This is a genomic window from Streptomyces sp. NPDC007945 (assembly GCF_042958885.1).
In the GTDB taxonomy this organism is placed as follows: Bacteria; Actinomycetota; Actinomycetes; order Streptomycetales; family Streptomycetaceae; genus Streptomyces.
On the sequence record NZ_JBIBJV010000001.1, the window covers coordinates 847,152 to 1,075,822 of the forward strand.

The following is a 228,671-nucleotide window of genomic DNA, read 5'->3' on the forward strand; positions in this document are numbered from 1 at the left end:
GCGGTCGATGCCTTCGGCGAGGTCGCGGTCGGCGGCCTCGACCAGGCCGTCGGTGAAGAGCATCAGGACGTCGCCCTGCCGCAGGGTTCCCTTGACCGGGTGGAACTCCGCGCCGTCGTAGACGCCGAGGAGGGGGCCGTCGCCGTCCTTCTCCTCCCAGCGGCCGGTGCCGGAGTGGAGCTGGAGGGCGGGGAGGTGGCCGGCGGAGAAGAGCTCGTAGTCGCCGGAGTCCAGGTCGAGGACGAGGTGGATGGAGGTGGCGAAGCCCTCGTCCCAGTTCTGCCGGAGCAGGTAGCCGTTGGCGGCGGGCAGGAAGCCGTGGGGCGGGAGCGAGCCGAGGAGCCCGCCGAAGGCGCCGGAGAGCAGCAGGGAGCGGGAGGCGGCGTCCATGCCCTTGCCGGAGACGTCGGTGAGGACGACCTCCAGGGTGCGGCCGCCGTGGGTGCGGGCGGCGACGACGAAGTCGCCGGAGAAGGACTGGCCGCCGGCCGGGCGCAGCGCCATCTCGCGGTGCCAGCCGCGCGGCAGCCGGGGCAGCGCGCTCTGCACCCGGAGCCGTTCGCGCAGGTCGAAGAGCATGGTGCCGCCGCGCCGCCAGGGCACGCCGACGCGGGCCCGGAACTGGGCGATGAGCAGCCCGAAGAGGCCGCAGGCGGCGACCACCAGGACGGTGCCCGGGGTGACGCGGGCGGGCCCCTCGCCGTACGGGCCGAGGACGGCGGACTCGACGATCAGGCCGCCGGCGGACGCCGCGTACAGGCCGAGGAGGCTGGCGGGGCGCAGCAGCAGGCCGCCGGCCACGATCGGCAGGACGAGGGCGGTCGGTGAGCACCAGACCGGGTCGAGGACGGTGCCGCAGACGATGGCGGGGATGGTGAGGAGCAGTCCGGCGAGGGCGAGGCGGTCGGAGGCGCCGCCGCGGAAGTAGTCGACCCCGGTCCGGCGCAGCGCGACGCGGGCCCGGCGGGCGCGCCTGCGCAGCCGGGCCGCGTACGTGTCGATTCCCGTGCCGTCGCCCATTGGCCTGGACCCTATCCACCCCGGCCGGTCCCGTGCAGGGGTACCCCCGTGACAAGGTGCGTGAAATCGGGTCGCCTCGGGCAGGGAGCGCTGATATCGATGGCATATGACGACTGAGACGCGCGTGTTGGACCCTTCGGAGTGGGATCGCTGGTTCGGGACGTTGGAACTCGCCTTCGGGGGCGTGCCGGAGGAGCCGGAGGAGCGGGCGCTGTGGCGGGATCTCACCGAGTGCGGGCGCTCGTTGGGGGTCTGGGACGGCGGCGTGCCGGTGGCGACGGCGGGGGCCTTCTCGTTCCGGGTGACCGTGCCCGGCGGGGCCTCGGTGCCGGCGGCGGGCGTGACGATGGTGAGCGTGGCCGGGACGCATCGGCGGCGCGGGATCCTGACCTCGATGATGCGCAGGCAGCTCGACGACGTACGGGAGCTGGGTGAGCCGCTGGCGGTGCTGACCGCCTCGGAGGCGGCGATCTACGGCCGGTTCGGGTACGGGGCGGCGAGCTGGACGCAGCGGGCCGTCATCGACACCACCCGGGTGCGGCTCGACGTGCCGGCCGGGGCGGACGCGGTGGGGCTGCGGCTGGTGCCGCTCGCGGAGGCGTCGGCGGCGGTGGAGGCGGTGTACGCGCGGATGGTGCCGCGCCGGCCCGGGATGCTGGCCCGCCGGCCCGGCTGGGAGCGGCTGCCGCTGCTCGATCCGCCGGGGTCGCGGGAGGGCGCCTCGCCGCGGCTGTGCGTGCTCGCGGAGCGGGACGGCGAGGTCGTCGGGTACGCCGTGTACGCGATCAAGGCGGAGTGGGGTTGGGCCGGCGCGGACGGCGCGGTGACGGCGCACGAGCTGTACGGGCTCGATCCGGCGGCGGAGGCGGCGCTGTGGCGGTACCTCTGCTCGGTCGACCTGACGACGAAGGTCCGGGTGAACAGCGCGCCGGTGGACGCGGCGTGGCTGCACTGGGTGTCCGACGTGCGGCGCTGTGAACCGACGGTGCGGGAGCAGCTGTTCGCGCGGCTCGTGGACGTGGGGGCGGCGCTGGAGGCGCGGACGTACCGGGCGCCGGTGGACGTGGTGTTCGAGGTCGAGGACGCGTTCTGTCCGTGGAACGCGGGGCGGTGGCGGCTGTCGGGCGACGCGAAGGGGGCGGTGTGCTCCCGGACCTCGGACGCGGCCGATCTCGCGCTGTCGGCGCGGGAGTTGGGGGCCGCGTACCTGGGCGGGACGAGTCTCGCCGCGCTGGCTTCCGCGGGCCGCGTCACCGAGCTGCGGAGCGGCTCGCTGGCGGAGGCGTCGGTGGCGTTCGGTTCGTCCGTCGCGCCCTGGCTGCCGCACGGGTTCTAGGGAGCGTGTGCGCATCAGGCGCGACCACCCGGGCGGAACCCGCAGATTGGTCGCGACCGGATCCGCGCCCTGACTAGGGCCTGTCGTCCAGCAGCCGCCAAGCGGTGAGGGCGAGCCTGGCGCGGGTCAGGCCTGTGGGATCGGTGACGTCGATGCCGAGGGTCTTCGAAATCTGTTCGAGGCGGCGGGCGACGCTGCTGTGGTGCAGGTGGAGGAGGCCTGCGGCCCGGCGCAGTGAGCCGGTGGCGCAGTAGGTGTCCAGTGTCTCCAGGTCCTCCGGATGGGCAGCGAGCCGGGCGACGGCGGCCACGTCGGTGTTCTCCCGCGCGGTGTCCTGGGGGACGTCGGCCAGGAGGGCCAGCGCGCCCAGGTCCCGGTAGCGGAGGACGGGCTCGCGCGGGGTCGTGAAGCGGAGGGCGGTGCGGGCCTGTCGCCAGGACCGGTCGGGGCTTCCGGCAGCGCCGATGCCCGCCCGCACGTCCGCCGGGAACCGGGCCGGGTCCAGGGCCGCGGCCAGGACGACGCCCACGTCGGCCAGCGCCGCCACCTTCACCGGGCGGGCCGGGCAGATCAGGCCGCCGACCCGGTCGAGCGGGAGCCGCGTCCGTACGGCGACGACGTGGACCGGCACGTCGGCGGCGAAGCCCAGGAGGCGTAGCGCCCGGGCCCGGGCCGCCTCGTCGCTGTCGGAGCTGATGGCCAGTTCGACGAGCGCGGGGTCGGCCATGGTGGTGCGGGCCGGACCGTGCCGTTCGACGACCGCGGCGGCGGCGATGGCCAGCCGGTCGAGGAGCACGTCGTCGAGGGGGCTCGGGGGGCCGGGGCGTTCCAGCCAGACCGTGCCGATCTCCTCCTCGTCGAGCGTGATCGGCGCCATGGTGGACGCGGGGGGCGGTGGGCCGCCCGGCGCCGGTCTGCCGTCGGGCGCGTGGCGGATCAGCTGGGCCGTGGTGTGCAGACCGATCCCCGCCGTGCACTCGGCCAGGCCCGCCGAGGCCCGGGCGAGCGCCGCCAGATCCACGCGGCGGCGCATCAGCGTGTCGTAGAACGCGATGATGCGAATCGCCCCGTCGACGTACGGATCAAGTCCCGACAGCCGTACGGCCAGTGCCTCCATGCCCCAAAGGTAGAAGGAGTCGGGTGCGCCGAACGACGCGATTTCGGGGTGGGATACCCGACGGACGGCGGATGACCGCCGTGGGCGTCGGTCGTGAGGATGGCGTCATGGATCCCGAACTCGAAGCGTTCATCCCCTTCCTGTCCCTCATGGACATGAGCGACCCGGTCGCCGGGCGCAAGGAATTCGCCGCCCGGGCCGCAGCGGCGCCGGCGCCGGACACCTCCGGCATGGGGGTCGAGGACCACACGGTGACCCGGCCCGCGGGGCCGGGCGTGCCGGTACGGGTCTACCGCCCGCGCGGAGCGCGGGGAGCGATCGTCTGGCTGCACGGCGGCGGCGGAGTCTTCGGCGACCTCGACACCGAACATCCCTGGGCCGCCAGGATCGCCGGCCTCTCCGGCGCGGTGGTCGTCTCGGTGGGATACCGCCTGGCGCCCGAGGACCCGTTCCCCGCGGCCCTGGAAGACGCCTACGCCGTACTGGTCTGGGTGGCCGGCCGCGCGGAGGCACTCGGCGCCGACCCGGCGCGGATCGCCATCGGCGGGCACAGCGCCGGGGCGAACCTCGCGGCTGCGGCGGCCCTGAGGGCGCGGGACGAGCAGGGCCCCGCGATCCGGTTCCAGCTGCTCAACCAGCCGGGCCTGGACGACCGTCAGGACACGTGGTCGGCACGGAACTTCACCGACACGCCGTGGTTCAACAGCGGCGCGCGCGCCGCGGCGTGGCGGCACTACCTGGGCGACCGGCCCGCCACCCCGTACGCCGCCCCCGCCCGGGCCGCCGACCTGTCCGGCCTGCCGCCGGCCTACATCGCCACGGCGGAGTTCTGCCCGAACCGCGACGAGGGCGTCGCGTACGCGCTGCGCCTGATGCAGGCGGGCGTGTCGGTCGAACTCCACCAGTGGCCCGGCACCTTCCACGGATCGCAGGCGATCCTCTCCGCCGAGGTCTCGCAGCGGCAGAACGCGGAGCTCGGCGAGGTCCTGCGCCGAGCCCTGGCCGGCTGACCAGGCGTCTCACCCCTCTCTCTCGCCCATTTCCCATTCTTCTCGTCTCATCTCATCGACAGCGAAGGACGATCGGCATGAAGCTCCGAACGGTGTTGTGCGCGACGGTGGCGGCACTGGTCGCCTGTACGGGCACGGTGGCGGCGGTTCCCGCGCCGTCGGACGGCCTCGACCGCGCGGCGTTGCGGTCCGCCCTGGACGGTGTCCACCGCGCGGGTGTCCCGGGGGTGTTCGCCGAGGTGCGCGACACCGGTCGGACCTGGCGGGGCGCCTCCGGGGTTGCGGACCTCCGGACCAGCCGTCCCGTCAGCGCGGACATGCGGCAGCGCGTCGGCAGCATCACCAAGACCTTCACGGCGGCCGCCGTCATGCAGCAGGTCGAGCAGGGCCGGATCCGGCTCGACGCTCCGATCGGTGGCTATCTGCCGCGGCTGGTGCCGGGGGAGCGCGGCATGAGGATCACGGTCCGGATGCTCCTGAACAACACCAGCGGCATCCCCGACTACATCCCCTACGCGTTCCCCTCGCTCGGGGCCTTCCCCTCCCTGCCGGACGTCACGACCGAGAGCCTCGACGACAACCGGTTCAGGGAGTTCCGCCCGGAGGAGCTGATCGCCATGGGGCTCGCGGCGCCCCCCGCCGGCGAGCCCGGCGCCCTTCCGGGGGTGTACTCGAACAGCAACTGGCTGATCCTCGGTGAGCTTCTGGAGGAGGTGACCGGCATCCCGGCGGAGGAGTACATCACCCGGAACGTCATCGAGCGCGCCGGCCTCCGGCACACCGCCTTCCCGACCGGAACACGCATCCGGGGACCGCACGCGCGGATGTACGAAGCCTTCTACGGCCTCCTCGACCCGCCGCGCGACTACAGCGTCTACAACATGTCCTGGACGGGGACGGGCGCCTCGCTCGTGTCGACCATGGCGGACCTCAACCGCTTCTACGCCGAGTTGCTGGCCGGCCGGATCGTCAGCGGGGAGTCGCTCGCGCAGATGCAGCGCACGGTCCCGGTCCGCGCCCTGGACGGATCGATGATCCGGTACGGCCTCGGCCTCCACGAGGTCGCCACGGACTGCGGCACGTTCTGGGGCCACGACGGCACGGTCTGGGGGGCGGGGACGATCTCCCTGACCCGGGGCGACGGCAAGCGTCAGATGTCCGTCGCGGTCAACCTCCAGAGGTGGAACGAGCCGGACGCCTCCGGGCGGCCGCAGCCCCACCCCATCGACGGCGCCCTTGCCGCCCTGTACGGACAGGCGATGTGCGGTGCCGAGACCGCGAAGCCCGCCCCCTCGACGCTGTCCGGCCGATCCTGATGTGAAACCTCCGGGGCATGGCGCCGAGACGATCCTCACGGCAGGAGGGGAGGGCGTGGAGGACGTCTTCGATGTGACCGGAAGGCCACCGTGGGGTGGGACGCACGCCCTGTTCGACGGCGGGCCCTACGGCGAGGACGTCGACCGGTGCGCGCTCGGTGCGCCGGCTCCCGAGACGATCACCGGACGCCGCTCCCCGATCCGGCCTGATCCGAAGGACACGCCTAGGCCTGGCAGGTGGGGCACCAGAAGAGGTTCCGGGCGGCCAGGTCGGCCGTGCGGATCGGGGTGCCGCAGAGGTGGCAGGGGAGGTTCGCCCGGCGGTAGACGTAGACCTCGCCGCCGTGGTCGTCGATCCTCGGGGGGCGGTTCATCGCCTCGGGGGTGTGTTCCGGGCGGACCGTGTCGATGCGGTTGTCGCGGACGCCGTCGCGCATGAGGGCGGCCAGGTCCTGCCAGATCGCGGTCCACTCCCCCGCCGTCAGGTCCTTGCCGGCGCGGTACGGGTCGATGCCGTGGCGGAAGAGGACCTCGGCGCGGTAGACGTTGCCGACGCCCGCGATGACCTTCTGGTCCATGAGCAGGGCGGCGATCGTGGTGCGGGACCTGGCGATGCGGTGCCATGCCCTGTCGGGGTCGTCGCCGTCGCGCAGCGGGTCCGGGCCGAGGCGGGCGTGGATCGCCCGCTTCTCGGCGTCGGTGACGAGCGCGCAGGTGGTGGGGCCGCGGAGGTCGACGTACGAGTCGGGGTTGGCGAGCCGCAGGCGGACGGTGTCGGTGGGCGGGGGCGCGGGGGCGTCGCCGAAGTTCACCTTGCCGAAGAGGCCGAGGTGGATGTGGATCCACTCGTCGCGCGGGAAGCCGAGGAAGAGGTGCTTGCCGTGGGCCTCGGCGGTCTCCAGGACGGAGCCGTCGAGGAGGGCGGCGGAGTCGGAGAACTTGCCCTGGGGGCTGCTCGCGCGGACGGGCCGGCCGCCGAAGCGCTCCCGGTGGTCCAGGGCGAGGCGGTGGATCGTATGCCCCTCGGGCACGGCGGTTCTCCTGGGTGACGGGACGGCGCGCCGGTGCCGCCGGGCTCGGCCGGCGGCACGGGCGGGTGGGCTCAGCCCTGCTGCGGGTGGTGGGCCGGGATCGGGGGCATGACGCCCTCGGTCTCGTACGCGGTCAGCATCTCGATGCGGCGGGTGTGGCGCTCGTCGCCGGAGTACGGGGTGGAGAGGAAGATCTCGACGAACTTGGTCGCCTCCTCCTCCGTGTGCATGCGGGCGCCGACCGCGACCACGTTGGCGTTGTTGTGCTCACGGCCGAGGGCTGCGGTCTGCTCGCTCCAGGCGAGGGCGGCACGGACGCCCTTGACCTTGTTGGCGGCGATCTGCTCGCCGTTGCCGGAGCCGCCGATGACGATGCCCAGGCTGTCCGCGTCGGCGGCCGTCTTCTCGGCGGCGCGCAGGCAGAACGGCGGGTAGTCGTCGAGGGCGTCGTAGATGTGGGGACCGCAGTCGACGGGCTCGTGCCCGTGGGCCGTGAGCCACTCCACGAGGTGGGTCTTGAGTTCGTAGCCGGCGTGGTCGGAACCGATGTAGACGCGCATGGCTTCGAGTGTGGCACGGCCGGGACGGGGCAGGGGTCAGCGGGGTCGGGACCTTGGTCCCGACGGGTCACGGACCTCGGTCCCGCTTGGTCTGGACCTTATGGCCCGCATATGTCCTGAATCACGATCCGGAGTCAAACCTTCCGTACTGGCGAGTCGCCGGGTTTCATGTCACAGGCTCGCGACCCGAGTCGTCCCCACACCCGAAGGAAGCGTTCATGAACACGCAGCCGACCCTCGCCAAGGAAGGCGGCAGCACCGGCGACCCCGGTCCGACCCCGCAGTCCGACGGCCTCAAGGCCGGGCTCAAGAACCGCCATCTGTCGATGATCGCGATCGGCGGCGTCATCGGCGCCGGCCTCTTCGTCGGCTCCGGCTCCGGCATCGCCGCCGCCGGTCCCGCGATCCTCCTCTCCTACGCGCTCGTCGGCGCCATGGTCGTGTTCGTGATGCGCATGCTGGGCGAGATGGCCGCCGCGCGACCGTCCTCCGGCTCCTTCTCCGCCTACGCGGACCAGGCGCTCGGCCGCTGGGCCGGCTTCACCATCGGCTGGCTGTACTGGTTCTTCTGGGTGGTCGTGCTGGCCGTCGAGGCGACGGCGGGCGCGGTCATCCTGGAGAGCTGGGTCCCCGCGGTGCCGCAGTGGGCCTGGGCCCTCATCGTGATGGTGGTGCTCACCGCGACCAACCTGGCCTCGGTGGCCTCGTACGGCGAGTTCGAGTTCTGGTTCGCCGGCATCAAGGTCGTCGCCATCGGCGCCTTCGTGGCGATCGGCCTCCTCGCGGTCTTCGGCGTGCTGCCGGGCTCGGACAACCCGGGCGCGGGCTTCGCGCACCTCACCGACGCGGGCGGATTCCTCCCGATGGGCGCGGGCGCGATCCTCACCGGTGTGCTGATGGTGGTCTTCTCCTTCATGGGCAGCGAGATCGTGACCCTCGCGGCCGGCGAGTCGGAGGACCCGCAGCGGGCCGTGACCAAGGCGACCAACAGCGTGATCTGGCGGATCGGCGTCTTCTACCTGGGCTCGATCTTCGTGGTCCTGACGCTGCTGCCGTGGAACGACCCGTCGATCGTGGAGAAGGGCTCGTACGTCGCCGCCCTCGACTCCATCGGCATCCCCGCGGCCGGCCAGATCATGAACGTGATCGTCCTGACCGCCGTGCTGTCCTGCCTCAACTCGGGCCTCTACACGGCCTCCCGGATGGCCTTCTCGCTGGGGCAGCGCGGTGACGCGCCGAAGGCCTTCGCCAAGGTCGACAAGCGGGGCGTGCCGCGCGCGGCGATCCTCTCCTCGGTCGTCTTCGGCTTCGTCGCGGTCTTCTTCAACTACGAGTGGCCCGACACCGTCTTCGCCTTCCTGCTGAACTCCTCCGGCGCGGTGGCGCTCTTCGTCTGGCTGGTCATCTGCGTGACCCAGCTGCGGATGCGCGGGATCATCCTGCGCGAGTCGCCGGAGAAGCTCGTGGTGCGGATGTGGCTCTTCCCGTACCTGACCTGGGCGACGATCGGCATGATCGTCTTCGTCCTCGGCTACATGATCTACGACGGCGGCAGCGCCCGGAAGCAGGTCGTGCTCTCGCTGCTCGTGGCCGCGCTGGTGCTGGCGATCGCGGTGATCCGCGAGCGGGTCAGGAAGACCGCCGCCGCCCGCGGCTAGTCACGCCCGTACGGGAAAGGGCCCGCCGCTCCGGGAGGAGCGGCGGGCCCTTCGCGCGTACGGCTCCGGGGGCGTCAGCCCTTGCGGCCGGCGAGCTTCCAGGCGGCCGGGAGGGCGCCCATGGCGAGGGCGGCCTTGAGGGCGTCGCCGATGAGGAAGGGCGTCAGGCCGGCGGCGACCGCCTGGCCGAGGCTCATGCCGGTGGCGAGGGCCAGGTACGGGACGCCGACCGCGTAGATGATCGCGGAGCCGAGGACCATCGTGCCGGCGGTGCGCAGGACCGAGCGGTCGGCGCCGCGGCGGGCGAGGGCGCCGACGACGGTGGCGGCGAGCAGCATGCCGAGGATGTAGCCGAAGGACGGCATCGCGTAGCCGGAGGTCCCCTGCGCGAACCACGGAACGCCCGCCATGCCGACGACGGCGTAGAGGGCGAGGGAGAGGAAGCCGCGGCGGGCGCCGAGGGCGGTGCCGACGAGCAGGGCGGCGAAGGTCTGGCCGGAGACCGGGACCGGCGAGCCGGGGACCGGGACGGAGAGCTGGGCGGCCAGGCCGGTGAGGGCGGCGCCGCCGACGACGAGGGCGACGTCGCGGACGCGGCTCGACGGGAGGAGGTCGGCCAGGACGGTGCCCGCACCGAGGGTGCGGACGGGGGCGGCGGCGGTGCTCATCGGTACTCCGCGAGGGTGAGGGTGTCAGGACACGTCGACGCTATGCCAGGGGTGAGCGGGCGATCACCGTCAGCCGCCGACAAAGCCTCGGGCCGGGGCTTCATCGGTTTCCGACAAAGGGCCGGGAGGGCAGCACACGCCACGTGACGCTTGTCACTGACGAAAGGCGACTTCCGGTCCCTTTTGCGTCAAGGGCGGGTGAACGGCGAGACTGTGGGGTCTCCATAAAGCCTCTCCTGAAGCCTCACCCGCACGCCCCTTCTCCCAGAGCGCGAGCCCCCACCATGCGCGACGCAGCACCGCCCACCCCGCTCACCGAACCGGAGCCGCTCTCGCACGGCCTGAAGCAGCGTCACCTGACGATGCTCGGGCTCGGCGGGGTCATCGGAGCCGGCCTCTTCGTCGGCTCGGGCGCGGGCATCGCGGTCGCCGGGCCCGGCATCGTGCTCTCGTACCTGATCGCGGGCACGCTCGCGATGCTGGTGATGCGGATGCTGGGCGAGATGTCGGCGGCGATGCCGGCGTCCGGGGCGTTCTCGGTGCACGCGGAGCGGGCGCTCGGCCGGTGGGCCGGGTTCTCGGTGGGGTGGCTGTACTGGTTCCTGCTGGTGGTCGTCCTCGCCGTGGAGGCGACGGGCGCGGCGCGGATCGCGCACGGCTGGGTGCCGGGGGTGCCGCAGTGGGGCTGGGTGCTCCTCTTCATGGTCGTCTTCACGCTGGCCAACCTGGCGGCGGTGAAGAACTTCGGGGAGTTCGAGTTCTGGTTCGCCGCCCTGAAGGTCGGCGCGATCGTCCTCTTCCTGGCCCTCGGCGTGCTCGCGATCGTCGGCTGGCTGCCGGACACCGACCCGGTCGGGCTCGCCAACCTGACCGGCCAGGGCGGTTTCCTGCCGAACGGCTGGTCCGGGGTGGTCTCCGGGGTGCTCGCCGTGGTCTTCGCCTTCGGCGGCCTGGAGGTCGTCACCATCGCCGCCGCCGAGTCGGAGGACCCGGCGCGGAACGTGGCGCGGGCGGTGCGCAGCGCCGTGTGGCGGATCCTCCTGTTCTACGTGGGCTCGATGCTGGTGATCGTGACGCTGCTGCCGTGGACGTCGATGGTGCCGGGCGAGTCGCCGTACGTGGCGGTGCTCGACGCGATCGGGGTGCCGGGCGCGGGGCAGATCATGAACGTGGTGGTCTTCGTGGCGCTGCTCTCGGCGCTCAACGCCAACCTGTACGGCTCCTCCCGGATGGTCTTCTCGCTGGCCGAGCGGGGCGAGGCGCCGAAGGGGCTGCTGAAGGTGTCGGCGGGCGGGGTGCCGCGGCGGGCGGTGCTGGCCTCGGTGGCCTTCGGCTTCGTCTCCGTGCTGCTGAATCTGAAGTGGCCGGATTCCGTCTTCCTCTACATGCTGAACGCGGTCGGCGCGGTGCTGCTGTTCGTGTGGGCGCTGATCGCGGTGTCGCAGCTGCGGCTGCGGCCGCGGATCGAGCGCGAGGCGCCGGAGACGCTGACGCTGCGGATGTGGGGCTTCCCGTGGCTGACGTGGACGGCCCTGGCGGCGATGGGCGCGGTGCTGGTGCTGATGCTGACCGACGACGGGGCACGGCCGCAGGTGCTGTGGTCGGCCGGGGCGACGGCGGCGGTGCTGCTGGTGGCGTGGCTGCGGGAGCTCCGGACCGCGCGGGAGGCCCGCGCGTCCACGACGAAGCGGAACTGAATCTTCACCTTGTGTGAAGGTCGTGACCGTATAGCGGACATCTGTTCCCTCTGAGCGGTGCGGGCACTCAGACTGTGGGCTTCCCTCCCCGTCTCAGCTGATGAACAGGGTTGCCCATGTCCCGGACCACCGCGCCCGCGCAGGCCGACCGCGAGGACGGCACCGCCGCTCCCGCCGAGGGCCTCTCCCACGGCCTCAAGCAGCGCCATCTGTCGATGATCGCCCTCGGCGGCGTCATCGGCGCCGGCCTCTTCGTCGGCTCCGGCGCCGGCATCGCCGCCGCCGGCCCCTCGATCGTCGTCGCCTACGCGATCTCCGGCGTGCTCGTCATGCTGGTGATGCGGATGCTCGGCGAGATGTCGGCGGCCAACCCCGCCTCCGGCTCCTTCTCCGTCCACGCCGAGCGGGCCTTCGGCCCCTGGGCCGGCTTCACCGCCGGCTGGGCCTTCTGGTTCCTGCTCTGCGTCGCCGTCGGCCTGGAGGGCATCGGCGCCGCCAACATCATGACCGGCTGGTTCCCGGGCACCCCCGAGTGGGCCTGGGTGGCGCTCTTCATGCTGGTGTTCTGCGGCACCAACCTGGCCGCGGTGAAGAACTTCGGCGAGTTCGAGTTCTGGTTCGCCGCCCTGAAGGTCGGCGCGATCGTCCTCTTCCTGGGCATCGGCGTGCTCGCCATCGTCGGCGTCCTGCCCGGCACCGACGCCCCCGGCACGGCCAACCTCACGGGCGACGGCGGCTTCTTCCCGCACGGCTCCGAGGGCCTGATCGTCGGCCTGCTCGCCTCCGTCTTCGCCTACGGCGGCCTGGAGACGGTCACCATCGCCGCGGCCGAGTCCGAGCACCCCGTGCAGGGCGTCGCCAAGGCGGTCCGGACGGCGATGTGGCGCATCGCGCTCTTCTACATCGGCTCGATGGCCGTCATCGTCACCCTCGTCCCCTGGGACGACAAGGCGGTCGTCGAGAAGGGCCCGTACGTCGCCACCCTCGACCACCTGGGCATCCCGGCCGCCGGCCAGATCATGAACGTCGTCGTGCTGATCGCCCTGCTCTCCGCGATGAACGCCAACATCTACGGCGCCTCCCGCATGGCCCGCTCGCTGATCGGCCGCGGCCAGGGCCCGCAGGCGCTCGGCCGCACCTTCGGCGGTGTGCCGCGCCCGGCCGTCCTGCTCTCCTCGGTCGTCGGCTTCGGCGCCGTGCTGCTGAGCTACTGGTCGCCGGACAAGGCCTTCGTGTGGCTGCTCAACACGATCGGCGCGATCATCCTCGTCGTCTGGTTCTTCATCGCCGCCTCCCAGCTGGTGCTGCGCCGCCGCACCGAGCGCGAGGAGCCGGAGAAGCTGGTCGTGCGGATGTGGGCCTTCCCGGTGCTGACCTGGGTGGCGCTGGCCGGCATGGCCGCGATCTTCTTCCTGATGGCCCGCGAGGAGGACACCCGGATCCAGCTGTACGCGACGGGCGGCCTGACGCTCGCGCTCGCCGTGGCCGGCTTCGCGCTCCAGAAGGCGCGCGAGAAGGCGGCCGGGGCCGCGGCCGAGAAGGTCTGAGCCCACCGCCGCTCCTCGTACGAACGCCCCGCCGGGCCGGACCCGGCGGGGCGTTCGCGCGTCCGCGGCCGGTTCCGGACGCAGGCGCTCGGACCTAGGACCAGGGACTGATCAACTTCTACCGCAACTGCTGTTAGCCTGCACTTGCATAGAGGTTGCAATAAGAAGTCGGTCGAAGGGCTTGGCACACATGGCGATCTACACACTTCCGGAGCTGCCGTACGACTACGCGGCGCTGGAGCCCGTGATCAATCCGCAGATCATCGAGCTGCACCACGACAAGCACCACGCCGCCTACGTCAAGGGCGCGAACGACACCCTGGAGCAGCTGGCGGAGGCCCGCGACAAGGACCAGTGGGGAGCGATCAACGGCCTGGAGAAGAGCCTCGCCTTCCACCTCTCCGGCCACATCCTGCACTCCATCTACTGGAACAACATGGCGAGCCCGAAGGGCGGCGAGGGCGGCGGCGAGCCGCTCGCGGCCGACGGCGTGGGCGAGCTCGCCGACGCGATCACCGAGTCCTTCGGCTCCTTCGCCGCGTTCAAGACCCAGCTGACCAAGGCCGCGGCGACCACCCAGGGCTCCGGATGGGGCGTCCTCGCCTACGAGCCGATCAGCGGCCGCCTCATCGTCGAGCAGGTCTACGACCACCAGGGCAACGTCGGCCAGGGCTCCGTCCCGATCCTGGTCTTCGACGCCTGGGAGCACGCCTTCTACCTCCAGTACAAGAACCAGAAGGTCGACTTCATCGACGCCATGTGGCAGGTCGTCAACTGGCAGGACGTGCAGAAGCGCTACACCGACGCCAAGGGACGGACGCCCCTCATCGGCATCTGAGCCGTCCGATGACTCCTGCTCGTGATCGTCTTCTCCACCTTCACCGGGCAGGCGGATGAAAGAAGGGCCCCCGCGATGACGTGAATCGCGGGGGCCCTTCCACGCGGAGCGACTACTCGAAGCTCGGCGCCGCCGTCCGCGTGCGCTTGATCTCGTAGAAGCCCGGGGTCGAGGCGACGAGCAGGGTGCCGTCCCACAGCCGGGCCGCCGCCTCGCCGCGCGGGGTCGGGGTGACGACCGGGCCGAAGAAGGCGACCTCGTCGCCGTCCGGACCGGGCACCGCGATCACCGGGGTGCCGACGTCCTGGCCCACCTTCCCGATGCCCTCCGCGTGGGAGGCGCGCAGCTCGGCGTCGTACGTGTCCTTGTCGGCGTACTCCACCAGGTCCTCGGGGAGGCCGACGTCCCTCAGCGCGGCGGCGACGGCCTCCCGGGTGGGGCCCTCGCCGTTGTTGTGGAAGCGGGTGCCGAGCGCGGTGTAGAGCTTGCCGACGACCTCCTCGCCGTGCAGCTGCCGCGCCGCCGTGACGACGCGGACCGGGCCCCAGGCCTTGGTCTCCAGCATCTCCCGGTACTCGGCGGGAACCTCGTCGAGCCGGTCCTCGTTCAGGACCGCGAGGCTCATCACCTTCCAGCGCACGTCCACCGGGCGGACCTTCTCCACCTCCAGCATCCACCGGGAGGTCATCCACGCCCAGGGGCACAGCGGGTCGAAGAAGAACTCCGCGGTGGTCCTGCTCTCGGTCCTGCTCTCGGACATGTCGCTCCTCGGGGCGGTCGAAAAGGGGGATGTGCGCCGACTGGGCGCAACACCTCCGGACCGTCCCGGCATTCCCGTGCGCCCGGCGACAGGTGCGCATGGGAGGATCGGTGCTGTTTCGAACACGCCACGAAGGAGTGACCGTGCCCGGTGAGAACCTGTCCCGCGACGAGGCCCACGAGCGGGCGGCGCTGCTGTCCGTCGACGGCTACGAGGTCGCCCTCGACCTGCGTTCGGCGGTCGGCGAGTCCACGGAGGCGGTACGCACCTTCCGCTCGGTGACGACGATCCGCTTCCGCCGCACCGGCGAGGGCGACACCACCTTCGCCGACCTGCTCGCCCCGTCGGTCACCTCCGTCACCCTCAACGGGCGGGAGCTCGACCCGGCGGTCGTCTTCGACGGCTCCCGGATCACCCTGGACGGCCTGGCCGACGAGAACGTCCTGGTCGTCGACGCGCAGTGCGCCTACAGCCGCACCGGCGAGGGCCTGCACCGCTTCGTCGACCCCGAGGACGGCGAGGTGTACCTGTACACCCAGTACGAGCCGGCCGACGCCCGCCGGGTCTACGCCAACTTCGAGCAGCCCGACCTAAAAGCGCCGTACCGCTTCGAGGTGACCGCGCCCGAGGAGTGGACGGTGTGGAGCAACGGCGCCGGGGAGCGCGGCGCCGACGGCGTGTGGCGCTTCGCGGAGACCGCGCCGATCTCCACCTACATCACCTGCGTGGTGGCGGGCCCGTACCACTACGTCACCGACACCTACCGGCGCGGCGACATCGAGATCCCGCTCGGCGCGATGTGCCGCAAGGGGCTCGCCAAGCACTTCGACGCGGACGACGTCTTCCTGATCACCAAGCAGGGCTTCGACTTCTTCCACGACAACTTCGACTACCCGTACCCCTTCGGCAAGTACGACCAGGCCTTCGTGCCCGAGTACAACCTCGGCGCCATGGAGAACCCCGGCATGGTCACCTTCACCGAGGAGTACATCTACCGGGGCAAGGTCACCCGGGCGGCGTACGAGCGGCGCGCCAACACGATCCTGCACGAGATGGCCCACATGTGGTTCGGCGACCTCGTCACCATGGTCTGGTGGGACGACCTGTGGCTGAAGGAGTCCTTCGCCGACTTCATGGGCTCCTTCTCGCTCGCCGAGGCCACCCGCTTCACCGACAGCTGGGTCACCTTCGCCAACAACCGCAAGGCCTGGGCCTACCGCGCCGACCAGCTGCCCTCCACCCACCCGATCACGGCCGACATCCGTGACCTGGAGGACGCCAAGCTCAACTTCGACGGCATCACCTACGCCAAGGGCGCCTCCGTCCTCAAGCAGCTCGTCGCCTACGCGGGCCGGGACGCCTTCCTGGAGGGCGCCCGCCGCTACTTCAAGCGCCACGCCTACGGCAACACCCGCCTTAACGACCTGCTGTCCGTCCTGGAGGAGACCTCCGGCCGCGACATGAAGGCCTGGTCGAAGTCCTGGCTCCAGACCTCCGGCGTCAACGTCCTCGCCCCCGAGGTCACCTACGACGCCGAGGGCCGCGTCACCGAGCTCGCCGTCCTCCAGGACGGCGCCGAACTGCGCCCGCACCGGGTCGCGGTCGGCCTCTACCGGCTCACCGACGGCGCGCTCGCGCGGTACGCGCGCGTGGAGACCGACGTCGCGGGCCCCCGCACCGTCGTCGCCGACCTGGCCGGCAGCGAGCGGCCGGACCTGATCCTCGTCAACGACGACGACCTCACCTACTGCAAGGTCCGCTTCGACGAGCGCTCCCTCGACACCCTCCGCGCCCACCTCGGCGACATCACCGACCCGCTGGCCCGCGCGCTGTGCTGGTCCGCGCTGTGGAACCTGACCCGCGACGGACTCATGCCGGCCCGCGACTTCGTCGCCGCCGTGCTCGCCTTCGCCGGCCGCGAGACCGACATCGGCGTCCTCCAGATGGTGCACGCCTGGGCCCGCACCGCCGTCACCCACTACGCCTCCCCCGCGTGGCGCGCGGAGGGCGCGCGGCAGCTCGCCGAGGGCGGGCTGCGCGAGCTGCGGCTCGCCGAGCCGGGCAGCGAGCACCAGCTGACCTGGGCCCGCTTCCTCGCCGCGACCGCCTCCTCCGACGCCGACCTCCAGCTCCTGGAGGGGCTCCTCGCCGGCACCGCCCGGATCGACGGCCTCGACGTCGACCAGGAACTGCGCTGGGCACTGCTCTCCCCGCTCGCCGAGCACGGGCGGGCCGACGAGGCGCGCATCGACGAGGAGCTGGCCCGGGACGACACCGCCAGCGGCAAGCGCCACCAGGTGCGGCTCCTCGCCGCCCGGCCGTCGGCGGCCGTCAAGGCGCAGGCGTGGGCGCAGGTCGTCGAGTCGGACGCCCTGTCCAACGCGCTGGTCGGCGCGGTCATCGCCGGTTTCGCGCAGCCCTCGCAGCGCGAACTGACCGCCCCGTACGCGGAGAGGTACTTCGCGGTGATCGAGCGGATCTGGGCCGAGCGGTCGATCCAGATCGGCATGGACGTGGTGCGCGGACTGTTCCCCGCGCACCAGGACCGTCCGGAGACCCTGGCGGCGACCGACGCCTGGCTGGCCGGGCACCCGGACGCCGCCCCGGCGCTGCGCCGCCTCGTCCTGGAGTCCCGCGACGACCTGGCCCGCGCGCTGCGGGCGCAGGAGTTCGACGCGCTGGAGGATTGAGCGGGCGGGAGAGGCCGGAAGGGCCGGGGACCCGTGGTCCCTCCTCTGCCGGCCTCTCTCGGCAGTCGAACGCGCGTACTTTAGTGCGGGCTTGTCCTGGTTCGGCCACCGCCTTGTAACAGGCCGTTAGGGCCGGACCGGGGTGCGGAAGACCCCCGGCATGAACCACGACACCCCCATCACCCGCCGCCCCCGCCCCCTCGCCTCCCCCGCCGGTCACGCCCGACGACTGGCGTCCACCGGCCAGTTGAGGGCCATGGGCGTGCCCGCCGCCGAGGTCGCCGGACGGGTCTCGGCCGGCGGCGACTGGCAGCAGCTGCTGCCCGGCGTCTTCCTCCTCCACCCCGGCGCGCCGACCGGCGACGACCGGCTGCGGGCCGCGCTGCTCTACGCCCGCAAGGACGGCGAGGCGCCCCCGCACGGGCCGGGCGCGATGCTCACCGGGCTCGCCGCGCTCGCCCTGCACGGCTTCTCCTCCGCTCCCGCACCCGCCGCCCTGGAACGGATCGACGTCCTGGTGGGCCGCACCCGGCGCCTGCGGTCGACCGGCTTCGTGCGGCTCGTGCGGTCGCCCGAGTCGCCGGAGCCGGTGGAGCGGGACGGGCTGCCGGTGGCGCCGGTCGCCCGGGCGCTCGCCGACGCGGTCTCGGGGCTGCACGACGCGGAGGCCGTCCGCCTGCTGCTCACCGAGGCGGTGCGCGGCGGCCACTGCGAGGCACCCGTGGTGGTACGGGAGTTGAGCCGGCTGCGGTTGCTGACCCGGCCGCACGTGGTGGACGCGGTGGACTCGCTCCTCGTGGAGGGGCGGGCGCTGTCGGAGGAGCGGCTGTACGAGATGGTGCGGGACTTCGCGCTGCCGGACCCGGTGTGGAACGTGGACCTGCGGCTGCCGGGCGGCCCGCACCTCGGCGGGGTGGACGCCTACTGGCCGGAGCAGGCGGTGGCGGTGGAGCTGGACACCCGGGCGCCGCGGCAGGACGAGGACGCGCCGTGGTCCGAGTACACCCGCAAGCGGGAGCACCTGGAGCGGCTGGGCATCACGGTGGTCCACCTGACCCCGCGCAAGCTGCGCGAGGCGGCGGACCAGCAGGCCGCCGTGGTCCGTACGGCCCTGATGGCCGCGTCGGAGCGGCAGCCCGCCGCGTACGTCGTCGTCCTGCCCCGGTGAGGGCTACTGCTTCGGCTTCGGGAGGGCGCCGCAGAACTCGCCCTCCAGGATCGCCTGGGTGTCGCCGGTCCAGTCGGCGTTGATGTTGGCGGCAAGGGAGTGGCGGCCGTCGCGGGTGGCGTACGCCTCCGAGAGCGAGCCGTGGATGCCGCCGCCGTGGCCCCAGACCTCCTTGCCACAGCTCAGCTGCTGCTTCATGAGACCGAGGCCGTAACCCGCCCCGGGGCGGTGCTCGGAGAGGTCGACGGTCGTGGTCATCTCCCGCAGGGCGCCCTTCGGCAGCAGCCGGCCCTGGAGCAGGGCGCGGTAGAAGGTCTGGAGGTCGCGGGAGTCGGAGATCATCTCGCCGGCGGCGTAGGCGAGGGTGGGGTTGAGCTCGCTGACGTCGTGCACGGGGGCGTTCGCGTCGGCGGAGAGCGTGGAGTACGCGGGGGAGCTGGGGTTCGGCATGGTCGGGTCGGTGCCGGGGACGGTGGTGGCCCGGAGCTTGAGGGGCTTGATGATCCGGTTCTCGACGGCCTTGCCGTAGGGGCGGCCGGTGACCTTCTCGATGACCATGCCGGCGAGCACGTAGTTGGTGTTCGAGTAGTTCCAGGAGGTGCCGGGGGCGAAGTCGGGGGCGTGGGTCATGGCGATGCCGACGAGCTGCCGCGGGGTCCAGCGGTCGTAGCGGTGCTCCAGGAAGGCGGGGCCGAAGACCTTCTCCTGGAAGCCGGGGTCGGCGGTGACGTTGTAGATGCCGCTGGTGTGGTTGAGGAGCTGGCGGACGGTGATCTTCCGGCCGTCGTGGCCGTTGCCGCGGACGACGCCGGGGAGCCACTTCTCCACCGGGTCGTCGAGGTCGAGGCGACCCTCGGCCTGGAGCTGGAGGAGGACGGTGGCGGCGAAGGTCTTGGTGATGGAGCCGACGCGGAAGCGGTCGTCGCCGCCGCGCTCGCCGGCCGTGCCGGTCCAGGAGCGGCCGTCCACCCGGGCCTGGGCGACGGCGCCGGGCACGCCGGCGTCGACGGCAGCCCGGAGGGCCGCCCGGGTGGCCGCGTGGTCCTGCTGCGCGACGGTCCGGGTCGCGGGGGCGGCGGGCTCGGCCGCGAGGGCGGGGGCGGCGAGCGCGGTGACGGTGAGGCCTGCGGCGAGGGCCGCGGCGACGACGGTGCGGGCGGTACGGGCGGTGGCCATGCGGAGTTTCCCCTGTTTCCGTGGTGTTCCGGTGTCCCGGTCGTTCCGGTGTCCCGGTCGTTCCGGTGCGGTCGGCGGGGAGGACCACGGGGGGTGCGGGAGGGTTGAGCGGCCGTGGGACGGTTGAGCGCTTTTCAGCCGTTCGCCGGGCCCGCGCGTCGGGACCGTCCCACGGCCGGGCCCGCGAGGCGGGAGCGGCCCACGGGGGGTCGCTCCCGCCACAGGTCGAGCCCGATGTCGACGAGTTCGACCCGGGGCAGGGCGGGCACGGAGTCCAGCGGGTGCCAGGCCGCGAGGTCGGTGGAACCGCCGGTCTCGCTGCGCAGTTCGCCGCCGACGACGCGGGCCTCGTAGAGGATCCCCAAGCCCTGGAAGGAGCCGGGCGCGCCGATGCGTGCGGTCCGCTCGCGCAGGATCGAGTCGACGCCGAGGAGGGCGGTCGGCTCGACCGTGTACCCGGTCTCCTCCTCGACTTCGCGGACGACCGTCCCGACGGGCTCCTCCCCGTGGTCCATGCCGCCCCCGGGCAGCGTCCAGCGCCTGGTGCCGTCCCTGGCCACCCAGCGGGCGAGCAGTATCCCGTCGTCCCGGACGACCACGGCGTAGGCCGCCACCCGCAGCTCCTGCTTCATGCGCAGCAGGCTAGGGGCTCGCAGGGAATCAAAATGCCGCTTCCCGCAAGCTCCTGCGGGCGTCGTCGGCCGCGGCCGCACGCCGGCCGAGCGGGAGCCTGCGGCATTCGAGGAGACCGACGACCCAGGCCTTCGGATGGCGGCGTGCACGACGCGACGGCGCAGTGGGGGCAGGCAGAGAAGACCGCGTGACCATTTTTCCCTCTTTTGTCATGGTCGGACTTGCATCGTAACCAGTCCGAGGTTGGCTCGTTGAGAGCGGGGGGGTGATGACGGTGCGGCCTGCACGGACGCGGAATTCCCGGGGCAGGAGCAAGGCTCCGAAGTGGACCAAGCCCGACGACGGGGAGATGTCCGTGATGGTGCTGCCGCTCACCGTCACCGACCCCGCCGCCCTCCACCGCCTCGACGGCCTGTTCGGGGCCATGTGGTCGATCAAGAGGGCGGTGCAACGCGACGCCCGCGCCAAGGTCGATGCCTACTGGGACGCCTGTCGCGAGCGGCATGAGCGGGGCGCGAAGGCCGTACGCCAGCGCCTCGGGCTCTCCCGTGAGGCTCTGGAGCGGTGCGCGTACAAGCATCTCGAAGATTCAGGGCATTTGAAGCACCACGCCTCCAAGGCCCTGGCCATGCACATGGCCGACGAGGTGTGGAACGGCGTGCGGCGCCACCTGTTCCCCGACGTCACCGGCCGCCGCTTCGGCCGCCCGAACGCCGGACGTCGGCACGACTTCACCCGCATCCCCGGGCGCGCTCGGTCACACACGATCGCGAACAAGTGGGAGACCTTCCGCCTGGTCGGCACCCTCCTCGGCCATGTCACGGCCTGCACCGGCGGCGGCCGGTACCCGCTGATGCAGCCGCATCGGATGCCTCCACCGGCGAAGCCGGACGGCCGTGTGCCCACCGGCAAGAGCACGCGGCGGGCGAACTGGTGGGACCACACCGGTCGTCTGGCCGTCGTCTTCACCGGCGGCCCCGAGGGCAAGCGCGGTGACCTCGTCCTCCCGGTCCGCATCCCTCAGCGGCCGGGCCGGGAAGCCCGCGTGCGCCACTTCCTGGCCGCTGCCGCCCGCTGGCACAAGGTCGACCTCGTGCGCCGTCGGAAGGCATCCGCGCCGGGTGGGTGGGTCTACGAGGCGCACCTGATGGTCCTCGGCCCCGGATACTCCTCCCCCGCCGTACGCCGACTGCGCCACCAAGCGGCCCGGCTCGACCGCATCGGCGGAGTGGACGGCAACGTCTCCAACCTGTCGGTCGTCTCCTTCCCCGCCCGGCCCGACGGCGGCAAGCCGGTCTCCACCGAGATCACGCTGACCGACGTCGAGCGGGCACGGCTGGAGAAGGAAGCAAAGAAGCGGCGGGGCCGCGCCAGAGCGCTGGAGCGCTCCCGCAGGGCGACGAACGCCGGACAGTACGGGATGTCGAAGAAGCAGAGCGCCCGTGCCGCACGGCGTGCCGCCAAGGGCCTGGAGCCCAGGACGGTGATCGTGCCCGGCGGTGCCCGTACCGCGCGCTCCAACGGGGTGCCGCAGCAGGCATTCCGCCATGACCGCCTGTCCTCCGCCTACCGCGCCCGGCGCGCCCGGCGGGCCGAAGCCGAAGCTTCCCTCGCCGAACACCGTCGCCACCGCGCCCGCCTGGTGGCCCGGAAGGTCATCGCCGCCCACGGTTCCGTGCTCGTGGTCGAGGACTGCGACATCCGCACCTGGTACCGGCTGTGGGGCAAGCGCCTCTCCCAGACCACACCGGGCATGCTGATCTCCGCGCTCAAGGCCGAATGCGAAGCCGCCGGAGGCAGGCTCGTACGGGCCTCGACCTGGTCCACCGCTCTGTCGCAGCACTGTCTGTGCGGTGAACGCGTGCACAAGACGCTGCGGGACCGTGAGCACAAGTGCACCGCGTGCGGCCTCGTCGGCAAGCGTGACCTCGTGAGCGCGGCCCTCGCCGCGTTCGTCCGCTTCCATGACGTGGACGACCCGAGGACCGCGTTCCTGGACACCACCGCGTCCAGGAACGCCCAGATCTCCTTCACCCAAGCGCTGGAAGAAGCGCTGGGGGAGTCAACCACACCGAGCCCGAACACCTCTCGGGGCGCGGGTCGCGTGGCAGCACCACAGCAATGTGGTGCCTCTGCTCCCCGAACCGCGGGACAGCGGAACCGAGCAACCCCGGATGAGCCGTGCCTCGTGCGCGACCACGCCGGAACGCCCGGTCCCCGCACCGCGTGCAGTCCGCCCGCTCACCCTTCGGTGAATCGCGGATCAAGTCTTAGATCCAGTACACCGGGTACGTACGACGGGTGGCGCGGGCCATGAGCCAGCCGGCTGCGACGAGCAGGGCGCAGGAGGCGGCCAGGAGGCCGGTGAAGGTCCAGAACGGGGGGCTTCCCAGGGCGACGATCACCGCGGTGGCGGCGGCCGGGGAGTGCGGGGCGCGGGCGAGCATCATCGCGCCGAGGGCGAGGCCGCCGGCGACGGCGGCGCTCCACAGGCCGGGGCCCGCGACCGCGAGGACGGCGAAGCCGGTGAGGGCGGAGAGGAGTTGGCCGCCGATGACCGAGCGGGGCTGGGAGAGCGGCAGGTCCGGGGAGGCGGCGACCAGTGCCATGCTCGCCGCGAGCGGCGGGATGAGCAGCGGGTGGTGCAGGACGGTGCCGAGGGCGACCAGCAGGAGGAGGGCGGCGGTGCTGGTGCCGGTGGCGACGAGGACCGCGAGCGGGCGGGGCCGGGGCGGCGGCCCGGGGCGGCGTACGGGGGCGGGCTCGGGTGCGGGGGCGGTCGCGGGCGCGGACGGGGCGGGCGTGGTGGCCTCGATCGTCTGGGCGGCAGTGGTCACGGGTTCCTCGGGATCGTGGATCGGGGGGAGTCCGCGTGCGGGCGGCAGGGTGCGCGATCAGGGGGTGGTCGGATTGGCCGGGGAGTATTCCGGCGCGGACCAGCGGAGGGGGCTGGCGGCCGGGGTCTCGACGACGCTGTCGACCCGGAAGCGGACGAACCGCTCCTCAGAACGGTATACCGTTTCGGCCCGGCCGCTGAGCTGGAGGGTCGTGCCCGTCTCCCAGTCCAGGAAGAGGAGACCCGTCCTCTCGTCGGTCTCCAGGTTGCCGAGTGTGAGGAACATCGCGTTGCCGGGGTAGTCGCGCCAGAGGAGTTCGCGGGGGTTCTCGGTGTGCACGAAGCCGGGGTTGCCGCCGCGGTGGCTGGCGTCGGCGCCGTCCGGTCCGACGGTGGCGACGAAGAAGGTGTCGGCGGCACGGACGGCGGCGAGCTGGGCCCCGGTGAGGGCGTCGCCCCGGTGGGCGGCGGCGCCGGGTCCTGCGGGATCGGGGGCGTACAGCTCGCGCTTCTGGAGGTACTTGGGGCAGTTGGCGAAGACCTGCTCCGCCTCGATCAGGAGGCCGTGGGCGCCGGGGCGGGCGGTGCCGTTGAGGCGCATGCGGCGGCGGGTGCGGGGGTCGAGGGCGAGGGTGCCGACGGGGGTCCCGGTGGTGAGGGCCTCCGCGAGCGGGTCGTCGGGGCGGAGTGCGGCGGCGACGGAGACCGTGTGCGGGTCGGTGGCGCGGGCGAAGCCGGGGGCGCCGGTGAGCAGGCTCGCCCAGACGCGGCCGTCCGGGGCCGCCGCCCCCAGGACCAGCATGGGCTGGAGTTCGAGGAAGGCGGCGGCGACCTGGCGGATGCCGGGGCGGATGCTCGGGGCGATGTGGGCGGCGGCGTCCTGGACGCCGAGCCTCCGCTGGACGGCCAGCGAGCCGTGGTGGTAGGCGGTGCTGCTCATGGTGGGCTCCGGGTGGGTGCGGGCTGGGGATGCGGGTACGGCCCTCGGCGCGGGACGCGGGCGCGGTGTGCCCGCCACCCGGGTGCCCCGGGGGTGCCTTCCGGGTCGTGCCGGGCTCGCGGCGCTCCCCGAGCCGGCCTGACCCGCCAGACACCCCTAGAAGAAGCCGCAGGTCGGGGCCGTGGTGCTGGGGGCCGGGGCGCCTTCGGCGCCCTGGGGGACGTTGATCTCCAGGCGGGTGCCGTCGGGGTCGTGGAAGAAGATGCCGGCGGCGGTGGCGCCTTCGCGGAGGGCGACGACGCCGTCGTAGGCGAAGTCGACGCCCTGGGCCTTGAGCGCGGCCTCGGCCTCGCGGACCTTCTCGATGGACTCGGCCTCGAAGGCCAGGTGGTGGAGGCCGGCGCGGTTCGCCTCGTACCCGCCCTCGGCCTGCTGCCAGAGGGTGAGCGTGAGCCGGCCGTCCTGGCCGAGGAAGGCGTAGCGCCGGCCGTCGGCGTCGCCGACGCCGATCGTCTCGAAGCCGAGGACCTCCGCGTAGAAGCGGAGCGAGCGGTCCAGGTCGGTGACGTTGATGCCGATGTGTGCCGTGTTCAGCGTGCCGATCGCGGACATGACGGTCCCCTCGTTCTCGGTCGCCCCCTTCGGGCTAACCGCTTAACTCGACTTTAAAGGTTAGAACTCATGGACCGCAACCCGTCACGTACGCTTGAGGGGTTAGACCGTCCCGGGGGTCGAGGAGGATGCCCGTCATGACCGTCACCGACCCCAGGCCGCTGACCGGCGAACCCCTCTCCCTCGACCTGCTCAACACCCGGTGGATGAGCGACGGGGAGCTCCGGGACCTGCTCGCCGACACGGAGGGGCTCGCGGTCTGGCTCGCCGCCAACGGGCTCGACGGGCGGTTCGCCGCCGACGAGGCGACGCTGGCCCGCACCCGTACCGCCCGCGAGGCGCTGAAGGCGCTCGTCGACCGGCCCGGCGACCCGGAGGCGACCGCGCGGGTCGACGCCGTCCTGGAGCACGGCCGGATCCGGGCGGAGCTCACCGCCGAAGGGCCCGGCGAGCGCGCCGAGTTCGCCGAGCCGGCCTGGGGGCCGGGGTGGACGGCCGCCCGCGACTACCTGGACCTGCTGCGGACCGCGCCGGACCGGATCAGGATCTGCGCGCACGAGGCGTGCGTCCTGCACTTCCTGGACACCTCACGGAACGGCACCCGGCGCTGGCACTCCATGGCGACCTGCGGCAACCGCGCGAAGGTGTCCCGGCATTACGCCCGCACCAAGGACCAGTGACCCCGCCCCCCGTCGAATCGCCCTCGTTGGGGGCGATTCGTCTTCTGTGGCGCATGCCGCGCGGTGGCGGATGTACGCCACCGCGGCAACCCGACCTCCGCTGACTCTCCACAAACCCCTGTCATCTGCGAAAGGCTGAGCGGTCATCCGGTACCGGATTCCGGACCCTCTCCTTTCACCACAGGGATATAAATGACCACCCCCGAAACGCAGAGCTCCATACCCGGACGCTCCACCGGGACCAGACGAGCGGCCCGGATCGCGGCCGCCGCCGGCCTGGTGACCGCGCTCGTCGCGGCCGGTGCCGCCCCGGTCCTCGCCGTCGACGAACCGGCCGGCGCCACTCCCCCGGTGAAGACCGCGGAGCCCTCCGACAAGCTCGGCGCCATCGACGCGCAGCGCCTGTCCGAGGCCGAGGCCGCCGGCGAGTCGCACGTCACCATCCTGGTCGCCACCGCGCCCGGCGCGACCGAGCAGGTCGCGGGCCAGCTCGACGCCGTCCCCGGCGCCTCGGTCGGCAACCGCAACGACGAGCTCGGCTACGTCCGCGCCACCCTGCCCACCGGCAAGGCCGACGCCGCCATCAAGGCCGCCACCAAGCTCTCCGCCGTCCAGTCGGTCGACCTCCAGGCCGAGATCCAGCTGGACGACCCGCGCCCCGACGCCGGTGTCACCGGCGCCGTCGAGGGCACCACGGTGACCCGGACGTACCCGGCGCCGTCGAAGTCCACCGCGGCGAAGAACCCGTACAACCCGTCCCACGAGACGGGCGCCGTCGAGTTCGTCGAGGACCACCCGCGCGCCGACGGCCGCGGCGTGACCATCGGCGTCCTCGACTCGGGCGTCGACCTGGGCCACCCGGCCCTGCAGAAGACCACCACCGGCGAGCGCAAGATCGTCGACTGGGTGACCGCCACCGACCCGCTCACCGAGGGCGACGGCACCTGGCGCGCCCAGATCACCCCGGTCGCGGGCCCGGTGTTCACCGCCGCCACGCAGTCCTGGAAGGCGCCCGCGGGCTCCTACCAGTGGAGCCGCTTCAGCGAGTCGGTCACCGCGGGCGGCGACCCGGCCGGTGACATCAACCGCGACGGCGACACCACCGACGTCTTCGGCATGCTGTACGACCCCGCCGCCGGCACCGTCCGCGTCGACACCGACCAGGACTTCGACTTCACGGACAACGAGCCGATGAAGCCGTACAAGGACGGCTACCAGGTCGGGTACTTCGGCACCGACGACCCGGCCACCGAGGTCGCCGAGCGCACCCCGTTCGTCGTGGAGATCCGCAAGGACGTCCCGATGGACCCGCTGGGCGGCACCTGGGTCGGACAGAAGCGCGACTTCGTCAACATCGGCCTCGTCGAGTCCTCGCACGGCACCCACGTCGCCGGCATCACCGCCGCCAAGGGCCTCTTCGGCGGCCGGATGAACGGCGCCGCGCCCGGCGCGAAGATCGTCTCCTCGCGCGCCTGCACCTGGACCGGCGGCTGCACCAACGTCGCCCTCACCGAGGGCATGGTCGACCTCGTCGTCAACCGCGGCGTCGACATCGTCAACATGTCGATCGGCGGCCTGCCCGCGCTGAACGACGGCGACAACGTCCGCGCCCGCCTCTACACCCGTCTCATCGACGAGTACGGCGTGCAGCTGGTGATCTCGGCCGGCAACTCCGGCCCGGGCATCAACACGATCGGCGACCCCGGCCTGGCCGACAAGGTCCTCTCGGTCGGCGCGGCGGTCTCCCAGTCGACCTGGGCCGCCAACTACGGCTCGGCCGTCGAGAAGAAGTACGCCATGTTCCCGTTCTCCTCGCGCGGTCCGCGTGAGGACGGCGGCGCCGCCCCGCTGGTCACCGGCCCGGGCTCGGCCGTGAACACCATCCCGACCTGGCAGGCCGGTTCCGGCGTGCCCGAGGCCGGCTACGCGCTGCCCGCCGGCTACGGCATGCTCAACGGCACCTCGATGTCGTCCCCGCAGGTCGCCGGCGCGAGCGCGCTGCTGCTCTCCGCCGCCAAGCAGCGCGGCATCGAGCTCTCCCCGCTGACCCTGCGCACCGCCCTCACCTCGACCGCGAAGCGGATCCCGGGTGTCGCGGCCCACGAGCAGGGCGCCGGTCTCGTCGACGTCGTCGAGGCCTGGGAGTCGATCAAGGACGGGGCCACCGCCCACTCCTACAAGGTCGAGGCCCCGGTCGACACGGCGATCTTCCCGGCCCCGCACACCGGCACCGGTGTGTACGACCGCGAGGGCGGCCTCAAGGTCGGCCAGAAGAAGGTCTACGACGTCACCGTCACCCGCACCAGCGGCCCGGACCGTGCCATCGAGCACGAGCTGGACCTCAAGTACAACGACGGCACCTTCCGGATCCTCGGCGACGACGAGATCGACCTGCCGCTGAACAAGCCGGTCACCGTCAAGCTGGAGGCCCGCCCGCGCACCGCCGGCGTGCACAGCGTGCTCCTGGAGGCCGACGACGAGCGCACCGAGGGCGTCGACAAGCAGATCATGGCCACCTCGGTCGTCGCGAGCGACCTGACCGCCCCGGGCTACGGCTTCTCCGCCGCCGGCTCGGTCCAGCGCAACAGCACCAAGTCGTACTTCGTGACCGTGCCGCAGGGCGCGACCTCCCTGGAGGTGGCGATCGGCGGCCTGAAGGCGAAGAGCCAGACCCGCTTCATCGCCATCCACCCGTACGGCGTCCCGGTCGACCCGACCGCGACCACCGGCTGCTACCCGCACTACAACCCGGCGAACACCTGCCGCCCCGACCTCCGCTCGTACGCCGCCCCGCAGCCGGGCGTCTGGGAGATCGAGGTCGAGGCGCGCCGCACCTCGCCGGACCTGGACAACCCGTTCAAGCTGGACGTCGCCGTGCTCGGCGCCTCCTTCGACCCGGCCGTCCAGACGGTCCCCGAGGCGAAGGTCGGCACCCCGGCCGCCGTCGAGTGGACCGTCACCAACGGCTTCGCCGCCCTCGACGGCAAGCTGAAGGGCGGCTCGCTCGGCTCGGCCAAGGTCGAGACCCCGACCATCCAGCACCACGAGAAGCAGACGAAGACCCTCACCATCGGCGAGGGCGTCGAGCGCCTCGACATCGCGATCGGCAACACCTCCGACAAGGCGGCCGACCTCGACCTGACCGTCCTGCTCGACGGCAAGCAGGTCGGCCAGTCCGCCGACGGCGACTCGGAGGAGTCCGTCTCCCTCGTCAAGCCGGCGGCCGGCACCTACAGCATCGTCGTCGACGGCTACGCGGTCCACGCCGAGGGCGGCACGACCTACGACTACAAGGACGTGTACTTCTCCTCGGCGCTCGGCACCGTGAAGGTCGACGAGACGAAGACCTACCCGCTGGCCAACGGCGCGAGCGCCAAGGTCCCGGCCGAGGTGGTCGTCGGCGGCCCGGCCCCCGAGGGACGCCAGTTCTTCGGCGAGGTCCGGCTGCTCAACGCGCGCGGCACCGTCGCGGGCACCGGCAGCGTCCTGATCGGCAGCGTCACCCCGTAACACCCCGGGCGGTACGAGGGGCGGGCGTCCACACGGGCGCCCGCCCCTTCCGCGTCCGGCCCCGGCCGGGGCGGTCGTCGCCGGCCCCTCGGCGGAGACGGTCACCGGCGCGTTCACCCGTCGGACCGCGTCCCGCCCCTCGGACAATGGATTGGACAAGGAACGGCAGGCGGCACGCATCATGGGGGGCGGCAGCACCTGCACACACGTACGGAGGAGTCCTCGTGAAGGTCGGAATCGTCGGAGCCACCGGTCAGGTCGGCACAGTCATGCGCAAGATCCTGGCCGAGCGGAACTTCCCGGTCGACGAGCTGCGGCTCTTCGCCTCCGCCCGGTCGGCCGGCACGGTCGTGGACGGCGTCACGGTCGAGGACGCCTCGACCGCCGACTACACCGGCCTGGACATCGTGCTGTTCTCGGCCGGCGGCGCCACCTCGAAGGCCCTCGCCGAGAAGGTCGCCTCCCAGGGCGCCGTCGTGATCGACAACTCCTCCGCCTGGCGGCGCGACCCCGAGGTCCCCCTCGTCGTCTCCGAGGTCAACCCTCACGCGATCAAGGACCGCCCCAAGGGCATCATCGCCAACCCGAACTGCACCACGATGGCCGCCATGCCGGTCCTCAAGCCGCTCCACCAGGAGGCCGGCCTGACCGCGCTGATCGCCACCACCTACCAGGCCGTCTCCGGCTCGGGCGTGGCCGGTGTCGCCGAGCTGCGCACCCAGGCGTGCGCCGTGGCCGAGAACGCCGACCGGCTGGCCTTCGACGGGGAGGCCGTCGAGTTCCCGGAGCCCGCCGTCTACAAGCGGCCGATCGCGTTCAACGTGGTCCCGCTGGCCGGCTCGATCGTCGACGACGGCTCGTTCGAGACCGACGAGGAGCAGAAGCTCCGCAACGAGTCCCGGAAGATCCTGGAGATCCCGGAGCTGAAGGTCTCCGGCACCTGTGTCCGCGTCCCGGTCTTCTCCGGCCACTCGCTCCAGGTGAACGTCCGCTTCGAGCGCCCGATCAGCGTCGAGCGCGCCTACGAGCTGCTGAAGGACGCCGAGGGCGTCGAGCTGTCCGAGATCCCCACCCCGCTCCAGGCGGCCGGCAAGGACGTCTCGTACGTGGGCCGCATCCGCGTCGACGAGACCGTCGAGAACGGCCTGGCGCTCTTCCTCTCCAACGACAACCTCCGCAAGGGCGCCGCGCTGAACGCGGTGCAGATCGCGGAGCTGGTGGCGGCCGAGCTCAAGGGCTGAGCCCGCCTCCGCGCCGGGAACGGCGGCCGTCCGGACGGACGGCCGCCGTTCCCGCGTGTTCGCCCTGGGAAATGTGCCGTGCGTCTCCGCCACGCCCCGTGGAAGGATGGCCCAAACGTCACGAAACCGAGGAGTTGACCGGGTGCCTGGCACGAACCTGACCCGTGAAGAGGCCCAGCAGCGGGCGGCCCTGCTGACCGTGGACGCGTACGAGGTCGAACTGGACCTCACGGGTGCGCAGGAGGGCGGCACCTACCGGTCCGTCACCACCGTCCGCTTCGATTCCGCCGAGGAGGGCGCCGAGACCTTCATCGACCTGGTCGCCCCCGCCGTGCACGAGGCCGTGCTCAACGGGCACTCCCTCGACGTCGCCGCCGTCTTCCGCGACTCGCGGATCGCGCTCCCGCGCCTGAAGCAGGGCCGCAACGAGCTGCGGGTGGTCGCGGACTGCGCGTACACCAACACCGGCGAGGGCCTGCACCGCTTCGTCGACCCGGTCGACGGCCAGGCGTACCTCTACACCCAGTTCGAGGTGCCGGACGCGCGCCGTGTCTTCGCCTCCTTCGAGCAGCCCGACCTGAAGGCGACCTTCCAGTTCACCGTGAAGGCGCCGGAGGGCTGGAGCGTGATCTCCAACTCGCCGACTCCGGAGCCGAAGGACGGGGTGTGGGCCTTCGAGCCGACCCCCCGGATCTCCTCGTACATCACCGCCCTGATCGTCGGCCCGTACCACTCGGTGCACTCGCGGTACGAGGGCCCGGACGGGCAGGTCGTCCCGCTCGGCATCTACTGCCGCCCGTCGCTGGCCGAGTTCCTCGACGCGGACCACATCTTCGACGTGACCCGGCAGGGCTTCGACTGGTTCCAGGAGAAGTTCGCCTACGCGTACCCGTTCGCCAAGTACGACCAGCTGTTCGTGCCGGAGTTCAACGCGGGCGCCATGGAGAACGCGGGCGCGGTCACCATCCGCGACCAGTACGTCTTCCGCTCGAAGGTCACCGACGCCGCGTACGAGCGCCGCGCCGAGACCATCCTGCACGAGCTGGCCCACATGTGGTTCGGCGACCTCGTGACCATGGAGTGGTGGAACGACCTGTGGCTGAACGAGTCGTTCGCCACCTACACCTCGGTCGCCTGCCAGGCCTCCGTCACCGGCACCCGCTGGCCCAACGCCTGGACCACCTTCGCCAACGCGGAGAAGACCTGGGCCTACCGCCAGGACCAGCTGCCGTCGACGCACCCGATCATGGCCGAGATCAATGACCTGGAGGACGTGCTCGTCAACTTCGACGGCATCACGTACGCCAAGGGCGCCTCGGTCCTCAAGCAGCTCGTCGCCTACGTCGGCCAGGACGAGTTCTTCAAGGGCGTGCAGGCGTACTTCCAGCGCCACGCCTTCGGCAACACCCGCCTCGGCGACCTGCTCGGAGCCCTGGAGGAGACCTCCGGGCGCGACCTGAAGACCTGGTCGAAGGCGTGGCTGGAGACCGCCGGCATCAACATCCTGCGGCCGGAGATCGAGACCGACGAGAACGGCAGGATCACCTCCTTCGCGGTGCGGCAGGAGGCCCCGGCGCTGCCCGCCGGCGCCAAGGGCGAGGCCGTGCTCCGCCCGCACCGCATCGCGATCGGCTTCTACGACCTCGACGCCGCCGGCAAGCTGGTCCGCGGCGAGCGCCTGGAGCTGGACATCGAGGCGGCGGAGCTGACCGACGTGCCGGCGCTGGTCGGCAAGGACCGCCCGGCGGTGGTCCTGCTGAACGACGACGACCTGTCGTACGCCAAGGTCCGCCTCGACGAGACGTCGCTCCGGAACGTCACCGCGCACCTCGGCGACTTCGCCGAGTCGCTGCCGCGCGCCCTGTGCTGGGCCTCCGCCTGGGACATGACCCGCGACGGCGAGCTGGCCACCCGCGACTACCTGGAGCTGGTGCTCTCGGGCATCGCCAAGGAGTCCGACATCGGCGTGGTGCAGTCGCTCCAGGGCCAGGTGAAGGCGGCCCTCGACCTGTACGCGGCGCCGGAGTGGCGCGCCGAGGGCCTGGCCCGCTGGGGCGCCTTCGCGCAGGAGCAGCTGCGGGCGGCCGCGCCGGGCAGCGACCACCAGCTGGCGTGGGCGCGGGCCTTCGCGGCGACCGCCCGTACGGACGCCGAGCTCGACGTGCTGACGGGGCTGCTGGACGGCAGCCAGGTCGTCGACGGCCTCGCGGTCGACACCGAGCTGCGGTGGACGTTCGTGCAGCGGCTCGCGGCCACCGGCCGCTTCGACGAGCCGGAGATCGCGGCCGAGCTGGAGCGGGACCGCACCGCCGCCGGCGAGCGGCACGCGGCCACGGCGCGCGCGGCCCGTCCGACCGAGGCCGCGAAGGCCGAGGCGTGGGCGGCGGTCGTCGAGGACGACAAGCTGGCGAACGCGGTGCAGGAGGCGGTGATCGTCGGCTTCGTCCAGGCCGACCAGCGCGAGCTGCTCGCCCCGTACACGGAGAAGTACTTCGGCTCGATCAAGCGCGTGGCGGAGACCCGCAGCCACGAGATGATCCAGCAGATCGTGGTCGGCCTCTACCCGACGCTCCAGGTCTCCCAGGAGACGCTGGAGGCCACCGACGCGTGGATCGCGGCCAACGCCCCGGTCCCGGCGCTGCGCCGTCTGGTGACCGAGTCCCGTGCCGGTGTCGAGCGGGCCCTGAAGGCCCGCGCGGCGGACGCGGCGGCCGCGCGGTAGTCCCGTAGGCGGACACGGAGGAGGGGCGCCCCCCTGGGGGCGCCCCTTCGTCGTGCCGTGGGGGTTACCGGGTCGCGCGCTCGAAGCGGGCGCGGAGGTCGGTGGCGCCCTCCTCGGTCAGGGAGCCGTGGAGGCGCATGCGGGCGATGCCGCCGTCGGGGAAGGCGTCGAGCCGGACGTGGGTGACGACCGCGTGGGCGGGGAGTACGAAGCGGTGCGGGGTGTCGGGCTGGAGGCGGGTGCGGGGGATGATCTCGAACCACTCCGCGCTTCCCGAGGGATCGCCGTTGCAGCCGTGGAGGGCGATCCAGCCGGCCGAGTTGCCCTTGAGGTAGGCGGTGTCGATCTCGACGGCGCGGACGGCGCCCTGGGCGGGGAGGCGGAAGCGGACCCAGTCGTGGGTGCCGCGGACCCGGCGGCGGCGGTTCTCCCAGCCGTCGTCCATCTTGCGGGAGGTGCCGGGCAGGATGATCTGGGTCGGCGAGGAGTAGAACCTGTCGGAGGCGTCCTCGTACGAGCCGCCGTTGAGCACGGAGAGCAGGTCGACCGTGCCGAGGAGGTCCAGCCACTCGGGGTCGGGGAGCACCTCGCCGTACACGCGGAAGCGGGCGATGCCGCCGTCCGGGTGCTGGCAGAGGCGGACGTGGGTCCAGCGGCGGTCGCTGTCGATCGCGAAGCCGTTGGCGGCGTGGCCGCGGACGGGGGTGGGCGGGACGAGTTCCTCCCACTTCGCGTCGAGCAGCTCCTCGGGGCTGGGGCTGCCCTCGACGGCGGTGGCCTGGACGCTGACCTTCTGCGGGTAGTTGCCGCGGAAGTGGGCGGTGTCGACGACGAGGCCCCTGATGACGCCGGGGGCGCCGAGGCGGACGATCGCCCAGTCGTGGTCCCCGGGGGCGGGGAAGACGTTCTCGGCGTCGGCGCCGCGGCGGCGGCGGGTCTCCCAGCCGTCCATGATCTTGCCCTTGTGGCCGAAGTGCTCGGGGTCGAAGACGGCCCGCTCGCGGACGAGGAGGTTCTCGCGCTCGGCGAAGAACTCGTCGTTGGCGGCGACGACACCGGCGCCGAGGCGGCGGTCGGCGAGGTCGACCAGTTCGGTGAAGGGGAAGTCGCCGGTGCGGTAGTCGGCGTACGGGTCGCCTCCGCCGTAGGGGGCGGCGTCGTTGGCGTGCGGGTCCTGGATGTCCTCGGTTGCGGTCATGGGCCGACTCTGGCGTGTCGGACGGCCCGTGGTCCATCGAATGTTTTCGACGGTGTCTTTCAGTTCTGCTGAAAGGTTCCGCGGGCCGCGGCCTCCTGGCGGAGCGCGGCGAGCACCCGGGCGACCGCCGGCCCGTCCTCGGCTCCGCGCCGGACCGCCGCGACGACGTGGCGGCGCGGCTGGTCGGCGGAGAGCACCCGCATGACGACCCCGCTGCCGACGCGCCGCTCGGCGGAGGCCATGCGGGGCACGAGGGCGATGCCGAGTCCCGCCTCGACCATGGCGAGGATCGCGCTCCAGCCCGAGGCGCTGTGGGCCTGTTCGGGCACGAAGCCGGCGGCCTCGCAGGCGGCGGTGGTGATCTCGGACCAGGGGCCGGAGCCGCCGAAGATCCATGGTTCGGCGGCGAGGTCGGCCAGCCGGAGGCCGGGGGCGTCGGCGAGCGGGTGCCCGGCCGGCAGGGCGATGTCGAGGGGGTCGGCGAGCAGCGGCAGCCGGGTGTACTGGGGGTCGCGGGCGGTGGGCGCGTGGGCGGCGAGCGAGAGCGCGAGGTCGACCTCGCCGGCGGTGAGCAGTTCGTACGCCTCCGCCGCCTCGGCCTCCCGGATGCGGACGGCGAGTCCGGGGTGGGCGGTGCGGAGCCGGCGGACGGCGGGGACGAGGAGGGCGGGTACGGAGGTGGAGAAGGCCGCGACCCGGATCTGGCCGGCCTCGCCGCGCAGGTAGCCGTCGAGTTCGGCGTCGGCGCGCTCCAGTTGGGCGAAGACGGCCTCGGCGTGGCGCAGGACGAGGTGGGCGGCGTCGGTGAGCCGGACGCGCCGCCCGTGGGCCTCCAGGAGCGGCACGCCGAGCTGTCTGGCGAGGTTGGTGAGCTGCTGGGAGACGGCCGAGGGGGTCATGAGCAGCGTCTCGGCGGTGGCGGTGACGGTGCCCCGGTCGCGCAGGGTGCGCAGGATGTGCAGCTTCTTGATGTCCCACTCGGTCATGGGCGCAACCTATCCGGCCCCGGTCACCGGGCCGGACGGAGCGCCACTCCGCCGAGGGCGGGGAGCAGGCCGGGACCGGCGCCCTGGGCGGGCGCCGGTCTCGGGGAGTCGGAGGGAAGGAGGGAGAGGGCGACGGGCGGCGCTCGGGCTCATGCCGGCTACCGTCGCACCCCCACACCATCAAGGCTCACCGAAAGCTCCTTGGTGTTCACTTCAGTAGAACTGAAAGTCGCGGGAGCGGTCCGGGGCTTCGTGGGGGTCAGCTGGCCCGCCAGGGTGGCCCCGAAGGCGATGAGCATGCCGAGCACCTGCACCGGGCCGAGGGCCTGGCCGAGGGCGGCCCAGCCGATGACGGCGGCGGTGATCGGGGAGAGCGGGCCGAGGAGGGTGACCGAGGAGGCGCTCAGCCGCTCGATGCCGCGGAACCAGAGGAAGTAGGAGATCGCGGTGTTGCCGAGGGCGAGGTAGGCGTAGCCGGCGAGGTTCGTGCCGGTGAGGGCGGGCGGGGCGCCCTCGACCAGGAAGGCGATAGGGAGGATGACGAGCCCGCCGGCGGTGAGCTGCCAGCCGGTGAGGGCGAGCGCGCCGACGCCCTCGGGGCGGCCCCAGCGCTTGGTGAGGACGACGCCCGCGGACATCGAGAGCGAGGAGAGCAGTCCGGCGCCCACGCCGATCAGGTCGAACGCGGCGCCCGCCTTGAGCACCACGAGGCTGACGCCGAAGGCGGCGGCGACCGCGGTGAGCAGGGTCCGGACGGTGGGCTTCTCGCCCAGGAAGAGGGCGGCGAGGCCGACGACGAAGAGCGGGCCGACCGAGCCGACCACGGCGGCGACGCCGCCGGGCAGCCGGTAGGCGGCGAGGAAGAGGAGCGGGAAGAAGGCTCCGATGTTGAGGGCGCCGAGGACCGCCGACTTCCACCACCAGGCGCCGGAGGGGAGTCTGCGGGTCAGCGCCAGGAGCAGCAGGCCGGCCGGGAGGGCCCGCATGAGGCCGGTGAAGAGCGGTCGGTCGGCGGGCAGGAACTCGGTGGTCACGAAGTAGGTCGACCCCCAGGAGATCGGGGCGAGGGCGGTGAGCGCGACGACGGCGGCCTTGCGGGACATGGCAGGACTCCCCCTGAAGCGGTTGCGCCCCGGCGGTCCGGAGCGCGACTGGCTTGGCGGTAATTAACTTAGCACTAAGCTACTTACTTACAAGTGGCTTTCTTGCCGTCGACCCGGAGAGAACGGAACACTGAGGTCATGAACACGCAGCCGCCCGCACCCGACCCCGTCGACGCCATCACCGCCCAGTGGGCCGTCGTCCGCCCCGATCTGGACACGCTCCCCATGGCGGTCTTCGGGCGGATCTACCGGCTGGCCGCCGCCATGCGCGGCAAGGTGGACAAGGCGTACGCGCCCTACGGCATGGCGCTCGGGGAGTTCGACGTGCTGGCGACCCTGCGCCGGTCGGGGGAGCCGTACACCCTCTCGCCGCGCGAGCTGACCGCCACCCTGATGATCACCACCGGCGGGATGACCGGCCGCCTGGACAAGCTGGAGAAGGCCGGGCTGCTCACCCGCAGCCCCGACCCGAACGACCGGCGCGGACTGCGCGTCACCCTCACCGAGCGCGGCCGGGAGCTGGTGGACCAGGCGGTCGGCGCGGGCCTCGCGCGCCAGGCGGAGGCGCTGGAGGCCGCGCTGACCGAGGAGGAGGCGCGGCAGCTGGCCGGCCTGCTGCGGAAGCTGCTGGCCACGACCGCCTGAGGGCGGCGGAGAAAAGGCGAGGGCGCCGCACGGCCGCGATGGCCGTGCGGCGCCCTCGAAGACGGGCGGAGGAGGCGGTCAGGCCTTCTTGCGGGACTTGTCGAGGACCATCACCAGGCCGGCGATGACCAGGAACAGCACCAGCGGAGCCGCCACGAACAGGCCGAGGGTCTCGATGACCTCCAGCTTGGGGGCCGGGTCGTCACCGTCGTCGCGGGTCAGCGCGAGCGCGGGGGACGACATGAGCAGCATCATCAGCGTCGTACCGGCCGCGACGGCGCCGGCGCGCAGGGCGTTCTTCTTGTCCACGGTGCAAAAGTAGCGAACACCTAAACGGCCCGCGCGCCCGGGGGTGCCGTACGGGCTCCGACCCCCTCGGCGGCGGTCCGCAGCAGGGCGTGCGCGCGGGGCGAGGCGGCGATCCGCTCCAGGGTGAGCGGCTGCCCGTCGGGGCCCGCGACCGGCAGCCGCCAGTTGGGGTACTCGTCCCAGGTGCCCGGCAGGTTCTGCGGCCTGCGGTCCCCCACCAGGTCCGGCAGCCAGACCCCCACCATCCGTGCCGGGGTGCGGGCCAGGAAGCGGTGGACCGCCCGGATCTCCGCCTCCTCGCCGCCGGGCCCCTCCGGGAGCAGCCCGAGCCGCTGGAGGACCGCGCGCCACTCGGCGGTCTCCGCCGCGTCCGCCGCGCGCTCGCGGGCGAGGTCGCCGCCGAGCAGCCCAAGCCGGTGGCGCAGCAGCACGTGGTCGCCGGAGAGCCGGGCGGCGGTGGACGGCAGGTCGTGGGTGGTGGCGGTGGCCACGCAGTCGGCCCGCCATGCCCCGGGCGGCAGGGGGGCGCCGCCGCCCTCCCAGTCCCGTTCGAACCAGAGCACGGAGGTGCCGAACACCCCGCGCGCGGCGAGGGCCTCGCGGACGCCCGGCTCGACGGTGCCCAGGTCCTCGCCGACGACGAGCGCGCCGGCCCGGTGCGCCTCCAGGACGAGGACGGCGAGCATCGCCTCGGCGTCGTACCGGACGTACGTGCCCTCGACGGGCTCCCGGCCCTCCGGTACCCACCACAGCCGGAACAGGCCCATGACGTGGTCGATGCGCAGGGCGCCCGCGTGCCGGAGGAGCTCACGCAGCAGGCCGCGGTACGGGGCGTAGCCCGCGGCGGCGAGGGCGTCGGGGCGCCACGGCGGCAGACCCCAGTCCTGGCCGCGGGAGTTGAAGGCGTCGGGCGGGGCGCCGACCGACATCCCGGCGGCGAAGTCGCCCTGCCGGGCCCAGACGTCGGAGCCCTCCGGGTGGACGCCGACGGCGAGGTCGTGGACGATCCCGACCGCCATCCCGGCCTCTCGCGCCGCGTCGGCGGCCTCGCCGAGCTGGCGGTCCGTCAGCCAGGCGAGGCGGCAGTGGAAGTCGACGCGGGCGGCGAGGGCGGCGTCGGCGCGGACCGCCGCCGCCGCGCCCCCGGGGGTGCGCAGCGGCTCGGGCCAGGAGCGCCAGTGGGGGCCGTGGAGTTCGGCGAGGGCCTGGTAGGTGGCGTGGTCCTCCAAGGCGCGGCCGCGCTCGGCGAGGAAGTCGTGGAAGTCGGCGCGCCGGCCGGGACCGAGTTCGACGGTGGCGAGGAGTTCCAGGGCGCGGAGCTTGAGCGCCCAGACGGCGTCCCGGTCGATGGCGGTGCCCTTGTCGAGGACGCTCTCGCGGAGCTCGGCGGCGGCGGTGAGGATCCGGTCCAGCTCCTCGCGGTGGCCGGGGCCCAGGTGGGCGTACTCGGGGATCCGCTCGATCCGCAGGTGGACGGGGTCGGGGAAGCGGCGCGAGGAGGGGCGGTACGGGGAGGGGTCCGAGGGCTCGCCGGGCACGCCCGCGTGCAGCGGGTTGACCTGGACGAAGCCGGCGCCGTGGGCACGGCCCGCCCAGGAGACGAGTTCGCGCAGGTCGCCGAGGTCGCCCATGCCCCAGGAGCGTTCGGAGAGCAGCGAGTAGAGCTGGACGAGCAGGCCGTACGCGCGCGTGGCGGGCGCCGGGACGCGGGCGGGGGCGACGACCAGGGTGGCGCGGGCGGTGCGCCCGTCGGGGGCCTCGGCGTCCACGGTGTGCACGCCCAGCGGCAGCCGCTCCCAGTCCGCGCCGTCGGCGCCGTCGCGAACCTCGCCGGCCTCGGTGGTGACGCGGAGCCGCGTGCCGTCGGGCAGTCCGGCGGGTGGGCGCACCGGCCCGTCGCCGGTGTGCCGGACGAGGGTGGGCGGGAGCAGCCGCTCCCGGTCGGCCCGCTCCGCCGCGCCGAGGGAGGCGGCGACCGCCTCCGGGGTGGTCGCGTCGACCCCGAGGGCGCCGAGCACCGCGATCACGGTGGACTCGGGCACGGGCGTGGTGACGCCCTCGGACGGGCTGAACGCGGTGGCGACGCCGTGACGGGCGGCGAGGCGGGCCAGGGTCACTTCACACTCCGGGGGGCTCCGTGCCGCACCGTCCTGCGGGGGCGGCGGGCTCGCTGGTGAGGGGTGCCGCGCCGGTGAGGGGCGGCTCGCTGGTGAGAGGTGCCGCGCCGGCGAGCGGGGGCTCGCTGGTCAGCGGTGCGGAGTCGGCGCCCTGCGGCTCGCTGGTCAGCGGCCCGGTGGCCGGGGCGGGTCCGCCGGGGGCGGCCTGGCGTGGGATCCGTATCCGCTCGGAGTGCTGGCGGGCTGACGTGGTCACGGGGGTCTCCCGGGTCTGGTCTCGACGGGGCGGCCGGACGCGCGGCGGGTGGCCGGCGTCCGCGGGGTGGGACGAGTGAGCCCTACCCACCCTGCCTGCCTTTGCCCCTTTTACCGGGGGGAGGTGGCAAAAGGGCGACAGCACGCCGGTGGTTCACCGGGCAAAGCCGACACTTCGGCCTCTCGCATTGACACCTCCGTGCGACGGGTGGTGGGCTCGTAACCCCCTCGTTATCAACCTGCCGGGTGGGGCCCGCTCCTGACGGACCGGCGGGCCCGGGGCCCCGGCGAAGGGAGCCCCCGTGACCCCCGTGCGTTCCGGACGCGGACCGCGCACGGCGACCGCGGTCGCCGCCGCCGTGATCGGCGGCCTGCTCGGCGGTGCCGTGCCCGGCTCGGCGGGCGCCGTGCCCCTCCCGGTGGCGGCGCCCGACCTGGCCGCGGCCCCCCAGGAGCTCGTCCACGCGCCCGCCGGCCCCCTCGCGCGCCCGGGCGCGCCCGGGACCGCCCCCGCGGCGCGCGTGGCGGCACCGCCGCCCGCCGTCTGGCCCCGGCCGCAGTCGCTGACGGCCGCCGGGCCCGCCGTGCGCCTCGGGGACCGGGTGACGCTGGTCGCGGACGACGACGCCGATCCGTACGCCCTCGCGGCGCTGCGGGGGCTGCTCGCCGCCGCCGGGGTGCGGGCCGTGCACGAAGGGCTGCCGGGGGCCGGGCCGGTCCTGCGGGTCTCGGGGCCCTCCGGGGAGGCGGCGCGGGAGGCGCTGGCCTCCTTCGGGGTGGCCGACCGGGCCGATCTGCCGCACGGCGGCTACCGGCTGGCCACCGGCCGCTTCGGCGGGCGGGACACGGTGGTCCTCGACGGGACGGGCGAGGACGGCCTCTTCCACGCCGTGCAGACGCTCCGCCAACTCCTCGGCGAGGGACCGGAGGGCGTGGGCGGCGAGGTGCCGGGCGTCGTCGTCCGGGACTGGCCCGGCACCGCCGAGCGGGGCATCGCGGAGGGCTTCTACGGCACGCCGTGGACGACCGGGCAGCGCCTCGCGATGCTCGACTTCCTGGGCCGCACCAAGCAGAACCGCTACCTGTACGCGCCGGGCGACGACCCGTACCGCGCGGCACGGTGGCGCGAGCCCTACCCGGAGGCGCAGCGGGCCGGGTTCCGGGCGCTCGCCGAGCGGGCCCGGGCCAACCACGTGACGCTGGGCTGGGCGGTGGCGCCCGCGCAGTCGATGTGCCTGTCGTCGGACGAGGACGTGGCGGCGCTGACGCGGAAGCTGGACGCGATGCGGGAGCTCGGCTTCCGCTCCTTCCAGCTGCAGTTCCCGGACGCCGGGTTCGGGGAGTGGACCTGCGACGAGGACGCCGACGAGTTCGGCAGGGACGCGGCCGGCGCCGCCCGGGCGCACGCGCGCGTGGCGAACACGGTGGCCCGGCACCTCGCCGAGCACGCCCCGGACGCGGAGCCGCTGACGGTGCTGCCGACCGAGTACTACCAGGAGGGGACCAGCGAGTACCGCTCGGCGCTCGCCGGCGCCCTGGACGCGCGCGTGCGGGTGGCGTGGACGGGTGTCGGGGTGGTGCCGCGCACCATCACCGGCACCGAACTGGCCGGGGTGCGGGCGGCCCTGGGGCAGCGCCCGCTGGTCACCATGGACAACTACCCGGTGAACGACTACGCGCAGGACCGGCTCTTCCTGGGTCCCAGCCGGGGCCGCGAGCCGGCCGTGGCGGCCGGTTCCGCCGCATATCTGGCGCACGCGATGGAGCAGCCCGCCGCCTCCCGGATCCCGCTGTTCACCACCGCCGACTTCGCGTGGAACCCGCGCGGCTACCGGCCGGCGGAGTCCTGGCGGGCGGCCGTCGCGGACCTGGCGGGACCCGAGCCGGCCGCCCGGGAGGCGCTCGGCGCCCTGGCGGGGAACGCGGCCTCCTCGATCCTCGCCCCGGACGCCGAGTCGGCCGGTCTGAAGCCGCTGATGAGCGCCTTCTGGTCGGCCCGGGCCGGGGGCTCGGCCGCGGCCCGGGAGAAGGCGGGGCGCGAACTGCGGGCCGCCTTCACGGTGATGCGGGAGGCCCCCGCGCGGCTCGCCGGCACGGCGGACGGCACGCTGAGGGCCGAGGCGGGGCCGTGGCTGGAGCAGCTGGGCCGGTACGGGGCGGCGGGCGAGGCGGCCGTCGACATGCTCCTCGCGCAGGCGCGGGGGGACGGCCCGGCGGCCTGGCAGGCGCAGCTGCGCCTGGAGCCGCTGCGGCCGAGGATCGCGGCGGGCGGGGTCACGGTCGGGGCCGGGGTCCTGGACCCGTTCCTGGACCGGGCGGCGAAGGAGGCGGCGGCCTGGACGGGCGTCGACCGGGACCCGGAGCGCACGGTGGACCGGGCCGCGGGCTCGTACACGGTGAAGCTGGACCGGGCGCGTCCGGTGGAGGCGGTGACGGTGCTGACCGGGAAGCCCGCCGAGGGGACGTCCGGCGGCGGGAAGCCGGGCGCGGGGAAGGCCGCCGCGCACGCGCGCGTGGAGGCGCTGGTGACGGGCGAGGGCTGGCGGCCGCTGGGGCCGCTGGACTCCTCCGGCTGGACGCAGACCGAGCTGAAGGGGCTGCGCGCGGAGGCGCTGCGGATCGTCTGGGACGGCGAGGGCCCGGCGCCCGACGTGCGGTCCCTGGTGCCGTGGTTCGCGGACGGCCCGAAGGCGGGCCTGGAGCTGGCCCGCACCGGGATGGACCTGGAGGCGGGCGGCCCGGCGGGCCGGGTGGACCTGGAGCTGACGGGGCAGCGGGCGGCCGAGGTGCGGGGCCCGCTGACCGCGCGGGCGCCGAAGGGCATCACCGTACGGCTGCCGAAGGAGGCCTCGGTGGAGCGCGGCGGCACGACGACGGTGCCGATGGAGGTGTCGGTGGCGCCGGGCACGCCGTCCGGGGAGTACCGGGTGCCGGTGGCGTTCGCGGGCGAGGAGCGGGTGCTGACGGTCCGGGCCTTCCCGCGCACCGGCGGCCCGGACCTGGCCCGGTCGGCGACGGCCTCCTCCTCGGGCGACGAGACGCCGGACTTCCCGGCCTCGCTGGCCGTGGACGGCGATCCGGCGACCCGCTGGTCCTCGCCGGCGGAGGACGGCGCCTGGTTCCAGCTGGAGCTGGCCGAGCCGGCCCGGATAGGGCAGCTGGTGCTGCACTGGCAGGACGCGCACGCCTCCCGCTACCGGGTGCAGGTCTCGGCCGACGGCCGGAACTGGCGGACCGCGGCGACCGTCACGGACGGGCGCGGCGGCCGGGAGTCGGTGCGGATGGACGCGGCGGACACCCGTTTCCTGCGGATCCAGGGCGAGAAGCGGGCGACGGAGTACGGCTACTCGCTCTGGTCGGTGGAGACGTACGCGGTGACCGCCGCCGAGAAGGCCCCGCAGACCCCGCGGGCGCCGGGGGCGTCGGACGCCTCGAAGGCTCCGGAGGCCCCGCCGGCCTCCCGGGCCCCGGAGGCGCCGCGGGCCGCGGAGCGGCCCGACCAGCCGGAGCGGCCCGAGCAGCCGGAGGAGGACACGCCGGAGGAGGGCGCCGCCCGCTGAGCGGCGCCCCCGCCTCCGCGCCCTGCCCCGGGGACGCGAGAGGCCCGGAGCTCAGCCGGTCGTCAACGCCCCCGCGGGGGTGTCGGCGACCGCGTCGATCCGGGCCATCGCGTCCTCGGCGCCGTAGGGCGTGAGGTAGGGCAGCCACCGTGGGTCCCGGTGGCCGGTCCCGATGATCCGCCAGGCCAGGCCGGTGGGCGGCGCGGGCTGGTGGCGCAGCCGCCAGCCGATCTCCCGCAGGTGCTTGTCGGCCTTGAGGTGGTTGCAGCGGCGGCAGGCCGCCACCACGTTCTCCCAGGCGTGCGTCCCTCCCCTGCTGCGCGGGATGACGTGGTCGACGCTGGTCGCCACTCCCCCGCAGTACATGCAGCGCCCGCCGTCGCGGGCGAAGAGGGCCCGGCGGGTCAGGGGAACGGGCCCCCGGTAGGGGACCCGCACGAACCGCTTCAGCCGTACCACGCTGGGCGCGGGGACGATCTGATGCTCGCTGTGCAGGAAGGCGCCGGACTCCTCGATGCAGAGGGCCTTGTTCTCCAGAACGAGGACGAGTGCGCGGCGGAGCGGTACGACGCCCAGGGGCTCGTACGACGCGTTGAGGACCAGGACATGCGGCACGGATGCCTCCTATGACGCCGGCGGCGCGTGGCTCGCGCCGGGACGAACTGCTCTCAGTCTCTCCTCATGCCTGGTCGCGGCGCCACCACGTTCCCGCGATCTCCGGGGGCAGGGGGGACGTGTTCTCGACCACATCGGCATGTCTTCCGGGTATGTGCCCGGGTGAGGTCGGTCTCTCCCTCGAACAGGGCGACGGGGGCACGTCCGACGCCCCGTTACTGTGGATGGCCTGCGTACGCGATGCCTGGAGGTCGTCCCGTGTACTGGTCAGTCCTGGCCGCCGCCACCGAACCCGAGCCGCTTCCGGTGACTCTGGACGAGGCGGCGGAGAAGGCCACCAACGCGGCCGGCTGGGTGGAGGAGAACTGGTCCACCTGGCTCAACACCGGTCTGCGGATCGTGCTCATCGTGATCGTCGCCCTGCTGCTCCGGTGGGCCGTCCGGCGCGCCCTGACGAAGCTGATCGAGCGGATGAACCGCTCCGCCCAGGCGGTGCAGGGGACGGCGCTCGGCGGACTGCTCGTCAACGCGGAGCGCCGGAGGCAGCGGTCGGAGGCGATCGGCTCGGTGCTGCGGTCGGTGGCGTCGTTCCTGATCCTGGGCACGGCGGGGCTGATGGTCCTGGGCGCCTTCGACATCGACCTGGCGCCGCTGCTCGCCTCGGCCGGTGTGGCCGGTGTGGCGATCGGTTTCGGCGCGCGGAACCTGGTGACGGACTTCCTCTCCGGCGTCTTCATGATCCTGGAGGACCAGTACGGCGTCGGCGACTCGGTCGACGCCGGCGTCGCCTCCGGCGAGGTCGTCGAGGTCGGGCTGCGGGTGACGAAGCTGCGCGGCGTCGACGGCGAGATCTGGTACGTCCGCAACGGCGAGATCAAGCGGATAGGGAACCTCAGCCAGGGCTGGGCGACGGCGGCCGTGGACGTGACCGTCCGGCCGACGGAGGACCTGGACCGGGTGCAGTCGGTGATCACGGCGGCGGGCGAGGCGATGGCCAAGGACGAGCCGTGGAACGAGCGGCTGTGGGGCCCGGTGGAAGTCCTCGGTCTGACCGAGGTGCTCCTCGACCAGATGACCGTCCGCGTCTCGGCGAAGACGATGCCGGGCAAGAAGCTGGGCGTGGAGCGCGAGCTGCGCTGGCGGATCAAGCGGGGCCTGGACGAGGCCGGGATCCGGATCGTCGGCGGGCTGCCCGCGCAGACCGCGGAGGAGACGCCGGCCGATCCGACGGCGGGCATGGCGGCCCCCTCGGTGTTCTCGAACACGACGTCGCCGCAGTCGGCGGCGGCCACCCCGCTGCCGAGGACCGACCTCCACAAGCCCTGACCCCGGCCCCTCGCGGGCTTCGACACCCCCGCCGGTAACGCTTCGGTTGCCGCCGGGGGTGTCGTGCGTGTGCGGGTATTGACGGCCCGGTGGCGGCCGTCCTACCGTCCTCCCACCGGATAGGAAACTTTCCTAACAGTGTCGTCGGGGAGAACGGCCGCCGCCGGGCGGCATCATGGACCTCCCCGCGTCGAAGGGCAGGTGCGCACGTCATGGCAGGAACCCAGGGAACCCCTGGCACCCCGCGCGTCCTGCGGGCCATGAACGACCGCGCCGCGCTCGACCTCCTCCTGGAGCACGGCACCCTCTCGCGGACCCGGATCGGCAAGCTCACCGGCCTCTCCAAGCCGACCGCCTCCCAGCTCCTCGCCCGCCTCGAAACCGCGGGCCTGGTCCGGGTCACCGGCACCACCGAGGGCCGCCCCGGCCCCAGCGCCCAGCTGTACGCCCTGAACCCGGACGTCGGGTACGCCGCCGGGCTCGACGTGAACCAGCACCGCATCCGCGCCGCCGTCGCCGACATCACCGGCGCCGTCGCCGGCGAGTACGAGCTCCGCACCGGAGGGCGTACCGGCGACGGCGTGGTCCGGCAGGTCACCGACGCCCTCGACGGGGCCGTCGAGGCCGCCGGGCTCACCCGGGCCGACGTGCGGCGCCTGGTCATCGGCACCCCCGGCGCCTTCGACCCGGCCACCGGACGGCTCCGGTACGCCTCCCACCTGCCCGGCTGGCACTCCCCCACCCTGCTGGAGGAGCTGGCCGCGGTCCTGCCCATGCCCTTCGAGTACGAGAACGACGTCAACCTGGCGGCCGTCGCCGAGCGGGCCGTCGGCGCCGCCCGCGGCCACGAGGACTTCGTCCTGCTGTGGAACGAGGAGGGCCTCGGCGCCGCCCTCGTCCTCGGCGGCCGGCTGCACCGGGGCTTCACCGGCGGCGCCGGCGAGGTCGGCTTCCTGCCGGTCCCCGGCACCCCGCTGGTTCGCCAGGTCGCCAAGGCCAACTCCGGCGGCTTCCAGGAGCTCGCCGGCGTCCAGTCGGTGCCCCGGATCGCGCGGGCCGCGGGCATCGACACCCCCGAGCGCCCCTATGTGCCGGTGGCGTGCGGGCTGCTCGCCCGGGCCGCCGAGAGCCCCGACGAGGGGCCGTACGCCGAGCTGCTCGACCGCTACGCCGAGCGGCTCGCCACCGGTCTCGCCTCGCTCACCGCCGTCCTCGACCCCGAACTGATCGTGCTCTCCGGGGACGTCCTCGTCGCCGGCGGCGAGCCGCTGCGCGCCCGCGTCCAGACCGAGCTCGCCGACCTCGCGGCCTCCCGGCCGCGTCTCGTCCTCACCGCCGTCCCCCGCGAACCCGTGCTGCGCGGGGCGTTGGAGAGCGCGCTCGCCACAACCCGCGACGAGGTCTTCGACACCTCGCGCTGACCCGTCCCGCCCGCACCTTCTCCCCTGTCCGCCTTCCCCTGTTCCCCGTTTCCTTCGTTTCCCCCGTTCCCCTCAGCCCGCTCCAGGGAGACCCCGTCATGCCCGTACGCCCGCGCAGAACCGCGGCCGCGCTCGCCGCCACCGCCTCCTTCGCCCTCCTCGCCTCCGCCTGTACCGGCTCCGCCGGCACCGCGGCGAGCGACGACCCCAAGGCCGAGACCACCCTCACCTTCTGGCACGGCTGGTCGGCGCCCTCCGAGGTCGAGGCGATCGAGGAGAACGTCGCCCGCTTCACCAAGGCCCACCCGAACATCAAGGTGAAGATCGTCGGCAACATCAACGACGACAAGCTCGGCCAGGCGCTGCGCGCGGGCGGCTCCAACGGCCCCGACGTGGTCGCCTCGTTCACCACGGCCAACGTCGGCAAGTTCTGCCACACGGGCGCGCTCGCCGACCTGAAGCCCTTCGTCGAGAAGGACAAGCTGGACCTGGACAAGATCTTCCCGAAGGTCCTCCAGGAGTACACGCAGTTCGAGGGCAAGCGCTGCACGATGCCGCTGCTCTCGGACGCGTACGGGCTCTACTACAACAAGGACGCCTTCCGGAAGGCCGGGCTCGACCCGGAGGCCCCGCCGAAGACCTGGAGCGAGTTCACCCGGGTCGCCAAGGCGCTGACGAAGACGAAGGGCGACTCGTACGAGCAGCTCGGCTTCATGCCGAACTACCTCGGCTACGAGACGGTCGTCTCGCACTACATGTCGCAGTGGAGCCACGGCGGCTACTTCGACGAGAGCGGCAGGTCGACGGCGGCGTCCGACCCGGCGTTCGCCGAGATGATGACGTACCAGAAGTCTCTGGTGGACACCCTCGGCGGCTTCCAGAAGCTGGACAAGTACCGCACCACCTTCGGTGACGAGTGGGGCGCCAAGCACCCCTTCCACACCGGCCAGGTCGCCATGCAGCTGGACGGCGAGTGGCGGCTGAACTTCATCAAGGAGGCGAAGGTCCCCTTCGAGGTCGGCGTCGCGCCGCTGCCGGTCGCCGACGACGAGGTCGCCGAGTACGGCAAGGGCTACCTCTCCGGCACGATCATGGGCATCGCGCCGCAGTCGAAGAAGCAGAACGCGGCCTGGGAGCTGGTCAAGTACATGACCACGGACACCGAGGCGGTGGTGGGCTTCGCCAACGCCATCGGCAACGTCCCCTCCACCCTGGAGGCCCTGAAGTCCCCCGACCTGAAGTTCGACGCCCGCTTCCGGACCTTCCTGGACATCGCCCGGCACCCGAAGTCCACCACCTCGGACGGCGCGGTGAACGGCTCGGCGTACCAGGACACCCTGCAGAAGTTCGCCCAGCAGTACGAGAAGGGCCAGGTCACCGACCTGAAGAAGGGTCTCGCCGACACCGCCGCCCAGATCGACCGCGACATCGCCGCGGCGAAGTGACGGCCGGACCCGACTCATGAGCACGGACATCCTGCCCGCGAAGGAGGCGGCCTCCCCGGCCGCCTCCGGACCCGGTGACGCGACCGGCCGGAACACGCTGCGGGCCCGGCGCCGGCGGGGCGCGCTGCGCACCCTGGCCTTCATGTCGCCCTGGCTGATCGGCTTCGGCTTCTTCTTCGCCTATCCGCTCGTCTCGACCGTCTACTTCTCGCTGATGAAGTACGACGGGCTCAACCCGCCCGAGTGGCGGGGCCTCGCCAACTGGGAGTACGTCCTCACGTCCTTTCCGCAGTTCTGGCCCGCCCTGCGGAACACCCTCTGGCTCGGCGTCGTCATGGTGAGCTGCCGGGTCGTCTTCGGCCTCGGCATCGGCATGCTCATCACGAAGATCAAGACCGGCGCGGGACTCTTCCGCACCCTCTTCTACCTGCCGTTCCTCGCCCCGCCGGTGGCGGCGACGCTCGCCTTCGTCTTCCTGCTCAACCCCGGCACCGGGCCCGTCAACGCCCTCCTGGAGGGCATCGGCCTGCCCGCCCCCGCCTGGTTCACCGACCCGGCCTGGGCCAAGCCCGCCCTGACCCTGCTCGCGGTCTGGGGCATCGGCGACCTCATGGTCATCTTCATGGCCGCCCTGCTCGACGTGCCCAAGGAGCAGTACGAGGCCGCCGAACTGGACGGGGCCAACGCCCGGCAGCGGTTCCGGCACATCACGCTGCCGAACATCTCGCCGATCATCCTCTTCGCGGTCGTCACCGGGATCATCGGGGCGATGCAGTACTACACGCAGCCGATCGTGGCCTCGAAGGTCGCCTCGGGCGTGATGGGCGGCTCCGGCGTCACCTTCGTCCCCGGCTATCCGGACGACTCCACGCTGACCCTGCCGCAGCTCGTCTACAGCCTCGGCTTCAGCCAGTTCAACTACGGCGCGGCCTGCGTGGTGGCGCTCGTGCTCTTCGCCTTCTCCATGGCCTTCACCGCGCTGCTCATGCGCCGGCGCGGCGGCCTGATCGGCTCGGGTGACTGAACCATGACCCTCGCCCTTTCGGACGCCCCCGTGCGGCGGGCCCGCCGCAAGGAGCTGCTGCACTGGATCGCCGTGCACGCGCTCGGGATCGCCGCGGCCCTCTTCTTCGTGCTGCCGTTCGTCTTCGTCCTGCTCACCTCCCTGATGAGCGACCAGCAGGCGCTCACCCGGGACCTCACGCCGGACTCCTGGCACTGGGACAACTACCTCAAGGTCTTCGAGACCGACGGCTTCCTCACGTGGTGGAAGAACTCCCTGCTGTACGCGGGCCTCGGCACGGTCCTCGTCGTCGTGTCGTCCGTGCCCGTCGCGTACGCGCTCGCCAAGTTCCGCTTCCGCGGCCGGCACCTGTCGCTGCTGCTCGTGATCTCGATGATGATGCTGCCGCCGCAGGTCGTGATCATCCCCATGTACCTGTTCTGGGCCAAGCAGATGGACCTGTCCGGGACGCTGTGGCCGCTGATCGTTCCGATGGCCTTCGGCGACGCCTTCGCGATCTTCCTGCTGCGCCAGTTCCTCCTCACCATCCCCGACGAGTACGTCGAGGCGGCCCGGATCGACGGCTGCGGCGAACTCCGCATCCTGCTGCGGGTCGTGCTGCCGATGGCGAAGCCGGCCATCGCCGCCGTCGCCCTCTTCCAATTCTTCTACTGCTGGAACGACTACTTCGGGCCGCAGATCTACGCCTCCGAGAACCCGGCCGCCTGGACGCTCAGTTACGGCCTGGAGTCCTTCAAGGGCGCGCACCACACCGACTGGAACCTGACCATGGCCGCGACCGTGCTGGTCATGGCCCCCGTGATCCTCGTGTTCTTCTTCGCCCAGAAGGCGTTCGTCGAGGGAGTCACCCTGACCGGAGTGAAGGGCTGATACGAGAATGAAGCTCGCTGTCGTGGGGGGCGGGTCCACCTACACCCCCGAACTGATCGACGGATTCGCGCGGTTGCGCGACACCCTGCCCCTCACCGAACTCGTCCTCGTCGACCCCGCGGCCGACCGGCTCGACCTCGTCGGCGGACTGGCCCGCCGGATCTTCGCCCGGCAGGCGCACGAGGGCCGGATCACCACCACGACCGACCTGGACGCCGCCGTCGAGGGCGCCGACGCCGTCCTCCTCCAGCTCCGCGTGGGCGGCCAGGCCGCCAGGAACCAGGACGAGACCTGGCCCCTGGAGTGCGGCTGCGTCGGCCAGGAGACCACCGGCGCCGGCGGCCTCGCCAAGGCGCTGCGCACCGTGCCCGTCGTCCTCGACATCGCGGAACGCGTCCGGCGCGCCAACCCGGACGCGTGGATCATCGACTTCACCAACCCCGTCGGGATCGTCACCCGCGCCCTGCTGAAGGCCGGGCACAAGGCCGTCGGCCTGTGCAACGTGGCCATCGGCTTCCAGCGGAAGTTCGCGAAGCTCCTCGACGTGGCCCCGTCCGAGGTCCACCTCGACCACGTCGGCCTCAACCACCTCACCTGGGAGACCGGGGTCCGGCTCGGCGGCCCCGGCGGCGAGGACGTGCTGCCGCGGCTGCTCGCCGAGCACGGTGACACCATCGCCGCCGACCTGCGCCTGCCGCGCCCGGTCGTGGACCGGCTCGGTGTCGTCCCCTCGTACTACCTGCGCTACTTCTACGCGCACGACGAGGTCGTCGAGGAGCTGCGCACCAAGCCCTCGCGGGCCGCAGAGGTGGCCGCGATGGAGAAGGAACTCCTGGAGATGTACGGCGACCCGGCGCTCGACGAGAAGCCGGCGCTGCTCGGGAAGCGCGGCGGCGCCTTCTACTCGGAGGCGGCCGTGGACCTCGCGGCCTCGCTGCTGAGGGGCGCGGGCTCGCCGCACCAGGTGGTGAACACGTACAACAACGGCACGCTGCCGTTCCTGCCGGACGACGCCGTCATCGAGACGCAGGCGGCGGTCGGCCCGGGCGGGGCGGCGCCGCTGCCGGTCGCGCCGGTCGACCCGCTGTACGCGGGACTGATCGCGAACGTCACGGCCTACGAGGACCTGGCGCTCGACGCGGCCCTGCGCGGCGGCCGGGAGCGGGTCTTCAAGGCGCTGCTCGCGCACCCGCTGGTCGGGCAGTACGCGTACGCGGAGCGGCTGACCGACCGGCTGATCGCGCACAACCGGGAGCACCTGGCGTGGGCGTGAACGGGACGCTGCTCGCGGTCGACGCGGGCAACAGCAAGACCGACGCGGCGGTGCTCGCGCCGGACGGCACGGTCCTCGGCTCCGCGCGCGGCGGGGGGTTCCAGCCGCCCGTGGTGGGGGTGGCGGAGGCCGTCGACGGGCTGGCGGAGATCGTGGGGCGGGCGGCGGCCGACGCCGGCGTCCCCGCGTCCTTCGCACACGTCACCGCCTGCCTCGCCAACGCCGACCTGCCGGTGGAGGAGAACGCCCTGGAGCGGGAGTTGCTGGGCCGGGGGTGGAGCGCTTCGGTACGGGTCCACAACGACACCTTCGCGATCCTGCGGGCGGGGCTCGACGAGCCGCGCGGGGTCGCCGTGGTCTGCGGCGCGGGCGTCAACTGCGTGGGCATGACCCCGGACGGGCGGACCGCCCGCTTCCCTGCCATCGGGAAGATCTCCGGCGACTGGGGCGGGGGCGGCGGCCTCTCCGAGGAGGCCCTGTGGTTCGCGGCCCGCGCCGAGGACGGGCGGGGCGAGCCGACCGCGCTGGCGCGGGCGCTGCCCGCGCACTTCGGCCTGGAGTCGATGTACGCGCTGATCGAGGCGCTGCACCTGGACCGGATCCCGCACGGGCGGCGGCACGAGCTGGCGCCGGTGCTGTTCCGGGTGGCGGCGGAGGGCGATCCGGTGGCGCTCGGCCTCGTGCACCGGATGGCCGAGGAGGTCGTCGCCCTGTCGGCGGTGGCGCTGCGGCGGCTCGGACTGCTCGACGAGGAGGCGCCGGTCGTCCTCGGCGGCAGCGTGCTCGCGGCCCGGCACCCGCAGTTGGAGGAGCGGATCCGGGAACTCCTCGCGGAGCGGGCCCCGAAGGCCGTGGTGCGGTTCGTGACCGCGCCGCCGGTGCTCGGCGCGGGGCTGCTCGCGCTGGACGAGTGGGGTGCGGAGGCGGGTGCCGCGGAGCGGCTGCGGGGGCAGTACCCGGGCTGAACCCGCCTCATGTTCACCTGTTCGAGCGATCCCCCGGGCGGAACCGATCCGGGGGATCGGGCGTTTTCCGAGTGATAGGTGTTCGAGCCGGGTTCGAGCCGGTGGGCCGGTCAGGGCCGGGTTCAGGTCGGGATCGAGCGCGGTTCGAGCCCGGTTCAGGTTGGGTTCGAGATCGGTTCGAGTCCGGTTCGAGGAGAATGCGAGGGCGGTTCGAGGAGGGTACGAGCGGGTCGGAGGCGGGGCCGGAGCGGGGCGAGGGGGGCTCGCCCGCGGAAGTCCCCCTCGCGTGGGGCACGATAGGCACAAGATCGTGTCATTCCCGGTGTGCGGCCGGGCCGCCTGCGGCCATACTGCTCGCCGGGGTCGATCGACGTCGAGACCGAGGGGGAGGTCACGTGACACAGCCATCGAGCGCGCCCGCCGCGGCGCCGCACGGCCCGGCGCCCGCGCCCGCGCGGCCGGTCGTACCGGGGCAGGTCTCTCGCGCCGCCGCCGTCGGAGCCGTGCCGCCGCCCGCGCGGGGCGCCTGGGCGACCGGGCGCGAGGTGCTGCGCGAGACCGCGACCACCGAGCCGGGACGGCTGCGGATCCTCGGGGCCGTCCTGGCCCTGCTCGTCCTCGCCCTGGGCACCGTCGCCGGCCTGGAGGCGGCCGACCGGGCCGGCTCCGCCGAGGCCGTCGTCGGAAGCAGCCAGCCGCTGAGCGCGGACGCCGCCGCGATCTACCGCTCGCTGGCCGACGCCGACTCGACCGCCGCGGCCGGATTCCTCGCCGGCACCCTCGAACCCGCCGAGTCGCGCGCCCGCTACGACCGCGACCTCGCCACCGCCTCCCGGCTCCTGGTGAAGGCCGCGGCGAACACCGACGGCTCCGACGAGTCGGCCCGCCAGATCACCGCACTCAACGAACTGCTGCCGCGCTACGCCGGGCTGATGGAGCGGGCCCGGGCCGCCAACCGCCAGGGCCTCCCCCTGGGCGGCGCCTATCTGCGGTACGCCAACCAGGAGATGACCACCCGGCTGCTGCCCGCCGCCGAGCGGCTCTACGCGGCGGAGACCGCCCGGCTGCACCGGGACGACGACGACGCCCGCGCCTGGCCCCACCTGGCGCTCGGTGCCGGGGCCCTCGCCCTCGGCGCCCTGGTGTGGGCGCAGCGGCGCGAGTACCTCAGAACCCACCGCGTGTTCAGCCGGGGACTGCTCGCCGCCACCGCCGCCACCCTGGCGGTGCTGCTCTGGCTCGCCGGCGCGCACGCCCTGGCCCGCGCCGGCCTCGGCTCGGCGCGGACCGAGGGCCAGCAGTCCCTCCAGCTGCTCAACGAGGCGCGGATCAGCTCCCTCAAGGCCCGCGCCAACGAGAACCTGACGCAGGTCGCGCGGGGCGCGGTGCTCACCGAGGACGGCAAGGACGACAAGTACGAGGCGGAGTACGCGAAGGGCATGGCGGCGCTCACCGACGCGCTGGCCCGCGCGACGCGGCTCGCCGAGGACGAGGCCGGCCGCAGACCGCTGACCGAGGCCACGGCCCGGGCGGACGAGTGGCGCGAGCGGCACGCCGCCGCGCGGGAGCTCGGCGAGGCCGGCGACTACCAGGCCGCCCTGGACCGGATCATCGGCCCGAAGGGCACGGACGGGGCGAAGGAGTCGGCCGGCTGGTCCTTCGACCAGGTCGACGCCGCCCTGGAGCGTGCCCTCGCCCACGAACAGGACCAGTTCACCCGCTCCGCGCGCGGCGCGGTGGACGCGCTGACCGGGCTCCCGCTCGGCGCGGCCGCGCTCGGCGCCCTCGGCGCCCTCGGCGCGGTGCTCGGCATCAACCGAAGACTGGCGGAGTACCGGTGAGAGGAGGCGGAATGACACCCGACGACGAGCCCGCGGCGCGGCGGGCGGCCCGGCGGCTGCGCGGCTGGGGCGGGGTGGCGGCGATGGGCGTGGCCTGCGCGCTGACCGCCTCACTGACCCTGCTGCCGCTGACCCGCGGCGGGGACGGCCCGGCCCCGTCCGCGGGCCCGTTCGGGCCCGGCCCCGGCGTGGGCACCGCCCTCCAGGTCAAGGCCGACACCTGCGAGAACCCGGAGGCCTCGCTGCGGCCCTCGACCGAGGACGGGCCCTCGGTCGCCGCGATCAAGCGGCGGGGCAAGCTGATCGTGGGCGTCGACCAGTCCAGCTACCGCTGGGGCTTCCGCGACCCGGAGACCGGCACCCTGGAGGGCTTCGACATCGCCCTGGCCCGGGCGATAGCCGGGGACCTGCTGGGCAGCGAGGACGCGGTCGTCTTCCGCGCGGTGCCCACCAACCAGCGGATCGCCGCCCTGGACCGCGGCACGGTGGACCTGGTGGTCCGCACGATGACCATCAACTGCAAGCGGATCAAGCAGGTGGCCTTCTCCACCGCCTACTTCCGGGCCGGCCAGCAGGTCCTCGCCCCGAAGACCTCCCCGATCACCGGCCACGACGCCTCGCTGAAGGGCCGCAGGATCTGCACCGCCGAGGGCTCCACCGCCCACGAGGCGCTGGTGGAGCGGTCCTTCGGCGCGATCATCGAGGACGAGGGCGAGGGCACCCCCGCCGACCGGAACCTGCTGACCGTGCCCAACCAGCTGGACTGCCTGGCCCGGCTCCAGATGGGCGAGGTCGACGCGATCGTCACCGACAACGCCCTGGCGGCCGGACAGGCCGCGCAGGACCCGGCGGTGGAGTTGAAGGGCGAGCCGTTCACCGAGGAGTACTACGGGGTGGCGGCCAAGCTCGGCAACGACGATCTGGTGCGCCGGGTCAACAAGGTCCTGGAGGACTACCGCAAGGGCCGCTGGCAGGAGGCGTACGGCGTCTGGCTGGAGGCCGGGCTCGGGAAGGCCGAGCCGCCCGAGCCGCTGTACCGCTAGGCCCCCGCACGGAACGACGAGATGAGGAGAGCGATGGGCGTCACGGGACCCCCCGGGCCGGTGATGGACCGGGACGAGGTGGACCGTGCGCTGGCGCGCCTCGGCGCGGAGCACAAGGCGGTCGAGGACTCGCTCCTCGCGCTCCAGGACCACGCCGGCCGGCGGCTCCTCGAAGGCGCCGGGCTCACCGGCACCACCCGGGAGCGCTGGGCGTCGACCGAGCGGACCATCACCGTGCTCTGGAACTGCTTCGACGCCTACACGGCGGCGCTGCGCGAGGCCCGCGAGGTCCGCTCGCGGCACACGTGGCCGACCCCCGAGGAGCTGGCCGAGCTGACCGAGCGGCTGCGCGGCGCATCGGTGCACGTGCCGGGCGGCGCCGGCGAAGAGGCGCTGCTCGCCGACCGGTTCACCCTCGACGGCCTGGTGCGGCGGATGAACGAGCTGTACGCGGCCTCCCTCGACGTGGTGGTCACGGCGGACGCGGTGTGGTCGGCGCTGCCCGCGCGGATAGACCTGCTCGCCGCCGAACTGGGGCGGACGCGGTCCCTCGCCCACTCGGTGGGGGTGCGGCCCGGGGAGCACCCGGCCGGGGACGAGCTGGAGTCCATCACCGCCGAGCTGGCCGAGCTGCGCTCGCTGGTGGTGACCGACCCGCTGGCGTTCTGGCGCCCGGCGGCGGGGAGTTCGGCGCCCGGCGGCGGCCGGCCCGACACCGGGCGGTACGACCGGGCGGCGCTCGCCCTGGAGGACGTGCGGCGGGAGATCGAGGCGGTCCTCGCGGTGCGACAGGACTCCGAGGAGCGGCTGCTGCGGCTGCGCGACGTGCTGTCCCGGGCCGACCGGACGCTCGCCGAGGCGCGGGTGGCGCGCGGCGAGGTCCTCGCCAAGATCGCCGCCTCCGAGGTGCCGGCCGTGAGCGGGCCGCCGACGGCACTCCAGGAACGGCTCCAGGCCGCCGCCGAGTACCGGCGGCACGCCCTGTGGCACCGCCTCTCACCCCTGCTCGACGCGCTGGAGGGGGAGGCGGAGGAGGAGTTGCTGCGCGCCCGGGACCAGCTGACGGCGGTGACGGCGCCGCTCGCGGTGCGGGCGGAGCTGCGCGGCCGGCTCGACGCGTACCGGGCGAGGGCGGTCCGGCTCGGCGGGGCGGACGACCCGTTCCTGACCGAGCGGTACGACACGGCGCGCCGCATGCTGTGGAGCGCGCCCTGCGACCTGCGGGCGGCGGAGCAGGCCGTGCTGCGTTACCAGCGGGCGGTGGCGGACCTGGTGTCCGGTCCGTCGGACGGTCCGTCGGACACGGGAGGACGACAGTGGTGAGCGGTATCGGAGCGCCGGGGGGCTGCCAGCGGCCCGGCTGCGAGGGCGCGTACGAGGACGTGGGCGGCGGCGAGCTGTACTGCGACACGTGCGGGCTCGCGCCGGTGGTGGCGCCGAGCGGCCGGCTCCAGGCCAACCCGACCGGGGTCGCCGTCCCCGGCAGGTCGGGGGCGGGCCCGCGCACCGGTACGGGCGAAGGCTTCGGCGCGCCGTCCGAGGCGGCGGCCTGGGGGCCCGACTCGGCGTCCGCGCGCAGCGGTTCGCGGGCGTCCTCGCGGGCCTCGTCCCGCTCGTCGTCCTCGCGCCGCTCGGTGTCCGGGCGGCTGTCGCGGGCGCTGTCGGGGCGGAGCACCGGCCGTTCGGTGTCCGTGCGCAGCTCGCGTTCGTCGACCGGGCAGTCGGCGCGGAAGCGGCTGGGCGCGGGGCTCGTCACGATCCCGGAGGTGCCGCGCCCGGATCCGCGCGCGGCGGTGATGGCGGACCCCGAGGTGCCCGAGCGGAAGCGATTCTGCTCCCGATCCGACTGCGGGGCGCCGGTGGGCCGTCCGCGCGGCGACCGGCCGGGCCGCACCGAGGGCTTCTGCACCTCGTGCGGGCACCCGTACTCCTTCGTGCCGAAGCTGCGCGCCGGGGACGTGGTGCACGGGCAGTACGAGGTGGCGGGCTGTCTCGCCCACGGCGGCCTCGGCTGGATCTACCTCGCCGTCGACCGGGCGGTCTCCGACCGCTGGGTGGTCCTCAAGGGCCTGCTCGACACCGGCGACCAGGACGCCATGGCGGCGGCGATCTCGGAGCGCCGCTTCCTCGCCGAGATCGAGCACTCCAACATCGTGCGGATCTACAACTTCGTCGAGCACCTCGACCCGCGCACCGGCTCCCTCGACGGCTACATCGTCATGGAGTACGTCGGCGGCAAGTCCCTCAAGGAGATCGCCAACGACCGGCGGACCCCCGAGGGCCGGCGCGACCCGCTCCCCGTCGAGCAGGCCTGCGCGTACGGCATCGAGGCCCTGGAGGCCCTCGGCCATCTGCACAGCCGCAACCTGCTGTACTGCGACTTCAAGGTGGACAACGCGCTGCAGACCGAGGACCAGCTGAAGCTCATCGACATGGGCGCGGTCCGGCGGATGGACGACGACGAGTCGGCGATCTACGGAACGGTCGGCTACCAGGCGCCCGAGGTCGCCGAGGTCGGCCCCTCCGTCGCCAGCGACCTGTACACGGTCGCGCGCACGCTCGCCGTCCTCACCTTCGACTTCCAGGGCTACACCAACGTCTTCGCGGACTCGCTGCCCGAGCCGGAGCACATCGAGGTCTTCCAGCGGTACGAGTCCTTCTACCGGTTCCTGGTGCGCGCCACCGACCCGGACCCGGCCCGCCGCTTCGCCTCCGCCGAGGAGATGGCCGAGCAGCTCACCGGGGTGCTGCGGGAGGTCGTCGCCCTCCAGTCGGGGCGGCCCAGGCCCGCGCTCTCGACGCTCTTCGGTCCGGAGGTCAAGGTCACCGACACGGTGCTCTTCGCGGAGGACTCCGGGGACGTGTCGGTGCTCGGCGCGCGCCGCACCGGCCGGGCCCGGCGCTCCGCTCCCCCGGCCGCCGCCGGCGTCCCCGCCGGTCAGGGCCTCGGCGCGCTGCTCGCCCCGCTCGACGTGGCGGCCACCGCGCTGGCACTGCCGGCACCGCGGGTCGACCCGGCGGACGCCAACGCCGGCTTCCTCGCCGGGCTCCTCGCCGCCGCTCCCGCCGAACTCCTCGGCGCGCTGCGGGCCGCGCCCGCCGACACCCCCGAACTGCGGCTGCGCGCCCTGCGGGCCCAGCTCGACCTGCGGGACCCGGTCGCCGCCGGGCAGACGCTCGGCGCCCTGGAGCAGTGGGACGCCGACGACTGGCGGGTGGTGTGGCACCGGGGCGTGGCCTCGCTCGTGAACGGCGACCTGACCCACGCGGCGGTCGCCTTCGACGCGGTCTACGACGCCTTCCCCGGCGAACCGGCGCCCAAGCTGGCGCTCGGCGTCTGCGCGGAGGTCCTCGGCCAGCTCGACAACGCCGCCGAGTACTACCACCTGGTGTGGGCGACCGACCCCGGATTCGTCAGCGCCGCCTTCGGTCTCGCCCGGGTGCGGCTCGCCGCCGGGGACCGCGCGGGGGCGGTCGCCGCCCTCGAATCCGTACCGGAGTCCTCCATCCACTACACGGCGGCTCGGGTCGCGGCCGTACGGGCCCGGCTGCGGCGGCGGCCGCCGCGCGAACCGCTCGGCGCCGACCTGACCGCGGCCGCCGCGCAGGTCTCCGCCCTGGGCGGCTTCGGCCTCGACCCGGTGCGCCGGGAGCGGTTGACGACCGAAGTGCTCGGTACCGCCCTCGACTGGGTACTCTCCGGAAGTCCCGGTGCCGCGCCGGGCGGCGGGGAGCCGCTGCTCGGGAGCGCACTGGACGAGAACGGGCTCCGCTTCGGCCTGGAGCGCGCCCACCGGGCGCTGGCCCGGCTCGCCCAGCGGGGCGAGGAGAGGATCGAACTGGTGGAGCGGGCCAACCGCTACCGCCCCAGGACGTGGGTGTGAGGATGTCCCAGAAGCCCCAGCCGCCGTCGCACGGCCTCGCCGTCTGCCCGGACCCGGAGTGCGGGGAGCCCGTGGACCCGAGAGACCGCTTCTGCGGGGCCTGCGGCCACGAACTGACGGCCGCCGCCGAACTGCCCGCCGGGCAGGACCGGCCGACCATGCCGATCGCCGCGCCCGTCTGGCCCGAGGCCCCGCCCCGGGAACCCGGCTCGCTGTCGACGCTGACCCAGCATCCCGGCGAGCTGCCGGGCACCGACTCGGGCGGGCATGACCTGCCGGCGGTCCCGGTGCGCACGGACGGGCCGCCGGCGGCGCCGCTCGGCGAGACCGTGCGCGGCGGCGGCGACTTCGAGCTCGCCGCGCCTGATCCGCGGGCCGCCGTGCGGGTGGAGCCGGAGGTCCCGGCGCCGGAGCCCGCCGGGGACGCGGCCGACGGGCTCTGCGTGGCCTGCCGGGCCGGGCGGGTCGACGGCGACGGCTACTGCGAGAACTGCGGGCACGCCCAGCCCCGCGAGCGCGACCACATGGAGCGGGAGCTCGGCACGGTGGCCGCCGTCAGCGACCGGGGGCTGCGCCACCACCGCAACGAGGACTCGTTCGCGGTCACCGAGACCCGCCTGCCCGACGGCCGGCCGGCGACCGTCGCGATCGTGTGCGACGGCGTCTCCTCCGCCCACCGCCCCGACGAGGCGTCCGCCGCCGCCGCCCGTGCGGCCGGCGCCGTGCTCGACGAGGCGCTGCCGCGCGGCACCCATCCGCAGCAGGCCATGCACGAGGCGATCGTCGCCGCCGCCGAGGCCGTCACCGCGCTGGCCCGTACCGAAGGGCCCGAGGCCGGCGCCGACTCCCTCCACGGCGGCAACTCCCCCGCCTGCACCATCGTCGGCTCCGTCGTCACCGACGGGCTGCTCGTCGTCGGCTGGGTCGGCGACAGCCGCGCCTACTGGGTGCCCGACGACCGCACCGCGCCCGCCGCCCGGCTCACCGAGGACGACTCGTGGGCCGCGCAGATGGTCAAGGCGGGCCTGATGAACGAGGCGCAGGCGTACGCGGACGAACGCGCCCACGCCATCACCGGCTGGCTCGGCGCCGACGCGTACGAACTGGAGCCGCACACCGCCGCGTTCAAGCCCGACCGGGCCGGGGTCGTGGTGGTGTGCACCGACGGGCTGTGGAACTACGCGGAGGCGGCCGAGGCGATGGCCGGCGTCGTCCCCGCCGACGCGGCGCTCCGGCCGCTGCACGCGGCCCGGGTCCTCGTCGGCCACGCCCTCGACGGCGGCGGGCACGACAACATCACGGTCGCGGTGACGCCGTTCGCCCCGACGCCGCCGGGGACACCCGTTCCCTGACCGACCGTCACCTTCCGCCGCCGCCCTCCGAGGAGCCGAAACCAGATGGCGAACTTCGCCAAGCCGTCCGTCCCGCAGTTCTCGGTCGACGTCCACCAGAACGAGTACCTGCCGGTCGGCGGGCGGGACGTCGACGCCGTCGTCACCGTGACGGCCACCGGCGGCGGCACCAGCGGGGCGCGGGGCGTCACCTCCGGCGGCCCCGCCGGAGTGGTGATCGTGGTCGACTGCTCGGGCTCGATGGACTACCCGCCGACGAAGATGGAGGGCGCCCGGGCGGCGACCGCCGCCGCGATCGACACCCTCCGCGACGGCACGTCCTTCGCCGTCGTCGCCGGCAACCACGCCGCCGTCCCCGTCTACCCCGACCACGGCCGGCTGGCCGTCGCCGGCCCGCGGACCCGCGCCGAGGCCAAGGAGGCGCTGGGGCGGCTCACCGCCGACGGCGGCACCGCGATCGGCACCTGGCTGCGGCTCGCCGACGCGCTCCTCGGCGGGGAGGACCTCGTCATCCGGCACGCGGTGCTGCTCACCGACGGGCGCAACGAGCACGAGACGCCCGAGGCGCTGCGGGCCGCGCTCGACGCCTGCGCGGGCCGCTTCACCTGTGACGCGCGGGGCGTCGGCACGGACTGGGAGGTCAAGGAGGTCACCGGGATCGCCTCGGCGCTGCTCGGCTCCGCCGACATCGTCGCCGATCCGGCCGGGCTCGCCGCCGACTTCACGGCCATGATGGAGAACGTCATGGGCAAGGCCGTCGCCGACGTGGCCCTGCGGCTGTGGACGCCGGTCGGCGCGGAGCTCGTCTTCGTGAGGCAGGTCGCCCCGACGGTCGCGGACCTGACCGCCCGCCGCACGGACAGCGGGCCGCGCTCCGGCGACTACCCCCTCGGCTCCTGGGGCGACGAGTCCCGCGACTACCACGTGCGCGTACGGGTCCCGGCGAACGCCGTCGGGCAGGAGATGCTCGCCGCCCGCGCCTCCCTGATCGTCCCCGACCCGCTGGGCGGCGAGGCCCGGGCGGTGTCCCAAGGACTGATACGGGCCGTGTGGACGCACGACGTGGCGATGACCACGGCCATCGATCCGCAGGTCGCGCACTACACCGGCCAGGCCGAGCTCGCGGACGCGATCCAGGCCGGCCTGGACGCGCGCAAATCGGGCGATCAGGACGGAGCGACCGCGAAGCTGGGCCGGGCGGTGCAGCTCGCGGCGGCCTCCGGGAACGCGGATACCGCGAAACTCCTTTCGAAGGTGGTGGACGTGGTCGATGCGGCGGCGGGTACTGTGCGGTTGAAAGCGAAGGTCGCGGAGGCGGACGAGATGACACTCGAGACGCGCTCCACCAAGACCGTTCGCGTCAAGAGGTAGCCCGGCCCGCCCGGGCCGGACGACGAGAGGGGGAGCACCGACATGCCGACCTGCCCGAACGGACACCAGTCGGTCTCCGACGACTGGTGCGAGGTCTGCGGCCACCGCATGGCCGGGGCGGGTGCGCAGCCGGCCCCCACACCCCCGGGCCCCCCCGGCCCCCCTCCCCCACCCCCGGCCTACGGCTACCCGCCCCAGAACGGCGGCCCCGGCGCCCCAGGCTTCCCCGACGGCCCGAGCGGTGCCGGTCGCCCCGACGGTCCTGGCGGGGCCGGTGGACCCGGCTTCCCCGACGGTCCTGGTGGGGCCGGTCGGCCCGCACCCGGGAGCCCTGGCGGCCCCGGCTTCTCCGACGGCCCGGGTGGAGCCGGTCGGCCCGGTGGTCCTGGTTTCCCTGACAACGCGGGTGGATCGGGCCGACCCGGCGGCCCCGGCTTCTCCGACGGCCCGGGTGGTCCCGGTCGGCCCGGCTTCCCCGGTGCTCCGGGCGGTCCCGGTGGGTCCGGCTTCTCCGACGGTCCCGGCAGGCCGGGCGGACCGAGTGCACCCGGCGGACCCGGCTTCCCCGGTGGCCCGGGTGACTCCGGTCGCCCCGGCGGCCCGGAAGGCTCAGGCTTCCCCGGCGCCCCGGGCGGCCCCGGTGCCTCCGGCGGTCCCGGTGCACCCGGTTTCCCCCACGGCCCCGGCGGGGCCGGTCGACCCGGCGGGCCGGGTGGGTCCGAAGGACCTGGCGGCCCGGGCTTCCCGGGTGGGTCCGGCTTCTCCGACGGTCCCGGCAGGCCGGGCGGACCGAGTGCGCCCGGCGGACCCGGCTTCCCCGGTGGCCCGGGTGACGCCGGTCGCCCCGGCGGGCCGGAAGGCTCGGGCTTCCCCAGCGCCCCTGGCGGCCCCGGATTCCCGGGTGGCCCCGGCGGCCCGGGCGGACCCGGCCACCCCAACGGTCCCGGCGGCGGCTCGAACGCTCCCGGCTTCCCGGGTGCCCCCGGGGCGCCCGGCGGTCCCGGCTTCCCTGGCGGCCCCGGCCCGCAGGGCGGACCGGGCGGCTCGGACGGCCACGGTCCGCAGCGTGGTCCCGGCGGACCTGGCGGCTCAGGCTTCCCCGGCGGCTCCGACGGCCCCGGCTTCTCCGGTGGCCCCGGTGCGCCCGGCGCTCCGGGCGGCCCCGGCTTCTCCGGCGGTCCGGGCGGTCCGGGTACATCGGCCGGTCCCGGCGCTCCGGGCGGACCCGGTGCTCCCGGCGCCCCCAACGGCTCGGGCGGCCCCGGCGCTCCCGCAGGGCCCGGCTTCCCCGGCGGGCCCGGCGCTCCCGGTGGCCCGCGCTTCCCCGGTGGCCCCGGCGCCCCTGGTGGTCCCGGTGCCCCGGACGGTCCCGGCCTCCCCGGCGGTCCGGGTGCTCCCGGGTTCCCCGGAGCTCCCGGTGGCCCCGGCGCTCCGGGCGGTCCCGGCGGTCCCGGCGGTCCCGGCGGCGGCCCCTCGTACCCCGGCGGCCCCGGGGGACCGAACGGCCCCGGCGGCCCCGGCGGCCCGGGCGGGCCCAACGGCCCGGGCGGCCCGGGCGGCCCCAACGGGCCCGGTGGGGCGAGTGGGTTCGGAGGTTCGGGTGGGCCCCGGGGGTTCGGGGCGGATCCGCATGCGACCGCGCAGGCGGAGCTGTGCCCGCAGTGCCGGACGCCTCGCGAGCACATGGCGCCGTTCTGCGAGGAGTGCCGGTGGAACTTCCTGACCGGTACCGCGACCTCGTACACCCCGATCGCGCCCCCGCAGGCGCAGCGTCCTTCGGCGCCGCCGCCCGGGTTCCCGGCCTCCCAGCCGCCGGCGCCCGGGCCGGGCGCGTCGCAGGATCCGTTCGGGTACCACGACTCGCGGCCCTCGCAGGTGAACCGGCCGGCCGAGCCGCTCGGTGCCGAGCCGACGCACCACCAGGCACCGCCGCGCGCGGCCGCCGCCGCCGATGACGACTGGGTGCTGTCCCCGCCGTCGCAGGCGCAGCCCCCGCAGCCTCCTCGGTCGCAGGGGTGGACGGCGTACGTCGGCCCGGACCGCGACTACTTCATGGCGATGATGCGCCGCAGCGGCCCGGAGGCGTCGGGGCTCAACCTGCCCGCGTACGCGCCGCCGAAGCAACTGCCGCTGCAGGGCAACCAGGTGTCCATCGGCCGGCGCCGGCACTCCACGGGCGAGGCGCCGGACATCGACCTGTCCGTGCCGCCGGAGGACCCGGGCGTCTCGCACCAGCACGCCGTGCTGGTGCAGCAGCCGGACGGCTCGTGGGCGGTGGTGGACCAGAACTCCACGAACGGCACCACGGTCAACGGCGGTGACGAGCCGATCCAGCCGTACGTCCCGGTCCAGCTCCAGGACGGCGACCGGGTGCACGTCGGCGCCTGGACGACGATCACCGTCCGGCGCGGCTGAGCACCGGAGGGCCGGGGGCGGGACCGGACAGGTCCTACGCCTCCGGTCCTCCGCCGGTGCGTCTGAGACGATGGAACGGTGAACGAGCAGAGCTTCTACGAGCAGGTCGGCGGCGAGGAGACGTTTCGCCGCCTCGTCCGGCGCTTCTACGAGGGCGTCGCCGGGGACCCGCTGCTCCGCCCGATGTACCCCGAGGAGGACCTCGGCCCGGCCGAGGAGCGCTTCGCCCTCTTCCTGATGCAGTACTGGGGCGGTCCCGGCACCTACAGCGAGCGCCGCGGCCACCCCCGGCTGCGGATGCGGCACGCCCCCTTCGCCGTCGACCGGGCCGCGCACGACGCCTGGCTGCGGCACATGCGCGCCGCGATCGACAGCCTGGAGCTGTCGCCGGAGCACGACGCGCAGTTGTGGCGGTACATGACGTACGCGGCGGCCTCGATGGTGAACACCGAAGGCTGAGACGACCCCGCCTCACCCCCGCCCCACCCCCGCACCGGTACAGACCACTCCGCGCCACCGGATGAACACATTCCGGGGATGAATGACCGATTAACGGTCACGATCGCATCAAGGTCTGTGCGCAAGCGGTTTCCACCGACCCGTGGCCGATGAAAGCATTCCCGGAACGCTTCGAAGATGCGCGAGCGGCCAGGGGGATGGGTGACGGGGTTCGTACTTCTGCGCGTCAGGGCTCACCGGCTGCTGCTCGGCGCGGCCTTGCTGGCCGTCGTCCTGACGACGACCGTGCTCGCCACCCTCGCCGGCTTCTCCTCCTCCCTCGGCGACGCCGCCCTCCAGGCCGGCCTGCGCGACCGCTCGGCCGCCGCCGCGACCCTGCTCGTCTCCGGGCAGGTCCCGGCCGAGCGGCGGGCCGCCGCCGACGCGGCCGTGACCGACAGCGCCCGGCGCGCCTTCGACGGACTGCCCGTCACCGTGCGGCGCCTGGAGTCCTCGGGGTCGTACGCGCTGCCCCGCTCGCTCCAGCCGCCCGCGGCCCGCGCTGGCGACCCGGACCTGACCTACTTCGCGGCGCTCGACCGCGCGCGGCTCGCCCTCGTCCGCGGCGCCTGGCCGTCGGCCGCCCGCCCCGGCGGCGTCGTCGAGACGGCGCTGCCCGAGGAGGCGGCGAAGCGGCTGGGAATCGACCCCGGCGCCGTCCTCCACGTCACCGACCAGCTCACCGAGAAGACGGTGCGGGTCCGGATCACGGGCGTCTACCGGGCGGCGGACCCGGCCGACCCGTACTGGCGGCTCGACCAGGTCGGCGGCCGCGGCGTGCGGACCGTCTCCTTCACCACCTACGGACCGCTGCTCGCCGACCCGGCCGTCCTCTCCTCCGGCTCCCTCGCCCCCGGCGAGACCTCCTGGCTCGCCGCCGCCGACTTCTCCCGCCTCGACACCGACGGCGTCGCGCCGCTGCGCGAGGCGGCGACCCGGGAGCCGGCCCGGTTGCTCGCCGACACCACGGCCTTCGGGACGACGATCAACGTCGTCACCGGCCTGCCCACCGTCCTCGCGCAGACCGAGCGCGCCCTCGCCGTCTCCCGTTCCACCCTCCTCATCGTCGCCGTGCAGCTGGTGCTGCTCGCCGCCTACGCGCTGCTGCTCGTCGCCCGGCTGCTCAGCACCGAACGCTCCGGCGAGACCGCGCTGCTGCGGGCCCGCGGTGGCTCCCGGCGCCGGATCGCCGGGCTCGCCGCCGCCGAGGCGCTGCTCCTGGCCCTGCCCGCCGCGCTCCTCGCACCGCTGCTCACCGGTCCGCTGACCCGGCTCTTCGCCGAACGGTCCGGGCTGTCCGAGCTCGGGGTGCGCCTCGACTCCTCACCCGGCGCCACGGTCCGGCTGGTCGCCGCCGGGGTGGCGCTGGCCTGCGCGGCGGCCGTCGTCGCCCCCGCGCTCGCCACCCGCGACGGCGACGCCGTCAGCCTGCGCAGGGCCCGCGCCGGAACGCTCCCGTGGCCGGTGCGGGCGGGCGCGGACCTCGGGCTGCTCGTCATCGCGGGCATCGCGCTCTGGCAGCTGCGGCGGACCCCGGAGGCCGCCGCCGACGGCTCCGGGATCGACCCGGTGCTCATCGCCGCGCCCGCGCTCGCGCTGCTCGCCGGCACGGTCCTGACGCTGCGTCTGCTGCCGCCCGCCGCCCGGCTCGCCGAACGGCGCGCGGCCGGCGGCCGGGGCCTGTCGGCCGCACTGGCCGGCTGGCAGTTCAGCCGCCGGCCGCTGCGCGGCGCGGGCCCGGTGCTGCTGCTCGTCCTCGCCGTGGCGATGGGCATGCTGGCGATCGGTCAGAGCCGCTCGTGGGAGCGGTCGCAGCACGACCAGGCCGACTTCCGGGCCGGCGCGGCGGTGCGGGTCCTCGGCGCCGGCCCCGGCGACCCCGCCAGGGCCGCGCGGCTCGCCCGTGTCCCCGGGGTGCGCGAGGTCACCCCGGTGTTCCGGACCGGGGTGGACGTCGCCGGCCACCAGGCGACCGTGCTCGCCGCCGCCACCGAGCGGCTCTCCGGCAGCCTCCTCATGCGCGAGGACCTGGCGGGCGGCACGCCGGCCCGGCTGCTCGCCCCGCTCACCCCCCGGGACGACACCCGTCCCGGGTTCGCGGTGCCGGAGGGCAGCCGCTCGCTCGTCGTCGACCTGCGCGCTACGGCGCCGCGCGGCAGCACCGCGGCCCGGGTCACGCTCACCCTGGAGGACGCGAACGGGATCCCGACCCGGCAGCCGGTGGGGCAGCTGCCCGCCGACGGCCGCGCCCACCGCTTCACCCTCGGCCTCGGCCCGCTGTCCTCGGACGGCGTCCGCGCCGACGCCGGTCTCGTCCTCACCGGCATCGAGCTCACCGCCCGCTTCTCCGAGGGCACCGAACGCTCCCAGGCCCTCCGCGTCGACCTGCTCGGCACCACCGCGGACGACGAGGTCCTCCGCACCGCGGACCCGGCGGGCACCCTCTCCGGCTGGTCCGCCGCCTCCGAGCAGTCCCTCGACGGCAACCGGGAGGACGCACGGCTGAACGGCTCGGCCGGCTCCCCCTCGGCGAACGGCGGGCAGCGCCCGTACTCCGTCCCGTACACCCTCCACGGCGACTTCACCGGGACCCGCTCCGCGCTGGCGGAGGAGTACGCGGTGCGGCTGACCGCGCCCGTGCCGAAGCGGCCCGGGCGGCTGCCGGCGATCGCGACCACCGCGTTCATGGAGGCGGCCCGGGCGAAACCGGGCGACACCCTCCAGCTCTCGCTGGGCGGCCGCCAGGTCGGCGTGACCGTCACCCGGGTCGTCGAGGACCTGCCGACCACCGGGACCTCGGGCCGGACCACCGACGCCGAGGCCGCGGTGCACGTGCCCCAGGACGGCGGCGGCGTGCTCCTCGACCTGACCGCCGTCAACCGGTACCTGTCGACCGCCGACGCCAACGCCCCGGTGGCGCCCACCGAGTGGTGGCTGACGCCCGAACCAGGCCGTGCCGACACCGTCGTGACGGCGCTGCGCGACGGGGCCGACGACGAGCCCGGCGAAATCGTCGTCCGCGACGCGATCGCCGAGGACCTGCTCGGCGACCCGCTCGGCGCGGGCCCCCACACCGCCCTCATGGCGGTGGCTGCCGCCGCCGCGGCCCTCGCCGCGGTCGGGTTCGCGGTCGGCTCGGCCGGTTCCGTACGGGAGCGGGCCGCCGAGTTCGCGGTCCTGCGGGCCCTCGGCGCGCCGCGCCGCCGGCTCGCCCGGCTCCTCGCCGCCGAACAGGGCGTCCTGATCGCGGTGGGCCTCCTGGTGGGCGTCGCCCTCGGCGCCCTGCTGGCCCGGGTGGTCGTGCCGCTCGTGGTGCTCACCGGCCGGGCCACCCGGCCTGTTCCGCCGGTCCTGGTCGAACTGCCCCTCGGCGAGGTGGCCCTGCTCCTCGCCGGGGTCGCCGCCCTGCCGCTCGCGGTCGTCGCGGCCATCGCCCTGCGCCGTACCGAACCGGCGGTGACCCTGCGCCACCAGGGAGACAACTGATGTCCGACGTCCCGCGCGAGGAGCCCCGCCCGATGCAGCCCGCAGGCGAGTCCCCCGGCCACCGGCCCGCACCGGCGGCGGGCGGCTCCGAGAAGGCCCACGCCCCGGCCGTCGCCCCCTGGGTGCGGACCCGGCTGCGGGCCGCGCCCGGCGCCGCCGCCGGACTCGCCCTGCTGGTGTTCGTCACGGCCCTGCTCGCCGCCGCGCTGCCGCGGGTGATCGACGCGTACGAGACGGACGGGCTGCGGCACGGCATCCGGACCGCCCCCGCCCACCGGTCCCAGCTGGAGATCACCTACCCGATGGAACAGGGCGCCCGGGTGGCGCCCGCCGTCCTCCGCGAGGACCAGGAGGAGCTGCGGGGCCTGCTGCCCGCGCCGCTGCGCACCGACCCGGAGCAGACCGTCAACGGCATCCGGACGATGACGCCGCTCGCGGGCCTCGACCCGTGGCTGCCCCAGCCGGACCACGCACCGGTCATGTTCTCCCTCGCCTCGCCCTCGGACCTCGCCGCGCACGCCGTGCTGCGGCAGGGCCGGATGGCCAAGGGCGACCCGGCCCGCCCCGAGGCGATGGCGACGACGGCGATGGCCGAGGTCCTCGGGATCAAGCCCGGCTCCGTCGTGCACGTGCCCGGCGCCGCCGCCGAACCGGTCGCCGTCACCGTGACCGGCATCGTGGAGCCCCGCGACCCCGAGCGGCCGTACTGGGTCGTCGAACCGCTGCTCTCCACGCCGGTGCTGGCGCTGACGGTCGAACCGGAGCCGAAGCGCTACTGGCGGGCCGGGCTCCTGCTCGCCCCCGAGTCGGGCTCCGCCCTCACCTCCACCACCGCCACGGTCGAGGTCTTCTGGCGCTTCCCCGCCGCCGCCGGCCATCTGACCGCGCGGGACGCCGGACCGCTCGCCGCCGCCGTGGACTCGGCGCGCAGCGGACCCGCCTCGGCCAGGATCCGTGAGGTCACCGGAGACACCGGCCTGGTCGCCACCGGGCTCGACGAGATCTCGGCGGGGTACGCGGCGGCCAGGGACGCCATCTCCCCCGTCGTCGCCGTCGCCGTCTTCGGCATCGGGGCCGTCGCCGTGGTGGTCGTGGCCATGACCGGCGGGCTCTTCCTCTCCCGCCGGGACGCCGAACTCACCCTGCTGCGCGCCCGGGGCGCCTCCCTGCCCGGCATCGGGCTCCGGCTGCTCGGCGAGACCGCAGCGGTCACGGTCCCGGCGGCGCTGCTCGGCCTGCCGGCCGCCGTCGCCCTGGTCCGCGGCCCCGACACCCCCGGCGCCCCGGCCCTCACCGGTTCCGCGCCGCTCCTGCCGTCCGTCCTCGGCGCGGCCCTGGTGGCCCTCGTCGCGGCCCTCGTGCTGCCGCTCCGGGCCGTGCTGCGGCACCGCAGGCCCCGGCTGCACGGCGCCCGCGAGGACCTGGTGGACGCCAGGCCGTCCCGGCGCCGCCTCGTCGTCGAGCTGACCGTCCTCGTCCTCGCGGCGGGCGCGATCGGCTCGCTGCGGCTGCGCGGCACGGCCGACTCCGGCGACCACCTGGTCAGCGCCGCCCCGGTGCTCGTCGGTGTGATCGCCGCCTTCGTGCTCGTACGCCTCCAGCCGCTGCCGCTGCGCTGGCTGGCCCGCCCGGCCCGCCGGATGCGCGGCGCCGTCGGCCCGCTGGCCCTCGCCCGTGCCGGACGCGCCAACTCCGCCGGCGTGCTGCCGCTGCTCGCCCTCGTCCTCGCGCTGACCACGGCCGCCTTCGGCGGCTCGGTCCTCGCCGGGGTCGCCGAGGCCCGCGACCGTGCGGCACTGCTCTCCACCGGCGCCGACGTCCGGATCGAGGGCGCCACGGAGGGCGTGCCGGTGACGCCCCGGACCGTCGAGGCGGTGCGCGCCGCGAAGGGCGTGCGGGAGGCGCAACCCGTCCAGGTCGAGTACGGCCTCGAACTGCCCTCCCCGATCGCCACCGACCAGCCGATGAGCTCGGCGCTCGTCGCCGTCGACCCGGCCGCGTACGCCCGGCTCGCCGCGGGCGCCGACAACGGCGCCTTCCCCGCCGGGCTGCTCGCCTCCACCGGGAAGGGCGGCCCGGAGGCCGTCGGCGACACCGACCGGGTGCTGCCCGCGGTCGCCTCCCCGGCCGTCGCCGCGCGGCTCGGCGACCGGCCCATGCTGCTGAACGCGGCGGCCGGCGCCTTCCACGTGAAGGTGGTCGCGGTCCGGGACTCCACCCCGGCGGTGCGCGGCGAGAACTTCCTGGTGGTCAACGCCGCCGACGTCACCAACCGGCGGACGACCGTCGTGCTCGCCACCGGCACCCCCGACGGCCCGGCGCTGCGGGCGGCCGTCGCCGCCACGTCGAAGGAGCTGGCGGTGACGCTGCGGAGCGAGACCCGCGGCTCCTACGTGGACTCGCCCCTCCAGTCCGGCGCCGAAGGACTGTACGCGGCGGCGATCGGGGCGGGCGCGGTCTACGCCGTGGTCGCCGTGCTGCTGTCGCTGACCCGGAGCGGGCCCGAGCGGGCGACGCTGCTCGCCCGGCTGCGGACCATGGGCCTCACCCGCCGACAGGGCCGGCGCCTGCTCGGCCTGGAGGCCCTGCCGCCCGCCGTCTTCGCGGCGCTCGGCGGGGCCCTCGCCGGGTGGGCGACGGTGCCGCTGCTCGCGCCGGGCGTCGACCTGCACCGGCTGGCGCTGGCCATGGCGGACGGCGGCGCGGCCCTGGGCGGTACGCGGCTGCGGGCCGACCCGTGGTCGCTGGTCCTGCCGGCCGTGGCCGTGGTCCTGCTGACCGCGGCGGCGGCGGGCGTACAGGCGTGGTGGACGGGCCGGCGCGGCTCGGTGAAGGAACTCAGGGCAGGAGACGCACGATGACGACGACCGCGAACGCGACCCTGGAGGAGCTGGAGCGGCGGGCCACCGCGCACCGCGACCGGCCCTCGTACGGCCATGACGCGCTGATCGCCTGCGACCGCCTGGTGCGGATCTTCACCACCGACGGGGTGGAGGTGCAGGCGCTCCAGGGGCTCGACCTCCTCGTGAAGGAGGGCGAGTTGATGGCCCTCGTCGGGGCGTCCGGCTCCGGCAAGTCGACCCTGATGAACATCCTCGCGGGCTTGGACGTGCCCACCGCCGGCGCCGCCCGGGTCGCGGGCTGCGACCTGCTCGCGATGACCGGAAGGGACCGGCTGCGCTACCGCCGCGAGGTCGTCGGCTTCGTCTGGCAGCAGACCGCCCGCAACCTCCTGCCCTATCTGACGGCCGCGCAGAACGTGGCGCTGCCCATGCAGTTGGCGGGAGGCAGGAGGAAGCGGGCCGGGCGGGCCGAGGAGCTGCTCGCGATGATGGACATCGCGCACTGCCGGGACCGGCGGCCCCACCAGCTCTCCGGCGGCCAGCAGCAGCGGGTGGCGATCGCCGTCGCCCTCGCGAACGACCCGAAGGTCCTCCTCGCCGACGAGCCGACCGGCGAACTGGACTCGGCCACCGGCGAGCAGGTCTTCGCCTCCTTCCGCCGGGCCAACGAGGAGCTGGGCACGACGATCGTCATCGTCACCCACGACCAGGCGGTCGCCACCGAGGTGCGCCGCACGGTCGCCATCCGCGACGGCCGCACCTCCTCCGAGGTGCTGCGCCGCACCGAGGTCGACGCGGAGGGCCAGGAGTCGCTGGTGGCGCGGGAGTACGCGATGCTCGACCGCGCGGGCCGGCTCCAGCTCCCGGCGGACTACACGGCGGCGCTCGGCATGGAGCACCGGGTGGCGCTGGAGCTGGAGCGGGACCACATCGGGGTGTGGCCGGACGACGCGGAGCGCTGAGGAACCGGCTCCGGCTCCGGCCCGTCCCAGTCGGGGGGGGTGGTCGGGATGGGACGCGTTCTGACGTACGCCGGCGCGGTGGCCGTGCCGCTGGGCGCCGGCGTGCTGCTGCACCTGTGGGGAAGCTGGTCGCTGCGGTCGCCGCTGGGCACGCCGACCGCGCTCGCGGTCCTGGTCGGCCTGGCCCTGGCGGGGCTCGCGGCGGCGGCGCACAACGCGCTCTTCCGCGAGGGCGGCAGCGTCCTGGCGCTGGTCCTGCTGCTCGCGGGCCTGGGCGCGGTGTGGATCGAGGCCCGGGACTCGCGGGTGCGCGGGGCGACGGTGGAGTGCGTGGTGGCGGGGAAGGTGCGGGTGACCGACCATCCCACCTTCGGCGAGGGCGCGCCGCAGCCGAAGCGGCTGTACCACCATCCGCTGGACTGCCCGGGCGGCTACCCGAAGGAGTTCGCCTGGGAGGAGAAGCTCGGCGACACGGGCAAGCAGCTCACGATCGCCTACGACCCGGCACGTCGCATGGACCCGGTCCCGGCCGCCGAGAACGTCGCCCGGGGCTCGCTGGTCGTCCCGGCGGTGCTCCTGCTCCTGGCCGCGGCCCTGTCGGTGACGGCGGTCGCCCTGGAGGGCACGGGCGAACGCGTATGGTGACGGCTCGGTGCGCGACGGGCACCGGAGGGCGTCCGGCCTTCAGGGCACGGGGGGCTACGGCGCCGGGGCGACCGTGAGCGCGGCCGGGGTCGTGCGGAGGGCGACGGAGCCGTACGGGGTGCGCAGGCGCAGCCACGGCCCGGCGGCCATCAGGGCGACCGGCACGTCCCGCGGCGGCAGGAAGCCCAGCGACTGGGCGGCGTGCACGGCCCGCAGGGGCAGGCCGGTGGCGCCGAGGACACGGGACCAGATCTCCCGGCCGACGCGGTCGCGCTCGGCGCGGGTGCGCCGCTCCTCGGGCAGCTCCGCGTCCCGGCGGCGGAACTCGGCGACGGCCGCCGCGACCGCCCCGCGCAGCTCCGCCGCGCCCGGCAGGCCCTCGACGGGCCGCCAGCCGGTGCGCGGCGGGAGGACGCCGGCCCACGGCGGGCCGGTGACGGCGCCGGGGACGACGGCCTTGCCGGACGCCTCCTCGACACCGTCGAGGAGCTCGCCGGCGGAGACGGTGACGTCGAGGTCGACCGCGTCCTCCAGACGGGCCGTGCGGATCGCGAGGACCTCGAAGGACGGCGGGCGCCCGAAGACGGCGAGCGCGCCGCCGGCGGCCTGGAGGCGGACGGCGGCGGCGCGGTCGTAGTGCACCAGCCGGCCCAGGAAGGCGGCGAGGGCCGCCGCCTCCCTGGGGTCGGCGAAGTGCAGCGGGGCGAGGACGGTCATGCGGCGGACGTCATCCCGTCGTCGACGTACTCCTGGAGGAAGCTGCGCTCCTCCTCGGAGATGCGGCGCGGTCGCTGGGCCTCCAGGTCGAAGGGCACGACGACCGTCGAGGCCCGTACGTAGGTGACCTCGGGGTCCTTGATCTCGTACGCGATCGTCAGCGACGCCGCGCCGATCTTCGTGACCCACGACTCGACCGTCACCGGCTCGTGCCGGTGGACCAGCGGGCGGAGGTAGTCGATCTCGTGGCGGGCCACGACGGACCCGCCGGAGAAGGACGGGCTGCCGTCCCCCGGTGCCAGCCGGAACATGAAGTCGATCCGGGCCTCCTCCAGGTAGCGGAGGAAGACCACGTTGTTGACGTGCCCGAAGGCGTCCATGTCCGACCAGCGGAGGGGGCAGCGGTAGATGTGTCTCGCCACGACCGCCTCAGCCCCGGGTGAGCTTCTTGTGGGTGGCGCGGTGCGGACGGGTGGCGTCCGGGCCGAGCCGCTCGACCTTGTTCTTCTCGTACGACTCGAAGTTGCCCTCGAACCAGAACCACTTGGAGTCGCCCTCGTACGCCAGGATGTGCGTGGCCACTCGGTCGAGGAACCAGCGGTCGTGGGAGACGACCACGGCGCAGCCGGGGAAGTCGAGGAGCGCGTTCTCCAGGGAGGAGAGGGTCTCGACGTCGAGGTCGTTGGTGGGCTCGTCGAGGAGCAGCAGGTTGCCGCCCTGCTTGAGGGTGAGCGCGAGGTTGAGGCGGTTGCGCTCACCGCCGGAGAGCACGCCGGCCGGCTTCTGCTGGTCCGGACCCTTGAAGCCGAACGCGGAGACGTAGGCGCGGGACGGCATCTCGACCTGGCCGACGTTGATGTAGTCCAGCTCGTCGGAGACGACCGCCCACAGGGTCTTCTTCGGGTCGATGTTGGCGCGGCCCTGGTCGACGTAGGAGATCTTGACCGTCTCACCGATCTTGATCTCGCCGGCGTCGGGGGTCTCCAGGCCCTGGATCATCTTGAACAGCGTGGTCTTGCCGGCGCCGTTCGGGCCGATGATGCCGACGATGCCGTTGCGGGGCAGGGTGAAGGAGAGGTCGTCGATGAGGACCTTCTCGCCGAACGCCTTCGAGAGGTTGTTGACCTCGACGACGACGGAGCCCAGGCGCGGGCCCGGCGGGATCTGGATCTCCTCGAAGTCCAGCTTCCGCATCTTGTCGGCCTCGGCGGCCATCTCCTCGTAGCGCGCGAGACGCGCCTTGGACTTGGCCTGACGCCCCTTGGCGTTGGACCGCACCCACTCGAGCTCTTCCTTGAGGCGCTTGGCGCGCTTCTCGTCCTTCTTGCCCTCGACCTTGAGGCGCTCGGCCTTCTTCTGGAGGTAGGTCGAGTAGTTGCCCTCGTACGGGATGGCGCGGCCGCGGTCGAGCTCCAGGATCCACTCGGCCACGTTGTCGAGGAAGTACCGGTCGTGGGTGATGGCCACGACGGTGCCCTTGTACTTGGCGAGGTGCTGCTCCAGCCAGTTCACCGACTCGGCGTCGAGGTGGTTCGTGGGCTCGTCGAGGAGCAGCAGGTCGGGGGCCTCCAGGAGCAGCTTGCAGAGCGCCACGCGGCGCTTCTCGCCACCGGAGAGGTTGTTGACCGGCCAGTCGCCGGGGGGGCAGCCCAGGGCGTCCATGGCCTGCTCCAGCTGGGTGTCGAGGTCCCACGCCTCGGCGTGGTCCAGGTCCTCCTGGAGCTTGCCCATCTCGTCCATGAGCTCGTCCGTGTAGTTCGTGGCCATCTCCTCGGCGATGGCGTTGAACCGGTCGAGCTTGCCCTTGATCTCCGCGACGCCGTCCTCGACGTTCTCCAGGACGGTCTTGGACTCGTCGAGCTTCGGCTCCTGCATGAGGATGCCGACCGAGTAGCCCGGGGAGAGGAAGGCGTCGCCGTTGGACGGCTGCTCCAGCCCGGCCATGATCTTCAGAACGGTGGACTTACCGGCACCGTTCGGGCCGACCACACCGATCTTCGCACCCGGCAGGAAGCTCAGCGTCACGTCATCGAGGATGACCTTGTCGCCGTGCGCCTTGCGCGTCTTGCGCATCGTGTAGATGTACTCAGCCAAGAGAAACCGTCCGGCAGGAGAGTGAGTGGGCAGATACACCCATCTTGCCGCACTGCCGCCCCCCGACGGAAACCAGTACCGGGCGCGCGGGCGCCGGATGTGGGACGCCGGACGCGTGACGGCCCCGGACGCGGGCGCGTCCGGGGCCGTCGGGTCACGGGGTGCGATCACCCCGTGACGTCATGCGCTGCCGTGACTACTGACCGGCGGCGGCCTTCTTCTTGCGGAGGAAGAACACCGCGCCTCCGCCGACCAGGACGAGCGCGACGGCGATGCCGGCGATCATCGGGGTGGCGTTGGAGCTGCCGGTCTCGGCCAGGTCACCGCCGGTGGTGCCGGTGGTGCCGGTGGAGGCGTCCGTGGCGGTGGGCGCCGGGGTGGACGCGCTCGCCGAGGGGGTCTCGGTGGGCGTGCCGGTCGACGGGGTCGCCGACGGGGTGCCGGTGGACGACGGCTCCGGGCTCGGGGCGGTCTTGCAGTCGAGGACGCCCTGGAAGGACTTCGAGAAGCCGTTCGGGCCGGTGATCGTGAAGTCGTACGTCGCGTCCTCGGCGACCGGGACCGTGACGGTCTTGGACTCGCCGGCCTTGATCGTGTAGGAGACGCCCTTCACGTCGAAGGTCCAGTCCTCGTCGCCCTCGTTGGAGGCGGTGATGTCGAGGCCGCCCTTGGCGCAGTTCTCGGTGACGGTGACGGCCGGGACCGCCCCCTTCTTCGCCCAGGCGGCGGTGACCTCGGTGTTGATCGTGGACTTGCTGCTGCCGGCCAGGATCAGGGTCTGCTCGTGGCCCTCGACGCTGGCGAAGACACGGCCGATGGCGACCTCGGTCTCGGCCTGCAGACCGATCTTGGTGGTGCCGTCGGGGGTGCCGGCCGGGACGTCCAGGAAGAGCTCGGTGTTGTTGCTCGCCGAGGTGACGGCCTTGCCGTCCTTGTCCACGACCTTGACGTTCGCCGGGGCGTCGGCCGGGAGCGAGACCTTGACGGCGCCGTCGGCGGCCGTGGTGGTGACCTTGACCGGGCCGAGCTTGTCGCCGGCCTTGCCCGCGATGGACGCCGGGGCGGCGGCCAGGGAGACCTTCGGCTCCTCCTGGTCGGGCGCCTTGGCGGCCTCGGCGACCAGGTAGGCGGTGAGCGCCTTGGCCTCGGGGTCGACCGGGGTGGCGGTGACGTTGTCCGAGTACTTCCAGATCGCGGCCTGGGTCGCGGTGGCGGCCTCGTCGCCCGTCAGGGCGGCGACGCCGGCCTTGCCGGCCAGCGCGCCGAGGTCGTTCACCTCGGGGTAGGAGTGCTGCAGGATCCAGCGGATCTTGCCGGCGTTCGGGTTGTCGTGGAGGGTCGACTTGTCCCAGTCGGTCTCCTTGTACTTCGTCTCCGGGTCGGTCGGCGTCAGCAGGTCGATGCAGTACGCCTGCAGCGAGCCGCCGCCGTCGACGGTCAGCTCGAAGAGACCGCCCTCGATCGGGTCGCCCTCCTCCTTGCCGATCCAGATGTCGCCGAACTCCTTGAGGTGGCCCAGCGTCGCGTCGGCGCCGCCGTCGGCCATCGCCGGTCCCGCGAGGGCTATCGCGCTGGAGGCGACCAGGCCCGAGACCAGGGTCGCCGCGGCCAAACGGGCAGCAGCGCGCCCACGGACTGAAAACATTGCATTCCCCTCCGGGCGAGTCGCTCCGCGAACTTGGTCGATTCACGTGGGGGGAGCGCCCGCCAGCAGACTCAGTGACTCGATGGGCTCACGTGCCGCATGAGTACTCGGGAATCCTAGGGAGGCGGAAGCTCCCGGTCCCCGGTCATACAGCGAGATAACCATTCCGTCTCGGAATCGTTATGTCCTCGGCGAGTTGGTCGACAAATAGCCACAACTCAAGGTCAGGGAGCGGTTACCAGCTGGTGCGCGGCCTCCGTCCAAGGGTCCCTTCCGTCCGCCGGCGCGAGCCTCGGCACCGCCTCCGGCGCCTCCTCGTTCTCCGTCAGGTCGCCCTCCCCCGGGGCCCTCGGCTCCGCCCGCGACGTCCTCCGGAACGCCGAGGTCCCCCGCGTCAGGTCGTGGCCGACGGCGAGCGCGTCCACGTCGACGAAGGTCTTGCGCTGCCCGTCCCGCTCGTCCTCACGGACCTTCAGCCTCCCGTGCACCACCAGCGGTTCGCCCACCGAGACGGAGGCCATCAGATTGGCCCCGAGCGCCCGCCACGCCGAGACCGTGTAGAAGCTGGTGGCGCCGTCCGTCCAGACCGCCCGCTCGCGGTCCCACCGCCGAGCGGTCACCGCGAACCGGAACCGGGTCACCGGCCCGGCCGGCGTGTCCCGGAAGTCCAGCGCCGTCGCCACGTTCCCCACCAGCGTCACCGTCGTGTCGTTCATGTCCGTCCCTCTTCCTCCGCCGTTCCAACCTCTGTGACGACCATGCTGACGCGGCGAGGAAAAGCCCGCCGACGCCTGTGGACGACCGACGACCTGTGGACAACTCGCCCACCCGATCGGGGGATCGACGGGGCGGGCGGGACAGGTGATGAGGGACGGGGGGCGGGGGGTGGGGTGCGGGGGGTGGGGGACGGGAGCGGGCGGGTCTCCTAACCGGAGGCGGGTCCCTTACCGCAGGCGGGTTCCCGTCCGCGTCGCACCCAGCCGGAGGGCGCCGCCGCGGCCGCCGCCGCCCCGGCCGCTCGTGCGGCCGCCCGCTCCGACGATCCTCGGCGAGGGCCGGGGGCCGGCCACCTTCGCGTACTGCTCGCGCACCTCGCGGTAGCGCAGCAGTTCGGCGGAGACGGGGTCGAGGACGCGGGCCCGGCCGCATGCGGCGGCCGCCTCCGCGAGGGCGCGTTCGGCCTCCTGCCCGTACCTCCGGGCCGGTCCCTTCACCGCGCTCTCGCAGGCCCATTCGATGAGCGGGCCGCCGGCGATCCCGCCCAGCATCACCAGGACCGGCGGCAGCAGGCCGGGTTCCACGACGCCCACGATCTGGCCGACCAGCCAGAGCGCCCCGAAGAGTTGAAGGAGCGTCATCAGGGCCTGGGCGAGGACGGCGGCCGGCCACCAGGCGGGGCGCGGCGGCCGGGCGGCGGGGTCGCCGAGGGAGGCGGCCAGCTCGTCGAGCGCCTCGGGCAGCCCTTCGGCGCCGCGCGCGGCGGCCTCCCGCACGGCGTGGGCCCAGGGCGCCGGCAGGCCCCGCGAGGCCTCGTCGGCGACGATCCGTACCGCCTGTTCGACGCGCTGTCGGGCCGTCAGTTCGTCCTCGACGGGCGCGGCGAGCCGGGGGTCGGTGGAGCCGTGTGCGCGCTTGCGCCCGTACCAGCGGTGGAGCCGGAGCCACGGCGAGCCGCAGGCGCGGATGGCGCCGCGCCGCCAGACCCGTTCGGCCGCCTCGCCGGCCGCGTGCGCGCCGACGGCGACGGCGAGCCGGCCGGCGAACTCCTCGCGGCTGCGCTCCCCGAGGCCCGCCCGCGCGTCGGCGGCGACGTACGCGGGCCGCAGCCTGGCCGCGGCGGCGTCGATGTCGGCGGCGATGCGCCGCTCGGGGGCGGTGCGTTCCTGGACGAACCGGGCGAGGAGTTCGCGGAGTTCGGACACGCCCTCGCCGGTGAGGGCGGAGACGGGCAGCACGGTGGCGCCGGGTTCGCCGTGCTCGCCGAGGGCCATGCCGTCCTCGTCGAGGAGGCGGCGCAGATCGTCGAGGACGAGTTCGGCGGCCTCGGGGGCGAGCCGGTCGATCTGGTTGAGGACGACGAAGGTGACCTCGGCGTGTCCGGCGAGCGGCCGCAGGTATCGCTCGTGGAGGGCGGCGTCGGCGTACTTCTCCGGGTCGACGACCCAGATGACGGCGTCGACGAGGCCGAGCGCGCGGTCGACCTGGTCGCGGTGGGCGGTGACGGCCGAGTCGTGGTCGGGCAGGTCGATGAGGACGAGCGGCTGGAGTGCGGCGTCGGCGGCGCCGCCCGCGAGGGGGCGCCGGCGCAGCCGGCCGGGCACGCCGAGCCGGTCGAGGAGTCCCGCGGCCCCCTCCGACCAGGTGAGGGCGAGCGGGGCGGAGGTGGTGGGCCGGCGCAGTCCGGTCTCGGAGACGGAGACGCCGGCGAGGGCGTTGAAGAGGGTGGACTTGCCGCTGCCGGTGGCGCCGGCGAGGGCGACGACGGTGTGCCGGGAGGAGAGCCGCTGGCGGGCGGCGGCCTCGTCCAGGACCCGCCCGGCCTCGGCGAGCGCGTCGCCGTCGACCCGGGTGCGGGAGAGCCCGACGAGTTCGTGGAGGGCGTCGAGCCGCGCCCGCAGCCCGGCGCCGTACGTCCCTCCGAACCCCCGCGCGTCCTCGCTGTCGGCCTGCGTCTCCGGGTCGGCCTCGGGGGCCGTGTCGCCGGGGGCGAGTCGTGCGGCGGCCCGCCGGGCGATCAGCCCGTCGTCCCACCGCACGCGGTCGTCGTTCTCCGTCGCCTTCTCGGCCACGTCACTTCTCCTTCTGCAGTACGGAGAGCGCGGCGATCAGCTCCGCCTGCGGCTCGGGGGTGACGTCGAGGGCGTCGAGCGGGGCGAGGCGCCGGTCGCGCTCGGCGTGCAGGACGCGGTCGACGTGGGTGAGGACGAGGTCGCCGCCCTTGTCGCGCAGACGCAGGGCGGCTTGGGCGCCGAGGAGTTCGGCGAGCCGCTCGCCGGCGGGCCGGGCGCGGCGGCCGCCGAGGAGGGAGGCGGCGAGCAGGGCGGCGACGGTCTCGGCGTCGGGGACGGCGGCGCGGGCGGCGCCGCGCCCGGCGGGCTTCTCCACGCCGCGCACCTCCTCCTCGGCCAGCTCCTCCAGGACGCGCCGCCAGCGCCGTACCTCCAGGCCGACCCGCTCGGCGACGGCCCGGTCGCCGCCGTCGGGGACCGCGTCGAGGGCGCCCGCGGCGGGTTCCCGCCGGTGGGCGTCCCGAATCGATTCCTCTGCGGCGGAGACGGCGCAGTGGAGGAGGGCGGCGAGTGACTCGGTCAGGGCGTCGAGGAGTTCGTCGGCGGTGCTGTCGCGCGGGTAGGCGCGCCACCGGGCCCGCGCGTCCCCGGCGAGCACGGCGCCCTTTCCCAGTTCCTTCCTGACCCGCGCCCCCTGGTGCCGGTAGGCGCTCTCGACCGCGCCCCGGAGCCGTACGGCGGCGGCGTACTGCGCGGCGACGGCGCCCGCCAGCTCGGGGAGCCGCTGGTCGAGCGAGTCGATGACGCCGGTGGCGGTGCGGGAGACGGCCTGCTGGCGCGCGGCCGGGTCCTCGGCCCGGTGCGCGAGCCAGCCGCGGAGCGCGGCGACGGCGCTCTCCGGCAGCAGCCCGCTGCCGCCGCCGGTCGACTCGGGCAGCTCGGGGATGGTGAAGCGGGGCACGTCCCCGAGCCCGGCCTTGTCGAGCAGCGCCTCGTACTGCCGGGAGACCTCGCCGATGACCTGGTGGGGCACCCGGTCGAGGACGGTGACGAGCATGGCGTCGTACTCCTTGGCGGTACGCAGCAGGTGCCAGGGCACGGCGTCGGCGTACCGGGAGGCGGTGGTGACCATCACCCAGATGTCGGCGGCGCACATCAACTCGGCCGCGAGCAGCCGGTTCTCGACGACGAGGGAGTCGATGTCGGGGGCGTCGAGGAGGGCGAGCCCCCGCGGCAGTCCGGCGGCGGTCTCGACCCGCAGCGCGTTGTCCTCGGCGTCGCCGTCGTCGCCCGGGTGGTCCTCGTCGGTCTGCGGCAGCCAGACCCGGGTGAGCTGCGGCAGCACCCGCAGCCCCGCGAACCAGTGCTGGTCCTCGGGGTGGCAGACGAGCACCGGCGTCCGCGTCGTCGGCCGCAGCACCCCCGCCTCGCTGACCCTCCGGCCGACGAGCGAGTTCACCAGCGTCGACTTCCCGGCCCCCGTCGACCCGCCCACGACGGCGAGCAGCGGCGCGTCGGGGTCCTTCAGCCGCGGCACCAGGTAGTCGTCGAGCTGCGCGAGCAGCTCGGTGCGCGTCTGCCGGGCGCGTGGCGCGTCGGGCAGAGGAAGGGGAAGACGCACGGCCGCGACTCGGTCGCGCAGGGCGGAGAGTGCGTCGATCAGCTGAGGCCGTTCGTCCAAGGTCACCACATGCGAAGAATGCCCAATTTATGAGCGTTTTTGAAGCGTATGGCTACCCTGCGCGCCGAAGAAGAGGAGCCCGGCCGGAACCCCGGGCATAACGAGTGCACAACACCCGCCGCGCATGGCGCGAAAAGCGCTGCGCAAATCGCACCTGCCTGCGATTATCGGTTCGCTTCACCGAACCTCCACATAGTGCCACGCAGGCGAAGCACCCGGGCCGAGCCGCCAGGACCCCTATCCTTGTCCCGGCAGCCCCACCCCACCCACCCGGGCCACCAGGCCCAGGGCCACCACCGGCCCCCGTAGCTCAGCGGATAGAGCAGGTGCCTTCTAAGCACTTGGCCGCAGGTTCGAGTCCTGCCGGGGGCGCACAGCGGGACCCCTCCTTCGGGAGGGGTCTTTTTGCTGGTCGGGGGTGGATTTCGGTCACGGCGAGGTGGACGGAAGGGCTCCCTCGGCGGCTGGATCCGTTCCATGGAGTCCGGTCGGAGGAGGCGGGCGGGGCGGATGGGGACGGGAGTTCGAAAGGTTCAGCGGGTCAGGAGGGGGCGGAAGCGGGTGGGGTTCGCGGGGTCACGGTCGGTCACCTGGACCGGGGGGTCGGGCCACTGCCAGACGGGGGCGGAGGGGGACGGGCGGGTGAAGCGGATCTCGCCGCGGGTGCCTTCCACGGTCACCGTCGGCCAGGCGGCGGCGAGGGACGCGGGGTCCGGGCCGTGGGTGCGGAGGGCCTCCGCGAGGACGGTGATCGTGTCGTAGCCCTCGAAGGCCACGAACGAGGGTTGGGCGCCGAGGCGGGTGCGGAGGGCCGCCTCCACGCGGGCGCCGAGGGGGGTCGGCCGGGCGGGGAGGTAGCGGAGGAAGGGGACCCCGCCGGCCTCGTCGCCCAGCAGCGCCGCCCACTCGGCGAACTCCGGCTGGCCGGCCGGCGCGCCGATCAGGACACCGGTGAGGCGCGGGTCGCGGTGGGCGGCCCGGCGGACGGCCCTGACCAGCTCGACCGCCGGGTCCGGGAAGCCGGTGAGGAGGAGCAGCGCCGTCGCGCCGTCGGCGGCCAGCGCGTCGGTGAGCGCCGCCGGGTCCAGGGCGCGTGCGTCGAGTTCCGTGACGGTGCCGCCGCGCGGGGCCAGGTGCTCGCGGAGGATGCGGGTGCCCGCCGCCCAGTAGGCGCTCGGTTCGGTCGCGACCGCGAGGCGGGTGTGGCCCGCGGCGAGGAGGAAGTCCGCGTAGACGCGCCAGCCGTGGGACTGCGCGGGGGCCAGGCGCGCCACCCGTTCCGCCGGTGCGTCGGTCAGCGTGTCGATCACCGCGGAGGAGCAGAGGTACGGCAGGCCGAGGGCCTCGGCGCGGGCGGCGGCGGCCCGGGCCACGACGCTGTGGTACTCCCCCGCCAGGGCGACCGCCCCGAGGGCGGCCAGTTCGTCCACGGCCGCCTCCGCCCGGCGCGGGTCGGCCGCCGTGTCCCTGACCAGGAGTTCCAGGGGCCTGCCGCCGGCCCCTTCCCCGGTGCCGGCCCCTTCCCCGGTGCTGGCCCCCTCCCCCGCGGTGACGCCTCCCGCGGCGTTGACCTCTTCCACGGCCAGTTCCAGGCCGGCCAGCAGATGCCGGCCCGCCTCCGTCCAGCCGGGGCGGCTCAGCGGTGCGAGGGCGCCGATCCGGAGGACGGGTGAGGTGCTCATGGGCGGGGCTCCTGGGGGTCGGGGTGCGTGGGGTGTGCGGTGCGCTCCTCATTGTTCGTGCGGGGCGGATCGGGCGGGGTGGATTTCCGGACGGCCGCCGGACTTTCGCCGCGCTCTCCAGGAGCATCTCCAGGGCCGCCGGGTGGACGCCGGTGGGCACGCGGGCCACCGGGCGGGGACGGTGGCGGGGACGGGGGCGGGGGCGGGGGCGGTGGCGGTGAGGTGAGGGGCTGCGCGAGCGGTGACATGGGGGGCTGTCGGTGGTGCCTGTCACCATCGGAGCCATGACCGCGTCCGTGGAGCCCGTCCTCACCGCCCGTGCCCTCAACCGGGCCACGCTCGCCCGCCAGTTGCTGCTCGCGCGGGAGCCGGTGTCCGTGGAGGAGGCGGTACGCCGGGTGGTGGCGCTCCAGGCGCAGCAGCCGGGCTCGCCGTACGTGGCGCTGTGGAACAGGACGGCGGGCTTCGACCCGGCCGGGCTCGACGCGGCCGTCGAGGGTTTCCGGCTGGTCCGCTCGACGTTGATGCGGATCACCCTGCACCTCGTGCACGCCGACGACTACCGGCCCTTCCGGGCGGCGGTGGAGCCGACGCTGCGCGGCAGCCGGCTGCGGGACCGGCGGTTCACCGACACCGGGCTCACCCCGGAGGGTGCCGACACGCTGCTGCCGGAGCTCCTCGCGTACGCCGGGCGCGCCCGTACCGGCGAGGAACTGCGGGCACGTGCGGAGGAGTTGTGGGGCGGCGGGCGGCTCACCCCGGCGGCGGGGCGGCTGCTGCGGCAGTACGCGCCGCTCTGGCACGTGCCGAGCGGCCCACCGTGGCAGTACCTCGCCTCCCCCGGTTTCGTCGCCGCCCCGCCCGGGCCGCCCACGGCCGGCCCGGAGGCCGCCGCGGCGGGACTGAGGACGCTGGCCCGCCGCTATCTCGCGGGGTTCGGCCCGGCGTCGGCGGCGGACCTGGGCCAGTTCGGTCTGGTGCAGCGCGGCCGGGCCCGTACGGCGCTCGACGCGCTCGTCGCGGAGGGCGCGGCGGAGGTCCTGGCGGGCCCGGACGGGGCGGTCCTGTACGACCTGCCGGGGGCGGCCCGCCCGGACGGTGCCGTGCCCGCGCCGCCGCGCCTGATGGCGATGTGGGACAGCACGCTGCTCGCGTACGCGGACCGGAGCCGGATCGTCCCGGCGGCGTACCGGAAGCACGTCATACGGATCAACGGCGACGTGCTGCCGACGCTCCTGGTCGACGGGTACGTGGCGGGGGCCTGGCGGCCGGTCGGGGGCGGGATCGAGGCGGCGGCCTTCCGCCCGCTCTCGGCGGCCGACTGGGACGGGCTCGCGGCCGAGGCGGCGTCCCTGGGGGCGTTGCTCGCCGGCCGCGATCCACGGGTGTACGGGCGGTACGACCACTGGTGGACGAAGGGCCTGCCGGCGGCCGAGACCCGCTTCCTGCCCTACTGACGGCCGGCCAGCTCGCGCAGGGCGATGTTGAGCTCCAGGACGTTGACGCGCGGTTCGCCGATGAAGCCGAGGATCCGGCCCTCGGTGTGGTCGGCGACCAGCTTCCCGACCGTCGCGGCGTCGAGGCCGTTGCGCTCGGCGACGCGGTGGACCTGGAGCCGCGCGTACTCCGGGGAGATGTGCGGATCGAGGCCGGAGCCGGAGGAGGTGACGGCGTCGGCGGGTACGTCGGACGGCTTCACGGTGTGGCCGGCCGTGGAGTTGTCCTCGACGACGGCGGCCTTGGCGTCCTTCACCCACCGGATCAGGTCCTCGTTGTCGCCCGACCGGTTCGTCGCCCCGGACAGGATGATCGAGTACCGGGTGTTGACGCTGTTGGTGCCGAGGCCGCGGGACGGGCGGGGCTGGAACCAGCGCAGGTCGGGGGCGTCGCCGTCGAGGTAGGTCTGGCCGATGAGCGCGGAGCCGACGGTCTTCCCGGACGCGTCCTCGATCGCGGAGCCGTTCGCCTTGCCGGGCATGGTCAGTTGGGCGACGCCGGTGACGGCGAGCGGGTAGAGGACGCCGCAGACCAGGGTGAGGACGAGGAGGGCGCGCAGGCCCGCCCAGAGCACGCGGCCGGTGTTTCCTACGGAGTTGTTCATGGCGAGGGTCAACCGATTCCGGGGATGAGGGTGAGGAGCACGTCGATGAGCTTGATGCCGACGAACGGGGCGACCAGGCCGCCGAGTCCGTAGACCGCGAGGTTGCGGCGGAGCATCGCGTCGGCGCTGGAGGGGCGGTAGCGCACGCCCTTCAGCGCGAGCGGCACGAGGGCGACGATGATCAGCGCGTTGAAGACGACGGCGGAGAGGATCGCGGACTCGGGCGAGTGCAGGCCCATGATGTTGAGCTTGTCCAGCGACGGATAGGCGACCGCGAACATCGCGGGGATGATCGCGAAGTACTTCGCGACGTCGTTGGCGAGGGAGAAGGCGGTCAGGGCGCCACGGGTGATGAGGAGTTGCTTGCCGATCTCGACGATCTCGATGAGCTTGGTCGGGTCGGAGTCGAGGTCGACCATGTTGCCGGCCTCCTTCGCGGCCGACGTGCCCGTGTTCATCGCCACGCCGACGTCCGCCTGTGCCAGCGCGGGCGCGTCGTTGGTGCCGTCGCCGGTCATCGCGACGAGCCTGCCGCCGGTCTGCTCGCGCTTGATGAGGGCCATCTTGTCCTCGGGGGTGGCCTCCGCGAGGTAGTCGTCGACGCCCGCCTCCTCCGCGATCGCCTTCGCGGTCAGCGGGTTGTCCCCCGTGATCATGACCGTCCTGATGCCCATGCGGCGCAGCTCGTCGAACCGCTCCCGCATGCCCTCCTTGACGACGTCCTTGAGGTGGATCACACCGAGGACGCGGGCGCCCTCGCCGTCCTCCACGGCCACGAGCAGCGGCGTCCCGCCGGCCTGGGAGATCCGGTCCGTGAGCGCCTGCGCGTCCTCGGCGGCGTCGCCGCCCCGCTCCCTCACCCACGCCAGGACCGCACCGGTCGCGCCCTTGCGGATCCTGCGGCCGGCGGCGTCCACGCCCGACATGCGGGTCCGGGCGGTGAACGCGATCCACTCGGCTCCGGGCAGTTCGCCCCGGTGGCGCTCGCGCAACCCGTACCGCTCCGTCGCGAGGGCGACGACCGAGCGGCCCTCCGGGGTCTCGTCGGCGAGGGACGACAGCTGGGCGGCGTCGGCGAGCTCGGCCTCCGCGGCCCCCCGGACCGGCACGAACTCGGCGGCCCGCCGGTCGCCCAGGGTGATCGTGCCGGTCTTGTCGAGCAGCAGGGTGGAGACGTCGCCGGCGGCCTCGACGGCCCGCCCGGACAGGGCGAGGACGTTGCGCTGCACGAGCCGGTCCATGCCGGCGATGCCGATCGCGGAGAGCAGGGCGCCGATCGTGGTGGGGATGAGGCAGACCAGGAGGGCGGTGAGGACGATCAGCGAGGTCTGTCCGTCGGCCCCCGCGTAGATCGCGAAGGGCTTCAGGGTCACGACCGCGAGCAGGAAGACGATCGTCAGCGAGGCCAGCAGGATGTCGAGGGCGATCTCGTTGGGGGTCTTCTGCCGGGCGGCGCCCTCGACGAGGTGGATCATCCGGTCGATGAAGGTCTCGCCCGGCCTGGCCGTGATCCTGACGACGATCCGGTCCGACAGGACCTTCGTGCCGCCCGTGACCGCGCACCGGTCGCCGCCGGACTCGCGGATGACGGGCGCCGACTCGCCCGTGATGGCCGACTCGTCGACGGACGCCACGCCTTCGACGACGTCTCCGTCGCCGGGGACGACGTCACCGGCCTCGCAGACGACGAGGTCGCCGACGCGCAGTTCGGTACCGGGGACGCGTTCCTCCTCGCCGCCGGCGATCCGGCGGGCCACGGTGTCCGTCCTGGCCTTGCGGAGGGTGTCGGCCTGCGCCTTGCCGCGGCCCTCGGCCACCGCCTCCGCCAGATTGGCGAAGACCGTGGTCAGCCACAGCCAGGCCGCGACCGCCCAGCCGAACCGGTCGCCGGGGTGCAGGGCGGCGAGGACGGTGGTGACGACCGAGCCGACGAGCACCACGAACATGACCGGCGACTTCGCCATCACGCGCGGGTCGAGCTTCCTGAGCGCGTCCGGGAGGGAGGCGAGCAGCTGCCGGGGGTCGAAGAGCCCGCCGCCGACGCGTCCGGCTCCGGCGGGCGCATCGGTCCCGGGGGGCCGGGTGGGGGTGAGGGTGCTCATGCTGCGAGTCCTTCGGCGAGCGGGCCAAGGGCGAGGGCCGGGAAGTAGGTGAGACCGGTGACGATCGTGAGGGTGCCGACCAGCAGGCCCGCGAACAGCGGCTTCTCGGTCCGCAGCGTGCCCGCCGTCTCGGGTACGGGCTGCTGCGCGGCCAGTGAGCCGGCCAGGGCGAGGACGAACACCATCGGCAGGAACCGGCCCAGGAGCATCGCGATGCCGATCGTCGTGTTGAACCACGGGGTGTCGGCGTTCAGCCCCGCGAACGCCGAACCGTTGTTGTGGGCGCCCGAGGTGTAGGCGTAGAGGATCTCGGAGAAGCCGTGCGCGCCGGAGTTCGTCATCGAGTGCGCAGGGGTGTCGAGGGCGAGCGACGCGGCCGTGAAGCCGAGGACGAGCGCCGGGGTGACGAGGAGGTGGCAGGCCGCGAAGGTGATCTCGCGGGTGCCGATCTTCTTGCCCAGGTACTCCGGCGTGCGGCCGACCATCAGGCCGGCGAGGAACACGGCGATGACCGCCATGATCAGCATGCCGTACAGGCCGGAGCCGACGCCGCCGGGCGCGATCTCGCCCAGCTGCATGCCGAGCATCGCGATGCCGCCGCCGAAGCCGGTGTACGAGGAGTGGAAGGAGTTCACCGCGCCGGTGGACGTCAGCGTGGTGGCGACCGCGAAGAGCGAGGAGCCGGCGATCCCGAAGCGGGTCTCCTTGCCTTCCATCGCCCCGCCCGCGAGCTCGAACGCCGTTCCTCGGCCGGCGAACTCGGTCCATGCCATCAGCGCGGTGAAGCCGAGCCAGATGACGGCCATCGTGCCGAGGATCGCGTACCCCTGCCGCAGGGAGCCGACCATCCGCCCGAAGGTCCGGGTCAGCGCGAAGGGGATGACGAGGATCAGGTAGATCTCGAAGAGGTTCGACAGCCCGTCGGGGTTCTCGAAGGGGTGGGACGAGTTGGCGTTGAAGTAGCCGCCGCCGTTCGTGCCCAGCTCCTTGATGGCCTCCTGCGAGGCCACCGCGCCGCCGTTCCACTGCTGTGTCCCGCCGGTGAACCGGCCGACCTCGTGGATCCCGGAGAAGTTCTGGATCACCCCGCACGCCACGAGGACGAGGGCGCCCACGACGGAGAGCGGGAGGAGGATCCGCACGACCCCGCGGACCAGGTCGGCCCAGAAGTTGCCCAGTTCGCCGGTGCGGGACCGGGCGAAGCCGCGTACGAGCGCGACCGCGACGGCCATGCCGACCGCCGCCGACACGAAGTTCTGCACGGCCAGGCCGCCGGTCTGGACGATGTGGCCCATGGCCTGCTCGCCGTAGTACGACTGCCAGTTGGTGTTGGTGACGAACGAGGCGGCGGTGTTGAAGGCCTGGTCCGGGTCGATCGACACGAAGCCCAGCGAGCCGGGCAGCGAGCCCTGCGCCCGCTGGAGCCCGTAGAGGAACAGCACGCCGACCACGGAGAAGGCCAGCACCCCGCGCAGGTAGGCGGGCCAGCGCATCTGCACCGACGGGTTCGCGCCGATCGCCCGGTAGACCCACCGCTCGAAGCGGAGGTGTCTCTCCGAGGAGTACACGCGCGCCATGTGGTCGCCGAGCGGTCTGTACGACAGACCGAGGGCGGCCACCAGCGCGAGGAGCTGGAGCACTCCAGCGAGGACAGGACTCATCTCGGGACTCAGAACCTCTCGGGCTTGACGAGGGCGAGGACGAGATAGCCCAGGAGGGCGGCGGCCACGAGGAGACCGACGACGTTCTCGGCGCTCACGGCTTGGCCACCCCCTTGGCGATGAGCGCCACCAGCGTGAAGACCGCGAGCGTGGTGGCGACGAAGGCCAGGTCGGCCATCGTGACTCCCTGGGGAAGGAGGAGGGGATTCTCGGACGAGACGAGGAAACCTCCTTCCCGCGCCCCCGCCGCCTTCGTTGACGCGCCCCTGACGCCGCCACCGCCCGTCTTGACGGTTCCCCTACGAGCCGGCCCTTCCGGGGCTCCCCCATTGCCAGTGACCTTCCGGCCGCTTATCTTCGAGCCACACCTACGGACCGGGATGCTCGTCAGTCCCGGGGCGGTCCGCCGTTCACGGGCCGGACGGCGGGGAGCGCACGACCGCGGGACGCGGGCGCGCTGGACGCCGGGCGTACGGGATACCCGTATCCGCGTACCCGCAGGAGCTGAACCGCATGAGCAAGCACGTCCTGGCCCAGAACCAGTACGGCAAGGCCGAGAACCGCATCGTCAGGATCGCCCGCAAGGGCGGCGAGGACGGCGCCTGGCACGAGATCCGCGACCTGAACGTGTCGGTGGCGCTGCGCGGCGAGTACCGCGACGTCCACCTGACCGGCGACAACGCCAACTGCCTGCCGACCGACACCACCAAGAACACGGTCTACGCCTTCGCCAAGGAGCACGGCATCGCCTCCCCCGAGGCGTTCGCGATCCTCCTCGCCAAGCACTTCGTGACCTCCCAGGAGGTGATCCGCGAGGCGCAGATCCGCGTCGAGGAGTTCGCCTGGGAACGGATCCCCGTCCCGACCCGCAAGGAGCAGCACTCCTTCGTCCGCAAGGGCCAGGAGGTGCGCACCGCGCAGGTCACGTACAGCGAGGCCACCGGTCTCCAGGTGCTGTCCGGTCTGAAGGACCTGACCGTGATGAACTCGACCAACTCCGAGTTCCACGGCTTCATCAAGGACGAGTACACGACGCTCCAGGAGGCGTACGACCGGATCCTGGCCACCAAGGTCACCGCCCGCTGGGCGAACTCCGCCACGGCCGCGGCGGACCCGGAGCACGACTGGGACCGCTCCTACCAGAAGGCCCGCCGGCACATGCTGGAGGCGTTCGCGGAGACGTACAGCTACTCGCTCCAGCAGACCCTGCACGCGATGGCCTGCCGGGTCCTGGACCACGTGCCCACCGTCAACGAGGTGCGCCTCAACCTGCCGAACAAGCACCACTTCCTGGTGGACCTGGAGCCCTTCGGCCTGAAGAACGACAACGAGGTGTACTTCGCGGCGGACCGCATGTACGGCCTCATCGAGGGCACCATCCACCGCGACGGCGTGCAGCCGGTGATCGCCACGTCCGACTGGATCACCGCCTGACGGGCGCCCGCTAGAGCAGCCCGGCCGCCTCGGTCCCCAGCCATACGGCTCCGAGCCCGGCGGCCAGGCTGCCCGCCACGTTCAGCACCGCGTACCCCTTCGCCCCGTCCTCGTACAGCTTCAGCGTCTCGTACGAGAAGGTCGAATACGTGGTGAGGGCGCCGCACAGGCCGGTGCCGAGCAGCAGCTGCGCCCGCGCCGAGGCGACGCCGGTGAGCAGGCCGAGGGCGAACGAGCCCACCACGTTGACGATGAGGGTCCCCCAGGGGAAGAGCGAGTCGCGGCGGGCCCGCACGGCCCGGTCCGTGAGGTGGCGCAGCGGCGCGCCCACGGCGGCACCGAGGGCCACGAGCAGCCAGTTCACCCCGTCGGCGTCCCTTCCGCGGCGTCGGCGGCCCCCGGACGGCCCGTCAGCGGCGCGCCGGGTTCCGGTCGGCGGGCGCCCTCCCACCGGGTCATGCCGGCTCCCTCCGCACCCACAGGGCCCGGCCCGCGGCGACCCCGCCGACGACGGCGGCGAGCGCGGTGAGCAGGGTGCCGCCCAGGTAGAGGACGCCCTCGACGGGGCTGCCCGCGCCGAACAGGCCCCGGGCGTCCAGCGCGTACGTCGAGAAGGTGGTGAAGCCGCCGCAGAACCCGGTGCCGAGGAAGGGCCTCAGGAGCGGGTGCGGGGCCTCCGGGGCCTCGGTCGCGAAGACCATCAGGAGGCCGATCGCGGCGCAGCCCACGGCGTTGACCAGGAAGATCGTCCAGGGGAAGGTGCCGGGCGCGGTCGGCCAGGCGAGGGTCGCGGCATAGCGGGCGGACGCGCCGAGCACACCGCCCGCGGCGACCACCGCGACGACCGGCGCCTGCTCCCGGATACCCATGTCCCCAGGTTAAGGGTGGTGCGAGGCGCACGGGCCGCGGTACCGGCCTGGGGCATTAACCGGGTCGTGCCCGTGCCGCCTCGCTCTGCGATGGTCCGGCGACGGAGCGCGACGGGTCAAAGCCGCGCCGGTGAGTCTGTCAGCTCCTCCCGGAAGGCCCACGGACCGAGCGGCGAGGCGGATGCGGCTCGACGTCGGAGGCGGGTGCGGCTCGGTGCCGGGGGCGGATGCGGCTCGACGTCGGGGCGGATGCGGCTCCGTGTCGGAGGGTGTGGTCCGGCCACCACCCCCGGGGCCCGGGGTGGGTGCGGGGGCACTCGGCGGGCGGTCCGGGGGCGGTTCGGGGGTGTCGTGTGGCCCGCGGGGAAGGGGCCGAAGCCCAGGTCAGGGGTGGGGAGGTGGTCCGGCCACCATCAGGAGGCCGATTCGGGTGCCGGGTCCACCTCGTCGGGAGGGGGGTGGAGGCGAGACGGTGGAGGCGCAGCGGGAGGCAGCTGCGCAACCCTCGGGCAGGACGGGCAGGAGTGTCGTGAGTACATCCGTCGCAATCAAGCGCGGGGCGGTCGCCGTGGCCGTCACGCCGACCGTTCCGCGCCCCCGGGTCCGTACCGTTCCCCGGGCCGCCGCACCGCGTCCCGGCGCGGACGTCTACACCGAGCTGACCTCCGCGCTCTTCTCCGGCTTCGCCCGCCGCGACCAGCGGCTGAAGGCCGAGCAGTACCTGCACGGGCTGCTCACCGCCCAGGGCCGCAAGTCGATCCGGAACATCGCCGCGCAGATCGGCGGCCCGGCCGCCGAGCAGAGCCTGCACCACTTCATCTCCAGCTCCACCTGGGACTGGCAGCCGATGCGCGCCTCGCTCGGGCGGTTCCTGGAGCGCGGCGGGCACCCGCAGGCCTGGGTGGTGCGGCCGATGCCGATCCCGAAGGCCGGCGAGCACTCGGTGGGTGTGGACCGGCGCTTCGACCCGGAGCGCGGGCAGGTCTTCCAGGGCCAGCAGGCCTTCGGCGTGTGGTTCGCCGGGGAGGAGCTGAGCGCTCCGGTCAACTGGCGTCTGTTCCTGCCGGATCCGTGGGTCAAGGACCGGACGCGGCGCGACCGCGCGGAGGTCCCCGAGGAGGCCGGCGAGGAGACGCTGGAGGAGTGCGCGGTCTCCGCGGCCCTGGAGACGGCGAGCTGGACCGACATCACCCGCAAGCCGGTGCTCCTCGACATCCGGGGCGGCGCGGGGCGGGCGGCCCTGACGCGGCTCGCCGCGGCCGGGGTGCCGGTGGTGGCGCGGATCGGGGCCGGTTCGCGGCTCGCGATCGCGGACCGCTCGCTGCCGGGTTTCGGCGCGGGCCCGCTTCCGGCGGCTCAGATACTGGAATCCCTGAAGGGACTGCGGCGACCGGTGAGCTGGGTGGACACGGTGGGCGGCGCGCGGACCTCGCGGACCTCGCTCGCGACGGCCGTCCGGGTGGCGCTGCCGTCGCCCGGCGGGGAGCGGATGCGGCCGCTGATGCTGCTCGGCGAGTGGGACGACCCGCGCCGCGGCCCGGCCCGGGTGTGGATCAGCGACCTGACGCAGGCGACGGTCGGTTCCCTGCTGCGGCTGACGAAGCTGGCGCAGCGGGTGGAGCGGGACTTCGCCGCGGTCGGCGAGGCGGCGGGGCTGCGGGACTTCGTGGGCCGTTCGTACCGCGGCTGGCACCGGCACATCACGCTGGCCTCGGCCGCGCACACGGCGACGGTGCTCGGCTCGTCGTGGGACACGGCGTGCGACGCCCCGCGGCGCGCCGGTTAGGACCTCTCCTCCGGCCGGGCGACCCCCGGCCGTCCGCCCGAGCCCGCCCCAACGGGCCACCGGGGCCGGAGGGTGCCCGTCCGCTCGGCGCGGACGGGCGCCCACGCGCGCGTGGCGGGCGGAGCGCGGGGGGTTCGCGGTCAGTCGAGGGGACGGGCGGGCGCCGTGGCGGCTCTGCGGCGGCCCAGCACCTCGCGGGTGCGCTGCAGGCGCAGCGCGAGCTGGACCTCCAGGACCTGGCCGGGTTTCTGCCATTCGGGGCCGAGGAGTTCGCCGATGCGCTCCAGGCGGCGGGAGACGGTGTTGGGGTGGACGTGCAGGGCCTCGGCCGCGTTGGTGGGACTGCCTCCGGAGGCGAAGTACGCCTCCAGGGTGCGGGTGAGGTCGGTGAGCCGCTCGGCGTCGTAGTCGAGGACGGGTCCGATCGCGTTCTCCACGAAGCCGTCGACATCGTGGTCGTCGGAGAGCAGCATCCCGAGGAAGCCGAGGTCGGCGGCGGCCGCGGCGGAGCCCGTACCGCCGAGGGCGCTCATCGCGTCCAGGCAGCGCAGCGCCTCCGCGTACAGCGGGCCGACCGCGTCGGGGCTGGCGCCGGGTCCCGCGGCGGCGACGGAGACGGGGTGGCCGAGGAGCGGGGTCAGTTCCTCGGAGACGGCGGAGGCGGCGGCGGAGGCGTCAACTCCGGGGAGCAGCAGCACCACGCAGCCGCCCTGCACGGTCTTGAGGCCGGAGAGCCGGTACGCGTAGGAGGACGCCCAGACCACCGCGCGGCCCTGCTCGCCGCCCTCGGGGCGGGCGACCACGAGGACGTGCGGTTTGCGCAGGTCCACGCCGAGTCGCCGGGCGCGCCGGGCGCTCTGCTGCGGGGCGTGCGGCGGGTCGGCGATGAGGTCGTCGAGGAGTTCGTCGCGGACGGGCCCCTCGGCGACGGCGGTGGAGCGCTGCATCAGGAGGAGCAGGGCGACGGACTGGGCGACGAGTTCGAGGAGCCGTTCGTCCTCGTCGGTGAGTCCGCCCTCGACGCGGACGACGAGGCCGCCGAGGTCCTCGGAGCCGGCGATGACGGGGGCGACCCAGACGGAGTCGGCGGCGAGGACGGGCCGGCGGAGCGCGTGGGCGTCGAGGGAGGCCTTGGCGACGGCCTCCTCGTCGAGTCCGGGGAAGTCGCCGCAGGCGGCGAGGCGCCGGCCGCCGGGGTCGCGGACCATCACGGTGGCGTCGAGGGCGTCGCCCGCCGCCTTGGCGACGTGCGGGAGGTCGCCGCCGGCGAGGACCAGGTTCATGATCCGGCCGTGTGCCTCGGAGACGTGCCGCATCCGGGCGAGGCTGGTGCGCACGCGGGCGCTGTCCCGTTCCAGTTCGAGGAGTTCGGCGCGGGTGCGGTCGAGGAGGCCGGCCTTCTCGACGGCGAGGGCGGCAAGGTCGGCGAGGGCGCCGAGCAGGGCGATCTCCTGCGGGGTGTGCTCGCGGACCCGGCGGTCGGCGCCGAAGAGGGCGCCGATGACGGAGTCCCCGCTGCGCAGCGGGACGGCGAGGATGGCGCGGAGTCCTTCGGCGCGGACGGCCTCGTCGCCGGGGTCGACGACCTCGGCGTCGTCGAGGGCGGCGGCCGGGTCGGGGGCCGCGCCGCTGGTGAACCGCTCGTCCGCGGGGTAGTCGGGCGTCCAGATGGGTTCGCCGGTGCGCTGGACGACGCCGCCGAGGCAGTTCCCGGCGCCGATGCGCAGGCCGACGCTGAGGCCGGGGCCGGTGGTCTCGCCGGTGTCCCCTCCGGTGCGGGAGCCCTCGGTGACGCGGATGTAGCAGGCGCCCTGGGGGCCGCGGAGGGTCACGTACGCCATGTCGAGGCCGAGGAGCCGGCGGGCGCGGCGGGTGACGATCCGCAGCAGGCCGTCCAGGTCGTAGCTGAGCGTCAGATCGCGGGCGGTGTCGGTGAGGACGGCCAGGGAGGCGCCGCTGCGGGCGGCGCGGGCCCGGTCGGTGGCGCGCTCGTCGTGGAGGGAGCGGGCGAGGGCGACGGCCCGCTCCAGGCGGCCGAGCCCGGCGCCGTCGAGTCCGGCGAGGCGGGCCTCGTCGACGAGGGCGTCGAACTGGGCGGGAGCGCCCTGCCCGGCGAGCAGTTCCAGGACGGCGAGCAGCGCGTCGGCGCCCGCGCCTTGGTCCTCGCCCCGCTTGTCCATCTCCCCCACCCCCGTCGTCAAGCTTAAATCGGGCACCTCGGAGAAAACCCGTCCTCGCGGCCGAAACTAATTCGGTCCCGGAAGCGGGTCAACGGTGACGTGCGGCACTTCATTCCCCGGGCTCCGCCGTCCCGTGGCGGGCGGAGCCCACGGCGCGTCAGACGGCCATGGCGACGCCCGCGGTGACGGTACCGGCACGGACCGGCTTGGGCTGAGCGGGGACGCGTGCCACCGCGGGGCCGTACCAGGTGACGGCGGGCGTCTCCTCGGCGGCGGGCGCGCGCGGGGGCGCGGGCACGACGGCGTACCCGAAGAGGCCCTCGGAGGTGCCGCCGAGCGGGGAGCGGCCGGCGGCCGCGGCGCCCGCGCGCGTGTGGCGGACGGCGAGGACCGAGTGCTGCAGTCTGCGGAGGCGGGCGGAGGGCTCCATGCCGGTCTCCCGGTGGAGGACCGTGCGCAGCCGTTCGTAGACGGCGAGGGCCTCTTCGTGGCGCCCGCAGCGGAGCAGGGCGACCATGAGGTGGGCCTGGAGCGGCTCGTTGGTGGCGTAGCGGGCGGCGAGCCCGGGGAGTTCGGAGAGGATCGCCTCGTGCCGGCCGAGGCCGAGCTGGGCCTCCACCCACTGGTCGAGGACGCTGAGGCGGGCGGACTCCAGGCGTTCTATCTCGCGGCGGAGGCAGGGGCCTGCGGCCACGCCCGCGTACGGCTCGCCGCGCCACAGGGCGAGGGCCTCGCCGAGCCGCAGCGAGGCGCGGGCCAGGTCGCCGGCGTCCATGGCGCGGTAGCCGGCGCCGGCCGCGCGCTCGAACTGGCCGATGTCGTGGATGCCGACGCCGGTGTCGAGGCGGTAGCCGCCGGGGAGCGAGACGAGGACGGCGTCGGCGGTGCGCCGCTCGGTCCAGCCGCCCGCGCCTGCGTCCTCCTCCGACTCGTGGAGGGCTCGGGCGATCAGCGCCCGGAGCTCCGCGATGTGGGTGGCGATCTCGGTGCGGGCGCCGCGCGGGGCGCCGGACGGCCACAGCTCCTCGGTGAGGACGGTGACGGGCACGACCTGGCCGGCGAAGGCGGTGAGAAGGGCGAGAACCTGGCGTGGCGCGGCCGCTGTCGGGGTGATCGGTACCCCGCCCTCGCGGACCGACAGTCCCCCCAGGATGTGGATGTCCACTATGCCCCCTCGGTTGTCTGCGCAAGCGGATGCTCGGGTTGATTAAAAAAAGACCCCCCTGGTCATGTCAATAAGAAACCGGAAGGTATGAAATCCAGGTCCCTAAAATGGGAGAGGTTCGCCTGGTTTGGTAGCAAATAAGGACGTCGCGTTCCCGCCAGGGGCCGAAAGCCGATGCGTGTCAGCAGCATGTTTCGGACTCGGGGGTTTGGTTTCACAGGGACCCTGTGGATGCCGGGAGCGTGATCTTCGATGAGTTCGCGCCATCCGGGTGGCCATCCCGACCCGACGGTCTGTTTCAGCCGACCGCCGCGGCGGTGAGCAGACCGAAGGAGGCGAGGATCAGAGCGGTGCGGATCCGGTGGTAGCCCGTCCAGCGCGCCTCGAAGGCGGCGCGGGTCGCCGACGGGTCCTCGTCGGGGCCCTCGGCCGCCGCGAGCGCGTTGTTGAGCGGGACGTTGCCGACCACGGTGACCAGGTGGTTGAGGGCCGCGCACACGAAGCCCGCGAGGACCAGCCACCGCTGCGCCCCGGTCCGCCCCTCCACCGGCACCAGGTAGGCGGCGACGGGGAGCACCGCGGCGGCGGCGAAGACCGTCAGGAAGACGGCCCTGGGCACCTCCTCGTTCACGCGGCGCATCGCGGTGACGAACGCGGCGTCCGGGAGACGGCCCAGGGCGGGCATGACGCCGGTGAGGAAGACCAGGAGGAAACCGGCGTAGAGGCCGGTGCTTCCGACGGCGAGGGCGAGCAGCAGGGTGGCCATGGGGTCATGATGCCGCGCCCGTGGCGGAGCCGCCCGTTCCCCTCCGGACCCACGGGCCACCCCCGTTGGGCCGCGCGGACGCGGAGGCGCGGGGCACCCCGGTACGCTTCCGCGCCTCTTCCGCCCGTACACCTCCGCGCCTCTTCCGCCCGTACGCGTCCGGCCCCTGCCACACGCGCGTGGCAGGGGCCGGAGAGCCGGGCGTACGGAGGGGGCGAACGGATCAGGCGTACGGGTCGCCGGAGCGGAACTCCCCCTCGCCGTCAGGGCGTTCCCCGAGGAGCCGATCGGCCTGCCGCACCGCCTCGGCCAGTTCACCGACCACCGCCGAACCGGAGCGGCCCCGGATCGCGTCGGCGTGGTCGGCGAGCGCACCGAGGCGCGGGGCGCCCGGCAGCCTGCCGCCACGCAGCTCCTCCGCGAAATAGGCGGAGATCGCCGAGAGTTGCAGACTGTCGTGGCCGCCCTCCCAGAGTCCGGCGCGCAGCGCGCCCGTCTCGACCGTGCCCGAACGCTCCCGCGCGGCACGGGAGTCGGGGTCGAGCCAGCGGACGGTGGCGGTGGCGACCCGGCCGCTCGCCCCGGGCCGGGTCTTCACCGCGTAGAGGGCGGTGACCGTGTGCCCGGCGCCGACCTCGCCGCCGTCGACCCGGTCGTTCCTGAAGTCCTCGTCGGCGACCTCGCGGTTCTCGTAGCCGATCAACCGGAAGCGCTCCACGGTGTCCCGGTCGAAGGCGACCTGCGCCTTGGCGTCCCGGGCGCGCAGCTCCACCTGCGCGGGCAGCTGGTCGACGAAGACCTTCCGGGCCTCCTCGCGGGTGGAGACGTACGCGGTCTGGCCGTCGCCCTTGTCGGCGAGCCGCTCCATGAGCGCGTCGCCGTAGTCGCTGCCGACGCCCACGCCGAAGAGGGTGACGCCCTTCTCACGGCGCTGCTCGTCGATGCGGCCGAGGAGCGCGTCGGCCGCCGTCTCGCCGGTGTTGGCGAGGGCGTCGGAGAGCAGCACGACCCGGTTGGTGGCGCCCTTCCGGTGCCCCTCGGCGGCCACATCGTAGCCGGTGCGCAGGCCCGCCTCCAGGTTGGTGGAGGAGCGGACGGCGAGGGAGTCGACGGCCTCGCGGACCCGGCCGCGGGCGTCGCCGAGGCGGGTCATCGGCAGCAGGGTCTCCGCCTCGTCGCTGAAGGCGACCAGGGCGACGGAGTCGTCGTCGCGGAGCTCGTCGGCGGCGAGCCGCAGGGCGTGCTGGGCGAGGTCGAGCCGGCCCGGCTCGTTCATGGAACCGGAGACGTCGACGACGAAGGTGAGGGCGGCGGGCGGGCGTTCGCCGGCCCGGTCGGCGCCCCGGGTGGCGAGGCCGACCCGGACGAGGGACCAGCCCTCCTCGCCGGTGCGGGCGCCGTCGACGGTGACGCTGAAGCCGTCGTCGGCGGGGCGCGGGTAGTCGGGGCGGAAGCTGTTGACGAACTCCTCCGGCCGGACGGTGGCGGGGTCGGGCAGCCGGCCCTCGGCGAGCGAGCGGCGGGCGTAGCCGTACGAGGCCGTGTCGACGTCCAGGGCGAAGGTGGAGAGGTAGTCGGGGGCGGGGCTCGGGGCCCGCTGCTCCCCCTCGGGCGCGCCGGAGGGCCGCTGGCCACCGGGCCCGTCCGTCCGCCCGTCGGCCGGGGCGGGTGGCGCGGCGGTGCCGCCGCCGGCGGGGAGCCGCGGCGCGGCCTGGCGGTGGTCGGCCGAGTCGCCGGACGAGTCGGCCGACCCGCCGGAGCAGCCGCCGGCGAGGAGCGCGGCGGCGAGCGCCCCGGCGAGGGCGGCCTTCCGGGCGACACCTGTGGACGTGCTCGTGACGGCGCTTCTCCGGTGCGGTCGTTTCATGGACAACTCCCCCTTCGCGTACGGGCCTTGCGCCGGACGCGGCGCACCCCGGGGCGGGGCGGGGCCGTGTCCGGGCCTCTGCGACTGTGACGAACGGGAGGCGCGGGTGGACCCCGCGAAGGAGTTGCGGATGGATCTCGATGTGGCAACGGAAGGCGGAACGGGGGCCAGTGGCATGGAGTCGCCAGGTTTGTCCACAGGGGTTGTCACCGTACGGAGTCGCATGAGTACATGGAGTGGACATCGATCGGCGGGGGTGGTCAGCGGTGGCAGAGAGCGCGGGCTCCGTGATGCTCGCCCGTTCGGCGATGAACCGGGCCGCGGCCGAGGGACAGCGGCCGGCGGGGCGCTCGGTCCGGGGTGCGCGGCGCATCAGCGCGGCGCTCGCCGGGCTGGCCGCCTCGACCCGGCACGAGCTGCTGACCTTCGACGACCCGGTGGCGTCGGCGTCGCGCGCGATCCCCGAGCCGTTCCTGGAGCTGGCGGGAGCGTGCATGCGCGCGGCGGCGGAGCGGGCCGGGGAGGTGCGGCGGATCGTGCCGCGGCACGCGCTGCCCCGGCTGGAGGACGGGCCGCGGATACCGGGGCGGGCGCGGTTCGCCGACGCGATCCCGTTCAAGCTGATCGTGGTGGACCGGACGGTGGCGGCGGTGCCGCTCGACCTGGAGCTGCTGTACAACGGCCTGCTGCTGATCCGGGACCCGGTGGTGGTGCAGGCGCTGGTGCGGGCCCATCAGGCCTGCTGGGCGGCGGCGGAGGAGCTGGTCCGCCTGCCGCCGCCCCGGCCGGCGGGCGGGCCGGCGGGCGGGCCGCCCGAGCTGCTGCGGCCCGTCCTGGAGGCGCTGGTCTCGGGGCTGACGGACGAGGCGGCCGCGGCCAGGCTCGGCATGTCGGCGCGGACGTACAGCCGGCGGGTGGGCGAGCTGATGGCCGCCCTGGGAACGACGAGCCGCTTCCGCGCGGGAGTGGAAGCGGCTCGGAGGGGGTGGTTGTGAGACCGCGGTACGAGCGGGCCGGTCAGGCCCCGGGGGACACCCCCTAGGACACGATGTCCTTCCGGGCGAAGCCCCGGAAGGCGAGCGCGAGGAGCACCAGGGCGTAGGTGACGGAGATCGCCGCTCCCTGGGCCATGCCGCCCCACTCCAGGCGGGGCTGGAGGGCGTCGATCCAGGCGAACTGCCAGTGCGCGGGCAGGAAGTCGCGCCAGTCGCCGAGCGCCGTGACCGCGTCCAGGACGTTGCCGACGATGGTCAGGCCGACCGCGCCGCCGACCGCGCCGAGCGGGGCGTCGGTGCGGGTGGAGAGCCAGAAGGCCAGGCCGGCGGTGACCAGTTGGGAGACCAGGACGAAGGAGGTGGCGATCAGCAGGCGCAGGACGGACTCCCCCGCCGGGAGCGAGCCGCCGGTGGGGAGCTGGAGCGGGCCCCAGCCATACGCGACCGTGCCCACGGCGAGGGCGAGCAGCGGCAGGAGGAAGAGCGCGGCGGCGCTGTAGCCGAGCGCCACCGCCAGCTTGGCGGCGAGCAGCCGGGACCGCGGCACCGGTGCGGCGAGCAGATAGCGGAGGGAGGACCAGCCGGCCTCGGAGGCGACGGTGTCGCCGCAGAAGAGTGCCACGGGGATGACGAGGAGGAAACCGGCAGAGACGAAGAGGCAGGTCGCCGCGAAGTTGGCGCCCGAGGCGGTGGCCGTGTCGATGAGGGTGATCCGGCCGCCCCGGTCGTCGGCGTCGGGGCCGCCGATGGCGAAGGCCACGATCAGGACGAGCGGCAGGGCGGCGAGCACCCCCGCCATCACCAGGGTGCGGCGGCGCTTCCACTGGCGCAGGGCCTCGACGCGCAGCGGCAGGGTGCGGCCGGGACGGTAGCCGGGGGCGAGCGCGTCGGGGCCGGGGGCCGTGGCGGTCATGCGGATCCTCCGATCAGGGTCAGGAAGGCGTCCTCCAGGCGTCGGTGCGGGCCGACCCCGGTCAGCGGGACGTCCAGGCGGACGAGTTCGCCGATGAGCGCGGTCGGGTCGGCGGGGCCGTCGGCCGGGGTCAGGCCGACGAGGAGGCCGCCCTCGGTGCGGACCGCCGTGCCGACGCCGGGCAGGGCGGCGACCTTCTCGACGAGCGCGTCGGTGACCGGCTCGCCGAGGGTGACGAGGAGGATGTCGCCCGCCCCGGTGATCTCGGCGACCGGCCCGGCCTGGACCAGCTGCCCCCGGTCCATGACGACGAGGTGGGTGCAGGACTGTTCGACCTCTGCGAGGAGGTGGCTGGAGACGATGACGGTGCGGCCGCCCGCCGCGTACCGGATCATCACCTCCCGCATCTCGCGGATCTGCGGCGGGTCGAGGCCGTTGGTGGGTTCGTCGAGGATGAGGAGGTCGGGCAGGCCGAGCATCGCCTGGGCGATGGCGAGGCGCTGCCGCATGCCCTGCGAGTAGGTGCGGACGGCCCGTTCGAGGGCGCCGCCGAGGTTGGCGATGCGGAGGGCCTCGTCGAGGTGGGCGTCCTCGGCGGGGCGGCCGGTGGCCTTCCAGTACAGCTCCAGGTTCTCCCGGCCGGTGAGGTGCGGCAGGAAGCCGGCGCCCTCGACGAAGGCGCCGACCCGGGACAGGACCGGGGCGCCGGGCCGGACGGCCTGGCCGAAGACCCGGATCTCGCCCTCGTCGGGGGTGATCAGGCCCATGAGCATGCGCAGGGTGGTGGTCTTCCCGGCGCCGTTGGGGCCGAGCAGACCGAGGACCTGGCCCTGTTCCACCTGGAAGGAGAGGTCCCGGACGGAGTACCGCTCGCCGCCCTTGTACTTCTTCGACAGGCCGGTGATCCGGAGGGGCACGGCGGCGAGTTCGGGGTCCGGCGCCGGGCCCGCGGTGCGGCGGCGGGCCGTCAGGAGGAGGACGGCGGCGACGGCCAGGCCGACGAGCGGCAGACCCCACACCCACCAGGGCAGGCCGACGGCCCGGGTGGTGACGCCCGGCGCGGTGGGCACGGTGAGCGGGCCCTCGGCGGCGACGGTGTAGCCGGCGGTGGCGACCGGGGAGGCGTAGCCCAGGTCGGTCGCCGAGACGACCAGGCGGAGCCGGTGGCCGGCCTCCACCTCGTGGTCGATCGCGGGCAGCGTGAGGTCGACGGAGCGGCCCTTCCCGGCGTCCTCGACCCGGACGGGGGCGACGAGCTGGGCGGGCAGCACCTGCTGACGCCCGTCCGGCCCGACGTCGTACACCTTGGCGAAGAGGACGGCCGAGCCGTCGGGGGCCGTGGAGGTGACCCGGACCCGGGCGGTCGGGGTGCCGGTGATCCGCAGCGGTGCGGTCACCGGAGCGGTGTCGAAGCGGGCGTGCTGGCCGGGGAAGTCGAGGGCCAGGCCGACGCCGAGGGAGGAGGAGAGTCCGCCGAGGCCGCCGCCGAGACCGGGCACGGCGGAGACGGCGGGCGGGGCGCCGCCGGCCGGGTTGGCGAAGCGCTGCGGCGGGCCGGTGAGGGCGAGGGCACGGGTGCCTTCGCGCAGGCCCGGGTAGCGGTCGGCGGTGGCGGCCCGGAGGGTGGCGCGGCCGTCGGTGGAGTCGACGCCGCCGGTGCGGCTCACCCGGAAGGCGGGGCCGGTGTCGACGGAGGCGTCCCGCTTCAGCCAGCGGCCGAACCAGGCGCCGATCCGGTCCTCGACGCGCCCGGTCTCGCGGTCGCCGCCGTCGTGGCCGCCGGAGGCCCAGTCGACCGCGACCGGGGCGCCGTTGGCGGCGAGGGCGCGGGCCATGGCGTCGGACTGGTCGAGGGTGAAGAGGGAGTCGGTCTGGCCCTGGACGATCAGGGTGGGGACCTTGACGCGGTCGCCGACGGCGGAGGGGCTGCGGGCCTCCAGGAGGGCGCGGGCCTCGGCGTCGGGCGTGCCGGAGACGGCGACGCGTTCCTTCAGGGCGCAGATCTCGGGGGCGAAGCGGCCGCAGGCGTCGCCCCGGGTGTCGGCCCCCATGGAGAACAGGATCCCGGACCACAGCTTCTTGTAGACGCCGCCGGGGAAGAGGGCGTCGGCGAGGTTCCAGTAGGTGATCTGAGGGGCGATGGCGTCGACGCGCGGGTCGTGCCCGGCGGCGAGGAGGGAGATCGCGCCGCCGTAGGAGGCGCCGGTGACGCCGACGCGCGGGTCGCCCGCCTTGTCGAGCAGGACCTCGGGGCGGTCGGCGAGCCAGTCGACGAGCCCCCGCACGTCCGCGACCTCGTGCGCCGGGTCGTTGAGGCCGATCTTCCCGCCGGAGGCGCCGAAGCCGCGCGCGGACCAGGTGAGGACGGCGTACCCGTCGCGGGCGAGGCGTTCGGCGTGGGCCCTGACGTCGTCCTTGGAGCCGCCGAAGCCGTGGGCGAGCAGCACGGCGGGGCGGCGCCCGGCGGAACCGGCGACGAAGTACGAGGTGTCGATCCGCACCCCGTCGAGGGTGAGGGGCCGGTCCTCGCGCTGGACGGGCGGGGGTTCGTCCAGGGCGGCGGCGGTCCAGGTGCCGGCGCCGGCGAGGACGGCGAGGACGGCGGTGACCGCGGCCCACCGGGGAAGTCGGAGTCGCATGGCCCCGAGCGTAAGCGGACCGGCTGTGCGCGGGCGGCGTCCCGGGGCGGAGATCGGCGGCCTCCTGGAGGCGTACGCGGAGCGGCCGCGTACAGCGGTCGCGGTACGCCGGGCGGGTGTTCGGCGGCGGGGTCCCCCACCCGATCGCGTCTCCCGGCGTGCGGTCGGCCGGGCGGTGCCGAAGAGTCGTGGCGAAGGCCCCCACTCGAAGGAGAGAACATGCTTCGGCGTATTTCGATCGCTCTGGCCGGTCTGCTCGCTGTCGGCTTCATCGCCGCCTCCCCCGCGGCGGCGCACGCCGGTGACGTGGAGGGCTGCTGGCTCAGCGGCGTCCACGCCTCGGCCGGCAGCGTCCACGTGTCGGACTTCGAAGCCACCTGCTGGCACGTGGGCTGACCTGCGGTCGGTCGATCGCTCCGGGCGGGCTCCCCTTCGGGGGCCCGCCCGGCGGCATGCGGGACGGCCCCCGGGCGCGGTGTGCGCGCCCGAGGGCCGTCGGACGACCCGGGGGTCAGTGGTTGCGGGGGAAGCCCAGGTCGACGCCGGCGGGGGCGTCGGCCGGGTCGGGCCAGCGGGTCGTGACGACCTTGCCGCGGGTGTAGAAGTGCACGCCGTCGTTGCCGTAGATGTGGTGGTCGCCGAAGAGCGAGTCCTTCCAGCCACCGAAGGAGTGGTAGCCGACCGGCACCGGGATCGGCACGTTGACGCCGACCATGCCGGCCTCGACCTCCAGCTGGAAGCGGCGGGCGGCGCCGCCGTCGCGGGTGAAGATCGCGGTGCCGTTGCCGAACGGCGAGGCGTTGATGAGGGCGAGGCCCTCCTCGTAGGTCTCGGCGCGGAGCACGCAGAGGACCGGGCCGAAGATCTCGTCCTGGTAGGCCTTGGCGCTGGTGGGCACGTGGTCGAGGAGGGAGAGGCCGATCCAGTGGCCGTTCTCGTGGCCGTCGACGGTGTAGCCGGTGCCGTCGAGGACGACCGTGCAGCCCTCGGCCTCGGCTCCGTGCACGTAGGACGCGACCTTGTCGCGGTGGGCGGCCGTGATGAGCGGGCCCATCTCGGAGGTGGGGTCGGTGCCGGGGCCGATCTTGATCTTCTCGGCGCGCTCGCGGATCTTCTCGACGAGCTCGTCGCCGATGGCGCCGACGGCGACGACCGCGGAGATCGCCATGCAGCGCTCGCCGGCGGAGCCGTACGCCGCGGAGACGGCGGCGTCGGCGGCGGCGTCGAGGTCGGCGTCCGGGAGGACCAGCATGTGGTTCTTGGCGCCGCCGAGCGCCTGGACGCGCTTGCCGTTGGCGGAGGCCGTGGCGTGGATGTGACGGGCGATCGGGGTGGAGCCGACGAAGGAGATCGCGGCCACGTCCGGGTGCTCCAGGAGGCGGTCGACGGCCACCTTGTCGCCGTGCAGGACGTTGAAGACGCCGTCCGGAAGACCGGCCTCGGCGAGCAGCTCGGCGATCTTGAGGGAGGGGGACGGGTCCTTCTCGCTCGGCTTGAGGACGAAGGTGTTGCCGGTCGCGATGGCGATCGGGAACATCCACATCGGCACCATGGCCGGGAAGTTGAACGGGGTGATGCCGGCGACGACGCCGACCGGCTGGCGGATCGAGGCGACGTCGACGCGGTGGGACACCTGGGTGGACAGCTCGCCCTTGAGCTGGGTGGTGATGCCGCAGGCCAGGTCGACGATCTCCAGGCCGCGGGCGACCTCACCGAGGGCGTCGGAGTGGACCTTGCCGTGCTCGGCGACGATGAGCTCGGCGATGGCGTCGCGGTTGGCGTCGAGCAGCGCGCGGAACTTGAAGAGGATCGTGGTGCGCTGGGCCAGCGAGGAGGTGCCCCAGGTGGCGAAGGCGTCCTTCGCGGCGGCGACGGCCGCGTCGACCTCCTCCACCGAGGCGAGGGCGACCCGGGTGGTGACCGCGCCGGTGGCCGGGTCGGTCACCGAGCCCCAGTTGCCCGACGTGCCCTCGACGGTCTTGCCACCGATCCAGTGGTGGACGCTCTTCGTCATGACGTGTACTCCTTCAGAGCTTCAGAGATGGCGGCGTCGGGCGGTGACGTGCCGGTCGTACTCCTCGCGGGCCTTGACCGCCGACGGGCGGGTCGAGATCTCGGCCACGGGCACATCCCACCACGCCTGGGCCGGGGGCGGGCCCGACACTCTGTCTGCCGTTTCGGTCTCGATGTAGACACATGTGGGATCGGTGGCGGTCCGGGCGTCGGCGAGGGCTTCCCGCAGGTCACGGATGGTGCGGGGGCGGAGGACGCGCATGCCGAGGGAGGCGGCGTTGGCCCCGAGGTCGACGGGGAGCGGGGGGCCGGTGAAGCCTCCGTCCTCGGCGCGGAGGCGGTAGTCGGTGCCGTACCGCTCGGCGCCGACCGCCTCGGAGAGGCCGCCGATGGAGGCGTACCCGTGGTTCTGGAGGAGGACCAGCTTCAGCGGGAGCCGTTCCTGCACGGCGGTGACGATCTCGGTGGGGTTCATCAGGTACGTGCCGTCGCCGACGAGCGCCCAGACGGGCCGCCCGGGGGCGGCGAGCAGGACGCCGATCGCGGCGGGGATCTCGTAGCCCATGCAGGAGTAGCCGTACTCGACGTGGTACTGGTCGCGGGAGCGGGTGCGCCAGAGCTTGTGGAGGTCGCCGGGGAGGGAGCCGGCGGCGTTGATCAGGATGTCGGTGGTGTCGCACAGGGTGTCGAGGAGGCCGAGGACCTGGGCCTGGGTGGGGCGGGCGGCTTCGTCGGGGACGGCGTAGGCGGCGGTGACGCGGGCTTCCCAGTCGGCCTTGGCCGCGGACCAGGTCACCGGCCGCGCCGGAGCGTCGCCGAGGGCGTCGGCGAGGGCGGTGAGGCCTTCGCGGGCGTCGGCGACGAGCGGCAGTGGGGCGGCCTGCTTGTGGGCGTCGAAGCCGGTGACGTTGAGGTTGAGGAAGCGGGCGTCCGGGGCGAAGAGGGTGCCGGAGGCGGTCGTGAAGTCGGTGTAGCGGGTGCCGACGCCGATGACCAGGTCGGCGGCGCGGGCCAGGTCGTTCGCGGTGGCGGTGCCGGTGTGGCCGAGGCCGCCGACCTCGCACGGGTGGTCGTGCGGGAGCACGCCCTTGCCGGCCTGGGTGGTGGCGACGGGCAGCCCGGCCCGTTCGGCGAAGGCCCGCAGGGCGTCCTCGGCGGCGCTGTGGCGGACCCCGCCGCCGGCAACGACCAGCGGGCGGGCGGCCTCGCGCACCGCCCGCGCGGCGGCGTCGAGTTCGGCCCGGTCGGGGCGCGTCCTGCGGATCCGCCAGGTCCGCTCGGCGAAGAACTCCTCGGGCCAGTCGTACGCCTCCGCCTGCACGTCCTGCGGGAGGGCGAGGGTGACGGCGCCGGTGGCGGCCGGGTCGGCGAGGACCCGCATCGCTTCGAGGGCGGCCGGGATCAGGGCCTCGGGGCGGACGATCCGGTCGAAGGAGCGGGAGACGGGCCGCAGGCAGTCGTTGACGGAGACGTCGCCGGCGCCCGGCACCTGGAGTTGCTGGAGGACGGGGTCGGCGGGGCGGGTGGCGAAGGTGTCGCCCGGCAGGAGCAGGACCGGCAGGTGGTTGACGGTGGCGAGGGCGGCGCCGGTGACGAGGTTGGTGGCGCCGGGGCCGATGGAGGTGGTGACGGCGTGCGCGGAGAGCCGGTTCCGCTGGCGGGCGTAGCCGACGGCGGCGTGCACCATGGCCTGCTCGTTGCGGCCCTGGTGGAAGGGCATGCCGTCCTCCTCGATCAGCGCCTGGCCGATCCCGGCGACGTTGCCGTGTCCGAAGATGCCCCAGGTGGCGGCGATCAGCCGGTGCCGTTCGCCGTCGCGTTCGGTGTACTGGGCGGCGAGGAAGCGGACGAGGGCCTGGGCGACGGTGAGGCGCCTCACGTGTATCCCTCCGTGTGGTCGGGGTGGAAGCTGATCTTCCATTCCCGTTCGGTTTCGGGTCCGGCCATGACGTTGAGGTAGTAGAGGTCGTGGCCGGGCTGGGCGATCGAGGGGCCGTGCCAGCCGTCGGGGACGAGGACGGCGTCGCCGTGCCGGACCTCGGCGAGGAGATCGGCGCCGCCGGGCCGGGAGGGCGAGATCCGCTGGTAGGCGTAGCCGCGCGGGTCCTCGATCTCGTAGTAGTAGATCTCCTCCAGGACGGTTTCGGTCCCGGGGCGGTGCTCGTCGTGCTTGTGCGGCGGGTAGGAGGACCAGTGGCCGCCGGGGGTGATCACCTCGACGGCGATCAGCCGGTCGCAGGGGAAGGCGTCGGCCGCCGCGAAGTTCCGTACCCGGCGGGCGCGGTCGCCGGTTCCCCTGTCCTCGACGGGGACCTCCGGCGCGGGGCCGTAGCGGGCGGGGAGTCGTCGCTCGCAGTTCGCTCCTGCCAAAGCGAAGCGGCCTCCCGCGCCGGAGGAGATCCGGGCGTGGGCGTCGCGCGGTACATAGACGAAGTCGGACACGGCGGCGAACACGCTTGCCCGGCCCCCGAGTTCGAAAATCTCCCCGTCGACGCGCACGGTACAGGCCCCGGCGAGGGGAAGCACCACCCATTCGGCATCCGCGCTGTCGAAGGCGTGTTCCTCCCCGGGCGGCAGGTCGAGGATCCGGAGCGCGGAACGGCTCCATCCGGCGGTCCCGGGGTCGATGTCGAGGGTGTACGGCCCCCGGGCGGCGGCCCCCGCGGGCAGGTGGAGGCGGTGCGGGCCGGGCGTGGGGAGCGGGTCGGGCGTGGTCATGTGCGGGGGTCCTCGGTGCGGAGGAGGCGGGTGCGGGGGTCGTGCGCGGGGGTCACCGATGCGGGCCTTCCGGCGGGAGGGTGCCGGAGCCCGCGGCGAGGGCGCGGTCGATCTCGGCGGCATCCGGCATCGCGGGGGCGCAACCGAGGCGGCCGGCGACGACGGAGCCCGCGGCGGCGGCCCGGCGCAGGGTCTCCTCCAGCGGGAGGCCGGCGAGGAGGCCGTCGACGAGGGCGCCGCCGAAAGCGTCGCCGGCGCCGAGGCCGTTGACGACCTCCACCGGCAGGGGCGGGACGGCGGCGCGCCGCCCGTCGGCGGCGAGGGCGAGGACGCCCTCGGGGCCGCGTTTGACGACGGCGAGCCGGACGGGTGCGGGGCCGTCGGCCCGGACGGGGGCGAGGAGGCGGAGCAGGGCGCGGGCGGCGGCCTCCGGATCGCGCTCCCCGGTGGCGACCTCGCACTCCTCGGCGTTGCCGACGGCGACGGTGGCGTGCCGCAGGGCCTCGGTGTAGTGGGGGCGGGCGGTGGCCGGGTCGGGCCAGAAGGCGGGACGCCAGTCGAGGTCGAGGACGGTGGGGGCGCGGCCGGAGCGGGCCCGCAGGGCGGTGAGGGTGGCGGAGCGGCTGGGTTCCTCGCTGAGGCCGGTGCCGGTGGCCCACAGGACGCGGGCGGCGCGGATCGCGTCGAGGTCCAGCTCGTGGGGGTGGATCTCCAGGTCGGGCGCCTTGGGACGGCGGTAGAACGTGAGCGGGAAGTCGTCGGGCGGGAAGAGGGCGCAGAAGGTGACGGGAGTGGGGTGCTCGGCCACCTCGGTGACCCAGCGGCCGTCCACCCCGAACTCCTTCAGCTCGCGCCGGAGGTAGTGGCCGAAGGCGTCGGCACCGGTGCGGCTGACGAGGGCGGTGCGGCGGCCGAGGCGGGCGGCGGCGACGGCCACGTTGGCCGGAGAGCCGCCGAGGAAGCGCCGGAAGGTCTCCACCCGGTCGAGCCCGACGCCGCTCTGGAGCGGATACAGGTCGACGCCGAGCCGCCCCATGGTGATCAGGTCGTACGGCTCCGACTCCACCCGTGCCACCTCTCGACTCCGGCGTCCCTCCCAGGTCTAACCGCCGCCCGGAGGCGTGTCAACGACATGTCCGGACATTCGGACGTCCTTCGGCAGGTCGGGCGGCTGTCTTGACGCTCGTCCGGGGCGCGGTCAAGGTGGCTGGCATGAGGAAGCCGTCGCCTTCGCCGTCGCCCTCCCGCATCCGGATCGGATCCGCCCCGGACTCCTGGGGTGTGTGGTTCCCCGACGATCCCCGCCAGGTCCCGTGGCAGCGGTTCCTCGACGAGGTGGCGGGGGCCGGCTACGAGTGGATCGAGCTGGGGCCGTACGGCTATCTGCCCACCGATCCGGCGCTGCTCGCCGAGGAGACCTCCCGGCGCGGACTGCGGGTGTCGGCGGGGACGGTCTTCACCGGGCTGCACCACGGGCCCGCGGTGTGGGAGCGGACGTGGGCGCACGTCGCGGAGAACGCGGCCCTGGCGCAGGCCATGGGGGCCGGGCATCTGGTGGTGATCCCCTCCTTCTGGCGGGATGACAGGAGCGGGGAGGTCCTGGAGGACCGGGTGCTGACACCGGAGCAGTGGCGGCAGCTGACCACGCTGACCGAGCGGCTGGGCCGGGAGGTGCGGGAGCGGTACGGGCTGCGGATCGTGGTCCACCCGCACGCCGACACCCATCTCGACGACGAGGAGAGCGTGACCCGCTTCCTCGACGCCACCGATCCGGAGGCGGTGGCGCTCTGTCTGGACACCGGGCACTACGCGTACGCGGGCGGGGACAGCGTCAAGCTGATCGAGACCTACGGGGAGCGCATCGGCTACCTCCATCTGAAGCAGGTGGATCCGGCGGTGCTCGCGGAGGTGCGGGCCGAGGGGCTGCCGTTCGGCCCGGCGGTGGCGCGGGGCGTGATGTGCGAGCCGCCGTCCGGGGTGCCGGCCCTGGAGCCGGTGCTGGCGGCCGCGGCGGCGCTGGGCACGGAGCTCTTCGCCATCGTGGAGCAGGACATGTACCCGTGCGAGCCGGACGCCCCCTTCCCGATCGCCCTGCGCACCCGCGGCTACCTGCGCTCCTGCGGGGTGTGACCGGCGGCGGCCGCACGCCGACGCGCCGTTGTGACCAAGCGTCACTTCCGTCACGACCTTCGCTCCTCCGTCACGGGTGTCTCCGTTACGCGGGCTCCGTGTCACAGCCGCGCGACAGCCGCGGCGGGCCCGTCCGGAAGGGGCGTACACCGGGCACAGGATCGGTGATCACCGACGCCACCGCCCGCAGCGCCCCCGAACGGCATCCCCCGCCATCGCTGCGCGGCACGGGGCGTGAGGGAGGTACAGGCATGACGGACAGAAGCCTCTGGTCGTACAAGGACATCGCCGCGCACATCCGGGTCCAGCCCGACACGGTCCGCTCCTATCGGAAGCACGGACTGCTGCCGCCGCCGGACCGCGTGGAGTCCGGCAAGCCCTACTGGTACGCGGACACCGTCCGGGCGTGGGTCGCCAGCCGTCCCGGCAACCGGGCGCGCCGCGACTGATCCCGGCCGGCCGTGTGCGGCGCCGTCCTCCGGTGGAGTCCGAGGGCGGCGCCGCGCCGTGTCTCAGCCCCGGGCGCCGACGGGCTCGGGTATCGCCTCCCGGTCGCCTCCCGCGCTCCCACTCGCGCTCCCGGGCTCCGGCCCGGGCACCGGCCCGGACTCGCTGATGCCGAAGCGGTCGTGGAAGCGGCGCAACGGCCCGGGGGCCCACCAGGTGAGGCGTCCGGTCAGCTTCATGACGGCGGGGACGAGGAGGCTGCGGACCACCATGGCGTCCATGACGACGGCGAGGGCGACGCCGAGCCCGAGCATCTTGGTGTTGGTGACCCGCGAGGTGCCGATGGCGACCATGACGACGGCGAGGATGACCGCGGCGGCGGTGATGAGCCCGCCGGTGCGGGCCAGGCCGAAGCGGACGGCGCCCTCGTGGTCGCCGGTGGTTTCGTACTCCTCCTTGATGCGGGAGAGCAGGAAGACGCCGTAGTCCATGGAGAGGCCGAAGGCGACGCAGAACATGAGGACCGGCAGTGTGGTCTCGATGTCGCCGGTGGCGGTGAAGCCGAGGAGGCCGGAGAGGTGTCCGTCCTGGAAGACCCAGACGACGGCGCCGAACATCGCGGTGAGGCTGAGGGCGTTGAGGACCACGGCCTGGAGCGGGATCAGGACGCTGCCGGTGAGCAGGAAGACCAGCAGCAGGGTGACGAGGACGATGATGCCGGCGGCCCAGGGCAGCCGCTCGCCGATGGCGTCCTTGGAGTCGACGAGGACGGCGGCCTGTCCGGTGACGGAGGCGGTGAACGGGGCTTCCTGGGCGCGCAGGACGCCGACCGCCCGCTGGGCCTGCTCGCCTACCGCGGTCCCCTCGGTGACGACGCTGTAGTAGGCGTGGGTGCCGGTGCCGGAGACGACGGGGCCGTCGACGCGGACGATGCCGTCGAGTCCGGCGATCCGCTCGCGGTAGGCGGCGTGCTCGGCGGCGGCGGCGGGGCCTTCGGCGAGGACGGTGAGGCCGCCGCCGGGCTCTCCGGGGAAGTCGGCGCGCAGCTCCTCCTGGACGATCCGGGAGGTGGCGGTGGTGGGCAGCTGGCGGTCGTCGGCGGTGCCGAACCTCACGCCGAGGAAGGGCAGTCCGAGCAGGACGAGGCCGGCGGTGGTGAGGACGGCGAAGACGGGGGCCCTGCGCATCACCAGGCCGGCCGCCCGGGACCAGCCGGCGCTCTCCGGGGCCTTCCCGGCGGCGGCGCGGCGGCGCCGGAACAGCCGGCGCAGGTCGAGGGCGTCGACCCGGTGGCCGAGGAGCACCAGGGCGGCGGGGAGCAGGGTGAGGGCGGCGGCCGCGGCGAGCAGGACGACGGCGATGCCCGCGTAGGCGAAGGAGCGCAGGAAGTACTGCGGGAAGACGAGCATGGCGGCGAGCGAGACGGCGACGGTGAGGGCGGAGAAGAGCACGGTCCGCCCGGCGGTGCGCAGGGTGGTGCGGACGGCGGTGGTCGGGTCGGCTCCGGCGGCGAGCTCCTCGCGGTAGCGGCGGACGACGAAGAGCGCGTAGTCGATGGCGAGGCCGAGGCCGAGCGCGGTGGTGAGGTTCTGTGCGAAGACGGAGACGTCGGTGAGCTCGGTGATGCCGCGCAGCACGGCGTTCGTCCCGAGGATGGCGACGATGCCGACGCCGAGGGGCAGGAGGGCGGCGACGGCGCTGCCGAAGACCATGACGAGCAGGACGAGGGTGAGCGGCAGGGCGATCAGCTCGGCCCGCAGCAGGTCCTCCTGGATGATCGTCTGCATCTCGTGGCGGACGGCGAGGCCGCCGCCGAGGGTGACCTCGACGGGGCCGTGGGTGCCGCGATACTCCGGGGCGATCCGGTCGAGGACCTTCCCCGCGGCCGTCTCCTCGCCGGAGATCCGGGCGGCGACGACGGCCCGTGTGCCGTCCTCGGAGCGGAGCGCGGGCGAGCCGGTGGTCCAGTAGGAGCCGACGCCCTCGACGCCGGGCTCGGCGGCGAGCCGCTCGGTGAGCCGGCGGGCCTCGGCGGCCGCGGCCGGATCGTCGACCCCGGCCTTTCCGGCGTCGACGAGGAGCAGCAGATTGGGCTGGGAGCCCGGGAACTCGCGCTCCAGGGCCTCGGTGGCGTAGGTGGACTCGGCGGCCGGGTCCTCCCAGCCGCCGCTGCCCATCCGGTCGGCGACGCCGCCGCCCGCGAGGACCGCGAGGGCGGTGAGGACCAGGGCGACGAGCAGCGTGAGCCGGGGCCGCGCGGTCACGAACCGCGTCCATCCACCGCCCCTGGCCGGGCTTCCGGCTGGGGCCGGGCCGGCGCCCCCCGAGGCGGGCGCTTTCTTGACTTCGGGCATGACGCGGTGTCCCCTTCACCTGGCCCTCGTGCTCGCTTCCCGGCAGGTCACGAGGGCCGACCATTGCCATAGACTGGCAAACACGAGTGATCGCTCGCGTATCCAAAGAATGCGAGCGACCTCTCGTGTTTGTCAATGCGTATCGAGGAGGACTGGGGACAGCCATGCCCGAGGACCCGAAGCCGCGCCGCCGACAGGCCCGCGGCGAACGCCGCATCGCCCAGCTGCTCCAGGCCGCCGCCGACGCGTTCTGCGCCAACGGCTACACGGCCACCAGCACCAACGCGATCGCCCGCGAGGCCAAGGTCTCGCCCGGCACGCTCTACCAGTACTTCCCGAACAAGGAGGCGATCGCCGTCGAGCTGGGCGGCCGCCTCATCCAGCAGATGCGCGAGACCCACGGCCAGGTCTTCACCCCGGCGAACATGGCGCTGCCGCTGCCGCGGCTGATCGACGCGGTGCTCGATCCGATGATCGAGTTCAACTGCCTCAACCCGGCCTTCCTCGCCCTGATGCACGGCTCCGACGTCCCGGGCCGGATCGCCGAGGAGCACGACGAGCTGCACGCCTCGCTGCTCTCCCAGGTCCGCGAGACGATCGGCGCGCGGGCCGTCCCGCCGCTCGACGCCGCCGACCTCGACCGGATCGCCGACATGGCCTTCGCCGTCTTCAAGGGCGGTCTCGCGCTGATCGTCGCCGCGCCCGAGGGACCCGTGCGGGACGCGGCCGTGGGCGAGCTGAAGAAGGTGATGCTCCGCTACCTCGCCCCGGTCTTCGGCGAGGCGCCGGCGGTCGCGGCGGTCACCACGCCTCCGAACCCCGGCTGACCTGCTCCCCCTCCCCCTCGCCCTCCTCGGGCACCCGGTCCCGGCCCGCCCGCGCCTTCAGCGCGAGCAGCGGGAAGACCAGGACGGAGACCATCCCGGCACCCACCAGCGCCGCCGCCTCGCCCGCCGACAACGCCTCGTCGTCCAGGCCGATGGTGGTGATGGCGACGACGAGCGGCAGCGCGGTGGAGCCGTACAGGACCAGCGCGCCCCGGTCCTTCCGGTCGAGGTCGCGCGGGGCGAGGAACCACATCGGGGCGCCGCGCACCACCAGGAAGAGCAGCAGGAAGACCGGCAGGAGGAGCAGCGCCCGGCCGCCGGAGAGCAGCGAGTCCAGGTCGAACTCGATGCCGGTGACGACGAAGAAGACCGGCACGAGGAAGCCGAAGCCGACCCCCTCGACCTTCGCCAGGATCTCCGGCCCGGCCTCGGGCGCGGCCCCGGCGAGGACGAGCCGGGTGATGAGTCCGGCGGCGAAGGCGCCGAGCAGGACGTCGAGGCCGAGCGCCGTCGACGCCCCGAGCATCAGCGCGAGCAGCAGGAAGACGAAGCGGACCGCGAACTGCCCGCTGGTGTGCAGGGTCTTGGCGATGACGGCGGCGAACCACGGCGGGCGGGGCCGCAGGGCCCAGCGGACGGCGAGCGCGGTGAGCGCGGCGAAGATCGCGAGGAGCACGGTGGACTGGGCCGCGGTCCGCCCGCTGAGCAGCAGCGCCATGGCGATGATGGGCCCGAACTCGCCGACCGCGCCGAAGGCCATGACGACCGAGCCGAAGCGGCCGCGCAGCCCGCCGGAGTCCCGCAGCACGGGCAGGACGGTGCCGAGCGCGGTGCTGGTGAGGGCGACGCCGATGAAGACGCCGGTGGAGTACCCGCCGCCGAGCAGAACGCCGGCGGCGAGGCCGAGGGCGAGCGCGACGAGCCACGCCCACACCGAGCGCCGGAGGGTGTCCCCGCGGACCTTGCCGAACTCGATCTCGTACCCGGCCAGGAAGATCAGCATGGTGAGGCCGAGCTCCGAGAGGCCGTCGATCAGCGCGTCGGAGTGGGCCCAGTCGAGGACGTCGGGGCCGATGACGATGCCGAGGAGGATCTCGAAGACGGCGAGCGGCACGGGGACGCGGCGCCCCACCCCGTACGCCAGCAGGGGTGCCAGGACGGCGATCACCATGATCAGGACGAGCGTGCTCCCCGAATGCGACATATCGGGTATCTACCATAAGCTCCGGTCAGATGCCCCGTCGGCGGAGGGACTTGGAGGCCCGCGGATGTACGACCACCGGCCCACGACCCAGCCCCCTCCCCCACCCCCCTCCCCGCCCGAGCCCCTCGGGCCGCGCCCCGGCCTGTGGAAGCGGTGCCTGGGGGGTGGCCTGGCCCTGTGGGTCCTGACGGCCGTGGTCACCTACGCCACCGCCAACACCACCCTGCTGCCCACGCTGATCCTGCTGGGCAGCTTCCTGGTGCCGGGCGTCTTCGTGCTGTGGGCGTACGAGCGGCACGGCGCCGACCTCGGGCTCCCGGTGATCCTCGGCTGCTTCGTCACCGGCGGCGTCCTCGGCGTGCTCGGCGCCTCCGTCATGGAGTACTACCTGCTCCACCCGTCCCTGTGGATGTTCCTCGGGGTGGGGCTGATCGAGGAGGCCGTGAAGCTCGCCGCCCTGATGTTCGTGGTCCGCCACCGGCCGCGACTGCGGGGCCGGCGGGCCGGCCTGGTCCTCGGCGGGACGGTCGGCTTCGGCTTCGCCGCCTTCGAGAGCGCGGGGTACGCCTTCAACGCCGCCGTCACCATCGACGGCATCGACCTGCGCTCGCTCCTGGAGACGGAGATCCTCCGCGGCCTGCTCGCCCCGTTCGGGCACGGCCTGTGGACGGCCGTCGCCGGCGCGGTGCTCTTCTCCTTCCGCCGCCCGGACGGCCGCTTCCGCCTCGCCGGCCCGGTCGTCGGCGCCTACCTGGGGGTGGCGGCGCTGCACGCGCTCTGGGACTCCATGCACGGGATCGCACTCTGGCTCGTCCTCCGGCTGACCACCACGGACCTGGACCGCTCGCTCTTCGCCCAGGGGTACCTCCCGGAGCCCACGGCCCGGCAGGAGCACCTCTTCACCCTCTTCTCGGTGGGTGGCCTGGTACTGGTGACACTGGTGGGACTGGCATGGCTGCGCTCGCTGACGCGGCCCGACCCCCACCCCGATTCCCGTCCCGATTCCCGGGCGGGCCGCGGACCCGGCCCGTGACACGACTGGATGTTATACCCCCTAGGGGTATAACATCAGGCACGTAAGGCCCCGAACCGAAGAGGAGAACGTCATGGCCGCCGAGACGCAGACCGAACTGACCACCGTCTACCAGGTCAAGGGCATGACCTGCGGCCACTGCGAGGGCGCCGTGTCCGGCGAGATCTCCGAGATCCCCGGCGTCTCCTCCGTCACGGCCGTCGCCAAGACCGGCGAGGTCACCGTGGTCTCCAGCGCCCCGCTCGACCGCGAGGCCGTCGCCGCCGCCGTCGACGAGGCCGGCTACGAGCTGGTCTGACCACACGCCGCACCGCTGTCGGAGCAGGGCCGTACCGTTACGGGTACGGCCCTGCTCCTCTTTCTGGAACCGCACATGACCAGCACCGCCCCCGACGTCACCGTCACCGAGCTGACCATCGGCGGAATGACCTGCGCCTCCTGCGCGGCCCGCGTCGAGAAGAAGCTCAACCGGATGGACGGCGTCACCGCGACCGTCAACTACGCCACCGAGAAGGCCCACGTCGAGCACGCGCCCGACATCGGCGTCGACGCGCTCATCGCCACCGTGGTGAAGACCGGCTACACCGCCGAGGAACCCGCGCCGCCGGAGCCCGAGAACCCGGAGGAGGGCGGCGCCGCCGACCCCGAGCTCGACGCGCTCCGCCGGCGCCTCGTCGTCTCCGCCGTCCTCGCCGCCCCCGTCGTGCTGCTCGCCATGGTCCCCGCCCTCCAGTTCGACGGCTGGCAGTGGCTCTCCCTCACTCTCGCCTCCCCCGTGGTCGTCTGGGGCGGCCTGCCCTTCCACCGGGCCGCCTGGACCAATCTCCGGCACGGCGCCGCCACCATGGACACCCTCGTCTCGGTCGGCACCCTCGCCGCCTACGGCTGGTCCCTCTGGGCGCTCTTCCTCGGCGACGCCGGCCTGCCCGGGATGCGCCACGGCTTCGACCTCACCGCCGACCGCTCCGACGGCTCCTCCGCGATCTACCTGGAGGTGGCCGCGGGGGTCGTCACCTTCATCCTGCTCGGCCGCTACCTGGAGGCCCGCGCCAAGCGCAAGGCCGGCGCCGCCCTGCGGGCCCTCATGGAGCTCGGCGCCAAGGACGTCGCCGTCCTCAGGGACGGCGGGGAGGTGCGGGTGCCGGTGGCCGACCTGCGGACCGGCGAGCTCTTCGTCGTACGCCCCGGGGAGCGGATCGCCACCGACGGCACCGTCGCCGAGGGTGCCTCCGCCGTCGACACCTCCCTGCTCACCGGCGAGTCCCTGCCCGTCGACGTCACCGCCGGCTCCGCCGTCACCGGCGGCTGCGTCAACGTCTCCGGGCGGCTCGTCGTCCGGGCCGGCCGGGTCGGCGCCCAGACGCGGCTCGCCCGGATGGCGAAGCTCGTCGAGGAGGCGCAGAGCGGCAAGGCCGAGGCTCAGCGGCTCGCCGACCGGATCTCCGCCGTCTTCGTCCCCGCCGTCCTGCTGATCGCCCTGGCCACCCTCGGCTTCTGGCTCGGCTCCGGGGCCGGCGGGACCGCCGCGTTCACCGCCGCCGTCGCCGTCCTGATCATCGCCTGCCCCTGCGCCCTCGGCCTCGCCACGCCGACCGCGCTGCTCGTCGGCACCGGACGGGGCGCCCAGCTCGGCATCCTCATCAAGGGGCCCGAGGTCCTGGAGTCCACCCGCAAGGTCGACACCGTCGTCCTCGACAAGACCGGCACCGTCACCACCGGCCGGATGACCCTCACCGGCGTCCGCCCCGCCGCCGGGACCGAGGAACGGGAGCTGCTGCGGCTCGCCGGCGCCCTGGAGCACGCCTCCGAGCACCCGGTGGCCCGGGCCGTCGCCGCCGGAGCCGCCGAGCGCCTCGGGATCCCCGTCGGCGAGCTGCCGGCCCCCGAGGGCTTCGAGAACGTGCCGGGGCTCGGCGTCCGCGGCTCCGTCGACGGCCGGCTCGTCCTCGCCGGGCGGGCCGCGCTGCTCGCCGCCGAGGACGTGGCCGTGCCGGACGGCGTGTCCGCCGGGGCCGTGTTCGTCGCCCGGGACGGGGTCTTCTGCGGCTCCCTGACCGTCGCCGACGCCGTCAAGGACACCAGCGCCGAGGCCGTCGCCCGGCTCCGCGGCCTCGGGCTGCGACCGGTGCTGCTCACCGGTGACCACCGGGCCGTCGCGGAGGCCGTGGCCGCCGAGGTCGGCATCGACGAGGTGATCGCCGAGGTGCTGCCGGAGGAGAAGGCGGGCGTGGTCCGCCGGCTCCAGGAGGAGGGACGTACGGTCGCGATGGTCGGCGACGGCGTGAACGACGCGGCGGCGCTCGCCACGGCCGATCTGGGGCTCGCGATGGGCACCGGGGCGGACGCGGCCATCGAGGCGAGCGACCTCACCCTGGTCCGTGGGGACCTTCGGGTCGCCGCCGACGCGATCCGGCTCGCCCGCCGGACGCTGGCGACGATCAAGGGGAACCTGGCGTGGGCCTTCGGCTACAACGTGGCCGCGCTGCCGCTCGCCGCGGCCGGACTGCTCAACCCGATGATCGCGGGGCTGACCATGGCCTTTTCGTCCGTCTTCGTCGTCTCCAACAGCCTGCGCCTGCGGCGGTTCCGTTGATTTCACCTACACGTGACGCACAAGTCCTTCACAAAGAGACCTAGATCACAGATATTGGGGGGTAACCATCTGGGCTGTTCGCGAGTCTAAGTGGGCGAATGCCAGAACGTCTTGGGGGACGTTCGCCGGGAGGTCTTGGGGGACGTCCCGGCAGGCAAGCGCGGCCGGGGCACGTGCACCGGGGAGCTTTGAGCGGCCCTCCCGTACGTACCCCGGCAGACCGCGCGCACGACGCCCGGCCCGGATCCCGTGGGGGGAATCCGCTCCGGGAATATGAGAAGCGCCCCGCTCGCCGACCCGTGGGGGGATCGGGGAGCGGGGCGCTTCTGTACGTCCTGCCGTCGGCCTCCGAGAGGCCTCTCAGCCGACCTGTGCGGGGTCGGCTCAGCGCTCGTCGACCGGGACGAAGTCGCGGAGGACCTCACCGGTGTAGATCTGGCGCGGGCGACCGATGCGGGAACCCGGCTCCTTGATCATCTCGTGCCACTGGGCGATCCAGCCGGGAAGGCGGCCGAGCGCGAAGAGCACGGTGAACATCTCGGTCGGGAAGCCCATCGCGCGGTAGATGAGGCCCGTGTAGAAGTCCACGTTCGGGTAGAGGTTGCGCGAGACGAAGTAGTCGTCGGAGAGCGCGTGCTCCTCCAGCTTCAGCGCGATGTCCAGGAGCTCGTCGGACTTGCCGAGCGCCGAGAGGACGTCGTGCGCCGCCGCCTTGATGATCTTGGCGCGCGGGTCGAAGGACTTGTACACCCGGTGGCCGAAGCCCATCAGGCGGACGCCGTCCTCCTTGTTCTTCACCTTGCGGATGAAGGAGTCGACGTCGCCGCCGTTGGCCTGGATGCCCTCCAGCATCTCCAGGACCGACTGGTTGGCGCCACCGTGCAGCGGGCCCCAGAGGGCGGAGATGCCGGCCGAGATCGAGGCGAACATGTTCGCCTGCGAGGAGCCGACCAGACGCACGGTGGACGTCGAACAGTTCTGCTCGTGGTCCGCGTGCAGGATGAGGAGCTTGTCGAGCGCGGAGACGACGACCGGGTCCAGGTCGTACTCCTGCGCCGGCACCGAGAACGTCATCCGCAGGAAGTTCTCGACGTAGCCGAGGTCGTTGCGCGGGTAGACGAACGGGTGGCCGATCGACTTCTTGTACGCGTACGCCGCGATCGTCGGCAGCTTGGCGAGCAGCCGGATCGTCGACAGGTGGCGCTGCGTCTCGTCGAACGGGTTGTGGCTGTCCTGGTAGAAGGTGGACAGCGCCGAGACCACGGACGACAGCATCGCCATCGGGTGGGCGTCCCGCGGGAAGCCGCGGAAGAAGTTCTTGACGTCCTCGTGGACCAGCGTGTGCTGGGTGATCTCGTTCTGGAAGGTGGCGAGCTCCTCGCCCTTCGGCAGCTCGCCGTTGATCAGCAGGTAGGCCACCTCCAGGAAGGTGGACTGCTCGGCCAGCTGCTCGATGGGGTAGCCGCGGTACCGCAGGATGCCCTGCTCACCATCGAGATAGGTGATCGCGGATTTGTAGGCGGCGGTGTTGCCATATCCACTGTCCAGGGTGACCAGACCGGTCTGGGCTCGCAGCTTTCCGATGTCGAAGCCCTTGTCGCCGACGGTGCTCTCGACCACCGGGTAGGTGTATTCACCGTCCGCGTACCGCAGTACTACAGAGTTGTCGCTCACGTCATCCCTCACCGACGTAGTGCCTCTTCTTCGAGGTGCCCTGACTGTCTCTACCATCCCCCACTTGGCTCAGGAGAGTGCACTCGGGGTCGCCATTGGGCCAATCGGCGGCACTCAGTGCCGCCAACCTGCTCATCCTGCCCCCTTCGCCCCGGTTCCGGAAGTCCTCCGTGATCTTTCACACGGGGGCGCCCCCTGTGAGCCGGTGGGCCAGTGCGGTAAAGCGCCGGCCGGCCGAGACCGTACGCACCGCCTGGGCGATCGCGCGGCGCGAACCGACCAGCACGACGAGCTTCCGGGCCCGGGTGACGGCGGTGTAGAGCAGGTTCCGCTGGAGCATCATCCATGCACTCATGGTGACCGGGATCACCACGGCCGGATACTCACTGCCCTGCGAACGGTGGATGGTGACCGCGTACGCGTGGGACAGCTCGTCCAGCTCGTCGAAGCCGTACGGCACCTCCTCGTCCTCGTCCGTCCGGACGGTGAGCCGCTGCTCCACGGGATCCAGCGCCGTCACCACTCCGACCGTACCGTTGAAGACGCCGTTCGCCCCCTTCTCGTAGTTGTTCCTGATCTGGGTCACTTTGTCCCCGACCCGGAAGACCCGGCCGCCGAACCGCTTCTCCGGGACGTCCGGCCGGGCTGGGGTGATCATCTGCTGGAGCAGTCCGTTCAGCGCGCCCGCGCCGGCCGGTCCCCGGTGCATGGGTGCCAAAACCTGTACATCCCGGCGCGGGTCCAGTCCGAATCTGGCCGGAATACGCCGGGCCGCGACCTCGACGGCGACCCGGGCCGCGTCCTCCGTCTCCTCCTCCGCGAAGAGGAAGAAGTCCGGCAGTCCGGTTGTTGCCGGCGGGAGCCCCTCGTTGATCCGGTGCGCGTTGGTGACCACGCCGGACTGCTGGGCCTGGCGGAAGATCCTGGTCAGCCGGACGGCGGGGACCGGGCTACCCGGGGCCAGCAGGTCGGCGAGCACCTCGCCCGCGCCGACCGACGGCAGCTGGTCCACGTCTCCCACGAGCAGCAGATGGGCGCCCGGCGCCACCGCCTTGACCAGCTTGTTCGCCAGCAGCAGATCGAGCATGGACGCCTCGTCGACCACCACGAGGTCCGCGTCGAGCGGCCGGTCCCGGTCGTACGCGGCGTCCCCGCCCGGCTTCAGTTCGAGCAGCCGGTGGACGGTGGAGGCCTCCGCTCCGGTCAGCTCGGCGAGCCGCTTGGCGGCACGGCCGGTCGGCGCCGCGAGGACCACCTTCGCCTTCTTGGCCCGGGCCAGCTCCACCACGGAACGGACCGTGAACGACTTGCCGCAGCCGGGGCCGCCGGTGAGCACCGCGACCTTCTCGGTCAGCGCCAGCCGGACGGCCTGCTCCTGCTCGGGCGCCAGGGTGGCCCCGGTCCGCTCCGCGAGCCAGGCCAGCGCCTTGTCCCAGGGCACGTCCCGGAAGGCCGGCATGCGGTCCTCCGGGGCCCGCAGCAGGCGCCGCAGCTGCCCGGCGAGGGAGAGCTCCGCGCGGTGGAACGGGATCAGGTAGACGGCCGTGACCGGCTCCCCCTCCGGGCCGGGCACCGGCTCCCTGACGACTCCCTCGGGGTCCTCGGCGAGCTCGGCCAGACACTCGATGACGAGCCCGGTGTCCACCTGGAGCAGCTTCACCGCGTCGGCGATCAGCCGCTCCTCGGGGAGGAAGCAGTGTCCCTGGTCGGCGGACTGGGACAGGGCGTACTGAAGGCCGGCCTTCACCCGCTCGGGGCTGTCGTGCGGGATGCCGACGGACTGGGCGATCCGGTCGGCGGTCAGGAAGCCGATGCCCCAGACGTCGGCGGCCAGCCGGTAGGGCTCCTCGCGGACGACGGAGATCGAGGCGTCGCCGTACTGCTTGTAGATGCGGACCGCGATGGAGGTGGAGACGCCGACGGTCTGGAGGAAGACCATCACCTCCTTGATGGCCTTCTGCTCCTCCCAGGCGTCGGTGATCTTCTTGGTCCGCTTCGGCCCCAGACCGGGGACCTCGATCAGCCGGCCCGGCTCCTCCTCCAGGACGTCGAGGGTCGCCAGGCCGAAATGGGTGGTGATGCGATCGGCGAAGACCGGGCCGATCCCCTTCACCAGGCCGGAACCGAGATACCGCCGGATGCCCTGGATGGTGGCGGGCAGCACGGTCGTGTAGTTGTCCACCTGGAACTGCCGGCCGTACTGCGGGTGCGACCCCCAGCGCCCCTCCATCCGCAGCGACTCCCCCGGCTGCGCGCCGAGCAGCGCGCCCACGACGGTGAGCAGCTCCCCCGCGCCCCGCCCGGTGTCGACCCGGGCGACCGTGTAGCCGCTCTCCTCGTTGGCGTACGTGATCCTCTCCAGCACGCCCTCCAGGACGGCGGGGCGGAACGGCTGACCCTCGTTGGACATGCCCCGACCGTAGCGAAGCCCGCCGACAGCGGGGCCGGGCGGGCGGGGCCGCACACCCCGGTCCCCTCCCGGCCCCGGCAGGAAGAAGGGCCGCACCCCTTCGGGCCTCAGACCTTCAGGAAGGCCTCCAGGGTCTCCTCCAGGACCTCGACGCCGTCCCTCGCCCACAGCGCGTCGTTGAAGAGTTCGACTTCCACCGGGCCGGTGTAGCCGACCCGTTCGAGGAGGGCCGACCACCAGGCGAGGTCGATGGAGCCGGTGCCGAGCTGGCCGCGGCCGTTGAGGACGCCTTCCGGGAGGGGGGTCGTCCAGTCGGCGAGCTGGAAGGAGTGGACGCGGCCGCCGGCGGCGGCGCGTTCGACCGCGGCGGGGGCGTTCTCGTCCCACCAGAGGTGGTACGTGTCGACGGTGACGCCGACCTGGTCCGCCGGGTGGCGCTCCGCGATGTCCAGGGCCTGGTCCAGGGTGGAGACGGCGCAGCGGTCGGAGGCGTACATGGGGTGGAGGGGCTCGATGGCGAGCCGGACCCCGCGTTCGCCTGCGTAGGGGGCGAGGACGCCGATGGCGTCGGCGATGCGCGCGCGGGCCCCGGGCAGGTCGCGGCTGCCGGCGGGCAGGCCGCCGGAGACCAGGACGAGGGTGTCGGTGCCGAGCGCCGCCGCCTCGTCGATCGCCGCCCGGTTGTCGGCCTCCCAGCCGTCGACGGTGAAGAAGCCGCCCCGGCACAGGGTGGTGACCTTCAGGCCCGCCTCCTGGATCAGGGCCGCGGTCTCGTCGACGCCGTACTCCTTCACCGGGTCGCGCCACAGGCCGATCCCGGGGACGCCGAGACGGACGCATTCGGCGACCAGTTCGGGAAGGGGGAGCTGCTTCACCGTCATCTGGTTGATGCTGAAGCGGTCGAGGTTCACTGCGGGACTCCGTACACGGTGAGCAGGGACCGCATGCGGGACTCCGCGCGGGACGGGTCGGGGAAGAGGCCGAGGCCGTCGGCGAGTTCGTAGGCGCGGGCCAGGTGCGGCAGGGAACGGGCCGAGTGGAGGCCGCCGACCATGGCGAAGTGGTCCTGGTGGCCCGCGAGCCAGGCGAGGAGGACCACGCCCGTCTTGTAGTAGCGGGTCGGGGGCTCGAAGAGGTGCCGGGAGAGCGCGACCGTCGGGTCGAGGAGCTTGCGGAAGCCGGCCGTGTCGCCGGTGTCGAGGACCCGGACGGCGTCCGCCGCCAGTGGGCCGAGGGGGTCGAAGACGCCGAGGAGGGCGTGGCTGAAGCGCCCGCCCTCCGCGGGGGTCTCGCCCGCGATCAGCTCGGGGTAGTGGAAGTCGTCGCCGGTGTAGCAGCGGACGCCGTCGGGGAGCCGGCGGCGGAGCGCGACCTCGCGGCCCGCGTCGAGGAGGGAGATCTTGACGCCGTCGACCTTGTCGGGGTGGGCGGCGATGACCTCCAGGAAGGTCTCGGTGGCCGCGTCGAGGTCGGTGGAGCCCCAGTACCCCTCCAGGGCGGGGTCGAACATCGGGCCGAGCCAGTGGAGGATCACGGGTTCGGCGGCCTGGCGCAGGAGGTGGCCGTACAGGTCGAGGTAGTCCTCGGGCCCGGAGGCCGCGGCGGCGAGCGCCCGGGAAGCCATGAGGATGGCCTGGGCGCCGGACTCCTCGACGAGGGCGAGCTGCTCCTCGTAGGCGGCCCTGATCTCGGCCGGGGTGGCCGGTCCGGTGAGCTGGTCGGTGCCGACGCCGCAGGCGATCCGGCCGCCCTCGGCCTTGGCCTCGGCGGCGGAGCGGCGGATGAGTTCGGCGGCGCCCGCCCAGTCGAGGCCCATGCCGCGCTGGGCGGTGTCCATGGCCTCCGCGACGCCGAGGCCGTGGGACCAGAGGTGGCGGCGGAAGGCGAGGGTGGCGTCCCAGTCGACGGCGGCGGGGCCGTCGGGGGTGGTGTCGGCGTACGGGTCGGCGACGACGTGCGCGGCGGAGAAGACCGTACGGGAGGTGAGCGGGCCGGGCGCGGCGGGCGCGAGCGGCGCGGTGCGGGGCTCGTACGCGCGCGTGCCGCCGCCGGGGATCGGGAGGTGGAGGGTCACAGGGTCACCTCGGGGACGTCGAGGCGGCGGCCCTCGGCGGCGGACTTCAGGCCGAGTTCGGCGAGCTGGACGCCGCGGGCGCCCGCGAGGAGGTCCCAGTGGTAGGGCTCGTCGAGGACCACGTGGCGGAGGAAGAGTTCCCACTGGGCCTTGAAGCCGTTGTCGAAGTCGGCGTTGTCGGGGACCTCCTGCCACTGGTCGCGGAAGGAGTAGGTGGCGGGGATGTCGGGGTTCCAGACCGGCTTCGGGGTGAGGCCGCGGTGCTGGACGCGGCAGTTGCGCAGGCCGGCGACGGCGGAGCCCTCGGTGCCGTCGACCTGGAACTCGACGAGCTCGTCGCGGTGGACGCGGACCGTCCAGGAGGAGTTGATCTGGGCGATGGCGCCGCCCTCCAGGTGGAAGGTGCCGTAAGCGGCGTCGTCGGCGGTCGCCTCGTACGGCTTGCCCTGCTCGTCCCAGCGGCGCGGGATGTGGGTGGCGATCTCGGCGGAGACGGAGGTGACGCGGCCGAAGAGCTCGTGGAGGACGTACTCCCAGTGCGGGAACATGTCGACGACGATGCCGCCGCCGTCCTGGGAGCGGTAGTTCCAGCTGGGGCGCTGGGCCTCCTGCCAGTCGCCCTCGAAGACCCAGTAGCCGAACTCGCCGCGCACGGACAGGATCTCGCCGAAGAAGCCGCCGTCGATGAGCCGCTTGAGCTTGAGCAGGCCGGGGAGGAAGAGCTTGTCCTGGACGACGCCGTGCTTGACGCCCTTCGCGGCGGCGAGGCGGGCGAGGTCGAGGGCGCCGGCGAAGTCGGCGGCGGTGGGCTTCTCGGTGTAGAGGTGCTTGCCGGCCTCGATGGCCTTGGTGAGGGCGTCGGCGCGGGCCGAGGTGACCTGGGCGTCGAAGTAGACGTCGATCGAGTCGTCGGCGAGGACGGCGTCGAGGTCGGTGGACCACTCGGTCAGGCCGTGCTTCTCGGCGAGGGCGCGCAGGGCGTGCTCGCGGCGGCCGACGAGGACCGGTTCGGGCCAGAGGACCTCGCCGTTGCCGAGGTCGAGGCCGCCCTGCTCGCGCAGCGCGAGGATCGAGCGGACGAGGTGCTGTCGGTAGCCCATGCGCCCGGTAACGCCGTTCATGGCGATGCGGATGGTCCTGCGTGTCACGGAATGTTCCTCTCCCCGGCGGGCGTACGCCCTCGTCCGACTGCGTTCGCTGGGCGCCTCCGCGCATGCGGGCATGCGCGGAGGCAGGACGGAGAGCGCTTTCAGCGCGACTATAGAAAGCGCTTTCTGTCGCGGATGACGCTAGCCTGCCGACATCACGCCGGACAAGGCCCCCGCGCCTTCCGCCTTGGAGGTACGCACGCGATGTCGGAGGTACGCACGCGATGACCGTCACCCTGGCGGACGTGGCCGCCCGCGCCCGGGTCTCCCCCGCGACCGTCTCCCGGGTCCTCAACGGCAACTACCCGGTCGCCGCCTCGACCCGGGAACGGGTCCTCCGGGCGGTCGAGGAGCTGGACTACGTCCTGAACGGGCCCGCGAGCTCCCTCGCCGCCGCCACCTCCGACCTGGTCGGAGTGCTGGTCAACGACATCGCCGACCCCTTCTTCGGGATCATGGCGAGCGCCGCGCAGAGCGCGATCGGCGAGGGCGGCTCGGGCCGGGCGGGCGGCGAGAAGCTGGCCGTCGTCTGCAACACCGGGGGCTCCCCCGAGCGCGAGCTGACCTACCTCACGCTGCTCCAGCGGCAGCGGGCGGCGGCCGTGATCCTCATGGGCGGCTCCCTGGAGGACCCGGAGCACCTGGCGGCGACGGCGGCCAAGCTGGCCCGGATGGCCGAGGCCGGGACCCGGGTCGTGCTCTGCGGACGGCCGCCCGTACCCGGGGACGCGCACCTCGCCGCGCTCGTCTTCGACAACCGCGCCGGGGGCCGCCGGCTCACCGAGCACCTGCTCGGCCTCGGCCACACCCGGATCGGTTACGTGGCGGGCCCCGCCGACCGCACCACCACCCGGCACCGCCTGGAGGGCCACCGGGAGGCCCTCGCGGCGGCGGGCGTCGCCGAGGGGCCGACGGTGCACGGCCCCTACGACCGCGCCGCCGGCCACGCGGCCGTCGCGGAACTGCTCGCCCGCGACCCCGGCCTGACGGCCGTCGTCGCCGCCAACGACACGGTCGCCCTCGGCGTCTGCGCGGCGCTGCGGGAACGGGGCCTGTCGATCCCCGGCGACGTCTCCGTCGCCGGCTTCGACGACCTCCCCTTCTCGGTGGACGCGGTCCCCGCCCTGACCACCGTCCACCTCCCCCTCCACGAGTCCGGGACACGCGCCGGCCGCCTGGCGATGGGCACGGAGGACGCCCCACCGACCGGCATCGAAACCGTCCCGGGCGCACTGGTGGTGCGGGACTCGACGGGGGCGCCGCGGGGGTAGCGGGGCGGGGGTAGGCGGGGCGGGCCAGGCGGGGCGGACGGACGGCCCGCCCTGGGTCTGGGCCCGGGCCCGGTGGGCGTCCGGTGCGGGACGGGCGCGGGGGCCGTCCGGTGCGGGACGGGCGCGGCGGGCGTCCGGTGCGGCCCCCGAGTGGCGCGGCGGGTCGTCGGGGCGTGACGGGCCGTCACGCGTCGGCGGGGTCGTTCTCCTTCGCGTCCGCGGAGTCGTTCTCCCTCGTGTCCGAGGACATGAGCGGGCCGGTGGCGGCGGCCTTCGCGTCCGGGGACGTGGTCAGGCCGGTGGCGGTGAGGATCGCGTCGACGGTCTCGTCCACCGTCTGGTCCGCGTTGTCGACCCAGACGCCCTCGCCGGACAGTTCCTCGCGCATCGCCTCGTCGAGGAAGGCCCAGTTGGTGGTGAGGCGCTTGTGGCGGGCGTTGTTGCGCTCCCAGGCCTTGTCCGGGCCGGGGGCCAGGAAGACCACGTGCAGCGGGCCCGCCGTCACCTGGTCGCGGTAGAAGCCCAGGTGGGAACGGCGCACGACGACGTCGTCGATGACCGGCAGGAAGCCGGCCGCGGCGAAGCTGCCGGCGAGCAGCGCGGCGTTGCGGGCCCGGAGGAAGATCTGCCGGTCGGCCTCCGGGTCGCCGTCCGGGGTGGGCCAGTGGCCGCCCCGCACGATGAGGTTCTGCAGCTCGTCCACCTCGATGTGCGCGGACATCGCGAAGCGGGCGGCGAGGGCCGCGGCGACGGTGGACTTGCCGCTGCCGGGGATGCCGCTGAGCAGGACGGTTCCAGGGGCGGACGGCTCGCGGTCGACGGGTACGAGATCCATTCCGGCACCCTAGATCATCCGGCCCGCCCGGCCGCCCGGGCCTCCGCTCGTCGGGGGCGGAGGGGCCGGCGCCGCCGAGCGCGCGGCAGGCACCTGCCGTCGGGCCGCGCCCCGCGCGTGGGCCGCGGGGCGGGGTCATGACCTCAAGGCGGGGCTCCCGGGTACCGGGGGCGGGGCCGCCGGTTCGGGGCGGCCCCCGGTGGGAGGCGGGGAGGCGGCCGGATGCGGAGGCGTGCGGCGCGGGGACAGGGTGGTCAGGGCCACGCCGCCGACCAGCAGGGCCGCGGCGAGCCAGCGCAGGGGGGTGACCGACTCGCCCAGGAGAAGCGCGGCCGAGGACATGCCGAAGACGGGGACGAGGAGGGAGAACGGCGCCACGGAGGAGGCGGGGTGGCGGCGGAGCAGCCAGCCCCAGGCGCCGAAGCCGAAGACGGTGGTGACCCAGGCGACGTAGAGGATGACGCCGACGCCGGTCCAGTCCAGGGCGCGCAGCGCGGCCAGGTCCCGCTCGGGGCCCTCCAGGAGGAGGGAGAGCGCCAGTAGCGGCAGGACGGGCACGGTGCTGACCCAGACCATCCAGTTGAGCGGGTCGGGCGGGGCGGCCTTGCGGGTGAGGACGTTGGAGACGCCCCAGCAGGCGGCGGCCGCGACGACGAGGACGAAGCCGGTGACGGGCCCGGAGGCGCCCTCGTCGACGGCGGCGACGCCGATGCCGGCGAGGGCCACGCCCATGCCGAGGACGGCGGCCCGCCCGGGACGCTCGCCGAGGGCCATGAAGGCGAACAGGGCGGTGAAGACGGCCTGGACCTGGAGCACGAGGGAGGAGAGCCCGGCGGGCGCGCCGAGGTCCATGCCGGTGAAGAGGAGCCCGAACTTCGCGACGCCCAGGGCGAGTCCGACGGCGACGATCCACTTCCAGGCGACCTTGGGCCGGCCGACGAGGAAGACGGCGGGGAGGGCGGCGACGAGGAAGCGGAGGGCGGAGAAGAGCAGCGGCGGGAAGTGGTCGAGGCCGATCTCGATGACGACGAAGTTGACCCCCCAGACTGCGGCGACGAGCGCGGCGAGGGCGATGTGTGCGGGGCGCATGCGGTCGAGCATGGCGGGCGCCGACCGTGTAGCACCAGCACGGGTTTCTTCATGGTTGGATGAAGTGACACTGAATCCACGAGAGGCCCTCCGTGCTCGATCTCGGCCGCCTGCGCGCCCTGTACGCCGTCTCCGTCCACGGCAGCGTGGGCGCCGCGGCCACCGCCCTCGGCTACACCCCGTCGGCGGTCTCCCAGCAGATCGCGAAGCTGGAGCGGGAGACCCGTACGACCCTGCTCGAACGGAGCGGGCGGGGCGTCCGGCTCACCGACGAGGCCCGGCAACTGTGCGACACGGCACGGCAGTTGCTGTCGCTGGTGGAGGAGGCGGAGGTCCGGCTGGAGGAGCGGCGGGGGCTGCCCGCCGGGCGGCTGTCGGTCGGCTGCTTCCCGAGCGCGGCGCGCGGGCTGATGCCGCGGGTGCTCGCGGAGCTGGCGGTGCGCCATCCCGGGCTGGACGCCCGGCTGACGGAGGTGGACCCGCACCTGTCGGTGGACCTGGTGGCGCGCGGGGTGCTCGACCTGGCGGTGGCGCACGACTGGGACATCGCGCCGCTGCCGGCGCCGCCCGGGGTGGAACAGGCGGTCATCGGGGACGACGGTTGCGACGTGCTGGTCCACCGGGAGCATCCGCTGGCGGCGCGGACCTCGGTGCGGCGGGAGGAGCTGGCGGAGGAGCGGTGGATCTCGCAGCCGCCGGGGACGGTGTGCCACGACTGGCTGACGCGGACGCTGCGGGCGTCCGGCGCCGAGCCGCTGATCGTCCATCAGGCAGAGGAGAACCACACGCAGGTCGCGCTGGTGGCGGCCGGTCTGGGCGTCGCGCTCGTGCCGCGCCTCGGGCGCGGCGGGCTGCCGCCGGAGGTGGCGCCGCTGCGGCTCGACCCGGCTCCCACGCGGCGGCTGCACGCGCTGTGGCGGGCGGGGGCGGCGCGGCGGCCCGCGATCCGGGAGACGGTCCGCACGCTCCAGGAGCTGTGGCCGTCGATCGCCTCGGCGACCTGAAGCGGAGCACGCGACCTCCGGCGGATCGTCACCGCCCGATGTCGATGAAGAGACCCCGGACGGATCGGCTCCCGCCGGCAGCGGACCACCACGCCCCAAGGCGGATCACCACCGCCGGCAGCGGATCACAGCGCCCCAGGCGGATCGCCACCGCCCGACATCAAGGAAGGTCACCCCCGACGGATCCGCTCCCACCTGAATCGAATCACCGCTCCCGGGGCGGATCGCCACCGCCGGCAGCGCATCACCCCCCCGAACCGGGACGGACTTCTCTTCTCGGCGATTCGTGCGGGAATCCTTGACCGGGCAGTTACTTTCAGACTATCCGTTCACCTTGGAAGTTTCTTTCACCTCGCACGGCCGAAAGGAGCACCAGTGCCCCACCCCACCCGACGCACCCTGCTCGCCGTCACGGCAGTCGCGGCCGCCACCGCCGCGGGGGCCACCGCCCCCGCCCACGCCACCGACGCCCATACCGAGGAGCGGCTGCGCCGGATCGTCGGCCGGATGTCGCTGGAGGAGAAGGTCGGCCAGCTCTTCGTCTCGCGGGTGTACGGCCACTCGGCCACCGCCCCCGACCAGGCCGATGTCGACGCCAACCTTCGCGAGCTCGGCGTCCGCACCGCCGCCGAACTGGTCCGGCGCTACCACCTCGGCGGCGTCATCTACTTCGCCTGGGCGCACAACACCCGCTCCCCGCACCAGATCGCCGAGCTGTCCAACGGCGTCCAGGCCGCCTCCCGGCTACCCGTACTGATCTCCACCGACCAGGAGCACGGCATCGTCTGCCGGGTCGGCGAGCCCGCCACCCTGCTGCCCGGCGCGATGGCGCTCGGCGCGGGCGGCTCCCCGGCGGACACCCGCAAGGCCGCCCGGATCGCCGGGGCCGAGCTGGCCGCCCTCGGCATCCGGCAGAACTACGCCCCGGTCGCCGACGTCAACGTCAACCCGGCCAACCCGGTCATCGGCGTCCGTTCGTTCGGCTCCGACCCGCGGGCGGTCTCCGCGCTCGTGACCGCGCAGATCCGCGGCTACCAGGGCGCGGGCGTCGCGGCCACGGCCAAGCACTTCCCCGGCCACGGCGACACCACCGTCGACAGCCACTACGGCCTGCCGGTGATCACCCACAGCCGCGCGCAGTGGGCCGAGCTGGACGCCCCGCCGTTCCGGGCCGCGATCGCCGCCGGCATCGACGCGATCATGACCGCGCACCTCGTCGTCCCGGCGCTCGACCCGTCCGAGGACCCGGCGACGCTCTCGTACCCGATCCTCACCGGGGTGCTCCGCGGAGAGCTGGGCTACGACGGGGTGGTGGTGACCGACGCCCTGGACATGCAGGGCGTGCGGACCAAGTACGGCGACGACCGGGTGCCGGTGCTCGCCCTCAAGGCCGGGGTGGACCAGCTGCTCAACCCGCCGAAGCTCGACGTCGCGTGGAACGCGGTCCTCGGAGCCGTACGGAACGGGGAGCTGACGGAGGAGCGGCTGGACGAATCGGTTCTGCGGATCCTGCGCCTGAAGGCCCGCCGGGGCCTGTTCACCGAGCCGGCCACCACGCCGGCGGAGGTCGACGCGACCGTCGGCACCGCCCGGCACCTCGCCCAGGCCGACCGGATCGCCGAACGGACCACCACCCTCCTCGTCAACGAGGGCGGCTTCCTGCCGCTCTCCCCCGCCTCGCACGGCCGGGTCCTCGTCGTCGGCGCCGACCCGGCCTCCCCCTCCGGCACGACGGGACCGCCGACAGCCACGCTCGCCGGCGCCCTGCGCGAGCTCGGCTTCACCGCGACCGCGCTCTCCACCGGGATCACCCCGACGGCGGCCCGGATCGAGGAGGCGGTGGCGGCCGCGGCCGGGCAGGACGTGATCGTGGTGGGCACGTACAACGTCACCGCGACCAGTCCGCAGCGCACCCTGGTGGAGCGGCTCGTGGCGACCGGCGTGCCGGTGGTGACGGTCGCGATCCGCAACCCGTACGACGTCGCCCGGCTCTCCGGGCAGCGGGCCACGCTCGCCGCGTACTCCTGGACCGACGTCGAACTGCGCGCCGCCGTCCGGGTCCTCGCCGGCCGGGCGGAGCCGCGCGGGCGGCTGCCGGTGCCGGTGCGGAGCGCCGAGGACCCGGACGTGACGCTCTACCCTGTGGGGTTCGGGCTCTCCTACGCCTGACGGGGCGAGGGGTGCGCCCCCGGTGGGCGCACCCCTCGCCGCGGGTTACGGCCGCAGGCCGTGGCCCGGCGCGGCGTCCTCGTCCACCGGGCGGTCCAGGCGGGCGTCGAAGGCCGCGAGCGGGCGGGCCGCCTCGACGGCCGGGGCGTCGACACCGGCCCAGGCCAGGATGCGGGCGGTGGCCTTCTCCCGCTGCGCGTCGGCGAGTCCGGCGACGTTGGCGCCGTGGTTGGCGCCGGGCGCGTAGTAGACGTAGCTGTCGCGCGAGCCCTTCCCGGGGCGGAAGGGCTCGGCGCCCCACGGGTCGTTCTCGCCGTAGACGAAGAGCATCCGGTTCGCGTTCTTGCGGACCCAGTCGTCGACGTCGCGCATCACCCACGGCTTGAACTTCATGGGGATCTCGCGGGGCACGAAGTTCGAGGCCGGCTGGTAGCCGTAGCGGCTCAGCCCGGCGAGGTGCGGCTGCTCGATGGAGGGCGAACCGAGCTCGGTGGCCGCCTGGTAGTAGTACGGCGTGTAGTACTCCAGGCCCTGGTCGGTGTAGGCGGACCAGCCGGCGTACGTGTCGATCGTCTCGTAGACGGTGTCGTCGCTCGCGGTCTTCGCGTCCGGGATCGTGGCGCAGACGTCCTCGCCGTAGTACTGCCAGAAGCCCCAGACGAAGTCGAGGACGGTCGCCTCCCACGCCTTGTCGACCGAGCCGAGCGTGTTGAAGGTGACGCCCTCGGAGGCGGCCCAGGTCTTGAACTTCTCCTGGAGCGGGCCGCGCCGGAGCAGGGCCTCGCGCTGCAGGGAGTTCAGGCGGTCGCGGCACTCCGCGGTGCCGACGTTCGCGAAGAACCGGTCGTAGGCCGAGTCCTCCTTGTCGACGACGTCGTTGGGGGCCACGTAGGCGACGACGCCGTCCATGTCGCGCGGGTAGAAGCGCTCGTAGTAGGTGGCGGTCATGCCGCCCTTCGAGGCGCCGGTGGAGAGCCAGTTCTCGCTGTAGACCTTCTTCAGCGCGGTGAAGATGCGGTGCTGGTCGGAGGCGGCCTGCCAGATGTCCAGCTTGGACCAGTCGGCGGGCTGGGGGCGGGACGGCGTGAAGAAGCGGTACTCCATGGAGACCTGGTTGCCGTCGACGATCCGGGTCGGCTCGGCGCGGCCGGGGGTGGTGCTCAGGCCGTAGCCGCTGGTGCGGAAGACGGTGGGGCGGTCGGTGCCCTTGTGGAGGACCGAGATCCGCTGCTTGAACGTGCCGGCCCAGGGCCGCTTGTGGTCGATCGGCTGCTCGAAGTCCAGGACGAAGAAGCGGTAGCCGGCGTACGGCTTCTCCTCGATCAGGCTCATCCCCGGGATCGCCAGGAGGCGGTCCTTGATGTCCGAGCTCTGCGCGTCCGCGACGGTGCTGCGGGACTCCGTCTCGGCGGCGGTGGCGGTGGCCACGCCGGTGGAGCCCACGGTGCCTATGAGCACCGAAAGCGACAGCATCAGTCTCAGCGACTTACGCATTCACCCTCCCATGATTCACAACGGTGCCGTGAACCTAGCGGGGCGAACGTCCGGGCCGCCAGACCCGGTTGGGCCTTACCTGTGCCTCAGCACAGGATCCAGCCGGTGGCGGCGGAGCGTCCGGAGACGGTGGCGGTGGCCCGGACGCAGCGGTTGAGGGCGTGCACGGTCACCGGTCCGGCCTGCCGACCCGAGTTCCCGCTGACGGCGGCGGCCCGGCCGCCGCGCGGCTGGAGGGTGACCTTCATGGGGCGCGGGGCACCCGGCCGCTTCGCGAGGACCAGCGCGCAGGCGTAGTGACGGGTGCGGTAGACGCGCAGTTCTCCGGTGGCGAAGGAGACCGTGCGGGCGGGCCTGCCCTGGCAGACGGAGACCGCTTCGGCGGTGCCCGCGCCGTGCCCGACCAGGGTCAGCAGCCCGGCGGCGACGGCGAGGACGAGGGTGTACGCGAGGGAGCGCGGGCGCGCGCGGGCGAGCGCCCGCCGGACCGCAGTACTTCCGGGCATGCCCGTCTCCTCCCCCGCACCACTTCTTGCCGTACACGCATACGACGTTCGAGAGGCCCGTACGGTTGCCCCCGCGCCGCCGGTCATCCGGTGTAGTGGCCCAGGACGAGGCAGAGGAAGAACAGCTCGGCGGCGATCAGCGTCCACAGGGCGGCCCACCGGACCCGGGAGGGCGGCGCGCCGCCGGGCGTCGTGAGCGCCGCGAGCCAGGCGACATTGGCGACGACCAGGGTGGCCTGGAAGAGCCCTCCGGGAACGTCGCCGCAGGCGCCGTACGTCAGGCAGCGCCCGCCGCGCTCGGTGGCGACCGCGGCGATCCAGACGAACACGGTTGCCGGGAGGAACAGCAGCCCGGCCCAGAGCGCGCCGCGGCGCAGCGCCCGGGCGCCCGCCACGGGCACGGCGGGCGGCGCGGAGGGCACGGGGACCCGGGAGACGGGGGCGGAGGCGGGGGCGCGGTCGTTCATGGCCTCGATCCAACCGTCGCCGCCGGGACCGGGCATGAGCCCCCGTACTCAGATCGTGGCGGGTTCCTCCTCCGGCTCCGCCTCCGGGTCCGCCTCGCCGATGAAGGTGCGCCACAGGGCCGCGTAGCGGCCGTCGCGGGCGAGGAGCTCCTCGTGGCTGCCGTCCTCGGCGACCCGGCCGTGGTCCATGACGACGACCCGGTCCGCGCGGGCCGCCGTGGTCAGGCGGTGGGCGACGATCAGGGTCGTACGGCGGCCCGAGAGCCGCTCGGTGGCGGCGTTCACCTGCGCCTCGGTGGCCAGATCCAGGGCGGCGGTGGCCTCGTCGAGGAGGAGGACGTCCGGGTCGACCAGCTCGGCACGGGCCAGGGCGATCAGCTGCCGCTGGCCCGCCGAGAGGTTCCGGCCGCGCTCGGCGACCTCGTGGAGGTAGCCGCCGTCGAGGGTGGCGATCATGTCGTGGGCGCCGGCCGCACGGGCCGCGGCCTCCACCTCGGCGTCGGTGGCGCCGGGCCGCCCGTAGGCGATGGCGTCGCGGACCGTCCCGGCGAAGAGGTACGCCTCCTGGGGGACGACGCCGAGCCGGTGCCGGTACGCGGTGAGGTCGAGTTCCCTGAGGTCGGTGCCGTCCGCGGTGACCCGGCCCGAGGTCGGGTCGTAGAAGCGGGCCACCAGCTTGACCAGGGTGGACTTGCCGGCGCCGGTCTCGCCGACGAAGGCGACGGTCTGCCCGGCGGGGATCCGCAGGTCGATGCCGGTGAGGGCGGTCTCCTCCTTGCCCTCCTCCGCTCCGTACGCGAAGGACACCGACTCGAAGGCGAGGTCGCCGCGGAGCGAGGGCACCGGGCGGGGCTTCTCGGCGGGGGCCGTCGACGTCGGCTCGCGGAGCAGTTCCTGCATGCGGCCCAGCGAGACGGCGGCCTGCTGGTAGCCGTCGAAGACCTGGGAGAGCTGCTGGACGGGGGCGAAGAACAGGTCGATGTAGAGGAGGTAGGCGACGAGGGCGCCGGTGGTGAGGGTGCCCGCCTCGATCCGGTTGGCGCCGACGATCATCACGGCCGCGGCGGCGGCCGAGGAGAGCAGCGTGACGAACGGGAAGTAGACCGAGATCAGCCACTGGCCGCGCACGCGCGCGTCCCGGTAGGCGTCGCCGCGCTCGGCGAACCGGGCGGCGCCCTCCTTCTCCCGGCCGAAGGCCTGCACGATCCGCAGTCCGGCGACGGACTCCTGGAGGTCGGCGTTGACGACGCTGATCCGCTCGCGGGCCAGCTCGTACGCCTTCACGCTGGAGCGGCGGAAGTAGTACGTGGCGACGGCGAGGAGCGGCAGCGAGGCGAAGACGACCAGGGCCAGCTGGAGGTCGAGGACGAGCAGCGCCGCCATGATCCCGAAGAAGGTGACGACCGAGACGAAGGCGGTGACCAGGCCGGTCTGCAGGAACGTCGACATGGCGTCGACGTCCGTCGTCATCCGGGTCATGATCCGGCCGGTCAGCTCGCGCTCGTAGTAGTCGAGACCGAGCCGCTGGAGCTGGGCGAAGATCTTCAGGCGGAGCGCGTAGAGGACCCGCTCGCCGGTGCGGCCCGTCATGCGGGTCTCGGCGGTCTGCGCCACCCACTGCACGAGGACGGTGACGAGCGCCAGCGCGGAGGCCGCCCAGACGGCGCCGATCGCCAGCCGGTTCACGCCCTCGTCGATGCCGTGCCGGATGAGGACCGGCAGCAGCAGGCCGGCGCCGGCGTCGAGGGCGACCAGGCCGAGGCTGATGAGGAGCGGCGCGCCGAAGCCGCGCAGCAGCCGGCGGAGCCCGTACTCGGTCTCCGGCTCGACGGCCCTGGCCTCGTCCACGTCCGGGACGTCGACGGCGGGCGGCAGGGCGGCGACGGCGGCGAGCAGCTCGGGGGTGGCCCCGGCGGCCTTCGCCGACCGGTCCCGGGTCTCGTCCCGCTCCCACAGGGCGGGGGTGATGCCGCGCTCGGCGTCGAACTCGGCGTCCAGCTCGGCCCGCAGCCCGGTGTCCTCCACCAGCTCCTCGGTGGCCCTCAGGACGTGGCCGGGCGAGACGCCGCCCAGCTCGTCGGGGTCGGTGAGGAGGCGGCGGTAGAGGGCGGAGCGCTCCTGGAGCTCCTCGTGGGTGCCGAGGTCGGCGAGCCGGCCGCCGTCGAGGACGGCGATCCGGTCGGCGAGGCCGAGGGTGGAGCGGCGGTGCGCGATGAGCAGGGTCGTGCGCCCCGCCATGACGGACTTCAGGGCCTCGTGGATCTCGTGCTCGACCTTGGCGTCGACAGCGGAGGTGGCGTCGTCGAGGACCAGGAGGCGGGGGTCGGTGAGGATCGCGCGGGCGAGGGCGACGCGCTGGCGCTGGCCGCCGGAGAGGGTGAGGCCGTGCTCGCCGACCTTGGTGGCGTAGCCGTCGGGCAGCTCGGCGATGAAGCGGTCGGCGCGGGCGGCCCGGGCGGCGGCCTCGACCTGCTCGTCGGTGGCGTCGGGGACGCCGTACGCGATGTTGGCGCGGACGGTGTCGGAGAAGAGGAAGGAGTCCTCGGGGACGAGGCCGATCGCGGCCCGCAGCGACTCCAGGGTCAGCTCGCGGACGTCGTGGCCGCCGACGAGGACGGCGCCGCGGTCGACGTCGTAGAAGCGGGGCAGGAGGAGGGAGACGGTCGACTTGCCGGAGCCGGAGGAGCCGACGAGGGCGACGGTCTCGCCCTCCCGCAGCTCCAGCGAGAAGCCGTCGAGGACGGGCTTCCCGCCCCCGTCGGCGACCCCGTAGCCGAAGCTCACGTCGTCGAACTCGACGGTCGCGGGCGCGTCGGCCGGCAGCTCCTTCGTCCCGTCGGCGATGGCCGGCTCGGTGTCGATGAGCTCGACGACCCGCTCCACGCCCGCGCGGGCCTGCTGGCCGACGGTGAGGACCATGGCGAGCATCCGGACCGGGCCGACGAGGGAGGCGAGGTAGGAGGAGAAGGCGACGAAGGTGCCGAGGGTGATCTGCCCCTTGTAGGCGAGCCAGCCGCCGAGCGCGAGGACGGCGACCTGGCCGAGGGCCGGGACGGCCTGCAGGGCGGGCGTGTAGAGCGAGTTCAGGCGGATCGTCCGCAGCCGGGCGGCGAACAGCTTCCGGCCCGCGTCCCGGATCTTCCCGGTCTCCTGCTCCTCCTGCCCGAAGCCCTTCACGACCCGGACGCCGGTGACGGCCCCGTCGACGACCCCGGCGACGCCGGCGGCCTCCTGCTGGGCGGCCCAGGTGGCCGGGTGGAGCCGGGTGCGGCTCCGCTTGGCGATCCACCAGAGGGCGGGGGCGACGGCGAGCGCGACGAGGGTCAGCGGGATCGACAGCCAGGCCATGACGGCCAGCGAGATCACGAACAGCAGGACGTTCCCGATGGTCATCGGGAGCATGAACAGCAGCCCCTGGATGAGCTGGAGGTCGCTGGTCGCCCGCCCGACGACCTGGCCGGTGGACAGCTCGTCCTGCCGCCGCCCGTCGAGCCGCAGGATCGTCCCGTACATGTCGTCCCGGAGGTCCCGCTGCACGTCGAGCGCGAGCCGCCCGCCGTAGTAGCGCCGGATGTACGTCAGCCCGTAGACGAGCACGGCGGCGCCGAGCAGCAGCCCGGTCCACACGGCCAGGGAGCGCGTCCCCGCGCCGATCACGTCATCGATGATCACCTTGGTGACGAGCGGCACGAGCGCGAGCAGCGCCATGCCGGCCAGCGACGAACCCAGCGCGAGCACGACGTCCGTCTTGTACCGCCAGGCGTACGCCCACAGCCGCCGCGCCCACCCCGGCTCCCGTTCCGCCCCGGTCTGTTTCCGCCCCACCGCCGCCACGTGCCGCCTCCCGTCCGTCCTGCTCTACCGGAAGGCCACAACGCCCCCGACGTGGGATTTCATCCCGCCGCAACAAAGGTTCGGAGGAGTGGCGGCCTCCCGTGGCTGGGAAGGAAGACCGGAGAAGGGTCGCGCCGACAGGAAGGAAGGGTCCGTGGGATCGGTCGAGGACGGGAAGCCGTACCGCTGGGGAAGTCTGTTCGCCGCGCTGGGCGCCATGCGGACGCTCGCGAGGAGCGGCCGGATCGAGGAGGCGGCGGCACGGGAGGTGGCCGCCGCCACGTCGAACCCCTACAACGAGTGCCGGCGGCTGCTGCGGGAGATCGGGGAACCGTTCTTCCTCGCCCGGGAGCGCGGCGGGAGCGCCGCCGACGCGGCCCTCGTGATCATGGACGACATAGCGCGCCTGACGCCCGCGGGCCGCGCCTCCCGGGACGGCCTGGACCAGGGGGAGGCGAAGGCCTTCGTCCAGGGCTACGAGGCCCGCTTCGCCGCGTACCGGAAGGCGTGGGAGTCCCTGGCGGGGTGACGACGGCGGCCACCGGGCTCACCGGCAGCCGCAGTGGAGGGCCGGGGCGGCGTGTTCCCGGTCAGAGGTGCGTCGGTTCGAACATCTTCAGGAGGGCCGGGAGGACGACGACCGAGGGGCCGGGGGTGGCCAGGGACTTCGACAGGTCCGCGGTGAGGGTGTCGGGGGTGGTGAGGACGGCGGGGACGCCGAAGGACTCGGCGAGGGCGACGAAGTCGGGGCGGGTGAGCTCCGTGCCGGTGGCCTCCCCGTAGGCGTCGGTCATGTAGGCGCGCAGGATGCCGTAGCCGCCGTCGTCGACGATCAGCCAGGTGACGTCGAAGCCGTACTGCCTGGCGGTGGCGAGTTCCGCGAGCGAGTACATCGCCCCGCCGTCGCCGGAGACCGCGAGGACCGGGACCGTCGGGTCGGCGGCCGCCGCGCCGAGGGCGGACGGCAGGGCGTAGCCGAGGCCGCCGGCGCCCTGCGCGGAGTGCATGGTGTTGGGGTGGCGGGGGTCGAAGGCGGACCACGCCCAGTAGCCGAGGATGGTCATGTCCCAGAAGCTCGGCGCGCGGGGCGGCAGCGCCTCGCGGACGGAGGTCACGAGGCGGCGCTCCAGGGCGAGGTCCTGGGCGTCCAGGCGGGCGGCGACCCGGTCGAGGACGGCGCGGACCCGCTCGGGGGCGGTGGGGTCGGTGCGGGGGTCCGTCGTCTCCAGGAGGGCCTGGAGGGCGAGGCGGGCGTCGGCGTGGACGCCGAGCCCGGGGTGGTTGGACTCCAGCTTCCCCGCGTCCGCCTCGATCTGGATCACCCGGCCGCGCGGGGCGAAGGTGTGGTAGTTCGAGGACAGCTCGCCGAGTCCGGAGCCGACCACGAGGAGGACGTCGGCGTCCTCCAGGAAGTCGGTGGTGTACCGGTCCTCCAGCCAGGACTGGAGGGACAGCGGGTGCTTCCAGGGGAACGCGCCCTTCCCGCCGAAGGTGGTGACGACCGGCGCGTCGAGCCGCTCGGCGAGCGCGCGGAGCTTGCCGGAGGCGTCGGAGCGGATCACCCCGCCGCCGGCGATGATCGCGGGCCGCTCGGCCGTCGACAGGAGGTGCGCCGCCAGCGCGGTCAGCTCCGGGCGCGGGGCGAGCTCCTCGGGCGTGGCGTCCATGGCGGTGACGACGGGGAGGATCGTCTCGGCCGTGAGGACGTCCTGCGGGATCTCCACCCAGACCGGGCCGTGCGGTGCGGTGAGCGCCGACTCCCAGGCAGCGGCGATCGCGGACGGGATCTGGGAGTGCGTACGGGCGGTGTGGACGGACTTCACGACGTCCCGGAAGCCGGCCTGCTGGTCGCGGAGCTCGTGGAGGTAGCCGTGCCGGCCGCCGCCGAGCCCGGCGGCGGGGACCTGGCTGGCGATGGCGAGGACCGGCGCGGAGGCGGCGGCGGCCTCCTGGAGCGCGGCGAGCGACATGAGGGCGCCGGGGCCGGTGGAGAGGAGGAGGGGCGCGGCCTCGCCGGTGATCCGGCCGTACGCGTCGGCGGCGAAGCCCGCGTTGTTCTCGGCGCGCAGGCCGATGTAGCGGAGGTCCGAGCGGCGCAGGGCGTCGAACATGCCGAGGGCGTGCTGGCCGGGGAGGCCGAAGACGGTCGTGGCGCCGAGGCCGGTGAGGGTCTCGACGACGAGGTCGCCGCCGGTGCGGCCGGGGGGCGGGTTGAGGGCGGCCTCCGTCTGCGCGGGCGTGGGGCGCAGGACCAGGTCGTGGTCGTGGGTCATGGGGCCGGTTCCTCCCGGACGTGGTCGGTCTCGTACGCGCGGGGTGCCCGGCCCCGGGGACCGGGCACCCCCGGGGATTATCGACCGGCCGCGATCTGGCGGCTCATGATCGTGGTCAGTTCGTAGGCCGTGTGGGAGGCGGCGACGGCCGTGATCTCGGCGTGGTCGTAGGCGGGGGCGACCTCCACCACGTCCGCGGAGACCAGGTTGCAGGAGGAGAGGCCGCGGAGGATCTCCAGGAGCTCGCGGGAGGTCATGCCGCCCGCCTCGGGGGTGCCGGTGCCGGGGGCGTGGGCCGGGTCGAGGCAGTCGATGTCGATGGAGATGTACAGCGGGCGGTCGCCGATGCGCTGGCGGAGCTGGTCGGCGACCTCGTCGGCGCCGCGGCGGTAGATGTCGGCGGAGGTGACGATGCCGAAGCCCATCTTCTCGTCGTCCGTCAGGTCCTGCTTGCCGTACAGCGGGCCGCGGGTGCCGACGTGGGAGAGGGCCTCGGTGTCGAGGATGCCCTCCTCGACGGCGCGGCGGAACGGGGTGCCGTGGGTGTACTCGGCGCCGAAGTAGGTGTCCCAGGTGTCCAGGTGGGCGTCGAAGTGGAGCAGGGCGACGGGGCCGTGCTTCTTGGCGACCGAGCGGAGCAGCGGGAGGGCGATGGTGTGGTCGCCGCCGAGGGTCATCATGCGGGCGCCGGTGCCGAGGAGTTCGTCGGCGGCGGCCTCGATGGTCTCGACGGCCTCGTTGATGTTGAACGGGTTGACGGCGATGTCGCCGCCGTCGGCGACCTGCGCGAGGGCGAACGGGGAGGCGTCCTGCGCCGGGTTGTAGGGGCGCAGGAGGCGGGAGGCCTCGCGGATGGCGTTGCCGCCGAAGCGGGCGCCGGGGCGGTAGGAGACGCCGCTGTCGAAGGGGACGCCGACCACGGCGATGTCGGCGGTGCCGACCTCGTCGAGCCGCGGCAGCCGGGCGAACGTGGCGGGACCGGCGTACCGCGGGACGCGGGACGAGTCGATCGGGCCGCGCGGGGTGCTCTGGTCGCTGCTCATGGTCGGTGCCTCCTGGGCTGTCGTCGGGGTGCGGCTCGACCGTAAGTCGCCCGAAAGCCACATTGAAGTGTACGTTTCCTCCACTGTCGGGGCCGGAGATGTACGAAGGGGCCACAGCCGTGACGTTCTCGGAGCCGCTCTCCCCTCCTCCGGCGCCGCCGGTGCCGCTCGCCGCGCTGCTCGCCCGCCGTGAGCTGGGGCTCCGGTTGCTCGCCGGGCCGGAGGACGGGGCGCTGCACTGGGTGCACACCTCGGAGATGGCCGACCCGTATCCGTATCTGCTCGGCGGGGAGCTGCTGTTGACGGCGGGGGTGCAGCTGGCGGATCCGGCGCGGTTCGTGGAGCGGGTGGTGGAGGCGGGGGCGGCGGCGCTCGGCTTCGGTGTGACGCCGGTGTACGACACGGTGCCGGCGGAGCTGGTCGAGGCGTGCGTCCGGCACCGGCTGCCCCTCGTGGAGGTGCCTCCCGGGACGCCGTTCGCGGCGGTGGCGCGCGCGCTGTGGCGGCTGATGGCGGAGGCCAGGCTGTCGGAGCTGCGCCGGGTGACGGAGGCGCAGCAGTCCCTGGCCACGGCCGCCGCGCGCCCCGCGCCGGTCCCCGCCGTCCTGCACGCGCTGGCGTCCCGGCTGGGCGGTCGGGCGGTGCTCTTCGACCGGGACGGCACGGAGTCGGCCGCGGCGGGCCGGGAGATTCCCCCGGCGGCCGCCGAGGCGCTCGCCGAGCTCGCGGGCCTGGTGGCGCCCGGACCCGGGCCCGCGTCCGCGAGCGGCGAGGAGGCGGGGCTGCGACTCGCCGCGTACGCCCTCGGCGGCGGCGACACGCTCGCGCTCGGCGTGGCCACGGAGCGCCGTGACCCCGGCGACCACACGGTCGCCGGGGTGGCGGTGGTGCTGCTCTCGCTGCTGACCGCCCCGCGCGGGGCGACCGACGTGGCGGTACGGGACGGGGTGCTGACCCGGCTGCTGCTCGGCGCGCCGGCGGCGGAGGCGGCCGCCGCCCTCTCCCCCGGGCCGTGGACGGTGGTGCACGCCCGGGGCGGCGACGGCACCCCGTTCGCGGCGGCCGGCTTGGCGGCGGCGCTCGGCACGGAGCTGGTCGACGCGGGTCCGACGGTACGGCTCCTGCTGCCGCCGGAGGCGCCCATGACGGCCCAGCCCGGCTGGACCCTCGGCGTCTCCGCCCCCACCGCAGCCGACGGGCTCCCGGCCGCCGACGCGCAGGCGGCGCGGGCGCTGCGGCGGGCGGAGGCGACCCGGTCGGCCCTGGTCCGCCACCGGGCGGGCGGCCTCGCCGGTCTGGTCGACCCGGCGGAGGCCGCCGCCCACGCGCGCGTGCTCCTCGCTCCCCTCGGCGAGGCGCGGGCCGAGACCCTGCGCGTCTGGCTCTCGCTGCACGGCAGCTGGGACCGTACGGCCGCCGCGCTGGGCGTCCACCGCAACACGGTCCGGCAGCGGATCGCCCGCTGCGCGGCCCTCCTCGACCGGGACCTGGACGATCCGGACGTGCGGATGGAGCTGTGGTTCGCCCTGGGGCGGAGTGATCAGTAGAGCTTGTTCACGGCCGTCTTCGTCGTGGTGCGGAAGCCGGCCAGCGGGGCGTCCTTCAGGTCGCCCATCTGGCCCCAGCGGACGAAGGTGACGGTGCGGCCGTCGCGGCCGACGGAGAAGAGGTGGATGTCGGTGTTGCCGACCTGCGGGTCGGCGGTGTCCAGGCTGTAGACCCAGGCGCCCTCCTCGACGGCGAGCTTGCCGTGGTAGGCGCTGACGGCCTTCAGGCCCGGGTTCTGCCGCTCCAGGAGGGGACCGCAGCCGGCGAGCGCCTTGCGGAGGGTGTCGACCAGCTTCACGGCGTCGGCCTCGGTGCGGGCGACGGTGGTGATCTGGACGCCGTTGGTGTCGAGCTCGGTGGTGAACTCGCGGTAGCGGGTGTTCTGCGCCGGGATCTTGTACGGGGCGCAGAGGGCGCCGCCGTTCTCCGGCACGCCGGTGAAGACCGGGGTGGCGGTCCACGGCGTCGACGACGCCGGCATCTGGGCGGCGGAGAGGAAGGCGGGCTGGGCGGCGGCCTGCGCCGGGGCGGCGGCGAGGGCGGCGAGGCCCAGCGCGGCGGCGGTGGCGGTGAGGGCGGTACGGAGCTTGGTCATGGTGGTGGTTCCCCCGTCGGGTGGTTCGGTCGGTGCTCCACCAGACTCGGGCCACCGCCCGCCGCCCGGCAACGGTGACGCGCCTGTCGTCCGTCCCGGAACCATTCCACCCCCGCTGACGTGCAAGGACGTGAAGGGGTGGGACGCAGGGCGAGGGGGATGGAATGCCGAAGGACGCCGCCGTCGAGGAGTTCGCGCGGCTGGTGCGCGGGCTGAAGGCGCGCGACGGGAGGAGTTACGAGGCGCTGGGCCGGCGGCTGAGCGTCAGCGCGTCCACTCTCCACCGCTACTGCTCCGGCGCGACCGTCCCGGAGGAGTTCGCCGTGGTCGACCGCCTGGCCCGGCTGTGCGGGGCGGACGAGGAGGAGCGGCGGGCCCTGGAGGCGGCCTGGACCCGCGCGGACGCCGCCCGCCGCCGGCCGGCCCCGGGCCCCGGCGCGGAGCGCGAGCCGGCCCCGGAACCGACGCCGACGCCGACGCCCGAGCGCGAGCCGGTCCTGGAACCGGAGCCGACGCCGGAGCCCGCCCCGGCGCCCGGGCCCGACCCCGTGCCCCGGCCGGGCTCCGCCCCGGAGCCGGAGACCCGGCCGGAGCCGGAACCCGCGCACGCGCGCGTGCCGGGCCTCCCGTCCGGGCGGCGCCGCCGCCGGTGGGCGTGGGCGGGCCTGGTCGGCGGGGTGGTGGCGGCGCTCGCGGCGGTGACGCTCGGAGTCGTACTCCTCCCGGAGAAGGCGGAGGCGGCCCCGCCGCTGACGTGGACGGTCGCCTCGCACGTCTGGGCGAACGGCTGCGGGCACACCTATCTCGCGGAGCGCGCGCCCGGTCCCCCGCCCGTGCCGGCCGACGCGCGGCGGTGGGCCGGGGCGGCGGGGGCGGTGCACGGCGGGGAGACGCTGGTGCGGGTGTCGGTGCAGGGCAAGGGCGCGCCGGCCGTGGTGCTCCAGGCGCTGCACGTGCGGGTGGTGGAGCGGACGGCGCCGCTGCCGTGGGCGGCGTACCGGATGGACGACGGGTGCGGGGGCGCGGTGACGCCGCGCCGTTTCGAGGTGGACCTCGACCGGCCGCGGCCGGTGGCGCGGGCGCTGGACGGCTACGACGCCTCCGGGACGGAGGGCCGGACGCTGCCCGCCGTCGCCTTCCCGTACACGGTCACGGCGACCGGTCCCGAGGAGCTGCTCGTCACGGCGCGGACGGCGGGCTGCGACTGCCGCTGGTACCTGGAGCTGGAGTGGAGCGCCGAGGGGCGGACCGGCACGGTGCGGATCGGGGACGAGGACGGGGAACCCTTCCGGACGAGCGGGGTGAGGGGAAGGCCGGTGTACGGGTACGACTCCGGGGGACGGGCCTGGATCACAGGCCGGGAGTCTGGACAGGGCGGGTGACCGCTGGGTAACTTCGGACCTGACAGACTGAGCAAGCGCTTAGACAACTGGGCCCGCACACCGGAGGAGTCGCACCGTGCGCCGTACCGTATTCAACGAGGACCACGAGGCGTTCCGGGAGACCATCCGGGCCTTCATCGAGGCCGAGGTCGTCCCCGTCTACGACGAGTGGTTCGCGGCCGGCCAGGCGCCGCGCGACTTCTACTACAAGCTCGGCGAGCTGGGCATCTTCGGCATCAACGTGCCGGAGGAGTTCGGCGGCGCCGGTCTCGACACCCACAAGTTCGAGGCCGTCCTCTACGAGGAGACCTCCCGCGCCGGCGTCCAGTTCGGCGGCTCCGGCGTGCACGTGCTGCTCGCCCTGCCGTACATCAAGATGCTCGCCACCGAGGACCAGAAGAAGCGCTACCTGCCGAAGTTCGTCTCCGGCGAGGAGATGTGGGCCCTCGCGATGACCGAGCCGGGCACCGGCTCCGACGTCGCGGGCATGAAGACCACCGCCAAGCTCTCCGAGGACGGCACCCACTACGTCCTCAATGGCGCCAAGACCTTCATCACCGGCGGCGTCCACGCCGACCGCGTCATCGTCTGCGCCCGCACCTCGGCCCCGTCCGAGGACGACCGCCGCTTCGGCATCTCGCTCTTCGCCGTCGACACCAAGTCCGAGGGCTACTCGATCGGCCGCAAGCTCGACAAGCTCGGCCTGAAGACCTCCGACACCGCCGAGCTGGCCTTCGTCGACGTCAAGGTCCCCGTCGAGGACCTGCTCGGCGAGGAGGGCAAGGGCTTCTACTACCTCGGCCACAACCTCGCCTCCGAGCGCTGGGGCATCGCCTTCGGCGCCTACGCGCAGGCCAAGGCCGCCGTCCGCTTCGCCCAGCAGTACGTGCAGGAGCGCACCGTCTTCGGCAAACCGGTCGCCCACTTCCAGAACACCAAGTTCGAGCTGGCCGCCTGCCAGGCCGAGGTGGACGCCGCCGAGGCCGTCGCCGACCGCGCCCTGGAGGCCCTGGACGCGGGCGAGCTGACCCCGGCCGAGGCCGCCTCCGCCAAGCTCTTCTGCACCGAGGTCGCGCACCGCGTCATCGACCGCTGCCTCCAGCTGCACGGCGGCTACGGCTACATGAACGAGTACCCGATCGCCCGCCTGTACGCCGACAACCGCGTCAACCGCATCTACGGCGGCACCAGCGAGATCATGAAGTCGATCATCGCCAAGAGCATGGGCCTGTAAGTGCCCGAAGCGCCCTCCGCACTGGATGACCTGCTCGACCTGCTCGACCTGGAGCGGATCGAGCAGGACATCTTCCGGGGGCAGTCCCGGTCCGCGCTCGTCCCCCGCGTCTTCGGCGGCCAGGTGGCCGCCCAGGCGCTGGTGGCGGCGGGCCGGACCGTCCCCGCCGACCGGCTCGCCCACTCCCTGCACGCGTACTTCCTCGTGCCGGGCGACCCGGGCGCGCCGATCGTCTACGAGGTCGACCGGATCCGCGACGGGCGGTCCTTCACCACCCGGCGGGTGGTGGCCGTCCAGCACGGGCAGCCGATCTTCCACCTCTCCGCGTCCTTCCAGACGTACGAGGAGGGGCTCGACCACCAGGCGGAGATGCCGGCCGCGCCCGACCCGGACTCGCTGCCGACCGCCGAGGAGACGCTGCCCCGGCACCTGCCGGCGGACGTCGCCCGGCGGCTGATCGAGGCCCGCGGCGCCGTCGACCTGCGGTACGCCGACACCCCGCCGTGGGGCTCCGTGGGCCGGCCGCGCGAACCGCGCTCGCAGGTCTGGTTCCGCACCAGCGGGAAGCTCGCGGACGACCCGCTGCTGCACGTCGTGCTCGCCACCTACGTCTCCGACATGACCCTGCTCGACTCGGTGCTGCTCGCCCACGGGCGCGGCGGCTGGGCCGTCGGGGACGTGGTCGGCGCCTCCCTCGACCACGCCATGTGGTTCCACCGGCCGTTCCGGGCCGACGAATGGCTCCTCTACGACCAGGAGTCGCCGTCCTCCTCCGCGGGTCGCGGTCTCGGCCAGGCCAGGATCTGGACGCGGGACGGCCGGCTCGCGATCTCCGTCATCCAGGAGGGTGTCGTTCGCGTCCCGCGCCCCTGACCGGACCTACCGTCCGACCATGGCTGACAACGGCGAGAGCACCTTCACGGTGATCGTGGCGGCGGGCGCGAACCTCGGGATCGCGGTCGCCAAGGCGGTGGCGGGCGTCATCAGCGGGTCGAGCGCGATGCTGTCGGAGGCCGCCCACTCGGTCGCCGACACCGTCACCGAGGTGATGCTGCTCACCGCGCTCAAGCGGAGCGAGAAGCCCGCCGACGAGGACCATCCGGTCGGGTACGCGGGCGAGCGGTACGTGTGGGCGATGCTCGCCGCCGTCGCCACCTTCGTCGGCGGCGCGGTCTTCTCGATCTACGACGGCGTCCACACGCTCGTCCGGGGCGAGGAGCTCGGCGACCCGACGATCTCGTACGTCGTCCTGGGCATCGCCTTCGTCCTGGAGGGCTTCTCGCTCCGCACGGGCGTGAAGCAGGTGAAGGCGGAGGCGGAAAGGATGAAGGCCCCCTTCGCGCGCTACCTCCGCCTGATGCCCGACACCACGGTGAAGGCCGTGGTGATGGAGGACTCGGCAGCCCTCGCCGGCCTCATGCTGGCGGCGGGCGGCCTCCTGGGCGGCCAGATCACCGGCTCGGGCACCTGGGACGGCGTCGCGTCGATCCTGATCGGCGTCCTGCTCGTGTACGTGGCCTGGGTCCTGGGCCGCTCCAACGCAGAACTCCTCATCGGCCGCCCGGTGCCGCGGGCGATGCGCTCCGAGATCCGCGAGGAACTCCTCTCCGTCCCCCCCGTCGTCGACGTCCTCGACCTGATCACCCTGATCCAGGGCCCCGGGGAGGTGCTGGTCGCCGCGAAGGTCGACTTCCGGGACGTGGCGACGGCGGCGGAGGTGGAGCGGGCCTGCGAGCAGGCGGAGGCGCGCCTCCGGGCCCGCTTCCCCTCGGTGCGGCGGGTCTATCTGGATCCGACGCCGGGGCCGTCAGGCCAGTAGGCCCGCCGCGTTCAGCAGGTACGCCGTCATCGGCTCGTAGAAGCGCGGGTCGACGACGTGGTCGTCGAGGGGGACGGTGACCTTCATGGTGCCCTCGGCCTCGGCGAGGAAGAGCGCAGGGTCGTTGCAGTCCGCGTAGCCGACGGAGTCGATGCCGCGCTGCGCGGCGCGGCCGGCCCAGCCGTGGTCGGCGACGACGAGGTCCGGCGCGGCCTCGCCGAGCAGGGCGAGGCCGTCGAGGATCGCGTTCATCGGCTCCGGCGAGTGGGTGTGCCAGAGGCTGGCGCCGCGCTCGAAGACGGCGACGTCCGCGAACTGCACGACGTACCCCTCGTCGGCGACGAGCCCGCCGGGGATCCGCACGATGTCGCAGCCCTGCGCGCGGAGCGCGGCGGCGACACGGCCGTGCGCGTCGATCAGCGCGCCGGGGTGGCCGGTCGCGAAGAGCACCCGCTGCCGGGCGGCGGCGGCCTCCTTCAGCCGGGCGGCCATCCGGTCGAGGGCGTCGACGGTCAGCTCGGGGTCGATGGTGTCCTGCCCGGCGCGGTGGGCCGGGTCGTCGACGACGCCGCAGCGCTCGGCCATCACGGCCAGCACGTCCTGCTCGTCCGTCCACCGGTCCCCGAGCTCCAGGCCGAGCCAGTAGTGCCGGTCGCCGTTGGCGAGCTTCCGGTAGTGGTCGAGGTTGTTCTCGCGGGGGGTGGCGACGTCGCCCGCGATGCGGCTGCGGACGAGGTGCTCGACGAGGGCGTCACGGCTGAGTATCGGCATGCCGCTCATTTTGCCGCGCCGGGGCCTCCCCCGTGCGGGCCGTCCGGACTCCGGCCTCCCCGGCCCTCCGGAACGTCCGGTCCACCGGAGCCGCCGGAGCGTCCGGGCCGGGCCGGGCGAGCAGTCCGCGCACCTCGGGCGCCGTGCCGGACAGCTCGCCCAGGAGCTCCTCCACGGTGGCGGTGGCTTCCGCGAAGATCCGCCGCCCGGCCGGGGTGAGCCGCACGTCGAAGCCGCGCCGATCGGTGGCGCAGGGCCGGCGCTCGGCGTACCCGGCGTCCACCATCTGCGCGAGCAGCCGGGAGACCTGGGGCTGGCTCCGGGAGACGCGGGCGCTCAGCTCGCCCGCGCGGAGCCAGTCGCCCTCCCGTTCCATGACGTCCATGATCTCGAAGGCGCTGACGCACAGCCCGTACGTGTCGGAGAGCAGGCGCTCCGCGGCCTGGACGATCTGCGCGCCGGCGCGGACCGTGGCCATCCAGCGGTCGGTGAGGGGTGCTGCTGTCACGCCCCGATCCTAGGCGTCCCCCCGGACCTTGTCTATGCATGCGCATGGATGTAGCGTTCGGCGAAATTTGATGCATGCGCATGGATCGAGAAACCTGCGAGAAGGGACCCCCATGAACCAGAGGACACCGGCACCCCCGACCCTGCCCTCGGATGCCGCCCCGGCCCCGGGCGCCACCGCCGCTTTCGCCGCCCCGGCCAAGGCCCCCTGGACCGCGCTGGTCGTGGTCGGCGTCGCCCAGCTGATGGTGATGCTCGACTCGACCATCGTGAACGTGGCCCTCCCCTCCATCGGGGCGGACCTGCCCGCGGACCGGACGGCCCTCCAGTGGACGATCAGCGCCTACCTGCTGCCGTTCGGCAGCCTGCTCCTCTTCGGCGGCCGGGTCTCCGACGTCCACGGGCGGCGCCGCGCCTTCCTCGCCGGGCTCGCCCTCTTCACCGCCGCCTCGGCTCTCTGCGGCGTCGCGGGCGGCCCGGAGCTGCTGATCGGCGGGCGGGCCGCGCAGGGCGTCGGCGCCGCGCTGCTCTCCGCGGCCGCCCTCTCGATCGTCCTGGAGGTCTACCGGGACGAGGAGCAGCGCAGGATCGCGCTCACGGCCTGGAGCGGCCTCGGCGTCATCGGCGCCACGATCGGCGTCGTCCTCGGCGGCCTGGTCGTCACCGCGGTCGACTGGCGCTGGGCCTTCCTCGTCAACGTCCCCGTCGGCGCCGCGGCCTTCGCCGCCGCCCTGCGCGCCGTGCCGTCGCTGCGGGCCGCCTCCGGCCGCAGGCTCCGGCTCCCCTCGGCCGCCGTGGCCACGGCGGGCCTCGCCGCGCTCTCCTTCGGACTGATCCGGCTGCACGAGGGCCTCGGCGACCGCGCCGCCTGGACCGGCCTGGCCGCCGCGGCGGCCCTCCTCGCCCTGGTGACCTCCATGGAGCTGGGCCAGGACGACCCGCTGCTCCCGCTGCACCTGCTGCGCCGGCCGGCCTACCGGCTGGCCTGCGCGGGGCTGCTCCTGGTCGCCGCCGTGATGATCGGCAGCTCCTTCCTGGCCGCCCAGTACTTCCAGGAGGTCCACCGGATGAGCGCCTTCGCCACCGGCCTCTCGCTGCTGCCGATGGGCCTGGCCGCGCTCGCCGCCGCGGCGGCCGCGCCCGCCCTCATCGGCGCGCTCGGGCCCGGCGGGACGTACGCGCTCGGTGCCGTGCTGCACCTCCTCGGCGCGGGCCTCCTCGCCACCGGGCCCGACTCGGTCCCGCTGACGATCGCCGCGCTCGCCGTCGTCGGGGCGGGCCTGCCGGCCTGCTTCGTCCCGCTGTTCGGCGTCGGCGCCGCGCACGTGTCCGCGGCGGAGTCGGGCGTCGGCTCCGGCCTGCTGAACACCTTCAACGAGAGCGGCGCGGCCCTGGGGATCGCGGTGATCGGCACCGTCCTGGCCACCACCGCGGACGGCCGGCTCGACCGGGGCGCCTCCGTCCCCGACGCCACCGCCTCCGGGGTCGCGGGAGGCTTCCTGGCCCTCGCGGTCTGCTCCGCCGCCGGCCTCGTCCTCGCGCTCGCCCTGCGCCGGGCGACCCCCGCGGACCGACGGGCGGCGGCGTAGTCACCGCGCGGCGGCGCGGGCACCCGGCGCGGTCGCGGCGGCCCTCGCGGTCGGCTCCGCCGCCGACCGGGTCAGACCGCGAGGGCGCCCAGCGCGCCGTGGGTGAGGTTCCGCAGGAGGCGTTCCATCTCGGCGCGCTCCAGCGGGGCGCCGAGGTGCGGGGTGGAGTTGAGGAGGCCGAAGACGGCGTGCACCGCGGCCCGGACCTCCGGTTCGGAGGCCGCCGGGTGCAGGGCCCGCACCACGTCGACCCACAGTTCGACGTACTGCCGCTGGAGCTGCCGGACGCGCTTGCGGTCCTCGTCCTTGAGCCGGTCGAGTTCGCGGTCGTGCAGGGTGATGAGCGGCCGGTCGTCGAGGGCGAAGTCGATGTGTCCGTCGATGAGCGCGGCCAGCAGGGCCGCCGGGTCGCCGGGGGACTCCGCGACCCTCAGCCGGCCCCCGGCGAGGAGGCGCTCGCTGATGCCGACGAGCAGCTCGGCGAGCATCGCGTCCTTGCCGGGGAAGTGCCGGTAGAGCCCGGGGCCGCTGATGCCGACCGCGGCCCCTATCTCGTCGACGCCCACCCCGTGGAACCCGCGCGCGGCGAAGAGGCGGGCGGCCTCCTTGAGGATCTGCTCGCGGCGGGTCGGCGCGTCCATCCGGGCGTGCGTCGGGGTCGGGCTCGTACTCATGCCCTCCATTCTAGACAACCTGGTTAGCGGTCGTTAACCTGAGCCGCGTACGTTAACGCTCATTAACCGAACAAGGGAGATCGGTCGATGCGGCAGGCACCTGTGCTGTCGAGCGCGGCAGATCCCGCCTCGGCGGCCTGGCGGGCCAACGAGGCGGCGCACCAGGAGCTCTCGGAGACCCTGCGGGCCAAGCTGGCCGAGGCCGCGCTCGGCGGCGGTGAGAAGTCCCGGGCCCGGCACACCGCGCGCGGGAAGCTGCTGCCGCGCGACCGGGTGGACACCCTCCTGGACCCCGGCTCGCCCTTCCTGGAGCTGGCCCCGCTCGCGGCGAACGGCATGTACGGCGACCAGGCCCCGGCCGCCGGCGTCATCGCCGGCATCGGCCGGGTCTCCGGCCGCGAATGCGTGATCGTCGCCAACGACGCCACGGTCAAGGGCGGCACCTACTACCCGATGACCGTGAAGAAGCACCTGCGGGCGCAGGAGGTGGCGCTCGACAACCGCCTCCCCTGCCTCTACCTCGTGGACTCCGGCGGCGCCTTCCTGCCGATGCAGGACGAGGTCTTCCCGGACCGCGAGCACTTCGGCCGGATCTTCTACAACCAGGCCCGCATGTCCGGCGCCGGCATCCCGCAGATCGCGGCCGTCATGGGCTCCTGCACGGCCGGCGGCGCGTACGTCCCCGCGATGAGCGACGAGGCCGTGATCGTCCGGAACCAGGGCACGATCTTCCTCGGCGGCCCGCCGCTGGTGAAGGCCGCGACCGGCGAGGTCGTCACCGCGGAGGAGCTCGGCGGCGGCGAGGTCCACTCGCGGATCTCCGGCGTCACCGACCACCTCGCGGAGGACGACGCGCACGCGCTGCGGATCGTCCGGAACATCGTGGCGACCCTGCCCGAGCGGGGCCCGCTGCCGTGGAAGGTCGAGCCGGTCGAGGAGCCGAAGGTCGACCCGTACGGGCTGTACGGCGCCGTCCCGGTCGACTCCCGCACCCCGTACGACGTGCGCGAGGTCATCGCCCGCGTGGTGGACGGCTCCCGCTTCCAGGAGTTCAAGTCCGAGTACGGCCAGACCCTCGTCACCGGCTTCGCCCGCATCCACGGCCACCCGGTCGGGATCGTCGCCAACAACGGCATCCTGTTCGCCGAGTCCGCCCAGAAGGGCGCGCACTTCATCGAGCTGTGCGACCAGCGCGGCATCCCGCTGGTCTTCCTCCAGAACATCACCGGCTTCATGGTCGGCAAGGCGTACGAGCACGGCGGCATCGCCAAGCACGGCGCCAAGATGGTCACCGCGGTCGCCACCACGCGCGTGCCGAAGCTGACGGTCGTCGTCGGCGGCTCCTTCGGCGCCGGCAACTACTCGATGTGCGGCCGGGCCTACTCCCCCCGCTTCCTGTGGATGTGGCCCAACGCCAAGATCTCCGTCATGGGCGGCGAGCAGGCCGCCTCGGTCCTCGCCACGGTCAAGCGCGACCAGCTCGGCGACGCCTGGAGCGCCGAGGACGAGGAGGCCTTCAAGGCGCCGATCCGCGAGCAGTACGAGACGCAGGGCAGCGCCTACTACGCGACCGCCCGCCTCTGGGACGACGGCGTGATCGACCCGCTGGAGACCCGGCAGGTGCTCGGTCTCGCGCTGACCGCCTGTGCCAACGCGCCCCTGGGTGAACCCCAGTTCGGCGTCTTCCGGATGTGAGGACCCTGACGATGCAGCACATGTTCGACACCGTCCTCGTCGCCAACCGGGGCGAGATCGCGGTCCGCGTCATCCGCACCCTGCGCGCCCTCGGCGTCCGCTCGGTCGCGGTGTACAGCGACGCCGACGCCGACGCCCGGCACGTGCGGGAGGCGGACACGGCGGTACGGATCGGGCCCGCGGCGGCCTCGGAGTCGTACCTCTCCGTCCCGGCCCTCCTGGACGCGGCCCGCCGCACCGGCGCGCAGGCCGTCCACCCCGGCTACGGCTTCCTCGCCGAGAACGCGGCCTTCGCGCGCGCCTGCGCCGACGCGGGCCTCGTCTTCATCGGCCCGTCCGCCGAGGCGATCGCCCTCATGGGCGACAAGATCCGGGCCAAGGAGACCGTGAAGGCGGCGGGCGTGCCCGTCGTCCCCGGCGACGCCGACCCCCGGGTGGCCGAGGCCGCGCGGGAGATGGGCCCGCCCGTCCTGCTGAAGCCCAGCGCGGGCGGCGGCGGCAAGGGCATGCGCCTGGTGCGGGACCTCGCGGTCCTGGACGAGGAGATCGCGGCGGCCCGCCGCGAGGCCCGCGCCTCCTTCGGCGACGACACGCTCCTCGTGGAGCGGTGGATCGACCGCCCCCGGCACATCGAGATCCAGGTCCTCGCGGACGCGCACGGGAACGTCGTGCACCTCGGCGAGCGCGAATGCTCGCTCCAGCGCCGCCACCAGAAGATCATCGAGGAGGCGCCGAGCGTCCTCCTCGACGAGGCGACCCGCGCCGCGATGGGCGCGGCGGCGGTGGAGGCGGCCCGGTCCTGCGGCTACGTCGGCGCGGGCACGGTCGAGTTCATCGTCCCGGGCGGTGACCCGTCCCAGTACTACTTCATGGAGATGAACACCCGCCTCCAGGTCGAGCACCCGGTCACCGAGCTGATCACCGGCCTGGACCTGGTGGAGTGGCAGCTGCGGGTGGCGGCCGGCGAGCCGCTCTCCTTCGGCCAGGAGGACGTCCGGCTCGACGGCTGGGCGGTCGAGGCCCGGATCTGCGCGGAGGACCCGTCCCGCGGCTTCCTGCCGTCCGGCGGCACCGTCCTCGCGCTGCACGAGCCCTCGGGCGACGGCGTGCGCACCGACTCCGGCCTCCTCGAAGGCACCGAGGTCTCCTCGCTCTACGACCCGATGCTGTCGAAGGTCATCGTCCACGCGGCCGACCGCCCGACGGCCCTGCGCAAGCTCCGCACGGCCCTGGCGGACCTCACCACCCTCGGCGTTCCCACCAACGCGGGCTTCCTGCGCAGGCTCCTCGCCCACCCCGACGTGGTCTCGGGCGCCATGGACACCGGCCTGGTGGAGCGGGACGCGGAGAGCCTGGTCCCGGAGGGCGTCCCGGACGAGGTGTACGCGGCGGCCGCCGCCGTCCGCCGGACCGGGCTCGCGCCGCGGCCGCGCGAGGGCTGGACGGACCCCTTCGACGTGCCGGCCGGCTGGCGCCTCGGCGGCACGCCCAAGCCGCTCGCCTTCCCGCTGCGCGTGCCGGGCCTCGAACCCGTCGTGGTGGAGGCGCCGGCCGACGCCCGCGTCACGGACACCGGGGTCACCGTCGTCCTCGACGGCGTCACCCACGCCTTCCGCAGGGCCGGAGCCTGGCTCGGCCGGGACGGCGACTCCTGGCACGTGACGGACCACGACCCGGTGGCCGCGGCGCTCTCCGGGGCGCGGCACGGCGGGGCGGACACGCTGGCCGCGCCGATGCCCGGGACCGTGACCGTGGTGAAGGTGGCGGTGGGCGACGAGGTGGAGGTCGGACAGAGCCTGCTCGTCGTCGAGGCGATGAAGATGGAGCACGTCATCTCCGCCCCGCACGCCGGCACCGTCACCGAACTGGACGTCACGCCCGGGACGACCGTCGCCATGGACCAGGTCCTGGCCGTCGTCACCCCCCGCGAGGAGGCCGCGGAATGACCGCCCTGCCCATGACCGTCCCCGACCCGGCGCTGCCCGCCCGGGTCAGGATCCACGAGGTCGGTCCCCGCGACGGGCTGCAGAACGAGAAGACCGCCGTCCCGACCGAGGTGAAGGCGGAGTTCATCCGGCGGCTGGCCGCCGCCGGACTGTCCACCGTCGAGGCGACCAGCTTCGTGCACCCGAAGTGGGTGCCCCAGCTGGCCGACGCCGAGGCCCTGTTCCCGCTCGTCAACGGGCTGCCCGTCCGGCTGCCGGTCCTCGTTCCGAACGAGCGCGGGCTCGACCGGGCGCTCGCGCTCGGTGCCCGCGAGGTCGCCGTCTTCGCCTCCGCCACCGAGTCCTTCGCGAAGGCCAACCTCAACCGGACCGTCGACGAGGCGCTCGCCATGTTCGAGCCGGTCGTCATCCGGGCCATAGAGGCCGGCCTGAAGGTCCGCGGCTACCTGTCGATGTGCTTCGGCGACCCGTGGGAGGGCGCCGTCCCGGTCGAGCAGACGGTCCGCGTCTCCAAGGCGCTCGCCGACATGGGCTGCGACGAGCTGAGCCTCGGCGACACCATCGGCGTCGCCACCCCCGGCCACGTCCAGCGGCTCCTGCGGGAGCTGAACGAGGCCGGGGTGCCCACCTCCCGCCTCGCCGTGCACTTCCACGACACCTACGGGCAGGCGCTGTCGAACACGCTGGCCGCGCTGCGCCACGGCGTGACGACGGTGGACGCCTCCGCGGGCGGCCTCGGCGGCTGCCCGTACGCCAAGTCCGCCACCGGCAACCTCGCCACCGAGGACCTGGTGTGGATGCTCGACGGCCTCGGCATCGAGACCGGGGTCGACCTGGCCGCCCTCACCGCCACGAGCGTGTGGATGGCCGAACAGCTGGGCCGCCCGAGCCCGTCCCGTACCGTCCGCGCCCTCTCCCACAAGGAGTCCTGAGCATGTCCCTCGACCACCGGCTCTCCGCAGAGCACGAGGAACTCCGCCGCACCGTCGAGGCCTTCGCCCACGACGTCGTGGCGCCGAAGATCGGCGACTACTACGAGCGCCACGAGTTCCCGTACGAGATCGTCGCCGAGATGGGCCGCATGGGCCTCTTCGGCCTGCCGTTCCCGGAGGAGTACGGCGGCATGGGCGGCGACTACCTCGCCCTCGGCATCGCCCTGGAGGAGCTGGCCCGCGTCGACTCCTCCGTCGCCATCACCCTGGAGGCGGGCGTCTCGCTCGGCGCGATGCCGCTGCACCTCTTCGGAACCGAGGAGCAGAAGCGGCAGTGGCTGCCGAAGCTGTGCGCCGGCGAGATGCTGGGCGCCTTCGGCCTGACCGAGCCCGGCGCGGGCTCGGACGCGGGCGGCACCCGCACCACCGCCGTCCGGGACGGCGACCACTGGGTCATCAACGGCTCGAAGTGCTTCATCACCAACTCGGGCACGGACATCACCGGTCTGGTGACGGTCACCGCGGTCACCGGCCGCAAGCCCGACGGCCGCCCGCTGATCTCCTCGATCATCGTCCCGTCCGGCACCCCCGGCTTCACCGTCGCCGCCCCCTACTCGAAGGTCGGCTGGAACGCCTCGGACACCCGTGAGCTCTCCTTCGACGACGTCCGGGTCCCGGTGGCGAACCTCCTCGGCGAGGAGGGCCGCGGGTACGCCCAGTTCCTCCGCATCCTCGACGAGGGCCGGGTCGCCATCGCCGCCCTCGCGACCGGCCTCGCGCAGGGCTGTGTCGACGAGTCGGTGAAGTACGCGAAGGAGCGTCAGGCCTTCGGCCGTCCGATCGGCGACAACCAGGCCATCCAGTTCAAGATCGCCGACATGGAGACGCGCGCCCACATGGCCCGCATCGGCTGGCGGGACGCGGCCTCGCGGCTCGTCCTCGGCGAGCCGTTCAAGAAGGAGGCGGCCATCGCCAAGCTGTACTCCTCCACCGTCGCCGTCGACAACGCCCGCGAGGCGACCCAGATCCACGGCGGCTACGGCTTCATGAACGAGTACCCGGTGGCCCGCATGTGGCGCGACTCCAAGATCCTGGAGATCGGCGAGGGCACCAGCGAGGTCCAGCGCATGCTGATCGCCCGCGAGCTGGGCTTCGCCTCGTAGGAGGCCGGTACGGATGTGAGCCCCGGCGGAGGACCGTACTCCGCCGGGGCTCACATCGGTTCGGGGGGTCAGGCGAAGCGGGCGATCGGGTTCACCAGGTCGCCGACGAGCTGGAGCGCGCCGGACGGGTCCGCCAGGTCGACCATCTGCTTGTTGTTGCGCAGCTGGAGGCGGTTCAGGGCGGACAGGGCGAAGGTCTCCGTGAACATGTCGTACTGCGCGAAGCGGTCCGCCAGCTCCGGCTTCGACTCCTGGTAGCCCTTCACGGACTCCGCGACCGTCCGCCAGAAGACGTCCTCGCCGACGACGCCCTCGGCCGCCAGGGTCGCCCCCAGGAAGCGGAAGAAGCAGTCGAAGACGTCCGTGAAGACGGACAGGAGCTTCATGGACTCGGGGACGTCGGCGCGGATCCGCTCCACCGCCGGCGGGAGCACCGCCTGCGGGTCCATCACGCAGATCTCCTCGGCGATGTCCTTGAAGATCGCCCGGTCGACCGCGCCGCGCTCGTCCAGGACCAGGATCACGTTCTCGCCGTGCGGCATGTAGACCAGGTCGTAGGCGTAGAAGCAGTGCAGGACCGGCAGGAGGTACGCGTCGAGGTAGCCGCGCAGCCAGGCCTCCGGCGCCAGGCCGGACTCCTTGATCAGGGCGCCCGCGAAGGACGCGCCCGCGTGGTCGACGTGCAACAGGGACGCCATCGTCGCCAGCCGCTCGCCCTCCGCGAGCCGCTCCACCGGCGACTCGCGCCAGAGGGCGGCGAGCATCTTGCGGTAGGGCGAGTAGCGGTCCGTGGCGGCCTCGTACTCCAGGTGCCGGTAGCCGACCGCCGCCCGCTCGCGGATGATCGAGAAGCGGGCCGCCTTGAGGACGGAGTCCGATTCGATCAGCTGCGCCAGCCAGTCGTTGATGGCCGGCGTCGCCTCCATGTAGGCGGCCGAGAGCCCGCGCATGAAGCCCATGTTGAGGACCGACAGGGCGGTCTTCACGTAGTGCTTGGCCGGGTCGGAGGTGTTGAAGAAGGTGCGGATCGACTGCTGCGCCAGGTAGGCGTCCTCGCCCTCGCCGAGGTACACGAGGCGCTGCTGCGCCACCTCGGCGGCGAAGGTCACCGACAGCTTGTTCCACCACTGCCAGGGGTGGGCCGGCATGAGGAGGTAGTCGGCGAGGTCCAGGCCGAGGTCCGCGAGGATGCCGGCGAAGCGGTCGACGGCGGCGTCGCCGAGTTCGGCGCGGATGAAGGCGTCGTACTCGATGCCGTCGCCGGCGGTGAAGGCGGCCCGGTCCCGGCGGGCGGCCAGCCACACCAGGTGGACGGGGTTCGCGGCCTCGGGGGCGTAGGCGCGGTACTCGTCGACGCCGAAGCCGAGTCGGCCGTTGTTGGCGACGAAGCAGGGGTGGCCCTCGGTCATGCCCGTCTCGATGGCCTGGAAGCCGGCGCGGGCCAGCTCGGCGGCGGGCACCTGCGGCTTGGTGGCCTTGTAGGCGGTGCCGGCGAGGGTGGAGGAGATCTCCTCCAGGTAGACCGGGAGGATCTCGTCGCTGAGGCCGAGCGAGCCGCGCAGTTCGGTGATGAACCGGAGCGCGTCGAGGGGCAGCTGCTCCTCGCCTCGGTGGCAGCTGATCGACTCGGGGTAGACCTGCCAGTGGTCGAGGGCGAAGCGGTCCGCGGTGAAGCGGTACTCGGTGGCGCCGTCGTCGCTGAGCACCCGGTAGCGGGACTCGCCCAGCTCCTGCGGGTTCAGCAGCCGCTCGTGGGCGAACTCGGCGAGGCCCTTGCGGATGAGCGCGCGGTTGGCGGCGGCCCAGCGCTCGGGGGTGAGGTGGGAGACGGGGTTCATATGCTCGCTCCGACGGCGGTGGCGGACTCGAACTGGGCCCGGGTGCAGAAGCTCAGGAGCGCCTTCTTCTCGGGCTTCTGGATCTCGCGCTCGGGGACGAAGCCGACGGCCTCGTTGAGGGCGTGGACGGCCTTGTTGGCGACGTCGGGCTCGACGACCACGCGGGCGGTCGCCGGGTCGGCGAACAGCTCGCGCATGACCTCGGTGATCACCATGCGGGTGAAGCCGTGCACCGGGGTGTCGGTGGGGGCGACGAGGAAGTGCATGCCGACGTCGCCGGGGAGCGGGTCGTACAGGCCGACGAGTTCCATGCGGGAGGGGTCGTACCGCTCCATGAGGATCGCCGGGGTGCCGTCCACGAGCCCGATGAAGGCCTGGTGGTGCGGGTTGGCGGCGAAGGCGGCGTACTCGCGCTCGACGTCCTCGACGGTGGCGTCCTGCATCATCCAGAACGCGGCTTTGGGGTGGGTGACCCAGGCGTGGATCAGCTCCGCGTCCTGGACGGGGTCGAGCGGGCGGAAGCGGACGGTCATACGGCGAACTCCTGGAACGCGATGGTCTTCTCGACGGGGTAGTACTCGGATCCCAGCATCTCGCCGATGATGTACGCGTTGCGGTACGCCCCCATGCCCAGGTCGGGCGAGGTGATCGAGTGGGTGTGGACGCCGGCGTTCTGGAGGAAGACCTCGCGCCCGGTGGTGTCCACGGCGTAGTTGCGGGCGACGTCGAAGCGGCCCCGGCCGTCGAAGCGCAGCCGGTCCTTCAGCGGCTCCAGGAAGGCGGGGACGGCGTACTTGTAGCCGGTCGCGAGGATCAGGCCCTCGGTCTCGATCTCGTACTCCTTCTCCTGCTCCTCCTGGCGGAAGCCGAGGGTGTACGTGCCGCTCGTCTCGTCGTACGAGGCCGTCCGCAACGCGGAGTTGGTGAGGAGGCGGGTGGGGACCGGGCCCGCGAAGTTCTTCTGGTAGAGCAGGTCGAAGATGCCGTCGATGAGGTCGCCGTTGATGCCCTTGAAGAGGCCCTTCTGCTGGGACTCCAGTCGGTAGCGGGTCTCCTCGGGGAGCGCGTGGAAGTAGTCCACGTACTCGGGGGAGGTCATCTCCAGGGTGAGCTTGGTGTACTCCAGCGGGAAGAAGCGCGGGGAGCGGGTCACCCAGTTGAGCTGGTAGCCGTGGACGTCGATCTCCGACAGGAGGTCGTGGTAGATCTCGGCGGCGGACTGGCCGCTGCCGACGATCGTGATCGACTTCTTGCGCTGGAGTGCCTCCTTGTGGGGCACGTAGCGCGAGTTGTGGATCAGGTCGCCGCCGAGCTCGCGGCAGGAGTCGGGGAGGTACGGCGGGGTGCCGGTGCCGAGGACGATCCGGCGGGCCAGGAACGTTTCTCCGGCCTCGGTGGTGACGACGTACACCTCGCCGGCCTCGTCGTAGGAGACCGAGGAGACGGTGGTGGAGAAGCGGATCGAGGTGACCCGGTCGGCGGCCCAGCGGCAGTAGTCGTTGTACTCGGCGCGCAGCGGGTAGAAGTTCTCCCGAATGTAGAACGAGTACAGCCGGCCCTTCTCCTTCAGGTAGTTGAGGAAGGAGTACGGCGAGGTCGGGTCGGCGAGGGTGACCAGGTCCGACATGAACGGCGTCTGGAGGTGGGCGCCTTCGAGGAACATCCCCGAGTGCCACTCGAAGCCCGGCTTGGACTCCAGGAAGAGGCCGTTCAGTTCGGCGATCGGCTCGGTCAGGCAGGCGAGGCCCAGGTTGAAGGGACCGAGCCCGATGCCGATGAAGTCGTGGATGCCGGCGTGCTCAGGCGTGGACAAGGTTCTCTCCCAGGTACTGCTCGGCGTGGCCGGCGATCAGATCGAGGACGGCGGCGATGTCGGCCACCGTGGTCTCGGGGTTGAGCAAGGTGAACTTGAGGTACTGGCGGCCGTCGACCTTGGTGCCGGCGACGACGGCCTCGCCCGAGGCGAAGAGCGCCTTGCGGGCGTGGAGGTTGGCGCGGTCGATCTCGTCGGGCGAGGTGACGGCCTCGGGGACGTAGCGGTAGACGAGGGTGGACAGCTGCGGGTCCACGACCACGTCGTAGCGGGGGTCGGCGGCGAGCAGCTCGTACCCGGCGGAGGCCAGGTCGCAGACCTCGTCGAAGAGCTCCCCGATGCCGTCCGCGCCCATGACCCGCAGGGTCATCCACAGCTTGAGGGCGTCGAAGCGGCGGGTGGTCTGGAGCGACTTGTCGACCTGGTTGGGGATCTGCTCGGCGACCGTCCGGAGCGGGTTGAGGTAGTCCGCGTGGTAGGTCGCGTGGCGCAGGGTGGCCCGGTCGCGGACCAGCACGGCGGAGGAACTCACGGGCTGGAAGAAGGACTTGTGGTAGTCGACGGTGACCGAGTCGGCGTGCTCGATGCCGTCGAGGAGGTGGCGGCGCTTGAGGGAGGCGAGCAGTCCGCAGCCGTAGGCGGCGTCGACGTGCATCCAGGCGCCGTACTCCTCGGCGAGGGCGGCGATCTCGGGCAGCGGGTCGATGGAGCCGAAGTCGGTGGTGCCGGCGGTGGCGACGATCGCCATGGGGACGAGGCCCTCGGCGCGGCAGGCCTCCAGCTCGGCGGCGAGGACGACGGACTGCATCCGCTTGGACTTGTCGACCGGGATGGAGACGACCGCGTCGCGGCCGAGGCCCAGGAGCTTCGCCGACTTCTGGACGGAGAAGTGGCTGCACTCGGAGGAGAAGATCCGCAGCTTCGACAGGTCGTCGGTGCCGGCCTCCTCGCGGGCGATCAGCAGCGCCTGGAGGTTGGACTGGGTGCCGCCGCTGGTGAAGACGCCGTCGGCGAGGGGGCCGAGGCCGATGCGGCCGGTGGTCCAGTCGACGATCTTGCGCTCGATGAGGGTGCCGCCGGCGGACTGGTCCCAGGTGTCGAGGGAGGAGTTGACGGCCGAGAGGACGGCCTCGCCGAGGACGGCGGGGATGACGACCGGGCAGTTGAGGTGGCCGAGGTAGCGCGGGTGGTGGAAGTAGACCGCGTCGCGGAGGTAGACGTCCTCCAGCTCGTCGAGGGCGGCGGAGGCGTCACCGAGGGGGCGGTCGAGGTCCACGGCGTCGATGACGGGCGCCAGTTCGGCGGGGGTGACGCCGGTGAACGGTCGGCGCGTCGTGGCGAGTTTGGCCGCCACCCGCTCGACCCCTTCGGTGACGGAGCGTCGGTAGCTCTCCGCCGTCGTGTCGTTGAGCAGGTGCGAACGCATGTGGGGGCCCTTCCGGGACGAGGGACGCGGAACGCGCAACCGTGGATGCAGAAGTGAGGTTAGCCTAACCTAATTTGATACGGCAACAGCCCCCCGACCGGTGAAGGTCGAGGGGCCGTCAGGTGAAGCGGATCACTGTGCCGCGTCGCGCTCCGCGTCCTGCGCCGTCTCGTCCGGCACCTCGCGCAGAGCGTCCTCCGAGAGCCCCTTGCGCCAGTAGCCGACGAAGGTCACCCGGCGCCGGTCGAGCCCGCGCTCGCGCACGAAGTGCCGCCGCAGCGCCTTCACCGCGCCGGACTCGCCCGCGATCCACACGTACGGCGACTCCCCGGGCAGTTCGGCACCCGCGACCGCTTCGAGACCGGAGGGCGCACCCTCCTCCCGGACGAGCCAGGTGACGGTGGCGTCCGCCTCCGTCTCCAGCTCCATCCGGTCGCCGGAGTACGGCACTTCGAGGAAGACCCGGGCGCGGGTCTCGGCCGGCAGCCACTCCAGGATCGCGGAGGCGGCGGGCAGCGCCGTCTCGTCGGCCCAGATGAGCACCGAGTCGGCGTCCTCGGGGAGCCGGAAGCGGACCCCGGTGTTGTCGGCGACCGCCGGCCCGAGCACGACCACCCGGTCACCGGGCTTGGCGTGCTGCGCCCAGCGGCAGGCCGGACCGCCGTCCTCGTGGACGGCGAAGTCGATGTCGACCTCGTTCACGGGGTCCGTGCGCCGGGCGCGGACGGTGTACGAGCGCATCACGGCCCGGACGTCGTCGGGCATGGCCCGCCAGGCGCCGAGGATCCCGTACATGTCGGGGTCGTCCAGCGGCGGCAGGACGGGCGCCTCCTGGCCGGGGTGCGGCAGGAAGAGGGAGAGCGACTGGTCGCGGCCCCCGGCGGCGAAGCCCTTGAGGTCCTCTCCGGTGAAGGTGACGCGGACCAGCGACGGGCCGAGCCGCCGCGTCCGGTCGACCTGGAGGGAGAAGAACTGGAACGGGGCGGTCTCGGCGGTCGTCATCGGGTCAGGCCACCTTCTTCGCGTTCTCCAGGGCGGTGGCCAGGTCCTCCAGGAGGGGGGCGCACTTGGCGTAGGAGTAGACGGGCTCGGTCACACGCGGGAAGACCTGGCCGGCCTTGACGGCGGGCAGCGCGGCCCAGGTCGGCTTGGCCTTCAGCTGCTCCGGCTGGAGGGTGCCGGTGCGGTTGTCGAGGAGGATGACGTCGGCCTTGTACTTGTCGACGTTCTCCCAGCTGAGGAGCTCGAACCAGCCGGACGGGTCCAGCTTCGTCGGGACGATGACGTTGATGCCCATCTCCTGGAAGAAGAGGGTGTCGGTCGGGCGGACCGGGGTGGAGACGTAGAAGGTGTTCGGGTCGCCGGAGCCGATGAGGACCTTGATGTCCTTCTTGCCCTGGGCGACCTTGCGCAGACGCTCGGCGGCGGCCTCGAAGCGGGCCTTGTCCTTCTTCACCTGCTCGCTGTTGACGTCGGCGCCGAGGGAGGCGGCCAGGTCGGCGTGGCGCTGGAGGACGGACGGCATGGACTTACCGGCGGCCCACAGGGCGACGCTCGGCGCGATCTTCAGGATCTTGTCCTTCTGCTCCTCCGGCACGTACCAGAGGGCGTCCTTCTCCCACATGTCGGTGATGAGGACCTCGGGCTGGAGCTTGAGGTACTCCTCGATGTTGAACTCGCCCCAGACGTTGCCGATGACCTTCACCTTGGTGATGTCGAGGTCGCCGGCCTGGACGTCGGGCTTCTTCGCCTTGGTCTTCGGGTCCTCGACGTAGGTCGGGCCGAAGACGCCCTTCACCTCGACGCCGAAGTCCTTGAGGGCGGCGGCCGTGCCGGTGAAGGCGACGATGTTCTTCGGCGTCGTCTTGGCCTTCACGGTCTGGCCGCGGTCGTCCTTGAACTCCCAGGGGCCGGACTTGGCCGAGGCGGAGGCGGAACCCGCGTCCTTCTTGTCGCCGTCGCCACAGGCGGCGAGCACGGCGCCGAGCCCGAGGGCGCCGCCCGCGGCGAGGATGCCGCGGCGGGTGAGGGAGGTGGCTCGGGCGTTGCTGGGCATGGCGGGTTCGCTTTCGATACGTGCCGGGATCGGCCTGATCAAGTCGAGGGTAGGTTAGCCTAACCTCATCGCGATCAGTAGGGCCGGGGTCGGGAGGTCTGCGTCACATCCCGCCCGACTTCCGCGCCCCGGGGCGCCCCCTCGCCCCTGGCCGCCCTCCCCTTCTTATGGGGGTCCCTCAGACCCCCCTCCAGGGAGCCCGGCGCGGGTCGAGACTCCCCCTTTTCCGTCCAAGGTCTGGACCAACACCCCCTTCAGGGCCGATGATCATGCGGTCCCTGCCCGATTTCGGGCAGGATTCTTGCGGGAACCCACGATTACCCCTCAATATTCATGGGTGCTCGAACGCCGCCCGACCCATGACGACCTCATCGACCATCTGGCCCGAAGCACCGCGCTCCAGCGCGGTGAGGCCGCCCGGGTGGTGCTCGACGTGCTGGCGTACTTCGACGAGACCACCGAGGAGTTCGTCCGGCGCCGCCACCGCGAACTGCAGTCCGGCGGAGCGGTGAACGCGGAGATCTTCGAACGGATCTCCGCCGAACTGCCGCACCGGGCCGTCGCGCCGCCGGAGCTCTCGCTGCGGCAGCTGCGCCGGATCGTCTACGGATAGCCCGGCCCCGGCCGGATCCGAGCAGCACCACCATCATCAACCGGAGGGGTTTCCTTTATGTGCGGAATTGTCGGTTACATCGGTAAGCGCGACGTGGCGCCGCTGCTCCTGGAGGGCCTGGCCCGCCTGGAGTACCGCGGCTACGACTCCGCCGGCCTCGTCATCAACAGCCCCAAGAGCGCGGCGCTGAAGATGGTCAAGGCCAAGGGCCGGGTCCGCGACCTGGAGGCCCGCGTCCCCAAGCGCTTCACCGGCACCACCGGCATCGCGCACACCCGCTGGGCCACCCACGGCGCCCCCAGCGACCACAACTCGCACCCGCACCTGGACCCCGAGAACAAGGTCGCCGTCGTCCACAACGGCATCGTCGACAACGCCCAGGAGCTCCGCGCCAAGCTGGAGGCCGACGGCGTCGTCTTCGCCTCCGAGACCGACACCGAGGTCATCACCCACCTCGTCGCCCGCTCCCAGGCCGAGACCCTCGAGGACAAGGTCCGCGACGCGCTCAAGGTCATCGAGGGCACCTACGGCATCGCCGTCATGCACGCCGACTTCAACGACCGCATCGTCGTCGCCCGCAACGGCTCGCCGGTCATCCTCGGCATCGGCGAGAAGGAGATGCTGGTCGCCTCCGACGTGGCCGCGCTCATCGCCCACACCCGCCAGGTCGTCACCCTCGACGACGGCGAGATGGCCACCCTCAAGGCCGACGACTTCCGCACCTACACGGTCACGGGCGCCTCCACCACCGCGACCCCCGAGACCGTCGAGTGGGAGGCCGCCTCCTACGACATGGGCGGCCACGACACGTACATGCACAAGGAGATCTCCGAGCAGCCCGACGCGGTCGACCGCGTGCTGCGCGGCCGGATCGACGACCGCTTCTCCACCGTGCACCTCGGCGGCCTCAACCTCGACCCGCGCGAGGCCCGCACCATCCGCCGCATCAAGATCCTCGGCTGCGGCACCTCGTACCACGCCGGCATGATCGGCGCCTCCCTCATCGAGGGCATGGCCCGCATCCCCGCCGACGCCGAGCCGGCCTCCGAGTTCCGCTACCGCAACCCGGTCGTGGACCCCGACACCCTGTACATCGCCGTCTCCCAGTCCGGCGAGACGTACGACGTGCTCGCGGCCGTCCAGGAGCTCAAGCGCAAGGGCGCCCGCGTCCTCGGCGTGGTCAACGTGGTCGGCTCCGCCATCGCCCGCGAGGCCGACGGCGGCGTCTACGTCCACGCCGGCCCCGAGGTCTGCGTCGTCTCCACCAAGTGCTTCACCAACACGGTGGTCGCCTTCGCGCTCCTCGCCCTCCACCTCGGCCGCATCCGCGACCTGTCCGTCACCGACGGCAAGCGGATCATCGAGGGCCTGCGCAAGCTGCCCGCGCAGATCGAGGAGATCCTCAAGGACGAGGAGGAGATCAAGCGCCTCGCCGCCGAGTACGCCGGCGCCCAGTCGATGATGTTCATCGGCCGCGTCCGGGGCTACCCGGTCGCCCTGGAGGCCTCCCTCAAGCTGAAGGAGATCTCCTACATCCACGCCGAGGCGTACCCGGCCTCCGAGCTGAAGCACGGCCCGCTCGCCCTCATCGAGCCGGCCCTGCCGACGGTCGCGATCGTCCCCGACGACGACCTGCTGGAGAAGAACCGCGCCGCCCTGGAGGAGATCAAGGCCCGCTCCGGCCGCATCCTCGCGGTCGCGCACCAGCCGCAGGAGAAGGCCGACCACACCATCGTGGTCCCCAAGAACGAGGACGAGCTCGACCCGATCCTCATGGGCATCCCGCTCCAGCTCTTCGCGTACCACACCGCCCTCGCCATGGGCCGCGACATCGACAAGCCGCGCAACCTGGCCAAGTCCGTCACGGTCGAGTAGTCGCCCGGCGGGACCTGTCACCCGCCGGACGCGCCACGGCCCCGGGCCTGTCCCCCGGAGCCGTACGCCGGGCCTGTCCCCCGGCGAACCGACCGGACACGAAGAACGGCCCCCGCGCTTCCCAGGAGCGCGGGGGCCGTTCTGCTTCCCTTTTTTCGAGGCTCGGTTCGCCTCCGGGGCGCTTCGGCGACCGGCGACGGTCGACCGTGCTCGGCCCGGGAGGCACGGGTCCCGTGGGGTTACGCCGCCGCTGCCGTGGTGCGGGAGCGGCCCAGGGCCGTCGGCCAGCCGGCGACCGCCGCCGTGGCGCCGTACCAGGCGGCGAGTCCCGCCAGCGCGGCCACCCAGCCGCCCGCCTTGCCGAGGCCCTCGTTGCCCGCCAGGGCGGCGATGCCCGAGAGCAGCAGCGCGAGGAACAGCAGGCCGTACACGCCCTGCCCCAGGGCGCCGGCGCCCTTGGCGGCCAGCGTCAGCGTGAGCGCCAGGAGCGCCCACAGGAGCAGGAAGAGTCCGGCGGCGTCCGCCGAGGCCCCGCCGCCCACTCCGGTCCCCCAGGTGAACCAGAAGGCGCCGAGCGCCGCGAAGGCCGTGCCGTCGCCGGTGCTGCCCGCGCGCAGGGCGAGCAGGCCGACCAGGAAGAGCGCCACGCCGCCGACCCAGGTGGCGAGGCCCGCGGCATCGGCTGCCGCGACGTTGTCGATCACACCGGTGCCGCCCAGGCCGAAGGCCAGGAGGGTCAGTCCGAGTGCGAGGTTTCCGAGGGTGGAGGTGCCGTTCCCCGACGCGACGTCCTTGTTCACGTGGGGCTCCCTTCGAACGGGCGGTGATACCGCCTGAGCTGCTGTGTTCCGGTGCTCTTTAACTACCCTTCACAAGCACACAAATCACCTGAGCCGGGCGTGATTTATCGTCGTGCAAAGGGAGTTGAGGGAGGGTCGGGCGGTGCGGGGCCCGGTCCGCGGTCCGCGGTCCGCGGTCCGCTACGGGATGACGATCACGGGGCGCTGCGCGCGCCGCGCGAGCCGTCCGGCCACCGAGCCGAAGATCCGCCCCACGATCCCGTGCGTCGAGCCGACGACGATCGCGTCGGCCGAGTACTCGCGGCCGACCTCCTCCAGCTCGTGGCAGATGTCCCCGCCCCGCTCCACCAGGATCCACGGCACCTCGGAGAGGTGGTCCGCGCAGGCCAGCTCCAGACCGAGGACCTCGGTGCGGTGGTCCGGGACGTCGACGAAGACCGGCGGCTCACAGCCCGCCCACACGGTGGTGGGGAGCCGGTTCGCGACGTGGACGATGATCAGGCCGGAGCCGGAGCGCCGGGCCATGCCGATGGCGTACGCCAGGGCACGCTCACTGGACGTGGAGCCGTCGAAGCCGACGACCACCCCGTGCCGGAAGGCCGGGTCGCAGGCGTGACGTGGCTGTTCCACCGCGAGGGGGTCGACCGTGGAGTCGGCGACGCGCTTGCGGTCCGCGGGTTCGGAGAAATCGTGACCGGCCATCGGTGTCTCGGCTTGGGAGGTCCTCGTGGGAAGGGACGGGGGAGGGAGCTGAACAACGGGTGGCGGCGGAGCTGTGTCCGGGAATCATCTTCCCAAGCCCATACCCCCAAGGGTACGGCGACACTCCTCTCCTGCCCAGGGCCCGCCGTGCCGCACCGGGCGTGCCGACCGCTCGTGCGCGGGTCGGCGCGCGCGGTCCTCTCGGAGGATGCACGAAGCGTTCACCATCTGGCAATGCCGGATGTGCCCTACAAGCGTCCCCCGGCCGGGGCACGGAGGGCCGAACGGGCGTCGCTCAGAGTGACCGGAGCATTCCGTTCCTCGTTCCCCACAGGTCCGGATCACCGTCGCTGGGAGCCCGCCCGTGCCCGCACCGTCCACCCCCGCCTCCGCCGCGTCCGCCCCCTCCGTCCGTCCCGCCCGCTCCCGCCACCGCGCCCCGGTACCGGGCCCCGTGGCACCCCTCGCCCCGGGGACGGGCGGGCCGGCGGGGCCCCCGTCGGGCGGACGGGCGGAACCCGGGGCGGCCGGCGGGGGGCTCACGGACCCCGCGGGCGAGGTGGTCCGCTGGGCGGTGTTCTGCTGCGCCCTCGTGCCGCTGGTGCTCCTCGCCTTCGGCGCCTCGCTGGGCGGGGCCGGGGGGACCGCCCTCGGGCTCGCCTCCGTGACGGCCGCATGCCGGCTGCTGCTGCGCCGGGCGGAGCGGGGGCTGCGCGCGGAGGGCCGGGGGAGCCGTCACCGGGGCTGAGCGGACGCCTCCGGAGGCCGTGGAGTTGACAGGTTCGCACAGCCGATCCCATAGGTTTTCAGCCAACTTGAAGTTCCCGGCGCGTCCTTGCCGAAACGGTACGCCTGTGCCTGTCGCCCACCCCCCGAAAGCCCTGCCCCGCAGGGCCGCACCCCTCGCGGACGGCCACTTCTCCCCCTCCGGGCCCCGGCCGGGGGTGGCGCGGGCACCCGCTCGCGGATCGATCGCTTCACGCCAAGTGGCCTTGTCGACAATCTGCCGGATCGCGAACTTGTCACGCCGGCGGCACCGGACACAGTAGATTCGATCATGGGTACCGACGACTGGGGTCTCGTGCAGAACCGAGGGGAAACGTGGCACAGCGACACGACCAGGGAGACGCGAACACCGAGGGGAACTTAGCGCCATGAGCCAGGACTCCGCCGCACCGGAGGCGGCACGGAAGCTGTCCGGGCGCCGCCGTCGCGAAGTCGTCGCGGTGCTGTTGTTCAGCGGCGGCCCCATCTTCGAGAGCTCCATCCCGCTCTCCGTGTTCGGCATCGACCGGCAGGACGCCGGCGTTCCGCGCTATCGGCTGCTCGTCTGCGCGGGAGAGGAGGGCCCCCTGCGGACCACGGGCGGGCTCGAACTCGCCGCGCCGTACGGCCTGGAGGCGATCGGCCGCGCGGGGACGGTCGTCGTCCCCGCGTGGCGCTCGATCACCTCGCCGCCGCCGCCGGAAGCGCTCGAAGCCCTCCGCAGGGCACACGAGGAAGGGGCCAGGATCGTCGGGCTGTGCACCGGCGCGTTCGTCCTCGCGGCGGCCGGCCTGCTCGACGGCCGGCCGGCGACCACGCACTGGATGTACGCGCCGACGCTCGCCAAGCGCTACCCGTCGGTCCACGTGGACCCGCGGGAACTCTTCGTCGACGACGGGGACGTGCTGACCTCCGCCGGCACCGCGGCCGGAATCGATCTGTGTCTGCACATCGTGCGGACCGACCACGGCACGGAGGCCGCGGGCGCCCTGGCGCGCCGGCTGGTCGTCCCGCCGCGGCGCAGTGGCGGTCAGGAGCGCTACCTCGACAGGTCTTTACCGGAGGAGATCGGCTCCGACCCGCTCGCCGAGGTCGTGGCCTGGGCGCTGGAGCACCTCCACGAGCAGTTCGACGTGGAGACCCTGGCGGCCCGTGCGTACATGTCACGGCGGACCTTCGACCGCCGCTTCCGTTCGCTGACCGGCTCCGCGCCGCTCCAGTGGCTGATCACCCAGCGGGTGCTCCAGGCGCAGCGGCTCCTGGAGACCTCGGACTACTCGGTGGACGAGGTCGCGGGGCGCTGCGGCTTCCGCTCGCCGGTGGCGCTGCGCGGCCACTTCCGGCGGCAGCTCGGCTCCTCGCCGGCGGCCTACCGGGCGGCGTACCGGGCCAGGCGGCCCCAGGGCGAGCCCTCGACGGCCGTCCTGGAGTCGACGGTGCCCGCGCAGGTGGTGGCGGGAATCCGCCGCCCCGGGATGTCGCTGGAGCCCGGCAAGCCGCCGGGCGACGCGTACACGCCGGGCCGGCCCGCCCTGCCGGGCCAGCGCAGCGCGCCCTAGGAGCGGGCCTTCGGATCGTGCCGGACGCCGCGCGCCCGGCACGATCCGGACGACGCGCCCCGGCCGCCGGGGCCGGTTCGGCGTGGTCGCCCACCTGACGGGGGCCGGCCACGCCACCGGCGCCGAGGACCGCCGCCGCCACAAGCGGCGCACCGCAGTACCGACGGGCGCCCGGGGAACACCACCCCCGGGCGCCCGTCGGCGTCCCAGGAACCTCGCCGGAGGCCCGGCGGGACCGCCCCCTCCCGGGCGCCCGTCGCCGCCTCCGGACGCCTCCCGGGCCTCCCCCTGCGCACGGGGGCGGTTCTCCGGGGGCCTCGCCGCCTAAGGTAGGACGCATGAACGATCGCATGGTGTGGATCGACTGCGAGATGACCGGGCTCTCGCTGACGGACGACGCACTCATCGAGGTGGCCGCGCTGGTCACCGACTCGGAACTGAACGTACTCGGCGAAGGCGTGGACATCGTGATCCGTCCGCCGGACCGCGCCCTGGAGACCATGCCGGAGATCGTGCGCCAGATGCACACGGCCTCCGGGCTGCTCGACGCGCTGCCCGGCGGCACCACGCTGGCCGACGCGGAGGCGCAGGTCCTCGCGTACATCCGCGAGCACGTGAAGGAGCCCGGCAAGGCCCCGCTGTGCGGGAACTCGGTCTCCACCGACCGCGGCTTCCTCGCCCGCGACATGCCCGCTCTGGAGGGCCACCTGCACTACCGGATCGTCGATGTGTCCTCGGTCAAGGAGCTGGCGCGCCGCTGGTACCCGAGGGCGTACTTCAACAGTCCGGAGAAGAACGGCAACCACCGGGCGCTCGCCGACATCCGCGAGTCCATCGCCGAGCTGCGCTACTACCGGGAGGCGGTCTTCGTGCCGCAGCCCGGTCCCGACTCGGAGACCGCGAAGGAGATCGCGGCCCGGCACGTCGTCCCGGCGGAGTAGGACCCCCCGGAAGGCCCGCTCGCGCACCCGGGGAAAACGTGTGCGCGAGCACCCCTCGGAACCCTGTAGACTTCTTCTCGGCCGGTCGGGGAAACCTTCGGGAAAATCGCCGGTCATGGTGGGTATAGCTCAGCTGGTAGAGCACCTGGTTGTGGTCCAGGATGTCGCGGGTTCGAGTCCCGTTACTCACCCTGAAGGTCGAGGCCCCGGTTCGGAAGAACCGGGGCCTCGGTCGTTTCCCCGGACGCCTCAGCCGCAGCCGAGGGTCGTCGGGGGCGGGTTGGACGCCGTCCAGGAGGCGTTGAAGCCGAAGGTCACGGAGCCGCCGACCGGGACCGCGCCGTTGTACGAGAGGTTCGTCGCGGTCACGGTGGTGCCGGTCTGGGCGACCCTCGCGTTCCACGCCTGGGCGACCCGCTGCCCCGCCGGGTACTCCCAGCCGACCCGCCAGCCCGTCAGCGGAGCGGTGCCGGTGTTGGTGACGGTGACGTCCGCCTGGAAGCCGCCCTGCCACTGGTGGGTCACCTTGTAGGAGGCCTTGCAGGCCCCCACCGGGTCCGGCGGGTCGGTGGGGCCGGTGCCCCCTCCCCCGCCGGGCTCGCTCGTGTCGCCGTAGACGATGCCGCGGCCGTTGGTGGCCACGTACACCCGGCCGTAGACGCGCGGGTCGCCGGTGATGGTGGCGCCGGTCCAGCCCCACTGGTGGGCGTCGTCGTTGACCCGGACCCAGGTCGCGCCGGCGTCGGTGGAGCGGAAGATGCCGCGGACGCCGCCGATCTTCGCGCTGGAGTAGAGGGCCGGGTAGGCGGTGTTCGGGGCGGCCTTGCCGAAGCCGACGGCGTCGGCCTGGTCGACGCCGGCGACCCGGGTGAAGGTGGCGCCGCCGTCGGTGGAGTGCCACAGGCCGTAGGCGGCGTCGGGGGCGCCGCCCGCGAGCCAGATGTCCCCCTTCCTGCCGGGGACGGCCTTGAAGCGGACGTTGCCCTTGGCGGGCAGTCCGGTGGCCCTGGCGGTGAAGGTGAGGCCGCCGTCGGTCGAGGCGTAGAAGGTGCCGCCCCGGAAGCCGTAGAAGGTCTTGGGGTCGACGCGGTCGGACTCGACGACGGCGCCGGCCGGGATGCCGGCCGAGGCCGTCCAGGAGGTGCCGAAGCCGGTGGCGGCGTGGACGCCGGCGGTTCCCTCGGGGCTCCAGACGAAGCGTCCGCCGTCGGCGGCCGCGGCGACCGTGCCGCCGCCGGTGACGCCCGCGGGCTCCTTCCCGGCGAACCAGTTCGCGCCGTTGTCGGTGGAGAACGCGACCCGCGGCCCGCCGTCGAGGTGGCCGGAGCGGACGAGCGTGTCCGGGTTCGCCTCGGCGTAGTCGAGGCTGGTCGTCGACGTGAAGTTCGGGGAGGTGAACATCATCGGCGGCACGGCCGACAGGTCGGTGTGGCGGAAGCCGCCGACGTCGCCGAGGGCGCTGATCAGGGGGGCGCCGGAGGGCGGCGCGACCAGGTCGAGGACGGCGGTCTCCTCCAGCCCCTTCGCCATCGGCTTGATGGTGAAGTTCGTGCCCGTGTCCCACCGGGTGAGCTCGGTGGTGCCGTAGACGGTGGCGCCGGTGCCGTACAGCATCCGGTCCGAGTCGAAGGGGTCGATCTCCAGGGCCTCGGTCATCCAGCCGAGCTTGGGGGCCTGCTCGGGCGGGGCGGGGTTGCCGCCCCAGGTCAGCCACGGCACCGAGGAGACGTCCATCGTGTAGCGGTCGGCGCGGGTCGGGTAGGAGGAGTAGTCCCACGCCTTGGTCCAGGTGGCGCCGGAGTCGGTGGAGCGGAAGAACTGGGTGTCGGGCCACCAGGAGCTGTAGGCGGAGACCATGACCGTGCCGGGGCGCTGCCGGTCGACCGTGAGGCCGCTGAAGCCGAAGTGGGTGTCGGCCTCGGCGACGGGGCTGATGTCCCGCCACGCGCCGGTGGCGGTCGTGTACCGGTGGACCTTGCCCTTGCCGCCGTCGTACGGGCCCGCCGTGTCGCTGTACGCGAGGTAGAGGTAGCCGTTCTCGGCGTCGAGGACGCCCTTGTGGGCGAGGAGCCCGGTGGGCTGGCCGGCGAGGCGGGTCCAGGTGGCGCCCGCGTCGGTGGAGCGGTAGACGGCGTTCTCCTTGTCGCCGACGCCGACGTAGATCGTCCGCGTCGCGCCGCCCGCCGTGCCGGTGGACTCGTCGAAGGTGACCCAGACGATGCCCTGCGCGTCGGAGTTGTAGCCGCTGGTGTCGGTGGGGTCCTGCCGGTAGTCGCCGGGGTTGGTGAAGGAGGTGACCTTCGCCCAGGTGGCGCCGGAGTCGGTGGAACGCCAGAGGCCGTTGCCGCTGGGGGCGCCGAGGTAGAGGATCCGGTTGTCGTGCGGGTCGACGGCGAGGCGCTCGCCCATCCCGCGGCCCGGCATGTTGCCGCCGAGCTTGAAGGGGAGGTCGGCGCGCCGCCAGGTGGCGCCCCGGTCGGCGGAACGCAGGACGGCGCCCGTGCCGGGATCCCAGTCGTTGGTGTACGTGCCGACGGCGGCGTACACCTTGTCGGGGTCGGCGGTGTCGGAGGCGAGGGAGACCACGCCGGTGTGGCCCCAGTCGTCCCAGCCGACGTGGTCGAGGAGCGGGATCCAGGAGGAGGCGGACTGGTCCCAGCGGTAGGCGCCGCCGATGTCGGTGCGGGCGTAGAGGAGGTTCTTCTCGGTCCGGTTGAAGACCAGGCCGGGGACGAAGCCGCCGCCGTCGACGCGGACGTTCTTCCAGGTGTACGCGGGGGCCGCCGCGGTCCTGGCCGGTGCGGCGGGCTCGGCGGCGCCGGCCGGCAGGGCGCCGGCGAGGAGCCCGGCCGTGAGGGCCAGGCCCGCGAGCCCCGCGAGGAGTCGTGGTCTGCGCATGGGTATCCCGTCGGGAAGTGGGTATGGGAGCGCTCCCACTATCCGAGTCCTGTCAGAACACGGTCAAGACACGGGAGCCGTCGAAGACGTTCGACGACGCGGGGCCACCGGGAGCCGAACGGGTGAGGCGCGCCCGGGCCCCGGCGCCGCCCCACCGGCCGCCCCTCCCCCGCCGCCTACGGTCGGCAACATGGGGCGGAGGAACGCGACACCACGACGGGCCGGGGCCCGCGCCCGCGCCCGCACCCTGGCGCCGCTGCTCGCCGCGGCGCTGCTCGGCGGCTGCGCGGACGACCCGCCGACGCCCCCGGCGGCCGGCGCCGGGGAGACCGTCGACGGCTCGGGGCGGCCGATCACCCTCACCGTCGGCGTGTACGGCACCTTCGGGCTCAAGGAGGCCGGGCTGTACGACGCGTACATGCGGCTCCACCCGGACGTGGCCGTCCGGCAGACCTCCCTCGCCCGCGCCGACGTCTACTACCCGCAGCTGCTCACCCACCTCACGGCCGGCGCGGGCCTCGCCGACGTCCAGGCCGTCGAGGTCGGGAACATCGCGGAGGTCGTCGACACCCAGGCCGGCCGGCTCGTCGACCTGGCCCGCGCGCCCGGGGTGCGCGCCTCCGCCTTCCTGCCCTGGAAGTGGGCGCAGGCGCGGACCGAGGACGGGCGGGTCCTGGGGCTCGGCACCGACATCGGCCCGCTGGCCGTCTGCTACCGCAAGGACCACTTCGCCGCCGCCGGGCTGCCCACCGACCGGGAGGAGGTGGGCCGGCTGTGGGCCGGGGACTGGGAGAAGTACCTGGAGACGGGCCGCCGGTTCGCCGCGCGGGCACCGGAGGGCGTGGCCTTCACCGACTCGGCCTCCGGGGTCATGGGCGCCGTGATCTCCGGTGCGCGGCTGCGCTACTACGACGCCGAGGGCCGGCTGGTGGTGGCGGCCAACCCGGCGGTGCGGGCCGCCTGGGACCTCGGCGCGCGGTTCGCGGCGGACGGACTGACCGCCCGGCTCCAGCAGTTCACCCCCGACTGGGACCAGGGCTTCGCGCAGGGCAGGTTCGCCTCGATCGCCTGCCCGGCGTGGATGCTCGGCTACATCCAGGACAAGGGCGGTCCGGACGGGAAGGGGAAGTGGGAGATCGCGGCGGCGCCGCGGCCGGGGAACTGGGGCGGCTCCTTCCTGGTCGTCCCGGCCGCCGGGAAGCACGTCGAGGAGGCGGCCGAGCTCGCGGCCTGGCTGACCGCGCCCGAGCAGCAGGCGGTGCTCTTCGAGCGGCGCGGCAGCTTCCCGAGCGCCGAGGCCGCCTTCGGGCTGCCGCAGGTGCGGGGCGCCCGGCACCCGTACTTCGGGGACGCGCCGGTGGGCCGGATCTACTCGGCGGCGGCCAGGGGGGTGCCGGTGGCGCCGGTCGGGCCGAAGGACGGGCTGGTGAACACGATCCTCTCCGACACCGGGATGCTCCAGGTCGACCAGACGGGGCGTTCGCCCGACACCGCGTGGCGGGCGGCGATGAAGGCCATCGACAACGCGCTGGACCGGTGAGCCCGATGTCCGAGGAGGTGGTGGAGCGGGTGCTCGCGCCGGTGGTGCCGGCGGGCCGGGGCAGCCGGGAGCGGCGGCAGCGGCTCGGCCGGCTACGGTCGCGCGCGGCGCCGTACGCGCTGGTCGCGCCCTTCTTCCTGCTGTTCGGGGCCTTCGGGCTGTTCCCGCTGGTGGCGACCGCGTGGACCTCGCTGTTCCGGGTGGAGCTGACGGCGCCGGAGGCCCGGGAGTGGGTGGGCGCGCACAACTACGCCCGGCTGCTCACCGACGAGTTCTTCTGGAACGCGCTCGCCAACACGGTGCTGATCGGGGTCCTCGCCACCGTCCCGCAGCTGCTGCTCGCGCTCGGCGTGGCGCACCTCCTGGACACCCGGCTGCGCGGACGGCTCTTCTTCCGGGTGGCGGCACTCGCCCCGTACGCGACCTCGGTGGCGGCGGCGACGCTGGTCTTCGCGCTGTTCTACGGGCGGGACCAGGGGATGGTGAACTGGGCGATCGGGCTGGTCGGGCTCGACCCGGTGGACTGGCAGAACGGGCCGTGGGCGTCGAAGTTCGCGGTCGCGTCGATCGTGATCTGGCGCTGGACCGGCTACAACGCGCTGATCTACCTGGCCGCCATGCAGACCGTCCCGCACGAGCTGTACGAGGCGGCGGCGCTCGACGGGGCCGGGCGGTGGCGGCGGTTCCGGCACGTCACCCTGCCGGGGCTGCGGCCGGCGCTGGCGTTCACCGGGCTCGTGTCGACGATCGGGGCGGTGCAGCTCTTCGGCGAGCCGCTGCTCTTCAGCAGCGGCGCGGGCGCCTCGGGCGGCGCCGACCACCAGTACCAGACGCTCGGGCTCTACCTGTACGAACAGGGCTGGGTGAACCTGCACCTGGGACGGGCGGCGGCGATCGCCTGGGCGATGCTGCTGCTCCTGGTGGTGGTCCTCGGGCTCGTGCGGCTCGCCCGCGTGAGGGGTGCGCGGTGAGCCGCCGGGACGGGGCGCCGGAGTCGTACGAGCGGGGCGGGTGGGGTACGTACCTGCTCCTGGCGCTGTTCACGGCGGTGTCGGTCTTCCCGCTGCTGTGGACAGCGGTCGCCGCGTCGCGGACGAGCGGACGGCTCGCCCAGTCGCCGCCGCCCTTCTGGTTCGGGCGGAACCTGCCGCGCAACCTCGCGGTGGCCTGGGGCGAGGGCGGGATGGGCGAGGCCCTCGCCAACACCGCGCTGGTGGCGGGCGCGGTGGCGGTGGGGACGGTGCTCTTCTCGACGCTCGCCGGTTTCGCCTTCGCCCGGCTGCGGTTCCGCCTCCGCGGGCCGCTGCTGCTCCTGGTGGGGGCGACGATGCTGGTGCCCCCGCAGCTCGGTGTGGTGCCGCTCTACCTGCTGGTCGCCCGGCTCGGCTGGACCGACCAGCTCCAGGCGGTGGTGCTGCCGTCGCTGGTCTCGGCCTTCGGCGTCTTCTACATGCGCCAGCACCTGCGGGGCGCGCTGCCGCCGGAGCTGCTGGAGGCTGCGCGGATGGACGGCGCGGGGACGGCGCGGGTGGTGTGGCACCTGGTGCTGCCGGCGGCGCGGCCGGCGATGGCGGTCCTGGGGATGCTGTCGTTCGTGGCGGCGTGGAACGACTTCTTCTGGCCGGTGCTGGTGCTGACCCAGACCGGCGAGCCGACGGTGCAGGTGGCGCTGACGGGTCTCGGCCGGGGCTATGTGCCGGACACCTCGGTGGTGATGGCGGGGGCGCTGCTCGGGACGCTGCCGCTCCTGCTGGTGCTCGCGCTGTTCGGGCGGCAGATCGTGGGCGGGGTGATGCGGGGGGCCGTGAAGGGCTGAGGGAAGCGTGCCCCGGCCGGAGGTGGGGTGGCCCGGCCGGGGCACGCGGTGTGGGGGGACGGGATGGCTTGCCGGTGGGCGGCGAACGCCTTGGTCCTGCGCCGGTGCCCGTTGCTGCCCGTGCGTGCTGCCTCCGTGGTGCGGGGGTGCGGGGGTGCGGGGGTGCGGGTGGTGCGGGGGTGCGGGTGGTGCGGGGGTGCGGGCAGCACGCTAGCGCCGGACGGGCGGACAATTGCCGCAGGACGGACCGCGGTCGGGTTCCTTAGGCTCCGCTTAAGGCGGCCATCACCGCGGGCAAAGGTTCAGCGCCGGCCGGCCTTGCGGCGGCGGGCCGGGCGGTGCGAGCGGCGGCCTCCCGAGCCGTCGTGGCGGTGTCCGCCGAGCCCGATCCAGACGCGCACCTCCGCGCCGCCGAGGACCGAACGGCCGAGGCGGACGTCGCCGCCCGTGGTCTCGGCCATGCGGCGCACGATGTCGAGGCCGAGGCCGGTGGAACCGGCCCGGGTGCCGTTGTTGCCACGGGCGAGCGCGGCGTCCGGGTCGGCGATGCCGGGCCCGGCGTCGGAGACGAGGACGATGACGGCGTCGTCGCCGTTGTGGACGTCGACGGAGAAGGCCGTGCCCTCCGGGGTGTGCCGGAAGACGTTGCCGAGCAGCGCGTCGAGGGCGGCGACGAGCTCGGGGCGCGCCACCGGGATCCGTACCGGGCGCTCGACGCCGGCGAGCCGGACCAGCCGTCCCTCGTCCTCGGCGAGCGCGGACCAGAACTCCATCCGTTCGCGCACCACTTCGGCGGCGTCGCAGCCGGCCCCCGGTCCGGTCGGCGGGGTCGTCCGCGGCTTGGCCTCGCGGGCGGTTCGGATGATGGTGTCGACCTCGCGTTCCAACTGCTCGACGGCCGCCCGGGTCTGGTCGGCGGCGGGCCCGGAGCCGAGCGAGGCCGCGTTGAGGCGGAGCACGGTGAGCGGGGTGCGCAGCCGGTGGGAGAGGTCGGCGGCGAGCTCGCGCTCGTTGGCGAGGAGCTGGACGACCTGGTCGGCCATGGAGTTGAAGGCGACGGCGGCCGACTTGAGCTCGGGCGGACCCTCCTCGGCGACCCGGGCGCCGAGCCGGCCCTCGCCGAGCTCGTGGGCGGCGCGGGCCAGGCGCTGCGCGGGCCGGACCATGCGCACGCCGAGCCGGTCGGCGACGGCGAGGGAGCCGACGACCAGGGCGACGCCGACCCCGGCGAGGACCAGCCAGGCGGTGGCGACGCCGTTGGTCACCTCGCCCTCGGGGACGAAGAGTTCGACGACGGCGACCTCCCCGGAGCTCAGTGCGGTCGGCTGGAGCAGGGCGTAGCCGCCGGGCACCTCGGTGATCGAGGCGCGGCCGAGGGTGCGGGTGGCGGTCAGCTCCTCGGCCCCGGCCCGGCGGGTTCCGATCTCCAGGGCCTCGTCGCCGGGCGCGGCGGGCGGGACGTGCACGGCGAGCTGGCCGGCGGCGCCGTCCTCGGTGGTGGCGACGGCCTTCTCCAGCTCCGTCCGGTCGGTGGTGATCGCGAGGACCGGGGCGAGGCCGGCTCCGCGCCGCTCGGCGTTGGAGAAGGCCCGGTCGCGGGCCATCTCCTCGACGACGAGGCCGAGGGGGACGGCGAAGGCGATGACCACCATCACGGTGACGGCCAGCGACACCTTCACGAGGGCCCATCTCACGCCCGGCGCTCCCGTCTCACGGCTGGGGTTCCCGCGGCGGTTCCAGCTTCACGCCGACGCCGCGCAGGGTGTGGAGGTAGCGGGGCCGGGCGGCCGTCTCGCCCAGCTTGCGCCGCAGCCACGACAGGTGGACGTCGATGGTCTGGTCGTCCCCGTAGGCCTGCTGCCACACCTCGGCGAGCAGCTCCTTGCGGGGCACGACGACGCCGGGCCGGCCGGCGAGGAAGGCGAGCAGGTCGAACTCGCGCCGGGTCAGGTCGAGGGCGAAGCCGTCGAGTTCGGCCCGGCGGCGCAGCGGGTCGACGACGAGCCCGCCGACGCGGATCTCCGCGGTCGGCGCGGACTCGCCGGAGACGGCCCGGGAGCGGCGCAGCACGGCGGCCATCCGGGCGGTGAGGTGCTCGACGGAGAACGGTTTCACCAGGTAGTCGTCGGCGCCCGCGTGCAGCAGCCGGACGATCTCCGCCTCGTCGTCCCGGGCGGTCGCGATGATCACCGGTACGTCGGTGATGCCGCGCAGCATCTTCAGCGCCTCGGACCCGTCCAGATCGGGCAGGCCGAGGTCGAGGACGACCACGTCGAAGCGGACATGGGCGACCTCGCGCAGCGCCTCCAGGGCGGTGCCGACGCTCCGTACCGTGTAGGAGGCTTCGGTCAGCTGCCGGATGAGGGCGGAGCGCACGAACTGGTCGTCCTCGACCACGAGCACACTTGCCATGGCCCGCACCGTACGCCATCCGAGGGACGCCCCGGCCACTCCTCGCCTTCCGGTCCGCGCCGGGCGGGCGTGGTGCACTATGGCCCGGATGCGAAGAGGACTCGTTCACGCCCTGGCCTGGTCGCTCGCCACCGGCGCGGCGGTCACGCTCTCCTGGTGGGGGGTGCACACCGTGCTGTCCGGCACGGTCTACGACCCGCCGCGCGCCCTGCCGTTGCCGGTCGGCCCGCCGGAGGGCCGGGGGCCGGCCGAGACGGCGATCGGCGACCCCGTGACGGCCTCGACGCGCCGCCCGTCGCCTCCCGCCGCCACCCCGTCGTCGGCACCGGCGCCGCCGGCGTCCCCCTCCTCGTCCCCTTCCGCGTCGGGGACCGCCGCCGCTCCGGCCACCCGGCCGGCCACACCGACGGAGGCCACCCCGCCGCCGGCCTCGGCGGCCTCCTCCGTGAGGACCACCTCGGTGGACGGCGGCCGGGTGACCTTCGACCTGGGCGAGAGCTCCGCCGAGCTGGTCTCGGCGATCCCGGCGTCGGGCTGGCAGATGCAGGTGTGGAAGCAGCCGTCGTGGATCCGGGTGACCTTCACGCAGGGCGACCGCGAGGTGTCGGTCTTCTGCGTGTGGCACGACTCGGCGCCCCGGGTGGAGGTCGCCGACCGCACGAACTAGCCGTGCCGCGGGCCCGCTAGTGGAAGACGGACGGTGGGGGTGCGGGCGAGGCCTTCGCGGTGGCGTCGGTGACGGCGGTGGCGCCGCCGGTGAAGTCGGCGAGGGCGCGGCCGTGTTCGACGCGGCCGGGGTGCGGGTCGGTGGCGACCCGGCGGGTGAGGTCGGCGACGGGGAGTTCGCGGGCCGAGGCGACGAGGACCGCGTTGCCGAAGCGGCGGCCGCGCAGCACGGTCGGGTCGGCGATCAGGGCGAGTTCGGGGAAGACGCCGGCGGCGGTGGCGATCTGGCCGCGGAGATGGGCGAGCGGCGGGCCGTCGGCGAGGTTGGCGGCGTACGTGCCTCCGGGCCGCAGCGCGCGCCGCACCTCGTCGAGGAACTCGGTGCTGGTGAGGTGGGCGGGGGTGCGGGCGCCGCGGAAGACGTCCGCGATGATCAGGTCGGCCCAGCCGTCGGGGATCTTCGCGAGGCCGGCGCGGGCGTCGACGGCGCGGACCCGGATCCGGGCGCCGGGGTCGAGCGGCAGCGTGCGGCGGACGAAGCGGACGAGGGGTTCGTCGAGCTCGACGACCTGCTGGGTGGAGCGGGGCCGGGTGGCGGCGACGTACCGGGCGAGGGTGAAGGCGCCGCCGCCGAGGTGCACGGCCTGGAGGGGGCGGCCGGGCGGGGCGGCGAGGTCGGCGACGTGGCCGAGCCTCCGCTGGTACTCGAAGGTGAGCGCGGCGGGGTCGTCGAGGTCCACGTGGGACTGCGGGGCGCCGTCGAGGAGCAGCGTCCAGGCGCGGGGGCGGTCGCGGTCGGGTATCAGTTCGGCGAGCCCGCCGTCGACGGTCTCGGAGACGGTGTCTGCCGTCGCCCGTTCGCTCTGCTTCTTCCTGGCCATCCGTCCATTATCGGCGGCCCCGGAAGGCGGCGTTCAGTGACAGCCGTCGGCCGCCTCGATGAGGCGGGCCGCCTCGCCCAGGGCGCGGCGCAGGTCGGCGGGGTCGGTGACCGGACCGGTGTCGCCGGGGGGCAGCAGCCAGCCCGCCGGGCGGGGCGCGTCCCCGGCGGGGTCGGGCAGTTCGGGAAGCTCGGGGAGGCGCAGACCGCGCCCGGAGGTGCGAGTGCAGGCGCTGCCGGGGAGGTCCCAGGCGGCGGCGGTGCCGGGCGGGACGAGGAAGCCGAGGGTGTCGCAGGCGCCGTCGTGGAGGACGGGCCCGACGGCGGGGACGCCCCGGCGGCGGAGGATGTCGACGGCCTCAAGGCCCTGCCGGGCGGGCACCGTCACCAGGTCGCAGGGCTCGACGGCTCCGGTGCCGGGCGCGGCCGGCGGCGCCGCCGTGGTGGCCCGCGTGGTCGCCGTCGTGGTCACCGTCGTGGTCGTGGGCGTGGTCGTCTCGAAAGGTGCGGCGTTCTCGGACATGGACCCCTCCTCGCTTCCCTGAGGAGACACGTTCCGTCTCTCCCATACGGTTCAACGCCCGTGCGCGTCAACGGCTACGGCGGCACGCCGCCGCAAAGGATGGCAGTTCATGGCAGATCACAGGCGAGATATCCGATTTGTAGCCAAACTCTGCGTAGGCATCCGGTCACAGCAGGTACGTTCTTGCCGCCGGAACACCCGGCAGCACCAGGAGAGGGCTCGGCCATGGCCATGTCACGGGCAGTTCCCAATCTCGCCTTCCGACGGCTCCGCGGGCAGCAGTCCCCGGCGGAGTTCGCCGCCGCGGTCCGCCGGGCGGCGCGGGAGATCGGCGAACAGGTCGCGTGCGACGCCCGCTACATCGGGCGCGTGGAGGCGGGCGAGATCCGCTGCCCGAACTACGCGTACGAGCGGGTCTTCCTGCACATGTTCCCCGGCCTCACCCTTGCCGACCTGGGTTTCTCCGCACGGGAGGCGGTACGCGGCCGACGGCAGGCCGCCCCGGCCGGGGCCTCGGGGCCCCCCGCCCTCCCGACCCGGAACGATGAGGAGAGCGACGTGCTGCGTCGCGCATTCATGACGAGCGGCACCGCCGGCCTGGCGGCCGCCTCCTGGGGACTCGGCTCCACCGCCGTCGCGATCCCCAGCCCCCGCGGCACCCACCGCATCGGCGAGGCCGAGGTCCGCGCCGTCGAGGACGCCGTGCGCCAGATCCGCCTGCTGGACGACCGGCACGGCGCCGACGGCCTCTACAAGGTCGCCGCCCAGCCGCTCCGCAGTGCCTACCGCCTGCTCGACCGGGGCACCGCCGCCCGCCGCTCCACCGAGGACCGGCTGCTCGCCGGCGCGGGCGAACTGTCCCTCTCCGTCGGCTGGCTCGCCCACGACTCGGGCCGCCACGAGGACGCCCGCTCCCACTACGCCGAGGCCCTCGCCACCGCCCGGGTCTCCGGGGACGCGGCCCTGGAGGCGCACGCCTTCTGCAACACCTCCTTCCTCGCCCTCGACACCGGCCGCTACCGCGAGGCCGTCCGCGCCGCCCAGGCCGGACTGCGCGCCGCCGGTCCGCTCGACTCCCCCCGGCTGCTCGCCCTGCTCTCGCTGCGCGAGGCCGCCGCCTGGGCCGGGCTCGGCGACCGCTCGGCCGCCGAGGAGTGCCTCGGCCGCGCCCACGACCACTTCGGCCGCGGCCACGCCGACCAGGACCCCGAGTGGATGTCCTTCTTCGGCGAACCCGAACGGGAGGCCCTCGAATCCCACTGCTGGGCCGCCCTCGGCGACTGGACCCGCGCCGCCCGGCACTCGTACCGCGCCACCGTCCTCCAGCACCCCCGCTTCGCCCGCAACCTCGCCCTCTACCGCGCCCAGCTCGCCGGCCACCTCGCCCGCGCCGGCCGCCGCGACGAGGCGGCGGCGGAGGCGCGGCGGGTGGCGGAGTCGCTGGACGGGATCGCGTCGGCACGGATCAGGGGACTGCTGGCCGAAACCCGGCTCATCCTTTCGGGTGGGTGAGCGCGGGGACATCGGATCCGATATCGGATAACCGGTATCTGATATCCCGGAGGTTGGATCCAGGAGATCGGATCCGGGAGGTCGGCTCCGGGAGGTTGGATCCCGGAGGTTGGATCCGGAAGGCTGGATCCGGAAGGCTGGATCCAGGACCCGCGCTCAGCCCTCCAGGTGCCCCGTGTCGTTCCAGCGCTCGATCGCCGGGGCGCCGTACGCCCAGCCCAGGACCGACAGGCTCGTCGGGTCGAGGCGGATGCGGGAGGCGAAGGAGACGTGTTCGCCGAGCCAACGGGCGCCGATGGAGCGGAGGATGTGGCCGTGGGCGAAGACCAGGACGTCGCGGTCGGCCGAACGGGCCCATTCCACGATCTCGTCGGCGCGGGCCGACAGCTGGTCGAGGGACTCGCCGTCCGGGACGCCGTCGCGCCAGATCAGCCAGCCGGGGCGGAGCTCCTGGATCTGGGCCGGGGTGAGGCCCTCGTAGGCACCGTAGTCCCACTCCATCAGGGCGTCCCAGGGTTCGGCGCGGTCGCCGAAGCCGGCCAGGGCGCAGGTCTCGCTCGCCCGGACCAGCGGGCTGGTGCGCACCTCGACCCCGGGCAGGCCCTGCCAGGGGCCCCGGTGGAGGCGCTCGCCGAGCAGCTCGGCGCCGCGGCGGCCCTCGGCGAGCAGCGGGATGTCGGTCCTGCCGGTGTGCCGGCCGAGGAGCGACCACTCGGTCTGGCCGTGTCGGGCGAGCAGGATGCGCGGTGCCATGGGCGGGACTCCGGAGATTGCGCGGGAACGGGGGAGCGGGCGCTCGCCGTCGGGCGCCCTGGAGGGTCCCTCCATCATCCCGCAGGTGTCCCCGGCGCGAACTCCCGGTGTCCCCGGGACGGAACCCGCCCGCGTTGTCAGTGCCGGATGGGAGACTTCCGCGGGTGAGCGCTTCCCTGGACGACGGCGGGACACGGCCGCCGCAGACGACCGACCCCGTGCCGACCCCGGCGAGCCGGCGCAGGACGCGGGAGAGACTCGCCGAGCTGCGCGGCCCGGCGGTCCCGCCGCGCCCGCTGGACGCGCGGGCGCTGGCCGCGCTGGCGGCGAACCCGGGGTGCAGGCGCCGCGCGCTGCTCGACGGCGCGGGGGTCGACAAGGGGGCGCTGGCCTCGCGGCTCGGCGCGCCGGCGCCGTTCGGCCAGTCGCAGTTCGCGATCGTGCGGGGCAACAGCTTCGAGGCGAAGGTGAAGGCGGACGGCGGGCGCGAGCTGCTGCGGCTCCTCGGCGTCGAGGACCCGGGGACCGTCTCCGTACCGGATCTGTCGGCGTCCGGGCCCGAGGGGCGGACCGCGCGGACGGCGCTCGCGCTGCGCGAGGCGACCGCGGGAGACGGGTGGACGCTGCTCGACCATCCGCTGCTGACGCTGGAGGTCGCGGGCTCCCCCGTGCACCTGGAGCCGGACGCGGTCGTGGTGGATCCGGCCGGGCGGTGGACGGTCGTGGAGATCAAGTCGTTCCCGATGATCGACGGGGCGGCGGACGCGGCGAAGGTCGGCGCCGCGGCCCGGCAGGCGGCCGTCTACGTGCTGGCGCTCGAACGGGTCGCGGCGCTCACCCAGGGCGCCGAGGTCCGGCACTCGGTGCTGCTCGTCTGCCCGAAGGACTTCTCGAACCTGCCGACGGCCTCCGTCGTCGACGTGCGCAAGCAGCGGGCGGTGACCCGGCGGCAGCTGGAGCGGCTGACCCGGATCGACGAGATCGCCGACGCGCTGCCCGAGGGGCTGAGCTTCGATCTGGAGGGCCGCTCGGCGGAGGAGCTGTCGGCGGCCGTGGAGGCGGTCCCGCACGCCTACGCGCCGGAGTGCCTGGCCGCCTGCGAGCTCGGTTTCCACTGCCGGTCGCGGGCCCGGGAGGCGGAGGCGGTGCAGACCCTGGGCCGTTCGGTCCGGGGCGAGCTCGGCGGGCTGACCACGATCGGCGCGGTGCTCGCCGCCGCGCGCGGCGAGGACGGCGAGCCGGAGGACCCGGCGGTGGCCGCGCTGCGCCGGGCGCGGGCCCTGCGGCAGGAGGCCCTGGCCGAGGCGGAGGCCGCCGCATGTCGCTGATCGCGCACCTGGCCCGGATGGAGGCCGTGGCGGCGGGCCGGGCCCAGCCGCTGGCGACCGTCCGGCACCGGCACCTCGCCGAGCGGCCGCTGGTCCTCGTGCCCCTGACCACCGCGGGCGAGGCGGGCGCGCCACTCGGCGCGCTCGTCGGCACCGATCCGGAGGAGCCGCGGCTGCTGGTGGTGCCGCAGCCGCGGGACCGGGAGCTGCGGTTCGCGTTCCTGGCCGAGCTGGCCGAGGAGGTGCTGCCGTACGTCAACGGGTTCGCGGACGCCGTCGAGCCGGTGGAGCGGAAGGACTCCGCCACCGGGGAGAAGGTCCAGGTCGAGCTGTGTCTGGACGCGCCGCAGCTGATCGTGCCGAGCCGGGCGGGGATCGAGTATGTACGGCTCCTGGGGCGGTCGACGCGGTTCCGGCGCACCGCCGAGCAGGACCCGGACACGCCGTATCCGGCGCCGCCGCGCGTGCCGCTGCTCGGGCGTTGGCTGACGCACTACGGGGAGCGGGCCCGGGTGCCGGGCTCCTCGCTGCTGCTCGCGGCGACCGACCTGCTCAACCGGCACTGGGCGACCGGCCAGTCCTCCCTGGAGGACCAGCACCTGGGGGCGCTGCTCGCGTGGATCGACCCGCCCGCTGACGAGCGGGGCGACCGCGCCGCGTACCGGGCCGAGCTGGCCCGGGACGAGCGGGGGCAGCTGCTGTGCCCGCCGGCCGGGCCCGCGACCGACCCGGCGTTCGACAACCAGCTGCTCGCGCCCGCGATCGAGGCGTACGACCGGGCCCGGCAGGCGGTCGGTGCCGCCGAGGACGGGGAGACGGCCGACGTGGCCCTCGCCGGGCTGCACCGGGCCGAGCGCGAGGTGCGGCGGCTCGTCGTCTCGCAGCTGAAGCCGACGTGGGACGCGACGTGGCGGGCGCTCGCGCTGCTGCGGGCGCTGCCCGAGGGGGCGCGGGTGGAGGACCGGTGGACCCGGGACCGCTGGTCGTTCACCGCGCACCGGGACCGGATCGCCGCCGGGGAGCCGCCGCAGCCGCGCCGCGACGACGCCGTGACCGCCGCCGCGAAGCTCGCCGCGCGCGAGCAGGCGCAGGGGCAGCTGGACGCGCAGGAGGCCCTGGACGATCCGCTGGTCCTGGCCGGACGGCGGTTGTCCGGTGAGGCGTTCACCGCCGAGGTGGCCGAGGTGGTGATGGCGTGGACGGAGTCGAAGCGGCCCGCGCCGCGCCCGCTGCTGACGGTCCGCACCGAGGACCGGCCGCATCTGGACCCGGGCGTGAAGGTGTACCGCTCGCTGGACGGCAAGCCGCAGTCGGCGGAGTTCGTGGGCCGCGAGGAGGACGGTTCCCTGGTGCTGCGGCTCCTGGACAAGATGGGCCGGTCGAAGGAGCCCGCGGAGGGCACGGTGCCGGAGAAGGGCGAGCGGATCGCCTGGACGCTCTTCGAGCACGACACGCGGGTGGGGCCGAGACTGCCCGACCCGGAGGAGACGCCGTGGACCCACGGCGGCCCGCCGCGCCACGCCGACACCGCCGAGCTGCCCGACGCCGTGACCCCCGAGGACCTGCTGTGACCGTGTACGACCCCGCCGTGCTCGATCCCGCCGCGGCCGCCGCGAAGGCGACGGCGGAGATCCTGGAGTCCACGCTGCACGGCACCGCGCGCGGTGTCGTCGTCGACTCGCCGCCGGGTGCGGGGAAGTCGACGCTCGTGGTGCGGGCGGCGCTCGAACTGGCCGCCGCCGGGCGCCCTTTGATGGTGGTGGCGCAGACCAACGCGCAGGTCGACGACCTGGTGCTGCGGCTCGCCGAGAAGGAGCCCGGTCTGGAGGTGGGCCGGCTGCACTCCAGCGACGCCGACCCGTACGACAAGGCGCTCGACGCGCTGGAGCAGGTGCGGAAGTCGGCGAAGGCCGGGGACCTCGCGGGGCTGCCGGTGGTGGTCTCGACGTCCGCGAAGTGGGCGCACGTGAAGAACGTGGAGCCGTGGGCGCACGCGATCGTGGACGAGGCGTACCAGATGCGTTCGGACGCGCTGCTCGCCGTGGCCGGGCTCTTCGAGCGGGCCCTGTTCGTGGGCGACCCGGGGCAGTTGGATCCGTTCTCGGTGGTCGGCGCGGACCAGTGGGCGGGGCTGTCGTACGACCCCTCGGCGAGCGCCGTGTCGACGCTGCTCGCGCACAACCCGGAGCTGCCGCAGCACCGGCTGCCGGTGTCGTGGCGGCTGCCGGCGTCGGCGGCACCGCTGGTGTCGGACGCCTTCTACCCGTACACGCCGTTCCGTTCGGGCACCGGCCCCGGCGACCGCCGGCTCGCCTTCGGCGTCCCCTCGGACGGCTCGGCCCCGGACCGGGTCCTGGACGAGGCCGCCGAGTCCGGCTGGGGCCTGCTCGAACTTCCCGCCCGGCACACTCCGCGCACCGATCCTGAGGCGGTGCACGCGGTCGCGCGGGTCGTCAGGCGCCTCCTGGACCGGGGCGGCGCGGCGGTCAGCGAGCGGTCCGACACGCCGGTGCCGCTGACCGCCGACCGGATCGCGGTCGGCACCGCGCACCGGGACCAGGCGGCGGCGGTCCGCGCGGCCCTGGCGGCGCTCGGCGTGTCGGGGGTGACGGTCGACACGGCCAACCGCCTCCAGGGCCGCGAGTACGACGTGACGGTCGTCCTGCACCCGCTGTCGGGCCGTCCGGACGCCACCGCCTTCCACCTGGAGACCGGCCGCCTCTGCGTCCTCGCGTCCCGCCACCGCCACGCCTGCGTGGTCGTCTGCCGCGCGGGCGTGACCGACCTCCTGGACGAGCACCCCTCGACGGAACCGGTCCAGCTCGGCGTCACGGTCAAGTTCCCCGACGGCTGGGAGGCCAACCACGCGGTCCTCTCCCACCTGGCCGAACACCGGATCCCCTGGACGCCCTGACGCCCTGAGGACCGGGAGCGGAGGCGGTGACGGGGGCCGGCGGGCGGGGACGGCGGCGAGGTGCCGGTCACGCCTCCGTACGGCCCGGGCCGGCCGCCAGGCCGAGGAGTTCGTCGACCGACCACTGGTCGTAGACGTGCTCGCCGTACTTCGCGGCGGCGATCCGCCCGTCCGGGGCGATGAGGAAGTCGGCGGGGAGGCCGGTCCGGCCGCCGGGCTGGGCGGCGGCCGGAAGCCGCCCGCGGCCCCGGAGCAGTTCGACGACGCCGCCGAAGACGCCCCGGACGATCCCCGGCCATCCCCTCGGGTCGAGCAGGGACCGGCGGTGCGCCTCGACGCCGAAGGCCGCGTACAGCTCCTTGCGGGGATCGGCGACCACGGCGAAGGGGAGGTGGGCGACGTGCTCGCGCAGTTCCCCGGCCGGTGAGTGGAAGAACACCACCTCCCGGATCCCGGCCCGTTCGATCTCGTCGTGGCGGCGGGCGACCGAGCGGAGGTGGAGGTTGCACACGGGGCAGCCGGCGAAGCGCCGGAACTGCACGTGCACGACACGCCCGGCGTCCGGCACGACCAGCGGCGGGCCGACGACCGGGACGAGCGTGCGGACGGGGACGGAGTCACCGGGCCTGAGGCGGCCCCGGGCGGGTGCGGGGGCGGGGGACGGCGAGGGCGTGCGCATGGGTCACCTTCCGCTGGCGGGGGTCGTAGGCGTACGACGTACTCCTAAAGGTGTAGGCGTAGGGCGTACGCTGTCAAGCGCCATGCCACGACCCCGCTCCCTCACCCCCGAACGGCTCGCCGCCGCGGCGCTGGCCGTCGTCGACCGCGACGGCCTCGCGGCCCTCTCCATGCGCACCGCCGCCAAGGAGCTCGGCATGAGCCCGATGGGGCTCTACCGGTACGTCTCCGACCGCGAGGAGCTGGAACGGCTGGTCGTCGACCGGATCCTCGGGGCCGTCGACACGACCCCGCCGCCCCGCGACACGCCCTGGCGCGAACGGGTGGAGGTCATGACAGGGCGGCTGCGCGAGGCCGTCGCCCGCCACCCGGAGGCCGTTCCGCTCACCCTCACCCACCGGCACCGCTCGCCGGGCGGACTGCGCTGGTCGGAAGCGGTGCTCGGCATCCTCACCGAGGCCGGGATCGACGGCCCCCGGAGGGTGGTCGCGCTGCGGGCGCTCCACGCGTACGTGACCGGAGCGATCCAGCTGGAGCACCGGGTCCCGCTGGCGGGCCCCGGGACGGAGGCGATCGCCGGGCTGCCCCGGGACGCCTTCCCCCTGCTGACGGCGACCGCCCGGGACGCGCGCGGGGTCGCCCCCGACGACGAGTTCTCCGGCGGCCTCCGGATGCTGCTGCGCGGGCTCGGGGGCTGACCCGCCGAGGCGCTCTTGCGGGGCACGGGAGAATGGGGGGTGGTCCGGCGTTCCGGGCCTGCACGTGCGCGAGGAGGAGCGGAAAGATGGCGGAACCCGCGGAGCGGAGCGGACAGCGGCGGTTGCGGCCGGCGCCCCTGGTCTTCGAGCCTGCCGAGGCGACCGCCGATCCCGAGCACTTCTTCGACCTGGAGTCCATCGAGGACCCGAAGGAGCTGCTGGCCCGGGCGACCGAGCTGACCCTGGCGTTCCGGGCGGCGACCGACCGGGCCGTCGAGTTCCAGGCCGTGGCGGCGGCGCAGCTCGCCGATCCGAAGCGGTTCGACCGGCTGACGACGGCGGACGTCGCCGAGCGCGCGGCGTGGACCGAGGACTACGCACGGAAGATGATCGAGTTCGGGCGGGACCTGATCCGCTCGGAAGGGCTGCCGGCGGAGGACTGAGCCTCCCGACGCGACTTCACCCACGGGCTCGGCCTGGCTGCGCCCGCGGGCTCGGCCGCGGCGTCGTCCGGGGCGTCGACCGGGCTTCAACCGGGGTCTCGGCCGTGGCGTCGACCGCGCGACATCGACCGGGCTCGCACGGGGCTGCGGCCGGGGCGTCGACCGCGACATCGACCGGGCTCGCACGGGGCTGCGGCCTCGGCGCCGGCCTCGGCTTCGACCGCGGCTTCGACTGCGCCGTCGACCGGGAGCGCACGAGGCTTCGACCGGGGGAACGGGCGTTCGGCATATGCGACTGGCCATATGCGGGCCGCACGATACTCCCCCCGGGCCGACCGTGTCCGTCTTTTCGGGACTCTCGGCATCCGGTCCGTCACCGGCGGTAGACCTGTTCCATGACGACGACGACCTGGCTGCGCGACGAGACCACCCCGTCCTCCCCGTTCGGCGTCCTCCGCTTCCTGCGGGCGGGTGACGAGGACCGACACCAGACCGCCCGGGTGACGGCGGACGGAGCCGCCTGGCTGGCGTCGGCGGCCGGCGGGGAGCTCGGGGCGGCGCTGGCGCGCTGGGAGGCGCGGCCGGAGTCGCCTGCGGTGCTGCCCTGCGGAACGGCCTTCGACGTCGTGAACGTGGACCCGGTCTTCGGGCGGCGGATGCTGGACCGGCTGTGGGAGGAGGGTCCGGGCTCCGGTCCGGTGGCCTCCCACCGGGGCCGGACGCTGCTCTTCGCCGCGCCGGGCACCGCCCAGCGGCTGCCCGCGCTCCTCGACTGGGAGGAGTGGGGGGAGACCGTGCCGCGGCCGATCTGCCACGGGACGGGCGACGCGGTGACCGTGCCGCCGCTGGTCCCGGCCGAGGAGGATTCCGCCCGGCCCCGCTGGCTCGTCGCCCCCGACACCCGGAACCCGTGGCTGCCGGGGCCGGAGGTGGTGCTCTGGGCCTGTGTGCGGGCCGCCCGGATGGTTTCCGCGGCCGACGTGCGGGTATCGATTTTCGCTCCCGCGGGCGAGGGTGCTAATGTCTACGACGTCAGCAGGCGCCGCTAGCTCAGTTGGTTAGAGCAGCTGACTCTTAATCAGCGGGTCCGGGGTTCGAGTCCCTGGCGGCGCACAGACAGAGAAGGCCCTCTCGCGGAAGCGAGGGGGCCTTCTTGCATGCCGGGACGCGTTCGGGGCGCCGGTGGTCAGTCCGTGCCCGGCGGGGTGATCTTCACCGTCCAGACGCCGGACTCGCTGCGGTCGGAGACCTCGACGCGGACCCCCGTGCCGGGCACCGTCAGCGTCTCCCCGACCTCCATGGGGGCGTCCGCGAGCGGTGGGTAGACCGAGCGCTCCCAGCAGGCCTCGGTGCCGGGGTGGGCGTCGACGACCTGGACGGGGCCCTCGCCGGAGGCCGCGCGGGCCTCGACCCGGTAGACGAGGACGCCCTCGGTGCAGGTGTCGGCGTCGTTGCCGGTGGCGGCGCGGGCCTCGACCGCGAGGACGCTGTCCCGGCCGGTGCGGACGACGGCGAGCCGGGTGGAGCGGGCCGCCGGGGTCGCCGGAGCGGTGGAGACCGGCTCCAGGCCGACCACGCGGGGCTCGCCGCCCTGGACGCAGGCCACCTGGGAGCGGTCGAGCCAGCCGAGCTTCCACTTGTGCCAGCCGAAGGGATCGGGGGCCAGACCGAACTGGCTGCCCATGACGTCCCAGTCGCCCACGTGGGTGTCCCAGTCGCCCTTGCCGTCCGCCGGGCGGCGGTACAGGTCGGGCAGGTCGAAGACGTGGCCGGTCTCGTGGGCGAGGACGTTGCGGTCCGGGGGGTGCCGCTCGAAGACGGTGACCACCCGCCGGATCTTCGCCCCGTCGACCACCAGCGGGCGCTCCAGGTTGACCACCTTGGTGGCGTCCGAGTCGACGCCCGGCGCGTCCGGGTCGGCGACCAGGTAGACGATGTCGTACCGGGAGAAGTCCACGGAGTCGTCGACCGCCGCGACCGCGTCCCGCAGGTAGTCCGCCCGCTTCCCGGCGTCCCAGTCACGCCGTATGTCGTACTCGGTGGACGGGCGGGGCATCGGCGTCCAGACGGTGCGCGGGTGCGGGCGCAGGGTGAACCGGCCGTAGGAGGCCCGCCGGAAGAACTCGGTGGTGGCCGGGAAGTGGTCGGCGGTCAGCTCCTCCGGGGTGGTCAGCGGGGTGGCGTCCGGGAACGACAGGAAGATCATGACCGCGTCGAGGGTGCGCTCGGGGCGCGGATAGGAGCCGTTCCAGCTGTCGAGGCCGAGCGAGTGGTGGGCGGCGGTACGGGGCAGGGCGCAGGGGCCGGCCGAGGGCGCGGCCACGGCGGGCCCGGCGACGAGGCCGGTGGCCGCGAGCGCGGCGAGCGCGGTGAACGAGGCGGCGCCGGCACGCAGCCGGGAGCGCTCCACTCCCCCGGGTGGCTGCTGACCCTCCACGTGGACCTCCGGTTCGCGAGTGCGGGACACCTCCCCCACCTTGTGCCGGTTCGCGGTGTTTCGCATATTTCCGCTGCCCCGGTCGGGTGAGAGCGTGGCGTCCGGTGGACGCGAGACGGGCGGAGTGCACCTCACGGACAGTCACAATCGGTCATCCAGAAGACGCCGTGCGTCAGACCCGAGCGGAATCGGTCGGAGGGGCGGCGCCCGGTGTCCGGACTCACACCCTCCGCGCCCCCGCTCACCCGCCCAGGAGCTGGAACGGCCCCCCGCGCTGGCTCTATGATCGGCAGACTTGTCCGGAGGCCGACCATCCTGACCACATGTGAACGGCCCCCCAGCACCACGGGAGCGAGCGGTGAGCGGAACCCCCGAAGGACCGGCACACCCAGACCCGCCCGGCACCCCGCCGGCCCGCCCGGCGCTCACGGAGCGTGAGCTCCACGACTACCGGGCCGCCTTCCGCGTCTCCCGGCTCGCCATGGCCCTGGTGGACCGGGACGGCCTGGTCGTCGCCGCCAACGACTCCCTCGGCGCCCTCCTCGGCACCGACGGCGCCGCCCTGCGCGAGCAGGCCGCCGCCGACCTGGTGGACCTCGCCGCCGACGGACGCACCTGGCACGCCTACCGCGAGGTGCTGCGCGGCCGCCGCTCCCGCTTCCGCTGCACCCGCCGGCTCAAGCACCCCGACGGGCGCAAGCTGTGGGCGGAGGTCACCGTCGCCCCGGTCCCCGACACCGGCCGGGTGCTCCTCTCCGTCGCGGACATCAGCGAGCGGCGCGAGCTCCAGGCCCGGCTGCGCCACCTCCAGATGCACGACCCGGTGACCCGGCTGCCCAACCGGGCGCTCTTCTTCGAGCGCCTCTCGGCCGCCCTTGAGTGCGCGGCGGCGGAGAGCTCCGAGGCGGCCACCGGCGCGGCCGGACCGACCGAGCCGGCCGGCTCCCCCGAGCCGTACCGGTCCCCCGGCGCCCACCGGTCGTACCGATCACACGGCCATGGCAGAACAGGGCGGATCGGCCTCTGCTACCTGGACCTCGACGGTTTCAAGGCGGTCAACGACACGCTGGGGCACCGGGTCGGCGACCGGCTGCTCGCGGCCGTCGCCGGGCGGCTCACCGAGTGCGCCGACAGCGCCGGCTACACCCGCAGCGGCGGCCACCTCGTGGCCCGGCTGGGCGGTGACGAGTTCGCCGTCCTCGTCGAGGACTCCACCGGTACGGAGCAACTCGCCGACCTGGCCCGCTCGGTGCTGGCCTCCCTGGAGCGGCCCTTCGACCTCGGCGGGCAGCGGCTCTCCGTCTCGGCCTCGATCGGCGTCGTCGAGCGCACCGCCTTCGGCACCACGGCCACGGGGCTGATGCAGGCCGCCGACACCACGCTGTACTGGGCCAAGGCCGACGGCAAGGCCCGGTGGACGCTCTTCGACCCTGAGCGCAACGCGCACCGGATGACCCGGCAGGCGCTCTCCTCCACGCTCCGCCCGGCGGTGGAGCGCGGGGAGTTCGCCCTGGAGTACCAGCCGCTGGTCGACCTGGCCGGCGGGGCGGTGCGCGGGGTGGAGGCGCTGGTGCGGTGGAACCACCCGCAGTTCGGGGTGCTGCCGCCGAATCGGTTCGTCGCGATCGCCGAGGAGGACGGCTCCATCGTGGACCTGGGGCGGTGGGTGCTGCGGACCGCCTGCGAGCAGGCCCGGCAGTGGCAGAAGGACCACCCGCGCGAGCGGCCGCTCTTCGTGAGCGTGAACGTGGCGGTCCGCCAGGTCTGGGACTCCGACCTGGTGGCGGACGTGGCGGGCATCCTCGCCGAGACCGGGCTCGCCCCGCACCTGCTCCAGCTGGAGCTGACCGAGTCCGCGGTGATGGGGTCGGCGGGCCGCCCGCTCCAGGCCCTCCAGGCGCTGAGCGACATGGGCGTGCGGATCGCCATCGACGACTTCGGCACCGGCTACTCGAACCTCGCCTACCTGAGCCGGCTGCCGGTCTCCGTGCTCAAGCTGGACGGCTCCTTCGTGCGCGGCTTCCAGGACGAGGAGCACCCCAACCCGGCGGACGAGCTGATCGTGGAGGCGCTGGTGCAGCTCGCCCACCGGCTCGGCCTGACGGTGACGGCCGAGTGCGTGGAGACCTCGGGGCAGGCGGCGCGGCTGCGGCGGATCGGCTGCGACACCGGGCAGGGCTGGCTCTATTCGCGGGCGGTGGCCCCGGAGCGGATCGCCGCGATGATCGAGGGCACGACGCCGCTGCGGGTCTGAGGCCGGGGGCGCGGGCATGGAACTGCCCCCGGCCGGAGGGACATTCCGGGCGGGGGCAGCGGTTCATGCGGCCCTACGGGGCGGGCTCAGGGCTTCAGCAGGCGCCGAGGTCCTGCCAGACGCCCCACTCGCCCGTGGTGCCGGGGGCCTCGTTCTGGGTCCACCACTTGGCCTTCCACTTGCGGCCGTTGTGGGAGACCTCGTTGCCCGCGTTGTACACCGTGCCGGCGACGTAGGCCGGGAGCGAGCCGCAGCCGGCCGGGGGCTGCGTGGTCGGCGGCGTGGTCGGCGGGGTCGTCGTGGGCGGGGTGGTCGGCGGCGTGGTGGGCGGCGTGGTCGGCGGGACGGTGGTGCCGCCGAGCGCGGTGTTGATCTGCTTCAGCAGGGTGGCGTTCTCGTCCAGGCCGAGGAGGGAGTACATCATCGCGCCGGCGAGGCCGCGCTGCTTGCCGTAGTTCACCCGCTCCTGGATGGACTTCTGGTTGAGTCCGGTGAAGAACTCGCCGTCCTTGTAGAAGTACGAGGACTTGGCCTGGTCGTCCCAGAAGGTGGTGGACGCATTGTCGACGACGCCGCCCAGCTCCTTGTAGTGGGCGATGCCGGCCTGCTGGCTCAGCGGGCGGGCGTTCGAGCCGCCGGTGGCGGTCTGCGCGAGGCCGTTGGTGGTGCCGGCGGGCACGCCCTTCCAGCCGCGGTAGTAGAACTCGTAGCCCAGGGTCAGCTTGTTGGCGGGGAAGCCGCCGGTGATGCCGTAGGTCGGGTTGCCGTCGATCCAGGAGTCGATGGCGGCGTCGATCGAGTACTTCTCCTGGCCCGGCGCGATGACGTCGGTCGGGTCGTTGGAGCCGGAGTACAGCGGGGACTGGTGGTACGTCGGCCCGTCGCCGTCCCAGGCGCCGTGCATGTCGTACGTCATGATGTTCGCGTAGTCGAGGTACGCGCCGATCTTGTCCGTCTCGATGTACTTGATCTTGTCCTGGCCGGCCGGGAGGGCGGCGGTCAGCAGGTACTTCTTGCCGCCGTTGGCCGCGCCGTAGGCGTCGAGCTGCTTGCGGAACTCGGCGAGGAGCAGGGTGAAGTTCTGCTTGTCCTCGGGGCCGTAGTGGTTGCCCAGGTGGCCGCCGGACGAGCCGGGGTACTCCCAGTCGATGTCGATGCCGTCGAAGATGCCGGCCGCGGTGCCGGGACCGCCGAAGCCGCCCTCGACCGGGAGGTTGCCCTTGAGGTACTGGTCGATGCAGGAGGAGACGAGCTTCTTGCGGCTCGCGTCCGTCTTGGCCGCGTCGTGGAAGTACTTGGAGTAGGTCCAGCCGCCGAGCGAGATGTTGATCTTCAGGTGGGGGTACTTCGCCTTCAGTTCCTTGAACTGGTTGAAGACGCCCACGATCGGCTGGTCCCACTTGTCGGCGACGCCGTCGACGGAGTCGGCCGCGGAGAAGGACTTCTGGTAGTCGGCGTACGAGTCGCCGGCACCGTCGCCCGCGTTCGGGTTGTTGTCGTCGCCCGCGGCCTTGTTGGCCATGAAACAGGTGAGGTTCGTCGGGTGGATGTTGCCGAACGAGTAGTTGATGACGTCGAGCTGGCTCGCGATGCCCCGCGTGTCGAGGTGCTTCGGGTAGAACGCATTGCCGTACACGCTCCACTGGTCGTAGTACGCGATGCGCACCCCGCCGGCGGAGGCGGTGGTCGAGGCATCGGCGGCCTGGGCGGAGCCGAGGCCCGCGGTGGCGGCGAGGGCGCCGGCCGCGAGGGCCGAGCTGAGCAGCGCGGCGATCAATGACTTACGGGGGTGCACGAGCGTCCTCCGATGGGGGGGGTACTGGTGGTGCCGTACAGGAGTTGGAGCAGTGATAGCCCCCGCATGAACGGCGCGTCAATGGTCTGAACCAGATTGAGGACTAGACCAATTCGCGGAGGAAAGCCCTCGTCAGAGGCGTGCAGCACAAAACGGAACCGCTCGCCACCATGCGTGACGAGCGGTTTAAGGTTCCTTTAGGGAAGCCGGTGAGGTGGTTCGGCGGTGAACCAGTCGCTCATCCGGAATCCGAGATTCAGGTGAGCCGGGGCATCTCGTAGGCGTCCGCGACGAGTTCGTAGCTCCGCAGCCGCGCCTCCCCGCCGTGCACGTTGGCGGTCAGCATCAGCTCGTCCGCCCCGGTCCGCTTCCGCAGCTCGTCCAGCCCCTCGCGGACCGCGTCCGGGGTGCCGTACACCACGTTCGCCAGCCAGTCGTCCGCGAACTCCCGCTCCGCCGGGCTGAATCCGTACGCCTCCGCCTCCTCCGGCGTCGGGATCAGCCCCGGGCGGCCGGTGCGCAGCCGCAGCATCGACAGCGCGCCGGTGAGCACCTGGCGGTACGCCTCCCGCTCGTCGTCGGCGGCGAGGGCGCCGACGCCGATGAGGGTGTAGGGCGCGTCGAGCACGGCCGAGGGGCGGAAGGACTGCCGGTAGAGGTCGAGCGCCGGGATCGTGTTGCGGGCCGAGAAGTGGTGGGCGAAGGCGAAGGGCAGGCCGAGGAGCCCGGCGAGCCGGGCGCTGAAGCCGGAGGAGCCGAGCAGCCAGACGGGCGGCCGGCCCTTCGGACCCTGCACCGGGCCGGGCACGGCGTGGATCCGGGCGTAGCGGTGCGCGTCCGGGAAGTCGTCGTCCAGGAAGCGGGTCAGCTCGGCGAGCTGCTCGGGGAAGTCGTCGGCGCCTTCGTGGAGGGTGTCGGTGCGGCGCAGGGCGGCGGCGGCGGCGCCGTCGGTGCCGGGGGCGCGGCCGAGGCCGAGGTCGATCCGGCCCGGGGCGAGCGCCTCCAGGGTGCCGAACTGCTCGGCGATCACCAGCGGGGCGTGGTTGGGGAGCATGACGCCGCCGGAGCCGAGCCGGATGCGGCGGGTGTGTGCGGCGAGGTGGGCGAGGATCACGGCCGGGGAGGAGGAGGCGACGCCGGGCATCGAGTGGTGCTCGGCCACCCAGTGCCGGTGGTAGCCGCGGCGCTCGGCGAGCCGGCTCAGCTCCACGCTGGTGGCGAGCGACCGGCTCGCGGTGGAGCCGCTGCCGACGGTCACCAGGTCGAGGACGGAGAGGGGCACGGGAGCAGAACCCAGGGCCTCCCCGCGTATGACGTCCCTCCGGGGGCCGTCCGCCGTTCCTGCCTCTGACTGGGTGCCGGTCTCGCTCACCGTCCGGTCCTTCCTCCATCGGATACGTCCGTCGGAGCGGGAACAGGGGCGCACCGGCACTTATTCCATGCCGCCCGATTTCGGGATGAAGCGCGCGAAACGGGTGGCGGGGGTCACATTCCGGCCAGTGGAGGCTCGGCCTCCGGCTCCGTCCCCGCACAGAAAATCTTCGCCCGCCCGCCGTCCGAACGCGTGCGCGAGCAGAGCCTGGCGCCGCTCTGACCTCACCCTCTTCGCCCCACTCATGCCTATGTCATATGCCAGAGTGGCGCGTCCCTGTACAGGGCCGGGTTCCTCCGCACGATTCTCGCCAACAGCCGCCCCGCGGAGGGCCCTTGGCGGCTATCGTGGTACGGAAGCTTGCGGTCACAACCTGGTAGGGGGAAACCGTGGCGCTGAAGCCCGAGCCCACCGCGCCGTTCCACTCGGTGCAATACGCCCTGCGCGTCCTCGAGACGGTCTCGCGGCACGGCGGCGGGGTGTCGGACGTCCAGATCGCCCGGGAGACCGGGCTGCCCGTCCACCACCTGACGTCGCTGCTCCTCATGCTCCGGCGCGAGGGGTACGTCGAGCAGGTCTCGGACGGCGCGTACGTCATCGGAGACTCCCTGGTCCTCCTCGGCTCCGGCTCGACCCGCCGCGAGGCCCTGGAGGCCAAGCTCCAGGAGACCCTCACCGAGCTGCGCGACTCCGTCGGCGCCGCCGTCTACATCAGCCGGTACATCGACGGCGAGGTGAAGATCACCCAGTTCGCCGACGGGCCGCACACGCCCAAGGTCAACGAGTGGGTCGACTTCCGCTCGGCGGCCCACGCCAGCGCGGTCGGCAAGTGCCTGCTCACCCAGCTCGACCTCAACGGCCGCCGCGACCACCTCGCCCGGCACAAGATCGCCCGCCTCACCTCGCGGACGATCACCAACGAGAAGGTGCTCTTCTCCAAGCTGGACAGCCAGCCGCCGACCGTCCCGGTCCTCGACCTCCAGGAGTACGCCGTCGGCACCGTCTGCGCGGCGGTGCCGCTGACGGCCGGCTCCGCCGTGGGCTGTCTGGCGCTCTCGCTCCCGATCGAGCACGCGCACCGGCTGCGCTCGGCCGCCGACACCCTGAACCGGCGGGCGGCCCCGGTCGTGCTGTCGCTGGCGATCTGAGGCGCCCGGGGCGAGACCCGCACGGCCCCGGGAGGACCCCGCCCGGACGGACCCGGCGGGGTGGTCACGAGCACCCGCCGGGACCAGGTAGTATTTTCTCTGTCAGCAGGCGCCGCTAGCTCAGTTGGTTAGAGCAGCTGACTCTTAATCAGCGGGTCCGGGGTTCGAGTCCCTGGCGGCGCACCGACAGGAAGAGGCCCCTCGCGAAAGCGAGGGGCCTCTTCCGCATGCCCGGACCGGGCCCGTCACGCCTGGAGGTAGGCGAGGACGGCGAGGACCCGGCGGTGGGTGTCCTCGGCCGGCGGCAGGTCGAGCTTGGCGAGGATGTTGCCGATGTGCTTGCCGACGGCGGCCTCGGTGACGACGAGCCGACGGGCCACCTCACCGTTGGAGTGCCCCTCGGCGACCAGCGCCAGGACCTCCCGCTCGCGCGGGGTCAGCGCGGCGAGCGGGTCCCGGCGGCGGCGCAGCAGCTGCCGCACCACCTCCGGATCGACGACCGTGCCGCCCGCGGCGACCCGGTCCAGGGCGTCCACGAACTCCTCCACCTGCCCCACCCGGTCCTTCAGCAGGTACCCGACGCCGGTGCCGTCGCCCGAGTCGAGGAGGTCGGCGGCGTAGTCCCGCTGCACGTACTGGCTGAGGACGAGGACCGGCAGGCCGGGCCGCTCGGCGCGCAGGGCGACGGCGGCGCGCAGCCCCTCGTCCTGGAAGCCGGGCGGCATCCGCACGTCGGTGAGGACGACGTCCGGGTCGTGGGCGGCGACCGCCGCGCGCAGCGCCTCCGCGTCCCCTACCGCGGCCACCACCTGGTGGCCGAAACGGGCGAGCAGCCCGATCAGCCCTTCCCGGAGGAGGACGCCGTCCTCGGCGAGGACGACGCGGAGCTGACGCGGCACGGGATCTCCACTCGTAGGACCGTCGGCCCGCCCGGCGGGCTGGTGATCGTCAGTGTGCCATCGAGGACGGCGAGCCGGTCGGCGAGCCCCGTGAGCCCGGAACCGCGGGCCGGATCGGCGCCGCCCCGCCCGTCGTCCTCGACGGTGAGGACGAGGACGCGGCCGTCGTGCCGGCCGGTGAGGCGACCGCGGGAGGCGCCGCTGTGCCGGTCGACGTTGGCGAGCGCCTCCCGGCAGGCGAAGTACGCGGCGCTCTCCACGGCGGCGGGCAGCCGGGGCAGGCCGTCGAGCTCGCGGTCGACGGGGACGGCGGTCCGGTCGGCGGCGTCCGCGAGGGCCGGCCCGAGGCCGTAGTCGGCGAGGACCTGCGGATGGATGCCGTGGATCAGCTCCCGCAGCTCGGCCAGCACCTGCCCCGCCTCCTCCTGCGCCCGCGCGAGCCGCTCGGCCAGCGGACCGCCCGGCGGGGCGTCGAGCCGGGCGAGCCCGAGGGTCATGGTGAGCGCCACCAGCCGGTGCTGCGCCCCGTCGTGGAGGTCCCGCTCGATGCGGCGGCGCTCGGCCTCGAACGCGTCGACGAGCCGGGCCCGCGAGGCGATGACCTCCCCGAGCCCGTCCCGGGGCCACCCCCCGAGCAGCGCGCGGGCGAGCGCGCCGCGCCCGGCCGCGTACAGCCCGAGCGGGTAGGAGAGCAGCAGGAGCGCGGCCGCGCCGACGAGCGCCCCGGCGAAGGCGCCGGGGTACGAGGTCACCAGCACGCTCTTGAGGAGCTTGGTCTCCTCCCCGTCGGCGGCGAGCAGCACCGGCGCGGCGAGCAGGGTGCCGGGCGCGCCGACCGCGACGGCGAGGACGAGGGCGTCGAGCGGCCACAGGACGGTGCCGAACAGCAGCCCGTACGCCAGCTCCCGCCAGGTCGACCGCTCCGCCGCGCGCGTCCGCACCCAGGCCCCGAGGCCGGGCGCGGCGGGCACCCGGTGCGGGTCGGGCACGGGCCGCCGGTCGACGAGGCGCAGCCGCAGCCGCTCGGCGCCGCCGACCGCAACCCCGCCGAAGAGCAGCAGCGGAATCCCGACGAGCAGCAGGGAGGCGAGCAGCAGGACGAGGAGGACGGCGCAGACGACCGCCCCGCCGACGACCCCGGTGGCGAGGTAGCCGGCGCTCCGCCACGGCCCGGCCCCGAACGGGAACCGCGGGGTCCACGGCGCGAGCGCCCGTCGCGCTTCAGGTGCGTCTTCCATGACCGCCCACCGTAGGCGGCGCCGGCGGGGCGGGCCATGGGGGTGGGGGGCGTCAGGGGGGTAGGGCTGGACCCACCTCCGCGTGGCGGTGCCGTGCGCCGCGGCCGTGCCGGGTGTCGTGGGTGCGGAGGGCCGCGAGGGGCGGGGTCGGGTCCGACGACGGCGGCCCCGTGAGGGCCGCCGTCGTCGGGCCGGAGCGGGTACTCCGGCGTGGTGTCGAGCCGTGGGCCGGGGTGCGGCTCGCCCCCCGGCCGGGGTGGCATCGGTCCACGAGCAGGGCGGCCCGTGCGGTGGCGCCGGCGGCGGTCCGGTGGTGGCCGAGGGTGTCGTGCTCGCCCCTCGGCCCGGTCCGGTGGCCGTCCGGCGGCGCCGTACGGGCTCCGCGACGGTGTCCGCGCCTGCCCGTGTCGTCCTGCCCGTCCTGGCCGCCTCGCCCGTCCTGGCGTCATGGCCCGGACGGCGTCCGGCGGTGCGTCAGAACTGGACGTCCGAGCAGGCGTAGAAGGCGTTCGCCGTGTCCGCGACGGTCCACACCGCGAGGATCAGGTGCTTGCCGGTCTTGCCCGCCGGGAGGGTCCCGGAGTGCGAGAGCGTCGACGGCGGCTGCTGGCTGTTGTAGGGGACGGTGAGGAACGGCTGGGGGTCGAGCTGGGCCCGGGTGAGCTTGCTGCTCGGGTTCCAGCCGTTCCGGGTGATGTAGTAGCGGAAGTCCGTGGTGCGGTGGCGGGCGGTGAACTGCCAGCGGAAGGTGTAGCTCTGACCCGCCGTGACCTTGGTCGCCGGCCAGGTGCCGCCGCGCGGGTCGTCCAGCTGGGCGAACTGGGGGTTGCCGCCGGCGCAGATGGTGCCGTCGGCGGGTCCGGCGGCCGGGAAGCCCTTGAGGCCCTCGACCGACTGCGGCTCCCACTGGATGTTGCCGCAGTTGGTCACCGTGCCGTTGGCACAGAGCTTCTGGCGGCTGATCGGGGAGTCGGTGTAGCCGTGGCTGTTCGCGGTGCTGGTCGCGAAGAGCGAGGCGGCCGTGACGCCGAGCGCCACGGCGGCCAGCCCTGTCTTTTTGCGCATGCTGTCGCTCCAGGGAGAACGTGGGGGAGTTCTGGATGCCCGTGGGCCGTGGTGCACGCGTGCGGGTGGTACGGGTCATGCGAGTGGTGCGGGCCGCACGGGGACGTGCGGGTTGTTCCCGGGAAACGTTTCAGGTCTAGACCAAGTACCAAGGTAAGGACGGAAGTTGAACATGTCCATACCAACGGCGAGGGCGGCCGGGAAGACCCGACCGCCCTCGCACCACGGAACCGGACCGAACCTCAGGCCCCCTCCCCCACGCCGACGCGGCCCGTGTAGAACGCCACCGTCAGGTCCTTCACCAGCGACTTCCGTTCGTAGTCGTCCAGCTCGACCAGACCACGGCTGGTCAGCCGGTGGACCACGTCGTCCACCGCGTCCACCACCGACGTCAGGACGCTGTCCCGGTGCTTCGCGTCGAGCGCCGCGATCCGGCGGCGGCGCATCGCCTGCGCGACCTCCGGGGCGTACTCGATCCTCGTCGGCTGCGCCGAGAAGACGTCCAGGCCGACCGGGGCGCAATCCGCCGACAGCATCCGGGTCAGCGCCTCGCCGACCGCCTCCGCGTCCCGCAGCGTCGGCGCGTCCTCGTGGAACGCGTCGGCCGGCAGCTGCGACAGCACCCGGGCCATCGCCGCCTCCACCTGCTCGCGCAGATAGTCCTCGTGGTCGTCGACCCCGAGCGCCGCCCGGACCGTGTCCCGGACCCGCCACACCACGAGGACGGTCACGTCCAGCGCGGTGCCCTTCGCGTCCACCGCCGGCAGCGGCTCGCTCCGCCAGTGGCGCAGCCGGACGTCCACCCGGCGGCGCAGCAGCAGCGGGCTCGCCCACACCAGTCCGGTACGGCGCACGGTGCCGCGGTACTCGCCGAACAGCGTCAGCACCCAGGCGTACCCGACCCGGCCCCGGCCGAGGCCGCCCACCGCGAACAGCAGCACCAGCACGCCGAGCGCGAGCAGCGCCCACTGGGCGAGGTGGACGCCGTGGTACGGACGCGGGGGCAGGCCCAGCATGCGCGCGAGCTCGGCGGGCACGGCGCCCGTCCACCACACCACGGCCGCGCACCCCGCGAGCGCGAGCAGCCCGCCGGCGATGCCGACCCAGCCCGGCAGCACCGTCGCCGGGCGTTCCACCAGCGCCGGATCGGCGGTCGGCGCGGGACGGGCGGGGCCGGGGCGGGCGTGCTTGGTCGCGGGCCTCGGGACACCGGTCCTCGGTGCGTTCCGCGAGGTGGGCGGCGCCATGGCGACGGTGTCGGGACCGCCGTCGTCGACGGTCGGCGTGCTCCCGGTGGTGCCGGTGCCGTCCCGGAAGAGCAGGTGGACCGGGATCGAGCCGGTCGTCTCCGCCCCGATGAGGTTCTTCCGCCGCGGCAACCGCCCCACCCCCGCGACCGGCGTCGCGACCGAGGCGACCCGCATCCCGGTGATCCGCCCGAAGTCGAGCAGCTCCCGCTCCTCCTTGAACACGCCGACCCCCGAGCTCCCCGGCAGGTCGGAGCCGCCGGGAACCTCGGCCACGCCGAGCGCCTCCTCGATCCGTCCCGCCGCCGCGGGCTCCGTGCGCGCGGCAGCCGGTACGGACCCGACACCAGGAGACCCGGCGGACGCCTCGGCGCGGGCCGGGGCCTCCGTCCGGACCGGGGCCGCCGGAGCGTCGGCGCCGCTCGACGCGGTCGCCGCGCCGGCGGCAGCCGGGGACGGGGCCGGGCCCGCCGCGACACGACCCGCGGCCACCGCGGCGGCCGCACGGGCGGGCACCGAGCCCGGCCGGGCGGCGGTCTCCGGGCGAACCGGGGCCGCACCGGGCCCCGCGGCCTCAGCCGCCGGGGCGGCCGCTGCCGTGTGCGCACCGGCCGGTGCACGGCCTCCGGGCGTCGGGCCGCCCGGCCCGGCCGGGACCTCCGCGCGGGCCGCGCCCGCCGGGGCACCGGCCGTGGTCGGCGCGGAGGTCGGACCGGCAGGCGCCGAGGGCGGGGTCCGGCCCTGGGAGAGGGTGACCGTGCGCGACACCGCGTCCGCCTCCGGGGCGGGGGAACCGGTCCCGGCAAAGGCCGCCGGGGCGCCGGCCGGGGTCGGGGCGGGGCCCGCGGGCGCCGGTGCGGCGGGCGGGTCGGCCGGCCCACGGACGTCCCCGGTCGGGCCCGTCCCGGCGGCACCCGCGGGCGCCGGGGCCCCGTGGGAGGAGACCGTGGCCGTGCGGGGGGTGGGCGATGCCGCTCCCGCGGTGGAGGTCCCGGCCGGGGCCGGCGCGACGGGCGCGGTCGGGGCGAGACCCTCGGCCGTGGGCGCCAGGGGCGGTGCGGCCGCGCTCCCCTCGGGGGTACGGACGGCCGGGGTCGGTGCTTGACCGGTGGAGGACTCCGGTCGGGGCGGGCCGGCCTCGGTCACCGGCCGGTCCGGGGCGGTCGTGGCCGTGCCCGCGGACGGCGGTGGGGCGGCGGACGGGGGGAGGTCGGTGGGCCGCGGGTCCGGGCCCGGGGAGGGCTCCGCGGGCGGCGGGGCAGCCGTCGGCCCCGCGCCGGTCGGCACCGGGTCCGGCGACGGGGGGCGACGGGGGAGGGTGCCGTCGGTGAGGCGGCGGGCGGAGCGGGCGGCGTCGCGCGAGGCCGCCGCGCCGGAGTCGTTGGGGGGTGCTGCCGTCATTCGGGGTCCACCTCATGTCTCGGGGTCATCGGAACAAACGCCGCCAGGTCTCCGGGCCCGGGTAGCCGTCGGCCGCTGCGCCGCGCCAGCCCTGAGCCCGCTGGAACGCCTCGACGTTGCGGCGGTCCGCCTCCGTCCAGCGCGGACCGGGTCCCGACAGGTAGTGCTTGCCGAAGCCCCGCTTCACCAGTTGTTTGCCCAGCTTCTCCACATATGCGTTGGATTGGCCCGGACGGAAGGAGCCACGCCCGGGGAACCCGTTCGCATCTGTGCTCGGACCGCTCGAACCACTCGAACCGCCGATGTCCTTGCCCTGGCCCGAGACGAGGAGCGCCCACGTGTGCGGGCCGGGCAGTCCGTCCGCCTCCGCGCCCTTCCAGCCCTGCGCGCGCTGGAACGCCTGGGTCGCGCGACGGTCGGCGGCGCTCCACCTCGGGCCCGCGCCGAGCGCGTAGTAGCGCTGGGCGCCGCGCTGGATCAGCATCTGCCCGAGCCGCGTGACGTGCGCGTTGTTCGCGCCGGGCCCGAACTTCGAGCCGCCGGGGAACGCCGTGGCGCCCGTCGGCGGGGTCGTCGTGCCGCCGCCCGCACCGCTGTCGCCGCCGGCCAGGCCCTTGTAGCGGTACGCCACGTACCGGGAGGAGTTCTCCCAGTACGCCATGGGCGTGGCCTGCTTCCGGGTGCGGGGCTTGGTCTGTTCGTACGCGAGGTACGAGGTGTGGGTGTAGTCCGTCCAGCCGCCGAAGATCGTCACGTGCGAGCCGCGGGTGGGGTCGGCCGGATTGTGGAAGAGCAGGATGTCGCCGGGCTGGAGCTCCGTCCGGGCGATGCGGACGGCGAAGCGGTCGAGGCTGCCGGTCCACTCGTTGCTGCGCAGGTTCCAGGCCATGGAGATGTAGCCGGAGCAGTCCTGGCGGTACCCGTCCGACCAGTACTTCTCCATCGAGTACGGCACCTGGGCCGAGACCCACGTCTTGGCCCGGTTGATGATCTCCGTGCGGGTCGTCTTCCGCAGGTTCTCCGTCGAGATCTGACTGGTCGTCGGGACGGCGCCGGGCGTCGGGGTGCCGTCGGCCTGCGCGGCCGGCGGGCCGTGCAGCGGGGCGGGGCCGCCCTGCGGGGTGTCGGTGCCCCACGCGGGGCCCGCCGCGTCGGTCGCGTCCGCCACATCGGTCGCGTCCGCCGCGTCGGCCGGGACCACGGGAGCGCGGGCGGTGGCGATGCCGTTCGCCCCTCCCCCGCCCAGCACCGCGCCCGCCGCCGTGACCAGGACGAGGGCCCGGCGGGCGCCGTGGGCCGCCGGGTGGCCGCCCGCGCGGACCGGCAGCCCCAGGGCGAGGTCGCGGCGGCGGCGGGCGCACCCCGGGCAGCCGCAGTCGGGCGCGGGTTCGAATTCCTCGAAGACCAGCACACTGCTCATGTGATCCCCTCCACACTTGTCAAGATCCCTTTAAGCCTCATTTCGGGCGTCAGTTTCTCAACTGTCTGGACAAATCGCATTTTGACGGATCAACGGCCAGATATGACCATCCGACAGGCCGGAGGACGGGACGGAAGGGGCGGATGTTGGTCGGGAGCACCCCTGGAGGTCGGGTAGAGTTATCTCTGTCAGCAGGCGCCGCTAGCTCAGTTGGTTAGAGCAGCTGACTCTTAATCAGCGGGTCCGGGGTTCGAGTCCCTGGCGGCGCACCGACAGAGAAGGCCCCTCGCGAAAGCGAGGGGCCTTCTTGTTGCCACGGGTCAACTACCGTGCGTTGCCGTTCGGTTGCGATCCGCACAAGCGGGTTCAGGTGGGGAAGCGGAGGCGCCCGCGCACGGAGCGGCGGACGGATGCCGACCTCGCGGCGGAGGCGGGCCGACGGGGCGGGGCGGGCCGAGGTAAGGGCTACTCCGTCGCGCTCAGATAGGCGGCGATCACCACGTTGGCGGTGTAGCCGCCGGTGGTGCGGTCGAAGGTGCCGCCGCAGGTCAGGAGACGGAGTTCGGCGCGGCCGGGCTCGTGCGGCCCGTAGACCTTCGCGGGGTCGAAGGCGTCGCGGGGGACGACGGAGACGTCCTCGACGGTGAAGACCGCGACCGAGTCGTCCGTTCGGGTGATGCGGACGGTGTCGCCGGGGCGGGTGGAGCTGAGGCCGTAGAAGACGGCGGGGCGCGTGTCGGTGTCCACGTGGCCGACGAGGAGCGCGGGACCCGCCGCGCCGGGCGTGGTGCCGGGGCCGTACCAGCCGACGGTGCCCGGCAGCTCGTACGGCGGCGGGTCGACCGCCCCGGTGGCGTCGAGGCCCCGGGGGACGACGGGCGCGTCGACGCCGAGGGCGGGGATCTCCACCCTGCGGGGCGCGGCGTCGCCGGGTATCGGCGGGCGGGACGGCGGCAGGTCCACGCCCGGGGGGCGGCCGACCGCCGCGACGTCGCCGTGCGTGGGGGCCGAGCTGCCGCCGGGGCCCCGGGCCGTGTCGGGGCCCCAGAGCCAGAGGCCGAGGAGCAGGACCGCCCAGGCCACACCGGTGGCCGGGCGGCTCGACGCGGCCACGGCTACTCGGTACGCCCGCGGCGGGAGCTCCGGAAGGCGACCGCGACGGCGGCCACCGCGGCCATGCCGAGGCCGACCAGGGTGTACGGGGTGCCGAGCCCGTCCTCGCCGGCCGTCTGGGCGACGCCGGGCGCGGCGGGGGCGGCGAAGGCCGCGGCGCCGCCGCCGCCCGCGCGGACCGGGGCGACCGGGACGGCCGGGGCCGGGCGGTGGTCCGGCCGTTCCTGGTGGTGGCGGACGGTGAGGGTGCCGACGTCGGGGTGGTCGTGGCCGTCGCAGGTGACGGTGATCCGGTACGTGCCGTCCTGAAGGCCCGTGCGGACGGTGGCGCCGCCGAAGAGGGCGCGGGCGCCGCCGTCCCGGCCGGTGAGCTCGGCGTCCGCGACGAACGCCGGGGACTTGGCGGCGCCGGTGGTGCCCTCGCACCCCTGGGCGCGGACGTCGACGTCGGCGCCGGGTGCGGCGGTGGACGGGGTGAGGGTGACCTGGACGCCGTCGTGGGCGAGGGCGGTGGCGGCGCCGGGAGCGAGCACCAGAGCCAGTGCCGCCCCTGCGGCACGGAGAGCGAGGGGACCTGAACGCATTGTGACCTCCTGGTACTGGCAGGTTCACCCGGTTCGGCGGGTTTCGCATCCGCAGGGGCGACGCTCCGTGAGCGCTACACGCGGTCGACGAGGTCCGCGATCGACTTCACGACCTTGGAGGGGCGGAAGGGGAAGCGGTCGATCTCGGCCTGCGTGGTCAGTCCGGTGAGGACGAGGAAGGTCTGCATGCCCGCCTCCAGGCCCGCGAGGATGTCGGTGTCCATCCGGTCGCCGATCATGGCGCTGGACTCGGAGTGGGCGCCGATCGCGTTGAGCCCGGTGCGCATCATCAGTGGGTTGGGCTTGCCGGCGAAGTACGGCTCCTTGCCGGTGGCCTTGGTGATGAGGGCGGCGACGGAGCCGGTGGCGGGGAGCGGGCCCTCCAGGGAGGGGCCGGTCTCGTCGGGGTTGGTGCAGATGAAGCGGGCGCCGTTGTTGATGAGGCGGACGGCCTTGGTCATGGCCTCGAAGGAGTAGGTGCGGGTCTCGCCGAGGACCACGTAGTCGGGGTCGTGGTCGGTGAGGACGTAGCCGATGTCGTGGAGGGCTGTGGTGAGACCGGCCTCGCCGATGACGTACGCGGTGCCGCCGGGGCGCTGGTCGTCGAGGAACTCGGCGGTGGCGAGCGCCGAGGTCCAGATGTTCTCGACGGGGACCTCCAGGCCCATGCGCATGAGGCGGGCGTGGAGGTCGCGGGCGGTGTAGATCGAGTTGTTGGTGAGGACCAGGAACGGCTTCCCGGTCTCCCGCAGCTTCCTGATGAACGCGTCGGCGCCGGGGATCGGAACGCCCTCGTGGATGAGGACGCCGTCCATGTCGGTGAGCCAGGATTCGATCGGCTTGCGCTCTGCCATGGGTGCGGGACTCCTGCCGTACAAGTCGTGCGTGTGCTGGGGGCGACGCGACTGCGCTGTGGCGACGCCCCCAGCGTAGGTCAGGACGGGGTCACGGTGACCCCGTCGATCGTCCAGTACCAGTTGTCGGAGCCGGCGTAGCGGAAGCGGAAGCTGACGTTCGAGGCGCCGGCGGGGACCGGGACGGTGAGGGTCTCGCGCCGGGAGACGACATCGGCGGTGTAGCGCTTGACGAGGGTGGGCGTGCCGCCGTCGAAGGAGGCGAGCACCTCGGGCATCGGAGGGCGGGCGGGGTGCCGATGAGCAGGGCCTCGCGCGGGGTGGCGAGCACGGTCTCGATCCGCTCGTCGGCGACGCCGAAGGAGGTGAACGGGGAGGTGTACGCGGGGTGGCCTCGGGGTTCGGGTCGTCAGCGGCCCTTGAGGCGGCGCCCGGCGCGGGCGAGGAAGGCGCCGACGAGGGCCAGGGCCGCCGCCCAGGGAGCGAGGTGGGCGGCTTCCTCCCGGCCCGTGTGGGCGAGTTGGGGAGGGAAGGAGGAAGGGGAGGGGAAGGGGGAGGCGGGGTCCGGGTCGGCCGACGGCGACGGGCGGGGGGACCGGTCGGGTACCGGGGTGGCGGGGGCGGCGGACGCGGACCCCGAGGGCTCGGCGGGGGCGGTCGGCACGGCGGGGGTGGGGGCGGGGGTGGTGCCGGGGACGGGCGGCCCGATCGTGAGGCGGTAGTCGTCGGAGCGGCCCACCCAGTCGCCGTCGGCGCCCCGGCGCTGGACGAGCGCGGCGTTGACGACGACCTCGTCGGGCACGGCGTCCGCCCGGAAGGCGAGCCGGACGGGGACGGTCACGGTACGGCGGGCGGGCACGTCGAATCCGTCGAAGCGGCGGGGCTCGGCTCCGGTGGCTGCGGGGTCTTCTGTGGCTGTGGTGGCTGTGGGGGCTCGGGTGGCTGTCGGGGCTCGGCTGGCCGTGGGGGCTTCAGTGGCTTTGGGGGTTCCGGTGACTGCGGGGGCTCGGCTGGCCGTGGGGGCTCCGGTGGTGGGGGGGGTTTGAGTGGCTGGGGCTTCTGCGGCTTCGGCTCCCGTGAACGCGCCGACGCTCTCCGCCTCCTCGGTCGCCTCGAAGGCGACCGGCCGCCAGCGGTCGCCCTCCGCGTCGTAGAACTCCAGCCGGATCTGCTCGGGCCGCAGCACCCGCTTCTCGTCGGCGAGGACGAGCACCGGATGGACCTGCGTGCAGGCGCGGCCGGTGGTGTTGCGGACCTCCAGCTCCCAGCTCCGGAAGGCCCCGCCGGCGGGGTATTCGGCGGGGCCGTCGTCCTGGATCCGGGTTTCGAGGGGGAAGCCGGCGTCGGAGTCGGCGCCGCAGACGGGCGCGGGAGCGGGGGCCGCCGAGGCGGCGGGGACGGGGAGGAGGGCGCCTGTCAGCGTGACGGCCGCGGCGGCGAGGACGCGGGCGCTGCGCAGGGGCCGGGGGGCGGATGCCATGTGCGGTTGCCTTTGCTGCTCGCGGACGTACGTCTCGCCCGCGACGCTGCCACAGGGCGGACCCCGGACTCGTGGGCGACACCGCCCGCACCACCGGATCCGCCCGATCAGCGTATGGTCCGCTCTTCCGATGAATACGCCGAGGGAGGTGACGCCGGGGACGTCGACGGAGGTGGCGACGAAGGTGTCGGCGGAGGCGTCGGCGGGGCCAGGCCGAAGACGGGGGCGAGGACCAGCTGGGCGGCGCCTCGGGCCACGGCGTGCGGGGTGGCCGTCACCTCGACCGGGGTCGGGAGGCGCCGGTCGGCGAGGACGGCGGCGACGCCGTCCGCGAAGACCTCCGGCGCCCCCAGCACCACCCGGCCGCCGAGCAGGACCCGGTCGATGTCCAGGAGCCGGACCAGGTTGGCCGCGCCGGCGCCGAGGATCCGGGCGGCCTCGGGCAGCTCGCCCCGCGCCACCGCCGCGAGGCACAGCACCTCCAGGCAGCCGTGCGCCCCGCAGTCGCAGCGGGGCCCGTCGAGCTGGACGGTCTGGTGGCCGAGCTCGCCCGCCCCGGTCCGCTCGCCCCGCAGCGGCCGCCCGCCGACGACGAGCCCGGCACCGAGCCCCGTACCGAGGTGGACGTACGCGAACGAGCGCGGCGCGCCGGGTCGGACGGCGAGGTCGAGGGCGGCGGCGTTCGTGTCCTTGTCGAGCGCGACCGGCACGCCGAGCCGCGCCTCCAGGGCCTCCCGCACCGGAAACCCGTCCCACACCGCCGCTCCGGTGACCCGCCCGGCCACTCCGCCCCGATGCTCCAACGGCCCGGGCATGGCCACCCCGACCCCGAGGAGCCGCGACCCGGCGGGAGCACCGGCCGGGTCCGGCGCACCGGTCGGATCCGGCGCACCGGTCGGGTCCGGCGCATCCGCCGGGCTGGGGGGCCGGGGCGGGGTCGTGCGGGGCGCGGGCGGCGGGGCGGGCTCGGCCAGGAGGGCTCGGACGGCCGCCACCAGCGTCTCCAGGACCTGGGGCGGCCCGTCGGAGAGGGTCACGGCGTGGCGGCGGACGGCGAGCGGGGTGCCGGTGAGGTCCGTGAGGGCGACGGTGAGCTCGTCGCGGTCGAGGTGGACGCCCATCGCGTGCGCCGCCTCGGGGACCAGGCGGAGCACCGTAGGGGGCTTGCCGCCGGTCGAGGCGCGGCGGCCGGCCTCCGCCGCCAGCCCGTCCGCGCGCAGCCGGGCGGTGATCTTGCTGACGGCCTGCGGGGTGAGGCCGGTCCTGGCGGCCAGTTCGAGACGGCTGATGCCCTCCTCCCCCGCCGTGCGCAGCAGGTCGAGGACGAGCGCCGCGTTGTGGCCGCGCAGCGCCGTCAGGTTGGCGCCGCCGCCGGGGTCTCTCCTCATCACCGTCACCGGCCCATTCTCCCCCCTGCTTGCACTTCGGCAACAGCGTTGCTTAAGTGGCGTCCATGACGACCACCCCCCTCCCCCTCCGCGTCGGCCTCATCGGCTACGGCCTCGCGGGTTCCGTCTTCCACGCCCCGCTCGTCGCCGCCACCCCCGGTCTGACCCTCGCCGCCGTCACCACCGGCAACCCCGAGCGCGCCGCCGAGGCGCGGGCCGCCCACCCCGGCGTCCGGGTGCTCTCCCGGCCGGAGGAGCTCTGGGCGGACGGGGCCCCCGAGCTGGACCTGGTCGTGGTCGCCTCCCCCAACAAGACCCACGTCCCGCTCGCCGAGGCCGCCCTGAAGGCCGGCCTGCCCGTCGTCGTCGACAAGCCGCTCGCGCCGACCGCCGCCGAGGCCCGCGCCCTGGCCGCGCTCGCCGAAGAGCGGGGCCTGCTGCTCTCCGTCTTCCAGAACCGGCGCTGGGACAGCGACTTCCTCACCCTCCGCCGCCTCCACGACGACGGCGAGCTCGGCGAGGTCCAGCGCTTCGAGTCGCGCTTCGAGCGGTGGCGGCCGCGTCCGAAGGGCGGCTGGCGCGAGTCCGGCGCCCCGGAGGAGGTCGGCGGGCTGCTCTACGACCTCGGCAGCCACGTCGTCGACCAGGCCCTGGTCCTCTTCGGCCCGGCCGTCTCCGTCTACGCCGAGTCGGACGTGCGCCGCCCGGGCGCCGAGGCCGACGACGACACCTTCGTCGCGATCACCCACGAGAACGGCGTCCGCTCCCACCTGTACGTGAGCGCGACCGCCGCCCAGCTCGGCCCCCGCTTCCGGGTGCTCGGGCGGCGCGCCGGTTTCGTGACGTACGGCCTCGACCCGCAGGAGGCGGCGCTGCGGGAGGGGCTGCGGCCCGGCACCGGCGCCGCCTGGGGTGTGGAGCCCGAGGAGCTGTGGGGCCGGATCGGCGCCGGGGAGTCCCCGCTGACCGGCGGCGGGACGCCGGTCGAGTCGGTGCCGGGGGACTACCCGGCGTACTACGCGGCCGTCGCCGCCGCCCTGCGCGGCACCGGGCCGAACCCGGTCACCGCGCACGAGGCCGCCGCCGCCCTGGACGTCCTGGAGGCGGCACGGCGGTCGGCCCGCGAGGGCGTCACCGTCAGGCTGCGCCGCCCGACCGACGGCGCCGGCGGCTGACGGCGAGGAGGAGGCCGCCGCCGAGGGCGAGACCGGCGGCCGTCGCGCCCATGACGATCTTTCCGGTGCCGGCGCCGGTCTCGGGGAGCTGACCGCCGCCACCGTCGGGGCCGGGACCGTGGTGGCCGCCGGTGTCGTCACCGTAACCGCCGTCGGACCCGCCGCTGTCGTCGCCGTATCCGCCGTCGGACCCACCGGTGTCATCGCCGTACCCACCGTCGGAGCCACCACCGTCGACCCCGCCGTCAGCGGAGTCGGTCGGGCTGGGCGTCGGCTCGGTGGGAGTGGGGGTGGGGATGGTGGGCGTGGGCTCGGTGGGAGTCGGCTCGGTGGGGGTAGGGGTGGTGGGCGTCGGCTCCGTCGGCGTCGGCTCCGTGGGGGTCGGCTCCGTGGGGGTCGGCTCGGTCGGAGTGGGCTCGGTCGGGGTGGGCTCCGTGGGTGTCGGCTCGGTCGGAGTGGGCTCCGTCGGCGTCGGCTCCGTGGGGGTCGGCTCCGTCGGCGTCGGCTCCGTCGGCGTCGGCTCCGTCGGCGTCGGCTCGGTCGGAGTGGGCTCCGTGGGGGTGGGCTCCGTCGGAGTCGGCTCCGTGGGGGTGGGGGTGGTCGGCGTCGGCTCCGTCGGGGTCGGGTCCTCGTCGCAGGACGGCAGGTCGCCGTTGAACGGGTAGTTGTGGATCTCCTGGCCGCCGCCCCCGCTTGGCTCGGAGGCGTGGGTCAGGTTGCCGGTCGTGAAGAACCGGCCGTTCATGCCCGGCATGGTGACGGTCGCGGTGCTGGCCTGGTTGCCGACGAGGACGCTGCCCGCGAACTGCGCGGTGCCCTCGAACTTCACCCGGGTCGCGTCCGGGAAGTTCCAGAGGAGCCGGTCGCGGAGCCCCGGCAGGCCGTTGATGAAGGTGTCGATGGTGCGGTCGCCGCCGAGGACGTTGACGAGGACCGTCGCGTTCGCGGGGATGTTCACGAAGCGGATGTCCTGCTGCCCGCCGCTCGCCGACTCCAGGTCGAAGTCGACGTTGAAGACCTGGAGCGCGGAGGTGCCGTCGCCGGTGAAGACGGTCTCGTAACCGTTGTTGACGGCCGTTCCGGTGGCGGTGCGGGAGGCCCCGTCGACGTACGCGTAGCACTGGCTGGCGTCCGTCAGCTGGTCGCGCAGCGCGACGTACGGGGTGACGGCGGCGGCGTCCTTGACGGGCACCGGGGTCACGGTGCCCGTGACGGTGCCCGCGTACAGCGTCTCGCCGCTGATCGCGCCCTCCTCGGTGAGGAGGCTCTGGCCGGTGGCAACGGTGATGTTCCCGCCGACGTTGAGGAAGGGCTCGTCGTCGTCGGGCACGACGCGCGAGCCGACGCCGGCGATGCCGACGTTGTAGACCTGCGAGACGCCCGCGCGCTTGGCCTGGTCGAGGTTTCCGAGGACGACGACCTTGCCCTCGGCCTCGGCGGCGGACTCGCGGACGAGGAAGTCGCCGCCGACGAAGACGTTGATGGCGTTGTCACGCCACACGACGGTGCCGTTGTTGATGTCGGGGTACGTGGGCGGGCAGTTGCCCGGCTTGCAGGGGCCGAGACCGCCGGGCAGCGGATCGGCGGCGCCGGCGACGGCGAGTCCGCCGACGAGGGCACCGGCGGCGACGACCGCCGTCGCGGCGGAGAGGGCGAGACGGGATCTGCGGCGGGGGACGCGGTCGGTCCTTACGGGTTCCATACGCGGCAATATGCATAAAAAGGGACGAAAATGGCGGCACCCCACGCGGGGTGCCGCCAGAATCGCCGACCTCTCGGCCGACGACGCCACAGGTGACGGGGCGGCGACCGGCGCGAGTACCCGACGGTCCGTCAGTCAGCTGGGTGTACCGCGCGCCGACGACCCGTCAGGCGTTCGGTCCCATCCGGCGACGGCGACCGCCCCCCGCAGGCAGCTCAGCCTCTCCGGCACCGGCGACCCGTCAGGCGCCTCCGGTCCGGCAGGCGCCTCTGGTCCGGCAGGCGCCTCCGGTCCGGCAAGCGCCTCCGACCCGTCAGGCGCTCTTCAGTTCCTGCCGCTGACGGCCCAGGCCCTCGATCTCCAGCTCGACGACGTCGCCGGGACGGAGGTACGGCTTGGGCTCCGGCCGGCCCATGGCGACGCCGGCGGGAGTACCGGTGTTGATGATGTCACCGGGGTAGAGGGTCATGAACCGGCTCACGTACCGGACGACCTCGGCGACCGGGAAGATCTGGTCCGAGGTGTGGCCGTCCTGCTGCAGCTCGCCGTTGACCCAGAGGCGCAGGGTGAGGTCCTGCGGGTCGGGCACCTCGTCGGCGGTCACCAGCCAGGGTCCGAGCGGGTTGAAGGTCTCGCAGTTCTTGCCCTTGTCCCACGTGCCGCCGCGTTCGATCTGGAACTCGCGCTCGGAGACGTCGTGCGCGACCGCGTACCCGGCGACGTGCGCCAGCGCCTCCTCGTCGGTCTCCAGGTAGCGGGCGGTCCGGCCGATGACGATCGCCAGCTCGACCTCCCAGTCGGTCTTCACCGAGCCGCGCGGCACGAGCACGGTGTCGTCCGGGCCGACGACGGTGTCGGCGGCCTTGAGGAAGACGACCGGCTCCGCCGGGGTGGCCTGCCCGGTCTCGGCGGCGTGGCCGTGGTAGTTCAGCCCGATGCACACGACCTTGCCGATCCGGCCGACCGGCGGGCCGACGCGCAGCCCGGTGGCGTCGCCGGAGCCGCCGAACGCGGGCAGCACGCCGGCCGCGGCGGCGGCCCGGATCCGGTCGAGCGTGGCGGTGTCCGAGAGCAGACTGCCGTCGACGTCGTCGGTGAAGGAGGACAGGTCACGGAGGGTCCCGTCCCCGTCGAGGAGGGCGGGACGCTCGGCGCCCGGCGGGCCGACTCGCAGCAGCTTCATGGTCTTCTCCCTGTGGTCGAGGTGGGCCCGGGGGAGGCCCTTCGGTGCCCCGGCCGATGGAGTGCGGCCATCGGAGGATCGTCCGATCCTCCAAGACTCCCGTTCAGCCCGCAAGACCCCGTTCAGCCTGCGGACCCTTACGCATGAGTAGCGTGCGCTCGACGACGGCCCAGGTGGTGCTGGTGACGAGGTAGAGCGCGACGGCGAGCGGCACGAAGGCGACGGTCACGACGGTCCCGAAGGACAGCAGCGGCAGGATCCGCCCCACGGCCGCCGCGGGCCCCTGGGCCTGGACCCCGCCGCCGGCCCTCGCTCGGGCCTGGGCCTGGGCCGTCTCGCGGCGGGTCCTGAGGTACTGGTAGGCGGCGACGGCGAGGGCCACGGCGAAGAGCGCGAGGTAGACGAGCCCGGCCGGCCCGAAGGGACCGCCGTCACCGAGGGCCCCGGCCCAGCGGCCGTCGAGGGGCGCGGCGAGCAGCGCGTGTCCGGCCATCCGGTCGCCGGAGGAGAAGAGCGCGTACAGGAGGAGGAACGCGGGCGCCTGGAGCAGGCTCGGCAGGATCCCGGCGAACGGCGAGACCTTCTCCTCCGCGTGCAGGTCCAGGATCGCCCGCTGGAGCCGCTCCGGCCGGCGCTTGTGCTTCTCCTGGAGCGCGGCGATCCGGGGCGCGAGCCGCACCCGGGCCTGCTGTCCCCGCACGGCGGCGCGGGAGAGGGGATGGACCGCGAGCCGGACGAGGACGGTGAAGAGGACGACGGCGAGGGCGGTCGAGGCGTCGGCGGCGAGCGGCTGGAGCAGCGCGGCGAGCCGGTCGACGAGCGCGGAGAAGGCGTCGAGGAGCGGGGACGGGAAGAAGGACAAGGGAACCCTCCGGGGTTCGTCGTGCCGGGGATGGACTGGTGCGTCTCGGCATGACGGACCGCGCGAAGGCGTCTCGCGGCGGGTGCGGGTGCGGGCACGGCGTACGGGGACGTGGTGCCGGTGCGCCGTCCGGTTCGTGGGGCGGCGTACCGACACGGGTACGGATACGCGCGCACGGGCACGAGGACGCGTACGGGTACGGGTACGCGCACCGCGTCACAGGCGCGGGTAGGGCACCTCGCTACTGGTGCGGGTACGCGTACGTGTCCGACGTGCGGGTACGGCTGCGGGAACGCCTACGCGGTCGTCGGGAGGGGAAGCCCCGGCGCCCGGGGCCGGCGGCGACCGGCGGCGTCGGGGTCGCGCTGCGGGAGGAAGGCCGTACGGCGGGCCCGGTCGCGCAGCGCGGTGCGTATGCGCGTGGGCGGCACGGCCGGAGCCGTACGGACTGCGAGGAAGCCGCAGGCGACGGCGGAGACGGCGAGGACGACGGCGGAGCCGACGGAGCCGTCCGTCAGGACGAGCCCCGCGCACGCGATCAGGAGGAGGACCGGCAGCAGGACGAGCGGCGCGACGCGCCGCAGGACCGGACTCCCGCTCATCATGCCCCCCGTTCCCCGTGGTACTTAACTGTCCGTCACGTAGGACGAACGGTCGTACGAGAAGGTTCCCTGCGTTCCTGAGGAGCCGCGGGGTCCAGCGGCGTGAGCAGCCGGCGCGGCGCGAGGAGCGCCCGGGCGACCGGCTCGGCGGGATCGGGGTCGAGCCCGGCGCCGGGCCGCATCTCGACGTCCGCGGGCGCGACGAGGACGCGGCAGGAGGGGCACTCGCCGGACGGGCCCAGTTCCGTGCCGCAGTCGGCGTGGTGGAAGTCGCGCATGGGCAACGTGCCGGGCACCTCGGCCCTCCCCCACGCGCCGAGGGCCCACAGGACGGGCCAGAGGGCGAGGCCGCGCCCGGTGAGGACGTACTCGTCCCGGGGCGGGGACTCCTGGTAGCGGCGCCGGTCGAGGACGCCGGCGTCGACGAGCGTCTGGAGCCGGGCGGCGAGGACGGCGCGGGGGGCGCCGAGGTGGGCGAGGAAATCGCTGTAACGGCGGACACCGTAGAAGGCGTCGCGCACGATGAGGAGCGTCCAGCGCTCGCCGACGACCTCCAGGGCACGGGCGATGGAGCACTGCTGCTGGACGTAGTCCTTGCCGAGGGCCATGGGAACCAGCCTAACAAAGGGGGTTCATTGAACGAACCGACCGGAGTAGGGTCTGCGTTCAATGACCGAACCGACTGGGCGGAGGCCCCATGAGTACAGCCCGCTCACGCACCACGCCCACGACGCCCACCCCACCGCCCGCCGCTGTACCACCCACTGACCCGGCCCCGACGCCGGCCCCGTCCTCGACGACCGGCACGGACCCGAAGACGGGCGCGGCCCCTCCTACGGCGACGGTGACGGCCGCGCCCCCCTCCCCCGCCACGCTCGCCGTCACCGCCCTCGCCACCGGCGTCGCCCTCATGAACTACACGGCGCCGATGGCGACGCTCCCGGAGATGGCGGCGGCGTTCGGGACTCCGGCGTCGGCACAGGCGTGGCTGCTCAACGGCACCCCGCTCGGCCTCGCCGTCCTGCTCCTGGTCGCGGGCGCGCTGGCCGACGCGCACGGCAGGCGGCGGGTGTTCCTGCTGGGGACGCTGGCGCTGGGCGTGACGACGGCGCTCGCCGCCTTCACCGGCTCGACGGTGCTCTTCACGGCGGCGCGGATCGCGCAGGGCGCGGCGAGCGCGGCGGTCCTCGCGGGCAGCCTGGGGCTGCTGGCCGACGCGTACCCCTCGGGCCGCGACCGGATCCGGGCCACGGGCGTCTGGGGCGCGTCGGTGAGCGGGGGGATTGCGCTCGGCCCGCTGCTCGCGGGGGCGCTCGCCCTGGTGGACTGGCGGTCGGCGTACGCGGTGCTGGGCGCGGCGGCCCTGGTGACGGCGGCGATCGGAGCCCGTACCCTCGCGGCGCCCGCCGCGACGCCCGCGCCGGTCGGCGGCGACGGCGGCCGGCGGCGCCCGGACCTGGTGGGCGCGACGACCCTGGCGCTCGCGCTGGGCGCCCTGCTGACGGCCCTGACGCTGGGCCGGGACGGCTGGCTGCGCCCGGCGCCTCTCCTGCTGCTTCTGGCGGCGGTGATGCTCACGGTGCTGTTCCTGTGGGTGGAGCGCCGGGTGCCGGCCCCGATGATCGACCCGGGGATGTGGCGGAGGCCGGCGTTCCGGGCATCGACGGTGGGGGCGCTCTTCACGGGCCTGGCGGTGATCGGCATGTTCAGCGTGATGCCGGCGCTGTTCCAGCACGGGGCCGGCCTGTCGGCCCTGACGGCGGCGGCGCTCTTCGCCCTCTGGTCGGGTTCCGCCTTCGTGGTCGCGCTGCAGGCCCGCCGACTCGCGGGCCGGATCTCGGCCCCGTACCAACTGGCCTGCGGTTTCGCCCTGTCCGCGGCGGGCGTCCTGCTCCTCCTCGGGACCACGGAGTCCGCCGCCCTGCCCTGGCCGCGTCTGGTCGCCGGCCTGGTGGTGGCGGGCGCGGGCAGTGGCCTCCTGAACGCCGGGCTGCCCCGCCTCGCCGTCGACTCCGTCCCGCCGGAGCGCGCGGCGATGGGTTCGGGCGCGAACAACACGGCCCGCTACATCGGCTCGGCGGCCGGCGTGTCGCTGATGCTGGCCCTGTCGGCGGCCACCCCGGACGCGGCCCTGGTGGCCTCGGCGGCCCTGGCCCTGGCCGGCGCCGCCCTCACCGTCGCAGGGTCGCCCAGACGATGAGCCGGTACCGGGAGGTGAACTCGGGCGTGCAGGTGGTGAGGGTGAGGTAGGAACCGGCCTCGGAGTACCCGTACGAGGGCTTCACGATCGACCGCGGCACCGGCCGGATGACGCCGGTGTCGCGCGGCGAGGTCACCGACAGGATTTTGTCGACGAGATAGGTGTACGTCCCCTCCCGCGTCCGCAGGGTGTTCTCGTCGCCCTTCCGCAGCCGTTTCACGTACCGGAACGGCTCGCCGTGGGTGTTCCGGTGCCCGGCGAGCGCCACGTTCCCGACCTGCCCCGGCGCGGCGGTCCCCGGGTAGTGCCCCACGTACCCCTTGTCGAGCACCTTGCTCCGGGAGATCCCCCGGGCGACGGGCACGGTCAGCCCGATCCGCGGAATCCGCAGCACGGCGAAGGCGGAACCGGAGGGCGTACGGGCGGACGAAGGCGCGGGCCGCCCGGACCCGCCGGAGGCAGCAGCAGGTGCGGAGGGCGAAGGAGACGAACCGGAACCACCGCCGCCATCCACCGCCCCACCGGGCGAAGGCACGGAAGAAAGCCCCGGAGATCGCTCCGAAGGAGAGATCCCCCACTCCCCCTCCCACTCGCGCTCCAGCACGGCCACCTGCTCACCGGCCTCGGCGCGGGCCAGCTGATTGGTCCACCACAACTGGTGCACGACCAGCAACAGAATCAGAACGCCGCAGGTGACGACGGCCTCGGCCCCGAACCGCAGCACCCGGACGAGCCCGGAGCGCCCGGACCGTGCCTGGACGACGACCGGCACCCGCTCCCGTCCCCTGCCTCCCCAGTCCCGCACGCCGGGCACGATGAGGGCTACGCCACCAACTCTCCAGGGGCGCACCGCAGTACGGTGGACGGCATGCGCCCCGACACGCCTGCCGCCCACCTCGCCGAAGCCGAGCGTCTGCTGCGCACCGCCGAGCAGTACCCCGGCGACCGTGAACCGCTGCTGCTCCAGGCCGCCGCCCACCTGGAACTCGCGGACGACCGCCCCGGTGCGACGGCCCTCTACGACGACCTCCTGTCCGGCAGCCCGACGGACCCCCACCTGATCCGCGCGCTGAAGGCGGCGAACCTGTGGGAGTACGGCCACGAGGCCGAAGCGCGAGCCATCATCGACGGCGTACGCCGCTCCCGCCCGACGGAGGCACCCCCCTGGCAGATCGTGGCGGAGACGCTGGAGGCCCACGACGAGCTGGAAGCGGCGGAGGAGACCCTCACGGAAGCGGCGTCCCTCCTGGCGGCCGCCGGTGACGCGGAGCTCCCGCACCCCACGCACTCCCTCCTGGCGACCCGCCACCGCATCCGCCGCATGCTGGCCCGCCCGCACGACGACTGGGACACCCGGGCGGACCGCCTCCACCAGGGCAAGGTCCCCCTGGACGAGCTCCACGACCCGAAGCGCCTCTGGTCCCTGGGCTCCTCCGACCCCACCGAGCTCCGCGCCGAGATCGCCCGCCTCCGCTCCGAACTGGGCACCTACCGCACGGCCCTCTCCCGCCCCTTCCCGGTGGCGGTCCTCCACTGGCCGGAAGGCGAACTGACGGAACTCCTCGCGGCCTACCCGGAACTCGAAACGGAATACCCCACCTACCGGGCCCACCTGACAGACATCGAGGCTTCCCTCCGCGAACTCGCCGCGGCCGGCACCCCCAACCTCGGCATCGTCCGCGCCACCGTCCCCTCCTACGAGGCCTTCGCCGCCTCCGAAGCCACCCACCCCTCCCAGGCGGCCCTCCTCCCCCAATACGCCACCACCCTCGCCGCCCGCTCCCGAGCCACCCCCTGGCCCCCTCTCCGCACCTCCTCCTGCTGGTGCGGCTCGGAGAAGACGTACGGGGAGTGCCACGGGGCGGAGTGACGGGCAGCCCTCCGGCAGAATGCCAACGTGTCCGAAGCCCTCCCTTCCTCCCCCGGCGTCTCTGCCCGCATGAGCCGCCAGCTCAGCAAGGACACGGCCGCCGAGCTCGCTGTCCGGCGTCTCCTCCACGCGGCCGGTCTGCGCTACCGCGTCGAGTACCCCGTGCCGGGCATGGCCCGGCGCCGGATCGACGTGGCCTTCACCTCGGTGAAGGTGGCCGTGCTCATCGACGGCTGCTTCTGGCACGGCTGCCCCGAACACGCCACGCACCCGAAGGCGAACGCGGAGTGGTGGCGCACGAAGCTCGACCGCAACATGGCCCGTGACCGCGAGACGACCGAACACCTCACAGCGGCGGGTTGGGAAGTCCTGCGCTTCTGGGAGCACGAAGCGCCCGAGGACGTGGTACGGCACATCGCCGCCGCGGTGGCTCGCAGGCGGGGCGCGACGAAAAGGGGAGGGACCCCGGGCCGCCCTGAGGTCTTCGGCTGAGGTGGCGCGGTCCGCAGGGTGAAGCGCACGCACGGGGTCTCGTCCTGCTGTCCCATGGCCAGGAGTCGCCCCCGTACTCTCGAAGACGAAACGTCCCGACCGAAGGAAGGCCCCCATGTCCAGCCCTCGCATCCCCTCCCCCGCCATCGCCGCCGCCGGGCTCGTCGGTGGTTACGCCGTGGCGCGGTGGACCAAGAAGCGGCCGCTGGGTGGGGTGGTGCTGGCCGTGGCCGGTGGGGTGGCCGCTCGGGAGTGGCAGCGGGAGGGCGGGGTCAAGGCGGCCGCGGGGCTGTCGGCCGCCTATGTGGCGGCGTTCGGCGGGTCGCATCCGCTGGCCAAGAAGATCGGGGCCTGGCCGTCGGTGTTCGCCGTCGCCGGGGCCATGGGCGCGGCCTCCTGGGCCGTCACCCGCCGGAACGGCTGACCGAGACACCTGACGGTCGGCCGCGCGCGGAACGGCTGACCGAGACGCCTGACGGTCGGCCGCGCGCCGGTCGCCGCCTCCCAGGCCGTCACCCGCGAGCCCGGCTGAACCCGTCCACGGCGACCGTCACCCGCAAGCGCAGCTAAGCCCGTCCGCGGCGGCCGGACCCTCCACAACGGCGAGCCGCCCGACGCGACCGGGGTGCGCGAGCGGGCGGGTCCTGTCCGCGGCGTCCGCGTCCCGCTCAGCCCCCCAGCGCGTGGCTGATCGTGTAGATCAGGAGGCCGGCCAGGGCGCCGACCACCGTGCCGTTGATGCGGATGAACTGGAGGTCGCGGCCGATGTTGGCCTCGATCTTCTTGGAGGTCTGGTCGGCGTCCCAGCCGGCGACCGTGTCCGTGATCAGCGAGGTGATCTCGGGGCGGTAGGTGGTGACCAGGTGGGTCGTGGCCGATTCCAGCCAGGTGTCGACCTTCTGCTGGAGGCGGGAGTCCGAGGCGAGGCGCTTGCCCAGGGAGATCAGGGAGGCGCGGGCGCGGAGGCGGAGCTGGCTCTGGTCGTCCTCGGCGGCGGCGATGATCAGGGCGCGGACGGACGCCCAGGCGGAGGCGATGACGTCCTGGACCTCGGGGCGGGCCAGCAGGTCGGACTTGAGGCGTTCGACGCGGGCGCGGGTGTCCGTGTCGGCCTGGAGGTCGGCGGCGAAATCGGTGAGGAAGCGGTCGATGGCGCCCCGGGCGGGGTGCGTCGGCATGTCGCGCATCTCCGTGACGAAGCGGAGCAGCTCCTTGTAGACGCGTTCGCCGACCTTGCGGTCCACGAAGCGCGGGGTCCAGCCCGGGGCGCCGCCCTGGACCGCGTCCATGACCGAGTCGCCGTGGGTGACGAGCCAGTCGTGGGCGCGGGTGCAGACCAGGTCGACGGCGCGGCGGTGGGCGCCGTCCGCCACCATGTGCTCCAGGGTCTTGCCGACGCCCGGCGCGATCTCCGCCTGCTCCGCGCGCCGGGTGATCGCCTCGCCCACCACCGCCTGCACGTCCGCGTCGCGCAGGACGGTGAGGGCGCCTCGGAGGGCCGTGGCCAGTTCTTCCGTGACCCGGTCCGCGTGCGCCGGGTCCGCCAGCCAGGCGCCCAGGCGGCGGGCCACCCCCAGGGCCCGCAGCCGGCCCCGCACGACATCCTCCGACAGGAAGTTCTCGCCGACGAAGGAACCCAGCGAGGCACCCAGCTGGTCCTTCTTCGTCGGGATGATCGCCGTGTGCGGGATGGGCAGGCCCAGCGGGTGGCGGAAGAGGGCCGTCACCGCGAACCAGTCCGCGAGCGCGCCGACCATGCCGGCCTCGGCCGCCGCGGCGACATAGCCCGCCCAGGCGCCCGCGCCGGCGTTCTCCGCCCAGGTCGCGAGGGCGTAGACCGCCGCGACGAGTGCCAGCAGCGCCGTCGCCAGGGCCTTCATGCGGCGGACGCCGCGGTTCCGTTCCTCGTCCGCCGCCGTGTACGTGAAGCTCACCATCCGCCAGACCTCCTCACATCAGGGACTCCCGGCGCTCCTCGTGAGTTCCCCCGCGAGCTCCCCCGTACATCTTCGCGATGACGGACTCGATGTCCGGTTCCCGCACCGAGAGGTCCACCAGCGGGTACGCCGCCGCCACCGCGGCGACCAGCGGCGCGGCCGACGCGGAGGCCGGGAAGGCGAGGTGCTGGCGCGGTCCGTCGGCCCGTACGAAGCGGGCACCGGGGACGTCCTCGATCGGCGGGAGCTCCCGCTCCAGGTCCACGACGAGCATCCGCTCGCCCCCGCCGGCCTCGTGCAGGCCGGCGAGCCCGCCGTCGTACATCAGCCGCCCGTGGTCGATGACCATCACCCGCGAGCAGAGCTGTTCGATGTCGGTGAGGTCGTGGGTGGTGAGGAGGACCGTCGTGCCGCGCGTCGCGTTCAGTTCCCGGAGGAAGGCGCGCACCCGCGCCTTGGAGACGACGTCCAGGCCGATCGTCGGCTCGTCCAGGTACAGCACCTCCGGGTCGTGGAGGAGAGCGGCGGCGATGTCGCCGCGCATCCGCTGGCCGAGGGAGAGCTGGCGGACCGGGACGTCGAGCAGGTCGCCGAGGTCGAGGAGGTCCACGCAGCGGGCCAGGTTCTCCCGGTAGCGGTCGTCGGGGATCCGGTACATGCGGTGGACCAGGCGGTACGAGTCCCGCAGCGGCAGGTCCCACCAGAGGGTGGTGCGCTGGCCGAAGACCACGCCGATGCGGCGGGCGAGGCGGGTCCGCTCGCGCGCCGGCTCGATGCCGGCGACGCGGAGCCGGCCGCCGCTGGGGGTGAGAATGCCGGTGAGCATCTTGATGGTGGTGGACTTCCCGGCGCCGTTCGGCCCGATGTAGCCGACCATCTCGCCCCGGTCCACGGTGAAGGAGATGCCGTCGACGGCCCGGACCTCCCGCTTCTCGCGGCGGAGGAGGCCGGTCCTGCGGCGGACGGTGAAGCTCTTCTCCAGGCCGTCCAGTTCGATGAGGGACACGTGCTCTCAGCTTCCTGTCGATCGGTACGAGCGGACGCCCGCCCGCCACGCCAGGCCCGCGACCGCGCAGCAGACCAGGGCGACGAGCGGGGAGGCGAAGGCCGCCCAGGACGGCACCCCGGCCGGGGCGGGGCGGCCGAGGACGTACAGGGCGGGCAGCCAGTTCACGAAGGCCAGCGGGACCACGAACACCACGCCCTTCACGAGGTCCTGGGCGAAGATCGTCGGCGGGTACTGGAGCAGCGTGTTCCCGCCGTACGTGAACGAGTTGGAGACCTCGGCGGCGTCCTGGAGCCAGAACTGCGCCGACGCGCCGAGCACCATCACCGCCATGAAGATCACCGCCCCGCAGACCACCATCGCGGGCACCATCAGGGCCGTCCCCCACGACCACGCCACCACGTGCCGCAGCAGCACCAGGCTCCACACCAGCACCATCAGCCCCTGGAGCACCCGGCCGAGCCGGCGCAGCGCGAACTTGTCCGCCGCGACCTGCGCGAGCAGCGGCACCGGCCGCAGCAGGAACACGTCGAGCGAGCCGTCCCTGATCCGCCGCCCCATCCGCTGGAGCGAGCCCAGCGCCAGGTCGGCGAGCCCGAAGGCGGTGCCGGTGGTGCCGTACAGGAAGGCGACCTCCGCGAAGGAGAAGCCGCCGAGGCCCCGGACCTGCCCGAACATCAGCAGGATCACGACGAAGTCGAAGAAGGTCACGCAGAAGGAGGTCACGAGGGTCAGCGCGAAGGAGGCCCGGTACGTCATCGTGGACCGGATCCACATGGCCGCGACCAGGCGGTACGTCCGCAGGACCTCCCCCGCCCGCCGGTCCTCGCGCAGCGGCTCAGCCACCCTGCACCACCACCTTCCGGGTCGCCGCCGCCTGCGCCGCCCGCCCCGCCGCGAGGAGCAGCGCGAGCCAGCCGAGCTGGAAGCCGTACGCGCGGACGAGGCCCCAGCCGTGCCCGTACCGGCCGAGGTAGACGTCCGCCGGGACCTGGAGCAGGGCCGCCCACGGCAGCGCGCGGGCCAGCTCGCCGAGGGCGCCGGGGAAGACGTTCAGCGGGAGCAGCATCCCGGAGAAGAAGAGGCCGGCGAGCCAGGCCACCTGGACCACGCCCTGCCCGTCGAGGAGCCAGAACGCGCTCATCGCCACGAGGTACCAGAGCCCGAACGACACGAACGAGCCGAGGGCCACGGCGAGGAGGAAGGCGGCCCAGCCGGCCGGACCGGCCGGAAGGGTGAAGCCGAAGGAGTAGGCGCCGATCAGCAGGGGGACGACGCCGCGGCCGAGCAACTGGTAGGCGGCGCGGCCCGCGTTGGCCGCGCACCACCAGCCCTGGAGGTCGGCGGGGCGGTAGAGGTCGACGGCGATGTCGCCGGTCCTGATCCGTTCGATCAGCTCGTCCTCGAAGCCGCCGCCCATCATGCCGCAGACGGTGATGAGGGCCTGGCCGATCCAGACGTAGGCGAGGGCGTCGGCCATGGAGTAGCCGCCGAGTTCGGGCCGTTCGGCCCACAGGGCGATGTAGGTGTAGGAGAGGACGAAACCGAAGACCGTGTTGGTGAAGAGGCCCGCCAGCGTGGCCACCCGGTAGGTGGAGTGCCGCCGGAAGCCACCCGCGGCCACGGTCGCGTAGAGCCGCAGCATGGAGCGTCCCTTCTGAGGGCGTGCGGAGAGGGCGTGGGGAAGGAGGGAGGGTGGAGGGTCCTGGCATCTGCGGAAAGCAGGCGAAGCGCACGACCCTAGTGGCCCCCGACACCACGCCGCGAGCGGATTTCCCCGCCCGTTTCCCCCTCACCTTCGGGAGTTTCGCCGAATTTATGTGCACTATGTGGTGCCATGTCCCCTTCTGTACGTCCTGCCTCGCCCACAGCCCCACCCCCGGACGATCCGGGCTGGGCCCCCAGGGACCCCACCCTCCCGGCCGCCCCCCACGACCGGGCGCGACGACGGAAGCGCCCCCGCGCCTCGCTCCCCCGCCGGCTCCTGCGCGCCGCCACCTGGCTCTTCCTCATCGGCGCGCTGCTCCTCGCCGCGGCCCTCACCGCCGGCTACCTGCTGGTGTCCATCCCCGCCGCCAACGCCGCCGCCGTCGCCCAGTCCAACCTGTACCTCTACCGCGACGGCTCCGTCCTCGCCCGCGACGGCGAGGTCAACCGGGAGAACGTCCGCCTCGACCGGATCCCGCCCACCGTCCGGCAGGCCGTCCTCGCCGCCGAGGACCGCGACTTCCACACCTCGCGCGCGGTCGACCCCAAGGCGATGGTCCGCGCCGCCTGGAACACCGTCACCGGCAAGGGCCGCCAGTCCGGCTCCACCATCACCCAGCAGTACGTGAAGAACTACTACCTGGGCCAGGAACAGACCCTCACCCGCAAGGCCAAGGAGTTCTTCATCGCGATCAAGCTGGAGCGCGAGAAGACCAAGGACGACATCCTCCAGGGCTACCTCAACACCAGCTACTTCGGCCGCAACGCCTACGGCATCCAGGCCGCCGCCCACGCCTACTACGGCAAGGACGTCGAGCGCCTCGGCACCGCCGAGGGCGCCTACCTCGCCGCCCTCCTCAAGGCCCCCAGCGCCTACGACGTCACCACCCACCCCGAGAACCGCCCCGCCGTCCTCGCCCGCTGGGCGTACGTCCTTGACGGCATGGTCAAGGAAGGCTGGCTCACCCCGGGCGAACGCGCCGCCCTCCGCTTCCCCGACCCGGAGACCGCCCGCCCCGCCACCGGCCTCTCCGGCCAGCGCGGCTATCTCGTCCAGGCCGTCGAGGACCACCTCACCGGCC

The 228,671-nt window shown here is 73.9% G+C and carries 182 protein-coding genes, 5 tRNA genes and 3 pseudogenes (2 of these 190 cut by a window edge); 89 read left to right on the forward strand and 101 right to left on the reverse strand.

The features are described from left to right. Positions 1-1,020: the 5' portion of a PP2C family protein-serine/threonine phosphatase gene (locus ACFZCF_RS03930; RefSeq protein WP_388440937.1), read on the reverse strand. Its footprint begins 126 nt before the window's first position; only the first 1,020 of its 1,146 coding nucleotides appear in the window; the start codon lies at positions 1,018-1,020; its stop codon lies off the left edge, out of view. A gap of 106 nt (positions 1,021-1,126) precedes the next feature. Between ACFZCF_RS03930 and ACFZCF_RS03935 the strand changes: the two genes are divergently transcribed. Further along, positions 1,127-2,356 (forward strand): GNAT family N-acetyltransferase, encoded by a 1,230-nt coding sequence (locus tag ACFZCF_RS03935; RefSeq protein WP_391284424.1) that lies wholly within the window; start codon positions 1,127-1,129, stop codon positions 2,354-2,356. 73 nt (positions 2,357-2,429) lie between these two features. Here the strand turns inward: ACFZCF_RS03935 and ACFZCF_RS03940 are convergent, their stop codons facing one another. Then, positions 2,430-3,473: a helix-turn-helix domain-containing protein gene (locus ACFZCF_RS03940; protein WP_391284426.1), complete on the reverse strand. Its 1,044-nt coding sequence runs from the start codon at positions 3,471-3,473 to the stop codon at positions 2,430-2,432. A 107-nt stretch (positions 3,474-3,580) separates the two neighbouring features. On the opposite strand from ACFZCF_RS03940, the gene ACFZCF_RS03945 reads away from it, so the two are divergent. Together ACFZCF_RS03945 and ACFZCF_RS03950 are read left to right on the forward strand one after the other, a co-directional pair. Next, a complete protein-coding gene (locus ACFZCF_RS03945) occupies positions 3,581-4,483 on the forward strand; it encodes an alpha/beta hydrolase fold domain-containing protein (protein WP_391284427.1) in 903 nt (300 codons plus the stop codon). 77 nt (positions 4,484-4,560) lie between these two features. Further along, the gene (locus ACFZCF_RS03950) at positions 4,561-5,799 is read left to right on the forward strand and encodes a serine hydrolase (protein WP_391284429.1); all 1,239 of its coding nucleotides are present in this window, start codon (positions 4,561-4,563) and stop codon (positions 5,797-5,799) included. A gap of 224 nt (positions 5,800-6,023) precedes the next feature. Here the strand turns inward: ACFZCF_RS03950 and ACFZCF_RS03955 are convergent, their stop codons facing one another. Further along, positions 6,024-6,830, reverse strand: a complete 807-nt coding sequence (locus tag ACFZCF_RS03955; protein WP_391284431.1) for a DNA-formamidopyrimidine glycosylase family protein — start codon at positions 6,828-6,830, stop codon at positions 6,024-6,026. Between the two features lie 71 nt (positions 6,831-6,901). Then, positions 6,902-7,390 carry a ribose-5-phosphate isomerase gene (locus ACFZCF_RS03960; RefSeq protein WP_388440946.1) on the reverse strand — a complete coding sequence of 163 codons (489 nt, stop codon included), beginning with the start codon at positions 7,388-7,390 and terminating at the stop codon, positions 6,902-6,904. 218 nt (positions 7,391-7,608) lie between these two features. On the opposite strand from ACFZCF_RS03960, the gene ACFZCF_RS03965 reads away from it, so the two are divergent. Beyond that, the gene (locus tag ACFZCF_RS03965; RefSeq protein ID WP_391284433.1) at positions 7,609-9,048 is read left to right on the forward strand and encodes an amino acid permease; all 1,440 of its coding nucleotides are present in this window, start codon (positions 7,609-7,611) and stop codon (positions 9,046-9,048) included. A 74-nt stretch (positions 9,049-9,122) separates the two neighbouring features. Here the strand turns inward: ACFZCF_RS03965 and ACFZCF_RS03970 are convergent, their stop codons facing one another. Next, on the reverse strand, positions 9,123-9,716 hold the full coding sequence (locus ACFZCF_RS03970) for a biotin transporter BioY (RefSeq protein ID WP_391284435.1): 594 nt from the start codon (positions 9,714-9,716) through the stop codon (positions 9,123-9,125). Between the two features lie 284 nt (positions 9,717-10,000). On the opposite strand from ACFZCF_RS03970, the gene ACFZCF_RS03975 reads away from it, so the two are divergent. From ACFZCF_RS03975 to ACFZCF_RS03985, 3 genes are all read left to right on the forward strand, one after another. Further along, on the forward strand, positions 10,001-11,413 hold the full coding sequence (locus ACFZCF_RS03975; protein ID WP_388440954.1) for an amino acid permease: 1,413 nt from the start codon (positions 10,001-10,003) through the stop codon (positions 11,411-11,413). 116 nt (positions 11,414-11,529) lie between these two features. Further along, positions 11,530-12,960 (forward strand): amino acid permease, encoded by a 1,431-nt coding sequence (locus ACFZCF_RS03980; protein WP_391284438.1) that lies wholly within the window; start codon positions 11,530-11,532, stop codon positions 12,958-12,960. Between the two features lie 190 nt (positions 12,961-13,150). After that, the gene (locus tag ACFZCF_RS03985) at positions 13,151-13,798 is read left to right on the forward strand and encodes a superoxide dismutase (protein ID WP_388440960.1); all 648 of its coding nucleotides are present in this window, start codon (positions 13,151-13,153) and stop codon (positions 13,796-13,798) included. 112 nt (positions 13,799-13,910) lie between these two features. Here ACFZCF_RS03985 and ACFZCF_RS03990 read toward each other — a convergent pair whose 3' ends face one another. Beyond that, the gene (locus tag ACFZCF_RS03990; RefSeq protein WP_388440963.1) at positions 13,911-14,558 is read right to left on the reverse strand and encodes a DsbA family protein; all 648 of its coding nucleotides are present in this window, start codon (positions 14,556-14,558) and stop codon (positions 13,911-13,913) included. Positions 14,559-14,701: 143 nt separating this feature from the next. Between ACFZCF_RS03990 and pepN (ACFZCF_RS03995) the strand changes: the two genes are divergently transcribed. Next, positions 14,702-17,248 carry an aminopeptidase N gene (gene pepN / locus ACFZCF_RS03995; protein ID WP_391284441.1) on the forward strand — a complete coding sequence of 849 codons (2,547 nt, stop codon included), beginning with the start codon at positions 14,702-14,704 and terminating at the stop codon, positions 17,246-17,248. Between the two features lie 160 nt (positions 17,249-17,408). Next, complete coding sequence (locus tag ACFZCF_RS04000) at positions 17,409-18,416, forward strand: hypothetical protein (protein ID WP_388440969.1); 1,008 nt, start codon at positions 17,409-17,411, stop codon at positions 18,414-18,416. Positions 18,417-18,419: 3 nt separating this feature from the next. Here ACFZCF_RS04000 and ACFZCF_RS04005 read toward each other — a convergent pair whose 3' ends face one another. Next, positions 18,420-19,592 (reverse strand): serine hydrolase domain-containing protein, encoded by a 1,173-nt coding sequence (locus ACFZCF_RS04005; protein WP_388440972.1) that lies wholly within the window; start codon positions 19,590-19,592, stop codon positions 18,420-18,422. 134 nt (positions 19,593-19,726) lie between these two features. Next, complete coding sequence (locus tag ACFZCF_RS04010; protein ID WP_388440975.1) at positions 19,727-20,224, reverse strand: NUDIX hydrolase; 498 nt, start codon at positions 20,222-20,224, stop codon at positions 19,727-19,729. A gap of 359 nt (positions 20,225-20,583) precedes the next feature. Between ACFZCF_RS04010 and ACFZCF_RS04015 the strand changes: the two genes are divergently transcribed. Then, a complete protein-coding gene (locus ACFZCF_RS04015) occupies positions 20,584-22,542 on the forward strand; it encodes a transposase (protein ID WP_391284782.1) in 1,959 nt (652 codons plus the stop codon). Here ACFZCF_RS04015 and ACFZCF_RS04020 read toward each other — a convergent pair. The 3 genes from ACFZCF_RS04020 to ACFZCF_RS04030 form a co-directional block, all read right to left on the reverse strand. Then, positions 22,496-23,062 (reverse strand): HPP family protein, encoded by a 567-nt coding sequence (locus ACFZCF_RS04020; RefSeq protein WP_391284444.1) that lies wholly within the window; start codon positions 23,060-23,062, stop codon positions 22,496-22,498. The two genes, ACFZCF_RS04015 and ACFZCF_RS04020, sit on opposite strands and share 47 nt — an antisense overlap. A gap of 57 nt (positions 23,063-23,119) precedes the next feature. Then, positions 23,120-24,001 carry a pyridoxamine 5'-phosphate oxidase family protein gene (locus tag ACFZCF_RS04025; protein ID WP_391284446.1) on the reverse strand — a complete coding sequence of 294 codons (882 nt, stop codon included), beginning with the start codon at positions 23,999-24,001 and terminating at the stop codon, positions 23,120-23,122. Between the two features lie 156 nt (positions 24,002-24,157). After that, the gene (locus ACFZCF_RS04030) at positions 24,158-24,613 is read right to left on the reverse strand and encodes a VOC family protein (RefSeq protein WP_388440987.1); all 456 of its coding nucleotides are present in this window, start codon (positions 24,611-24,613) and stop codon (positions 24,158-24,160) included. Positions 24,614-24,750: 137 nt separating this feature from the next. On the opposite strand from ACFZCF_RS04030, the gene ACFZCF_RS04035 reads away from it, so the two are divergent. The 4 genes from ACFZCF_RS04035 (at position 24,751) to pepN (ACFZCF_RS04050) (ending at position 32,766) form a co-directional block, all read left to right on the forward strand. Further along, positions 24,751-25,293, forward strand: a complete 543-nt coding sequence (locus ACFZCF_RS04035; RefSeq protein ID WP_391284448.1) for a CGNR zinc finger domain-containing protein — start codon at positions 24,751-24,753, stop codon at positions 25,291-25,293. A 192-nt stretch (positions 25,294-25,485) separates the two neighbouring features. Then, positions 25,486-28,803: a S8 family serine peptidase gene (locus ACFZCF_RS04040; RefSeq protein WP_391284450.1), complete on the forward strand. Its 3,318-nt coding sequence runs from the start codon at positions 25,486-25,488 to the stop codon at positions 28,801-28,803. Positions 28,804-29,027: 224 nt separating this feature from the next. Then, a complete protein-coding gene (locus ACFZCF_RS04045) occupies positions 29,028-30,044 on the forward strand; it encodes an aspartate-semialdehyde dehydrogenase (protein WP_388440997.1) in 1,017 nt (338 codons plus the stop codon). Between the two features lie 142 nt (positions 30,045-30,186). Next, entirely contained in the window at positions 30,187-32,766 is a 2,580-nt protein-coding gene (gene pepN / locus ACFZCF_RS04050) for an aminopeptidase N (protein WP_391284453.1), read from the forward strand. Between the two features lie 64 nt (positions 32,767-32,830). On the opposite strand, the gene alc is transcribed toward pepN (ACFZCF_RS04050), so the two are convergent. The 3 genes from alc to ACFZCF_RS04065 form a co-directional block, all read right to left on the reverse strand. Continuing rightward, on the reverse strand, positions 32,831-33,964 hold the full coding sequence (gene alc, locus ACFZCF_RS04055; RefSeq protein ID WP_391284455.1) for an allantoicase: 1,134 nt from the start codon (positions 33,962-33,964) through the stop codon (positions 32,831-32,833). Between the two features lie 59 nt (positions 33,965-34,023). Next, complete coding sequence (locus ACFZCF_RS04060) at positions 34,024-34,950, reverse strand: LysR substrate-binding domain-containing protein (RefSeq protein WP_391284457.1); 927 nt, start codon at positions 34,948-34,950, stop codon at positions 34,024-34,026. Between the two features lie 158 nt (positions 34,951-35,108). After that, positions 35,109-36,053 carry an EamA family transporter gene (locus ACFZCF_RS04065; RefSeq protein WP_391284459.1) on the reverse strand — a complete coding sequence of 315 codons (945 nt, stop codon included), beginning with the start codon at positions 36,051-36,053 and terminating at the stop codon, positions 35,109-35,111. 138 nt (positions 36,054-36,191) lie between these two features. Here ACFZCF_RS04065 and ACFZCF_RS04070 point away from each other — a divergent pair, with 138 nt between their 5' ends. Beyond that, positions 36,192-36,698, forward strand: coding sequence for a MarR family winged helix-turn-helix transcriptional regulator (locus ACFZCF_RS04070; protein ID WP_388441013.1), 507 nt, complete (start codon positions 36,192-36,194; stop codon positions 36,696-36,698). A gap of 78 nt (positions 36,699-36,776) precedes the next feature. Here ACFZCF_RS04070 and ACFZCF_RS04075 read toward each other — a convergent pair whose 3' ends face one another. The 3 genes from ACFZCF_RS04075 to ACFZCF_RS04085 are packed head-to-tail and all read right to left on the reverse strand — an operon-like array spanning position 36,777 to position 39,347. Further along, positions 36,777-37,007 carry a hypothetical protein gene (locus tag ACFZCF_RS04075; protein ID WP_169084754.1) on the reverse strand — a complete coding sequence of 77 codons (231 nt, stop codon included), beginning with the start codon at positions 37,005-37,007 and terminating at the stop codon, positions 36,777-36,779. Between the two features lie 20 nt (positions 37,008-37,027). After that, positions 37,028-39,124 (reverse strand): 4-alpha-glucanotransferase, encoded by a 2,097-nt coding sequence (gene malQ, locus ACFZCF_RS04080; protein ID WP_388441016.1) that lies wholly within the window; start codon positions 39,122-39,124, stop codon positions 37,028-37,030. A 1-nt stretch (position 39,125) separates the two neighbouring features. Further along, positions 39,126-39,347: a hypothetical protein gene (locus tag ACFZCF_RS04085; RefSeq protein ID WP_388441801.1), complete on the reverse strand. Its 222-nt coding sequence runs from the start codon at positions 39,345-39,347 to the stop codon at positions 39,126-39,128. 343 nt (positions 39,348-39,690) lie between these two features. Here ACFZCF_RS04085 and ACFZCF_RS04090 point away from each other — a divergent pair, with 343 nt between their 5' ends. Beyond that, entirely contained in the window at positions 39,691-42,939 is a 3,249-nt protein-coding gene (locus tag ACFZCF_RS04090; RefSeq protein ID WP_391284785.1) for a beta-N-acetylglucosaminidase domain-containing protein, read from the forward strand. A 51-nt stretch (positions 42,940-42,990) separates the two neighbouring features. Here ACFZCF_RS04090 and ACFZCF_RS04095 read toward each other — a convergent pair whose 3' ends face one another. Further along, positions 42,991-43,554 (reverse strand): HNH endonuclease, encoded by a 564-nt coding sequence (locus tag ACFZCF_RS04095; protein ID WP_388441019.1) that lies wholly within the window; start codon positions 43,552-43,554, stop codon positions 42,991-42,993. A 240-nt stretch (positions 43,555-43,794) separates the two neighbouring features. Between ACFZCF_RS04095 and ACFZCF_RS04100 the strand changes: the two genes are divergently transcribed. From ACFZCF_RS04100 to ACFZCF_RS04190, 19 genes are all read left to right on the forward strand, one after another. Next, positions 43,795-44,880 (forward strand): mechanosensitive ion channel family protein, encoded by a 1,086-nt coding sequence (locus tag ACFZCF_RS04100; protein ID WP_388441022.1) that lies wholly within the window; start codon positions 43,795-43,797, stop codon positions 44,878-44,880. A gap of 212 nt (positions 44,881-45,092) precedes the next feature. After that, positions 45,093-46,301, forward strand: a complete 1,209-nt coding sequence (locus ACFZCF_RS04105; RefSeq protein ID WP_391284463.1) for an ROK family protein — start codon at positions 45,093-45,095, stop codon at positions 46,299-46,301. 98 nt (positions 46,302-46,399) lie between these two features. After that, the gene (locus tag ACFZCF_RS04110; RefSeq protein WP_388441028.1) at positions 46,400-47,746 is read left to right on the forward strand and encodes an ABC transporter substrate-binding protein; all 1,347 of its coding nucleotides are present in this window, start codon (positions 46,400-46,402) and stop codon (positions 47,744-47,746) included. Between the two features lie 142 nt (positions 47,747-47,888). Then, positions 47,889-48,770 carry a carbohydrate ABC transporter permease gene (locus ACFZCF_RS04115; RefSeq protein WP_388441807.1) on the forward strand — a complete coding sequence of 294 codons (882 nt, stop codon included), beginning with the start codon at positions 47,889-47,891 and terminating at the stop codon, positions 48,768-48,770. Between the two features lie 3 nt (positions 48,771-48,773). Next, on the forward strand, positions 48,774-49,640 hold the full coding sequence (locus ACFZCF_RS04120) for a carbohydrate ABC transporter permease (RefSeq protein WP_388441031.1): 867 nt from the start codon (positions 48,774-48,776) through the stop codon (positions 49,638-49,640). A gap of 7 nt (positions 49,641-49,647) precedes the next feature. Beyond that, positions 49,648-50,913 carry a 6-phospho-beta-glucosidase gene (locus ACFZCF_RS04125; RefSeq protein ID WP_388441035.1) on the forward strand — a complete coding sequence of 422 codons (1,266 nt, stop codon included), beginning with the start codon at positions 49,648-49,650 and terminating at the stop codon, positions 50,911-50,913. Continuing rightward, entirely contained in the window at positions 50,904-51,878 is a 975-nt protein-coding gene (locus ACFZCF_RS04130; RefSeq protein ID WP_388441038.1) for an N-acetylglucosamine kinase, read from the forward strand. Before ACFZCF_RS04125 ends, ACFZCF_RS04130 begins: the two co-directional genes overlap by 10 nt. 395 nt (positions 51,879-52,273) lie before the next feature. Then, the gene (locus tag ACFZCF_RS04135) at positions 52,274-53,719 is read left to right on the forward strand and encodes a hypothetical protein (protein WP_391284467.1); all 1,446 of its coding nucleotides are present in this window, start codon (positions 52,274-52,276) and stop codon (positions 53,717-53,719) included. 11 nt (positions 53,720-53,730) lie between these two features. Beyond that, positions 53,731-54,762, forward strand: coding sequence for a transporter substrate-binding domain-containing protein (locus tag ACFZCF_RS04140; RefSeq protein WP_391284469.1), 1,032 nt, complete (start codon positions 53,731-53,733; stop codon positions 54,760-54,762). Positions 54,763-54,795: 33 nt separating this feature from the next. Further along, positions 54,796-56,085, forward strand: coding sequence for a hypothetical protein (locus ACFZCF_RS04145; protein WP_391284471.1), 1,290 nt, complete (start codon positions 54,796-54,798; stop codon positions 56,083-56,085). Continuing rightward, the gene (locus tag ACFZCF_RS04150) at positions 56,082-58,646 is read left to right on the forward strand and encodes a tetratricopeptide repeat protein (protein WP_388441047.1); all 2,565 of its coding nucleotides are present in this window, start codon (positions 56,082-56,084) and stop codon (positions 58,644-58,646) included. Before ACFZCF_RS04145 ends, ACFZCF_RS04150 begins: the two co-directional genes overlap by 4 nt. Next, positions 58,643-59,998 carry a PP2C family serine/threonine-protein phosphatase gene (locus ACFZCF_RS04155; RefSeq protein WP_388441050.1) on the forward strand — a complete coding sequence of 452 codons (1,356 nt, stop codon included), beginning with the start codon at positions 58,643-58,645 and terminating at the stop codon, positions 59,996-59,998. The genes ACFZCF_RS04150 and ACFZCF_RS04155 overlap by 4 nt, the downstream gene beginning before the upstream one ends. Positions 59,999-60,043: 45 nt before the next feature. Then, positions 60,044-61,369, forward strand: a complete 1,326-nt coding sequence (locus ACFZCF_RS04160) for a VWA domain-containing protein (RefSeq protein ID WP_388441053.1) — start codon at positions 60,044-60,046, stop codon at positions 61,367-61,369. A gap of 1,683 nt (positions 61,370-63,052) precedes the next feature. Further along, a complete protein-coding gene (locus tag ACFZCF_RS04165; protein WP_388441056.1) occupies positions 63,053-63,784 on the forward strand; it encodes an FHA domain-containing protein in 732 nt (243 codons plus the stop codon). A gap of 78 nt (positions 63,785-63,862) precedes the next feature. Next, on the forward strand, positions 63,863-64,243 hold the full coding sequence (locus ACFZCF_RS04170) for a globin (RefSeq protein ID WP_388441059.1): 381 nt from the start codon (positions 63,863-63,865) through the stop codon (positions 64,241-64,243). A 201-nt stretch (positions 64,244-64,444) separates the two neighbouring features. Beyond that, positions 64,445-67,768, forward strand: a complete 3,324-nt coding sequence (locus ACFZCF_RS04175; protein ID WP_391284475.1) for an FtsX-like permease family protein — start codon at positions 64,445-64,447, stop codon at positions 67,766-67,768. Then, a complete protein-coding gene (locus tag ACFZCF_RS04180) occupies positions 67,768-70,629 on the forward strand; it encodes an FtsX-like permease family protein (RefSeq protein ID WP_391284477.1) in 2,862 nt (953 codons plus the stop codon). Before ACFZCF_RS04175 ends, ACFZCF_RS04180 begins: the two co-directional genes overlap by 1 nt. Next, positions 70,626-71,573 carry an ATP-binding cassette domain-containing protein gene (locus ACFZCF_RS04185; protein WP_391284479.1) on the forward strand — a complete coding sequence of 316 codons (948 nt, stop codon included), beginning with the start codon at positions 70,626-70,628 and terminating at the stop codon, positions 71,571-71,573. Before ACFZCF_RS04180 ends, ACFZCF_RS04185 begins: the two co-directional genes overlap by 4 nt. Before the next feature lie 48 nt (positions 71,574-71,621). After that, the gene (locus tag ACFZCF_RS04190) at positions 71,622-72,218 is read left to right on the forward strand and encodes a hypothetical protein (RefSeq protein WP_391284482.1); all 597 of its coding nucleotides are present in this window, start codon (positions 71,622-71,624) and stop codon (positions 72,216-72,218) included. A 54-nt stretch (positions 72,219-72,272) separates the two neighbouring features. Here ACFZCF_RS04190 and ACFZCF_RS04195 read toward each other — a convergent pair whose 3' ends face one another. The 7 genes from ACFZCF_RS04195 to ACFZCF_RS04225 all read right to left on the reverse strand — a co-directional run bounded on the left by ACFZCF_RS04195 (position 72,273) and on the right by ACFZCF_RS04225 (position 81,084). Next, the gene (locus tag ACFZCF_RS04195; protein WP_388441075.1) at positions 72,273-72,935 is read right to left on the reverse strand and encodes a hypothetical protein; all 663 of its coding nucleotides are present in this window, start codon (positions 72,933-72,935) and stop codon (positions 72,273-72,275) included. Beyond that, positions 72,932-73,357, reverse strand: coding sequence for an acyl-CoA thioesterase (locus tag ACFZCF_RS04200; protein ID WP_388441078.1), 426 nt, complete (start codon positions 73,355-73,357; stop codon positions 72,932-72,934). Before ACFZCF_RS04200 ends, ACFZCF_RS04195 begins: the two co-directional genes overlap by 4 nt. A 7-nt stretch (positions 73,358-73,364) precedes the next feature. Beyond that, complete coding sequence (gene ettA, locus ACFZCF_RS04205; RefSeq protein WP_150228240.1) at positions 73,365-75,029, reverse strand: energy-dependent translational throttle protein EttA; 1,665 nt, start codon at positions 75,027-75,029, stop codon at positions 73,365-73,367. Between the two features lie 196 nt (positions 75,030-75,225). Continuing rightward, a complete protein-coding gene (locus ACFZCF_RS04210; RefSeq protein ID WP_391284484.1) occupies positions 75,226-76,641 on the reverse strand; it encodes a Cys-Gln thioester bond-forming surface protein in 1,416 nt (471 codons plus the stop codon). A gap of 257 nt (positions 76,642-76,898) precedes the next feature. After that, entirely contained in the window at positions 76,899-77,390 is a 492-nt protein-coding gene (locus ACFZCF_RS04215; RefSeq protein WP_391284486.1) for a single-stranded DNA-binding protein, read from the reverse strand. 228 nt (positions 77,391-77,618) lie between these two features. After that, a complete protein-coding gene (locus ACFZCF_RS04220; RefSeq protein WP_391284488.1) occupies positions 77,619-79,463 on the reverse strand; it encodes a GTPase in 1,845 nt (614 codons plus the stop codon). A 1-nt stretch (position 79,464) separates the two neighbouring features. Further along, a complete protein-coding gene (locus ACFZCF_RS04225; protein WP_391284490.1) occupies positions 79,465-81,084 on the reverse strand; it encodes a dynamin family protein in 1,620 nt (539 codons plus the stop codon). A gap of 299 nt (positions 81,085-81,383) precedes the next feature. Here ACFZCF_RS04225 and ACFZCF_RS04230 point away from each other — a divergent pair. Continuing rightward, positions 81,384-81,456: transfer RNA gene (locus ACFZCF_RS04230), tRNA-Arg, on the forward strand. Positions 81,457-81,617: 161 nt separating this feature from the next. Here ACFZCF_RS04230 and ACFZCF_RS04235 read toward each other — a convergent pair. Beyond that, the gene (locus tag ACFZCF_RS04235; RefSeq protein WP_391284492.1) at positions 81,618-82,766 is read right to left on the reverse strand and encodes an ABC transporter substrate-binding protein; all 1,149 of its coding nucleotides are present in this window, start codon (positions 82,764-82,766) and stop codon (positions 81,618-81,620) included. A gap of 284 nt (positions 82,767-83,050) precedes the next feature. Here ACFZCF_RS04235 and ACFZCF_RS04240 point away from each other — a divergent pair, with 284 nt between their 5' ends. Then, a complete protein-coding gene (locus ACFZCF_RS04240; RefSeq protein WP_391284494.1) occupies positions 83,051-84,223 on the forward strand; it encodes a DNA glycosylase AlkZ-like family protein in 1,173 nt (390 codons plus the stop codon). Here ACFZCF_RS04240 and ACFZCF_RS04245 read toward each other — a convergent pair. From ACFZCF_RS04245 to kdpF, 4 genes are read right to left on the reverse strand one after another with little or no spacing between them, the layout of a single operon-like run. Continuing rightward, the gene (locus tag ACFZCF_RS04245) at positions 84,217-84,867 is read right to left on the reverse strand and encodes a potassium-transporting ATPase subunit C (protein ID WP_391284496.1); all 651 of its coding nucleotides are present in this window, start codon (positions 84,865-84,867) and stop codon (positions 84,217-84,219) included. The two genes, ACFZCF_RS04240 and ACFZCF_RS04245, sit on opposite strands and share 7 nt — an antisense overlap. 8 nt (positions 84,868-84,875) lie before the next feature. Further along, positions 84,876-86,969, reverse strand: coding sequence for a potassium-transporting ATPase subunit KdpB (kdpB, locus tag ACFZCF_RS04250; protein WP_391284498.1), 2,094 nt, complete (start codon positions 86,967-86,969; stop codon positions 84,876-84,878). After that, entirely contained in the window at positions 86,966-88,630 is a 1,665-nt protein-coding gene (gene kdpA, locus ACFZCF_RS04255) for a potassium-transporting ATPase subunit KdpA (protein ID WP_391284501.1), read from the reverse strand. Before kdpA ends, kdpB begins: the two co-directional genes overlap by 4 nt. An 8-nt stretch (positions 88,631-88,638) precedes the next feature. Continuing rightward, positions 88,639-88,728, reverse strand: a complete 90-nt coding sequence (kdpF, locus tag ACFZCF_RS04260) for a K(+)-transporting ATPase subunit F (protein WP_123452475.1) — start codon at positions 88,726-88,728, stop codon at positions 88,639-88,641. 415 nt (positions 88,729-89,143) lie between these two features. Between kdpF and pucL the strand changes: the two genes are divergently transcribed. Next, complete coding sequence (gene pucL / locus ACFZCF_RS04265) at positions 89,144-90,064, forward strand: factor-independent urate hydroxylase (protein ID WP_388441110.1); 921 nt, start codon at positions 89,144-89,146, stop codon at positions 90,062-90,064. A 10-nt stretch (positions 90,065-90,074) separates the two neighbouring features. On the opposite strand, the gene crcB is transcribed toward pucL, so the two are convergent. Together crcB and ACFZCF_RS04275 are read right to left on the reverse strand one after the other, a co-directional pair. Beyond that, positions 90,075-90,428, reverse strand: coding sequence for a fluoride efflux transporter CrcB (gene crcB / locus ACFZCF_RS04270; protein WP_391284505.1), 354 nt, complete (start codon positions 90,426-90,428; stop codon positions 90,075-90,077). 91 nt (positions 90,429-90,519) lie between these two features. Then, positions 90,520-90,933, reverse strand: a complete 414-nt coding sequence (locus tag ACFZCF_RS04275) for a CrcB family protein (RefSeq protein WP_391284507.1) — start codon at positions 90,931-90,933, stop codon at positions 90,520-90,522. Positions 90,934-91,462: 529 nt separating this feature from the next. On the opposite strand from ACFZCF_RS04275, the gene ACFZCF_RS04280 reads away from it, so the two are divergent. Continuing rightward, positions 91,463-92,719 (forward strand): IS701 family transposase, encoded by a 1,257-nt coding sequence (locus tag ACFZCF_RS04280; RefSeq protein ID WP_388441118.1) that lies wholly within the window; start codon positions 91,463-91,465, stop codon positions 92,717-92,719. A 140-nt stretch (positions 92,720-92,859) separates the two neighbouring features. On the opposite strand, the gene ACFZCF_RS04285 is transcribed toward ACFZCF_RS04280, so the two are convergent. From ACFZCF_RS04285 to ACFZCF_RS04300, 4 genes are all read right to left on the reverse strand, one after another. Beyond that, positions 92,860-94,899 (reverse strand): helix-turn-helix domain-containing protein, encoded by a 2,040-nt coding sequence (locus ACFZCF_RS04285; protein WP_391284509.1) that lies wholly within the window; start codon positions 94,897-94,899, stop codon positions 92,860-92,862. A 157-nt stretch (positions 94,900-95,056) separates the two neighbouring features. Further along, a complete protein-coding gene (locus ACFZCF_RS04290; protein ID WP_391284511.1) occupies positions 95,057-96,064 on the reverse strand; it encodes a BTAD domain-containing putative transcriptional regulator in 1,008 nt (335 codons plus the stop codon). A 298-nt stretch (positions 96,065-96,362) separates the two neighbouring features. Further along, positions 96,363-96,830, reverse strand: a complete 468-nt coding sequence (locus ACFZCF_RS04295) for a DUF1772 domain-containing protein (RefSeq protein ID WP_388441126.1) — start codon at positions 96,828-96,830, stop codon at positions 96,363-96,365. 223 nt (positions 96,831-97,053) lie between these two features. Then, on the reverse strand, positions 97,054-98,697 hold the full coding sequence (locus ACFZCF_RS04300; protein WP_391284513.1) for a von Willebrand factor type A domain-containing protein: 1,644 nt from the start codon (positions 98,695-98,697) through the stop codon (positions 97,054-97,056). Between the two features lie 266 nt (positions 98,698-98,963). Between ACFZCF_RS04300 and ACFZCF_RS04305 the strand changes: the two genes are divergently transcribed. Continuing rightward, positions 98,964-99,692 (forward strand): DNA-binding response regulator, encoded by a 729-nt coding sequence (locus ACFZCF_RS04305; protein WP_391284515.1) that lies wholly within the window; start codon positions 98,964-98,966, stop codon positions 99,690-99,692. A gap of 43 nt (positions 99,693-99,735) precedes the next feature. Here the strand turns inward: ACFZCF_RS04305 and ACFZCF_RS04310 are convergent, their stop codons facing one another. After that, on the reverse strand, positions 99,736-100,605 hold the full coding sequence (locus ACFZCF_RS04310; RefSeq protein WP_391284517.1) for an ABC transporter permease: 870 nt from the start codon (positions 100,603-100,605) through the stop codon (positions 99,736-99,738). Beyond that, complete coding sequence (locus tag ACFZCF_RS04315; protein WP_391284519.1) at positions 100,602-103,244, reverse strand: alpha/beta fold hydrolase; 2,643 nt, start codon at positions 103,242-103,244, stop codon at positions 100,602-100,604. Before ACFZCF_RS04315 ends, ACFZCF_RS04310 begins: the two co-directional genes overlap by 4 nt. Before the next feature lie 219 nt (positions 103,245-103,463). Here ACFZCF_RS04315 and ACFZCF_RS04320 point away from each other — a divergent pair, with 219 nt between their 5' ends. Then, entirely contained in the window at positions 103,464-103,640 is a 177-nt protein-coding gene (locus tag ACFZCF_RS04320; protein ID WP_388441140.1) for a hypothetical protein, read from the forward strand. A gap of 115 nt (positions 103,641-103,755) precedes the next feature. Here the strand turns inward: ACFZCF_RS04320 and ACFZCF_RS04325 are convergent, their stop codons facing one another. The 4 genes from ACFZCF_RS04325 to iolC are packed head-to-tail and all read right to left on the reverse strand — an operon-like array spanning position 103,756 to position 109,041. Beyond that, positions 103,756-105,258 carry a CoA-acylating methylmalonate-semialdehyde dehydrogenase gene (locus ACFZCF_RS04325; protein ID WP_391284521.1) on the reverse strand — a complete coding sequence of 501 codons (1,503 nt, stop codon included), beginning with the start codon at positions 105,256-105,258 and terminating at the stop codon, positions 103,756-103,758. A 21-nt stretch (positions 105,259-105,279) separates the two neighbouring features. Beyond that, positions 105,280-107,178 (reverse strand): 3D-(3,5/4)-trihydroxycyclohexane-1,2-dione acylhydrolase (decyclizing), encoded by a 1,899-nt coding sequence (gene iolD / locus ACFZCF_RS04330; RefSeq protein WP_391284522.1) that lies wholly within the window; start codon positions 107,176-107,178, stop codon positions 105,280-105,282. After that, positions 107,133-107,975 (reverse strand): 5-deoxy-glucuronate isomerase, encoded by an 843-nt coding sequence (gene iolB / locus ACFZCF_RS04335; protein ID WP_391284523.1) that lies wholly within the window; start codon positions 107,973-107,975, stop codon positions 107,133-107,135. The genes iolD and iolB overlap by 46 nt, the downstream gene beginning before the upstream one ends. A 52-nt stretch (positions 107,976-108,027) precedes the next feature. Next, the gene (gene iolC / locus ACFZCF_RS04340) at positions 108,028-109,041 is read right to left on the reverse strand and encodes a 5-dehydro-2-deoxygluconokinase (protein ID WP_391284525.1); all 1,014 of its coding nucleotides are present in this window, start codon (positions 109,039-109,041) and stop codon (positions 108,028-108,030) included. A 146-nt stretch (positions 109,042-109,187) separates the two neighbouring features. Here iolC and ACFZCF_RS04345 point away from each other — a divergent pair, with 146 nt between their 5' ends. Next, positions 109,188-110,105, forward strand: coding sequence for a sugar phosphate isomerase/epimerase family protein (locus ACFZCF_RS04345; RefSeq protein WP_388441155.1), 918 nt, complete (start codon positions 109,188-109,190; stop codon positions 110,103-110,105). Between the two features lie 251 nt (positions 110,106-110,356). Further along, on the forward strand, positions 110,357-110,554 hold the full coding sequence (locus ACFZCF_RS04350) for a helix-turn-helix transcriptional regulator (protein ID WP_388441158.1): 198 nt from the start codon (positions 110,357-110,359) through the stop codon (positions 110,552-110,554). Between the two features lie 63 nt (positions 110,555-110,617). On the opposite strand, the gene ACFZCF_RS04355 is transcribed toward ACFZCF_RS04350, so the two are convergent. Continuing rightward, positions 110,618-112,906 carry an MMPL family transporter gene (locus tag ACFZCF_RS04355; protein ID WP_391284527.1) on the reverse strand — a complete coding sequence of 763 codons (2,289 nt, stop codon included), beginning with the start codon at positions 112,904-112,906 and terminating at the stop codon, positions 110,618-110,620. 164 nt (positions 112,907-113,070) lie between these two features. Between ACFZCF_RS04355 and ACFZCF_RS04360 the strand changes: the two genes are divergently transcribed. After that, on the forward strand, positions 113,071-113,733 hold the full coding sequence (locus tag ACFZCF_RS04360; RefSeq protein ID WP_391284528.1) for a TetR family transcriptional regulator: 663 nt from the start codon (positions 113,071-113,073) through the stop codon (positions 113,731-113,733). Here the strand turns inward: ACFZCF_RS04360 and ACFZCF_RS04365 are convergent. Further along, entirely contained in the window at positions 113,708-114,937 is a 1,230-nt protein-coding gene (locus ACFZCF_RS04365) for a cation:proton antiporter (RefSeq protein ID WP_391284530.1), read from the reverse strand. The genes ACFZCF_RS04360 and ACFZCF_RS04365 overlap by 26 nt on opposite strands. A 64-nt stretch (positions 114,938-115,001) precedes the next feature. On the opposite strand from ACFZCF_RS04365, the gene ACFZCF_RS04370 reads away from it, so the two are divergent. The 3 genes from ACFZCF_RS04370 (at position 115,002) to ACFZCF_RS04380 (ending at position 118,563) form a co-directional block, all read left to right on the forward strand. Beyond that, complete coding sequence (locus tag ACFZCF_RS04370; RefSeq protein WP_391284532.1) at positions 115,002-115,970, forward strand: PrsW family glutamic-type intramembrane protease; 969 nt, start codon at positions 115,002-115,004, stop codon at positions 115,968-115,970. A 73-nt stretch (positions 115,971-116,043) separates the two neighbouring features. After that, on the forward strand, positions 116,044-116,268 hold the full coding sequence (locus ACFZCF_RS04375; RefSeq protein ID WP_388441170.1) for a heavy-metal-associated domain-containing protein: 225 nt from the start codon (positions 116,044-116,046) through the stop codon (positions 116,266-116,268). Positions 116,269-116,343: 75 nt separating this feature from the next. Then, complete coding sequence (locus ACFZCF_RS04380) at positions 116,344-118,563, forward strand: heavy metal translocating P-type ATPase (RefSeq protein ID WP_391284535.1); 2,220 nt, start codon at positions 116,344-116,346, stop codon at positions 118,561-118,563. 384 nt (positions 118,564-118,947) lie between these two features. Here ACFZCF_RS04380 and ACFZCF_RS04385 read toward each other — a convergent pair whose 3' ends face one another. The 5 genes from ACFZCF_RS04385 to ACFZCF_RS04405 all read right to left on the reverse strand — a co-directional run bounded on the left by ACFZCF_RS04385 (position 118,948) and on the right by ACFZCF_RS04405 (position 125,869). Further along, positions 118,948-120,237: a citrate synthase gene (locus ACFZCF_RS04385; protein WP_169084579.1), complete on the reverse strand. Its 1,290-nt coding sequence runs from the start codon at positions 120,235-120,237 to the stop codon at positions 118,948-118,950. A gap of 178 nt (positions 120,238-120,415) precedes the next feature. Next, on the reverse strand, positions 120,416-122,647 hold the full coding sequence (locus ACFZCF_RS04390) for an ATP-dependent RecD-like DNA helicase (protein WP_388441177.1): 2,232 nt from the start codon (positions 122,645-122,647) through the stop codon (positions 120,416-120,418). Positions 122,648-122,754: 107 nt separating this feature from the next. Beyond that, a complete protein-coding gene (locus ACFZCF_RS04395; RefSeq protein ID WP_388441181.1) occupies positions 122,755-123,528 on the reverse strand; it encodes a sugar phosphate isomerase/epimerase family protein in 774 nt (257 codons plus the stop codon). A 26-nt stretch (positions 123,529-123,554) separates the two neighbouring features. Further along, positions 123,555-124,721, reverse strand: coding sequence for a DUF993 family protein (locus ACFZCF_RS04400; protein ID WP_391284538.1), 1,167 nt, complete (start codon positions 124,719-124,721; stop codon positions 123,555-123,557). Continuing rightward, positions 124,718-125,869: a Gfo/Idh/MocA family protein gene (locus ACFZCF_RS04405; RefSeq protein WP_388441187.1), complete on the reverse strand. Its 1,152-nt coding sequence runs from the start codon at positions 125,867-125,869 to the stop codon at positions 124,718-124,720. The genes ACFZCF_RS04400 and ACFZCF_RS04405 overlap by 4 nt, the downstream gene beginning before the upstream one ends. 224 nt (positions 125,870-126,093) lie before the next feature. On the opposite strand from ACFZCF_RS04405, the gene ACFZCF_RS04410 reads away from it, so the two are divergent. Further along, positions 126,094-127,140 carry a substrate-binding domain-containing protein gene (locus tag ACFZCF_RS04410; protein ID WP_391284540.1) on the forward strand — a complete coding sequence of 349 codons (1,047 nt, stop codon included), beginning with the start codon at positions 126,094-126,096 and terminating at the stop codon, positions 127,138-127,140. 289 nt (positions 127,141-127,429) lie between these two features. Here ACFZCF_RS04410 and ACFZCF_RS04415 read toward each other — a convergent pair. Beyond that, positions 127,430-127,975, reverse strand: a pseudogene (locus ACFZCF_RS04415) (AAA family ATPase); the annotation flags it as partial. Between the two features lie 135 nt (positions 127,976-128,110). Then, positions 128,111-129,064 carry an EamA family transporter gene (locus tag ACFZCF_RS04420; protein ID WP_391284542.1) on the reverse strand — a complete coding sequence of 318 codons (954 nt, stop codon included), beginning with the start codon at positions 129,062-129,064 and terminating at the stop codon, positions 128,111-128,113. Between the two features lie 92 nt (positions 129,065-129,156). On the opposite strand from ACFZCF_RS04420, the gene ACFZCF_RS04425 reads away from it, so the two are divergent. Both ACFZCF_RS04425 and ACFZCF_RS04430 read left to right on the forward strand, forming a co-directional pair. Beyond that, positions 129,157-130,068, forward strand: a complete 912-nt coding sequence (locus tag ACFZCF_RS04425; RefSeq protein ID WP_388441196.1) for a LysR family transcriptional regulator — start codon at positions 129,157-129,159, stop codon at positions 130,066-130,068. 375 nt (positions 130,069-130,443) lie between these two features. After that, positions 130,444-132,237: a glycoside hydrolase family 3 N-terminal domain-containing protein gene (locus tag ACFZCF_RS04430; protein ID WP_391284543.1), complete on the forward strand. Its 1,794-nt coding sequence runs from the start codon at positions 130,444-130,446 to the stop codon at positions 132,235-132,237. A 45-nt stretch (positions 132,238-132,282) separates the two neighbouring features. On the opposite strand, the gene ACFZCF_RS04435 is transcribed toward ACFZCF_RS04430, so the two are convergent. From ACFZCF_RS04435 to ACFZCF_RS04450, 4 genes are all read right to left on the reverse strand, one after another. Further along, positions 132,283-133,731 (reverse strand): aminopeptidase, encoded by a 1,449-nt coding sequence (locus ACFZCF_RS04435; RefSeq protein ID WP_391284545.1) that lies wholly within the window; start codon positions 133,729-133,731, stop codon positions 132,283-132,285. Positions 133,732-133,817: 86 nt separating this feature from the next. Next, positions 133,818-134,237: a hypothetical protein gene (locus ACFZCF_RS04440; protein ID WP_388441204.1), complete on the reverse strand. Its 420-nt coding sequence runs from the start codon at positions 134,235-134,237 to the stop codon at positions 133,818-133,820. Between the two features lie 83 nt (positions 134,238-134,320). After that, a complete protein-coding gene (locus ACFZCF_RS04445; RefSeq protein WP_391284547.1) occupies positions 134,321-134,704 on the reverse strand; it encodes a hypothetical protein in 384 nt (127 codons plus the stop codon). Positions 134,705-134,752: 48 nt separating this feature from the next. Next, positions 134,753-138,538: an ABC transporter transmembrane domain-containing protein gene (locus tag ACFZCF_RS04450; protein ID WP_391284550.1), complete on the reverse strand. Its 3,786-nt coding sequence runs from the start codon at positions 138,536-138,538 to the stop codon at positions 134,753-134,755. A gap of 154 nt (positions 138,539-138,692) precedes the next feature. On the opposite strand from ACFZCF_RS04450, the gene ACFZCF_RS04455 reads away from it, so the two are divergent. Continuing rightward, on the forward strand, positions 138,693-139,067 hold the full coding sequence (locus tag ACFZCF_RS04455) for a hypothetical protein (RefSeq protein WP_388441213.1): 375 nt from the start codon (positions 138,693-138,695) through the stop codon (positions 139,065-139,067). A 61-nt stretch (positions 139,068-139,128) separates the two neighbouring features. Here ACFZCF_RS04455 and ACFZCF_RS04460 read toward each other — a convergent pair whose 3' ends face one another. Both ACFZCF_RS04460 and speB read right to left on the reverse strand, forming a co-directional pair. Then, positions 139,129-140,811 (reverse strand): thiamine pyrophosphate-dependent enzyme, encoded by a 1,683-nt coding sequence (locus tag ACFZCF_RS04460; protein ID WP_391284552.1) that lies wholly within the window; start codon positions 140,809-140,811, stop codon positions 139,129-139,131. A gap of 77 nt (positions 140,812-140,888) precedes the next feature. Further along, complete coding sequence (speB, locus tag ACFZCF_RS04465; protein WP_388441220.1) at positions 140,889-141,854, reverse strand: agmatinase; 966 nt, start codon at positions 141,852-141,854, stop codon at positions 140,889-140,891. A 98-nt stretch (positions 141,855-141,952) separates the two neighbouring features. Between speB and ACFZCF_RS04470 the strand changes: the two genes are divergently transcribed. After that, the gene (locus ACFZCF_RS04470) at positions 141,953-143,401 is read left to right on the forward strand and encodes a PucR family transcriptional regulator ligand-binding domain-containing protein (protein ID WP_391284555.1); all 1,449 of its coding nucleotides are present in this window, start codon (positions 141,953-141,955) and stop codon (positions 143,399-143,401) included. Here the strand turns inward: ACFZCF_RS04470 and ACFZCF_RS04475 are convergent. Continuing rightward, the gene (locus tag ACFZCF_RS04475) at positions 143,395-143,997 is read right to left on the reverse strand and encodes a hypothetical protein (protein WP_391284556.1); all 603 of its coding nucleotides are present in this window, start codon (positions 143,995-143,997) and stop codon (positions 143,395-143,397) included. The genes ACFZCF_RS04470 and ACFZCF_RS04475 overlap by 7 nt on opposite strands. A gap of 164 nt (positions 143,998-144,161) precedes the next feature. Between ACFZCF_RS04475 and ACFZCF_RS04480 the strand changes: the two genes are divergently transcribed. From ACFZCF_RS04480 to ACFZCF_RS04495, 4 genes are all read left to right on the forward strand, one after another. Beyond that, entirely contained in the window at positions 144,162-145,379 is a 1,218-nt protein-coding gene (locus ACFZCF_RS04480; RefSeq protein WP_391284558.1) for a helix-turn-helix domain-containing protein, read from the forward strand. 76 nt (positions 145,380-145,455) lie between these two features. Further along, a complete protein-coding gene (locus tag ACFZCF_RS04485) occupies positions 145,456-146,613 on the forward strand; it encodes an acyl-CoA dehydrogenase family protein (RefSeq protein ID WP_189945697.1) in 1,158 nt (385 codons plus the stop codon). Further along, positions 146,614-147,486: an acyl-CoA thioesterase gene (locus tag ACFZCF_RS04490; protein ID WP_388441261.1), complete on the forward strand. Its 873-nt coding sequence runs from the start codon at positions 146,614-146,616 to the stop codon at positions 147,484-147,486. Positions 147,487-147,505: 19 nt separating this feature from the next. Then, positions 147,506-148,432 carry a cation diffusion facilitator family transporter gene (locus tag ACFZCF_RS04495; RefSeq protein ID WP_388441264.1) on the forward strand — a complete coding sequence of 309 codons (927 nt, stop codon included), beginning with the start codon at positions 147,506-147,508 and terminating at the stop codon, positions 148,430-148,432. Here ACFZCF_RS04495 and ACFZCF_RS04500 read toward each other — a convergent pair. Continuing rightward, positions 148,421-149,203 carry a phosphatase gene (locus ACFZCF_RS04500; protein WP_388441267.1) on the reverse strand — a complete coding sequence of 261 codons (783 nt, stop codon included), beginning with the start codon at positions 149,201-149,203 and terminating at the stop codon, positions 148,421-148,423. The genes ACFZCF_RS04495 and ACFZCF_RS04500 overlap by 12 nt on opposite strands. Continuing rightward, a complete protein-coding gene (locus ACFZCF_RS04505) occupies positions 149,184-149,711 on the reverse strand; it encodes a MarR family transcriptional regulator (protein WP_391284562.1) in 528 nt (175 codons plus the stop codon). The genes ACFZCF_RS04500 and ACFZCF_RS04505 overlap by 20 nt, the downstream gene beginning before the upstream one ends. A 112-nt stretch (positions 149,712-149,823) precedes the next feature. On the opposite strand from ACFZCF_RS04505, the gene ACFZCF_RS04510 reads away from it, so the two are divergent. After that, complete coding sequence (locus ACFZCF_RS04510; protein WP_391284564.1) at positions 149,824-151,299, forward strand: MFS transporter; 1,476 nt, start codon at positions 149,824-149,826, stop codon at positions 151,297-151,299. Positions 151,300-151,370: 71 nt separating this feature from the next. On the opposite strand, the gene ACFZCF_RS04515 is transcribed toward ACFZCF_RS04510, so the two are convergent. Next, positions 151,371-151,973: a TetR/AcrR family transcriptional regulator gene (locus ACFZCF_RS04515; RefSeq protein WP_382806372.1), complete on the reverse strand. Its 603-nt coding sequence runs from the start codon at positions 151,971-151,973 to the stop codon at positions 151,371-151,373. Between the two features lie 87 nt (positions 151,974-152,060). Here ACFZCF_RS04515 and ACFZCF_RS04520 point away from each other — a divergent pair, with 87 nt between their 5' ends. The 4 genes from ACFZCF_RS04520 to ACFZCF_RS04535 are packed head-to-tail and all read left to right on the forward strand — an operon-like array spanning position 152,061 to position 157,709. Then, a complete protein-coding gene (locus tag ACFZCF_RS04520) occupies positions 152,061-153,668 on the forward strand; it encodes a carboxyl transferase domain-containing protein (protein ID WP_391284567.1) in 1,608 nt (535 codons plus the stop codon). Between the two features lie 20 nt (positions 153,669-153,688). Then, positions 153,689-155,614 carry a biotin carboxylase N-terminal domain-containing protein gene (locus ACFZCF_RS04525; RefSeq protein WP_388441281.1) on the forward strand — a complete coding sequence of 642 codons (1,926 nt, stop codon included), beginning with the start codon at positions 153,689-153,691 and terminating at the stop codon, positions 155,612-155,614. Then, positions 155,611-156,546, forward strand: a complete 936-nt coding sequence (locus ACFZCF_RS04530; protein ID WP_388441284.1) for a hydroxymethylglutaryl-CoA lyase — start codon at positions 155,611-155,613, stop codon at positions 156,544-156,546. Before ACFZCF_RS04525 ends, ACFZCF_RS04530 begins: the two co-directional genes overlap by 4 nt. A 2-nt stretch (positions 156,547-156,548) precedes the next feature. Continuing rightward, positions 156,549-157,709 carry an acyl-CoA dehydrogenase family protein gene (locus tag ACFZCF_RS04535; RefSeq protein WP_388441287.1) on the forward strand — a complete coding sequence of 387 codons (1,161 nt, stop codon included), beginning with the start codon at positions 156,549-156,551 and terminating at the stop codon, positions 157,707-157,709. 68 nt (positions 157,710-157,777) lie between these two features. On the opposite strand, the gene ACFZCF_RS04540 is transcribed toward ACFZCF_RS04535, so the two are convergent. From ACFZCF_RS04540 to ACFZCF_RS04565, 6 genes are all read right to left on the reverse strand, one after another. Continuing rightward, the gene (locus ACFZCF_RS04540; RefSeq protein WP_388441291.1) at positions 157,778-159,547 is read right to left on the reverse strand and encodes an IucA/IucC family protein; all 1,770 of its coding nucleotides are present in this window, start codon (positions 159,545-159,547) and stop codon (positions 157,778-157,780) included. Continuing rightward, positions 159,544-160,080: a GNAT family N-acetyltransferase gene (locus ACFZCF_RS04545; RefSeq protein ID WP_388441294.1), complete on the reverse strand. Its 537-nt coding sequence runs from the start codon at positions 160,078-160,080 to the stop codon at positions 159,544-159,546. Before ACFZCF_RS04545 ends, ACFZCF_RS04540 begins: the two co-directional genes overlap by 4 nt. Then, positions 160,077-161,360, reverse strand: coding sequence for a lysine N(6)-hydroxylase/L-ornithine N(5)-oxygenase family protein (locus ACFZCF_RS04550; protein ID WP_388441297.1), 1,284 nt, complete (start codon positions 161,358-161,360; stop codon positions 160,077-160,079). The genes ACFZCF_RS04545 and ACFZCF_RS04550 overlap by 4 nt, the downstream gene beginning before the upstream one ends. Continuing rightward, complete coding sequence (locus ACFZCF_RS04555; protein ID WP_388441299.1) at positions 161,347-162,786, reverse strand: pyridoxal phosphate-dependent decarboxylase family protein; 1,440 nt, start codon at positions 162,784-162,786, stop codon at positions 161,347-161,349. The genes ACFZCF_RS04550 and ACFZCF_RS04555 overlap by 14 nt, the downstream gene beginning before the upstream one ends. Before the next feature lie 132 nt (positions 162,787-162,918). Then, positions 162,919-163,788 (reverse strand): siderophore-interacting protein, encoded by an 870-nt coding sequence (locus ACFZCF_RS04560; RefSeq protein WP_388441302.1) that lies wholly within the window; start codon positions 163,786-163,788, stop codon positions 162,919-162,921. Positions 163,789-163,792: 4 nt separating this feature from the next. Next, positions 163,793-164,842 (reverse strand): ABC transporter substrate-binding protein, encoded by a 1,050-nt coding sequence (locus tag ACFZCF_RS04565; protein WP_388441304.1) that lies wholly within the window; start codon positions 164,840-164,842, stop codon positions 163,793-163,795. A gap of 337 nt (positions 164,843-165,179) precedes the next feature. On the opposite strand from ACFZCF_RS04565, the gene ACFZCF_RS04570 reads away from it, so the two are divergent. Together ACFZCF_RS04570 and glmS are read left to right on the forward strand one after the other, a co-directional pair. Then, the gene (locus ACFZCF_RS04570) at positions 165,180-165,455 is read left to right on the forward strand and encodes a hypothetical protein (RefSeq protein ID WP_391284571.1); all 276 of its coding nucleotides are present in this window, start codon (positions 165,180-165,182) and stop codon (positions 165,453-165,455) included. Positions 165,456-165,512: 57 nt separating this feature from the next. Beyond that, a complete protein-coding gene (gene glmS, locus ACFZCF_RS04575) occupies positions 165,513-167,330 on the forward strand; it encodes a glutamine--fructose-6-phosphate transaminase (isomerizing) (protein ID WP_388441310.1) in 1,818 nt (605 codons plus the stop codon). A 239-nt stretch (positions 167,331-167,569) separates the two neighbouring features. Here the strand turns inward: glmS and ACFZCF_RS04580 are convergent, their stop codons facing one another. Both ACFZCF_RS04580 and ACFZCF_RS04585 read right to left on the reverse strand, forming a co-directional pair. After that, positions 167,570-168,130, reverse strand: coding sequence for a GPR1/FUN34/YaaH family transporter (locus ACFZCF_RS04580; protein ID WP_388441313.1), 561 nt, complete (start codon positions 168,128-168,130; stop codon positions 167,570-167,572). 180 nt (positions 168,131-168,310) lie between these two features. Next, the gene (locus ACFZCF_RS04585; RefSeq protein ID WP_189945716.1) at positions 168,311-168,832 is read right to left on the reverse strand and encodes a universal stress protein; all 522 of its coding nucleotides are present in this window, start codon (positions 168,830-168,832) and stop codon (positions 168,311-168,313) included. A 364-nt stretch (positions 168,833-169,196) separates the two neighbouring features. Between ACFZCF_RS04585 and ACFZCF_RS04590 the strand changes: the two genes are divergently transcribed. The 4 genes from ACFZCF_RS04590 to ACFZCF_RS04605 all read left to right on the forward strand — a co-directional run bounded on the left by ACFZCF_RS04590 (position 169,197) and on the right by ACFZCF_RS04605 (position 172,288). Continuing rightward, positions 169,197-169,580, forward strand: coding sequence for a hypothetical protein (locus ACFZCF_RS04590; RefSeq protein ID WP_388441317.1), 384 nt, complete (start codon positions 169,197-169,199; stop codon positions 169,578-169,580). Between the two features lie 406 nt (positions 169,581-169,986). Then, positions 169,987-171,156: a helix-turn-helix domain-containing protein gene (locus ACFZCF_RS04595; RefSeq protein WP_388441320.1), complete on the forward strand. Its 1,170-nt coding sequence runs from the start codon at positions 169,987-169,989 to the stop codon at positions 171,154-171,156. A gap of 338 nt (positions 171,157-171,494) precedes the next feature. After that, entirely contained in the window at positions 171,495-172,097 is a 603-nt protein-coding gene (gene orn, locus ACFZCF_RS04600) for an oligoribonuclease (protein WP_169084502.1), read from the forward strand. Positions 172,098-172,215: 118 nt separating this feature from the next. Further along, a tRNA-His gene (locus ACFZCF_RS04605) sits at positions 172,216-172,288 on the forward strand. Between the two features lie 58 nt (positions 172,289-172,346). Here ACFZCF_RS04605 and ACFZCF_RS04610 read toward each other — a convergent pair. Then, positions 172,347-174,995 (reverse strand): cellulose binding domain-containing protein, encoded by a 2,649-nt coding sequence (locus ACFZCF_RS04610; protein WP_391284575.1) that lies wholly within the window; start codon positions 174,993-174,995, stop codon positions 172,347-172,349. A 190-nt stretch (positions 174,996-175,185) separates the two neighbouring features. Between ACFZCF_RS04610 and ACFZCF_RS04615 the strand changes: the two genes are divergently transcribed. The 3 genes from ACFZCF_RS04615 to ACFZCF_RS04625 are packed head-to-tail and all read left to right on the forward strand — an operon-like array spanning position 175,186 to position 178,351. Continuing rightward, positions 175,186-176,535: an extracellular solute-binding protein gene (locus tag ACFZCF_RS04615; protein ID WP_391284577.1), complete on the forward strand. Its 1,350-nt coding sequence runs from the start codon at positions 175,186-175,188 to the stop codon at positions 176,533-176,535. Positions 176,536-176,540: 5 nt separating this feature from the next. Continuing rightward, positions 176,541-177,506, forward strand: coding sequence for an ABC transporter permease subunit (locus ACFZCF_RS04620; protein WP_391284579.1), 966 nt, complete (start codon positions 176,541-176,543; stop codon positions 177,504-177,506). Beyond that, on the forward strand, positions 177,503-178,351 hold the full coding sequence (locus ACFZCF_RS04625) for an ABC transporter permease subunit (RefSeq protein ID WP_391284581.1): 849 nt from the start codon (positions 177,503-177,505) through the stop codon (positions 178,349-178,351). Before ACFZCF_RS04620 ends, ACFZCF_RS04625 begins: the two co-directional genes overlap by 4 nt. A 302-nt stretch (positions 178,352-178,653) precedes the next feature. Here the strand turns inward: ACFZCF_RS04625 and ACFZCF_RS04630 are convergent, their stop codons facing one another. Both ACFZCF_RS04630 and ACFZCF_RS04635 read right to left on the reverse strand, forming a co-directional pair. After that, positions 178,654-180,045: an ATP-binding protein gene (locus ACFZCF_RS04630; protein ID WP_391284583.1), complete on the reverse strand. Its 1,392-nt coding sequence runs from the start codon at positions 180,043-180,045 to the stop codon at positions 178,654-178,656. A gap of 16 nt (positions 180,046-180,061) precedes the next feature. After that, positions 180,062-180,763: a response regulator transcription factor gene (locus ACFZCF_RS04635; RefSeq protein ID WP_388441343.1), complete on the reverse strand. Its 702-nt coding sequence runs from the start codon at positions 180,761-180,763 to the stop codon at positions 180,062-180,064. 88 nt (positions 180,764-180,851) lie between these two features. Here ACFZCF_RS04635 and ACFZCF_RS04640 point away from each other — a divergent pair, with 88 nt between their 5' ends. Beyond that, complete coding sequence (locus tag ACFZCF_RS04640) at positions 180,852-181,430, forward strand: hypothetical protein (RefSeq protein WP_391284586.1); 579 nt, start codon at positions 180,852-180,854, stop codon at positions 181,428-181,430. 16 nt (positions 181,431-181,446) lie between these two features. Here ACFZCF_RS04640 and ACFZCF_RS04645 read toward each other — a convergent pair whose 3' ends face one another. Together ACFZCF_RS04645 and ACFZCF_RS04650 are read right to left on the reverse strand one after the other, a co-directional pair. Beyond that, entirely contained in the window at positions 181,447-182,310 is an 864-nt protein-coding gene (locus ACFZCF_RS04645) for a fused MFS/spermidine synthase (protein WP_391284588.1), read from the reverse strand. A gap of 33 nt (positions 182,311-182,343) precedes the next feature. After that, positions 182,344-182,832 (reverse strand): hypothetical protein, encoded by a 489-nt coding sequence (locus tag ACFZCF_RS04650; RefSeq protein WP_388441352.1) that lies wholly within the window; start codon positions 182,830-182,832, stop codon positions 182,344-182,346. A 225-nt stretch (positions 182,833-183,057) separates the two neighbouring features. Here ACFZCF_RS04650 and ACFZCF_RS04655 point away from each other — a divergent pair, with 225 nt between their 5' ends. After that, positions 183,058-184,344, forward strand: a complete 1,287-nt coding sequence (locus ACFZCF_RS04655) for a tetratricopeptide repeat protein (protein WP_388441354.1) — start codon at positions 183,058-183,060, stop codon at positions 184,342-184,344. Positions 184,345-184,500: 156 nt separating this feature from the next. On the opposite strand, the gene ACFZCF_RS04660 is transcribed toward ACFZCF_RS04655, so the two are convergent. Next, the gene (locus ACFZCF_RS04660; protein ID WP_391284591.1) at positions 184,501-185,097 is read right to left on the reverse strand and encodes a histidine phosphatase family protein; all 597 of its coding nucleotides are present in this window, start codon (positions 185,095-185,097) and stop codon (positions 184,501-184,503) included. Positions 185,098-185,261: 164 nt separating this feature from the next. On the opposite strand from ACFZCF_RS04660, the gene ACFZCF_RS04665 reads away from it, so the two are divergent. The 3 genes from ACFZCF_RS04665 to ACFZCF_RS04675 are packed head-to-tail and all read left to right on the forward strand — an operon-like array spanning position 185,262 to position 189,339. After that, positions 185,262-186,425: a hypothetical protein gene (locus ACFZCF_RS04665; protein WP_391284593.1), complete on the forward strand. Its 1,164-nt coding sequence runs from the start codon at positions 185,262-185,264 to the stop codon at positions 186,423-186,425. Beyond that, positions 186,416-187,996: a hypothetical protein gene (locus ACFZCF_RS04670; protein WP_391284594.1), complete on the forward strand. Its 1,581-nt coding sequence runs from the start codon at positions 186,416-186,418 to the stop codon at positions 187,994-187,996. Before ACFZCF_RS04665 ends, ACFZCF_RS04670 begins: the two co-directional genes overlap by 10 nt. Then, positions 187,993-189,339: an AAA domain-containing protein gene (locus tag ACFZCF_RS04675; protein ID WP_391284596.1), complete on the forward strand. Its 1,347-nt coding sequence runs from the start codon at positions 187,993-187,995 to the stop codon at positions 189,337-189,339. Before ACFZCF_RS04670 ends, ACFZCF_RS04675 begins: the two co-directional genes overlap by 4 nt. Before the next feature lie 67 nt (positions 189,340-189,406). Here the strand turns inward: ACFZCF_RS04675 and ACFZCF_RS04680 are convergent, their stop codons facing one another. Next, positions 189,407-190,018 carry a peroxiredoxin-like family protein gene (locus tag ACFZCF_RS04680; RefSeq protein ID WP_388441369.1) on the reverse strand — a complete coding sequence of 204 codons (612 nt, stop codon included), beginning with the start codon at positions 190,016-190,018 and terminating at the stop codon, positions 189,407-189,409. An 82-nt stretch (positions 190,019-190,100) separates the two neighbouring features. Here ACFZCF_RS04680 and ACFZCF_RS04685 point away from each other — a divergent pair, with 82 nt between their 5' ends. The 4 genes from ACFZCF_RS04685 (at position 190,101) to ACFZCF_RS04700 (ending at position 192,271) form a co-directional block, all read left to right on the forward strand. Further along, on the forward strand, positions 190,101-190,715 hold the full coding sequence (locus ACFZCF_RS04685; protein ID WP_388441372.1) for a TetR/AcrR family transcriptional regulator C-terminal domain-containing protein: 615 nt from the start codon (positions 190,101-190,103) through the stop codon (positions 190,713-190,715). Between the two features lie 86 nt (positions 190,716-190,801). Beyond that, complete coding sequence (locus ACFZCF_RS04690; protein WP_388441375.1) at positions 190,802-191,158, forward strand: hypothetical protein; 357 nt, start codon at positions 190,802-190,804, stop codon at positions 191,156-191,158. A 395-nt stretch (positions 191,159-191,553) separates the two neighbouring features. Then, positions 191,554-192,207: a hypothetical protein gene (locus ACFZCF_RS04695; protein WP_391284599.1), complete on the forward strand. Its 654-nt coding sequence runs from the start codon at positions 191,554-191,556 to the stop codon at positions 192,205-192,207. After that, positions 192,198-192,271: transfer RNA gene (locus ACFZCF_RS04700), tRNA-Lys, on the forward strand. Before ACFZCF_RS04695 ends, ACFZCF_RS04700 begins: the two co-directional genes overlap by 10 nt. Positions 192,272-192,344: 73 nt before the next feature. Here ACFZCF_RS04700 and ACFZCF_RS04705 read toward each other — a convergent pair. Beyond that, positions 192,345-193,595, reverse strand: coding sequence for a M6 family metalloprotease domain-containing protein (locus ACFZCF_RS04705; RefSeq protein WP_388441813.1), 1,251 nt, complete (start codon positions 193,593-193,595; stop codon positions 192,345-192,347). A gap of 358 nt (positions 193,596-193,953) precedes the next feature. On the opposite strand from ACFZCF_RS04705, the gene ACFZCF_RS04710 reads away from it, so the two are divergent. Further along, positions 193,954-195,849: an EAL domain-containing protein gene (locus ACFZCF_RS04710; protein WP_391284601.1), complete on the forward strand. Its 1,896-nt coding sequence runs from the start codon at positions 193,954-193,956 to the stop codon at positions 195,847-195,849. A gap of 94 nt (positions 195,850-195,943) precedes the next feature. Here the strand turns inward: ACFZCF_RS04710 and ACFZCF_RS04715 are convergent, their stop codons facing one another. Together ACFZCF_RS04715 and ACFZCF_RS04720 are read right to left on the reverse strand one after the other, a co-directional pair. After that, entirely contained in the window at positions 195,944-197,644 is a 1,701-nt protein-coding gene (locus ACFZCF_RS04715; protein WP_388441383.1) for a glycosyl hydrolase family 18 protein, read from the reverse strand. Between the two features lie 256 nt (positions 197,645-197,900). Continuing rightward, complete coding sequence (locus ACFZCF_RS04720; RefSeq protein WP_391284604.1) at positions 197,901-199,016, reverse strand: MsnO8 family LLM class oxidoreductase; 1,116 nt, start codon at positions 199,014-199,016, stop codon at positions 197,901-197,903. A 389-nt stretch (positions 199,017-199,405) separates the two neighbouring features. Here ACFZCF_RS04720 and ACFZCF_RS04725 point away from each other — a divergent pair, with 389 nt between their 5' ends. Together ACFZCF_RS04725 and ACFZCF_RS04730 are read left to right on the forward strand one after the other, a co-directional pair. Further along, positions 199,406-200,164 carry an IclR family transcriptional regulator gene (locus ACFZCF_RS04725; RefSeq protein ID WP_388441389.1) on the forward strand — a complete coding sequence of 253 codons (759 nt, stop codon included), beginning with the start codon at positions 199,406-199,408 and terminating at the stop codon, positions 200,162-200,164. A gap of 109 nt (positions 200,165-200,273) precedes the next feature. Then, positions 200,274-200,347: transfer RNA gene (locus ACFZCF_RS04730), tRNA-Lys, on the forward strand. A gap of 62 nt (positions 200,348-200,409) precedes the next feature. Here ACFZCF_RS04730 and ACFZCF_RS04735 read toward each other — a convergent pair. The 5 genes from ACFZCF_RS04735 to ACFZCF_RS04755 all read right to left on the reverse strand — a co-directional run bounded on the left by ACFZCF_RS04735 (position 200,410) and on the right by ACFZCF_RS04755 (position 207,434). Continuing rightward, positions 200,410-201,063 (reverse strand): response regulator, encoded by a 654-nt coding sequence (locus tag ACFZCF_RS04735; protein ID WP_388441392.1) that lies wholly within the window; start codon positions 201,061-201,063, stop codon positions 200,410-200,412. Continuing rightward, complete coding sequence (locus ACFZCF_RS04740) at positions 201,003-202,301, reverse strand: sensor domain-containing protein (protein ID WP_391284607.1); 1,299 nt, start codon at positions 202,299-202,301, stop codon at positions 201,003-201,005. The genes ACFZCF_RS04735 and ACFZCF_RS04740 overlap by 61 nt, the downstream gene beginning before the upstream one ends. A gap of 474 nt (positions 202,302-202,775) precedes the next feature. Then, entirely contained in the window at positions 202,776-203,366 is a 591-nt protein-coding gene (locus ACFZCF_RS04745) for a lytic polysaccharide monooxygenase (RefSeq protein WP_388441398.1), read from the reverse strand. 242 nt (positions 203,367-203,608) lie between these two features. After that, positions 203,609-204,889: an SPFH domain-containing protein gene (locus ACFZCF_RS04750; protein ID WP_388441401.1), complete on the reverse strand. Its 1,281-nt coding sequence runs from the start codon at positions 204,887-204,889 to the stop codon at positions 203,609-203,611. Between the two features lie 1,150 nt (positions 204,890-206,039). Further along, a complete protein-coding gene (locus ACFZCF_RS04755) occupies positions 206,040-207,434 on the reverse strand; it encodes a peptidoglycan-binding protein (protein WP_391284609.1) in 1,395 nt (464 codons plus the stop codon). Positions 207,435-207,629: 195 nt separating this feature from the next. Here ACFZCF_RS04755 and ACFZCF_RS04760 point away from each other — a divergent pair. Next, positions 207,630-207,703, forward strand: a tRNA-Lys gene (locus ACFZCF_RS04760). A 196-nt stretch (positions 207,704-207,899) separates the two neighbouring features. On the opposite strand, the gene ACFZCF_RS04765 is transcribed toward ACFZCF_RS04760, so the two are convergent. The 7 genes and pseudogenes from ACFZCF_RS04765 to ACFZCF_RS04795 form a co-directional block, all read right to left on the reverse strand. After that, positions 207,900-208,547 carry a class F sortase gene (locus ACFZCF_RS04765; protein WP_391284611.1) on the reverse strand — a complete coding sequence of 216 codons (648 nt, stop codon included), beginning with the start codon at positions 208,545-208,547 and terminating at the stop codon, positions 207,900-207,902. Positions 208,548-208,549: 2 nt separating this feature from the next. Next, entirely contained in the window at positions 208,550-209,131 is a 582-nt protein-coding gene (locus tag ACFZCF_RS04770) for a hypothetical protein (protein WP_388441410.1), read from the reverse strand. Positions 209,132-209,205: 74 nt separating this feature from the next. Then, entirely contained in the window at positions 209,206-209,985 is a 780-nt protein-coding gene (locus tag ACFZCF_RS04775) for an HAD-IIA family hydrolase (protein WP_391284613.1), read from the reverse strand. Between the two features lie 80 nt (positions 209,986-210,065). Next, positions 210,066-210,254 (reverse strand): annotated as a pseudogene (locus tag ACFZCF_RS04780) (nucleotide pyrophosphatase); the annotation flags it as partial. 11 nt (positions 210,255-210,265) lie between these two features. Beyond that, positions 210,266-210,349 (reverse strand): annotated as a pseudogene (locus ACFZCF_RS04785) (GntR family transcriptional regulator); the annotation flags it as partial. 45 nt (positions 210,350-210,394) lie between these two features. Further along, positions 210,395-211,465, reverse strand: a complete 1,071-nt coding sequence (locus ACFZCF_RS04790) for a hypothetical protein (RefSeq protein WP_391284615.1) — start codon at positions 211,463-211,465, stop codon at positions 210,395-210,397. A gap of 107 nt (positions 211,466-211,572) precedes the next feature. Beyond that, positions 211,573-212,853, reverse strand: a complete 1,281-nt coding sequence (locus ACFZCF_RS04795) for an ROK family protein (protein WP_391284787.1) — start codon at positions 212,851-212,853, stop codon at positions 211,573-211,575. Positions 212,854-212,918: 65 nt separating this feature from the next. Between ACFZCF_RS04795 and ACFZCF_RS04800 the strand changes: the two genes are divergently transcribed. Next, the gene (locus ACFZCF_RS04800; protein ID WP_391284617.1) at positions 212,919-214,028 is read left to right on the forward strand and encodes a Gfo/Idh/MocA family oxidoreductase; all 1,110 of its coding nucleotides are present in this window, start codon (positions 212,919-212,921) and stop codon (positions 214,026-214,028) included. On the opposite strand, the gene ACFZCF_RS04805 is transcribed toward ACFZCF_RS04800, so the two are convergent. The 5 genes from ACFZCF_RS04805 to ACFZCF_RS04825 form a co-directional block, all read right to left on the reverse strand. After that, positions 213,991-215,730, reverse strand: coding sequence for a choice-of-anchor A family protein (locus ACFZCF_RS04805; protein ID WP_391284618.1), 1,740 nt, complete (start codon positions 215,728-215,730; stop codon positions 213,991-213,993). The genes ACFZCF_RS04800 and ACFZCF_RS04805 overlap by 38 nt on opposite strands. A gap of 313 nt (positions 215,731-216,043) precedes the next feature. Further along, a complete protein-coding gene (locus ACFZCF_RS04810) occupies positions 216,044-216,913 on the reverse strand; it encodes a fumarylacetoacetate hydrolase family protein (RefSeq protein WP_388441425.1) in 870 nt (289 codons plus the stop codon). Between the two features lie 103 nt (positions 216,914-217,016). Next, a complete protein-coding gene (locus tag ACFZCF_RS04815; RefSeq protein ID WP_391284621.1) occupies positions 217,017-217,775 on the reverse strand; it encodes a membrane protein insertase YidC in 759 nt (252 codons plus the stop codon). A 296-nt stretch (positions 217,776-218,071) separates the two neighbouring features. Continuing rightward, positions 218,072-218,380 (reverse strand): DUF6412 domain-containing protein, encoded by a 309-nt coding sequence (locus ACFZCF_RS04820; protein WP_391284623.1) that lies wholly within the window; start codon positions 218,378-218,380, stop codon positions 218,072-218,074. Between the two features lie 32 nt (positions 218,381-218,412). After that, entirely contained in the window at positions 218,413-218,985 is a 573-nt protein-coding gene (locus ACFZCF_RS04825) for a winged helix-turn-helix transcriptional regulator (RefSeq protein ID WP_391284625.1), read from the reverse strand. An 89-nt stretch (positions 218,986-219,074) separates the two neighbouring features. Here ACFZCF_RS04825 and ACFZCF_RS04830 point away from each other — a divergent pair, with 89 nt between their 5' ends. Next, complete coding sequence (locus ACFZCF_RS04830) at positions 219,075-220,577, forward strand: MFS transporter (RefSeq protein ID WP_391284627.1); 1,503 nt, start codon at positions 219,075-219,077, stop codon at positions 220,575-220,577. On the opposite strand, the gene ACFZCF_RS04835 is transcribed toward ACFZCF_RS04830, so the two are convergent. Beyond that, positions 220,549-221,382: a class E sortase gene (locus ACFZCF_RS04835; RefSeq protein ID WP_391284629.1), complete on the reverse strand. Its 834-nt coding sequence runs from the start codon at positions 221,380-221,382 to the stop codon at positions 220,549-220,551. The genes ACFZCF_RS04830 and ACFZCF_RS04835 overlap by 29 nt on opposite strands. Positions 221,383-221,445: 63 nt before the next feature. Here ACFZCF_RS04835 and ACFZCF_RS04840 point away from each other — a divergent pair, with 63 nt between their 5' ends. The 3 genes from ACFZCF_RS04840 to ACFZCF_RS04850 all read left to right on the forward strand — a co-directional run bounded on the left by ACFZCF_RS04840 (position 221,446) and on the right by ACFZCF_RS04850 (position 223,363). Next, the gene (locus ACFZCF_RS04840; RefSeq protein ID WP_388441443.1) at positions 221,446-222,447 is read left to right on the forward strand and encodes an SEC-C metal-binding domain-containing protein; all 1,002 of its coding nucleotides are present in this window, start codon (positions 221,446-221,448) and stop codon (positions 222,445-222,447) included. 69 nt (positions 222,448-222,516) lie between these two features. Next, positions 222,517-222,939 (forward strand): DNA mismatch endonuclease Vsr, encoded by a 423-nt coding sequence (locus ACFZCF_RS04845; RefSeq protein WP_391284789.1) that lies wholly within the window; start codon positions 222,517-222,519, stop codon positions 222,937-222,939. A gap of 115 nt (positions 222,940-223,054) precedes the next feature. Beyond that, positions 223,055-223,363, forward strand: coding sequence for a hypothetical protein (locus ACFZCF_RS04850; protein ID WP_391284631.1), 309 nt, complete (start codon positions 223,055-223,057; stop codon positions 223,361-223,363). Positions 223,364-223,607: 244 nt separating this feature from the next. Here the strand turns inward: ACFZCF_RS04850 and ACFZCF_RS04855 are convergent, their stop codons facing one another. From ACFZCF_RS04855 to ACFZCF_RS04870, 4 genes are read right to left on the reverse strand one after another with little or no spacing between them, the layout of a single operon-like run. Further along, on the reverse strand, positions 223,608-224,876 hold the full coding sequence (locus tag ACFZCF_RS04855) for a DUF445 family protein (RefSeq protein WP_391284633.1): 1,269 nt from the start codon (positions 224,874-224,876) through the stop codon (positions 223,608-223,610). 13 nt (positions 224,877-224,889) lie between these two features. Further along, complete coding sequence (locus ACFZCF_RS04860; RefSeq protein ID WP_391284635.1) at positions 224,890-225,882, reverse strand: ATP-binding cassette domain-containing protein; 993 nt, start codon at positions 225,880-225,882, stop codon at positions 224,890-224,892. 6 nt (positions 225,883-225,888) lie between these two features. Then, a complete protein-coding gene (locus tag ACFZCF_RS04865; protein ID WP_391284637.1) occupies positions 225,889-226,728 on the reverse strand; it encodes an ABC-2 family transporter protein in 840 nt (279 codons plus the stop codon). Continuing rightward, a complete protein-coding gene (locus tag ACFZCF_RS04870) occupies positions 226,721-227,524 on the reverse strand; it encodes an ABC-2 family transporter protein (RefSeq protein WP_391284791.1) in 804 nt (267 codons plus the stop codon). Before ACFZCF_RS04870 ends, ACFZCF_RS04865 begins: the two co-directional genes overlap by 8 nt. Positions 227,525-227,719: 195 nt before the next feature. Between ACFZCF_RS04870 and ACFZCF_RS04875 the strand changes: the two genes are divergently transcribed. After that, on the forward strand, positions 227,720-228,671 hold the start of the coding sequence (locus ACFZCF_RS04875; protein ID WP_391284639.1) for a transglycosylase domain-containing protein. The gene runs 1,340 nt beyond the window's last position; 952 of the gene's 2,292 nt are visible here — the first part of the coding sequence; its start codon is at positions 227,720-227,722; the stop codon falls past the right edge of the window.

Excerpts from the sequence above, each read along its gene's own strand:
- ACFZCF_RS04215 (WP_391284486.1), bottom strand. The coding sequence starts at position 77,390 with ATGAACGACACGACGGTGACGCTGGTGGGGAACGTGGCGACGGCGCTG.
- ACFZCF_RS04435 (WP_391284545.1), bottom strand. The coding sequence starts at position 133,731 with ATGCGTAAGTCGCTGAGACTGATGCTGTCGCTTTCGGTGCTCATAGGC.
- ACFZCF_RS04540 (WP_388441291.1), bottom strand. The coding sequence starts at position 159,547 with ATGAACCCCGTCTCCCACCTCACCCCCGAGCGCTGGGCCGCCGCCAAC.
- glmS (WP_388441310.1), top strand. The coding sequence starts at position 165,513 with ATGTGCGGAATTGTCGGTTACATCGGTAAGCGCGACGTGGCGCCGCTG.
- ACFZCF_RS04850 (WP_391284631.1), top strand. The coding sequence starts at position 223,055 with ATGTCCAGCCCTCGCATCCCCTCCCCCGCCATCGCCGCCGCCGGGCTC.
- ACFZCF_RS04635 (WP_388441343.1), bottom strand. The coding sequence starts at position 180,763 with ATGGCAAGTGTGCTCGTGGTCGAGGACGACCAGTTCGTGCGCTCCGCC.
- ACFZCF_RS04360 (WP_391284528.1), top strand. The coding sequence starts at position 113,071 with ATGCCCGAGGACCCGAAGCCGCGCCGCCGACAGGCCCGCGGCGAACGC.
- ACFZCF_RS03935 (WP_391284424.1), top strand. The coding sequence starts at position 1,127 with ATGACGACTGAGACGCGCGTGTTGGACCCTTCGGAGTGGGATCGCTGG.
- ACFZCF_RS04000 (WP_388440969.1), top strand. The coding sequence starts at position 17,409 with ATGAACCACGACACCCCCATCACCCGCCGCCCCCGCCCCCTCGCCTCC.
- ACFZCF_RS03965 (WP_391284433.1), top strand. The coding sequence starts at position 7,609 with ATGAACACGCAGCCGACCCTCGCCAAGGAAGGCGGCAGCACCGGCGAC.
- ACFZCF_RS03950 (WP_391284429.1), top strand. The coding sequence starts at position 4,561 with ATGAAGCTCCGAACGGTGTTGTGCGCGACGGTGGCGGCACTGGTCGCC.
- ACFZCF_RS04120 (WP_388441031.1), top strand. The coding sequence starts at position 48,774 with ATGACCCTCGCCCTTTCGGACGCCCCCGTGCGGCGGGCCCGCCGCAAG.
- ACFZCF_RS04800 (WP_391284617.1), top strand. The coding sequence starts at position 212,919 with ATGACGACCACCCCCCTCCCCCTCCGCGTCGGCCTCATCGGCTACGGC.
- ACFZCF_RS04035 (WP_391284448.1), top strand. The coding sequence starts at position 24,751 with ATGACCGTCACCGACCCCAGGCCGCTGACCGGCGAACCCCTCTCCCTC.
- ACFZCF_RS04165 (WP_388441056.1), top strand. The coding sequence starts at position 63,053 with ATGGCGCCGTTCTGCGAGGAGTGCCGGTGGAACTTCCTGACCGGTACC.
- ACFZCF_RS04240 (WP_391284494.1), top strand. The coding sequence starts at position 83,051 with ATGACCGCGTCCGTGGAGCCCGTCCTCACCGCCCGTGCCCTCAACCGG.
- ACFZCF_RS04070 (WP_388441013.1), top strand. The coding sequence starts at position 36,192 with ATGAACACGCAGCCGCCCGCACCCGACCCCGTCGACGCCATCACCGCC.
- ACFZCF_RS03985 (WP_388440960.1), top strand. The coding sequence starts at position 13,151 with ATGGCGATCTACACACTTCCGGAGCTGCCGTACGACTACGCGGCGCTG.
- ACFZCF_RS04690 (WP_388441375.1), top strand. The coding sequence starts at position 190,802 with ATGGCGGAACCCGCGGAGCGGAGCGGACAGCGGCGGTTGCGGCCGGCG.
- ACFZCF_RS04060 (WP_391284457.1), bottom strand. The coding sequence starts at position 34,950 with ATGACCGAGTGGGACATCAAGAAGCTGCACATCCTGCGCACCCTGCGC.
- ACFZCF_RS04840 (WP_388441443.1), top strand. The coding sequence starts at position 221,446 with ATGCGCCCCGACACGCCTGCCGCCCACCTCGCCGAAGCCGAGCGTCTG.
- ACFZCF_RS04295 (WP_388441126.1), bottom strand. The coding sequence starts at position 96,830 with ATGGCCACCCTGCTGCTCGCCCTCGCCGTCGGAAGCACCGGCCTCTAC.
- ACFZCF_RS04040 (WP_391284450.1), top strand. The coding sequence starts at position 25,486 with ATGACCACCCCCGAAACGCAGAGCTCCATACCCGGACGCTCCACCGGG.
- ACFZCF_RS04285 (WP_391284509.1), bottom strand. The coding sequence starts at position 94,899 with ATGGACAAGCGGGGCGAGGACCAAGGCGCGGGCGCCGACGCGCTGCTC.
- ACFZCF_RS04790 (WP_391284615.1), bottom strand. The coding sequence starts at position 211,465 with ATGGCATCCGCCCCCCGGCCCCTGCGCAGCGCCCGCGTCCTCGCCGCC.
- ACFZCF_RS04315 (WP_391284519.1), bottom strand. The coding sequence starts at position 103,244 with ATGCGACTCCGACTTCCCCGGTGGGCCGCGGTCACCGCCGTCCTCGCC.
- ACFZCF_RS04795 (WP_391284787.1), bottom strand. The coding sequence starts at position 212,853 with ATGAGGAGAGACCCCGGCGGCGGCGCCAACCTGACGGCGCTGCGCGGC.
- ACFZCF_RS04140 (WP_391284469.1), top strand. The coding sequence starts at position 53,731 with ATGACACCCGACGACGAGCCCGCGGCGCGGCGGGCGGCCCGGCGGCTG.
- ACFZCF_RS03990 (WP_388440963.1), bottom strand. The coding sequence starts at position 14,558 with ATGTCCGAGAGCAGGACCGAGAGCAGGACCACCGCGGAGTTCTTCTTC.
- ACFZCF_RS03945 (WP_391284427.1), top strand. The coding sequence starts at position 3,581 with ATGGATCCCGAACTCGAAGCGTTCATCCCCTTCCTGTCCCTCATGGAC.
- ACFZCF_RS04555 (WP_388441299.1), bottom strand. The coding sequence starts at position 162,786 with ATGCGTTCGCACCTGCTCAACGACACGACGGCGGAGAGCTACCGACGC.
- ACFZCF_RS04365 (WP_391284530.1), bottom strand. The coding sequence starts at position 114,937 with ATGTCGCATTCGGGGAGCACGCTCGTCCTGATCATGGTGATCGCCGTC.
- ACFZCF_RS04310 (WP_391284517.1), bottom strand. The coding sequence starts at position 100,605 with ATGACCGCCACGGCCCCCGGCCCCGACGCGCTCGCCCCCGGCTACCGT.
- ACFZCF_RS04300 (WP_391284513.1), bottom strand. The coding sequence starts at position 98,697 with ATGAAACGACCGCACCGGAGAAGCGCCGTCACGAGCACGTCCACAGGT.
- ACFZCF_RS04615 (WP_391284577.1), top strand. The coding sequence starts at position 175,186 with ATGGGGCGGAGGAACGCGACACCACGACGGGCCGGGGCCCGCGCCCGC.
- ACFZCF_RS04190 (WP_391284482.1), top strand. The coding sequence starts at position 71,622 with ATGGGACGCGTTCTGACGTACGCCGGCGCGGTGGCCGTGCCGCTGGGC.
- ACFZCF_RS04545 (WP_388441294.1), bottom strand. The coding sequence starts at position 160,080 with ATGACCGTCCGCTTCCGCCCGCTCGACCCCGTCCAGGACGCGGAGCTG.
- ACFZCF_RS04810 (WP_388441425.1), bottom strand. The coding sequence starts at position 216,913 with ATGAAGCTGCTGCGAGTCGGCCCGCCGGGCGCCGAGCGTCCCGCCCTC.
- ACFZCF_RS04845 (WP_391284789.1), top strand. The coding sequence starts at position 222,517 with ATGAGCCGCCAGCTCAGCAAGGACACGGCCGCCGAGCTCGCTGTCCGG.
- ACFZCF_RS04645 (WP_391284588.1), bottom strand. The coding sequence starts at position 182,310 with ATGGCCAGGAAGAAGCAGAGCGAACGGGCGACGGCAGACACCGTCTCC.
- ACFZCF_RS04500 (WP_388441267.1), bottom strand. The coding sequence starts at position 149,203 with ATGCCGATACTCAGCCGTGACGCCCTCGTCGAGCACCTCGTCCGCAGC.
- ACFZCF_RS04585 (WP_189945716.1), bottom strand. The coding sequence starts at position 168,832 with ATGGCCGGTCACGATTTCTCCGAACCCGCGGACCGCAAGCGCGTCGCC.
- ACFZCF_RS04480 (WP_391284558.1), top strand. The coding sequence starts at position 144,162 with ATGCCGAAGGACGCCGCCGTCGAGGAGTTCGCGCGGCTGGTGCGCGGG.
- ACFZCF_RS04685 (WP_388441372.1), top strand. The coding sequence starts at position 190,101 with ATGCCACGACCCCGCTCCCTCACCCCCGAACGGCTCGCCGCCGCGGCG.
- ACFZCF_RS03970 (WP_391284435.1), bottom strand. The coding sequence starts at position 9,716 with ATGAGCACCGCCGCCGCCCCCGTCCGCACCCTCGGTGCGGGCACCGTC.
- alc (WP_391284455.1), bottom strand. The coding sequence starts at position 33,964 with ATGACCGCAACCGAGGACATCCAGGACCCGCACGCCAACGACGCCGCC.
- ACFZCF_RS04655 (WP_388441354.1), top strand. The coding sequence starts at position 183,058 with ATGGCCATGTCACGGGCAGTTCCCAATCTCGCCTTCCGACGGCTCCGC.
- ACFZCF_RS04180 (WP_391284477.1), top strand. The coding sequence starts at position 67,768 with ATGTCCGACGTCCCGCGCGAGGAGCCCCGCCCGATGCAGCCCGCAGGC.
- ACFZCF_RS04670 (WP_391284594.1), top strand. The coding sequence starts at position 186,416 with ATGTCGCTGATCGCGCACCTGGCCCGGATGGAGGCCGTGGCGGCGGGC.
- ACFZCF_RS04195 (WP_388441075.1), bottom strand. The coding sequence starts at position 72,935 with ATGACCGTCCTCGCCCCGCTGCACTTCGCCGACCCCAGGGAGGCGGCG.
- ACFZCF_RS03980 (WP_391284438.1), top strand. The coding sequence starts at position 11,530 with ATGTCCCGGACCACCGCGCCCGCGCAGGCCGACCGCGAGGACGGCACC.
- ACFZCF_RS04235 (WP_391284492.1), bottom strand. The coding sequence starts at position 82,766 with ATGAGCACCTCACCCGTCCTCCGGATCGGCGCCCTCGCACCGCTGAGC.
- ACFZCF_RS04530 (WP_388441284.1), top strand. The coding sequence starts at position 155,611 with ATGACCGCCCTGCCCATGACCGTCCCCGACCCGGCGCTGCCCGCCCGG.
- ACFZCF_RS03975 (WP_388440954.1), top strand. The coding sequence starts at position 10,001 with ATGCGCGACGCAGCACCGCCCACCCCGCTCACCGAACCGGAGCCGCTC.
- orn (WP_169084502.1), top strand. The coding sequence starts at position 171,495 with ATGAACGATCGCATGGTGTGGATCGACTGCGAGATGACCGGGCTCTCG.
- ACFZCF_RS04820 (WP_391284623.1), bottom strand. The coding sequence starts at position 218,380 with ATGATGAGCGGGAGTCCGGTCCTGCGGCGCGTCGCGCCGCTCGTCCTG.
- ACFZCF_RS04025 (WP_391284446.1), bottom strand. The coding sequence starts at position 24,001 with ATGAGCAGCACCGCCTACCACCACGGCTCGCTGGCCGTCCAGCGGAGG.
- ACFZCF_RS04125 (WP_388441035.1), top strand. The coding sequence starts at position 49,648 with ATGAAGCTCGCTGTCGTGGGGGGCGGGTCCACCTACACCCCCGAACTG.
- ACFZCF_RS04515 (WP_382806372.1), bottom strand. The coding sequence starts at position 151,973 with ATGAGTACGAGCCCGACCCCGACGCACGCCCGGATGGACGCGCCGACC.
- ACFZCF_RS04460 (WP_391284552.1), bottom strand. The coding sequence starts at position 140,811 with ATGACCCACGACCACGACCTGGTCCTGCGCCCCACGCCCGCGCAGACG.
- ACFZCF_RS04115 (WP_388441807.1), top strand. The coding sequence starts at position 47,889 with ATGTCGCCCTGGCTGATCGGCTTCGGCTTCTTCTTCGCCTATCCGCTC.
- ACFZCF_RS04680 (WP_388441369.1), bottom strand. The coding sequence starts at position 190,018 with ATGCGCACGCCCTCGCCGTCCCCCGCCCCCGCACCCGCCCGGGGCCGC.
- ACFZCF_RS04565 (WP_388441304.1), bottom strand. The coding sequence starts at position 164,842 with ATGCCCAGCAACGCCCGAGCCACCTCCCTCACCCGCCGCGGCATCCTC.
- ACFZCF_RS04245 (WP_391284496.1), bottom strand. The coding sequence starts at position 84,867 with ATGAACAACTCCGTAGGAAACACCGGCCGCGTGCTCTGGGCGGGCCTG.
- ACFZCF_RS04650 (WP_388441352.1), bottom strand. The coding sequence starts at position 182,832 with ATGTCCGAGAACGCCGCACCTTTCGAGACGACCACGCCCACGACCACG.
- ACFZCF_RS04535 (WP_388441287.1), top strand. The coding sequence starts at position 156,549 with ATGTCCCTCGACCACCGGCTCTCCGCAGAGCACGAGGAACTCCGCCGC.
- ACFZCF_RS04525 (WP_388441281.1), top strand. The coding sequence starts at position 153,689 with ATGTTCGACACCGTCCTCGTCGCCAACCGGGGCGAGATCGCGGTCCGC.
- ACFZCF_RS04755 (WP_391284609.1), bottom strand. The coding sequence starts at position 207,434 with ATGAGCAGTGTGCTGGTCTTCGAGGAATTCGAACCCGCGCCCGACTGC.
- ACFZCF_RS04395 (WP_388441181.1), bottom strand. The coding sequence starts at position 123,528 with ATGACGGTGAAGCAGCTCCCCCTTCCCGAACTGGTCGCCGAATGCGTC.
- ACFZCF_RS04355 (WP_391284527.1), bottom strand. The coding sequence starts at position 112,906 with ATGCCCGAAGTCAAGAAAGCGCCCGCCTCGGGGGGCGCCGGCCCGGCC.
- ACFZCF_RS04770 (WP_388441410.1), bottom strand. The coding sequence starts at position 209,131 with ATGCGTTCAGGTCCCCTCGCTCTCCGTGCCGCAGGGGCGGCACTGGCT.
- ACFZCF_RS04110 (WP_388441028.1), top strand. The coding sequence starts at position 46,400 with ATGCCCGTACGCCCGCGCAGAACCGCGGCCGCGCTCGCCGCCACCGCC.
- iolD (WP_391284522.1), bottom strand. The coding sequence starts at position 107,178 with ATGGAAGATCAGCTTCCACCCCGACCACACGGAGGGATACACGTGAGG.
- ACFZCF_RS04855 (WP_391284633.1), bottom strand. The coding sequence starts at position 224,876 with ATGGTGAGCTTCACGTACACGGCGGCGGACGAGGAACGGAACCGCGGC.
- kdpA (WP_391284501.1), bottom strand. The coding sequence starts at position 88,630 with ATGAGTCCTGTCCTCGCTGGAGTGCTCCAGCTCCTCGCGCTGGTGGCC.
- ACFZCF_RS04620 (WP_391284579.1), top strand. The coding sequence starts at position 176,541 with ATGTCCGAGGAGGTGGTGGAGCGGGTGCTCGCGCCGGTGGTGCCGGCG.
- ACFZCF_RS04740 (WP_391284607.1), bottom strand. The coding sequence starts at position 202,301 with ATGGAAGACGCACCTGAAGCGCGACGGGCGCTCGCGCCGTGGACCCCG.
- ACFZCF_RS04830 (WP_391284627.1), top strand. The coding sequence starts at position 219,075 with ATGAGTACAGCCCGCTCACGCACCACGCCCACGACGCCCACCCCACCG.
- ACFZCF_RS03940 (WP_391284426.1), bottom strand. The coding sequence starts at position 3,473 with ATGGAGGCACTGGCCGTACGGCTGTCGGGACTTGATCCGTACGTCGAC.
- ACFZCF_RS04350 (WP_388441158.1), top strand. The coding sequence starts at position 110,357 with ATGACGGACAGAAGCCTCTGGTCGTACAAGGACATCGCCGCGCACATC.
- ACFZCF_RS04275 (WP_391284507.1), bottom strand. The coding sequence starts at position 90,933 with ATGGGTATCCGGGAGCAGGCGCCGGTCGTCGCGGTGGTCGCCGCGGGC.
- ACFZCF_RS04030 (WP_388440987.1), bottom strand. The coding sequence starts at position 24,613 with ATGTCCGCGATCGGCACGCTGAACACGGCACACATCGGCATCAACGTC.
- ACFZCF_RS04005 (WP_388440972.1), bottom strand. The coding sequence starts at position 19,592 with ATGGCCACCGCCCGTACCGCCCGCACCGTCGTCGCCGCGGCCCTCGCC.
- pucL (WP_388441110.1), top strand. The coding sequence starts at position 89,144 with ATGAGCAAGCACGTCCTGGCCCAGAACCAGTACGGCAAGGCCGAGAAC.
- ACFZCF_RS04370 (WP_391284532.1), top strand. The coding sequence starts at position 115,002 with ATGTACGACCACCGGCCCACGACCCAGCCCCCTCCCCCACCCCCCTCC.
- ACFZCF_RS04105 (WP_391284463.1), top strand. The coding sequence starts at position 45,093 with ATGGCAGGAACCCAGGGAACCCCTGGCACCCCGCGCGTCCTGCGGGCC.
- ACFZCF_RS04010 (WP_388440975.1), bottom strand. The coding sequence starts at position 20,224 with ATGAAGCAGGAGCTGCGGGTGGCGGCCTACGCCGTGGTCGTCCGGGAC.
- ACFZCF_RS04380 (WP_391284535.1), top strand. The coding sequence starts at position 116,344 with ATGACCAGCACCGCCCCCGACGTCACCGTCACCGAGCTGACCATCGGC.
- kdpB (WP_391284498.1), bottom strand. The coding sequence starts at position 86,969 with ATGAGCACCCTCACCCCCACCCGGCCCCCCGGGACCGATGCGCCCGCC.
- ACFZCF_RS04470 (WP_391284555.1), top strand. The coding sequence starts at position 141,953 with ATGTACGAAGGGGCCACAGCCGTGACGTTCTCGGAGCCGCTCTCCCCT.
- ACFZCF_RS04420 (WP_391284542.1), bottom strand. The coding sequence starts at position 129,064 with ATGCGCCCCGCACACATCGCCCTCGCCGCGCTCGTCGCCGCAGTCTGG.
- ACFZCF_RS04410 (WP_391284540.1), top strand. The coding sequence starts at position 126,094 with ATGACCGTCACCCTGGCGGACGTGGCCGCCCGCGCCCGGGTCTCCCCC.
- ACFZCF_RS04375 (WP_388441170.1), top strand. The coding sequence starts at position 116,044 with ATGGCCGCCGAGACGCAGACCGAACTGACCACCGTCTACCAGGTCAAG.
- ACFZCF_RS04160 (WP_388441053.1), top strand. The coding sequence starts at position 60,044 with ATGGCGAACTTCGCCAAGCCGTCCGTCCCGCAGTTCTCGGTCGACGTC.
- ACFZCF_RS04145 (WP_391284471.1), top strand. The coding sequence starts at position 54,796 with ATGGGCGTCACGGGACCCCCCGGGCCGGTGATGGACCGGGACGAGGTG.
- ACFZCF_RS04595 (WP_388441320.1), top strand. The coding sequence starts at position 169,987 with ATGAGCCAGGACTCCGCCGCACCGGAGGCGGCACGGAAGCTGTCCGGG.
- ACFZCF_RS04510 (WP_391284564.1), top strand. The coding sequence starts at position 149,824 with ATGAACCAGAGGACACCGGCACCCCCGACCCTGCCCTCGGATGCCGCC.
- ACFZCF_RS04065 (WP_391284459.1), bottom strand. The coding sequence starts at position 36,053 with ATGTCCCGCAAGGCCGCCGTCGTCGCGCTCACCGCCCTCGCCCCGATC.
- ACFZCF_RS03960 (WP_388440946.1), bottom strand. The coding sequence starts at position 7,390 with ATGCGCGTCTACATCGGTTCCGACCACGCCGGCTACGAACTCAAGACC.
- ACFZCF_RS04610 (WP_391284575.1), bottom strand. The coding sequence starts at position 174,995 with ATGCGCAGACCACGACTCCTCGCGGGGCTCGCGGGCCTGGCCCTCACG.
- ACFZCF_RS04640 (WP_391284586.1), top strand. The coding sequence starts at position 180,852 with ATGCGAAGAGGACTCGTTCACGCCCTGGCCTGGTCGCTCGCCACCGGC.
- ACFZCF_RS04745 (WP_388441398.1), bottom strand. The coding sequence starts at position 203,366 with ATGCGCAAAAAGACAGGGCTGGCCGCCGTGGCGCTCGGCGTCACGGCC.
- ACFZCF_RS04520 (WP_391284567.1), top strand. The coding sequence starts at position 152,061 with ATGCGGCAGGCACCTGTGCTGTCGAGCGCGGCAGATCCCGCCTCGGCG.
- speB (WP_388441220.1), bottom strand. The coding sequence starts at position 141,854 with ATGAGCAGCGACCAGAGCACCCCGCGCGGCCCGATCGACTCGTCCCGC.
- ACFZCF_RS04775 (WP_391284613.1), bottom strand. The coding sequence starts at position 209,985 with ATGGCAGAGCGCAAGCCGATCGAATCCTGGCTCACCGACATGGACGGC.
- ACFZCF_RS04015 (WP_391284782.1), top strand. The coding sequence starts at position 20,584 with ATGGTGCTGCCGCTCACCGTCACCGACCCCGCCGCCCTCCACCGCCTC.
- ACFZCF_RS04475 (WP_391284556.1), bottom strand. The coding sequence starts at position 143,997 with ATGACCAAGCTCCGTACCGCCCTCACCGCCACCGCCGCCGCGCTGGGC.
- ACFZCF_RS04445 (WP_391284547.1), bottom strand. The coding sequence starts at position 134,704 with ATGAACGACCGCGCCCCCGCCTCCGCCCCCGTCTCCCGGGTCCCCGTG.
- ACFZCF_RS04100 (WP_388441022.1), top strand. The coding sequence starts at position 43,795 with ATGCCTGGAGGTCGTCCCGTGTACTGGTCAGTCCTGGCCGCCGCCACC.
- ACFZCF_RS04345 (WP_388441155.1), top strand. The coding sequence starts at position 109,188 with ATGAGGAAGCCGTCGCCTTCGCCGTCGCCCTCCCGCATCCGGATCGGA.
- ACFZCF_RS04495 (WP_388441264.1), top strand. The coding sequence starts at position 147,506 with ATGGCTGACAACGGCGAGAGCACCTTCACGGTGATCGTGGCGGCGGGC.
- ACFZCF_RS04695 (WP_391284599.1), top strand. The coding sequence starts at position 191,554 with ATGACGACGACGACCTGGCTGCGCGACGAGACCACCCCGTCCTCCCCG.
- iolB (WP_391284523.1), bottom strand. The coding sequence starts at position 107,975 with ATGACCACGCCCGACCCGCTCCCCACGCCCGGCCCGCACCGCCTCCAC.
- ACFZCF_RS04440 (WP_388441204.1), bottom strand. The coding sequence starts at position 134,237 with ATGCCCGGAAGTACTGCGGTCCGGCGGGCGCTCGCCCGCGCGCGCCCG.
- ACFZCF_RS04325 (WP_391284521.1), bottom strand. The coding sequence starts at position 105,258 with ATGACGAAGAGCGTCCACCACTGGATCGGTGGCAAGACCGTCGAGGGC.
- ACFZCF_RS04560 (WP_388441302.1), bottom strand. The coding sequence starts at position 163,788 with ATGACGACCGCCGAGACCGCCCCGTTCCAGTTCTTCTCCCTCCAGGTC.
- ACFZCF_RS04660 (WP_391284591.1), bottom strand. The coding sequence starts at position 185,097 with ATGGCACCGCGCATCCTGCTCGCCCGACACGGCCAGACCGAGTGGTCG.
- ACFZCF_RS04320 (WP_388441140.1), top strand. The coding sequence starts at position 103,464 with ATGCTTCGGCGTATTTCGATCGCTCTGGCCGGTCTGCTCGCTGTCGGC.
- ACFZCF_RS04390 (WP_388441177.1), bottom strand. The coding sequence starts at position 122,647 with ATGTCCAACGAGGGTCAGCCGTTCCGCCCCGCCGTCCTGGAGGGCGTG.
- ACFZCF_RS04805 (WP_391284618.1), bottom strand. The coding sequence starts at position 215,730 with ATGGAACCCGTAAGGACCGACCGCGTCCCCCGCCGCAGATCCCGTCTC.
- ACFZCF_RS04825 (WP_391284625.1), bottom strand. The coding sequence starts at position 218,985 with ATGGCCCTCGGCAAGGACTACGTCCAGCAGCAGTGCTCCATCGCCCGT.
- ACFZCF_RS04185 (WP_391284479.1), top strand. The coding sequence starts at position 70,626 with ATGACGACGACCGCGAACGCGACCCTGGAGGAGCTGGAGCGGCGGGCC.